The 224990-nt window shown below is 62.3% G+C and carries 227 protein-coding genes, 2 tRNA genes, 1 pseudogene and 1 riboswitch (1 of these 231 only partly in view); of the genes and pseudogenes, 108 read left to right on the top strand and 122 right to left on the bottom strand.

Annotated elements, in window-relative coordinates; all coding sequences use genetic code 11:
• The 3 genes from AC07UC_RS19600 to AC07UC_RS19610 all read left to right on the top strand — a co-directional run.
• Positions 1 to 23, top strand: the end of a protein-coding gene (locus AC07UC_RS19600; protein ID WP_140773122.1) for a protein-L-isoaspartate O-methyltransferase family protein. It extends 646 nt beyond the left edge of the window; only the last 23 of its 669 coding nucleotides appear in the window; its start codon lies off the left edge, out of view; its stop codon occupies positions 21 to 23.
• A 183-nt stretch (positions 24 to 206) separates the two neighbouring features.
• The gene (locus AC07UC_RS19605) at positions 207 to 1583 is read left to right on the top strand and encodes a TolC family outer membrane protein (RefSeq protein WP_140773931.1); all 1377 of its coding nucleotides are present in this window, start codon (positions 207 to 209) and stop codon (positions 1581 to 1583) included.
• 216 nt (positions 1584 to 1799) lie between these two features.
• Complete coding sequence (locus AC07UC_RS19610) at positions 1800 to 2636, top strand: PopZ family protein (RefSeq protein ID WP_140773124.1); 837 nt, start codon at positions 1800 to 1802, stop codon at positions 2634 to 2636.
• A 59-nt stretch (positions 2637 to 2695) separates the two neighbouring features.
• Here AC07UC_RS19610 and AC07UC_RS19615 read toward each other — a convergent pair whose 3' ends face one another.
• Positions 2696 to 3328 (bottom strand): bleomycin resistance protein, encoded by a 633-nt coding sequence (locus AC07UC_RS19615; RefSeq protein WP_494907106.1) that lies wholly within the window; start codon positions 3326 to 3328, stop codon positions 2696 to 2698.
• A 265-nt stretch (positions 3329 to 3593) separates the two neighbouring features.
• On the opposite strand from AC07UC_RS19615, the gene AC07UC_RS19620 reads away from it, so the two are divergent.
• The 5 genes from AC07UC_RS19620 to AC07UC_RS19640 all read left to right on the top strand — a co-directional run bounded on the left by AC07UC_RS19620 (position 3594) and on the right by AC07UC_RS19640 (position 12338).
• Positions 3594 to 6377 (top strand): valine--tRNA ligase, encoded by a 2784-nt coding sequence (locus AC07UC_RS19620; RefSeq protein ID WP_494907107.1) that lies wholly within the window; start codon positions 3594 to 3596, stop codon positions 6375 to 6377.
• A 360-nt stretch (positions 6378 to 6737) separates the two neighbouring features.
• Positions 6738 to 7904 carry an outer membrane protein transport protein gene (locus tag AC07UC_RS19625; RefSeq protein ID WP_494907108.1) on the top strand — a complete coding sequence of 389 codons (1167 nt, stop codon included), beginning with the start codon at positions 6738 to 6740 and terminating at the stop codon, positions 7902 to 7904.
• A 375-nt stretch (positions 7905 to 8279) separates the two neighbouring features.
• On the top strand, positions 8280 to 9485 hold the full coding sequence (locus AC07UC_RS19630) for an outer membrane protein transport protein (RefSeq protein ID WP_494908964.1): 1206 nt from the start codon (positions 8280 to 8282) through the stop codon (positions 9483 to 9485).
• 290 nt (positions 9486 to 9775) lie between these two features.
• A complete protein-coding gene (ilvD, locus tag AC07UC_RS19635; protein WP_494907109.1) occupies positions 9776 to 11500 on the top strand; it encodes a dihydroxy-acid dehydratase in 1725 nt (574 codons plus the stop codon).
• Positions 11487 to 12338: a tetratricopeptide repeat protein gene (locus AC07UC_RS19640; RefSeq protein WP_202321951.1), complete on the top strand. Its 852-nt coding sequence runs from the start codon at positions 11487 to 11489 to the stop codon at positions 12336 to 12338. The genes ilvD and AC07UC_RS19640 overlap by 14 nt, the downstream gene beginning before the upstream one ends.
• Positions 12339 to 12517: 179 nt before the next feature.
• On the opposite strand, the gene AC07UC_RS19645 is transcribed toward AC07UC_RS19640, so the two are convergent.
• The 5 genes from AC07UC_RS19645 to erpA all read right to left on the bottom strand — a co-directional run bounded on the left by AC07UC_RS19645 (position 12518) and on the right by erpA (position 14962).
• Positions 12518 to 12892: an endonuclease domain-containing protein gene (locus AC07UC_RS19645; RefSeq protein ID WP_494907110.1), complete on the bottom strand. Its 375-nt coding sequence runs from the start codon at positions 12890 to 12892 to the stop codon at positions 12518 to 12520.
• 102 nt (positions 12893 to 12994) lie between these two features.
• Entirely contained in the window at positions 12995 to 13312 is a 318-nt protein-coding gene (locus AC07UC_RS19650; RefSeq protein ID WP_494907111.1) for a hypothetical protein, read from the bottom strand.
• Positions 13313 to 13402: 90 nt separating this feature from the next.
• Positions 13403 to 14197: an exodeoxyribonuclease III gene (xth, locus tag AC07UC_RS19655; protein WP_140773136.1), complete on the bottom strand. Its 795-nt coding sequence runs from the start codon at positions 14195 to 14197 to the stop codon at positions 13403 to 13405.
• 14 nt (positions 14198 to 14211) lie between these two features.
• Positions 14212 to 14610 (bottom strand): VOC family protein, encoded by a 399-nt coding sequence (locus AC07UC_RS19660; protein ID WP_202321955.1) that lies wholly within the window; start codon positions 14608 to 14610, stop codon positions 14212 to 14214.
• A 4-nt stretch (positions 14611 to 14614) separates the two neighbouring features.
• Positions 14615 to 14962, bottom strand: a complete 348-nt coding sequence (gene erpA, locus AC07UC_RS19665) for an iron-sulfur cluster insertion protein ErpA (protein WP_013531288.1) — start codon at positions 14960 to 14962, stop codon at positions 14615 to 14617.
• Between the two features lie 87 nt (positions 14963 to 15049).
• Between erpA and AC07UC_RS19670 the strand changes: the two genes are divergently transcribed.
• From AC07UC_RS19670 to AC07UC_RS19730, 13 genes are all read left to right on the top strand, one after another.
• The gene (locus AC07UC_RS19670) at positions 15050 to 16264 is read left to right on the top strand and encodes a deoxyguanosinetriphosphate triphosphohydrolase (protein ID WP_494907113.1); all 1215 of its coding nucleotides are present in this window, start codon (positions 15050 to 15052) and stop codon (positions 16262 to 16264) included.
• 63 nt (positions 16265 to 16327) lie between these two features.
• Positions 16328 to 18085, top strand: coding sequence for an arginine--tRNA ligase (argS, locus tag AC07UC_RS19675; protein WP_494907114.1), 1758 nt, complete (start codon positions 16328 to 16330; stop codon positions 18083 to 18085).
• Between the two features lie 103 nt (positions 18086 to 18188).
• Positions 18189 to 21572, top strand: coding sequence for an SPOR domain-containing protein (locus AC07UC_RS19680; protein ID WP_494907116.1), 3384 nt, complete (start codon positions 18189 to 18191; stop codon positions 21570 to 21572).
• 151 nt (positions 21573 to 21723) lie between these two features.
• Positions 21724 to 22743, top strand: coding sequence for a beta-N-acetylhexosaminidase (nagZ, locus tag AC07UC_RS19685; protein ID WP_095790978.1), 1020 nt, complete (start codon positions 21724 to 21726; stop codon positions 22741 to 22743).
• A 63-nt stretch (positions 22744 to 22806) separates the two neighbouring features.
• Entirely contained in the window at positions 22807 to 23610 is an 804-nt protein-coding gene (locus AC07UC_RS19690; RefSeq protein WP_494908965.1) for a segregation and condensation protein A, read from the top strand.
• A complete protein-coding gene (gene scpB / locus AC07UC_RS19695; protein ID WP_140773145.1) occupies positions 23607 to 24374 on the top strand; it encodes an SMC-Scp complex subunit ScpB in 768 nt (255 codons plus the stop codon). The genes AC07UC_RS19690 and scpB overlap by 4 nt, the downstream gene beginning before the upstream one ends.
• A gap of 180 nt (positions 24375 to 24554) precedes the next feature.
• Positions 24555 to 24776 (top strand): twin-arginine translocase TatA/TatE family subunit, encoded by a 222-nt coding sequence (locus AC07UC_RS19700; protein ID WP_010909892.1) that lies wholly within the window; start codon positions 24555 to 24557, stop codon positions 24774 to 24776.
• Positions 24777 to 24806: 30 nt separating this feature from the next.
• Complete coding sequence (gene tatB / locus AC07UC_RS19705; protein ID WP_140773147.1) at positions 24807 to 25580, top strand: Sec-independent protein translocase protein TatB; 774 nt, start codon at positions 24807 to 24809, stop codon at positions 25578 to 25580.
• Positions 25577 to 26452, top strand: coding sequence for a twin-arginine translocase subunit TatC (gene tatC, locus AC07UC_RS19710; protein ID WP_202321963.1), 876 nt, complete (start codon positions 25577 to 25579; stop codon positions 26450 to 26452). The genes tatB and tatC overlap by 4 nt, the downstream gene beginning before the upstream one ends.
• 191 nt (positions 26453 to 26643) lie before the next feature.
• Positions 26644 to 27948 (top strand): serine--tRNA ligase, encoded by a 1305-nt coding sequence (gene serS / locus AC07UC_RS19715; protein WP_494907117.1) that lies wholly within the window; start codon positions 26644 to 26646, stop codon positions 27946 to 27948.
• Entirely contained in the window at positions 27948 to 28706 is a 759-nt protein-coding gene (gene surE, locus AC07UC_RS19720) for a 5'/3'-nucleotidase SurE (protein ID WP_140773152.1), read from the top strand. The genes serS and surE overlap by 1 nt, the downstream gene beginning before the upstream one ends.
• Complete coding sequence (locus AC07UC_RS19725; protein WP_140773154.1) at positions 28703 to 29356, top strand: protein-L-isoaspartate(D-aspartate) O-methyltransferase; 654 nt, start codon at positions 28703 to 28705, stop codon at positions 29354 to 29356. Before surE ends, AC07UC_RS19725 begins: the two co-directional genes overlap by 4 nt.
• Positions 29357 to 29483: 127 nt before the next feature.
• Positions 29484 to 31016: a peptidoglycan DD-metalloendopeptidase family protein gene (locus AC07UC_RS19730; RefSeq protein ID WP_494907118.1), complete on the top strand. Its 1533-nt coding sequence runs from the start codon at positions 29484 to 29486 to the stop codon at positions 31014 to 31016.
• A gap of 110 nt (positions 31017 to 31126) precedes the next feature.
• On the opposite strand, the gene AC07UC_RS19735 is transcribed toward AC07UC_RS19730, so the two are convergent.
• On the bottom strand, positions 31127 to 32017 hold the full coding sequence (locus AC07UC_RS19735) for an NAD-dependent epimerase/dehydratase family protein (protein WP_494907119.1): 891 nt from the start codon (positions 32015 to 32017) through the stop codon (positions 31127 to 31129).
• Positions 32018 to 32123: 106 nt separating this feature from the next.
• Here AC07UC_RS19735 and AC07UC_RS19740 point away from each other — a divergent pair, with 106 nt between their 5' ends.
• Positions 32124 to 32945: a helix-turn-helix domain-containing protein gene (locus tag AC07UC_RS19740; protein WP_494907120.1), complete on the top strand. Its 822-nt coding sequence runs from the start codon at positions 32124 to 32126 to the stop codon at positions 32943 to 32945.
• Positions 32946 to 32972: 27 nt separating this feature from the next.
• Here the strand turns inward: AC07UC_RS19740 and AC07UC_RS19745 are convergent, their stop codons facing one another.
• The gene (locus AC07UC_RS19745) at positions 32973 to 33863 is read right to left on the bottom strand and encodes an ATP-binding protein (protein WP_494907121.1); all 891 of its coding nucleotides are present in this window, start codon (positions 33861 to 33863) and stop codon (positions 32973 to 32975) included.
• Between AC07UC_RS19745 and AC07UC_RS19750 the strand changes: the two genes are divergently transcribed.
• The 7 genes from AC07UC_RS19750 (at position 33847) to AC07UC_RS19780 (ending at position 39833) form a co-directional block, all read left to right on the top strand.
• Complete coding sequence (locus AC07UC_RS19750) at positions 33847 to 34059, top strand: hypothetical protein (protein WP_172350189.1); 213 nt, start codon at positions 33847 to 33849, stop codon at positions 34057 to 34059. The two genes, AC07UC_RS19745 and AC07UC_RS19750, sit on opposite strands and share 17 nt — an antisense overlap.
• A 94-nt stretch (positions 34060 to 34153) precedes the next feature.
• Entirely contained in the window at positions 34154 to 34495 is a 342-nt protein-coding gene (gene yajC, locus AC07UC_RS19755; protein ID WP_056572354.1) for a preprotein translocase subunit YajC, read from the top strand.
• Positions 34496 to 34546: 51 nt separating this feature from the next.
• Positions 34547 to 37096 (top strand): protein translocase subunit SecDF, encoded by a 2550-nt coding sequence (gene secDF / locus AC07UC_RS19760; protein WP_140773163.1) that lies wholly within the window; start codon positions 34547 to 34549, stop codon positions 37094 to 37096.
• Between the two features lie 25 nt (positions 37097 to 37121).
• Positions 37122 to 37517: an Mth938-like domain-containing protein gene (locus AC07UC_RS19765; RefSeq protein WP_494907122.1), complete on the top strand. Its 396-nt coding sequence runs from the start codon at positions 37122 to 37124 to the stop codon at positions 37515 to 37517.
• Between the two features lies 1 nt (position 37518).
• Positions 37519 to 38370 (top strand): phytoene/squalene synthase family protein, encoded by an 852-nt coding sequence (locus tag AC07UC_RS19770; RefSeq protein WP_494907123.1) that lies wholly within the window; start codon positions 37519 to 37521, stop codon positions 38368 to 38370.
• Between the two features lie 78 nt (positions 38371 to 38448).
• Entirely contained in the window at positions 38449 to 38883 is a 435-nt protein-coding gene (locus AC07UC_RS19775) for a hypothetical protein (protein ID WP_494907124.1), read from the top strand.
• Positions 38883 to 39833, top strand: coding sequence for a sterol desaturase family protein (locus AC07UC_RS19780; RefSeq protein WP_494907125.1), 951 nt, complete (start codon positions 38883 to 38885; stop codon positions 39831 to 39833). Before AC07UC_RS19775 ends, AC07UC_RS19780 begins: the two co-directional genes overlap by 1 nt.
• A 159-nt stretch (positions 39834 to 39992) precedes the next feature.
• On the opposite strand, the gene AC07UC_RS19785 is transcribed toward AC07UC_RS19780, so the two are convergent.
• The 4 genes from AC07UC_RS19785 to AC07UC_RS19800 form a co-directional block, all read right to left on the bottom strand.
• Positions 39993 to 40295, bottom strand: a complete 303-nt coding sequence (locus AC07UC_RS19785) for a type II toxin-antitoxin system ParD family antitoxin (protein ID WP_202321970.1) — start codon at positions 40293 to 40295, stop codon at positions 39993 to 39995.
• 67 nt (positions 40296 to 40362) lie between these two features.
• Positions 40363 to 41775: a methylenetetrahydrofolate--tRNA-(uracil(54)-C(5))-methyltransferase (FADH(2)-oxidizing) TrmFO gene (trmFO, locus tag AC07UC_RS19790; RefSeq protein ID WP_494907126.1), complete on the bottom strand. Its 1413-nt coding sequence runs from the start codon at positions 41773 to 41775 to the stop codon at positions 40363 to 40365.
• Positions 41776 to 42344: 569 nt separating this feature from the next.
• On the bottom strand, positions 42345 to 42485 hold the full coding sequence (locus AC07UC_RS19795) for a DUF1127 domain-containing protein (RefSeq protein ID WP_065005581.1): 141 nt from the start codon (positions 42483 to 42485) through the stop codon (positions 42345 to 42347).
• 50 nt (positions 42486 to 42535) lie between these two features.
• Positions 42536 to 42676 (bottom strand): DUF1127 domain-containing protein, encoded by a 141-nt coding sequence (locus AC07UC_RS19800; RefSeq protein WP_013531315.1) that lies wholly within the window; start codon positions 42674 to 42676, stop codon positions 42536 to 42538.
• 235 nt (positions 42677 to 42911) lie between these two features.
• Between AC07UC_RS19800 and AC07UC_RS19805 the strand changes: the two genes are divergently transcribed.
• Positions 42912 to 44030, top strand: a complete 1119-nt coding sequence (locus AC07UC_RS19805; RefSeq protein ID WP_140773169.1) for a DUF2157 domain-containing protein — start codon at positions 42912 to 42914, stop codon at positions 44028 to 44030.
• Positions 44027 to 44611, top strand: coding sequence for a GDYXXLXY domain-containing protein (locus AC07UC_RS19810; RefSeq protein WP_140773170.1), 585 nt, complete (start codon positions 44027 to 44029; stop codon positions 44609 to 44611). Before AC07UC_RS19805 ends, AC07UC_RS19810 begins: the two co-directional genes overlap by 4 nt.
• 90 nt (positions 44612 to 44701) lie before the next feature.
• Here AC07UC_RS19810 and AC07UC_RS19815 read toward each other — a convergent pair.
• From AC07UC_RS19815 to AC07UC_RS19845, 7 genes are all read right to left on the bottom strand, one after another.
• Positions 44702 to 44786: transfer RNA gene (locus tag AC07UC_RS19815), tRNA-Leu, on the bottom strand.
• 46 nt (positions 44787 to 44832) lie between these two features.
• Positions 44833 to 45921, bottom strand: a complete 1089-nt coding sequence (locus AC07UC_RS19820; RefSeq protein ID WP_494907127.1) for a tyrosine-type recombinase/integrase — start codon at positions 45919 to 45921, stop codon at positions 44833 to 44835.
• 1 nt (position 45922) lies between these two features.
• Positions 45923 to 46303 (bottom strand): winged helix DNA-binding protein, encoded by a 381-nt coding sequence (locus AC07UC_RS19825; protein ID WP_494907128.1) that lies wholly within the window; start codon positions 46301 to 46303, stop codon positions 45923 to 45925.
• Between the two features lie 132 nt (positions 46304 to 46435).
• Positions 46436 to 46801 carry a hypothetical protein gene (locus AC07UC_RS19830; protein WP_494907129.1) on the bottom strand — a complete coding sequence of 122 codons (366 nt, stop codon included), beginning with the start codon at positions 46799 to 46801 and terminating at the stop codon, positions 46436 to 46438.
• A 65-nt stretch (positions 46802 to 46866) separates the two neighbouring features.
• Positions 46867 to 47265 carry a helix-turn-helix domain-containing protein gene (locus AC07UC_RS19835; RefSeq protein ID WP_494907130.1) on the bottom strand — a complete coding sequence of 133 codons (399 nt, stop codon included), beginning with the start codon at positions 47263 to 47265 and terminating at the stop codon, positions 46867 to 46869.
• An 88-nt stretch (positions 47266 to 47353) separates the two neighbouring features.
• Positions 47354 to 47827 carry a helix-turn-helix domain-containing protein gene (locus AC07UC_RS19840; protein ID WP_494907131.1) on the bottom strand — a complete coding sequence of 158 codons (474 nt, stop codon included), beginning with the start codon at positions 47825 to 47827 and terminating at the stop codon, positions 47354 to 47356.
• Positions 47828 to 47883: 56 nt separating this feature from the next.
• The gene (locus AC07UC_RS19845; RefSeq protein WP_494907132.1) at positions 47884 to 48048 is read right to left on the bottom strand and encodes a hypothetical protein; all 165 of its coding nucleotides are present in this window, start codon (positions 48046 to 48048) and stop codon (positions 47884 to 47886) included.
• Positions 48049 to 48087: 39 nt separating this feature from the next.
• On the opposite strand from AC07UC_RS19845, the gene AC07UC_RS19850 reads away from it, so the two are divergent.
• On the top strand, positions 48088 to 48369 hold the full coding sequence (locus AC07UC_RS19850; RefSeq protein WP_494907133.1) for a hypothetical protein: 282 nt from the start codon (positions 48088 to 48090) through the stop codon (positions 48367 to 48369).
• A 54-nt stretch (positions 48370 to 48423) separates the two neighbouring features.
• On the opposite strand, the gene AC07UC_RS19855 is transcribed toward AC07UC_RS19850, so the two are convergent.
• From AC07UC_RS19855 to AC07UC_RS19950, 20 genes are all read right to left on the bottom strand, one after another.
• Positions 48424 to 48699, bottom strand: a complete 276-nt coding sequence (locus tag AC07UC_RS19855) for a hypothetical protein (protein ID WP_494907134.1) — start codon at positions 48697 to 48699, stop codon at positions 48424 to 48426.
• Positions 48699 to 48911 (bottom strand): hypothetical protein, encoded by a 213-nt coding sequence (locus AC07UC_RS19860; RefSeq protein WP_494907135.1) that lies wholly within the window; start codon positions 48909 to 48911, stop codon positions 48699 to 48701. The genes AC07UC_RS19855 and AC07UC_RS19860 overlap by 1 nt, the downstream gene beginning before the upstream one ends.
• Positions 48912 to 48982: 71 nt before the next feature.
• The gene (locus AC07UC_RS19865) at positions 48983 to 49282 is read right to left on the bottom strand and encodes a hypothetical protein (RefSeq protein ID WP_494907136.1); all 300 of its coding nucleotides are present in this window, start codon (positions 49280 to 49282) and stop codon (positions 48983 to 48985) included.
• On the bottom strand, positions 49279 to 49575 hold the full coding sequence (locus AC07UC_RS19870; protein ID WP_494907137.1) for a hypothetical protein: 297 nt from the start codon (positions 49573 to 49575) through the stop codon (positions 49279 to 49281). The genes AC07UC_RS19865 and AC07UC_RS19870 overlap by 4 nt, the downstream gene beginning before the upstream one ends.
• A gap of 2 nt (positions 49576 to 49577) precedes the next feature.
• Entirely contained in the window at positions 49578 to 49808 is a 231-nt protein-coding gene (locus tag AC07UC_RS19875; protein WP_494907138.1) for a hypothetical protein, read from the bottom strand.
• Between the two features lie 101 nt (positions 49809 to 49909).
• The gene (locus AC07UC_RS19880; protein WP_494907139.1) at positions 49910 to 50101 is read right to left on the bottom strand and encodes a hypothetical protein; all 192 of its coding nucleotides are present in this window, start codon (positions 50099 to 50101) and stop codon (positions 49910 to 49912) included.
• 94 nt (positions 50102 to 50195) lie between these two features.
• Positions 50196 to 50966, bottom strand: coding sequence for a GP88 family protein (locus AC07UC_RS19885; protein ID WP_494907140.1), 771 nt, complete (start codon positions 50964 to 50966; stop codon positions 50196 to 50198).
• 1512 nt (positions 50967 to 52478) lie between these two features.
• Positions 52479 to 54191, bottom strand: a complete 1713-nt coding sequence (gene terL / locus AC07UC_RS19890; protein ID WP_494907141.1) for a phage terminase large subunit — start codon at positions 54189 to 54191, stop codon at positions 52479 to 52481.
• Between the two features lie 112 nt (positions 54192 to 54303).
• Entirely contained in the window at positions 54304 to 55386 is a 1083-nt protein-coding gene (locus tag AC07UC_RS19895) for a hypothetical protein (RefSeq protein ID WP_494907142.1), read from the bottom strand.
• 53 nt (positions 55387 to 55439) lie between these two features.
• Positions 55440 to 55700, bottom strand: coding sequence for a hypothetical protein (locus AC07UC_RS19900; RefSeq protein ID WP_494907143.1), 261 nt, complete (start codon positions 55698 to 55700; stop codon positions 55440 to 55442).
• A complete protein-coding gene (locus AC07UC_RS19905) occupies positions 55700 to 55966 on the bottom strand; it encodes a hypothetical protein (protein ID WP_494907144.1) in 267 nt (88 codons plus the stop codon). The genes AC07UC_RS19900 and AC07UC_RS19905 overlap by 1 nt, the downstream gene beginning before the upstream one ends.
• Positions 55967 to 56174: 208 nt before the next feature.
• Complete coding sequence (locus AC07UC_RS19910) at positions 56175 to 56588, bottom strand: hypothetical protein (protein ID WP_494907145.1); 414 nt, start codon at positions 56586 to 56588, stop codon at positions 56175 to 56177.
• A gap of 13 nt (positions 56589 to 56601) precedes the next feature.
• Positions 56602 to 58512: a phage tail fiber domain-containing protein gene (locus tag AC07UC_RS19915; protein WP_494907146.1), complete on the bottom strand. Its 1911-nt coding sequence runs from the start codon at positions 58510 to 58512 to the stop codon at positions 56602 to 56604.
• A 72-nt stretch (positions 58513 to 58584) separates the two neighbouring features.
• Positions 58585 to 62253, bottom strand: a complete 3669-nt coding sequence (locus AC07UC_RS19920; protein ID WP_494907147.1) for a phage tail tip lysozyme — start codon at positions 62251 to 62253, stop codon at positions 58585 to 58587.
• Between the two features lie 57 nt (positions 62254 to 62310).
• Positions 62311 to 64623 (bottom strand): hypothetical protein, encoded by a 2313-nt coding sequence (locus AC07UC_RS19925; protein ID WP_494907148.1) that lies wholly within the window; start codon positions 64621 to 64623, stop codon positions 62311 to 62313.
• Positions 64623 to 65168, bottom strand: coding sequence for a virion core protein, T7 gp14 family (locus AC07UC_RS19930; protein WP_494907149.1), 546 nt, complete (start codon positions 65166 to 65168; stop codon positions 64623 to 64625). The genes AC07UC_RS19925 and AC07UC_RS19930 overlap by 1 nt, the downstream gene beginning before the upstream one ends.
• 2 nt (positions 65169 to 65170) lie before the next feature.
• Positions 65171 to 65632, bottom strand: a complete 462-nt coding sequence (locus AC07UC_RS19935) for a hypothetical protein (protein ID WP_494907150.1) — start codon at positions 65630 to 65632, stop codon at positions 65171 to 65173.
• Positions 65632 to 68106, bottom strand: a complete 2475-nt coding sequence (locus AC07UC_RS19940) for a phage nozzle protein (RefSeq protein ID WP_494907151.1) — start codon at positions 68104 to 68106, stop codon at positions 65632 to 65634. The genes AC07UC_RS19935 and AC07UC_RS19940 overlap by 1 nt, the downstream gene beginning before the upstream one ends.
• Positions 68107 to 68694: a phage tail tubular protein A gene (locus tag AC07UC_RS19945; RefSeq protein ID WP_494907152.1), complete on the bottom strand. Its 588-nt coding sequence runs from the start codon at positions 68692 to 68694 to the stop codon at positions 68107 to 68109.
• A 79-nt stretch (positions 68695 to 68773) separates the two neighbouring features.
• Positions 68774 to 69706, bottom strand: a complete 933-nt coding sequence (locus tag AC07UC_RS19950) for a major capsid protein (RefSeq protein WP_494907153.1) — start codon at positions 69704 to 69706, stop codon at positions 68774 to 68776.
• Between the two features lie 271 nt (positions 69707 to 69977).
• Here AC07UC_RS19950 and AC07UC_RS19955 point away from each other — a divergent pair, with 271 nt between their 5' ends.
• Positions 69978 to 70526 (top strand): hypothetical protein, encoded by a 549-nt coding sequence (locus AC07UC_RS19955; protein WP_494907154.1) that lies wholly within the window; start codon positions 69978 to 69980, stop codon positions 70524 to 70526.
• Between the two features lie 206 nt (positions 70527 to 70732).
• Here AC07UC_RS19955 and AC07UC_RS19960 read toward each other — a convergent pair whose 3' ends face one another.
• From AC07UC_RS19960 to AC07UC_RS20095, 28 genes are all read right to left on the bottom strand, one after another.
• Entirely contained in the window at positions 70733 to 70957 is a 225-nt protein-coding gene (locus AC07UC_RS19960; protein ID WP_494907155.1) for a hypothetical protein, read from the bottom strand.
• A gap of 41 nt (positions 70958 to 70998) precedes the next feature.
• A complete protein-coding gene (locus AC07UC_RS19965; RefSeq protein WP_494907156.1) occupies positions 70999 to 71280 on the bottom strand; it encodes a hypothetical protein in 282 nt (93 codons plus the stop codon).
• Positions 71280 to 71663 (bottom strand): M15 family metallopeptidase, encoded by a 384-nt coding sequence (locus tag AC07UC_RS19970; protein ID WP_494907157.1) that lies wholly within the window; start codon positions 71661 to 71663, stop codon positions 71280 to 71282. The genes AC07UC_RS19965 and AC07UC_RS19970 overlap by 1 nt, the downstream gene beginning before the upstream one ends.
• A 78-nt stretch (positions 71664 to 71741) precedes the next feature.
• Positions 71742 to 72590 carry a capsid assembly protein gene (locus AC07UC_RS19975; protein ID WP_494907158.1) on the bottom strand — a complete coding sequence of 283 codons (849 nt, stop codon included), beginning with the start codon at positions 72588 to 72590 and terminating at the stop codon, positions 71742 to 71744.
• On the bottom strand, positions 72587 to 72763 hold the full coding sequence (locus AC07UC_RS19980) for a hypothetical protein (protein ID WP_494907159.1): 177 nt from the start codon (positions 72761 to 72763) through the stop codon (positions 72587 to 72589). The genes AC07UC_RS19975 and AC07UC_RS19980 overlap by 4 nt, the downstream gene beginning before the upstream one ends.
• Positions 72756 to 74345, bottom strand: a complete 1590-nt coding sequence (locus AC07UC_RS19985) for a portal protein (RefSeq protein ID WP_494907160.1) — start codon at positions 74343 to 74345, stop codon at positions 72756 to 72758. The genes AC07UC_RS19980 and AC07UC_RS19985 overlap by 8 nt, the downstream gene beginning before the upstream one ends.
• Positions 74346 to 74535: 190 nt before the next feature.
• On the bottom strand, positions 74536 to 74769 hold the full coding sequence (locus AC07UC_RS19990; RefSeq protein WP_494907161.1) for a hypothetical protein: 234 nt from the start codon (positions 74767 to 74769) through the stop codon (positions 74536 to 74538).
• The gene (locus AC07UC_RS19995) at positions 74766 to 74918 is read right to left on the bottom strand and encodes a hypothetical protein (RefSeq protein ID WP_494907162.1); all 153 of its coding nucleotides are present in this window, start codon (positions 74916 to 74918) and stop codon (positions 74766 to 74768) included. Before AC07UC_RS19995 ends, AC07UC_RS19990 begins: the two co-directional genes overlap by 4 nt.
• 131 nt (positions 74919 to 75049) lie before the next feature.
• A complete protein-coding gene (locus tag AC07UC_RS20000) occupies positions 75050 to 75859 on the bottom strand; it encodes a hypothetical protein (RefSeq protein ID WP_494907163.1) in 810 nt (269 codons plus the stop codon).
• Positions 75856 to 76056 carry a hypothetical protein gene (locus AC07UC_RS20005; protein ID WP_494907164.1) on the bottom strand — a complete coding sequence of 67 codons (201 nt, stop codon included), beginning with the start codon at positions 76054 to 76056 and terminating at the stop codon, positions 75856 to 75858. Before AC07UC_RS20005 ends, AC07UC_RS20000 begins: the two co-directional genes overlap by 4 nt.
• The gene (locus tag AC07UC_RS20010) at positions 76053 to 76265 is read right to left on the bottom strand and encodes a hypothetical protein (protein ID WP_494907165.1); all 213 of its coding nucleotides are present in this window, start codon (positions 76263 to 76265) and stop codon (positions 76053 to 76055) included. Before AC07UC_RS20010 ends, AC07UC_RS20005 begins: the two co-directional genes overlap by 4 nt.
• A 24-nt stretch (positions 76266 to 76289) precedes the next feature.
• A complete protein-coding gene (locus AC07UC_RS20015; RefSeq protein ID WP_494907166.1) occupies positions 76290 to 76592 on the bottom strand; it encodes a GIY-YIG nuclease family protein in 303 nt (100 codons plus the stop codon).
• Positions 76593 to 76626: 34 nt separating this feature from the next.
• The gene (locus tag AC07UC_RS20020) at positions 76627 to 78624 is read right to left on the bottom strand and encodes a DNA polymerase (protein ID WP_494907167.1); all 1998 of its coding nucleotides are present in this window, start codon (positions 78622 to 78624) and stop codon (positions 76627 to 76629) included.
• A gap of 407 nt (positions 78625 to 79031) precedes the next feature.
• On the bottom strand, positions 79032 to 80672 hold the full coding sequence (locus AC07UC_RS20025; RefSeq protein ID WP_494907168.1) for a toprim domain-containing protein: 1641 nt from the start codon (positions 80670 to 80672) through the stop codon (positions 79032 to 79034).
• Positions 80673 to 80843: a hypothetical protein gene (locus AC07UC_RS20030; RefSeq protein WP_494907169.1), complete on the bottom strand. Its 171-nt coding sequence runs from the start codon at positions 80841 to 80843 to the stop codon at positions 80673 to 80675.
• Positions 80840 to 81343, bottom strand: a complete 504-nt coding sequence (locus AC07UC_RS20035; protein WP_494907170.1) for a hypothetical protein — start codon at positions 81341 to 81343, stop codon at positions 80840 to 80842. The genes AC07UC_RS20030 and AC07UC_RS20035 overlap by 4 nt, the downstream gene beginning before the upstream one ends.
• Entirely contained in the window at positions 81344 to 81523 is a 180-nt protein-coding gene (locus tag AC07UC_RS20040) for a hypothetical protein (protein ID WP_494907171.1), read from the bottom strand.
• Between the two features lie 2 nt (positions 81524 to 81525).
• Positions 81526 to 81762, bottom strand: a complete 237-nt coding sequence (locus AC07UC_RS20045; RefSeq protein WP_494907172.1) for a hypothetical protein — start codon at positions 81760 to 81762, stop codon at positions 81526 to 81528.
• Positions 81759 to 82244: a hypothetical protein gene (locus AC07UC_RS20050; protein ID WP_494907173.1), complete on the bottom strand. Its 486-nt coding sequence runs from the start codon at positions 82242 to 82244 to the stop codon at positions 81759 to 81761. Before AC07UC_RS20050 ends, AC07UC_RS20045 begins: the two co-directional genes overlap by 4 nt.
• Before the next feature lie 3 nt (positions 82245 to 82247).
• Positions 82248 to 83051 (bottom strand): hypothetical protein, encoded by an 804-nt coding sequence (locus AC07UC_RS20055; RefSeq protein WP_494907174.1) that lies wholly within the window; start codon positions 83049 to 83051, stop codon positions 82248 to 82250.
• Positions 83052 to 83207: 156 nt separating this feature from the next.
• Positions 83208 to 83810 (bottom strand): RNA ligase family protein, encoded by a 603-nt coding sequence (locus AC07UC_RS20060; protein ID WP_494907175.1) that lies wholly within the window; start codon positions 83808 to 83810, stop codon positions 83208 to 83210.
• Positions 83810 to 84166, bottom strand: coding sequence for a hypothetical protein (locus tag AC07UC_RS20065; protein ID WP_494907176.1), 357 nt, complete (start codon positions 84164 to 84166; stop codon positions 83810 to 83812). Before AC07UC_RS20065 ends, AC07UC_RS20060 begins: the two co-directional genes overlap by 1 nt.
• Positions 84163 to 84429, bottom strand: coding sequence for a hypothetical protein (locus AC07UC_RS20070; protein ID WP_494907177.1), 267 nt, complete (start codon positions 84427 to 84429; stop codon positions 84163 to 84165). Before AC07UC_RS20070 ends, AC07UC_RS20065 begins: the two co-directional genes overlap by 4 nt.
• A gap of 176 nt (positions 84430 to 84605) precedes the next feature.
• Positions 84606 to 84935, bottom strand: coding sequence for a hypothetical protein (locus AC07UC_RS20075; protein WP_494907178.1), 330 nt, complete (start codon positions 84933 to 84935; stop codon positions 84606 to 84608).
• Positions 84932 to 85132 carry a hypothetical protein gene (locus tag AC07UC_RS20080; protein WP_494907179.1) on the bottom strand — a complete coding sequence of 67 codons (201 nt, stop codon included), beginning with the start codon at positions 85130 to 85132 and terminating at the stop codon, positions 84932 to 84934. The genes AC07UC_RS20075 and AC07UC_RS20080 overlap by 4 nt, the downstream gene beginning before the upstream one ends.
• 84 nt (positions 85133 to 85216) lie before the next feature.
• On the bottom strand, positions 85217 to 87703 hold the full coding sequence (locus AC07UC_RS20085; RefSeq protein ID WP_494907180.1) for a DNA-directed RNA polymerase: 2487 nt from the start codon (positions 87701 to 87703) through the stop codon (positions 85217 to 85219).
• A gap of 273 nt (positions 87704 to 87976) precedes the next feature.
• Positions 87977 to 88147 (bottom strand): hypothetical protein, encoded by a 171-nt coding sequence (locus tag AC07UC_RS20090; protein WP_494907181.1) that lies wholly within the window; start codon positions 88145 to 88147, stop codon positions 87977 to 87979.
• The gene (locus AC07UC_RS20095; protein ID WP_494907182.1) at positions 88147 to 88752 is read right to left on the bottom strand and encodes a hypothetical protein; all 606 of its coding nucleotides are present in this window, start codon (positions 88750 to 88752) and stop codon (positions 88147 to 88149) included. The genes AC07UC_RS20090 and AC07UC_RS20095 overlap by 1 nt, the downstream gene beginning before the upstream one ends.
• A gap of 570 nt (positions 88753 to 89322) precedes the next feature.
• Between AC07UC_RS20095 and tig the strand changes: the two genes are divergently transcribed.
• The 5 genes from tig to AC07UC_RS20120 all read left to right on the top strand — a co-directional run bounded on the left by tig (position 89323) and on the right by AC07UC_RS20120 (position 94402).
• The gene (tig, locus tag AC07UC_RS20100; RefSeq protein ID WP_494907183.1) at positions 89323 to 90807 is read left to right on the top strand and encodes a trigger factor; all 1485 of its coding nucleotides are present in this window, start codon (positions 89323 to 89325) and stop codon (positions 90805 to 90807) included.
• A gap of 165 nt (positions 90808 to 90972) precedes the next feature.
• Positions 90973 to 91497 carry a hypothetical protein gene (locus AC07UC_RS20105; protein WP_494907184.1) on the top strand — a complete coding sequence of 175 codons (525 nt, stop codon included), beginning with the start codon at positions 90973 to 90975 and terminating at the stop codon, positions 91495 to 91497.
• A 150-nt stretch (positions 91498 to 91647) separates the two neighbouring features.
• The gene (locus AC07UC_RS20110; RefSeq protein WP_202321976.1) at positions 91648 to 92028 is read left to right on the top strand and encodes a c-type cytochrome; all 381 of its coding nucleotides are present in this window, start codon (positions 91648 to 91650) and stop codon (positions 92026 to 92028) included.
• Positions 92029 to 92180: 152 nt separating this feature from the next.
• Entirely contained in the window at positions 92181 to 93116 is a 936-nt protein-coding gene (locus AC07UC_RS20115; RefSeq protein WP_494907185.1) for a heme o synthase, read from the top strand.
• A 473-nt stretch (positions 93117 to 93589) separates the two neighbouring features.
• Positions 93590 to 94402 (top strand): DUF2189 domain-containing protein, encoded by an 813-nt coding sequence (locus AC07UC_RS20120; RefSeq protein WP_494907186.1) that lies wholly within the window; start codon positions 93590 to 93592, stop codon positions 94400 to 94402.
• Positions 94403 to 94584: 182 nt separating this feature from the next.
• Here the strand turns inward: AC07UC_RS20120 and AC07UC_RS20125 are convergent, their stop codons facing one another.
• From AC07UC_RS20125 to map, 16 genes are all read right to left on the bottom strand, one after another.
• Positions 94585 to 95058 (bottom strand): aminoacyl-tRNA deacylase, encoded by a 474-nt coding sequence (locus AC07UC_RS20125; protein WP_494907187.1) that lies wholly within the window; start codon positions 95056 to 95058, stop codon positions 94585 to 94587.
• 73 nt (positions 95059 to 95131) lie between these two features.
• Entirely contained in the window at positions 95132 to 95521 is a 390-nt protein-coding gene (locus tag AC07UC_RS20130) for a cytochrome C oxidase subunit IV family protein (protein WP_494907188.1), read from the bottom strand.
• 9 nt (positions 95522 to 95530) lie between these two features.
• Positions 95531 to 96250: a heme-copper oxidase subunit III family protein gene (locus AC07UC_RS20135; RefSeq protein WP_494907189.1), complete on the bottom strand. Its 720-nt coding sequence runs from the start codon at positions 96248 to 96250 to the stop codon at positions 95531 to 95533.
• Positions 96251 to 96263: 13 nt separating this feature from the next.
• A complete protein-coding gene (locus AC07UC_RS20140) occupies positions 96264 to 96968 on the bottom strand; it encodes a cytochrome c oxidase subunit 3 (protein WP_494907190.1) in 705 nt (234 codons plus the stop codon).
• A complete protein-coding gene (gene ctaD / locus AC07UC_RS20145; protein ID WP_202321989.1) occupies positions 96965 to 98734 on the bottom strand; it encodes a cytochrome c oxidase subunit I in 1770 nt (589 codons plus the stop codon). Before ctaD ends, AC07UC_RS20140 begins: the two co-directional genes overlap by 4 nt.
• 21 nt (positions 98735 to 98755) lie before the next feature.
• Entirely contained in the window at positions 98756 to 99640 is an 885-nt protein-coding gene (locus tag AC07UC_RS20150; RefSeq protein ID WP_494907191.1) for a cytochrome c oxidase subunit II, read from the bottom strand.
• 236 nt (positions 99641 to 99876) lie between these two features.
• Positions 99877 to 101193 carry a M20 family metallopeptidase gene (locus tag AC07UC_RS20155; RefSeq protein ID WP_494907192.1) on the bottom strand — a complete coding sequence of 439 codons (1317 nt, stop codon included), beginning with the start codon at positions 101191 to 101193 and terminating at the stop codon, positions 99877 to 99879.
• The gene (locus AC07UC_RS20160; RefSeq protein ID WP_494907193.1) at positions 101193 to 102152 is read right to left on the bottom strand and encodes an ABC transporter permease; all 960 of its coding nucleotides are present in this window, start codon (positions 102150 to 102152) and stop codon (positions 101193 to 101195) included. The genes AC07UC_RS20155 and AC07UC_RS20160 overlap by 1 nt, the downstream gene beginning before the upstream one ends.
• Positions 102149 to 103096, bottom strand: a complete 948-nt coding sequence (locus AC07UC_RS20165) for an ABC transporter permease (RefSeq protein WP_494907194.1) — start codon at positions 103094 to 103096, stop codon at positions 102149 to 102151. Before AC07UC_RS20165 ends, AC07UC_RS20160 begins: the two co-directional genes overlap by 4 nt.
• A gap of 46 nt (positions 103097 to 103142) precedes the next feature.
• Positions 103143 to 104129: an autoinducer 2 ABC transporter substrate-binding protein gene (locus AC07UC_RS20170; RefSeq protein ID WP_494907195.1), complete on the bottom strand. Its 987-nt coding sequence runs from the start codon at positions 104127 to 104129 to the stop codon at positions 103143 to 103145.
• 34 nt (positions 104130 to 104163) lie between these two features.
• A complete protein-coding gene (locus AC07UC_RS20175; protein ID WP_494907196.1) occupies positions 104164 to 104934 on the bottom strand; it encodes an ATP-binding cassette domain-containing protein in 771 nt (256 codons plus the stop codon).
• A gap of 35 nt (positions 104935 to 104969) precedes the next feature.
• A complete protein-coding gene (locus AC07UC_RS20180; RefSeq protein WP_494907197.1) occupies positions 104970 to 105746 on the bottom strand; it encodes a glutamine amidotransferase in 777 nt (258 codons plus the stop codon).
• A gap of 60 nt (positions 105747 to 105806) precedes the next feature.
• Positions 105807 to 106988 carry a carbohydrate kinase family protein gene (locus tag AC07UC_RS20185; protein WP_494907198.1) on the bottom strand — a complete coding sequence of 394 codons (1182 nt, stop codon included), beginning with the start codon at positions 106986 to 106988 and terminating at the stop codon, positions 105807 to 105809.
• Positions 106989 to 107343: 355 nt separating this feature from the next.
• Positions 107344 to 108153: a hypothetical protein gene (locus AC07UC_RS20190; protein WP_494907200.1), complete on the bottom strand. Its 810-nt coding sequence runs from the start codon at positions 108151 to 108153 to the stop codon at positions 107344 to 107346.
• Between the two features lie 360 nt (positions 108154 to 108513).
• On the bottom strand, positions 108514 to 109278 hold the full coding sequence (gene radC, locus AC07UC_RS20195; protein WP_494907201.1) for a RadC family protein: 765 nt from the start codon (positions 109276 to 109278) through the stop codon (positions 108514 to 108516).
• Between the two features lie 55 nt (positions 109279 to 109333).
• A complete protein-coding gene (gene map, locus AC07UC_RS20200) occupies positions 109334 to 110161 on the bottom strand; it encodes a type I methionyl aminopeptidase (RefSeq protein ID WP_202322050.1) in 828 nt (275 codons plus the stop codon).
• A gap of 278 nt (positions 110162 to 110439) precedes the next feature.
• On the opposite strand from map, the gene AC07UC_RS20205 reads away from it, so the two are divergent.
• From AC07UC_RS20205 to AC07UC_RS20235, 7 genes are all read left to right on the top strand, one after another.
• The gene (locus AC07UC_RS20205) at positions 110440 to 110778 is read left to right on the top strand and encodes a hypothetical protein (protein ID WP_202322052.1); all 339 of its coding nucleotides are present in this window, start codon (positions 110440 to 110442) and stop codon (positions 110776 to 110778) included.
• A 110-nt stretch (positions 110779 to 110888) separates the two neighbouring features.
• On the top strand, positions 110889 to 111128 hold the full coding sequence (locus AC07UC_RS20210) for a hypothetical protein (RefSeq protein ID WP_140773187.1): 240 nt from the start codon (positions 110889 to 110891) through the stop codon (positions 111126 to 111128).
• A 180-nt stretch (positions 111129 to 111308) separates the two neighbouring features.
• Complete coding sequence (locus AC07UC_RS20215) at positions 111309 to 111605, top strand: DUF982 domain-containing protein (protein WP_202322056.1); 297 nt, start codon at positions 111309 to 111311, stop codon at positions 111603 to 111605.
• Between the two features lie 162 nt (positions 111606 to 111767).
• On the top strand, positions 111768 to 112031 hold the full coding sequence (locus tag AC07UC_RS20220) for a DUF6074 family protein (protein WP_494907202.1): 264 nt from the start codon (positions 111768 to 111770) through the stop codon (positions 112029 to 112031).
• Between the two features lie 240 nt (positions 112032 to 112271).
• Entirely contained in the window at positions 112272 to 113498 is a 1227-nt protein-coding gene (locus AC07UC_RS20225; protein ID WP_494907203.1) for a pilus assembly protein TadG-related protein, read from the top strand.
• Positions 113499 to 113504: 6 nt separating this feature from the next.
• The gene (locus tag AC07UC_RS20230; RefSeq protein ID WP_494907204.1) at positions 113505 to 113945 is read left to right on the top strand and encodes a TadE/TadG family type IV pilus assembly protein; all 441 of its coding nucleotides are present in this window, start codon (positions 113505 to 113507) and stop codon (positions 113943 to 113945) included.
• Positions 113935 to 114339, top strand: a complete 405-nt coding sequence (locus AC07UC_RS20235) for a TadE/TadG family type IV pilus assembly protein (protein WP_140773190.1) — start codon at positions 113935 to 113937, stop codon at positions 114337 to 114339. The genes AC07UC_RS20230 and AC07UC_RS20235 overlap by 11 nt, the downstream gene beginning before the upstream one ends.
• Positions 114340 to 116362: 2023 nt before the next feature.
• Here AC07UC_RS20235 and AC07UC_RS20240 read toward each other — a convergent pair.
• A complete protein-coding gene (locus tag AC07UC_RS20240) occupies positions 116363 to 116644 on the bottom strand; it encodes a hypothetical protein (protein WP_494907205.1) in 282 nt (93 codons plus the stop codon).
• Between the two features lie 399 nt (positions 116645 to 117043).
• Here AC07UC_RS20240 and AC07UC_RS20245 point away from each other — a divergent pair, with 399 nt between their 5' ends.
• The 7 genes from AC07UC_RS20245 (at position 117044) to AC07UC_RS20275 (ending at position 122300) form a co-directional block, all read left to right on the top strand.
• On the top strand, positions 117044 to 118336 hold the full coding sequence (locus tag AC07UC_RS20245) for a tyrosine-type recombinase/integrase (protein WP_494907206.1): 1293 nt from the start codon (positions 117044 to 117046) through the stop codon (positions 118334 to 118336).
• Entirely contained in the window at positions 118333 to 118569 is a 237-nt protein-coding gene (locus AC07UC_RS20250) for a hypothetical protein (RefSeq protein WP_494907208.1), read from the top strand. The genes AC07UC_RS20245 and AC07UC_RS20250 overlap by 4 nt, the downstream gene beginning before the upstream one ends.
• Before the next feature lie 65 nt (positions 118570 to 118634).
• Entirely contained in the window at positions 118635 to 118832 is a 198-nt protein-coding gene (locus AC07UC_RS20255; RefSeq protein ID WP_494907209.1) for a helix-turn-helix transcriptional regulator, read from the top strand.
• A gap of 117 nt (positions 118833 to 118949) precedes the next feature.
• Positions 118950 to 119354: a hypothetical protein gene (locus tag AC07UC_RS20260; protein ID WP_494907210.1), complete on the top strand. Its 405-nt coding sequence runs from the start codon at positions 118950 to 118952 to the stop codon at positions 119352 to 119354.
• Complete coding sequence (locus tag AC07UC_RS20265; RefSeq protein ID WP_494907211.1) at positions 119351 to 120781, top strand: DUF3987 domain-containing protein; 1431 nt, start codon at positions 119351 to 119353, stop codon at positions 120779 to 120781. The genes AC07UC_RS20260 and AC07UC_RS20265 overlap by 4 nt, the downstream gene beginning before the upstream one ends.
• Before the next feature lie 440 nt (positions 120782 to 121221).
• On the top strand, positions 121222 to 121524 hold the full coding sequence (locus AC07UC_RS20270) for a hypothetical protein (RefSeq protein ID WP_494907212.1): 303 nt from the start codon (positions 121222 to 121224) through the stop codon (positions 121522 to 121524).
• 11 nt (positions 121525 to 121535) lie between these two features.
• Positions 121536 to 122300: a hypothetical protein gene (locus AC07UC_RS20275; protein ID WP_494907213.1), complete on the top strand. Its 765-nt coding sequence runs from the start codon at positions 121536 to 121538 to the stop codon at positions 122298 to 122300.
• 12 nt (positions 122301 to 122312) lie between these two features.
• Here the strand turns inward: AC07UC_RS20275 and AC07UC_RS20280 are convergent, their stop codons facing one another.
• From AC07UC_RS20280 to phaC, 4 genes are all read right to left on the bottom strand, one after another.
• Entirely contained in the window at positions 122313 to 123167 is an 855-nt protein-coding gene (locus AC07UC_RS20280; RefSeq protein ID WP_494907214.1) for a hypothetical protein, read from the bottom strand.
• Positions 123168 to 123318: 151 nt separating this feature from the next.
• Positions 123319 to 123393, bottom strand: a tRNA-Glu gene (locus tag AC07UC_RS20285).
• Positions 123394 to 123815: 422 nt separating this feature from the next.
• Positions 123816 to 125078 carry a YcbK family protein gene (locus AC07UC_RS20290; protein ID WP_494907215.1) on the bottom strand — a complete coding sequence of 421 codons (1263 nt, stop codon included), beginning with the start codon at positions 125076 to 125078 and terminating at the stop codon, positions 123816 to 123818.
• Positions 125079 to 125293: 215 nt separating this feature from the next.
• Positions 125294 to 127129, bottom strand: coding sequence for a class I poly(R)-hydroxyalkanoic acid synthase (gene phaC, locus AC07UC_RS20295; protein ID WP_140773195.1), 1836 nt, complete (start codon positions 127127 to 127129; stop codon positions 125294 to 125296).
• A gap of 158 nt (positions 127130 to 127287) precedes the next feature.
• On the opposite strand from phaC, the gene AC07UC_RS20300 reads away from it, so the two are divergent.
• From AC07UC_RS20300 to recJ, 8 genes are all read left to right on the top strand, one after another.
• A complete protein-coding gene (locus AC07UC_RS20300; RefSeq protein ID WP_494907216.1) occupies positions 127288 to 127620 on the top strand; it encodes a hypothetical protein in 333 nt (110 codons plus the stop codon).
• 45 nt (positions 127621 to 127665) lie between these two features.
• On the top strand, positions 127666 to 128883 hold the full coding sequence (locus tag AC07UC_RS20305) for an LL-diaminopimelate aminotransferase (protein WP_140773197.1): 1218 nt from the start codon (positions 127666 to 127668) through the stop codon (positions 128881 to 128883).
• A 37-nt stretch (positions 128884 to 128920) separates the two neighbouring features.
• Positions 128921 to 130234 carry a homoserine dehydrogenase gene (locus AC07UC_RS20310; RefSeq protein WP_140773199.1) on the top strand — a complete coding sequence of 438 codons (1314 nt, stop codon included), beginning with the start codon at positions 128921 to 128923 and terminating at the stop codon, positions 130232 to 130234.
• Between the two features lie 89 nt (positions 130235 to 130323).
• Complete coding sequence (locus AC07UC_RS20315) at positions 130324 to 130683, top strand: hypothetical protein (protein WP_140773200.1); 360 nt, start codon at positions 130324 to 130326, stop codon at positions 130681 to 130683.
• A 71-nt stretch (positions 130684 to 130754) separates the two neighbouring features.
• Positions 130755 to 130922 carry a Thivi_2564 family membrane protein gene (locus AC07UC_RS20320; RefSeq protein WP_081295122.1) on the top strand — a complete coding sequence of 56 codons (168 nt, stop codon included), beginning with the start codon at positions 130755 to 130757 and terminating at the stop codon, positions 130920 to 130922.
• A gap of 200 nt (positions 130923 to 131122) precedes the next feature.
• The gene (glpX, locus tag AC07UC_RS20325; RefSeq protein ID WP_140773201.1) at positions 131123 to 132106 is read left to right on the top strand and encodes a class II fructose-bisphosphatase; all 984 of its coding nucleotides are present in this window, start codon (positions 131123 to 131125) and stop codon (positions 132104 to 132106) included.
• A gap of 162 nt (positions 132107 to 132268) precedes the next feature.
• Positions 132269 to 132493: a DUF6434 domain-containing protein gene (locus AC07UC_RS20330; RefSeq protein WP_140773202.1), complete on the top strand. Its 225-nt coding sequence runs from the start codon at positions 132269 to 132271 to the stop codon at positions 132491 to 132493.
• A gap of 292 nt (positions 132494 to 132785) precedes the next feature.
• The gene (gene recJ / locus AC07UC_RS20335; protein WP_494908966.1) at positions 132786 to 134567 is read left to right on the top strand and encodes a single-stranded-DNA-specific exonuclease RecJ; all 1782 of its coding nucleotides are present in this window, start codon (positions 132786 to 132788) and stop codon (positions 134565 to 134567) included.
• Positions 134568 to 134577: 10 nt separating this feature from the next.
• Here recJ and AC07UC_RS20340 read toward each other — a convergent pair whose 3' ends face one another.
• From AC07UC_RS20340 to folE, 3 genes are all read right to left on the bottom strand, one after another.
• Complete coding sequence (locus AC07UC_RS20340) at positions 134578 to 135549, bottom strand: patatin family protein (RefSeq protein WP_140773203.1); 972 nt, start codon at positions 135547 to 135549, stop codon at positions 134578 to 134580.
• An 84-nt stretch (positions 135550 to 135633) separates the two neighbouring features.
• Positions 135634 to 136092 carry a phosphoribosyl-AMP cyclohydrolase gene (hisI, locus tag AC07UC_RS20345; RefSeq protein ID WP_056573393.1) on the bottom strand — a complete coding sequence of 153 codons (459 nt, stop codon included), beginning with the start codon at positions 136090 to 136092 and terminating at the stop codon, positions 135634 to 135636.
• Between the two features lie 84 nt (positions 136093 to 136176).
• Entirely contained in the window at positions 136177 to 136812 is a 636-nt protein-coding gene (gene folE, locus AC07UC_RS20350; RefSeq protein ID WP_056572284.1) for a GTP cyclohydrolase I FolE, read from the bottom strand.
• Between the two features lie 240 nt (positions 136813 to 137052).
• Here folE and AC07UC_RS20355 point away from each other — a divergent pair, with 240 nt between their 5' ends.
• Complete coding sequence (locus tag AC07UC_RS20355) at positions 137053 to 137499, top strand: iron-sulfur cluster assembly scaffold protein (RefSeq protein ID WP_494907217.1); 447 nt, start codon at positions 137053 to 137055, stop codon at positions 137497 to 137499.
• Here the strand turns inward: AC07UC_RS20355 and AC07UC_RS20360 are convergent.
• On the bottom strand, positions 137496 to 138413 hold the full coding sequence (locus tag AC07UC_RS20360) for a LysR substrate-binding domain-containing protein (protein ID WP_494907218.1): 918 nt from the start codon (positions 138411 to 138413) through the stop codon (positions 137496 to 137498). The two genes, AC07UC_RS20355 and AC07UC_RS20360, sit on opposite strands and share 4 nt — an antisense overlap.
• Before the next feature lie 90 nt (positions 138414 to 138503).
• Here AC07UC_RS20360 and AC07UC_RS20365 point away from each other — a divergent pair, with 90 nt between their 5' ends.
• The 5 genes from AC07UC_RS20365 (at position 138504) to AC07UC_RS20385 (ending at position 143801) form a co-directional block, all read left to right on the top strand.
• Positions 138504 to 138662: a hypothetical protein gene (locus AC07UC_RS20365; protein WP_181179914.1), complete on the top strand. Its 159-nt coding sequence runs from the start codon at positions 138504 to 138506 to the stop codon at positions 138660 to 138662.
• Positions 138663 to 138738: 76 nt separating this feature from the next.
• A complete protein-coding gene (gene yidD, locus AC07UC_RS20370; RefSeq protein WP_494907219.1) occupies positions 138739 to 139113 on the top strand; it encodes a membrane protein insertion efficiency factor YidD in 375 nt (124 codons plus the stop codon).
• Positions 139114 to 139826: 713 nt separating this feature from the next.
• Positions 139827 to 140645: a class D beta-lactamase gene (blaOXA, locus tag AC07UC_RS20375; RefSeq protein ID WP_494907220.1), complete on the top strand. Its 819-nt coding sequence runs from the start codon at positions 139827 to 139829 to the stop codon at positions 140643 to 140645.
• A gap of 149 nt (positions 140646 to 140794) precedes the next feature.
• Positions 140795 to 142771: a threonine--tRNA ligase gene (thrS, locus tag AC07UC_RS20380; RefSeq protein ID WP_494907221.1), complete on the top strand. Its 1977-nt coding sequence runs from the start codon at positions 140795 to 140797 to the stop codon at positions 142769 to 142771.
• Between the two features lie 85 nt (positions 142772 to 142856).
• On the top strand, positions 142857 to 143801 hold the full coding sequence (locus tag AC07UC_RS20385; RefSeq protein ID WP_140773210.1) for a lysophospholipid acyltransferase family protein: 945 nt from the start codon (positions 142857 to 142859) through the stop codon (positions 143799 to 143801).
• Between the two features lie 24 nt (positions 143802 to 143825).
• Here the strand turns inward: AC07UC_RS20385 and AC07UC_RS20390 are convergent, their stop codons facing one another.
• Positions 143826 to 144788 carry an RgsD C-terminal domain-containing protein gene (locus AC07UC_RS20390; protein WP_140773212.1) on the bottom strand — a complete coding sequence of 321 codons (963 nt, stop codon included), beginning with the start codon at positions 144786 to 144788 and terminating at the stop codon, positions 143826 to 143828.
• 154 nt (positions 144789 to 144942) lie between these two features.
• On the opposite strand from AC07UC_RS20390, the gene AC07UC_RS20395 reads away from it, so the two are divergent.
• Both AC07UC_RS20395 and AC07UC_RS20400 read left to right on the top strand, forming a co-directional pair.
• Positions 144943 to 145527, top strand: a complete 585-nt coding sequence (locus AC07UC_RS20395; protein WP_494907222.1) for a nitroreductase family protein — start codon at positions 144943 to 144945, stop codon at positions 145525 to 145527.
• Positions 145528 to 146136, top strand: a complete 609-nt coding sequence (locus tag AC07UC_RS20400) for a flavin reductase family protein (protein ID WP_494907223.1) — start codon at positions 145528 to 145530, stop codon at positions 146134 to 146136.
• A 12-nt stretch (positions 146137 to 146148) separates the two neighbouring features.
• Here AC07UC_RS20400 and AC07UC_RS20405 read toward each other — a convergent pair whose 3' ends face one another.
• Positions 146149 to 146865 (bottom strand): TetR/AcrR family transcriptional regulator, encoded by a 717-nt coding sequence (locus AC07UC_RS20405; RefSeq protein WP_494907224.1) that lies wholly within the window; start codon positions 146863 to 146865, stop codon positions 146149 to 146151.
• Between the two features lie 135 nt (positions 146866 to 147000).
• Between AC07UC_RS20405 and AC07UC_RS20410 the strand changes: the two genes are divergently transcribed.
• Positions 147001 to 147675, top strand: a complete 675-nt coding sequence (locus AC07UC_RS20410; RefSeq protein WP_494907225.1) for a methyltransferase family protein — start codon at positions 147001 to 147003, stop codon at positions 147673 to 147675.
• A gap of 3 nt (positions 147676 to 147678) precedes the next feature.
• On the opposite strand, the gene AC07UC_RS20415 is transcribed toward AC07UC_RS20410, so the two are convergent.
• Entirely contained in the window at positions 147679 to 148560 is an 882-nt protein-coding gene (locus tag AC07UC_RS20415; protein WP_494907226.1) for an HpcH/HpaI aldolase/citrate lyase family protein, read from the bottom strand.
• Complete coding sequence (locus tag AC07UC_RS20420) at positions 148560 to 149054, bottom strand: MaoC family dehydratase (protein WP_494907227.1); 495 nt, start codon at positions 149052 to 149054, stop codon at positions 148560 to 148562. The genes AC07UC_RS20415 and AC07UC_RS20420 overlap by 1 nt, the downstream gene beginning before the upstream one ends.
• A gap of 110 nt (positions 149055 to 149164) precedes the next feature.
• On the opposite strand from AC07UC_RS20420, the gene AC07UC_RS20425 reads away from it, so the two are divergent.
• Entirely contained in the window at positions 149165 to 150289 is a 1125-nt protein-coding gene (locus AC07UC_RS20425; RefSeq protein WP_494907228.1) for a DUF2336 domain-containing protein, read from the top strand.
• Here AC07UC_RS20425 and AC07UC_RS20430 read toward each other — a convergent pair.
• Together AC07UC_RS20430 and parE are read right to left on the bottom strand one after the other, a co-directional pair.
• A complete protein-coding gene (locus AC07UC_RS20430) occupies positions 150286 to 152355 on the bottom strand; it encodes an FUSC family protein (protein ID WP_202322101.1) in 2070 nt (689 codons plus the stop codon). The genes AC07UC_RS20425 and AC07UC_RS20430 overlap by 4 nt on opposite strands.
• A gap of 46 nt (positions 152356 to 152401) precedes the next feature.
• Entirely contained in the window at positions 152402 to 154459 is a 2058-nt protein-coding gene (gene parE / locus AC07UC_RS20435) for a DNA topoisomerase IV subunit B (protein ID WP_494907229.1), read from the bottom strand.
• Between the two features lie 238 nt (positions 154460 to 154697).
• Here parE and cpaB point away from each other — a divergent pair, with 238 nt between their 5' ends.
• The 10 genes from cpaB to AC07UC_RS20485 all read left to right on the top strand — a co-directional run bounded on the left by cpaB (position 154698) and on the right by AC07UC_RS20485 (position 164867).
• A complete protein-coding gene (gene cpaB, locus AC07UC_RS20440) occupies positions 154698 to 155624 on the top strand; it encodes a Flp pilus assembly protein CpaB (RefSeq protein WP_244735111.1) in 927 nt (308 codons plus the stop codon).
• Between the two features lie 54 nt (positions 155625 to 155678).
• Entirely contained in the window at positions 155679 to 157100 is a 1422-nt protein-coding gene (locus AC07UC_RS20445; protein WP_494908967.1) for a type II and III secretion system protein family protein, read from the top strand.
• 6 nt (positions 157101 to 157106) lie between these two features.
• Entirely contained in the window at positions 157107 to 157376 is a 270-nt protein-coding gene (locus AC07UC_RS20450) for a hypothetical protein (RefSeq protein WP_056572257.1), read from the top strand.
• Between the two features lie 35 nt (positions 157377 to 157411).
• Positions 157412 to 158626, top strand: coding sequence for a CpaE/TadZ family protein (locus AC07UC_RS20455; protein WP_140773233.1), 1215 nt, complete (start codon positions 157412 to 157414; stop codon positions 158624 to 158626).
• Complete coding sequence (locus tag AC07UC_RS20460; protein WP_494907230.1) at positions 158623 to 160041, top strand: TadA family conjugal transfer-associated ATPase; 1419 nt, start codon at positions 158623 to 158625, stop codon at positions 160039 to 160041. Before AC07UC_RS20455 ends, AC07UC_RS20460 begins: the two co-directional genes overlap by 4 nt.
• Before the next feature lie 4 nt (positions 160042 to 160045).
• On the top strand, positions 160046 to 161011 hold the full coding sequence (locus AC07UC_RS20465) for a type II secretion system F family protein (protein ID WP_202322108.1): 966 nt from the start codon (positions 160046 to 160048) through the stop codon (positions 161009 to 161011).
• A gap of 1 nt (position 161012) precedes the next feature.
• Positions 161013 to 161978 (top strand): type II secretion system F family protein, encoded by a 966-nt coding sequence (locus AC07UC_RS20470; RefSeq protein ID WP_202322109.1) that lies wholly within the window; start codon positions 161013 to 161015, stop codon positions 161976 to 161978.
• 76 nt (positions 161979 to 162054) lie between these two features.
• Complete coding sequence (locus AC07UC_RS20475; RefSeq protein ID WP_494907231.1) at positions 162055 to 162888, top strand: PA3715 family protein; 834 nt, start codon at positions 162055 to 162057, stop codon at positions 162886 to 162888.
• Between the two features lie 160 nt (positions 162889 to 163048).
• Positions 163049 to 163522 (top strand): hypothetical protein, encoded by a 474-nt coding sequence (locus tag AC07UC_RS20480; protein ID WP_494907232.1) that lies wholly within the window; start codon positions 163049 to 163051, stop codon positions 163520 to 163522.
• Positions 163523 to 163691: 169 nt separating this feature from the next.
• Entirely contained in the window at positions 163692 to 164867 is a 1176-nt protein-coding gene (locus AC07UC_RS20485; RefSeq protein WP_494907233.1) for a GGDEF domain-containing protein, read from the top strand.
• Here the strand turns inward: AC07UC_RS20485 and gcvP are convergent, their stop codons facing one another.
• From gcvP to AC07UC_RS20505, 4 genes are all read right to left on the bottom strand, one after another.
• On the bottom strand, positions 164868 to 167678 hold the full coding sequence (gcvP, locus tag AC07UC_RS20490) for an aminomethyl-transferring glycine dehydrogenase (RefSeq protein WP_494907234.1): 2811 nt from the start codon (positions 167676 to 167678) through the stop codon (positions 164868 to 164870). It lies immediately after the preceding gene.
• Positions 167679 to 167696: 18 nt separating this feature from the next.
• The gene (gcvH, locus tag AC07UC_RS20495; RefSeq protein ID WP_140773246.1) at positions 167697 to 168065 is read right to left on the bottom strand and encodes a glycine cleavage system protein GcvH; all 369 of its coding nucleotides are present in this window, start codon (positions 168063 to 168065) and stop codon (positions 167697 to 167699) included.
• Between the two features lie 5 nt (positions 168066 to 168070).
• Positions 168071 to 169171 carry a glycine cleavage system aminomethyltransferase GcvT gene (gene gcvT, locus AC07UC_RS20500; RefSeq protein ID WP_494907235.1) on the bottom strand — a complete coding sequence of 367 codons (1101 nt, stop codon included), beginning with the start codon at positions 169169 to 169171 and terminating at the stop codon, positions 168071 to 168073.
• Between the two features lie 149 nt (positions 169172 to 169320).
• A riboswitch (glycine riboswitch) is annotated at positions 169321 to 169407 on the bottom strand.
• 100 nt (positions 169408 to 169507) lie between these two features.
• Positions 169508 to 169693 carry a hypothetical protein gene (locus AC07UC_RS20505; protein ID WP_494907236.1) on the bottom strand — a complete coding sequence of 62 codons (186 nt, stop codon included), beginning with the start codon at positions 169691 to 169693 and terminating at the stop codon, positions 169508 to 169510.
• A gap of 68 nt (positions 169694 to 169761) precedes the next feature.
• Between AC07UC_RS20505 and AC07UC_RS20510 the strand changes: the two are divergent.
• The 5 genes and pseudogenes from AC07UC_RS20510 to AC07UC_RS20530 form a co-directional block, all read left to right on the top strand.
• A pseudogene (locus AC07UC_RS20510) lies at positions 169762 to 169986 on the top strand (IS3 family transposase); the annotation flags it as partial.
• Positions 169987 to 170101: 115 nt separating this feature from the next.
• On the top strand, positions 170102 to 170674 hold the full coding sequence (locus AC07UC_RS20515) for an NADPH-dependent FMN reductase (RefSeq protein ID WP_494907237.1): 573 nt from the start codon (positions 170102 to 170104) through the stop codon (positions 170672 to 170674).
• A gap of 109 nt (positions 170675 to 170783) precedes the next feature.
• Entirely contained in the window at positions 170784 to 170924 is a 141-nt protein-coding gene (locus AC07UC_RS20520) for a DoxX family membrane protein (protein ID WP_494908968.1), read from the top strand.
• 147 nt (positions 170925 to 171071) lie between these two features.
• Positions 171072 to 172073 (top strand): hypothetical protein, encoded by a 1002-nt coding sequence (locus AC07UC_RS20525; protein WP_494907238.1) that lies wholly within the window; start codon positions 171072 to 171074, stop codon positions 172071 to 172073.
• A 112-nt stretch (positions 172074 to 172185) separates the two neighbouring features.
• Positions 172186 to 172614: a hypothetical protein gene (locus AC07UC_RS20530; RefSeq protein WP_494907239.1), complete on the top strand. Its 429-nt coding sequence runs from the start codon at positions 172186 to 172188 to the stop codon at positions 172612 to 172614.
• Positions 172615 to 172698: 84 nt separating this feature from the next.
• Here the strand turns inward: AC07UC_RS20530 and AC07UC_RS20535 are convergent, their stop codons facing one another.
• The 6 genes from AC07UC_RS20535 to AC07UC_RS20560 form a co-directional block, all read right to left on the bottom strand.
• Complete coding sequence (locus tag AC07UC_RS20535; RefSeq protein ID WP_140773259.1) at positions 172699 to 173490, bottom strand: molybdopterin-binding protein; 792 nt, start codon at positions 173488 to 173490, stop codon at positions 172699 to 172701.
• Position 173491: 1 nt separating this feature from the next.
• Entirely contained in the window at positions 173492 to 174373 is an 882-nt protein-coding gene (locus AC07UC_RS20540; protein WP_140773260.1) for a cytochrome b/b6 domain-containing protein, read from the bottom strand.
• A gap of 97 nt (positions 174374 to 174470) precedes the next feature.
• Positions 174471 to 175148 carry a DUF1345 domain-containing protein gene (locus tag AC07UC_RS20545; protein ID WP_140773262.1) on the bottom strand — a complete coding sequence of 226 codons (678 nt, stop codon included), beginning with the start codon at positions 175146 to 175148 and terminating at the stop codon, positions 174471 to 174473.
• A gap of 30 nt (positions 175149 to 175178) precedes the next feature.
• On the bottom strand, positions 175179 to 175646 hold the full coding sequence (locus AC07UC_RS20550) for a YaiI/YqxD family protein (RefSeq protein WP_202322121.1): 468 nt from the start codon (positions 175644 to 175646) through the stop codon (positions 175179 to 175181).
• Positions 175647 to 175709: 63 nt separating this feature from the next.
• Positions 175710 to 176279: an S-(hydroxymethyl)glutathione synthase gene (gfa, locus tag AC07UC_RS20555; RefSeq protein ID WP_140773265.1), complete on the bottom strand. Its 570-nt coding sequence runs from the start codon at positions 176277 to 176279 to the stop codon at positions 175710 to 175712.
• A 68-nt stretch (positions 176280 to 176347) separates the two neighbouring features.
• Positions 176348 to 177475: an S-(hydroxymethyl)glutathione dehydrogenase/class III alcohol dehydrogenase gene (locus AC07UC_RS20560; RefSeq protein WP_202322123.1), complete on the bottom strand. Its 1128-nt coding sequence runs from the start codon at positions 177473 to 177475 to the stop codon at positions 176348 to 176350.
• Between the two features lie 199 nt (positions 177476 to 177674).
• On the opposite strand from AC07UC_RS20560, the gene AC07UC_RS20565 reads away from it, so the two are divergent.
• The 3 genes from AC07UC_RS20565 (at position 177675) to AC07UC_RS20575 (ending at position 184204) form a co-directional block, all read left to right on the top strand.
• On the top strand, positions 177675 to 179687 hold the full coding sequence (locus AC07UC_RS20565; protein ID WP_494907241.1) for an acetyl-CoA carboxylase biotin carboxylase subunit: 2013 nt from the start codon (positions 177675 to 177677) through the stop codon (positions 179685 to 179687).
• A gap of 118 nt (positions 179688 to 179805) precedes the next feature.
• Positions 179806 to 183333: a DNA polymerase III subunit alpha gene (dnaE, locus tag AC07UC_RS20570; protein ID WP_494907242.1), complete on the top strand. Its 3528-nt coding sequence runs from the start codon at positions 179806 to 179808 to the stop codon at positions 183331 to 183333.
• 67 nt (positions 183334 to 183400) lie between these two features.
• On the top strand, positions 183401 to 184204 hold the full coding sequence (locus AC07UC_RS20575; RefSeq protein ID WP_202322129.1) for an ion channel: 804 nt from the start codon (positions 183401 to 183403) through the stop codon (positions 184202 to 184204).
• A gap of 26 nt (positions 184205 to 184230) precedes the next feature.
• On the opposite strand, the gene AC07UC_RS20580 is transcribed toward AC07UC_RS20575, so the two are convergent.
• Complete coding sequence (locus AC07UC_RS20580; protein ID WP_494907243.1) at positions 184231 to 185112, bottom strand: DMT family transporter; 882 nt, start codon at positions 185110 to 185112, stop codon at positions 184231 to 184233.
• 183 nt (positions 185113 to 185295) lie between these two features.
• On the opposite strand from AC07UC_RS20580, the gene AC07UC_RS20585 reads away from it, so the two are divergent.
• Positions 185296 to 185802, top strand: coding sequence for a hypothetical protein (locus AC07UC_RS20585; RefSeq protein WP_140773277.1), 507 nt, complete (start codon positions 185296 to 185298; stop codon positions 185800 to 185802).
• A 62-nt stretch (positions 185803 to 185864) separates the two neighbouring features.
• Here AC07UC_RS20585 and AC07UC_RS20590 read toward each other — a convergent pair whose 3' ends face one another.
• Positions 185865 to 187193, bottom strand: coding sequence for a DNA polymerase IV (locus tag AC07UC_RS20590; RefSeq protein ID WP_494907244.1), 1329 nt, complete (start codon positions 187191 to 187193; stop codon positions 185865 to 185867).
• 66 nt (positions 187194 to 187259) lie between these two features.
• Between AC07UC_RS20590 and AC07UC_RS20595 the strand changes: the two genes are divergently transcribed.
• Both AC07UC_RS20595 and AC07UC_RS20600 read left to right on the top strand, forming a co-directional pair.
• The gene (locus AC07UC_RS20595) at positions 187260 to 187847 is read left to right on the top strand and encodes a GNAT family N-acetyltransferase (protein ID WP_494907245.1); all 588 of its coding nucleotides are present in this window, start codon (positions 187260 to 187262) and stop codon (positions 187845 to 187847) included.
• An 83-nt stretch (positions 187848 to 187930) separates the two neighbouring features.
• Positions 187931 to 189484, top strand: a complete 1554-nt coding sequence (locus AC07UC_RS20600; RefSeq protein ID WP_494907246.1) for a hypothetical protein — start codon at positions 187931 to 187933, stop codon at positions 189482 to 189484.
• Positions 189485 to 189523: 39 nt separating this feature from the next.
• Here AC07UC_RS20600 and AC07UC_RS20605 read toward each other — a convergent pair whose 3' ends face one another.
• Together AC07UC_RS20605 and AC07UC_RS20610 are read right to left on the bottom strand one after the other, a co-directional pair.
• A complete protein-coding gene (locus AC07UC_RS20605) occupies positions 189524 to 190177 on the bottom strand; it encodes a hypothetical protein (RefSeq protein ID WP_494907247.1) in 654 nt (217 codons plus the stop codon).
• A complete protein-coding gene (locus AC07UC_RS20610; protein ID WP_027052046.1) occupies positions 190174 to 190473 on the bottom strand; it encodes a DUF3572 domain-containing protein in 300 nt (99 codons plus the stop codon). Before AC07UC_RS20610 ends, AC07UC_RS20605 begins: the two co-directional genes overlap by 4 nt.
• A gap of 202 nt (positions 190474 to 190675) precedes the next feature.
• On the opposite strand from AC07UC_RS20610, the gene AC07UC_RS20615 reads away from it, so the two are divergent.
• From AC07UC_RS20615 to AC07UC_RS20625, 3 genes are all read left to right on the top strand, one after another.
• On the top strand, positions 190676 to 191092 hold the full coding sequence (locus AC07UC_RS20615; RefSeq protein WP_494907248.1) for a response regulator: 417 nt from the start codon (positions 190676 to 190678) through the stop codon (positions 191090 to 191092).
• A gap of 33 nt (positions 191093 to 191125) precedes the next feature.
• Entirely contained in the window at positions 191126 to 192499 is a 1374-nt protein-coding gene (locus tag AC07UC_RS20620; RefSeq protein ID WP_202322135.1) for a PleD family two-component system response regulator, read from the top strand.
• Between the two features lie 650 nt (positions 192500 to 193149).
• Positions 193150 to 194628, top strand: a complete 1479-nt coding sequence (locus tag AC07UC_RS20625; protein WP_494907249.1) for an FAD-dependent monooxygenase — start codon at positions 193150 to 193152, stop codon at positions 194626 to 194628.
• Between the two features lie 47 nt (positions 194629 to 194675).
• Here the strand turns inward: AC07UC_RS20625 and AC07UC_RS20630 are convergent, their stop codons facing one another.
• Positions 194676 to 195623 carry a GlxA family transcriptional regulator gene (locus AC07UC_RS20630; protein WP_140773286.1) on the bottom strand — a complete coding sequence of 316 codons (948 nt, stop codon included), beginning with the start codon at positions 195621 to 195623 and terminating at the stop codon, positions 194676 to 194678.
• Between the two features lie 88 nt (positions 195624 to 195711).
• Between AC07UC_RS20630 and AC07UC_RS20635 the strand changes: the two genes are divergently transcribed.
• From AC07UC_RS20635 to AC07UC_RS20665, 7 genes are all read left to right on the top strand, one after another.
• Positions 195712 to 196413: a DJ-1/PfpI family protein gene (locus AC07UC_RS20635; RefSeq protein ID WP_494907250.1), complete on the top strand. Its 702-nt coding sequence runs from the start codon at positions 195712 to 195714 to the stop codon at positions 196411 to 196413.
• 130 nt (positions 196414 to 196543) lie between these two features.
• Positions 196544 to 197278, top strand: a complete 735-nt coding sequence (locus AC07UC_RS20640) for a FadR/GntR family transcriptional regulator (RefSeq protein WP_494907251.1) — start codon at positions 196544 to 196546, stop codon at positions 197276 to 197278.
• Positions 197275 to 198462, top strand: coding sequence for a PLP-dependent transferase (locus tag AC07UC_RS20645; protein WP_140773292.1), 1188 nt, complete (start codon positions 197275 to 197277; stop codon positions 198460 to 198462). Before AC07UC_RS20640 ends, AC07UC_RS20645 begins: the two co-directional genes overlap by 4 nt.
• 29 nt (positions 198463 to 198491) lie before the next feature.
• Positions 198492 to 199769, top strand: coding sequence for an ABC transporter substrate-binding protein (locus AC07UC_RS20650; protein WP_494907252.1), 1278 nt, complete (start codon positions 198492 to 198494; stop codon positions 199767 to 199769).
• A 182-nt stretch (positions 199770 to 199951) separates the two neighbouring features.
• Positions 199952 to 200875, top strand: coding sequence for a carbohydrate ABC transporter permease (locus AC07UC_RS20655; protein WP_494907253.1), 924 nt, complete (start codon positions 199952 to 199954; stop codon positions 200873 to 200875).
• Complete coding sequence (locus AC07UC_RS20660) at positions 200875 to 201723, top strand: carbohydrate ABC transporter permease (RefSeq protein WP_202322145.1); 849 nt, start codon at positions 200875 to 200877, stop codon at positions 201721 to 201723. The genes AC07UC_RS20655 and AC07UC_RS20660 overlap by 1 nt, the downstream gene beginning before the upstream one ends.
• A gap of 4 nt (positions 201724 to 201727) precedes the next feature.
• Positions 201728 to 202795, top strand: a complete 1068-nt coding sequence (locus tag AC07UC_RS20665; RefSeq protein WP_494907254.1) for an ABC transporter ATP-binding protein — start codon at positions 201728 to 201730, stop codon at positions 202793 to 202795.
• A 103-nt stretch (positions 202796 to 202898) separates the two neighbouring features.
• Here AC07UC_RS20665 and rpmG read toward each other — a convergent pair whose 3' ends face one another.
• From rpmG to AC07UC_RS20705, 8 genes are all read right to left on the bottom strand, one after another.
• On the bottom strand, positions 202899 to 203066 hold the full coding sequence (rpmG, locus tag AC07UC_RS20670; protein ID WP_006201775.1) for a 50S ribosomal protein L33: 168 nt from the start codon (positions 203064 to 203066) through the stop codon (positions 202899 to 202901).
• Positions 203067 to 203220: 154 nt separating this feature from the next.
• The gene (locus AC07UC_RS20675; protein ID WP_494907255.1) at positions 203221 to 203679 is read right to left on the bottom strand and encodes a YqfO family protein; all 459 of its coding nucleotides are present in this window, start codon (positions 203677 to 203679) and stop codon (positions 203221 to 203223) included.
• Between the two features lie 92 nt (positions 203680 to 203771).
• Positions 203772 to 204950 (bottom strand): MFS transporter, encoded by a 1179-nt coding sequence (locus AC07UC_RS20680; protein WP_140773301.1) that lies wholly within the window; start codon positions 204948 to 204950, stop codon positions 203772 to 203774.
• 104 nt (positions 204951 to 205054) lie between these two features.
• On the bottom strand, positions 205055 to 205795 hold the full coding sequence (locus tag AC07UC_RS20685) for an NUDIX hydrolase (protein WP_494907256.1): 741 nt from the start codon (positions 205793 to 205795) through the stop codon (positions 205055 to 205057).
• 74 nt (positions 205796 to 205869) lie between these two features.
• The gene (locus tag AC07UC_RS20690) at positions 205870 to 206304 is read right to left on the bottom strand and encodes a DUF983 domain-containing protein (protein ID WP_202322149.1); all 435 of its coding nucleotides are present in this window, start codon (positions 206302 to 206304) and stop codon (positions 205870 to 205872) included.
• Positions 206304 to 208610, bottom strand: a complete 2307-nt coding sequence (rnr, locus tag AC07UC_RS20695; protein ID WP_494907257.1) for a ribonuclease R — start codon at positions 208608 to 208610, stop codon at positions 206304 to 206306. The genes AC07UC_RS20690 and rnr overlap by 1 nt, the downstream gene beginning before the upstream one ends.
• A gap of 6 nt (positions 208611 to 208616) precedes the next feature.
• Positions 208617 to 211253, bottom strand: a complete 2637-nt coding sequence (gene topA, locus AC07UC_RS20700) for a type I DNA topoisomerase (RefSeq protein ID WP_140773307.1) — start codon at positions 211251 to 211253, stop codon at positions 208617 to 208619.
• Between the two features lie 360 nt (positions 211254 to 211613).
• The gene (locus tag AC07UC_RS20705) at positions 211614 to 211991 is read right to left on the bottom strand and encodes a COG4315 family predicted lipoprotein (protein ID WP_140773308.1); all 378 of its coding nucleotides are present in this window, start codon (positions 211989 to 211991) and stop codon (positions 211614 to 211616) included.
• A 166-nt stretch (positions 211992 to 212157) separates the two neighbouring features.
• Here AC07UC_RS20705 and AC07UC_RS20710 point away from each other — a divergent pair, with 166 nt between their 5' ends.
• The 4 genes from AC07UC_RS20710 (at position 212158) to AC07UC_RS20725 (ending at position 217288) form a co-directional block, all read left to right on the top strand.
• Positions 212158 to 212904, top strand: coding sequence for a cytochrome c biogenesis CcdA family protein (locus tag AC07UC_RS20710; protein ID WP_056572171.1), 747 nt, complete (start codon positions 212158 to 212160; stop codon positions 212902 to 212904).
• Positions 212905 to 213042: 138 nt separating this feature from the next.
• Positions 213043 to 214419 carry a bifunctional UDP-N-acetylglucosamine diphosphorylase/glucosamine-1-phosphate N-acetyltransferase GlmU gene (glmU, locus tag AC07UC_RS20715; RefSeq protein ID WP_494907258.1) on the top strand — a complete coding sequence of 459 codons (1377 nt, stop codon included), beginning with the start codon at positions 213043 to 213045 and terminating at the stop codon, positions 214417 to 214419.
• A 199-nt stretch (positions 214420 to 214618) separates the two neighbouring features.
• Complete coding sequence (gene glmS / locus AC07UC_RS20720; protein WP_494907259.1) at positions 214619 to 216442, top strand: glutamine--fructose-6-phosphate transaminase (isomerizing); 1824 nt, start codon at positions 214619 to 214621, stop codon at positions 216440 to 216442.
• A 93-nt stretch (positions 216443 to 216535) separates the two neighbouring features.
• Positions 216536 to 217288 (top strand): DUF502 domain-containing protein, encoded by a 753-nt coding sequence (locus AC07UC_RS20725; RefSeq protein ID WP_056576606.1) that lies wholly within the window; start codon positions 216536 to 216538, stop codon positions 217286 to 217288.
• On the opposite strand, the gene recG is transcribed toward AC07UC_RS20725, so the two are convergent.
• The gene (gene recG, locus AC07UC_RS20730) at positions 217240 to 219348 is read right to left on the bottom strand and encodes an ATP-dependent DNA helicase RecG (protein WP_494907261.1); all 2109 of its coding nucleotides are present in this window, start codon (positions 219346 to 219348) and stop codon (positions 217240 to 217242) included. The two genes, AC07UC_RS20725 and recG, sit on opposite strands and share 49 nt — an antisense overlap.
• Before the next feature lie 92 nt (positions 219349 to 219440).
• Here recG and AC07UC_RS20735 point away from each other — a divergent pair, with 92 nt between their 5' ends.
• The 3 genes from AC07UC_RS20735 to AC07UC_RS20745 all read left to right on the top strand — a co-directional run bounded on the left by AC07UC_RS20735 (position 219441) and on the right by AC07UC_RS20745 (position 224865).
• Entirely contained in the window at positions 219441 to 219728 is a 288-nt protein-coding gene (locus tag AC07UC_RS20735) for a succinate dehydrogenase assembly factor 2 (protein ID WP_202322162.1), read from the top strand.
• Between the two features lie 131 nt (positions 219729 to 219859).
• A complete protein-coding gene (mfd, locus tag AC07UC_RS20740) occupies positions 219860 to 223357 on the top strand; it encodes a transcription-repair coupling factor (protein WP_494907262.1) in 3498 nt (1165 codons plus the stop codon).
• 134 nt (positions 223358 to 223491) lie between these two features.
• Positions 223492 to 224865 (top strand): class II 3-deoxy-7-phosphoheptulonate synthase, encoded by a 1374-nt coding sequence (locus AC07UC_RS20745; protein ID WP_494907263.1) that lies wholly within the window; start codon positions 223492 to 223494, stop codon positions 224863 to 224865.
• The last annotated feature ends 125 nt before the right edge of the window (positions 224866 to 224990 follow it).

Genomic DNA, 224990 nt, shown 5'->3' on the forward strand with positions numbered 1-224990 from the left:
GTGAGCATGCTTTCGAATTCTGAATGGTTTGGCCTTGCAGCAAAGGCTTTGTCATGGTCGCTTGCATTTGAACAATCGTTGCTGATCCCGGACTGGGGGCACTTTGGGACCGAGCGACAGGGAACATCGAAACACGTCACTCCGGCTACTCCTGTGAGAAGCTGGCGCGGCGCGGTTCCCATGGAAAACGAATGAGGGATATACCCGTGCCGTCTGTATCCAAGACCCTTTTTGCCGCTGTCCTTGTTTCCGCGACCGCGCTGTCTCCACTGACCGCCTCCGCGGAAACCATCACCGGCGCGCTCGCCAAGGCCTATCAGAATAATTCCTCGCTGAATGCGTCCCGCGCCGGCGTGCGCGTCACCGATGAAGGCGTGGCCATCGCCAAGTCCGGCTGGCGCCCAACCATCGCCGGATCCGCCGACGCCAATTATGTGAACACGCGCGCCAGCGGCGCCAACAGCAAGACGTCGTCGGCCAGCGTCGGCATCACCATCAACCAGACCCTGTTCGACGGCTTTCAGACCAGGAACAATGTGGCGGCCGCGGAATCCCAGGTGAAGGCGTCGGTGGAGAGCCTGCGCAATACCGAAGAGAACACGCTGTTCAGTGCGGCCACGGCCTATATGGATGTGATCCGCGATCGGCAGATCGCCGTGCTGACCGAACAGAACCTGCAGTTCCTGACCGAGCAGGCGCGCGCCGCGCGCTCGCGTTTCGAGGTTGGCGAGGGCACGCGCACCGATGTCGCCCAGGCCGACGCGTCGCGCGCCTCGGCGGTGGCCTCGCTCAGTGCCGCCCGTGCGCAGGCGTTGGCCAGCGCTGCAACCTATCACCAGGTCGTCGGCGACGAGCCAGGCAAGCTCAAGCCCGCTTCGCCATTGGGGAAACTGTTGCCGGCGAGCCTCAATTCGGCGATTGCAATTGGTTCGGCCGAACATCCGGCTATCCTCGCGACCCAGCATCTGGTCGACGCGGCCGCGTTTTCGGTGAAGTCGGCGGAAGGCGCGCTGTTGCCGCAGCTTTCCGCATCGGCCGGCATCTCGGATGACTATCTCAATCGCAATCCGAACGTCGGAACGAACGGCAATTCGACGTCGGCCAATATCGGCGCGACGCTGACCATTCCGATCTATTCTGGCGGGCGGACATCGGCGGTGGTGCGGCAGAACAAGGAATCGCTTGGCGAGGCCCGCATCCAGGTCGATGTCAGCCGTGACCAGGTGCGTCAGGCCGTCGCCACCGCATGGTCGCAGTACACCGCCGCCCAACAGAGCGTCTCCGCCAACAAGCAGGTGATCGATGCCGCGCAACTGGCGCTGAACGGCGTTATCGAGGAGCGCAATGTCGGCCAACGCACCACGCTCGACGTGCTCAACGCGCAGGCCGCCGTCATCACCGCCAAGATCAACCAGGCCAATTCCGAACACGATGTGGTCGTGGCAAGCTATGCCATCCTGTCGGCGATGGGCCGCCTGTCGGTCGACCGGCTCGGCTTGCCGGTGACCAAGTACAAGCCCGAAGAGCACTACAACGCCGTCAAGGACAAGTGGATCGGCGTGCGGACGCCGGATGGCCGCTAAGGCCATCGGCTGGAATTCTCGCTTTCTGCCAGGACGGGATTTTTTTAAAAACCCGTCCAGCTTTTTTCGGCTTCACGCTCTAATCTGTTGAAATCCCACGTGTCCCCAGATTGGGGATTCTCGTTCGGCGATCCGTCGGTTACGCTGTCGCCATGATTCGAATCCGGCTTTGCCGGAGTGGAAGTCTGCAGGGTCACCAGGGCGGCGGAAGTGACGATGGCAACGGCAAGCAGCGCACAGCGCGAACCCTCCATGGAAGAGATACTGGCTTCCATCAGGAGGATCATCGAGGATAGCGATAACGGCCGCAAGCAGCCCGGCGAGGCCGATGAGTTGCGGCAGGATCTGGAGCCTTCGCCGAGCGAAGCTCCGGCGGCGGACGTCGATGCGTTTCGCGCCGAACTCAATGCTGCCCCCGAGGTCAGGAAGCCGGTCGCGCTGGCGGAAGTCCAAGCGCCGTCGCCCGAGCCGGTGATCGCGCGCATGGAATCGCAGACGCGCGCCGATCCTGTGCTGGTCAGGCCGTCGATGACACTTGCAGAGGTCAGTGCCAGGGTCGCCGAGCCGGCGCCTGCCGCCAGGATCGACGCGCCACCGGCCCCAGAGGCCAGCGCGACAAGCGATACCATCGTTGCAGATTGGCGGCGCGAGATCGCCGCGGTTGGAGAGCAGGCGAAGGCGATGCCGGACAGGAGCATCCGCAAGCCGGTTGCCCAGCCCGAGGCCCCGGCGAGCGAACCGGTGGTGGAGGGTGCGTTCGGACGGCCTTCTTCGAGCGACGCTTCGGCCGGCACCGCCCAGGCATATGCTGCGGCAAATGAAGCGCCTTCGGCTCGTCCGGCAATTCTTTCCGAACATACGGGCCGGCAGGTCGCCGCGGCCTTTGGCGAGCTGTCCGATGCCTTTGCCAGCCGCAGCAAGAAAACGTTCGACGAGATGGCCGAGGAGATGCTGCGGCCGATGCTGCAGGACTGGCTGGACAACAATCTGCCGACGCTGGTCGAGCGCCTGGTGCGCGAAGAAATCGAGCGCGTCGCGCGCGGCGCGCAGTAGTCTCCTCCAACGATCACTCTCGAAACGCCGCCCATGAGGCGGCGTTTTTGTCGATCAGGTCAGCCCGCGCTGGTCGCGAAGCAGATCAGGTTGCCGTCAGGATCCCTGACGATGAACGTGCGGGCGCCCCAGGGTTCGGTCCGCAATGTCTGGTGGAACGGGGCCGTGGCCGCCTGGTACTCCAGAAACAGAGCCTTGATGTTGTCGACAACGATCGTCGCCGCCAGGAGGTCATCGGTCGAACTGGCGGCGAGTGGAGGCTTGTCGACATGGCGCAGGTTGAGCCGTGCGCCATCGCGGATGATTTGGGCGTAGAAGGGCGGTTCGCCATAGGTGAAGCGCGTCTCGAAGCCGAGCTTTTGCCGGTAGAAATTACAGGCCGCTGCGATGTCGCGGACAAAGAGCTGTGGCTCGGCAAAGGCGAGATACGGCTTTACGGCGTCTGTTGCTGCATGATCGGTCACGGTTTGAAGGCCTTCCTTCAGCGCCTGCCAGCTCTCGAAACCTGACTTCCTGGCGACGAGTTCCTGGGCATCGGCCAGCTTGAAGTCGTGATCGAGGATTTGGCTGTCGCTGAAATGGCGAAAACGCGGCAAGAGCCATCCAATCACGGCGGCGACGGGATAATACCGTTCGCGGTGCCATTTGAGATAGAGCTTGGCCTGTTTCTTGTGATGTTCGAGTGTCGGCATGGGCGCATTGCGGGGTTAAGGTGGCATAGGCGGGCAATGCCCCTCCGGCCGGAAGCCGATGCGCCCTACAGCAGCATCTACAAGGTATTGCCGGGACGGCCGCGGGTCAAGGCGCGTGCGCCGCGCGGCATGGCTCCCGTTGAAATGAACACCGCCGCGCCTATCTGCTTCTCATGAACCGAAGCGGCCCTTGCGGTTGACTTGGCCAAGACCTTCCGATTTACACCGAACCAGCAAAAATCCCGACAGCGCGGACCATTTTCCCATGCTTGAAAAGACCTACGACGCAAAGACCGTCGAGCCGAAGATCGCCAAAGTGTGGGAAGAGGCCGACGCGTTTCGCGCTGGCGCCGGCGCCGAGGAGGGGGCCGAAGCCTTTACCATCGTCATCCCGCCGCCGAACGTCACCGGCTCGCTGCATATGGGCCATGCGCTGAACAACACGCTGCAGGACATATTGATCCGCTTCGAGCGCATGCGCGGCAAGAACGTGCTGTGGCAGCCGGGCATGGACCATGCCGGTATCGCCACGCAGATGGTGGTCGAGCGCCAGCTGATGGAGAAGCAAATCCACCGCCGCGATCTCACACGCGAACAGTTCATTGACAAAGTGTGGGAGTGGAAGGCCGAATCCGGCGGCGCGATCTTCAACCAATTGAAGCGGCTCGGTGCCTCGGCCGACTGGAGCAGAGAGCGCTTCACCATGGACGAGGGCCTGTCCAAGGCCGTGCTTGAAGTCTTCGTCACCCTCTACAAGGAAGGGCTGATCTACAAGGACAAGCGCCTTGTGAACTGGGATCCGAAGCTGCTGACCGCTATTTCCGATCTAGAGGTCGAGCAGCAGGAGGTTAACGGCAATCTCTGGCATTTCCGCTATCCGATCGAGGGCGCGGCATTCGACCCGGAAGATCCCAAGACCTTCATCATCGTGGCCACCACGCGCCCCGAGACGATGCTGGGCGACACTGCGGTCGCGGTTCACCCAGATGACGAGCGCTTCCGGCATCTGGTCGGCAAGAACGTGGTGCTGCCGATCGTCGGCAGGAAGATCCCTGTCGTGGCGGACGAGTATTCCGATCCCGAAAAGGGTTCGGGCGCGGTCAAGATCACGCCGGCGCATGATTTCAACGACTTCGAGGTCGGCAAGCGCCACAAATTGCCGGCGATAAACATCCTGACCGTCGAAGCCGCCATCACGTTGAAGGACAATGAGGACTTCCTCGCCGGCCTCGAGGTGACGCCGGAACGCCAGGCTGTCTGGGGCGAGCTCGACGGGCTGGACCGTTTCGTCGCGCGCAAGAAGATCGTCGAGCTGATGGAAGCCGGCGGCTTCCTCGACAAGGTCGAGCCGCATCGCCATGCCGTGCCGCATGGCGACCGCGGCGGCGTGCCGATCGAACCGTTCCTGACCGAGCAGTGGTATGCCAACGCGGCGGAACTCGCCAAGCCGGCGATAGCCTCGGTGCGCGAGGGCCGCACCAACTTCGTGCCGAAAAACTGGGAAAAAACCTATTTCGACTGGATGGAGAACATTCAGCCCTGGTGCATTTCGCGCCAGCTGTGGTGGGGTCACCAGATCCCGGCCTGGTACGGGCCGGACGGACGCGTCTTCGTCGAGAAGTCGGAGGAAGAGGCGCTGAGTGCGGCGATCGAATATTATCTGGCGCTTGAAGGCCCGTGGAAGGCCTGGGTCGAGGACAAGCTGGAAAACTTCAAGCCCGGCGAGATCCTGACCCGCGACGAGGACGTGCTCGATACCTGGTTTTCTTCGGCGCTTTGGCCGTTCTCAACTTTGGGCTGGCCGGACCAGACGCCTGAACTGAAGACCTATTACCAGACCGACGTGCTGGTGACCGGCTTCGACATCATCTTCTTCTGGGTTGCCCGCATGATGATGATGGGCCTGCACTTCATGGACGAGGAGCCGTTCCATACCGTCTATGTGCACGCGCTGGTTCGCGACAAGAACGGGGCCAAGATGTCGAAGTCGAAAGGCAACGTCATCGACCCGCTCGACCTCATCGACGAGTACGGCGCCGACGCGCTGCGTTTCACCCTGGCGGTGATGGCGGCACAGGGGCGTGACGTGAAGCTCGACCCGGCGCGCATCGCCGGCTATCGCAATTTCGGCACCAAGCTGTGGAACGCGACGCGCTTCGCCGAGATGAACGAAGTCGCCCGCAATGACGATTTCTGGCTGAACGATGCCAAGCTGGCGGTCAATCGCTGGATCCTGACCGAACTGACACGCGCGGCGCGCGAGGTCACGGACGGCATCACCTCATACCGCTTCAATGAAGCGGCCGGGGCGGCCTACCGCTTCGTCTGGAACCTGTTCTGCGACTGGTATCTCGAGCTGCTGAAACCGGTGTTCATGGGCTCGGACGAGGCGGCCAAGGCCGAAAGCCGCTCCTGCGTCGCCTTCGTGCTCGACGAGATCTACAAGCTTCTGCATCCGATGATGCCGTTCATGACGGAAGAGCTGTGGGCGCAGACGGCGGGCGAGGGCAAGGAGCGCGAGTCGCTGCTTTGCCACGCCGCCTGGCCGGCGCCGGATTTCGAGGACGCGGATGCCGCCGCCGACATCAATTGGCTGGTCGACCTCGTCTCCGGCATCCGCTCGGTGCGCTCGGAAATGAATGTGCCGCCGGCGGCGATAGCACCACTCGTCGTGGTCGGCGCCAACGATCTCACGCGTGAGCGGCTGGTTCGCGAGGACTCGGCGATCAAGCGGTTGGCGCGCGTCGGTGACATCTCGCTCGCCGATGCAGCGCCCAAGGGCGCGGCGCAGATCGTGCTCAACGAGGCGACGATCTGCTTGCCGCTTGGCAGCTTGATCGATCTCGCCGCCGAGGCCGCGCGGCTGCAGAAGGAGCTGGCCAAGGTCACCGAGGAAATCGCGCGCCTGCACAAGAAGCTGTCCAACGAACGGTTCGTTGCCAGCGCGCCGGCCGAGATCGTCGAGGCCGAGCGCGAAAAGCTCGCCGAATACCGCGACGCGCAGGACAAGCTTTCGGTGGCTTTGACCAGGGTTCGCGACGCTGGTTGAAGGACAGATTCGCGCACGACATGAGGGCGAGTGCCCATGCGTCAGCTGCCTCGAAAACAGGCGTTCCGCTACGTTAATTTTGACGTAAACGGAAACTTTAAGCCCTATTGTTGCCATAATGTAACAATGGGGCCATAACCCCCTTAAAAGTGGCTGTTTTTGAGCCTTTTGGGGCGAGTTTTCGTTATTTCCTGGTCGGACAAGCACGCCTCGATCCGTTTTTCGGCCTTGCGGCGCCTATCTGCATTTTGTCGAAAATGCGTTCGGCGAGCGTGTACGTGTACGCCCCGACAATTCGTTGTTGCGCCGTTAACCTGAATTGGTTCTAGCTTGATGCACTCGAATTCGGGGAGGAGATTCATGACCATTCTGCGACTGAAGGCGCTACTGGGGGCGGGGTGCTTTTCGCTGGCTTTGATGGGTTCGGCGCATGCCAGCGGTTTTTCGCGCGGCACCGCCGATACCGATATTCTTTTCGAGGATGGCAACTTCAATATGCGCACCAGCGTGACCTATGTCGCGCCCACTAGAAAATATTCGGTGAACCCGATGAACCCCTATCTGGTCGGGGAGAACTACTCAGACAGTTACGCCATTCCATCGGCTGCCGTTAAATTCAAGCTGACGGACAGTCTCTCCTGTGCCGGCACTCTCACGCAGTCGTACGGCGGCAGCGCGACTTGGTCTCGTTCGAGTGGCACGCTCGGTAAGCTGGATGAAGACTTCACCATGTACGAATATGGTGCGACTTGCGGGTTGAAGTTCGATCTCAGCAAAGGGCGTATCTGGCTTATTGGCGGCGTCTATAACGAAGTCACCGATTACAATCTCGTTGCCGGTGCTCCTTTGGGTACAAACATACCGGTCCTTGGTGTCGACCTGCATGACAGCAATTTCGGTTGGCGTGCCGGCATTGCGTACGAAATCCCGGAAATCGCGCTGCGCACGCAATTGATGTACCGTTCCGGCGTCGATATCAATGCCTCCGGCGGGGCAAGTTTTCAGGGGGCGGATCTTCCTGGCGGAGCAACGGGACAAGCCAATTTTCCCCAATCGGTCGAGTTCAAGGCTCAAACCGGTATCGCTCCGGGCTGGCTAGCCTACGGTAGCGTGAAGTGGATGGATTGGTCCGTTACGGAAACGCTGATGCTGAACGTGCCGGCGTTGGCGCTGAACAGCGGCAATCTGTATTTCTGGCGCGACGGTTGGACGGTCACCGGCGGCATCGGTCACAAGTTTAACGATCAATTCTCGGGGACTGTCTTTGCAACCTATGACCGTGGCGTCAGCACCGGTTGGGACCTGACCGGCGACAGCTATACCATCGGCACGGGTGTTTCGATGAAGGATAAGCTGGGTGGCGAATTGCGCTTCGGTGTAGCGGCAATATATCTGGCCTCCGTTTCCGAGACCCAGTACAACAACAGTTATGTTCCTGGCAGTCCCGACCCGCGAAACGGTTTCAACCGTTCCGTGGACGGTGATTGGGGCTATGCGCTGTCGGCTGGCTACAGCATCAAGTGGTAACGAATTTGATCTCTGGAGAAAGGCCGGGCATTGCCCGGCCTTTTTCTTTTTCGGTTGCGCCGTCGCTCCGAAAGCAGTTGCTTAACTAAGGTGATCTTGACGTAAACGGAAGCTTTTTTGGCGCGATGTTGCCGTAATGTAACAGCTCCCAAATCGGCCGCCAGGGCTTCATTCTTGGAAGATTTTGGCTGATTTTCCTCGTCTTTTTTTTAGATACGCCTCCGAAACCGGTGATTTTACCCGGTTCATGTCACCGACACCGTGATGAAAAATGCATTCGCCGGAAAGCGTACGTGTACACCTCTTGAAATCGGTGTTGCGTTAGCCATGCAAAGCAGTCTTGCTTGGTTGTACTCGAATCCGGGGAGGAGATTCATGTTCAATCTGCGTCTGAAAGCGCTGCTGGGGGCGGGGTGCTTTTCGCTTGCCTTGATAGGCACGGTGATGGACACGGCGCATGCTGGCGGCCTTGAGCGCGGCGGCTACGACATCGACCTGTTGTTCGATCCGGCCCCCTTCGCTTCGGACGCCAGCGGAACCTATGTCATGCCGCAGCGCGATCTCAAGAACGCGACGGACACATCCGGTGGCGGGCTGACGGGCAAGAGTACCGCCCGCAACGCCGAGGGCTACTGGGTGCCGTATGTAGGCGTCAAGGCAACGGTTGGCCATGGCGTTGACTGCATGCTTGACTATTCGCAGCCATGGGGTGCGAGTTCAAATCCTGGTATCTGGAACGGCTCCTATTCCACCATCAACACCCAGATCAAAAGCAACAACTATGCTGGCACGTGCTCCTACAAGATGGATGTCGGCAAGGGACAGCTTCGCTTCATCGGCGGCGTTTTCTACCAGGAAGTCTACGGCTTCAAGGAGAGCTATGCGAACCCGGCCTTGGGCACCACAATCGGCCGTGTCGACCTGAGCAGCAGCGGCTGGGGCTGGCGCGTTGGCCTCGCATACGAAATTCCTGATATCGCGCTGCGCGCCAGCCTCGTCTACAATTCGCAGGTGAAGCTCGACAACATCTCGGGCACCTTGAATATTGTCGGCGATATATATGGCGCAACGCAGTCGATGCCGGATTCGCTGGAACTGAAATTGCAATCGGGCATCGCGCCTGGCTGGCTCGCTTTCGGTTCAATCAAGTGGGTTAACTGGAGCCTGCTGCAAAGCATCCCGATCTGCCCGCAGGGGGTTCCGGCTTCTTTGTGCGTTACGGGTTCCGCTGCGGCCGTGACCTCGCTGGATCTGATGTATCGTGACGGCTGGACAGTCACTGGCGGCATCGGCCACCAATTCAACGAGCAGTGGAGCGGCGCGGCCCAGATTTCATGGGACCGCGGGACCTCGCACGGCTATGGCGACCAGACCGATACCTGGACGATAGGTGGCGGCGTCGCCTACACCCCCAAGCCCAACATCGAATTGCGCCTGGCCGGGGCGATCGGCGTGCTGACCAGCGGCCACTCGGGGGTGGTGAACGGCGAGAACGGATTTCAGGCCGGTACGGACGTCAGCTACGACTTCGGTAACGATCTGGTCTCCGCGATTTCAGGCGGCCTCAAGATCAAGTTCTAAACTTATGAAAATACTGGCAAAAGGCCGGGCATTGCCTGGCCTTTTTCGTTTGGGCGGGCATTATTGGTGACGCCGCTGTCCAAGCTCCGTTGCACATAAACCGCACCATGGCCGCCTCGTGCGATTGTGACGTTTTGGCAACACTTTCTGAACAACCCCTGCGCTAAAAGTCAGGCCGGGGAAATTGCCTATTTCCCGCCATAAACCCGGCGCACCTCGAACCTGTCTCGGGACACGTGCCAAAAGGCCCGGCGATGAGGCAGGCCGCACCGCCCGCGGCAAGGATGAGAATGGACGCCAAGGTCATTTCAAAGGCTAAGCTCCCTAGCCGCCATGTGACTATCGGTCCGGCGCGCGCGCCGCACCGGTCCTATCTCTATGCCATGGGGCTTTCCGCCGCCGAGATCGCGCAGCCGCTGGTCGGCGTAGCCTCGTGCTGGAACGAAGCCGCCCCTTGCAACATCTCGCTGATGCGCCAGGCGCAAGTGGTCAAGAAGGGTGTGGCGGCCGCCAATGGCACGCCGCGCGAATTCTGCACCATCACCGTCACCGACGGCATTGCCATGGGCCATCAGGGCATGAAGTCGTCGCTGGTGTCGCGCGAGGTCATCGCCGATTCGGTCGAACTCACCATGCGCGGCCATTGCTATGATGCACTGGTCGGCCTCGCCGGCTGCGACAAGTCGCTGCCAGCCATGATGATGGCCATGGTGCGGCTCAACGTGCCGTCGATCTTCATCTATGGCGGTTCGATCCTGCCCGGCAGCTATCGCGGCCGACAGATCACCGTGCAGGATGTGTTCGAGGCGGTGGGCCAGCATTCGGTCGGCACGATCGGTGATGCCGAACTGCTCGAGATCGAGCAGGCCGCCTGTCCCTCGGCCGGCTCCTGCGGCGCCCAGTTCACCGCCAACACCATGGCTACCGTCGCCGAGGCGATCGGCTTGGCGCTGCCCTATTCCTGCGGCGCGCCGGCCCCTTACGAAATGCGCGACCGTTTCAATTTCGCCTCGGGCGAAAAGATCATGGAGCTGATCGCCAAGAACATCCGGCCGCGCGACATCGTCACGCTGAAGGCGCTGGAGAATGCGGCGACCGTGGTTTCGGCCACCGGCGGCTCGACCAACGCAGCATTGCATCTGCCGGCGATCGCGCATGAGGCGGGCATCAAGTTCGATCTGTTCGACGTGGCGAAAATCTTCGAGAAGACGCCTTACATCGCCGATCTCAAGCCCGGCGGAAAATATGTCGCCAAGGACATGTTCGAGGCCGGCGGCATTCCGCTGTTGATGAAGACGCTGCTCGACCACGGCTATCTGCATGGCGATTGCCTGACGGTCACTGGCCGTACTTTGGCCGAAAATATGGAGCACGTTGCCTGGAATGAACACCAGGATGTGGTCCGCCCGGCCAACAGACCAATTACCCAAACCGGCGGTGTCGTGGGGTTGAAGGGAAACCTTGCCCCCGAAGGCGCGATCGTGAAGGTCGCGGGCATGGCGGAGTTGAAATTCTCCGGCCCGGCGCGCTGCTTCGGTTCGGAAGAGGAATGTTTCGAGGCGGTGACGCATCGCAACTACAGGGAAGGCGAGGTTCTCGTCATCCGCTACGAAGGACCGCGCGGCGGCCCGGGCATGCGCGAGATGCTGTCGACGACGGCGGCGCTCTACGGCCAGGGCATGGGCGGCAAGGTGGCGCTGATCACCGACGGCCGCTTCTCGGGCGCGACGCGCGGCTTCTGCATCGGCCATGTCGGGCCGGAAGCGGCGGTTGGCGGTCCGATCGGTCTGATACGGGATGGCGACGTGATCTCGATCGATGCCGTGAACGGTACGATCGAAGTGGCGCTGACCGACGCCGAATTGGCGGCGCGGGCAAAGACATGGAAGGCGCGCACGACCGACTACCAGTCGGGCGCGATATGGAAATACGCACAGACGGTCGGGTCTGCCCGGGATGGCGCGGTCACCCATCCGGGCGGTGCGAAAGAAACACACTGTTATGCGGATATCTGAGTTGTTGAGGTCAACACCAGAGTTGTTGAGGTCGTCTGTCCTTCCGGCACTGGTCGCTGTTGCGATCTTTGGCGCCGTGGGCCAGGCCTTGGCCTTCGACGACAAGGTGTTCGACGACAAGACCGGCGTGAAGCCGCAGTCCAGTCCCTGGGCGGTGTTTCAGTTCGGCTTCTCCGCCTACAAGAACGGCCACAAGGAACAGGCCGCCGAGGCTTATAAATACGCCGCCGAAAACGGCCAGATCGGCGCCACTTGGAAGCTTGCGCGCATGTATGCCGAGGGCGATGGCGTGGCCCGCGACGACTATGAGGCGTTCAAGTTCTTCTCGGAAATCGTCGACCAGGATGTCGAGCCCGGCTCGCCGGAAGAAAGCTATGTCTCCGACGCGCTGGTGGCGCTTGGCGACTACCTGCGCAAGGGCATTCCCGGCAGTCCGGTCACCGAGAACGAGGTGGCGGCCCAGGAATATTACATGCGCGCCGCCGCCAACTACCGCAACCCGAACGCCCAGTTCGAGATGGGGCAGATGTTCCTGAAAGGCGAGGGCGGCGTGAAGGCCAGCGTCAAGCAGGCCGGGCGCTGGTTCCAGCTCGCCGCTGAGAAGGGCCATGCCGGCGCGCAGGCGACGCTCGGCCATCTCCTGTTCCAGAGCGGCAAGATCGTTCGCGGGCTGGCGATGATGACCGCGGCGCTCGAACGCGCGTCGCCGGCCGACCAACCCTGGATCCGAGGCATGCAGGAAGAGGCTTTCGCCGCCGCCGGTGAAGCTGATCGCCGCACGGCGATTTCACTGGCGGATGACATCCTTACCAAGGGCACCACCAACGCAGACCAGTAAGGCGTCTGCCGATCTCCCCTACAAGAGGATGTTTGGACCGGGAGATTGGCAGCTTGGTAGCCGGCGCGTTTTCTTGCAACGTTGGAGATTGGCGAAAACGGTCGCGACAGCCAATCTCCCCCCAAGTGGGGGAGATGTCCGACAGGACAGAGGGGGGCGCTGTCCCGCCAGCCTTGCTGTTAGTCTGACGTACCCGCAACACCGGCCACGATTACAATATGTTGGCAGACATTGTCGATGTCACGGATGACGTCGTCGTTCCAGAAGCGCAGGACAGTCCAACCATCCTGCTCTAGGCGCAGCGTCCTTGCTTCGTCACTTACGACAGCATCACCTTCCGCGTGTTGGGAGCCATCAACTTCGATGGCCAGTTTCTTCCCTGGACAAGCAAAGTCGACAATGTAGCCTGCGATCGGAAATTGCCGCCGGAAGCTAAGCCCCATCAACCGATGCGCGCGAAGCTCGTTCCAGAGCTTCAATTCGGCGTCGGTCATCACTTTGCGCATCGACCTAGCGTTTGCACGATGGTTTGGAGGCAGAGGCGTGTGAGGCATTGTCGATGCTCGGTCGCTGTTTGAGGCTGGCGCTTTACGGCGCCCCCCTCTGTCCTGCCGGACATCTCCCCCACGAGGGGGGAGATCGGCTAATGGGCCAAATCAGTTTTCGGTCGGTTCCGTCGGCACCATGCTTGGCGCAGGCGTCGAGATCGGCGTGACATTCAGGTGCGGCGCCATCTTGTTTTCGGGGCAGCTGTCGCCGACCTTGGTCCAGGATGTGTTGTTGAGCACCATGTCGCAGCGCGCCATATGGCTCTGGTTGGCAACCGTCAGGCAGGCGACCTGACCGACCGGATAGGATTTTCCATTGGCGAGACATTCCGGGGCGGCGAGAGCCGGCAGCATGACGACCGTGGCCAATGCCACGCCGATCGGACAAACAACAAATCGAATAGTCATGGGAACCCCGACCGCCATGATGATCTTCCATCATGCGCCTGATTTGTGGCGATACAACGTCGTTGTGGCGAAACAAAGCCGGGGCGATTCGACGGCGGAAGGGGCCGGTCAGGCTGGCTGCAGCGCGAGATCGATCGCCACCGGCACGTGATCGGACGGCTTTTCCCAGGCGCGCACATGCTTTTCGATCGAGGCCGACGAGAATCGGTTGGCGGCTTCCGGCGATAGCAGCAGATGGTCGATGCGGATGCCGTTGTTCTTCTGCCAGGCGCCGGCCTGATAGTCCCAGAAGGTGTAGGTGTCGGGCGCATCGGTCACCGCGCGCACCGCTTCGGTGAAGCCGAGATTAAGCAGCCGCCGGAAGGCCTGCCGCGTCTGCGGCTGGAACAGCGCGTCGCCCAGCCAGTTCTCCGGGAAGCGCGCATCGATCGGCTCGGGAATGACGTTATAGTCACCGGCCAGCACCAGCGCCTCTTCCAGCCTCAGCCGTTCTTCGGCCCAGCGTTCCAGCCGGGCCATCCAGGATAGCTTGTAGGGAAATTTCTTCTCGTCATCGATCGGATTGCCGTTCGGCAGATAGAGCGAGGCGACGCGAAGCGCGCCCTTGTCGGTCGAGAATACCCCTTCGATGAAGCGCGCCTGCTCGTCGGTGTCGTCACCCGGCAGCCCTCTGATGACTTCGTCAAAGCGCAGCTTCGACAGCAGCGCCACGCCGTTGAAACCCTTCTGACCATGAGTTTCGACATTGTAGCCAAGCGCCTCGATCTCGGCGCGCGGGAACTGCTCGTCGACCGTCTTGATCTCCTGCAGGCAAACGATGTCGGGCGCGCTTTCGGTCAACCAATGGGTGAGGTTGCCGATGCGGGCGCGAACGCCGTTGATGTTCCAGGTGACGATTTTCATGACGCTCTCGGTGCTTATTCAGAGGGGCCTTGCGCTGGATGGCGCTCGACCAGGCCGATCGTATTGCCTGCCGGGTCCTTTAGGAAGGCCATCCACTCGCTTTCCCCCGCCGGACCGAACTGGCCCTCGGTATCGCGATGCACGAGCGTCGGCGGCGCGGTGAAGGGGACACCCGCTGCCTTCGCCCCGCCGTGGAAGGCTTCGAGGCCCGTTATGTCGAGATAGACCGTGCCCGCGGGTATGCCGTCGGTAAACAGCAGCCGCACGCTGCCTGCCATGATGAAGGCGATGCCCGGTGGGTCGAAGCGCGCGTGCACATTCAGGCCGAGCACATCGCGCCAGAAGGCGAGCGTCGAATCAAGATCGCGCCCGGCCGACAGCGCGACCTGACGGACCGCGCCAACGGCAGGCATGCCGCTAGATGGAGAAACTGGTGCCGCAGCCGCAGGAGGCGACCGCGTTCGGATTGCGGATCTGGAATGACTGGCCCATCAAATCGTCGACGAAGTCGATCACCGACCCGCCCATATAGACGAGCGACAAATCGTCGATCAGCACCGTGGCGCCATCCTTCTCGATCGCAACGTCATCGTCGTTGCGCGTATCGACCAGATCGAACTTGTAGGAAAAGCCGGAGCAGCCGCCGCCCTCGACGGAAACGCGCAACGCCGTCTTGCCGGCCTCGTTGGAGACAATCCTGGCGATCCGCTTGGCGGCAGCCTCGGTCATATCAACTTTCATGGCAGTCTTGGCATCCGCGCCCATGGGCGTCACCTTGCTTTCGGTTTCACATGATAGGTATGAAGCGCAAGCGGCCAAGTCAACTAGACCAGTCAACCTGCGGCATCGACCATGACCAACGAGTTGGGCGACATCGGATTCGGCTACCGGCCGCGCGCGGCCTATGCCACGGATCCGGCGCGCTCGCGCGGCCGGCTGTTCGATGAGGTCGAAAGCCCGACCCGCACGCCGTTCCAGCGCGACCGCGACCGCATCATCCATTCGACGGCGTTCCGGCGGCTCAAGCACAAGACCCAGGTCTTCATCGCCCATGAAGGCGACCATTACCGCACAAGGCTGACCCATTCGATCGAGGTGGCCCAGATCGCGCGTGCTCTGGCGCGGGCGTTGCGCGGCGACGAGGATCTGGCAGAGGCGGTGGCGCTGGTGCATGATTTCGGCCACACGCCCTTCGGCCACACCGGCGAGGACGCGCTGAACGACAAGATGGCGGCCTGGGGCGGTTTTGATCACAACGCTCAGTCGCTGCGCATCGTGACGCGGCTGGAGGCGCGCTACGCCGAATTCGACGGGCTGAACCTCAGCTGGGAGACACTGGAAGGCCTGGTCAAGCACAATGGCCCGCTGACGGACAGCAGCGGCAAGGGCCTGAAGGGGCCGGTGCCACAGGCAATCCGCGATTATTCGGAGCTGCAGGATCTCGAGCTCGACCACTTCGCCGGCATCGAGGCGCAGTGCGCCGCCATCGCCGACGATATCGCCTACAATACGCATGACATCGACGACGGCTTGCGGGCAGGGCTGCTGACGCTCGACATGCTGGAGGACGTCTCGCTGCCGGGAGCGATCCTGCGGGGCGTGCGCCAACGCTATCCGGCGCTCGATGGCGTGCGCACCGGCCACGAACTGATGCGGCGGCAGATCACCGCCATGGTCGAGGATGTCATCGTTTCCGCGAAAGCCAATCTGGAGCGTGTCGGCCCGCGCAGTGCTGATGCCGTGAGGGCGGCCGGCGAGACGATGGTGACCTTTTCCACCGAGATGGCCGCGGCCGAGAAGGAACTGAAGGCCTTTCTCTACAAGCACCTCTATCGGCACAAGGAGGTGATGCGGGTGCGCGCCGGCGCCGAGCAGATCGTCAGGGACCTGTTCGACGTCTATTTCGCCGATCCGCGCGCCATGCCCGACGGCTGGCGCGAGGGGCTGGACCGGGCCGAGGACCGCATCAAGGCGCGCAGCGTGGCCGATTTCCTGGCAGGGATGACCGACACCTACGCGCTCAAGGAACATCGGCGTTTGTTTGACCGCACCCCGGATTTGAGCTAGGGCGGGCGCGATTTTGCCGGCCAACGAGCCGGATTCGCCCATAAAGCCGCCAGAGCAATACCCATGAACATCTTCGCCGATTTCACCGCGCGAGTCACAAAGGCTGTCGAAGCGCTCGATCTGAAAGACAAGGACGGCGTTTCGCCCGACCTGTCGCGCATCGCCGTCGAACCGCCCCGCGACGCCAGCCACGGCGACCTCGCGACCAATGCGGCAATGGTGCTGGCCAAGCCCACCGGCCAGAATCCGCGCGCGCTGGCCGAGAGGCTGGCGCTGGCGCTGCGCGATGACAAGGATGTCGCCGCCGCCGAGGTTGCCGGCCCTGGCTTCGTCAATCTCCGGCTCAAGGACGGCTTCTGGCAGGCCCATCTCACGGCCCTTCTGGGCGAGGGACGCAATTATGGCCGCTCGACGGTCGGCGCCGGCCGGAAAACCAATGTCGAATATGTCTCGGCCAACCCCACGGGGCCGATGCATGTCGGCCATTGCCGGGGCGCGGTTGTCGGCGACGCGCTCGCCAATCTGATGGCGTTTGCCGGCTACGACGTGACCAAGGAATATGTCATCAACGATGCCGGCTCGCAGATCGATGTGCTCGGACGCTCGGCCTTCCTGCGCTACCGCGAAGCGCTGGGCGATGACATCGGCGAAATACCGGCCGGTCTCTATCCCGGCGACTACCTGGTCCCGGTCGGTCATGCGCTGGTCAAGGAGTACGGCCGTTCGCTGCTGCAGATGCCGGATGACGAAGCACTGGCCATCGTCAAGGACCGGACCATTGACGCGATGATGGCGATGATCCGCGAGGATCTGGCGCTGCTCAACGTGCATCACGACGTGTTCTTCTCCGAACGCACGCTGCATGCCGACAATGCCAGGAAGATCCGCTCGGCGATCAACGACCTGACGCTGAAGGGCCATATCTACAAGGGCAAGCTGCCGCCGCCCAAGGGCGAGAAGCCGGACGACTGGGAAGACCGCGAGCAGACGCTGTTCCGCTCCACCGCGGTCGGCGACGACATGGACCGGGCGTTGGTCAAGTCCGATGGCGCGTTCACCTATTTCGCCGCCGACGTGGCGTATCTGAAGGACAAGGTCGACCGCGGCTTCGTCGACCTGATCTATGTGCTTGGCGCCGATCATGGCGGTTACGTCAAGCGGCTGGAGGCGCTGGCACGGGCCATTGCGGGCGACGAAGTCAAGCTCACCGTCTTGTTGTGCAACCTGGTCAAGCTGTTTCGCGATGGCGAGCCGGTCCGCATGTCGAAGCGGTCAGGTGACTTTGTCACGCTTCGGGAAGTGGTGGAGGAGGTTGGCCGCGACGCCATCCGCTTCATGATGCTTTACCGCAAGAGCGATGCACCGCTCGATTTCGACTTCGCCAAGGTCACCGAGCAGTCCAAGGACAATCCGGTGTTTTATGTGCAGTACGCCTCGGCGCGCTGCCATTCGGTGTTCCGGCAGGCAAGCGAGCAGTTGGGCGAGGCGAATTTCGACCGCAACAGCCTGGCGGCCGGCGTCGCGTCGCTGACCGACGAGGGCGAGATCGGGCTGATCCGCAAGCTCGCCGAATATCCACGCCTGATCGAATCCGCCGCTCTTGCGCTGGAGCCGCATAGGCTGGCATTTTACCTCTATGATCTGGCCTCCAGTTTCCATGGACACTGGAACCGGGGCACGGATAATCCGGACTTACGTTTTGTTAAGGTTAACGACCGACAATTGACGCATGCCAGACTAGGGCTGGTGCAGGCTGTTTCGGACGTTCTGACGTCCGGCCTGACGTTGATCGGAGCCGCAGCGCCTACCGAAATGCGTTAGGTTTGACTAAAAAACCTGTCACCTTTTGCCCACATTGCGCTGGTAAGGGCCAACCCTGCGCGACGTCCATGGCGTCCGAATGAGTGCGAGTTCGGGAACAATAATGGCAGACAGAACCCAGCTGAGAGTAGCCGACAACAACGACATCGCTGACGATGATCCGTTCGCGGAACTGACCAGGATCATGGGATTCGACCCGCGCCAGCCGGTCAAGCAGCAGGCGCCGGCCCAGGCTCCTGTCGCCGGCCCGTCCGTGCAGGAGGACGATTTCGACATCGACCTCGAAAAGGAGTTGATGGGCGAGTTCGACGCTGGCGACAGTGCGGCCGCTCCATCCGTCGAGGTTCATGAGCCGGCATTCGAAACGGCGGCCACGCAGGCGGCCGACGATGACCTTGCGCTGTCGCTCGACGACGATTTCCATCTGGACTTCACGGGTGCCGATGATCACGGGCTGGTCGCCAGCCATGCCAACCCTCACGCTGCCGAAACCGCGCCTTCCGTCGAACCCGCCTTCGACGCCGATTTCGACAATGCCGTTGCCAGTTCGCTCGAAGACGTTTCGCCCTTCGAAGACGATCTGCCGATGGAGGACGAGCTTGCCGCGTCGCTCGATCAGGATTTCCACATCGAGGACGACACCGTCGAGGCTCAGCATGCGGCGGCCGAAGTGCCGGCGGCTGTCGAGCCCGATCATCAATTCGACGATGCGGTCGCGCTTTCGCTCGAAGACGAGCTGATGCTTGACGACCATCCGGCGGATCAGCGCCATGTGGCTGCGGCCGCCGTCGACTATCCTGAGCCGGCACTGGCCGTCGCGAATGAGGTCCAGGCGACTTCCGACCAGGATTTCGCGGGTCATTTCGACGACGCCATGGCTGATGTCGATATGGATTTTGACGTTCAGGCAGACGAGCCGGTCGCCTTTGATGCAGCGGAAGCGCACGGCGTGCTTGCCGATGCCGTGGACACGGAAGGGGAGTTTTCAGGCCCCGAAGCCGTTTCGGATGATGCTTTCGATCTGAATTTGGACGATGCGTTCGCCGAGCCTGCCGAAGAGCCGGTCGCCGAGGTTACGGCAGCGGTCCAGCCGATAGCTCCGGCAGCGGTCATGGCCGAGCCGGTGCGGGCCCACGCGGCGGACGAACGGAGCCTCGAAGACGAGTTGAACGCGCTTCTGGGCGCGATGACGGCGCGCACGTCGCCGTCGGTCAGCGAGCCTGTCGTTGCTCGGCCTGTTGTCGCCCAGCCGGCTGTTGCTCCCGCTCAGGTCCATGCCGCCGCACCGGCGAAGGTCGCCGAGGAACCTGCCGATCTCGTTGGCGATCTCGACTGGGATCTCGACGACCATGCGCCCGAGGATCTGCATCCTTCGAGTGCCGTCCACGCCGCCGATGCCGATCTCGACAATCTGCTGCTCGACGAACTTCAGGGCCAGGATCTTGCTTCGGATGCTGCTGATCATGTCGATCTCGACGATGATGCGTTCGATGCGGCCCTGGCCAGGAGCCTCGATGCGCGCCACGAGACAGCTTCCCAGCAGGATCAGGCAGATTCCCTCGATTGGCTGGCCGAACGCTCAGCGCCGACGGAGCCAACCCGTTCATGGAGTCGCGTGACACCGGTTCCCCAGCAGCCGGCATTTGCCGCGCAGCCGGCCGCTTCGATGGCGGCCAGGGCCGCCGCGCCGGAAGTGGCCCCGGCAGTGGCTGTGGTGCCGACCTATCATGCGCCCGAGCCGGTTGCGGCTGCGGCCTATGCAGTTCCTGTATCCGCACCGCAGCCGCGACAGCCGTCGCGCTATGAAGAGATGCCTGATGTCGAAACGGTCGATGTGCCGGAGCGCGTCGTGGCGCTGGCGGACGATCTCGACATTCCGGAACTGCATTTCGAGGAAGATGAGCCGGCCACGCCTGGCTATGACGATCTCGACGCCGAGTTCGCCAGCCTTCTGACGGAAATGAATTCGGTGGAGGTCGCGCCTGCTCCAGCAGCTCCCGCAAGCAGCGCTGCCTATGCCGACGAATCCTACAATGCCGGATTCAATTCGGGATATGAGAGGCCCAATCCGGGATATGAGAGCCTCAATCCGGGATATGAGAGGTCGAATACCGGATACCAGGCGCCTGCATACGAAGAAGCCAAGCCTGCCTACCAGCCTGAAGCGCGCACCTATGCGGCGCGGCCGGCGGAAACGCCTGCTCGTGCTGCCGCGAACACTGGCTATGCCGATGCCTCGGACGGCTTCGACCTCGACAATCTGCCCGGCAGCCAGCCGGTCTCGCAGGCGGACGATTTCACCGTCGATGAACTCGACTACGATCCTGAACTGGACGAGGCAATGTCCGTTCCGGGTCTCGGCGAGCGCGAAGCGGCCAGATCGTCGGGCCGCCGCGGCCTGTTCATCGCCGCGATCGTCGGGGCCGTTGCGGTCGCGGGCGGTCTTGGCGCCTTTGCGCTGTCCTTCGGCGGCAAGGGCGGCAGCGAAGCTCCGGTGATCGTCAAGGCCGACAATTCACCGATCAAGGTCAAGCCGGAAAATCCGGGCGGCACCGTGGTGCCGAACCAGGACAACAAGGTCTACGACGCGGTGGTCAAGGGCGCGAAGCCCGCCGAGCCCGTGCAGCAGAAGCTTGTCACCAACACCGAGGTACCGGTGGACGTACAGGCAAAGGATCCGGCCCGCGCCATAGATCTGTCTCCTGACCAGAGTGCTGCCGTTGGCGGAGCCGACGACAGCAACGCCTCGCCCGCCGCCAATGCGGCCCCGACCGCCAGTGCGGCTTCTGCCGACAATACGGCGCCGGCGCCCAAGTCCGAGGATCGCATCGCGCAGGTGCTGCAGGATGCCGACAAGGGCACCAACACCGATGTCGTCGCCGTTGCGCCTCGCAAGGTGAGGACCATGGTTGTCAAGTCGGATGGCTCGCTGGTGCCACGCGAGGACCCGGCGCCCGCCGCGCCGCAGGTCGCGGCTGCCGAGCCGACCGATCCGGCGCCGCAGCATGTCGCGCCGTCTGCCGATGCCGATCAGACCGGCACCGTGGCGCCCGCCGCCGCGCAGTCGGACGACGAGCCGGCCCTCAAGCCAGCAGCCAAGCCGGCCAAGGCCCAGTCGACCAACACCCCGGCTAAGGTTGCGATCGCGCCGCAGCGCCCGTCCGACCAGCCGGTCGACGTCGTCGGCGAGGTCAAGCCCGATCAGGTCGCTTCCATCGATCCGGCAACGACGGCGACCGGTGGCGGTTCGTGGTCGATGCAGGTTGCTTCGCAGCCGACGGTGGAGAGCGCCCAGTCGACCTACCAGGATCTGCAGCGCCGCTATGGCAGCGTGCTTGCCGGCCGCACCGCCAACATCGTCAAGGCCGAGATCGCCGGCAAGGGCACGTTCTACCGCGTTCGCGTCGCGGCTCAGTCGCGCAACGATGCCATCAACCTGTGCACCAGCTACAAGGCGGCTGGCGGCAACTGCTTCGTCTCGCGTTAGACGCCGACCCAACCTTTCAAAGCCGGCGCGGCCTTGGGCCGCGCCGGCTTTTTCGTGTGCCCAGCGTTTTCATGTGGAAGCGCTTCCGGCGTTGGACCGCATGTGATCGCAAGCGATTCCCTTTGGTCGCGCGAAGCCCTAAACTCCTGACATGACCGAATCAAAATCCATGATCCTCGGCTGTGCCGGGAAATCGCTCACCCGCGAAGAAATCAATTTCTATCGCAATGAATGCCCGTGGGCCTTCATTCTGTTTGCCCGCAACATTGGCGAGACCGAGCAGATCCGCGATCTGGTCGCCGAGATGCGCGACTGTATCGGACGCCCGGACGCGCTCGTTTTCATCGACCAGGAAGGCGGCCGGGTGCAACGCCTGCGGCCACCGCTGGCTCCCAACTATCCGGCCGGCGGGGCGCTTGGCGCGCTGTGGCGCGACGATCACGACGCCGGCGCGCGTGCCGCATGGCTGATGGCGCGCCTGCACGCCTTCGACCTGCTGCGCTACGGCATTACGGCGGATTGCCTGCCGGTGCTCGACGTGCCGATCGAAGGCGCCAGCGATGTGATCGGCGCGCGCGCCTATGGCAAGGAGCCGCGCGCGGTCATCGAACTCGGCCGTGCCGCCGCCGAAGGCCTGATGTCCGGCGGGGTGCTGCCGGTGATGAAGCATATTCCGGGGCATGGCCGGGCCTTTGCCGACACGCATTTCGAGCTGCCGACGGTCGACGCTTCGCTCAGCGATCTGCAGCGGCATGACTTTGCGCCGTTCCGGGAACTCAACGACCTGCCGATGGCAATGACGGCGCATGTCGTCTATAGCGCCATCGACCCGAAGAACCCGGCGACGACGTCGGGCAAGGTCATCGACGAGATCATTCGCCGCGACATCGGCTTTGACGGGCTCTTGATGAGCGACGACACCTCGATGAAGGCACTTTCTGGGGATTTCCCGACAAAGGCGGCCTCGATCCTTGCGGCGGGCTGCGATCTGGTCCTTCACTGCAACGGTGTTTTCGAGGAGATGGCGGGCATCGCATCGCGCACCACGGGGCTTGAAGGCAAGTCGCTGGAGCGTGCAAAGCGGGCTCTGACCTATATAAGGAAACGCGACGCGGCCGAGGAAACCGAGATACGCGCTGAATTCGCCACCTATTTCGATGCGGTGGCCTAACGATAAGGAAGTGACAAGGCTGTGGCGGAAACATTGGAGAGCAAGGCCGCGAAGGCCTCACCGATGGGCCGCCTGTGGGCCGAGAACGATGATTCACGGCTGACCGGCGATCCCTCGCTGGTCGTCGACGTCGCCGGCTTCGAAGGTCCGCTCGATCTTTTGCTGCATCTTGCCCGCAACCAGAAGGTCGATCTGGCGCGCATTTCCATCCTGGCGCTGGCCGAGCAATATCTGGCCTTTGTCGAGACGGCGCGGACGCTGCGCCTCGAGCTTGCCGCCGATTATCTGGTGATGGCGGCGTGGCTTGCGTTCCTGAAGTCGAAGCTCCTGATCCCCAAGCAGCCTGGCGAAGAGGGCGAAAGCGGCGAGGAACTGGCGGCGGTGCTGCAATTCCGTCTGAAGCGGCTCGAGGCCATGCGTGATGCGGCGTCGCGTCTCGTCAACCGCAACCGGCTCGGTCGAGACGTGTTCGCGCGCGGCATGCCCGAAATGGTCATTATCGAGAAGCGCAACACCTATTCGGCGTCGCTTTACGACCTCTTGACCGCCTATGCCCAGCAGCGGCAGAAGCAGGCGATCACCAATGTGACGATCGCCCGGCGTGGTGTCTGGTCGCTCAAGGACGCGCGCGACATCCTGACCCGGCTGATCGGCTCGCTGCGGGACTGGACGGCGCTGGACAGCTTCCTCATCCGATACATGACCAGCCCGGAAGAGCGGCGCACGGCGATCGCCAGCTCATTCGCGGCGACACTGGAACTGGTGCGCGAGCGCAAGATGGATGTTCGGCAGGACGAGGTGTTCGCGCCGATCTATCTGCGCGACCACCGCGCACCGGCAATCAAGGCAGTCGAGGTTGCATCATGAGCGAACGCGCCAACGCTTCTGTTATCCCCTTCAAGGTGGATGATGGGCCGGACGAGGGCGATCTCGACCAGGCTTCGCCCCAGAATCCGCCACAGAATCCGGCCGAGCGCCTGCATATGGCGGAGGCCGTGCGCATGGCCGAGGCGATCGTGTTCGCCAGCGCCGAACCGGTCAGCGAAAAGCAGCTTGCCGCACGCCTTCCCGATGGCATCAACATCGCCCTCGCCATGGACGAGTTGCAGCAGGTTTACGCCCGGCGCGGCGTCAATCTGGTGCGGGTCGGCGACGCCTGGGCGTTCCGCACCGCCGGCGATCTCGCCTTCCTGATGAGCCGCGACACGGTGCAGCAGCGCAAGTTGTCGCGCGCGGCGCTCGAAGTGCTGGCGATCATCGCTTACCACCAGCCGGTGACGCGCGCCGAGATCGAGGACATCCGCGGCGTCGAGACCTCGAAGGGCACGCTAGACACGCTGCTCGAGACGGAATGGGTGCGCATGCGCGGCCGTCGCAAAACGCCCGGCCGTCCCGTCACCTACGGCACCACCGAAACCTTCCTCGACCATTTCGCGCTCGAGGAAATCCGCGATCTTCCCGGCATGGAGGAGCTGAAGGGCGCCGGCCTGCTATCGGGCCGCATGCCGTCCAATTTCTCCATTCCGCAGCCGCCGGCCGACCCCGATGCGCTGACCGAGGACGAGGATCCGCTGACCGACATCGACCTCGAGGAACTTGGCCTGCTGACACCGCGCGTCACGGAAGATTGACCCGCCGGCCTCTGTCAAAGCGCGCCGATAGGTCGTAGATGCGCCGATTGGTAGCGGGCCAGTGAGTCGAAAAAGCGTGACATCCGTCACCCTTTCATAAACTCTGTCGCTGTTGTGTTTGAATCCCAACGCGAAAACGCATAGATCATCGCCAGGGAAAACATTCGAGAGAGATTTGCTATGGGTTCATTTTCGATTTGGCACTGGATGATCGTGCTGGTGATCGTGCTGCTGGTTTTCGGCCGCGGCAAGATTCCCGAGCTGATGGGTGACATGGCCAAGGGCATCAAGAGCTTCAAGAAGGGCATGGCGGACGACGACGTCGCAGATGACAAGCGCACCGTCGAACACCGTGCCGACGAGACCGTTTCGGCCGTGAAGGAAAAAGCCAGCAAGAGCTGAGCCAAGAAGTTCTAGTCGGAACAGAGTGCCATGTTTGAAGTCGGCTGGACCGAAATGCTGGTGATCGCGATCGTCATGATCGTGGTCGTCGGGCCGAAGGATTTGCCCAATATGCTGCGCACCTTCGGCCGCACGACGGCGAAGCTGCGCGCCATGGCGGCCGACTTCCAGAAACAATTCAACGACGCACTGAAGGAAGCCGAGCTCGACGACGTGAAGAAGTCGGTCGACGAGCTCAGGGGCCTCAGCCCGGTTGCCGAGATCAAGAAGCAGCTCAATCCGTTCGAGCAGGCGGCGGCCGATGTGCGCGCCGGCGTCGACGCGGCGATGAAGCCGAAGCCGGCCGCCGATCCGTCGGCGCCCGCCGCTTCGACCCCGCTGCCGGCCGAGCCGTTGAAGAATGGCGCAACGGAAATGCCTGGCGTCAGTGCGGCGGGAGCTGCGGCGCCAACACCGATTTTCCCGGCGATGACCGATGAATCGGTGGTATCGGCATCCACGGAAGCTGCCGTGGCGCCAAAGGCATCCGCGGCCAAGAGGGCTGCCAAGTCGGCACCGGTGGCAAAAGCGCCGGCCAAGGCCCCGACATCCGCGAAGACGGTGACGGCAAAAGCCGCACCCGCGGCGACCGCAAAAGCCGCACCAGCGACAAAGGTCGCGACAGCAGCAAAGCCTGCAACCGCCGCTGCGACGAAGCCCGCCGCCGCCAAGGCGACTGCCGCCAAGGCCGTGGCGAAAGCCGAACCGAAACCCGCGCCCGCGAAGAAGCCGGCCACCAAGAAGACGGCTGGAGCCGCCAAGTGAGCGTTTCGGACAAGGAAAAGGACGAGATCGAAAAGTCGTCGGCGCCGCTGATCGAGCATCTCATCGAGTTGCGCCGCCGGCTGATCTGGTCGCTTGGCGGCTTCTTCGTCGCCTTCCTGGTCTGCTTCTTCTTCGCCAAGAAGCTGTTCAACCTTCTGGTCGTGCCGTTCAAATGGGCGACCAAGTGGGCGGGTCTCGACCCTCACAAGGTCGAGCTGATCTACACCGCGCCGCAGGAATTCTTCTTCACGCAGGTCAAGCTCGCCATGTTCGGCGGGATGGTGATCGCCTTTCCGCTGATCGCCACGCAGATCTACAAATTCATCGCGCCCGGCCTCTACAAGAACGAGCGCAACGCCTTCCTGCCGTTCCTGATCGCGTCGCCCATCCTGTTCCTGATGGGCGCCTCGCTGGTCTATTTCTTCTTCACGCCGATGGTGATGTGGTTCTTCCTCGCCATGCAGCAGGCCGGTACCGACGAGCAGGTGCAGATTTCGCTGCTGCCGAAAGTGTCGGAATATCTCAGCCTGATCATGACGCTGATCTTCTCCTTCGGCCTGGTGTTCCAGTTGCCGGTGGTGACCAGCCTGATGACCCGCGTTGGCATGCTGTCGTCCAAGGCGCTGGCCGAGAAGCGCAAATGGGCGATCGTCATTGCCTTCGTCGTCGCGGCGGTGCTGACGCCGCCCGATCCGATGAGCCAGATCGGCTTGGCCATTCCGACCATCCTGCTCTACGAGGTCGCCATCTGGGCCGCGCGGTGGATCGAGCGCAGCCAGGAGCGCGAGCGCCTGGCACGCGAGAAGCAGGAAGCCGCCGAGACCGTGGCGGATAAGGCACCGGACGAACCTTCGGCGCCGGCAGCTTCCTAAGACATCAACGCGGCGGAAAACGACAACCGCCGCCCAGCCTCATCTTGCATCGGTCAAGGATGCGGTTTACGCCCTCTGACTGAAACGCATCGCCATCAAGGCGGTGCGTTTCAGTTTTTGTTTTGAGCATGTCGTTGTCCCAAGACCGCTGCGCACTTTTGGGCGACATGCTACCCGAGGACGGATAGACCATGCTTGACATCAAATGGATTCGCGACAACCCGAAGGCCCTTGTCGAGGCGCTGGCCAAGCGCTCGTGGTCGGCGGCAGAGGCGCAGTCCACGGTCGATGATTTGATCGCCAGGGACGAGGCGCGTCGTGAGCACGTCACCGAGCTGCAGACCAAACAGGAGCGCCGCAACGCCGCCTCGAAGGAGATCGGCAACGCCATGCGTTCGGGCGATGCCGCCCTTGCTGAGAAACTGAAAGCCGAAGTCGGCGAGATCAAGACCTTTATCCAGAATGGCGAGGCGCGCGAGCGCGAGCTCGACAAGGCGCTGAACGATGCGCTGGCGGTGCTGCCCAACGTGCCGCTCGATGACGTGCCGGTCGGCAAGGACGAGCACGACAATGTCGTCAAGCACATCGTCGGCAAGGTGCCGACGCGGCCGAACTGGGTGAAGGAGCATTTCGAGATCGGCGAAGCGCTCGGGATGATGGATTTCGAGCGGGCGGCAAAGCTGTCGGGCTCGCGCTTCACCGTGCTGAAGAGCGGCCTGGCGCGGATGGAACGCGCGATCGGCCAGTTCATGCTCGACCTGCACACGACCGAACACGGCTATGAGGAAGTCATCCCGCCGCTGATGGTCCGCGATGAGGTGCTTTTCGGCACCAACCAGCTGCCGAAGTTCGAGGAGGATCTGTTCTTCACGCCGCACGGGGAGGGCAGGCTTGGCCTGATCCCCACCGCCGAGGTGCCGCTTACCAATCTGGTGCGCGAGGAAATCACCGCGCATGAAAAACTGCCGTTGCGCTACACGGCGCTGACGCCGTGCTTCCGCTCGGAAGCAGGCTCGGCCGGGCGCGATACGCGTGGTATGCTGCGCCAGCACCAGTTCTACAAGGTCGAACTTGTGTCGATCACCGATCAGGAATCCTCGCTCGCCGAGCATGAGCGGATGACGCAATGCGCGGAGGAAGTGCTGAAGCGGCTCGAGCTGCCATTCCGCACCATGGTTCTGTGCACCGGCGACATGGGTTTTGGCGCGCGCAAGACATATGACATCGAGGTCTGGCTGCCTGGCCAGAACGCCTATCGCGAAATCTCGTCCTGCTCGGTCTGCGGCGATTTCCAGGCGCGCCGCATGGACGCCCGCTACAAGGACAAGGATGGCAAGGGCAATCGCTTCGTCCATACGCTCAACGGTTCGGGCACCGCTGTCGGCCGCGCTCTCATAGCTGTCATCGAAAACTACCAGAATGAGGATGGCAGCGTAACCATTCCTGAAGTGCTGCGGCCTTACATGGGCGGTCTGGAAAAGATCGAATCGAAATAATGCGCATTCTTCTGACCAATGACGACGGCATTCATGCCGAGGGCCTGGCGTCACTCGAACGCGTCGCCCGCACGCTCTCCGATGATGTCTGGGTGGTGGCGCCGGAGCAGGACCAGTCCGGCTATGCGCATTCGCTGTCGATCTCGGAGCCGTTGCGGCTGCGCAAGATCGGCGAGAAGCATTTTGCCGTGCGCGGCACGCCGACCGACTGCGTCATCATGGGGGTGAAGAAGATCCTGCCCGGTGCGCCCGACCTGATCCTGTCCGGCATCAATTCCGGCGCCAACATCGCCGACGACGTGACCTATTCGGGAACCGTCGCCGGCGCCATGGAAGGCGCGCTGCTCGGCATCCGCTCGATCGCGCTCAGTCAGGGCTACTCCTATGTCGGCGAGGATCGTGTCGTCCCCTACGAGACCACCGAAGCGCTGGCGCCGGCACTGCTGAAGAAGCTCGTCGCGACGCCGCTGCCGGACGGTGTGCTGCTCAACGTCAATTTTCCGAACTGCCTTCCCGAGGAGGTCGCCGGCACGGTGGTCACCTCGCAGGGCAAGCTCGTGCACAGCCTGTGGGTCGACGAGCGCCGTGACGGGCGCGGTCTGCCTTACTATTGGCTGCGATTTGGCCGCGAGCCGGTCGAGGGCAAGCGAGGCACCGACCTCCACGCCTTGCGCAATCGCCTGGTGTCGGTGACGCCATTGCAGCTCGACCTTACCGCGCATGAGATTCGTGACCAGCTGAGCAAGGCGCTTGCATGAACCCGCCAATCGATGACCGCGAAGGATTTGCCGCTTTCCTCCTGCGCCTGCGGGGCAGGGGAACCGTGCCGAAAGCCTTGATCGCGGCTTTCGAGGCAACGCCACGGCGAGGTTTCCTGGCGGCGCAGTTCCACCAGATCGCTTGGTCCGACCGCATGCTGCCGATCGAGTGCGGCGAGGCTATCGAAGGCGCGGACATGCAAGCGGCGGTGATCGCGGCGCTTGCCATCGAGCCCGGCAATCGCGTGCTCGAGATCGGCACCGGCTCGGCTTATACGGCCGCCGTGATGTCGCGGCTCGCCGCGCGTGTCGTCACCATAGATCGCTACAAGACCCTGACCGAACAGGCGAAGCAGCGCTTCGAAGCGCTCGGCATCAGCAACGCCATAGCGCGCCAGGCCGACGGCTCAGCCGGTTTGCCCGCCGAGGGGCCGTTCGACCGTATCGTCGCCTGGGCTGCCTTCGACAGCCTGCCGCGCTTCCTGCTCGACCAATTGTCGAGCGGCGGCATCGTCATCGCGCCGATCGGGCCGGAGGAGGGCGAGCAGGTGCTGGCCAAGCTCACAAAGGTCGGCAGCCGTTTCGAGCGTGAGGACATCGGGCTCGTGCGGCTGCAGCCGATCCTGCGCAGCGTCGCCGCGGTCATCTAGGCGCCTCCAGCGCACTCGAAAATGTTTTAAGAAAATTTTCGTCGGATTCTAATGGGTTAACCGCCCAGTAACATTAACGCGCTTTAATCCTGTCTCAGTTGGTGCAGAGTTTGTGCGGGTTAGTGCGATGCAACTCAATGTTTTGAAGGCAAATAGTCGCAATCTGGCGCGGGGCTGCGCCGTTCTCATGATTGCGGGCGCGGCCGCCGGGTGCAGTTCCCAGGCGTCGCGGTTCAACAGTGTCGACGACGTCTTCACTTCCTCGACCAACAATCAGCGCGCCATCATCAACAAGCAGGATGCCGTGCAGCCCTATCCGGGCGATGTCTCGGCAGCCCCGCTCGACGGCAGCCACACGCAGTCGGTCAGCCGCTCCAGTCTCGAGCCGGTCTCCAGCCGGCCGCTGCCTCCGCCCGTTTCCGCCCAGGCGCAACCCGCTCCGGCGCTCGCGCCTGCCGCCAATCCCGTGCGTGTCGCATCGGCGCCGGCCATGGTTCGGCCCGCTCCTCATGTCGACAGGACGACGACCGGCACTGTCGAGCCGGCCGCGAGGCCATTCAAGAATGCCCAGCCCGACGCGCCGAAGATGGCGCAGGCCGGCACGCCGCATGCGACCGAGATCGTCGTCAGGGACGGCGAGACCATTTCCGGCCTGGCGGCGCATTACAAGGTGCCGGCCGATGTCATCATGAAGGTGAATGGCCTGAGCCCGACCAAGGGGCTGAAGACCGGCCAGAAGATCGTCATTCCGGCCTATGCCTATTCGAGCAAGGCTGAGCCGAAAGTCGCCGATGCAAAACCGGCAAAGGATGGCAAGCGCGACTTGCCGGCCACCGCGCCGGACAAGGTCGCCGTTCTCCCGCAGCAGCCGAAACTCAAGGAGGGCAAGTCCGCTGCTCAGGTCGATGCTTCGGCCGCCGCGAGCCAGCCCAAGGAGCCCAAGCCCGCGCAGGTGGCCAAGGCAACCGGCGCCGCCGGTACCTACACGGTCCAGTCGGGCGACACGATGTCCTCGATTGCCAGGAAGACCGGCGTTGGCGTCGTGGCTCTGAAGCAGGCCAACGGCATGAAGGACGGTTTGCTCAAGATCGGCCAGACCCTGAAAGTGCCGGCCGGTGGAACGGCAACGGTCGCCAGCGCAAAGCCGGCGAAGGTCGATCCGGTGACCACGGCAACCACGCAGCCCCCGGCAAAGACCACGCCATCGGAAACACTGGCGTCCTACACGCCGCCGAAGAAGGATGCGAAAGTCATCCAGCAGGCCGAGGACGACGACGCGGTGGCCCCGGGCGCCACGGGTATCGGCAAGATGCGCTGGCCGGTGCGCGGCCGGGTGATCTCCGGCTTCGGATCCGGCAAGGACGGCGTCGACATCGCCGTGCCCACCGGCACGCCGATCAAGGCAGCCGAAAACGGCGTCGTCATCTACGCCGGTGACGGGCTCAAGGAATTCGGCAACACGGTGCTGGTGCGCCACGAGAACGGCCTGGTCACCGTCTACGGCCATGCCAGCTCGATCGAGGTGCAGCGCGGCCAGAAGGTCAAGCGCGGCCAGGAAATCGCACTTTCGGGCATGAGCGGCACGACGGACTCGCCGAAGCTGCACTTCGAAGTGCGCAAGAACTCGGCGCCGGTCGATCCTTCGACCTATCTCGAATAGAATAAAAAAAGCGATTTGCGGGCCGTCTGACCTCCAGTCCGGCCCGCCGGCTCAGCCCGTTCCGCGAGGAACGGGCTTTTTCAGTTGCGCAAAATGCCTGCCCGCGCGGCTCAGAGATGATCTAGGAGCGTGTCGGCGATCATCTCCTCAAGGCTGCTGGCCTTCACGCCGAGAAGTGTCTCGGCGTCCGAGGAGTCGACCAGCAAGGGACGTTCAAAGAGGTAGCTCATCTCGATGAGCTCATGCATGCCCAGGGCCTCCATTTCGGTGACGGAGTAGGAACGTGTCTCCGAGATCTCTTGCCCGAGCATCGCCGCGGTTTTCTGGATGAGTTCCCGAGGGGAGGCGTATTGCGAGGGAACGTGAAACGCCCGTCCCCATTCACCCGTGTATCGGGCGGCCGCGACAAGTGTCCTGGCGACGTCCTTGGTGAAGGCCCAGGCATGGGTTGCGTCGAGGTCTCCAATGAAAGCGGTAGGCTTGCCCTCGATGATGGAGGGCAGCGCGACCAGCGAGAAATAGCTGATTGCGCCATGTCCGAGATAGTCGCTGGACCGTACTTCGATCGCCGGTACACTGGCACGAACCGCCCGCTGCCACATGATCGTCCGGGCGGTTCCCTTCTTCGAAGTCGGGTCCAGAGACAGGTCGGAGCGAAGCGGGCTATCGGCATTTGCCCCGTAACCATAGAGGTTTCCGAGCACGATGAGCTTCGCGCCGACCACTTCCGCCGCGCGCACGGTGCCGTCGATGACGGGGAAAAAGTCGGTCGGCCACCGATGATACGTGGCCATGGCACACATGAAGATGGCCTCGGCGCCCTGGCAGATACGCGCCAGTTCCGAGGCATCCGTGGCGTCGGCTTGCATGGCCCGCACGTTGCGCAGTGCGTTCGAGCCGACGCTTCGGCTCGTGAGGACGACGTCATGTCCTTCCTCGCCAAGAAGGCGAGCGGTCTCGCGTCCAACCGGGCCCGCGCCGACAACAACATAGAAACTCATGGCAACCTCTCTGCTTGATGGAGAGGCGTGAGTACCGGTTCCCGGCATTGAAAATCGCGCGGGAATTGCCAAATCTTGGACAGGTTTTGCCATGAATCGAGAGAGCATGCGTCCGCAATTCGCTCCGGCCCAATCCTCCTCCGACATCACAATGGTTTCCCGGCATATCGAGGCCGGCGTCCATCGTCTGTCGCGGGCGTCGCACCACCGCATCATGGTGCATGCAAGCGCGGCGACGCGCTCCTACTGCAATCAGGTTGGGCGATATTTCGTCAGGCGCGCCGGCGACATCGACCTGGTGCCGGCTGGCGAGGAGGGCGGTTTCGAGGCTGAAACCCCATTCGATACGATTGAGATTGTCTTGCAGCCAGCCCTGATGGAAAGGGTGGCGGCGGAACTTGGCGGCAAGGCGCTGGCAACGCGTCTCGACACACGCCATTTGCTTCGTGACCAACGCATCGAACATCTTGCTCGAGCACTCCAGAGCGATCTCGATGCCGGCGCGCCGAGCGGCTCTCTGTTTGCCGACAGCATTGGCGCCGCGCTCGCGGTCAGGTTGCTTGGCTTCGATGATTCAGACATCGATCGAACAAACCGGCTGTCGGATGCCCAGCTCAAGCGCGTCCTGGAGCACATTGAAGCCGCCCTCCATGAGCAGCTTTCGATTCATCGCCTGAGCCGGGTTGCCGGCGCCAGCAGCTCGCATTTGCGGACATGGTTCAAGGTGGCAATGGGCGTCACCCTGCATCGTTATGTGTTGCGACGTCGCGTCGAACGCGCGCGCGTTCTGCTGCAGCAGGGCGATCTCAGCACAAGCGAGGTTGCGGAACTGACGGGCTTCGCGCACCAGTCACATCTGGCGCATTGGATGCGCCGCGAGATTGGCCAGACGCCGCGTGACTTGCGACGGGCGCAGCCGCCCAGGTGACATCCCGGAATTTGCTTTGGCGATGCCTCAATCCTTCAGCGGCTTGCCAAGCCGGCCGGCCAGATCCTGCGTGAACTGCCAGGCGACGCGGCCCGAGCGGCTGCCGCGCGTCGTCGCCCATTCCAGCGCCTCGGTGCGCAGCTGCTCGGGATCGATGTCGAGGCCATGATGGCTTGCATAACCGTTGATCATCTCGAGATATTCGTCCTGCGAGCATTTGTGGAAGCCGAGCCAAAGTCCGAAACGATCGGACAGCGAGACCTTTTCCTCGACCGCCTCGGACGGGTTGATGGCTGTCGAGCGCTCATTGTCGATCATGTCGCGCGGCAACAGATGGCGGCGGTTCGAGGTGGCGTAGAAGATGACATTGGCCGGGCGCCCCTCGACGCCGCCCTCAAGCGCCGCCTTCAGCGACTTGTAGGACGTATCGTCGTGATCGAAGGACAGATCGTCGCAAAACAGGATGAAGCGGAAGGGGGCTGCCTTCAGCAAGCCCATCAGCTTCGGCAGCGTGTCGATGTCCTCGCGGTGGATCTCGATCAACTTCAGCGGCAGGTCGGATCTGGCCTTTTGTGATTTGGCCTTGGCATTGATCTCGGCATGCACGGCCTTGACCAGCGACGATTTGCCCATGCCGCGCGCGCCCCACAACAGCACGTTGTTGGCCGGATGGCCGGCGGCAAAGCGCTCGGTGTTGTCGACAAGAATGTCGCGGACACGGTCGACGCCCCGGATCAGGCCGATATCGACGCGGTTGACCTTGCGCACCGGCTCCAGGTAGCCCGGATCGGCCTGCCAGACGAAGCAATCGGCCTCACCAAGGTCGGTTTCGGGCACGGGCGGCGGGGCGAGGCGGCTGACAGCCTCGATCAGGCGGTCAAGTTTCTTGTTGAGGGCGTCGATGCTGCTGTCGGTCATTTCAGGTCTTTTGGTTCGTTTCCTTGGGGCGGGCAGGTGGGACCCGTTCGATTCCGTCGGGTTCGAAACCGGTTCCAACCTTTTGTTCGAGCGTGATCTTTTCCGAAAACCGGCTCGCGCTTTTCGCGATCATGCTCTAACACGGCCCGGCAGGCCGGAAAAGCAGCCGATTTGCCCGGCCGCGCAGTTGCATTGACAACTTTACCGACTATATTCCGGCCAAATTTCAAGGGGCCGCCAAACTCCGCAGGACGGTTGGCGGCTGTTTTCAAAATTCAGGAGTACTCTCGATGTTCGTGACACCGGCATACGCCCAAGGCATCGGCGGCACCTCTCCCGATATGCTCATCAGCATTTTGCCGTTTGTCCTGATTTTCGTGATCATGTATTTTCTGATCATCCGCCCGCAGCGCACGCAGCTGAAGAAGCGCGGCGAGATGCTGGCGGCGGTCCGTCGCGGCGATACTGTCGTCACCGGCGGCGGTTTCGTCGGCAAGGTGACGAAGGTGATCGACGACAATGAGCTCGAGATCGACCTCGGCGGCGGTACGAAGGTGACAGCGCTGCGCTCGACGATCGCCGACGTGCGCGTCAAGGGCGAACCCGTGGCGAACCAGAACGCCAAGAAATAACCTAATTCCAGGCGGAGCGATCCGCGGACACGCTCTGACGGACGACGCCATATGCTGTATTTTTCGCGCTTCAAGATGATCCTGATCTGGCTGGCCGTGGCCGCCACAGTGGTCCTCGCCGCGCCCAATCTCATTCCCGCGAGCACATTGGCCCAGCTCCCGAGCTGGGTGCCGAAGCGGCAGATGACACTCGGCCTCGACCTGCAGGGCGGCTCGCACATCCTGCTCGAGATGAACCAGAACGATCTGATCAAGGATCGGCTCGAGACGACGCGCGACGAAATCCGCACGCTGCTGCGCGACGCCAAGATCGGCTACACCGGCCTTGGCGGCACGGGGCGGACCTTGCAGGTCCGCATCACGGATCCGGCGCAACTCGATGCCGCTAAGAAGGCGTTGAAGACCTTGACCGATCCGGTCGCCGCCGGCCTGTTCACCGGCGGGTCGATCCAGGAAATGTCGCTGGACGATTCCGAACCGGGCCTGCTCAAGTTCACCGTCACCGACGCCGGCATCAAATACCGCACGTCGACCGCCTTGGCGCAATCGATCGAAGTGGTGGAACGCCGCGTCAACGAGCTCGGCACCACCGAGCCCATCGTCCAGCGGCAAGGCGACGACCGTATCCTTGTCCAGGTGCCCGGCCTGCAGGATCCGCAGCGGCTGAAGGAAATCCTCGGCCAGACCGCGAAGCTGACCTTCCAGATGGTCGATCAGTCGATGCCTGTGCAGGACGCGCTCAAGGGTCGTCCGCCCGCCGGCTCCTCGGTGCTCTATTCCCAGGACGATCCGCCGGTTCCGTATCTGATTGAAAACCGCGTCATCGTTTCGGGCGAAAACCTCGTCGACGCGCAAGCGACGTACAATTCGCAGAACAACGAGCCGGTGGTTTCATTCCGCTTCGATTCGAAGGGCGCCGCGCGCTTCGGCCAGGCGACCTCGCAGAATGTCGGCAAGCTTTTCGCCATCATCCTCGACAACCAGGTGATTTCGGCGCCGCAGATCCGTGAGCCGATCCTCGGCGGCACCGGCCAGATTTCAGGCAATTTCACCGCCCAGAGCGCCAACGATCTGGCCGTGCTTTTGCGTGCCGGCGCGTTGCCGGCGACATTGACCGTTATCGAGGAACGCACCGTGGGTCCGGGCCTTGGCCAGGATTCGATCCATGCCGGCAAGGTCGCCGGTATCATCGGTTCGATCCTCGTCGTCGCCTTCATGTTCGTCGCCTATGGTTTCCTCGGCTTCCTCGCCAACATCGCACTGGCGGTGCACGTGGCGATGATCGTCGGGCTCTTGTCGCTGCTCGGCGCGACGCTGACCTTGCCCGGCATCGCCGGTATCGTGCTGACCATCGGCATGGCGGTCGATTCCAACGTGCTGATCTACGAACGTATCCGCGAGGAGCGACGAAACGGGCGCTCGGTGATCCAGGCGATCGATACGGGCTTCACCAAGGCGCTGGCGACGATCGTCGACTCCAACGTTACCTCGCTGATCGCGACGGTGGTGCTGTTCTATCTCGGTACCGGACCGGTCAAGGGCTTTGCCATCACCTTCGCCATCGGCATCCTTACCACGGTGTTCACCGCTTTCACCTTCACGCGCCTGCTGGTGTCGATCTGGCTGCGCCGCGCCCGTCCGAAGGAATTGCCGAGAGCGCCGGTGACCTTCATTCCGCCCGGTACGAAAATTCCGTTCATGGGCATCCGCCGCTGGACTTTCGCCCTGTCGAGCATCCTGTCGGTGCTGTCGGTCGTGCTGTTCATGACCGTCGACATCAATTACGGCATCGATTTCAAGGGCGGCTCGCTGATCGAGGTGCAGTCCAAGAGCGGCGACGCCAATCTCGGCGATATCCGCGCCAGGCTGACCGAGCTCAACATCGGCGAAGTGCAGGTGCAGCAGTTCGGCGCGCCAAACGATGTACTGATCCGTGTCGGCGCCCAGGATGCGGGCGAGAACGCCGAACAGACGGTCATCGACAAGGTGCGCGGCGAGTTGCAGGACAGTTATGACTTCCGCCGCGTCGAGGTCGTCGGGCCGACCGTGTCGGGCGAACTCGCCAAGCAAGGCACGATCGCCATGCTGATCGCGCTCATCGGCATCCTGATCTATGTCTGGTTCCGCTTCGAGTGGCAGTTCGCGGTCGGCGCGATCGTTGCGACCGTGCACGACGTGGTCATGACGCTCGGCTTCTTCGTGATCACGGGCCTCGAATTCAACCAGTCATCGCTGGCGGCGATCCTGACCATCATCGGCTATTCGCTGAACGATACGATCGTGGTCTATGACCGCGTCCGCGAGGATCTGCGAAAATACAAGCGAATGCCGCTGCCTCAGCTGCTCAACAACGCCATCAACGAGACGCTGTCGAGAACGACGCTGACTTCGGTGACGACGATCCTGGCTTTGCTGGCACTGGTGCTGTTCGGCGGCGAGGTCATCCGCTCCTTCACCATGGCGATGCTGTTCGGCGTCGTGTTCGGCACCTATTCGTCGATCTTCATCGCCGCACCGCTGCTGATCCTGTTCAAGCTGCGGCCACAGACCACGGCCGACGAGGAGAAGCCGGTCGGCGGTGGCAAGGCGGTCGCGACCTGACGCGCGGCCCCGAAGGGGTGACTGAGTGGTGACCGGCAAAGGGATTGTCATCCGCGAGGCGCATTTCCCAGGCCGCGCTCCGATCGAGGCCTATGGCAATGGCGGGTTCCGCTTTGCCGACATGTCGCACCGCGGCTCGTTGCTGTGCCTGCCATCCGGCATCCATGGCTGGGAGCCGGCGGACGCGGCAGCGCTGACGGTGGCGGATTTCGACAAACTTCTGGCCGAGGCCGACAAGGTCGAGATCCTGCTGGTCGGCATGGGCAAGGATCTCCGGCCGTTGCCGGCAGCGCTGCGGGCGGCGTTGAAAGAGGCGGGCATAGCGTCCGATCCGATGTCGACCGGGGCAGCGGTGCGGACCTACAATGTCCTTCTGGCGGAAGACCGCGCCGTGGCTGCAGCGCTCATCGCCGTCGATTGATATGTCCCAGAATGCCAAAATCGTCATGGACGCGGTGCGCGCCGCCGACCATGACCGGTATCTCACGGCGCTCTACGCGCCGGTCGACAAGCGCGATGCGCTGTTTTCGCTTTACGCTTTCAATGCCGAGGTCGCGGGCATTCGCGACCGCATCCATGAAGCGTTGCCGGGTGAGGTACGGCTGCAATGGTGGCGCGATCTCATCGCGGCCGACAATGAAGGCGCGGGCATCGGCCATCCCACCGCCGACGCGCTGAAGGCGACAATTTCCATTCATCGCCTGCCGAAACTGGCCTTCGAGAATATGCTCGAAGCGCGCATCTTCGATCTCTACGACGATCCGATGCCGTCGCGCACGGATCTGGAAGGCTATTGCGGCGAGACAGCAGCCGCGCTCATCCAGCTTGCGGCGATGGTACTCGATCCGGACGCGGCGCCGCGCTTTGCGGAACTGGCCGGCAGGGCGGGCTGTGCGCAGGCGATGACCGGCCTGCTCCTGCTGTTACCGCTGCACCGCAAGCGCGGGCAGAGCTTTATCCCGGCCGACATCCTGGCGGCGGCGGGATCGTCGCCGGAAGAGTTTGTTGCCGGCGATGGCGGGCCTGGAGCGCAGCGCGCCGTGGCGGCGATGATCGCGCTGGCACGCGAACACCTTTCAGCCTTCGAGCGGGGTGCCGCGGAGTTGCCGGCGTCGTTGCGCCCGGCATTCCTGCCGCTGGCGCTGTCGCGCGCCTATCTCGACAAGATGGAAGGCTCGAGCCATTCATCGCTCGACAGCGTCGCGCGGCTCTCTGCCCTGCGCCGACATTGGCTCCTGTTGCGTCGCGCAAGCAAGGGCTGGCCGGCACTTTGACGTAAACGTCAATCGTGTTAAGGATTCGGCCGAGCCGAAACTGTCGCCGAAGACGACAGGCCGGCGCGGAGGAAATCCATGAGCTTGCCTGTGCTGGTCGCGATCGTCGCCTTTGGCATTGCGCTGTCGGTTGCCGCGGTGCATTTCACGGGCGGCAGCAAGACGGCCACACTGGCTGGTCCGGATCCGGCGCTGCGCCGTTTCGCCGAAGATTATCCTGACGAGACGGCTGCGACAGTCCGCCTGACGGCGGATGCCAAGACCGCATTTCTCGATCTTGGGCGAGGGCGTATCGGCATTGTTCACAGCATCGGTGATTGCTTTTTGACCCGCATCGTCACGCCCGCAGACACAAAGGTGTCCGGCGCTGGCGAGGCGCATACGGTTCTGGTTCGGCTGACGGATTTCACCTGGAAGGGCGGCCGATTCCGCTTCGCGAGTGCCGCCGATGCCCAGGCCTTGCTGAATGCTCTCGGGTCGCATCATCCAAATTCCGCGAGGGAGGCCGCGTGATGGACAGCTATGATTTCCCGCAGGTCACCCAGCTGGCCATTCCGTTCTTCGTCGCCGCGATCCTGATCGAGCTCTGGCTGGTGCGCAGCGGCCGCGCCAAGGGCTCGTTCGAGACGCGCGATACGCTCACCAGCCTGATGATGGGCACCGGCAATGTCGTCGCCGGGCTGCTGCTTGGCGTCGTCTCCTACTGGGCGCTGCTGTGGCTATGGCAGTTCCGCGTCTTCAATCTCGGCCTGTCGGTCTGGGTGTTCCTGGCCGCCTTCCTGCTCGATGACCTGCGCTACTATGTCTATCACCGCATTGCGCACCGGGTGCGCTGGGTGTGGGCCGAGCATGTCAACCATCATTCGAGCCAGCACTACAATCTGTCGACGGCGCTCCGGCAAAGCTGGACCGGGCTGTTCACTTTCATGTTCGTGCTGCAGGCGCCGCTGGTGCTGCTCGGCTTCCATCCGGCGGTCATCGCCTTCACCTTCGGCTTCAACCTGGTCTGGCAGTTCTGGATCCACACCGAGACAATCGGCAAGATGTGGGGCTGGTTCGAATTGATCTTCAACACGCCGTCCCACCACCGCGTCCACCACGCCACCAACCCTCGCTATCTCGACGCCAACTATGCCGGAACGCTGATCATCTGGGACCGCATGTTCGGCACCTTCGTCGAGGAATTGGAGGAAGACCGGCCGCGCTACGGCATCGTCAAGAATCTCGGCACCTTCAACCCGCTGAAAGTGGCCTTCCACGAATGGATCGGCATGTTCAGGGATGCGTTTTCGTCGGGCCTGACGCTGCGCGAGCGCCTGAATTACCTGATCAAGCCCCCCGGCTGGAGCCATGACGGCTCACGCGAGACCTCGGAGAGCCTGAAGGCCGCCTATGTCAGGCGGAATCCCGGCGAGGCGGGCAAGCCGGGACTGCCTGTGGCGAGTGCCGAGCCGGCGGAGTAGCTGCTTTGGCGGCTAGGAGGCGTCGCTCGAACCGCCATCGCGCATCAGCGTCTCGTAGTCACCTTGATCCGATCCACAAAACCGTTTGCGATGTTTTCGCTGCCGCTGCTCTCAAGAATGTAGGTGCCAATCGCTTCGAGATCGGAGATCGCGTTTTCGCTAAGAACGACGACGAGACGCTGGATCATCATGGTCTTGCGCCAGTTGCGAAATCCGCTTCTTTACCCGGTCGATTGCTTCGTCGAGCGGAACAGCAGGCCTTGTATCATCGATTGACGCCTTCACTCGCGCCCTGATCGAGGCCATGCGTTCGGCATGCTCTTCCTCTTCGCGCTGGAAAGCGCGAAGCGCGGCGCGGATGACTTCACTCGCGGAGCCGAAAGACCCATCCTCGACTTTCTCGCGGATCATGCGCGCCATTGCGGGCGTGACAGTGATGGACAGTTTCTCGGCGGATTCCATAGAACGGCTCCGGTAGGTGTGAAGTAGGATAGTATCCTACTTTCTCCTTCGGGTCCAATCCGGGGTGCTATTCCGCAGCTTCGGCCGTTTGCGCCGGCAGCCCCAGCCATTGCCGGCAATCGCCCAGCGCGCGCGATGTGATGGCATGTCTTTTGGCGACCGTTTTATCCTTGCCACGCAGGCGCTTGCCTTCGGTCTTCGGCGCTTCCACCGGGGGGAACAGGCCGAAATTGACGTTCATCGGCTGGAACGAGCGCTTACCTGGCTCGTCATCGGAAACAATATGGCCGCCGGTGATGTGGTTGAGCAGCGCGCCGAAGGCCGTGGTGAGCGGCGGCAGGGATGGTGCGTGGCCGAGCCGTTCGGCGGCGGCGAAGCGGCCGGCGAGCAGGCCGATGGCGGCGCTTTCGACATAGCCCTCACAACCGGTGATCTGGCCGGCGAAACGCAGGCCAGGGCGCGACTTCAGCTGCAGCGAGGCGTCGAGCAGCGTCGGCGAGTTGATGTAGGTGTTGCGGTGCAGGCCGCCGAGGCGGGCGAAGTCGGCGTTTTCCAGTCCCGGAATGGTGCGGAAGATACGAACCTGCTCAGCGTGCTTCAACTTGGTCTGGAAACCGACCATGTTGTAGAGCGTGCCCAGCGCATTGTCCTGCCGCAGCTGGACGACCGCATAGGCCTTCACCGTCGGATTGTGCGCATTGGTAAGGCCCATCGGCTTCATCGGCCCGTAGCGCAGCGTCTCGACGCCGCGCTCGGCCATGATCTCGATCGGCAGGCAGCCGTCGAAATAGGGCGTGCCTTCCCATTGCTTGAATTCCGTTTTCTGGCCGTCGACCAATGCCTGCACGAAGGCAAGGTACTGCTCCTTGTCCATCGGGCAATTGATGTAGTCCTTGCCGGTGCCGCCAGGCCCGACCTTGTCGTAGCGCGACTGGAACCAGCAAATGTCCATGTCGATCGTGTCGAAATGGATGATCGGCGCGATGGCGTCGAAGAAGGCGAGCGCATCGGCGCCAGTCGCCTCCGCTATCGACTGGGCAAGTCCAGGCGCGGTCAGTGGCCCGGTGGCGATGATCGCCTGGTCCCAGTCCGCCGGCGGCAGGCCTGGCACTTCCTCGCGCTGGATGCTGATCAGCGGGTGTGCCTCGAGCTTCTTCGTCACGGCCTCGGAGAAACCGTCTCGGTCGACGGCAAGTGCGCCGCCGGCCGGCACCTGGTTGGCATCGCCGGCGCTCATGATCAAGGAGCCGGCCAGCCGCATTTCGGCGTGCAGCAGCCCGACCGCGTTGTTTTCGGCATCGTCGGAGCGGAAGGAATTGGAACAGACCAGCTCGGCCAGGCCATCGGTCTTGTGGGCGTCCGTGCCCCGAACGGGCCGCATTTCATGCAGCACAACGGGAACGCCGGCCTGCGCCACCTGCCATGCGGCTTCGGAACCGGCGAGACCACCGCCGATGATGTGGATAGGATTTTTGCTCATGAGCGCCGGAATAATCGCTTGCCGCCGCGATTGCAATTGTCGCGCGGCGGTGAACGGGAAACGCCTGGTCGGGAGAGCCTGCCCTGAAAACAACAACACCCGCCGGGGGAGGAGGTCCGGCGGGTGTCGTTTTGGGGGTCGACCCTCGGGAGGAGGTGAAGGCCGACCGTATTCGTCATCGCCGGGGAGGAGGTCGGCTTTGACGAAATTCCTTTCGCCATTTGAAGAGGGGCGAAACCTCTGGGGCAAAATCCGTTTGCCACCTGGGAAACAGCGCCCGCCGCGGGAGGAGGTGCGGCGGGCGCCGTTTGGTTGGCCAACCCTCGGGAGGAGGTGAAGGTTGGGCCTATTCGTCATCGCCGGGGAGGAGGTCGGCTTTGACGAAATTCCTTTCGCCATTTGAAGAGGGGCGAAACCTCTGGGGCAAAACTCGTTTGCCCCGGGGAAACAACGCCCGCCGCGGGAGGAGGTGCGGCGGGCGCCGTTTTGGTGGTCAACCCTTGGGAGGAGGGTAAGGGCTGACCGTCTTCGCTGGGCTCGGGGAGGAGGTCGATCCCAGCGAAATTCCGTTAGATCGCCTTGCGGGCGATGATCTTGATTTCGTCGCGGACGATACCGAGATCATGCAGCTGGCGGTTCGAAAGGCGACCCAGCTCGGTAACCGTCTCGCGATAAACGCGCCAGTTACGATAGTTGCGGATCAGGTTCATTGTCGTTCTCTTTTTTTGAAACTTGTTCGGACCATTCGCGGTCCGAAGAATTAGACCGCCTTGCGAGCGACGTAAGGAATGTCGCTGCGGCTGATGCCGAGGTCGGTCAGTTCGCGGTTGCTCAGGCGGCTCAGCTCGGACACGGTGTCCCTGTAGCGGCGCCAGTTGCGGTAGTTGCGGATCAGGTTCATGGTAGTTCTCGTTTCGTCTTTCTTGCGGATCATTCCGTTTGTGTACGAACCATAAATAGGCGGGCCCATATCGATTTAAAAGCGCTATGGCTGCATGGCAGCAATGCAAATTGTGCAATGCAGCATTAACGCGCCTTCACGGACCTGACACAAAGAAGCCAGAATCAGAAAGTGCCGTGACGTCAACGGTTTGGCTGGTTCGGCTGAAAAAACGACCTAGCGGGGGAGGCAGGGCATGGCAGGGTACTCGACACGGGTCAGGTCCGACATCGCGCGGTGGCTGCAGACAGGCCTGATCGACGCAGCGACGGCCGATTCCCTGACGCGTGACGTCGAGGCCAACGCGCGCAAGTCGCTCAGCTTCGGTTCGATCCTGGCGATGATGGCGGCGCTGCTGTTTGGCGCGGCCATCCTGATCTTCGTCGCCGCCAACTGGGATGCGATCCCGCGGCTCGCTCGAGTGGCCGCGCTCTTTGCCATCATCCTCGGCGGCTATGTCGGCGGCGCGGTGCTGAAGACGCGCGACCATGCGGCGATCGGCGAAGCGCTGTGGATCGTGGCTGCTGCTGCTTTCGGCGGTTCGATCGCGCTGATCGGCCAGATGTATCATTTGTCCGGCGACGAGGCTTCCGCGCTGGTCACCTGGGGCGCCGGCACAGCGCTGGCGGCGGTGGCGCTACGATCGAACCCGCTGACCGTCGCGGCGGTCGGTATCGCCGACGCCTGGCTGTTCCTGAAAGGGTTCGATTACTACAGCCGCAGCAACTTTCCGCATGCCTTCGTCATCATGGCGGTCGCGCTGTTTGCCGTCTCGTTCTGGACCCGCAGCCAGCCGGCGCGGCACCTGATCATCCTGTCGCTGCTCTTCTATCTCGTGCTGTTGGCCGGGAATCACGCGACGCTGCCGGTGGCGATCCCCCTTGTCGTTGTCTCCGCCGTGCTTTTCGCGGCTGCCGTCTTCGCACCGGAACCAGTCGACCGGATCGTGCAACTTGGCGGCCGCTTGCCCTTGCATGCCCTGCTCGGCTTCCTGACGGGCCTGGCAATCATCCAGTTCGAACTGGCGGACGAAAGCACCTATAACAGCGGCTTCACCATCGCCTCGGTCGTCGCGCTTGCCGGCATTGTTGCCGCTATCGTGCTGGCGGGACGGGAAAGCCGGGGCCTGCGCTGGCTTGCCTATCTCGGCTTCGCCTTCGAACTCGCCATGATCTATGTCGTGACCTTGCAGTCGATGCTCGACACGGCCGGCTTCTTCCTGGCCGCCGCGGTGCTGCTCGGTATCCTGGCAGTCGTCATCATTCGCGTCGAAAAACGCATGAACGGTCCAGCGACCGGGGGAGCCACGGCATGATGACCGGAAAGAAACTTGTCATCTCGGCGCTGGTGCTGGCGCTCGTCCAGATAGGGTTCCTGAGCTGGATCATCGCCGGCCGGGCGGCGATCCTGCGCAACGGCAAGGACGTGCTGTTGAAGATCGAGCCCGTCGATCCGCGCGACCTGCTGCGCGGCGACTACATCATCCTCGGCTACGATATCTCGCGCATTCCGGTGAAAATGATCGCCAACATTCCCGCCGGCAAGTTCTCCAGCGACGACACCTCGATCGTGGTCCGCCTGAAGAAGGGTGCCGACGGCTACTGGGCGCCGACCACCGCCTGGTTCGGCAAGGCGCCGACGCCCGCGGCCGCCGACGAGGCCGATATTCTGGGCCATGTCGCCGAAGGCTGGGACCTGCGCAGCGAGGGCACGACGATCGCGCCGGACTACGGCATCGAGCGCTTCTACCTGCCCGAGGGCGAGGGCATCGCGATCCAGAACGACATGCGGGTGCGCCCGTTCGGGATACGCCTTGCGCTCGCCAGCGACGGTACCGCGCAGATCAAGGCGCTGGTCGACGGCGACAAGACGTTGTTCGAGGAGCCGCTCTATTAGTAATGTTGGATGTAGGTCATTGGTGCGGGTAGAGGGACTCGAACCCCCACGATCTCTCGCCAGAACCTAAATCTGTTCCACCGGAGCTAGTGGTGCGGGTAGAGGGACTCGAACCCCCATGTTTCTCAACGCTTGGACCTAAACCAAGTGCGTCTACCAGTTCCGCCATACCCGCCGGAATTGTCACTTTTGTCACCGTTTGTCACACGGTTTGTCACAGGTCAACCAGGCTCGCCGGTCACAACCTTCAGCGCCGGCTTCTGGGGCTCAAGCATGCCGCCGAGGATGTCGGCGCACACGTCCAGATCGCCGGTCCCAAGCTTGGCGTAGATCAGGGTCGTCTCGATGCGCTTGTGGCCGAGCCACGTCTGGACGCGCTTGAGGTCAACGCCGGCCTGGACCATCCAGCTCGCGCATGTGTGCCGCAGGGTGTGGACCACGACATCGTCGTAGCCGGTGACCTGTTGCATCTTGTCCCACATGGTGCGGAGGTGACGGGCCTTGCCATCGCTCTCGCTGGCGAAGTGCTTGAAGGGTCCCTTGCTGTCGGGGTTGAGGGTCTTCATGGTGAGGACCGCTTCCTTGGCAGCCGCCGACAGTGGCAGGGTGCGGGCAGGGGACTTCTTGTCGCCACCCCAGAACAAGACGGTGTTGAAGCCCGGGCCGAAGGCGTTCCAGCCGAGGTCGAGGATCGCGCTCAGCCGCGCCCCGGTGTGTAGGGCAAAGACCGTGAAGGCATGCAACTCTGGCTGGTGCCAGTCGCGCCACAGCTTCAGTATCTTCTGAGCCTCCTCCTTCGTGAGGAACCGCAGACGCTCGTTCGTCTCGCCAGACATGGGCACCTTCGGTGTCCTGGGGATGACCCCCTTCTCGAACGCGAAGCGTAGCATCTTGGACAGCGCGGCGAGCTTCCTGTCGGCTGTTGCGTAGGTGCGCCCGGAGGCGACGATGTGGCGAGCGAACCGGCGCATCTCGTCGGTGTCGATCTCGATCACTGGCTTGTTGCGACCGAAGAACTCGACGCACTCGCGACCGGAGGCGACCGCCGTCGCAGGAGCCTTGATCTTGGGGTTGTTCTCCCAATGCTGCTCCTTAGTGTAGTCGAAGAGGGGGCCGAGGGTGGCAAGGGATTGGCCGCTCTCGCTGCGACCCGTCTTGGCTGCCGGCAGGGGTGACCCACGGACCAGAGCAGCGCGCGTCTCAAGCTCCCAGGCCTCAGCCTCGGGCTCGGTGTCGAAGGTCTCACGATAGCGGGTGCCCGCGATCATGAAGTCGGCCATGAAAGATGTGCCGCGCTGTCGTACTGCCATGTCAGCTTCCTAGGAGTTGGATGAGTGTGTTGTAGACCCGGATGCCCCGCTGCGTCGGCTTGACGCGCTTGAAGCGACGATCCAGAGGGTCCTCGTAGGTCTCGATAAGACCGTGGCCGGGAACCAGCTCGGCCTTGCCCTTGACCATCAGCTTGCGCGTCTCGCTCAGGGCTTCGATGTTGCGTGAGATTGGCCCACCATCGCCGAGGCCGGCGCGCTGAGCGTATTCCTTGATGGTCAGCTCTGGCTGCGCAACGATGTGCAGGAACAGGCTGATCTGTTGGGCTTGCATTTCAGCGTTCAGCTTCCTGAACTCGTCGATAAAGGCGATGAATTTGCGAGCCGTCTTGTTCTCGACCCCTCGCGAGACACTGGCGTTCATGGTACTTCCTTCCCAGGTGATAGATACGTTGGTGGTGTTAGTCCAAGTCCGCATCTACTGCAATAGCGGAGGCACCGCCTCGCGCCCCCGCCAACTGCAGCCCCTCGTTATCCGCCTCCCCAGGCGGCAGTCTTACCGGATGCGCTCTTCGAGCAGTTCTACCGGGTATGCGTTCAGTTCGTTGATGCCGATCTCGATGAGCGGTTCTGGCGCTGGCACCTTGATGATCGGGATGCCCCGTCGACTGGCCTGATGCGTCAGCCAGTGTCCATCACGCAGGGTGCCAGTGACCGGGTCGTCCATCAGCTCGAACGCTCCCGGCATGTTCTTCGAGAAGTAGCCAAGCACCGTGTCGAAGCCTTCTGGCACGTCTGGGCTGGCGTAGGGGTTGTTGGGTACTTCCGCACTGACCCCCGGCGCGGACCCCTTACCGTTCTCCATAGCATCGGCAATACGAGTAAGTTGGACGAGGAGAGCCTCGAACTGTTTAGGCGTCATGATGTTTCCCTGAAAAAGCCCCCCTGTCCCACTTTGGGACGAGGTTCACGGGCATTTACTTTCTGTTACGAATTGTGTCCATCGTCAGAAGTGTCCAACTTGGACAGGTTAGAGGCTGCTTTAATAACGAGCAGTCGGACGTGGTTGTAGAAGTTGTCCACGCTTTGGTCCTCTATGTCCTTTAGTATTGGTACAGTACGCCGACCGGTAGTGATCTGCATTATCTTGCCACGAGCCTCCAACTCCTTGACGTAGCGGATCACAGACGTTCTCGGCATACTTGTTGCTGCTGCAATTGCGCTGAGGTCCATCGGCCTTCGCTGATATACCCCCAGGCGGATCGCCATCATAATCACCGACTGCTGTTGGCTATCGGTGCGAGCAGCGAGGTGGGCCTGTATGCCGAGCATCATCTCGATCAACACACAGCGTTCTGCTCTCTCCTTCTTAGTGGCTCTTGGCATAATAGTTTCCTCTACGTGAAGGCGCGGAGGTGGACTGGACCGGCTGACATAATCAACCGGCCCATTAGTCGCAGCTAAATTGGGTGGATTAGGCTGCCTGGAGGTGATACCGCGCGTACTTCTGGCCGGTCGGGTCGACCTTCAGCTCGGTGACGATCTTGTGGCCGAGGCGCTTCAATTCAAGGACGCGGGCAGGGAGCTGGCGGCACCGGAGAACGCCCTGCGCTTCGAGCGAGGTGATCGCACCCTTGCGGCGCAGCAGATCGAGGACCGACTTGGTCATCGGCGCGGTGGGCTCCTTGGCGGTCACCTTCAGGTGATCGGATGGCACGAACCAAGCGGTATCGGTGGCAGGGTGCGACCCAGAGCGCAGCGCCCAAGACGAACCGTTGTGGCCCTTGAAGTCGGGACCGAAGTCGACCAGCGGTATGTTGTCGCCGTGGTCGTAGGTGATCGCGACGACCGTGCCGGTCTTCCCCTTGAGGCGGTCGAGGGCATAGGTGTCAGCGACTTTGACGAGGGTGCCGATGGTGAGAGCGGTCTTGGCTTTGGTCTTGATCATGTGGTCTCCAGTGATTTGCGGATGATAGCAGAAGTAGGGATAAATTCCTAGGCGGGTCAGTGCATGAAGCGTGAGCCGACGACCTCCCAATACTGGCCACAGCGTGACCGGCGCTTGGTGAGCCGGGTGCCGTAGACCGATGGACGGAACTGGTCCGAGTAGCCGCGCATCCAAGCAGCGGCCTTGCCCTCGGTGAGGAACTGTTCGTTGATGATGTGCATTCTTGTTCTCGCTTGGTTCTGGTGTTAGGAATTTAATCCATGACTAGGCGATGGACGACCGAGGCCGATCTGGCCGCGATGATTTTGGTGAAGGCGAACGCGCGTCGTCGGGTCACCCTGTCGCCTGACACCGCACTGTTCGTGGGGCTCAAGCTCATGACCGCTTCGAAGAAGCCAACATCGCGCGAGGTGGCTTTGATGCTCTGCGACAGCAAATGCTCGTCGGTGTGCTATGCCTGCCAGGGCAGGGCGAACGTCATCGTGCAGGCGTATGGCCAGAGTGTTGAAGCTCTTCCGTCTTCACCAGCCACCAAGCCGTGAAGAGGATCACGAAGGTCCAGCCGGCGAGGGCCAGCTTGATGCAATCCCAGATGCTCATGCGGCGGCTCCCAGAAGTTGGAGCGCGGTGTATTCCTTGGTGCCGCCGTAGTCGTATGGGTCTGCGTGAACCGGGTAGCCGGTGCCGTTCTTGACGCACACCACAACCTCGACCGACACCACGTTGTTGCGGACAAAGGTCGGCGCGCGGTGCAGGGCCTTGTGGGCGGCATCGACCGAACCGAAGGCATCATAGGGCGCGTCGAGCAGATCGCCGTGGCCGCGCAGTTTGCCCTCCCGGTTGCGATACCAAACCCGAGACTTGAAGAGCATCAGCCTACCCTCCAAGCGTCCAGGCGGATGGCCTTGTCGCGGACCACGACCTTGCGACGACCGGCGAAGATGCGGGCGACGAGGAGGCAGGCCTTGCGGGTGCGGTGGAAACCCATAAGGGTCTGGCTGCCGTCCGCATGCTCGTTGTGTAGCAGCCACTTGTTGCCGCGCTCAGTGTGGTCGGCCAGCTTCTGGCAAACGTAGGTCGTCATGGGTCACCTCAGGATGAAATAGACGGGGATCAGGATGGCGAACGCCGCGAGCAGGGTCAGGAACAGGCCGCTCATCGGTAGATGCCCTTCAGTCGGTTCTCCCAATCCTTCACGAGGAAGGCGGGGACGAAGTCGGGCGGCTCGTTGGTGATCTGGTTGCGGGCGATGACAGGCGCGGCCTCGGCCTCGACCATCAAAGGTGCGACCGGTGGCTGTTGCCCGCAGAGCCCGTTGAGGAGCCCTGCGAGGTCGTCGCGGTCGTCGATGCGGAGGGTGTAGGTTGCGCTCGGTGGCAACCCTTCGGCCTTGCGGTAGGCCTCGGCGTCGTTCTTCATGGTGAACCAACGCCGCTTGACGTTGTAGACGATCACCGGTTGCCTCCCATGTCGTAGTCCTCGCGCCAGTCGGTCGCGGGCGGCTCGTAAGCATTGGCAGGGCCGTACCAGTAGCCGACGTCGAGGACGTCCAGCGCGGTGGGCTCTTGGTCGCCGTAGGTCTTGCGCCACTCGTCGAGGTCGACGCGGGTGATCAGGGTGTAGCCGCGCTCGCTGGCGTCGTCGGGATCAGGCAGGGTGCCGCCGTGATCGTAGGCCAAGACGTTGCCCGTCTCAGCGTCGACCGTGAGTTCGCCCCACGATCCACCGATGGTTGTTGTGCGTGTCATGGCTATGCCCTGTCGTTGATTTCGCGGACCATGGCGTCAATGTCGGCCTGCTGGTCGGTGGTGGTGATGATTTTGAGTTCCTTGGCCTTCCAGCCCTTGTCGCGGTACTCGTCGCGCTCGGCCTCGACCGTCTCGCGGTCATAGTCGCCAAAGGCGATGGCCCAAGGGTTGTCGGCGATGTGGTCGCCCTCGTGGACGATCAGGGTGTAATAGGTGCGCGGCTTGCGGCTCATTTCGGGGCCTTTGCGGTCTTGATGGCGAAGATGGCGCAGCCGGTGATCAGCCCGCACCACAGGAGGGTTGCCCAGAGGGTTTCGACTTCAGGCGGCATCGGTCAGCCCTCCACGTCTTCGAAGGTGAACAGCCAGCCGTGGACGCGCAGCCATTCCTGCTCGTCGCAGCACCAAGCCTTGAAGGACCCGTCGAGGTCGGTGTCAGGCTTGATCAGAAGGTGCAAATCGTGGTGGTCCGAATAGCCCATCACTTCGCGGGTGAACCCGTCGAGCGTGGCGACGTTGTCAGTCATGGTGGTTGCTCCGATGGTTTGCCCGAGCGACACCGGCCAAGCGCTGGAGGACGCCGACCGATGCGCTCAGGGAACTAGTCCCTTGCGGGAGGTGTTAGCCGATGACAAAGCCCGAGGTGTCGCGCTTGGCCGGACCCTTGGCATAGAGGCCGACGATGACGCCGCGCGGGTCAGTGAAGCGCATGTCGGTTTCGTCGCCGTCGATGACCGGGCGGTTTGTCATGCGTTCCAGCCCTTCCAGATGGTCACCGGTCAGACTGTCGCGCAGCGCCTTGGTGCGATAGACCACAGCGATGTTTGCGCCAGTGTCCTTGGCCGCGCCGATGACGGCGTCAGCATAGGCCGGGTTGGCCTCCGAATAGGACAGGGTGAGCGAGTAGTTGGCCGGCAGCGACCGATAGGCGCGCTTGTAGACCTTGGTGTAATCGTAGAATTGCACCTCAGGGAAAGCGGCGAAGATCGAGGCGAAGCGCTCGCCGTCGCGGTAGCATGGATGCGCCACCTCCCATTGAATGTCCGACGTGCCGTTGAGGCGAACCGCAGGCTTCACACCGCGCTTGTCGCAGTAGCGAACGAAGGCGGCAACATCCTTGACCAAGTCGGCCATGAATTGAGCCCTGTCGCGGAAATACCGTTGTGTCTTGGCTATGCGAGCTTCGACGATGGAAGAGAACATTCCGGCGCGGCCAGCCTTTGACAGGCAGCCCATTTCACAGCCGGCTTGTTGTGCCATCGGGCAGACGTTGCCGAGTAGCGATTGGGAGGCCGGCGCAAGGTACATGATGGCCGTTTCGTAGTTGCCCAGCTTGTCGCCCTTGATGGTCTTAGCGTTGCCGCCAGACCGGATGGTCTTGGACTTGAACATCGTGGTGATCCCGTTGAAATGTGAGCTTGTCGATCCCCTACGCTAACGGACTAGGTCCCTTAGAGGATTGACAAGGTCACACTTGTCGCGCTGCCCGGTTCAACCTTTCGGTCTTGCCACTGCGTTAGTTGCGGTCCACCTAGCTCTTCTGCTTTCGCTCTAGGCTCTTATCTCGCAACCATCCCGGTTATGCGCCGCCTCCCGGTTCCGCACCGGTCTGGCCTTTGGTTCCGCTGTACTCGCAAGGCCGTTGGAGGCCTCTTGATGCGCCGAGGTGGTGTCCCCGGCCCCTTGGCGTTCGGCGATGCCGTCTGCTTCGGTGACCAATATGTCTCATAACCGGATTAGATACGCAAGCGGAGATATTGGAAAAAACGACAGATAGGGCTTATTTTGTACCTAAGCCATTGAAATCACTACGAAAGAAAATTCAGGAAATGTGCTCGATTAGGCCTTTAGGTCCCTTTTGGGAGACCTTTCCGGGCTCAATTGGGAGACCGCAAGAGGATCGCGACCACTCCCACAACGAAGAAACCGCAGACCATTGCGCCTATGCCATCGCCCATGCGCCAACGCTGCCACGCTGCCAGCGCCAAGACGCCACCCAATGCCGCCACGAATAGCGCCACCCAATCAAACCCCATTGCTCACCTCACAGGAAACCATGCGGGCACCTATACGCGCGGAGCTAAAGACCGATCAAGGCGTGACCTAGCGTGAGACCTAGGGTTTGGCTTAGGGCAAATACACCGATTGGCAGACAAGCGTCTGACCATAGCGCACCCTTGCCACCACCCTGCAGCGCACCCTAGCGCCACCCTTTGAGCCCCATTGGCGCACCCTGCGAGGCGTGGAACGGATAACGTATCTAGTCCAATCCCTTGCATTGCATGGCGTTGCGCCTTGCGTGTGACAAATGGTGTGACAAGAGGCCCCTTCGCGCGCGGTCTTAGTCGCGCATCGTGCGTCCCACGCGGGCGCGGTATGATGAGGGGGTACGGGGGGTCATCGCGCGTGCCCCTTATCCGATCACCCGCTCAGAAATTTGCACCAAATATTCCGACCCCCTATATCGGCCCCATGTCACTCTCTTGGTTCTCCCCAAAGGTCCCCATCAGGTCAGCCAATGGCCGGCTCCTGGTGAGCAACGTCGAGGCTGCCGCAGAGGAACTCCTTGGGTTCACCAAGAAGGGCCGGCACTGGCGTCGAGCGGTCGAATGCTGTGTCGCCTTCGGGGAGCAGCGAGCGTCCGTTCAGGATGTCCGTAGGCTCTTCAGGCTGGCTGCCCAGGAGGAAGGTGTCCTTCTTGCCGATATCAGTGACTACTGAGTCCCTGTGCCCCCTCGGCCACCTCCAGGGAGAACTCCGGGGGGCCATGAGGGGGAACTAAGGGATGCCATCAGGTGGCACCCTAAGGGGCTACCTACGGTTCCTATCAGGTGTCACCTTAAGGGTAACCCTATAGGGAACCATCGGGGGTAGTCCTAGATGTCACCATATTCGGTCTAGGGTCTACAGAGCGAACCGAGGGGGCGACCTGTGGGAGCCACCGAGGGCGTTCTCCATGAACCGGGCCAGCTCCGCGTCGAGCAGTTCCTGCTTCCGCTGGGCGACGGCCACGGTCGTGTTGCGGGCCATCCATTCGATCCAGTAGGCGACACAGCCGGCCACTGCGTCCAGTCGGTCGTCGTGAGCCAAGGCTCCCCGGTTCTTGGTGATCCGGGTCATCTGGTAGAACAGGCGGTACTTGTTGACCTCGTCAGTCGGCAGGGCAGCCGTGCTGTCGTAGTCCCACTCGATCACCTTCGGATCGACCACCAGACGATGCTGGTTCATGATCGGCTCCAGGGTGTCGATGATGCGGGCTTCCTTCTGGGCCTTCGACCACTCGGCGTCCTCGATCAGGACCGGATAGCGGAGCTGGGCTCGGGCACGAAGGAGCTGGGCGAACATGCCGTCGCCGTAGTTGGGCTCGACCTTGATGACGTTGACGCCCTGTTCCTTAGCGCAGTCCAATATCTGGTCCAGAACCTTGTCGTCGTAGCCATGACCACGAGCGCCACCGACCGAGGTCAGGTAGAGAATGCCGTTGAGCATCTTGACCACAGCCCAGGCAGTCTCGTCCTTGCCGCGACCTGAGGGGTCGACGAACATGGCGGTGCCTTCGTAATCGACGAAGTCCTTGTCGGTGAAGATCGGGCGGTGCAGCCGGTCGCCGGGCAGACCGATCATCGGCAGCTTCTCGATAACCTGTTCAGGGCCAGAGCCCCACACGACCTCTCTCGGGGCCTTGCGTGGGTTCAACCCCATGATGATCAGGTCGGACAGCTTCAGCGGGAACCGGTCCTCGTCCGAGAGGCTGGTGTCGAGGTAGAACTGAAGGGCGAAGCCTGAGCGCCCATAGGACATCTCACGCTCATTCAGGTCGATGTCGGTGAACCGCTGGGGATCGCTCGGGCCACCTACTAGGTCGGGCCTTGCGTCCAGCTCTCGGCCAATCATCGGGGCCAGCCTGGAGCCATACTTGGCGCGGCGTTCCTCGTCGGGATAGCGAGCCGGCCAGATGCGGCAGACGTAGCCACGGTCGGGGAGGAGGTTGTAGATCGACTGCTCGGTTTGAGGTGTGCCCAGGTAGATGATGCGGCCACCCGGTGACAGCACGGCGTCGAACTCCTTGATCTGCTCGGAGAGCTTCTCGCGCTTGAGGTGGGTGTCGGAGTTGTTCGGGACCTCAATATCGTCCGCGATGATCACGTTGGCGCGCGAGCCGGCGATCTGTGAGGTGATGCCCAGGGACTTGACCGAGGGGCTGTGCGAGGCGCGGGCAGGGCCGACGTCGAAGGCGACCTTGGACTGGCGCTGATCGGGGCCTGGGCGAAGATGGGCCAGCAGCTCCATCTCGAAGATGAGGCGCATGGTGAAGGTCGAGAAGTCATCGGAGCGCTGCTTGGACGCCGAGATGACGAGAACCTTGGTCTGAGGGTCGCAGTAGAGGAGCCAGCAGACGAAGGCCGAGGTGACCCACGATTTGCCGACGCCACGGAAGGCTTCAATGATGAGGCGCTTCGGGCCGTGCTGGAGGAACGAGGCGATGTCGTACTGGACCTTCGTGGGGTCCGGGAGGTTCAGGTGTTTCCAGACCACGAACAGGAAGTTGCGGAAGTCGCGGAGCGGGTCTGTCTGCGTCGACAAATGGGTCGAAGCAGTAAGCGTCTGCTTGGTCATTAAATCCTTCGGAATGGGGGCAGGGAGCGACGCCAGCGCGCGGCACGAGCTTGGGGCATCGGTTGCTAGGGTTTGACCTAACGCGCGCTGGCGGGCTTCTCTGTGTGGGGTGCTAGGCGAGGAGCGCCCAGGCTTGGGAATCGGTCAGGGCCGAGTAGAAGGTCGAGCGTCGGATGACGCCGGCAATGTTCTTCACGCCGGCACCATTCGTGCCCCAGTCAAAGTGCGTGATGGCCGCATGGCTGCCGACAGCGCCGGTCGCCTTGACGCCGTTGCAATAGACGGAGCCGGTGCCATCCGCGTTCCTGGTGAACACCAGCTTCTGGTAGACGCCGAACTTGAAGGTGCCCGCAGGGAGCCCACCGGCCCAGTTTAGGGAACCATCGGTGCCTACGAAGAAGTTGAAGTTGGCGTCCGAGACGAAGATGCCGAGGCCACTGAGGGCGTCCACCTTGCCTTCCCAAAACACGGCATAGACGCCGGCCTTGATGAAGTTCACGAGGGGTGGCTTGTTCAGGCATGTGACGCGGTTCTGCGGCACGTTCACGGTCGCGGTGGTGGTCGCGATGCGGGGGCCGAGGATGGTCCCGTTCTGGCACGTCACGTAGTCGATATCGAAGACGTCGCCGGCCTTCGCGAAGCGGAACTGGACCTGTGGGTTTGCCAGGACACTTGCCGGGATCGAGAGGCGCTTGAACGTGCCGGCGATGCCAGTGAGCGGGTAGTAGTTCGCCCCGCCGTTGACCGACATCTCGACACCACCGCTGCCTGACACCTGAGCGATGTCCACAGCGCCAATGAAGGTGTTCGAGGCCACGGTCGCAGCCGGGAGTACCGCCGTGCCGCCATCCACGGTGACGGTGACGCGCGAGCCTTGATTGGCGCTTCCATTGCGTCCCGTCGACCGAGCTGCCGTGCATCCCGTCAGGGTCCACGTCGTGGTCAGGTTGCGGCTCTGAAGCGCGTAGTTGTTCCTGCCGGGCCAGACCTCAAGGCCGTTTGCGGTGACCTGTGGGGCGTTTGCGCCGACGCTCACGAGAGCGCCAGTATCTTCACGCTCATAGAGACCACCGACGTAGTTGCCGGCCTCGGCAGCCATGTTGGCGAGCGTGTCGCCAGTGTAGACGCCAGCCTTCCAGTTGAAGTCGTAGACCGGGATCGGGCTGGGTGCGGACGCGGTTGTGGACAACAGCACGTTACGGAGGACGCCCCTAAGGGAGACCCCCGCAACAGCCTTGATGTGCGCCATTAGTCGAAGATGTCGGCTACGACGGTGCCAGAGGTGTAAGCACCTGTCTTCACGCCAAGGCGGAAGTACCAGGCCGAGCCTGCCGAGCCGGTTTGCTCAGTCGGCGTGGTGAACGTGGTGACGTCCATCCAGTTCGTCAGGTCCTTCGATCTCTGCAGGACCACGGTGGCCACGAAGGTGCCGCTGATCGTGATGTCGAAGGAGTTAGCGGCCTGGATCAGGATAGGAGTGGTGAAGGTGTTAGCTGCGTTGATCTGCATCAGTTGAACCGTTCTTGGTGTTCGGAGCCGTCAAACGGCAGATTGGCTGCGATGTCGTTGGTCACCTTGTGGGTGCCGGGAGCGACGGTCGTGCCGGTGTGCTTGAGGAAGTTCAGGATGACGTTCAGGGACGCCGCGTCGGGCGTGACCTTGACGGCGTCACCGGTCTCCTTGTCGATGACCGTCCGGCCTTCCGTCAGGATCGTCTTGAGCTGATCTGCGAAGGTGTCGAAGAGGTCGCCGAGGGCGTTGGTGTCGGTCTTCACTTGTCGTGGTCCTTTCGGAGCATGTCGCGGGCCTTTGAGGTGATCTGAACGACCAGCCAGATCGTGCCCAGGATCGGAGCGATTAGGGCTGCGCCGTCGGAGGCCGCGTGAAGCCAGGGGAGCCAGACAGGGCTCGACACTGCGGAGACGGCGACCGCAGCGGTAGTGTTGTCCACGGAGGTGGTTCCTGTGATGAGAGCGAAGGGTGTCACAGCGCAGCCGCCCATGCCCAAAGGCTGTCGATCTGCGCCGGGGTGATGCTGAAGAGTGCGCCGAGGCCTTCGACTAGCGGGTGTGTCCGCTTGAAGTAGGTGGCGAATTTCCACTCGATCATTCCGGCTGGGTCGCTGACGAGTTTGAAGTCGACGTCGGCCTCAGAGATGTTGATGGAGAGCAAGGCGAGCCTGAGCTGCCTCGGCGTGAGTTCCGGCATGGACGCTCGAACGTCTTCGATGGGTGGAGGGGTGTAGACCCAAAGACCACCTGACCATTCGAAGTCAGCGCCGGGCTTGAGAGGGACCACGGTGGTCCCTTCCGGGTACTGGGGCAGCAGCGCCATAGGGTCGCCGCTATTCGTCTGCCAGTACCCACGATCTGGGTGGTAGAAACCAGTTTCAGTCATTTATGGATTTGCCTTATCGAAGCTCGTACCAAGTGCCGAGCGAGACCACAGAGGTCAGCTTGTAGTACCAACCGGCAGGGATAATTCCGCCTGCGGTCGGCCTTCCGCTGTCACCAGTCGACATGAAGACGAAGGTGAGCCAGTTAACGTTGTCCGGTGAGACAGCCACGTTGCCACGGTCAGCGCTGTAGCTGATCTGGATCGCCCTGCCGGTGGTGTTCTGGTAGGCCGTGTTGAGGGTTCGCGTGACAGCTTGCCAAGTCTGGCCAGAGCCAATGCCTGCGCCGGGGAGCGCGGCAAGGGTGGCGTATCGTGCATCCTGTTCAGCTTGGCTGATCTGGAGCTTGTACCAAGCACCCCACGTTCCGTTGTTCAGCTCTCGACGGTAGGACTTGGTGTCGGCAGCGCTGTCCGTATTGAACGAGTGGACCGATTGCGTGGCCCAAACGCCATTGTGGACGATTACGTCACCAAGCCAATAGCCGGTGTCCGGGGCATTAGTCGCCGCAGCGCCCCAGTACCAGCCGTTGCTGACGGCACTATTCCAGTCCGTGATCTGTTGTGAGATCGCGCCGAGGCGGGCTGCAGTCGGACCCTCGACACCCTGCGGTCCAGTCGGACCAGTCGGACCCTGAATGCCCTGGATGCCTGGATCACCTTTGACGGCGACGGGGGACCAATAGGTCGTGTTCGTCGGGACCGTGCCGGTGCTGGCAAGGATGTTGATGTAGGAGCTGCCGTTGTAGGAGACGACGTCCTTCGGAATGTAGGCGGTCGCGGCTGAGAAGGCACCACGCCAGACCATGCCCGGAGAACCCGTGGCACCAGTGGCTCCGATAGGACCCTGAGCGCCTTGGGAGCCCTGAGCACCTTGAATGCCCTGAGCGCCGGGCGCGCCGGTAGCACCAGTCGGACCAATCGGGCCAACCTCGCCGGTCAACCCCTGCGGACCCTGAGGACCCTGAGGACCGGTGTCGCCTTTCGGACCCTGCGGACCCTGGACGCCCTGAGGGCCTGCCGGGCCTTGGAGACCCTGAGGGCCACGACCAAACGGCACACCATCGGACCAAGCGCCAACGGCGTTGGAAAGCTTCCAGTAGACGATCCCGAGCTGGGTATCGAGGAAGGAGAAGTTGGCACGCTCGGCGTTGTACGCGGCTCGATCAGCCGTCAAGCCAGAGGCGTCGGGATCGAATGCCTTACCGATGGGACCTTCAGGACCCTGGTAGCCCTGCGGGCCTTGGATGCCGGGGAGACCCTGCGGGCCAGACACACCGGGGATGCCCTGAGCGCCCTGTGGACCAGCGATGCCCTGAGGACCCTGGGGGCCAACCGGACCACGATCACCAGTAGGACCGGTGGGGCCTTGCGGACCAGCGGGACCTTGCGGACCAAGAGGCCCAACAGGGCCTTGGTTGCCGGTCGGACCCTTGTCGCCGGTCTCACCCTTGGGCATGTCAGCAGACGTGAAGGGACGGAACTGGCCGTCAGCGTCAAAGCCGAGGACGTTACCCCTGCGGGCTTCGATAGAGGGGAACTGTAGGACGACGCGGCCAGCATCAGTGGTCGGGGACGACAGAGTGCCGGCGCGCATCAGGGTCGCTACGTCGGCGCTCTCTTGCCCAACATACATCGCCTGGAGGGCTTGCCTGTTGAGGTCTTCGGAACGGAGCGAGGAGCCATTCGCAATGGTCACCAGCGGCTTCGCTGCCGGCGTCTCGCGGGCGATCCTGATCTTCTTTCCGGTGGCGGGCGCTGTGGTGAAGCGGATGGAGAACGGACCCATCCAAGTGAAGGAGCCCGTGGGAACTTCGTCGACGTAGACCTTGATGTGGTTCCGGTCGAGGTAGCCAAAGTCGAACGTGAAGTCGCGCTTCGACCCGTCGCCGTCATAGACGACGAACGAAAGAATTGGTGAGGTCATTGGTTTCCTTGGAGTGGAAATGCAAAAGGCCCCCGGTGGTTAGCCGAGGGCCTCGTTGAGGGTGCGTGTGGGTTACTGGCGGGGCGGATGCTTCGGGAGATCAGAGATCGCCGCGTTGAGCCCCATCGTGATCGGCAGAGCGTTGCCGAAGGGGAGGACGCGGGTCAGTGCCCGAGCCTCATCCTGCGACCACTGGCCGTCACGGAACAGTCCAGCGACACCACGAGTTGCCTGCGTTAGGTCGTCGATACCGCCCATCGTCGGGTTGCCGAAGAGCATGTTGCTCGCCTGACCCGTCGTGCGGGTGTAGGAGAACAGGGCGTCGTTGCCTGAGGCGTAGAGTCCCGTGTCGACCAGCATCGGGATGATCGAGGACACTCCTGCACGGGCGAAGCCGGCAGCAGCTAGGTTCTTCGGATTGAGCCGCTCTTCGAGGAACTTGTCCTTGTCTTCGCGGCCCATAGCCTGGAGCTTCATCTGGGCGATGTAGGAGGCCGTGGCCAAGCCCGAGGTCAGCATGAGCTGATGGAACGCCATGGTGTCACGCATGTTGAGCGCCTTCAGGGTCTGTTTGGCGTAGGCCCCGACCATGAACGTGCGGAACTGCATGAATATCTTGGCAAGCGGATGGGACATCCACATCGCCATGTTCCCGATGTCGTTCTTCTGGATGATCTGCCGGCTGAACCTGTGGGCTGCCCGAATGAAAGCCTCACGGGCCTCCTTGTCGGCCCACTTGTCGAAGTGCGCTCGGGTGATCTTCCTGCCCGTGATGAAGCCGGTCTCATGCTCGAAATTGCCTTCCTCGCGGAACATCTTCATGACGCGGTCGGTCATGTCCTTGTCCATGCCCAGGTCGGCCAGCCGCTTGGCCGAGAAGGCCTTGCCGCCGTGCGCCATGTCGGAGAACCTCTGGATGATCGCCGCAGCGGTCCAGCGTTCCAGCATGACGTTGGCCTGGGTGAGGCCCGAGATTTCCGAGGTAGCCTTGTTGGCCTTGTTCAGGCCCCTCTCGACCACGTCCTTCCACGTCGAGGTAGGCTCTTCGTAGAGGTGCGTTAGGTCTTCAAGGTTGTAGTTGGAGCTGTGCGTGAGGCGGTCTGCGCCTACACCCAGGATGGCCTCCAAATCGTCCGCTAGGCCGGACTTCAGGATCGACGCTCCGTCATCATTCACGACGCGGCGAAGGGCCGGCGCTTGCGACAGGGCAGCCTTCCATCCGAGGGACGCGATGGGCATCCCGATCTCGGAGAGCTGAGCGAAGCCGACTTGGTTCATGATGCGCGCGAAGTTGAACTTACGGAGCATCCTGAGGGTCCAGCCGGCGTTGGTGGCGTCCAGGGTGTTGGTCGGTCGACCGAGGATCGAGGCGTAGGCGAACTCCATGCGCTTGAGGCCGGTGGCTGCCTGGGCCTTGGTGATCTTGCCCGATGCGATCAGCTCAGCGTTCCTCTGCTTGGTCAACTGGATGTACTGGTTCCAGTCGGCGTCGGAGGTGAAGCCGTTGATCACAAGGTTGCCAGCGCCGTCACTCCAGCGGTAGCGGGCCAGAGCCACGCGGCCCATGGTGGATCGCATGTAGCGGGTGAAGTTGGCCTTGGCGTCCGTCGAGAACAGGTCGGAGAGCTTCAGCTCCTCCATGGTGCCTGTGAGGTTGTTCCTCATCATGACCCCAGGCATGCTCTCGTCGAGCAGCAGGCGGGTCTTCATGTGGCCGTCAGCGCCCTTGTCGGTGCCCTTCTTGCCAGCCCCGGAGAGCTGCCATTTGAGGGCGTCAACGTCTTCCTTGATCAGGCCGTAGTTCTTCTCCAGCATTTCCAGCAGGCCGTCGAGGTTGGCTTTGGACAGGTTGAGGTTGGCCACGTCATCGAGCCCATGAGCGCGATCCATGATGGCCTTTGTGAAAGCCTTGGAGGTGCGCTCGATCACGTCGTCCTTGAGTGCCGTGTTGGCGGACTTCATGGCGCGACCTATGAGGTTCGAGACCGCGTCCTCACCAAACATCCGCCGTGCTTCCATCAGCTTAGGAGCTTCCCAGAAGCGTGGGGCGAAGTGGGGGTCGGCCTTGACAGCATCGGCGTTCAGAACCGGACGGGCATCAGCGAACCCTTCACGGAGGAAGGGGTTCTGCATCATCTTTAGGGCGTCGGAGTAGAGAGCGACTTGCTTGTCGCCTGCCTTGCGAACTGCGGCGTCGTAACGATCTTCCCTGCCGGTCGCCCGGTCGCGGATGTAGGCGTCGACCTCGTCGTTGAACTTGCGCTCGATCTGGTTGCCGTTAAGGCCCTTCTGGCGCGAGCCATAGTCCTTGAGCTGTGTCTTGTAGACCTGCTCGTGGTAGATGACCTTCTCCTCGAACAGCCGGGTCATGTCCTCGGAAGCCGAGATGTTGTTGACAGCGCCACCCTTCTTACCAACGCCGTCCTGCACGAGGCCGGCAGCAGCGTTGATGAGGTGGTTCTCGTCTTCCATCATTCGGGCCGCGAGGTCGACGCGGAAGCGACCACCAAAGGTCTGCGCGAAATCCCGGTCATCGACCTGGGCGATCAGCTTGTCCTCGTCGAGGAACGGCTTGGCAGGGGTAGCCTTGGCGGCACCCACTGAACCAGGCATAGCGAGACCCTCGTGGGCGTCTACGGCGTTGGCCGCAGCGCGTCTCAAGCCCTCAGCCTCAAATGCCGTCGAGGGGTGCGCGAAGAGATGACCGACGACGCCACCCACACCGGCACCGAGAATGGTCCCGGCGAGAAGATCCATTTGGCCGGTCTCAGGGTTTGCCAGAGTAGCTGCAGTGCCACCGAAGCCGGCAGCAGCGCCCACACCAGCCCCACGGACGGCGTTGGCGAGCCTGCCACCCTTTGAGCCGAAGACGAGGGCGTGGCCCATAGAGCCGCCCACGGCGTCACCAGCGAGGGCAACAGGGTCGAGGATCGAGTTGGCGATGTTCAGAGCCGCACCGGTGAAGCCTGCGTTGGCCAGCCGGGTGCGCTGATCGAAGTCGGCCTTGATGCGCCCGAGGTTGTCTTGATAGTCGGCCTCGGAGACCGAGGTCAGGCCTACAGAACCGCGGCCTTCCGAGTACGTCTTGATCTCGCTCTCAGGGATGCCACGGGCCTGGAAGTCAGCCGCGATGCGCTTCTGATCGAGCGACCAGTTAGGGTCGGCCTGAGGCTTGTCGTAGGAGCCGCGAGCCCAGTTGTCCGTGAGCCACGGGAGCGTCTGGTTCTGGGCCGCGCTGTCTTGGACGGTCTGCCACAGGCTAGGATCGGCCGCCGTGTTCGGCTGAGCTGCCGGCTGGGCGGTGAACCACTGGTGGACGTCGCCTGTCGCCATAGAAATGTCTGAGGAGCCGTTGCGATACTTGGATCGCCGCTGGGCGAGGTAGTCGGCCCGAGGACGCTCCCAGTGTTCAACGAACAGGGCTGCCGCCTCGTTGGAGGTCTGGGCGCTCATAACCCGCTGCCAAGCGCCGGCCTCGTTGCTGGCGTTCTCCTTCATGAAGAAGTCGAGCTGGGTGTCGAAGTCGCTCACTGCGGTGCCCCGACCACGGGCGAAGGCTTCAAGATTGGCCTTCCGTGGACCGTTCCACTGAGCAAGACCAACCGCGTTGCCGTTGTCTCCAACGATGTCGGTGTTGAAGTTGCTCTCGTCCGCGAAGTTCATCGCAACGCCCTGGGCGACGTGCAATGGCACACCACGCCTCTGGAGGCCGGCGATGACTTGATCTGCTGTAACCTTCATGAGGCTCCTTGATGATGAAATGGAAAGGCCCCCGGTGGTGTGCCGAGGGCCTGAGGGTTAGTTGCTGGCGCGAGGGCTCAGCGGCGGCATGAAGCCGTTGTCGTCGTAGAGGGGCTTGGTCGAGCCAGGGCGGGTCGGCTTGTGAGCCTTGGGCTTGTCCTTCGCAGGAGGCACCATGGCACCAACAGCGGCACCAGCGTCTCGCGCCTTGGACGTGTCGATCACTTCTGCCTTGGCCCGCTTGCCGGACTTCTTGACCACAGGAGCGCCACCGGCCTCCGGTATCGTGATCTCGTAGTACTCACGGGTCTTGGGGTCGACGTAGCGCCCGTCAGACGAGGAGACCAGACCACGGGCTCGGGCAGCGCCCTGAAGGGTCACTGCGTTGGTGGCCTTGGCGGTTGCCTCAGTGTCCGCGATCTTCGAGACTTCCCTCACGCGGGCGAGGGTGACGAAGTGGGGCTGGCCGGCATCGTTCATGATCGGCGCACCGGTCGTCTTGTCGATCAGCATGAACCGACCGTTGGAGCGGTTGATGTCGCCGATGGGCATGATCGAGATGTCGCCGGTCGAGATGTCGTGAGACGTCAGGACCTGGGGGTTCTCCGTCACGAAGCCTTGAATGATGCTGTCCATGGACTCCTTGAAGTTGTCCGGCAGGACCATCGAGCCGGTCTCCAGAAGGACACCGTTGTAGGTCGTGGAGCTGCGCTTGACGTAGTCCGTTGCCGACTTGATGGCTTGGTCAGCGTCCATGCCGCCACGCACGAAGCGCTTGGCCATGGAAGCCACCCGCTGCTGGCCCGCCGCCGCGTTCCACGGGGTCATGTCGCTCTCGCCCCACAGCCACCCAGGCGTCCTGGCGAGCGTCTTGACGGAGGCGTCAATGGCGTCGTTCTGAGCCTTGGTGAAGTTCAGGCCGTCGACTTGTACCGGCTGGGAAGTCCTGATGGCGAACTCCAGGGCAGCCTGATCGGACATCTGGCGTCCGTCCTTGCCGGGCATGTCGTTCTTGGCAAGGATGAAGCTCTCCATGAAGTCACGGTCTTCCTCCTTGGTGTAGGCCATGTAGGTGTTCTTGGAGTTGTTGTAGAGCCACTGCGCGGTCTTCACCTTCTGCATGACCCGATCCATCGCCTGGGGGTCCTGCGTCATGTCCACCGAAGCGGCTTGGAAGATACCGCCGACCTCAGCCTTGAGGGCAGGATGATCGACGCCGGAAGCGTTGGCGACCTTGACCTCCCTGGCCAACGTCTGCTCGCCGGTCTCCTTGTCCTTGGCGGCGGTGTCGCGGGACTTGATGAGGTAGCGCTGATAGGCTTCCTTCTTGATCGTCTCGCCGCTCTCGTTGTGCTGCTCGCCCTTGTAGTCGAACCACGGGACGTCGGTGATCTGGTCACCCTTGCCCGCTGCAACCAGCTCGTCAGCGGATGCTGCGATGGAAGCCTTCTGCTGGTTGTCATTGCGAACGCCGATGGCCTTGGCAGCCTCAGCCTTGATCTGAAGGACGCGGTCACGATAGGCCCGCTGACCCGACAGGGACGTCTTTCCAGAGCGTCCATCGTACTCAGCATCGAGCATCGCCACAGCGTACTCAGGGTTCGTCTGAGCCATCCTTGCGGCGGCGTTCAGGTACTCCTGATCAAGCTCTTCTTCGCCGGCCCCTAGGGAGCCCTTGACGCCAAGCTCTTTGCGCATCTGGTTGAGGTTCGCGGAGAACTGCTTTGGGTCGACCCCAGCGTTGATCCACTCGTTCGCCTTGTCGCTGATGACGGTGAAGGCGTTGTCGACGGTGGTCTGGTTGATCCGCTTGTTGCGGTAGTCCTGCTGCTTGGCGAGGACCGAGGTCTTGTACTGGTCCCAGGCCCTGCCAGCAGCGGCCAAGGCGTTAGGGTCGGTGAGGTTCGGCTCGGCCTTGATGCTCTCTTGGAACTTCTTGGCGAGGAACTCTTCCGGGTTCCCCTTGTCCCAATCGAACGTGGTCGCCAGTTCCTGATCAGTGTCAGCCGCGATGGCCTGAGCCCACTTCTGGCCGTAGATCGCCTGATTGGCGGCGTTCTTGATCTTGTCCTGCGAAACCATCATCCTGCCGTCAGCGATCTCCTTACGGGTGTCCGCTAGGGTCTGGCCGGCCATGTGCATCTGGAAGGCTGCGTCCTCTTTGGCCAGCTCTTCCTTGGACTTCTTGCCGGTCAGCCCGACGAGGTTCCCGACGCTGCCCGAGAAGGCACCCAGGGCGTCAGCCAGACGGAACAGGTTCTCGTTCTTGGCCGGCTGCGGCGGTGGGGCGTAGGTGTCGGACTGCATTGGAGCCGGCGTGAGCCGGGTGTTGTTCTGCAGCTCCGGTACTTGAACTCTTCCCTGAGGCATTAGGCGATACCCTGTAGCTTGGCCCTCTGGTAGCCGCCGTAGGCGTCGAGACCACCACCGAGGATGCGGATGGCGGCGTCAGCGAACGATGGCTTCTGGCCCTGTTGAACGGAGTTGATGCGGCCCTCGGCCTGCGCCTGGGTGGCGTCCATCTCGCCTCGGAGATAGTCGGCCTGCATCTGGTAATTGTTGTCGAGGGTTCGCTCGTAGCGGCCCTGCTGCCCGTAGTAGTCGCCGATGAGGGCGTCGACCGAGAGACCTGTTACGCCAGCTTCGCCGGCAGCGACCTCAGCGGTGGCCCTGGCTCGCGTGGCATCGGTCTGCAACTGCTGCGTCTCCTGCGAGGCAGCCTTGCGTTCCTGTAGGGCGCGGTTCTGGTTGGCCGCGTAGGTGTTGACGGCAGCCTTGTTGGCCGCGTCACGGTTGTTCTTGTAGTACTGCTGCTGCGCCTCAGCCTGCTGCGACTGCGCCACGTAGCCCACAACGGAGCTGGCAGCGGAGAGAGCGAACTGAGCGACAGCCATGCCGACTGCGCCGACGCACATCGTTATGACCTCAATCTTGCAAATTCGTGGAAGGGACGCTTCTCGACGCCGAACTCTTCGTGGGTCCTCAGGAACGAGAAACCCATGCGCCTGAGCCAGCGGATGTGGAGCGTGTTGCGGGCGTCGATATGGTTGCCCAGGAGTGGGCGGATGCGGTGGAGCTTTGCGAGCCACCTTGGTGCCATCGAGATCAACTCGCGGCGGTGCTGCATGATGGCCGGGGAGGTGACCATCCAGACGATCCCGAGGTGGGGGTTGTTATGGACAGGGTCCAGTCCGAAGATGCCTTGGACAACCCCGTCATGGTCAACAGCGACCCAGGCATGCTCGCCACTTGTGAACAGCGGCAGAGCCGCCTCAGGTGTCATTCCCAAGGCGGCTTGTATTTCGTCTCGGTCTGCTGACCGCAAGCGCGGGGCCAGGAAGACTGCGTCGGCCTCCTTGGCCCTGCGAATGGTGATCATCAAATCCTTGTCGATTTCTGGACGTAGTTAGCGACCCACTCTGCGGAGAGCAGGCAGGACGGGAGATAGCTGTCGTTCACGATCTCGACGACCACGCGGTCATTCTTCGAGAGCAGCGGGACCTTGAAGGAGCCATCGCTCAGGTTGACCACGTCGACCCGGTTGTTCGGATCACCCATGAGGCGACCGTTGGAGAAGTACGAGCGGACCTCGCGCGCCAGAGGAGTGACCTCGACACGGAAGTAGGCGGTCTTCGAGAACTGGATCAGGAGGTGCAAGAGCTGCAGCCGTCCCTCGGTGATCGTCGTGACGCCCCCGCTTCGGCTCTCCTGCCGGATGAAGATCGTGGACAGCCGGTAGCGCATCTCGTAGTTCGTGCCGAAGTAGAGCGGAACGCCCCGAAGGTCCCCTGCGAGGACGATCTGAGATGCACTCTTGGAGTTGATCTGGATTGCCAGACCTGGCTCCATGACGGGGTCCTGCTGGCCAGCCGTGACGCACACGTAGCTGTCGCTGGTGATGTCGTATGGCATGGGCACCGTGGTGGTGTTGTCATACGGATCAAAGGTGCGGTTGCCAGTGTCAGCCACTGTGAAGCGGCGGTCGAGATTGACCACGAACCGGCAGAAGTCATCGACGCCACCCGGCTGGATATCCATCACCTCAATGAAGGCTTCCAAACCACGGTTGACGATCATGATGAGCTGGCTGTCGATGAACTCGATATCGAGGATCGCTGTAACGCCCGGGAACTGCCACCGTGACCAGCTTGCCTGGAGCTGCTGATCGTTGTTCCAGTAGTACTTGTAGGCGTAGAGCGCCGTAGGGTCGCCCTCAGCCTGCACCACAAGGATGTCCTCATGGGTCGATGCAGCGATCCTTAGGGCGGTGCCTGGGACGTACTGGGGGACATGTCCGGTCGCATCTGCTGCGTCGGCTAATCCGGTGTTCACGTCGATCTTGTAGTCGCGGATCATGGTGAACTGGCCGCGATCCACTGGGAAGAAGATCGAGTTGCCGGCGCGAACCGGACGAGCCACGCTCGATGCCGAGAACGATGTCGATGGTCGGATAGAGGCTGTCTTTGGGGTCAGCAGCTCGTTGCCCATAAGGGTGAACTGCGTCTGGTCCGCGAACATCACCAACCTGTCAGCCGCCGCCACCGCGCTGCGAAGCACAGAGACGCCGTTATCGGTCGCCGCCACGTCAATGGGATCATCGTCGAGCAGCGCCGTCGCGGTCGAGCGGTAGAAGTCGAAGAACGAGCCGTGCCTGGAAAGGATGACGTTCTCGTCTGATAGGAAGCCGAGGCGGTTCTTAAAGAACAGCAGCTCATTGACTGTGTTGCCTACGAAGGAAGGACCGGGGGCGATCTTGTCGTCGCCGCATTTCCTCTGATCCCAAGTCGCAGCCTTGAACGTGAACGTGCCATTTGCCTCGCGAACGAGAACGTGCGGCATGGTGTTGGTGTCGAGCGCCTTAACGATCCCTGGCTTGGGCACCTCACGCCAAACGCCAACGGACGAGTTAGCGTCCTGCCGGTCGAAACGGACGAAGTAGTTGTCGAACTCAGTCCCAACGGACCCTGTGACCTCGACTGCAAAGTTGTGCTCGCAGAACGCCGGCAGATCAGAGAAATCCTGCACGGTCTTGCGGACAGCCTTCATGGCGTTGCCGTTGTAGCCATCGTCGACCGCGATGCTGAAGTCTGCACCGTTGTCCTTCTTGATGTAGATCGTCGACTTGAAGACCTTGACCGTCCAGCCATTGGCGGCAGTGATGCCGTTGGCAGCGAGGTTCGTGTCGGTAGCCTTCCACGTCCAGTTGCCGTTGGCCTGATCGTTGACCGTCTTCTCGAGCGCTACGGTCTCACCAGTGGCAAGCCTTCGGGCGATATAGGAGACGTCCACGGCGGGAGACTGAGCAGCGCTCTGGCCGTCCGGGGTCCGGTACTGCGCGACCTCGACGTTGTTGATCTTGATCGAGTAGACCTTGCCGTAGTTGCCGGCCATAACGTTGATCAGCGCTTCGCTCGGCGAGGGCTGCTCCACGACCGAGGCGTCAAGGGCGACCGCCTTGGTCTGGTTCGTGATGAAGGTGTAGTCCCCAACCGTCAGGGCTCGATACGGGGGACGCTTGTAGGTCGCCGCGTTGTAGCTCAGATAGCTGAACCCCGCTGGGGCATTGACCACCTTCTCTACGCCGGCCAGCGTGAACACGCGGATCGACGTTTGGGTGACCACAAGCTCATAGCGCTCGCTGGCATCACGGTTGATCGTGTGGGTGAAGACGGAGCCTGGGATAGCCGGCCCGAGGGCTGCCCGAACCTTCGTCGGCGGGCGCTTCTTGAGGCCGTCCACAATGGTGGAGTAGGCGTTCGTCTGAAGGTCGCCTTGGGTAGCCAGACGCAGGGCCATGGCCTGCTGACTGACACCGTTGGCAAAGTTGGCAATCGAGCCAGAGACCTTAGCCACTTAGCTGCGGCCTCTGAGCTTGATCATGAATTGGCTATCGGACAGCATGTTGGAATCGGTGCTGTCCATCTCCTCCTGCATCATTGCGGCGCGGGCGATCTGCTCGTCCTGCAGCGTGTAGGAGTGGGTCGCCTGATCCCCGAAGTACCGGTCTTGGTATTTGCGGGCGGCGCGGATCGTGATGTAGAGGCGGGCCGTGGACGGGAGTTCCTCGAAATCGAGGCCGAGGACCCAATCGACCGTCACGTTGCCAGTGAATTTGTAGGTGCGGTTGCCTTTGTCGTAGAGACGGAGGCCGCGCTGCACTGCGTTGGTGGACTGGCTTTCGCCGGATGTGTCGACCTTCAGGACGTTCGGCGGAAGGATGATTTCCCCGTTTTGATCTGGGGATACGCTCACGCCTTCCTCGCTGTTGAAGTTCCAGCCGATGGTCTGAACCTCAACTGAGGTGGCCCTGAGGGTATTCATGGCGAGCGAGGCGTCGATCACTTGGTTCTCCTCAAGGGTCGACACGGGGCTTTCTGCGCCGGTCGCGAGGATTTCGTTGATCGCCTCAAGCTCTGTCAGTGGTGTCAGGCCAGTGGCCATTGGTACTCCAGTGGAGAGGTTGAACGAAAAAAACCGAGGCCCCCGTTAGGAGGCCCCGGTTCGTGGTGGTGTGTTTGGATTAGGCCGTAGCCAGCTCCAGAGCGCACTCCGGACGGAGCTTGTCGTGACCGACAGCGTACTTGGCGACGATCAGGGTGCCCTGACGCGAGACCATGTATTCGCTCTCGATAGCGACATCGAGCAGCTTGACGGTGCCCGCAGCGCCCTTGTTGAAGATGACGCCGGCAGTGGTCGTGAAGTCGCCCTGGTACTTGGCCGGGCCGGTGTTCACGTTGGTGCCGTTCGGCAGGTTCAGGGACTTGAAGATCGGGATGTCCGCGATCTTGACGACCGAGCCATCCGAGTAGGAGCCCTTGCCGTCCCAGTCCTTGTTGATGACCTTGGTGTTCTGCGCCAGGGCGTAGTACTGCACCGGCTTCAGGGCACCCCAGCGCTCAGCCGGAATGTACTTGCCGTCCAGCACAGCGGCAGCGTCGAAGAAGGCCGCAGCCATCTTGTCCGAGTCCGTGAGCAGGGCAGCGTTGACGATCTTACCACCGCCCGGCAGGCCGTCGAGAACGGCAGCGCCACGCGAGGCGAGGATGATGGTGCGAGCGACGTTGCGGTCGTAAGCCTGAGCCAGCTCTTCGCCGAGCTGCTTGGTCATTTCCGAGCGGCTGTCGAAGTGGTTCATCGCCTCGTAGATGTTGGCGGTGAAGTAGTCGGTCAGGAGCAGATCGTCGATGGTGATGACGCGCTCGTTGAACTTCGCGACCGTACCCAGGACCTGATCGCCAGGGGTATGATAGCGGGCACCCGAGGTGCGGCCCGTTACCGGGAAGGAAGCGGACTTGCCTTCCGAGATGTTGCGGACCATGTGCTTGTCTGCGAACTCGACCGTGCGGGCGAATGCAGTGAGGATTTCGCCGGTCGCGACCTTGACGAAGTTGGCGTTGACGTCGCCGACGCCGTTGGCCTGACCGAGATTGGAAACGATGCCAGGATTGGCCATGTGTGTATTCCCGTGTTTGTTCTGAGGTTTGCGCGGACCTCGGAGCAGCACTGGAAGCGTCATTGGGATTGTCCGGCTTCCACACCCTCAGGTGCGGTTGGCGGGTCTCCAAGTGGTCTTCTGGTGAGACTTCCTTGGTTCCTTGATCACCGCCTAAAGAGGGGTGTGATCTGTCAGAACAGGGCGTCGGGAATGGTGTTTAGAACTGTATTTTGCGGCTAGTCGCAGAGGTCAGACTAGACGATGCTCAAGCAAAGGGAGATTCGGGGCGATGGCTAATGACGGGGGTGCCATTATTTTTGGGGTTGCGTGTTTGGCAGGCGTTTTGGCCTACAACGACACCTTCTATACAACGGGTCATACTTGGTATCAGCAGTGCTGGAAGGCGGCGACCCAGTCCAAAGCGCTCAACGCCCCTGCTGTAGGTCCCGACCCCGATACCGATGCTATCTGGAAGTCGTGCCCAAAAGATGCTGAACGGGCGATCTATGAAGACGGGATGTTGTTCGCCGCTGACGCAAACAGTGACCCGTACAGCGATCAATCGAGGCTTGCAGCGGTATGCCCGAAGATGTCGACCGAATGGAGATTTGGCGGCGAACATTTCTTGGCAGTCGAAGTCATCCAAAATCAGGGAGGCCCCGGTCTGTTCGACAGGTTCGTGCCAGCCGATGTGACCATCACCCGTTTTTATGCGAAGCAATGGCCTCAGTGCAGCAAAGAAAGAGAACGACAGGGTTACCCAAAGATCGTTGAAAAAGCGGATGGCACATTCAACTGGGAAAAACCCTGCGTCCCATGTGTTGCACCGAAATCCTAACGGTAGTCGGCTAGTGGGAGACGTTGTCGTAGAAGGCGATGAGGCGCTTGCCGCAGTCGGTCTTCTCGGTCTCTGATTTCTTCAGAGCGGCGATCAGGAAGATCACTCGCTTCTTGGTCATCACACCGCTCGACGGCGGGGCGACCTGGGTCTCGAAGCAGACCCGCAAGTCAGCGGGCAGCTCAGGGTAGTGAGGCGCGACGATCCTATTTCCAGAGGTCGCGCAACCGCTCAGTGTCATCGCCACTAAGGCAGACGCTATCGCGATCTTGAAGCGTGTCCACATAGGCATCCAGCTCGTCAATCTTATGTGTGAGAGCCGCCTGTCGTTTGGCAGCTTCGGTGGCGAGAATGGCGTCACCCAATCGGGCGTCCTTCTCGTTCTTGAGGTTCAGCTCGACGGCCTTCAGGTTCCCCTGGAGTATGGCCATCTCGGCTGCGTGGTTGCTATCCAGCCGGCCCTTACCGTAGATCACCCCGATGAGGGCGAGGATGGCGACAAGTCCGGCGAGGTAGGCATAGACCCTTGGTATGATAGGCCTGTCTCCTGTCCGTTGAAGAAATTCAGGAAGCGGCGGTAGTCCATGTGGCCGACACCGACATAAGCCCCGTAGAGGGAGCCGATCAGGGCCAGCGAGGATGCCACTGCGGCTGTCCCTTGGTTCGTGTAGAGGCTGTAGAAGGCGAGCCCCCATGCCAGCCCGGTGTTGCCGAGCAAGAACATCTTGGAGGTGCGCCTGCTCGACTTTTTCATCACGGGTAGCTGGCCCACGGAAGTTGGAAGTGCGGGCCGTCCTTGAAGGTCTTCCAGTCGCCGCCCCATTCGATGGGAACGCCAACGTCCTTAGCGGCCTGCTTCATGGCTGCCGCGAGGGGGTAGTAGAACTTCCAGTCGAAGGAAGGCTTGCCGTTCACGATGGGCAGGAGGTCGATTGCGTGGCCGTCTAGGTGACGGGAGCGCATCGTGGTCGAGACGCCCTTTGCGACGTTCTTGGCCTGCTGCGCCTTTGAGCGAAGACCTTCTCCTACCGTGAAGTCTTGGGTGGTGATTTCAATGGCGCGCTTGACCACTTTGACGAGGTCGGGGTGGACGCCTGCCAGATTGGCAAGCGACTTCGCGCCTAACGAGTAGGCCATGTGTTCCTTGAATTGACGCGGAAGGGGAGCCAGTCATTCCCCAATCACGAGCCCTACCGGTGGGCTCAACCCCGAGAGTTAGCGGATGTTGTCGGAGCGACCGAGCTTCTGCTCGACCGAGGTCCGGTATGCGTGGTCCGTGTTGTAGCGTTTGTCAGACATCGCCTGGGACACCTGAGCCCAGCTCGTGAAGACGTCATTGGCTGCGCCAGCCGGCTTGCCGCCGACCAGCTTCGGGTCTTTCCCGTTAGCCGCCTCGAACTTCGTCTTGAGCTGTTCCATGGCCATCACAGCAGCGTTCACGTCGGCACCTTCGAACGACTTGTTGAAGGTCTCGATCTCGGCAGCGGGGAGGGACGTGGAGGCCCATGCGAACATGCGGTCCATGCTGTCCTTGCCACCGGCTGCGGAGGTGATCCGCTGGGTTGCCAGCTCGGCGAGCGCCTGCTGACCGGCGATGTAGCTGTCGACGGTTGCCTTGTCGTAGCCGCTCTTCTGGGCCAGCTCGTAGTCGGCGTCGGTGAGCTTCTGGCCGTTCGCCTCGAAGCGCTTGTTCAGCTCCGAGACAACTTCAGCAGCCGCCTTGGGTGTCTCTTCGCCTTCGGGTTTCTGCTCCTCGTCAGGCTTCTTCTCTTCGCCCGGCTTGGGCTCTTCCTTTGGCGCACCGACCTTCTTCTCCAGCTCGGAGTAGGAGGCCAACAGCGCCTCATGATTCACCGTGCCCTTCTCGGCATCCCAGAACTTCTCGGGGACGTTGTCGGGGCGGACGGGCTTGGCCGTGCCGTTCTTTGCCGCTTCCTCAGCAGCGATCTTGGCACGGGCCTCAGCCTCATTGGTCGGGGCAGCCGCAGCAGCAGCCGCGAGAGCAGCAGCGCTCTCCTCAGCGGACGGCTGGACGGCCTGGACCTGGATGATTTCAGTGGTCAATGGTTCACCAACACGTTGCCGCTCAGGAGCAGCTCATGGTTGTCCGGCAGTTTGTCCTTGGCCTTAGCCTTCGGAGCTGCCTTGGGGGCTGCGGGGCCGGCGGGGCCATTCGCGCCTTTGGTTTCGGGGGCCGGCTCGGATGGGCCGACCGCGCCTTCATTTTCATCAGCCATTCTGTTCTCCTGTCGTGGCTTGTGGGGGTTGCTGCTTCATGGCCTCCTTACCCATGCCACCCATTTGGGCGATGGCTTGAGGACCAAGCTGTTGGATGAGCGCCTGCTGTTGAGCTGCGGCGTCAGCCTGGGCGATTTGCTCGTCAGTGCGGATGAGGCCACCCATGTCGATACCAAGGGCAGCACCACGGCGCTTGAAGTACTCACCGAGGTTGACGTATCGCCCAATTGCTTCGGGACCGCCGATCTGGGCGGCACCAGCGATGAAGCTGTCGAGGTTCTGCAGATCGTTGCCGCGACCGAGGGCGTCGAGGCCCGTGACGATGGTCGTCGAGGTGATCTCCTTGGGGAGTGGAGGCACCTTGCGCACGAACTCCATGCGGATTTCGTACAGCTTAGCGACGGGCAACTGGAACTCTTCAGCCAGCAGCGAGTAGACACCGCCGAGGCCCTGATCAAGTTCGCCGGCCATGAACCGGATTTCCTCTGCCGTGACCCGCTCACCCTTCCGCTGGACGGAGGTGTTGAGGAGGAAGGCGAAGGAGAGACGTTCGGTGAGCTGCTCGATGAACCGCTCGGCGACCGCGAAGTCAGCCTGCTTGTCGAGCCGTAGAGGCATGACGGAGTTGATGTCGCCCTGGACGAATGCGCCATTCTCAGCTTCGGAGAGCTTGCGGACGGAGATGGTCGAGTTGGGGTTGACGATCCAGATGACCTTAGCGCCCTGGACGGTGCCATCGCGGAGAGCTTCGGTGAGAACGTCGAGGGAGTTCAGATCGCCGATGTACTCGTCCACGAAGCCGCGACCGTAGTCCTCGCCCTCCACATAGGTGAAGCGCAGGGGCAGCCAGGGCAGCTTGTCGACCGGGTAGGAACCGGAGTAGTCGCCGTCGATCTCAACGTCGTCGATCTCCTGGGTGACGATGTATTGGTTCGAGGCGTCGTCGAGGGTGATCTTGGTGTAGACATCGACCTTGGCGTCACGGGGACCTTCTTGGGTCGCAGCGTTGATCTTGGCCTTGATGTCTTCGGAGAGGGCCACGCGGGCGACCTCTTCCTTGATGACCATGTCCAGAAGGTTGCCGGACGGGTCGCGATTGACCACGTAGGAGCTGAGGCGGAAGCCGCGTGGCTTACCCTTCTTCGGGATGAAGATCAGATAGTTGCCAGCGATGACAAGCTGGCGGCAGGCCTCGAACGACACAGGCCGGAACATGGAACCGTTCATCTCGGAGAGGACGGCACGTTCGCGGGCGCTGAGGGCCTTCTCGATCTCACCGCGCTTGTCGTCGGCCTTGGTCAGGTCTTGGAGAGCGATGTCGTCGATTTCGTATTTGAAGAAAGGCGCGTTGATGGGGAACAGGCTCTGGCTCAGCTTGGAAGCGAGGAACCTGACGCCACGAGCGCCTAGACCTTGGTTGGGCTCTACAAAGTCCGACGATCCCGAAGTGCCCTCTTTGGGGAACAGGTAGGGGACCGTAAGTTCAGCCGCGCGCCGAGCCCTTTTGAGATAAGGGTCTCGGGCTGTTGCGAGCTGCGCATAGAGAGCCTTCGCCGTGACAGTCGTCAGTGCGTCGGCCAAGGGTTACTGCGGAATGTTGATACCGGAGCTGCCAGTCCTGGCGAGCGGGATTGTCAGAGCCTTGCGACCCCTGCGGGCGGCGTTGGCGTTCGCGCCTTCCTGATTTGCGAGGCGGGATGTTTCGTTCAGGACGGGCGCGAGAGGCTTGTCATTGGCCGGCGGTGGCGGAGGAGCTACCGGGTCGGCCTTCTCAATCTTTGGCTTTGAGCACATTTGCGAGGAGGTCGTCTTCCTGATTTTGGAGGAGTGCAGCAAGGTGCGTGATGACCTTCTGCTGTCCGATCAAAGCCCCAAGCTCACGGTCGGAAATTCTTATGTCGGGAAGTTTGTCGGGGAAGACCTGTCTCAGGTACTTCACCATCTCCCGCGTGACTGCCGGAGGAGCGATAAACCCCTCCGTAGTGCTAGTTGTCACCCTATTCACCCGAGCCTATCCAGCTCGCGCTGCGCGAAGTAGATGATCTTGCGGAGGTCATAGGCGCGCGTCGTGCCATCCTTCGAGCCGAGCCGATAGCAGGCCTTGAAGATGTTCCCGATGCTGAACCCCATGTTCCGATGCTCGATCAGGTCCATGAGTTCCTTGGCCCCCTCGGGGATCAGATAGTACGACGAAGCGCCCCCGTCAGACTTGACCGCTGGGGCCGAGCCTTCGGGGACGCACTGTCTGGTGCAGACGTAGCCTGGGCCTTTGCAGGCACAGTCCGTCATCGTGGCGTCCACAGAATGGGTTCCTTCTTCTCGTGGTCATAGTCGGAGTTGTGGAGGATGCGGGCCAGTCGAGCCTGCAGCAGGGCGTCTTCCTCGGTGAGGCCGGCGCGGAGGTACTGGTGGACAACGGCGTCCCAAAGCGTGGGCACCGGGATTTCCTTCCAGCGAGTCTCGATCTCACCCTTGCGCTTGCCGCGCTCGATGGTGTGTTCGTAGGCCTCCCAGCCGGTGACGTTCTGGAGAGCCGTGGCGGCCGTCACAGGACCCATACCGGGGCAGCCGGGGTAGCCGTCCGTGGTGTCGCCGGTCAGGGCCTGCGTGAGGAAGTTTATCTCGGCCTCCTCAGGCGTGACGTTGATGATCTCGCCGTTCCTGTAGATCAGGCCGGGGATCGTCATCATGTCCTTGTCCTGGGAGACGATGATCTTCTCGCCCTTGATGATCCGAGGGTTGGTCGCGAGGATGCCCATGACATCGTCGGCCTCGATCCCAGGCTTGAACTTCGCGCCGTGTTCCTCGATCAGCCAGCGCTTGACCTCGTTGGTCCCGACCGGCTTGCGTTGCCGGCCCTTCTTGTAGCCAGCGTAGAGGTCGTGGCGGAACGTCGTGCCCTTCGAGAGAGTGATCACCGAAGCGTCGGCGTCGAGGTCTCGCTCAAGGCGTTTGATGGTGGAGAGGACGGTGGCCTTAACCTCTGCGACGTCGCATGTCAGGGTCCACTCGTCGTCGCCCCAGTCGGTCTCAACCTCCAGGGCAGCTCCGGTCGATACGACGAGGATGTCCCCGTCGATCAGCAGTGTTCTCAAATGGTCTCCTCGGTGAGTTTGACGGGGACCGCAGCGTAGCGGTAGGCCCTGGTGGTCATTTCCTTCGCACAGGCCGAGGCCGCAGCCTTGCCGTGGTAGATGCGGGCCTTGTCGAGACTGTCGACGCGCTTCCGCTGCCAGCGACCGAGGCCGGCGACGTAGTGGCCCGTGTCAATGTCCTTGACGACGAACCTCATTCGTAGACCACCACCTGGGACGGCGAGCGCTCGGCCAGGGCGTTCCGCTCCGACCGGATCACCAGATACTCGACGCCGTAGCCGGACCTGATGTACTTGGCGATTTCCTCGACGACACCCACGAGGGTCTCAGCGGAGTTGCCCCGGCGTGAACCGTAGGCGATCTTGGAGCCGACCGAGATGGTCTTGCCCAGCTTGTCGGTCGCCATCAGTCGATTTCCCTGATGCCGTATTTATTCGTCAGCACTTCCTGCATTGCCTTCCGGTCGGAAGACTTCAGCAGCCCGGCGAGCGAGCCCCCGTAGCAGACCGGCTGCATCTTCTGGATGTAGGTCGAACCACTCTGTGCCGGCGATGCGATAGCCAGCCAGCAGCTCGTGAAGAACTGCCTCAGCCTGTTTGCGATCATCAAAACTCCTTGTTTCGTGGAAGTAGTAGGCCCGGTCGGGGTCATTGGTGTTTGCCTGTCGAAGGCGGTTCTTAAGGTCCTTCGCGAAGCCGGCCTTGCTTCGCCCAGGCCACGCAGGGTTCGCCATGATGTAGACGAAGCCCGGCGCGTTCTGAGGTGCCTTAGTGTGTCTCGGCCCAGTTCGCTCCCACGACGGAATTGCCTGCGAGAGGGCAGCGGAACTTGTAGTACTCGCCAGCAAGTCGGATGGCGTCCTGCGCCGTCTTCCCCACCAGCTCTGCTTTGTCTTCATCGACCTCGATCTGCCATTCGTCGTGGACGTTCGCGACGAACTCGTAGTGGACGCCAGGGACCAGCCCGAGCGCCTGAAGGTTGTTGTCTAGGATCACGAGAGCGCGCTTCATTTGGATCGCCCCTGCGGACTGCAGCAGGGTGTTCAGGGAGGCGTGTGCCGAGCGCACCATGAGGATGCGACCGTCGAGCCCCTTGATCCAGCCTTGGGTCTTGGCCTTGCGGGCCACCGCCTCGGACAGCTTGCCGAGCGCCGGCAGTGCCTTTAGGAACTTCGCCCTGGACAGCTTGCCAGCGGCGATTGCCTTCTGCTTGGACGAGGTGACCCCGAGGATGTTGCCCAGGTTCTCGTCGCCTGACCCGTAGATGAAGGCGTAGAACCACGTCTTGGCCGTGTCTCTGCTACACCCAAGCGCCGCAGCGTTGAGGGTGTGCATGTCGGTGCCAGCGGCCTTGTTGCCTTCGAGGACGGTCTTGATGTAGGCGCCGCCGTCGTAGGCAGCCATGTAGCCGGCGAGGTCACGCAGCTCCAACGCATCAGCGTCACAGCCAACGAGCTTCTTGCCCTTTCCGACGGTCCAGCATTCCCGGCACTCGTAGCCGTATGGAAGCAGCTCACCGGTCTTCTTGTCGTGGATGCCCGGCACCTGGGCCATGTTGGGCTTGGAGTGGGTCATGCGACCCGTCACCGCGCCGTTCGTGGCTACCTTGCCGTGGACCCGACCGTTGACCTCATGCTTGAGCCAGGCCTCTTTGCCCTCGGCGACTTGGCCGATGCGCTTCTGGACGATGAAGTACTCGCACAGCACCTTCGCGGACGGGTAGGGGAGCCCCTTGAGTGTCTCGTCGTCGACCTTCGGGTGGCCATCGGAGGTGAACTCCGTGGGCTTCCAGCCGAACAGGTGCTTCATCCGGTTGGCGACGTCTTGCCGCGAGCCGGGGTTGAACGGTAGCAGCTTGACCTCGGTGTACGGAGCGTCGGTCGAGTAGTGTATCTTCGGATAGATCGGCTTCTTGTTGCCGTCCTTGTCGAGCTTGAACTCGCCGTTCTTCTTGACCTCGTAGCCGACCGGCTTCAGGTGCTTCTGCGATACACTGCGGTCGATGGTCGGGGTCTTCGGCCCGAGGTTGCGGAACCACGGCCTGAACTCGGATTGCAGTGCGCGCTCCAGATCGGCCTTGCGCTGCGCCAGAGTGCCGTGAAGGTCTTGGACCTTGCGGAGATCGAGCTTGAAACCATAGGCTTCCTGACGGGCCACGATGCGGCGCACGTCATGCTCAAGCTGGATGCTCTCTTCCGAGAAACCTTTCTTGGCCAGCTTCTGCCACAGGCGGTCGGTGACCTCGACGTCCTGCTCGCAGTAGTCCTGCATTTCCTGGGACCAAGTGCCCCAGACGTAGTCGACGGCTTCCTGGCCGGTGAGACCCTTGGCCTTTGCTTCGGCCTTCTTGATCTCGCCGTAGTCGCCCTTCCAGAGCCCCATGCGCTGGCCCCAGCTTTCGAGGCTGTGCCGGCCCAGGAGTTGCTTCTTGATCCACTTCCCAATGCCGAGGCGCTTCTCTTGCCGGAAGTCGGCGTCGAGCATGTCCGCGTACATGAGGCGAGACATGATCAGGGTGTCGCGGACCTTGCCTTTCGGCTTGAACCACGGGCGCACCTTCTGAATGGCCGGGATGTCGAAGTCTTGGATGTTGTGGCCGACGATGAAGTCAGCCTCCATGAGGAGCTTCAGCCCAAAGTCGACGCTCGGCCCGGTCTCGATATGCCGGCCAGCTTCAACGACTAGCTCTTCGGGGTGGTGGTCGTGACAGGACCATATGCCGCCTGTCTCGGTATTCTTGATGACCAACGAGTGGATCGTGGTCATCTCTGGGATCAGTCCGTTCGTCTCGATGTCGAAGACGAGGGTGGTGGGGTGGATTGCATTACCTCTTGAATTGCGCCCACGACGTCCCTCCACGCTTCCGCGAACAGGACGATGCTGGCAGTTCTGCCTTGGAGGATTAGGCGGGAGCCCTCGCGCCGAACGATCAGCGCTGAGGGGACGTTCTCGTTGGTGTGATCGAAGGTCAGACTTCGACCCCCGACGTGAGCCACTGCTCGGGGTAGCGCCTTGGCGTCACGAAACTGCAGGGTAGGAAGAAGGGGTTGGGCTCACCCACGACAGCCTTGAAACACTGGCTCTTGGGGGCTTCGGAGGGCACCGCGGATTTTGCGGGTGGTGGCAGCAGCGCGGCCCACAGGATGAACCCGAAGGCCAGCCAGAAGCCGATGCTAGAACGGGGTCTCGTCGTCGGTCTCGTTGGAGAAGCCGTGGTCATGCGCTTCCTTGTCTTTGAAGGGATCATCGTCGCGGACGAACAGGCGTCCGGTCTCCGAGTGGAACCCGAGGTTGATGGTCTTGCCGGTCGCGTTGCCGGTGAAGCGGTCTTTGAGGATGCGGAAGATCGTGGTCGCCGCGATGATCGGGTCTTCGTGCTGCTGATCCCGCTCCAGGCCGAACATGAAGAACGACCAGAAGCCGATTGAACGGGAGCCCCTGAAGTGTCGGATCATGACGCGCCCGCCTTCCTCGTGGGGTTTCCCATCCGGTGTGGCGAGGTGGCTGACGAAGGTGATGACGACCTGAAGCTCGTTGGCCAGACCGGCCAGCTCCTTCATGATCGTGTTCAGCTCCTCGGTCTCTTCCGCCAGGGCGGTGAGGTGGTCGAGGTAGAAGATGCGGACCCCGAGGCTCGCCGCCATGTAGCGGATGTGCCCCTTGACCAGCTCCCAATCGGTCTGACCGAAGTTGTCGTAGAAGTAGACCTTGCCCCGCATCTCTTCGAGCGCGCGGCGTAGCTCGTCCTTCGTCCAACTGCCGTCAGGCACATGGAAGCGCTTGCCGGCGAACTTGCCTGCTGCGCGCTTGGCGGTCTCCTTCGGCTTCTGTTCGAGGAAGATCGCGCCGACCACCTCTTGCAGCTCGTTCACGTCGAAGGCGATCTGCTGCATCAGGAAGTCGGTCTTGCCGATGCCCGTGCCAGCGCCCACGCCGTAGATTTCGCCGAGGCGACGACCATATGTGAGCTTGGTCAGTTCCTCGAAGCACCAGGGCAGACCCACAACTGGATCTTCCAGAGCGTCCTCAAGGATGTCGTCGATGCAGACGAGGCCGTCAGGACGGTAGACCTTGGCACCCCAGATGGCGTCGATGGTCTCCTTGATGCGGCCCGCCATGAGCATCTCGTTGGCGTCCTTCAAGGGGAGCGAGGCGATGCGCAGCTTTCCCGGTGTGAACGGGATCACCTTGCATTCGTCGGTCGCCTTCTGGCCGGGCTCGTCCTGATCGAACATGAGGACGATCTCTTCGAACTGCTCCAGCCATTGGAGGTTCTTCCGCAGCGCCTTGGCCGCGCCGTCGCACCCGTTGGGGATCGAGACGACAGCCCATTTGTGGCCCTGCATCTGGCTGAGAGAGATCGCGTCCAGCTCACCCTCGGTGATGACGACGCGCTTGCCGCCATCGCGCCAGAGCCACTGGCCGTAGAGGCACATGTCCTCCTTGTTGCCCTTGGACCGGAAGTCCTTCCCCTGGAACCTGATCTTCTGCCAGACGAGTTGCTGCGCGCTGTTTCGGTAGTTGAACAAGCGGACGGGCTGGCCGTTCAGGTTCGAACGGGTGAAGCCCCACTTCTGCGCGCTTTCGAGGTTGATGCCTCGGCTTGCCCAATCGCTGGGCTCCCCGAGAGGAACGAAGTCTGTTGTCCGGGGCTCTGCAGCCTCGGCTTGTTCTGTCAATTCGTGGTCTCCGGGTTCGTAGTATCGGCAGCCAAAGCAGTAGGCGTGGCCGTCCGTGTACCGGGCGAGATTGTCGCGGGAGCCACACTTCGGGCATGACTCCTTGCGCAGAAACTCACTGTCGGTTTCGTGCATTCATCCTTGGGGTGGATCGTTTTGGAACTGCTGGAGTTGAGCGATCTCGTCGACGAAGATTGTGTTGACGCGGGTGCCAACGATCTTGGCTGTGAGCAGGGGTTTGCCCATTTGCCGTCCCGAGACGAGGAGCTGGTAGCGTAAGACCGCGAGCTTCTCGGCGGCGGTCATCGGCGACGCATCGTCGGGTACAGCTTGGCGAACTCGCTGCGGAGCTTCGGGATCAGCGTTCGGGTGATGTGTTCCTCGAACTGCCGGCAGACCATCTCGAAGAGGTGAGGGTGATCCTGCTGGTTGATCACGTCCATGTCCCGCATGACGTATCGGCACTGGAACGCATCAGGACGCCAAGTGACTTGGTACGACTGGGTCATCTCCATCGGGTGTCGTTCAGCGGAGCTTTCGAACGAACCGTGGGTGACCGGCCATGCGACCCTGCCGTAGAACTCCTTCTCCAGGCCGTCCATGTGCTTGGCCATAGCCTCGCAGCGGAGGTGGTAGTCGTGGATGGTTCGCATCAGGTCATAGATGCGGTCCTCGTAGACCCGAGACATCGCGTAGACCTCGGCCTGGGTCTTGCGCGGGAGGTACTTGTCGATCAGCTCGGTGACCGAAGGGTAGGACTTGGAGCGGGCCTCTCGACCCGTCCAAGCCCCGCTATCGATCTCCAATCAGAACCAGCCGAGGACAGCGCCGATGATGCCGACCGGGATGCCGACGATGCGGATGATGCCCATGGTGGTCAGAGGAGCGTCAGCCGTGGCGAGGTGGATGACGGCGATCAGGTTCATGACCCAGCCGGCGAGCGCGGCGATGATCAGGGTGAGCTGGAAGATGATGGCAGCCTTCATGATTAGGCCACCAGCTTGCGGATGCGCTTGGCGATCTTGTCGGCATCGGCAGCGGCTTCCTTCGCTGCAGCCTGGGCGGCGACCTTCACGGCGATCTGAGCGTCGAGCAGCTCGGCCTTGACGTTGTGGTGGGCGACCACGGCTTCCAGCTCGGTGATGGCCTTGTTGAAGCCGGCGACGGCCTTCGCGGTCGAGGGGGTGCGCTTGATGAAGTTGATGACGGTGGAGAGGATGCTCATTTCTTTGCCTTCGTTTGGGAGTTGAGGATTGCGTTCAGTGCCTCCACGCGACCGGAAGTCGGTGGCTCGTCGATCCATGCTTGGGGGATTGACTTGTCGGCGTAGAGGAAGCCTTGGGTGTTGCACCACATGGCGTAGGTGGTCTGGGACTGCTTGGAGATGCGGGTGCCTGAGCGGCTGAACACGAACCGGATGTCGAGGTCCGGGTGCTGTTCCTTGATCAGCTTGTGCTTGTGGCGATCGGCAGTGACGAACTGTCCCTTGGTCTCCACGATGATGCCGTTGTCGAGCAGGCGGAAGTCAGGTGTGTACTTCGCCAGCCGGGCAGGGACCTCGTAGGTGATCTTGAAGCTCTCGTAGGTGTAGGGGACGCCGGCATCATCCAGCTTCCCCGCCACCACATCTTCGAGCCCTGAGCGGAACCCCTTGGCGACAGCGATCTGCCGCGTCGAGGTCCGCTTCGGGTATGTCGGTCTTGGCAAGGCTTAGAAGTCGTCTTCGCCTGCGGGCTTCTCGGAGGTGCCTTCGTCCGACGAGGTGTTCTCGCCCACCGTTTCCTCGACCTGATCCTCGGGATCGTAGCCATAGCCTTCCTCTTCGCCGAAGCCGTAGCTGTTGGCCGAGCGCTCGCCCTCAGACACGAGGTCGATGATCTGGACGCCAGCCAGCATCAGGGTCAGGCCAGCGGCAGCGGTGCCGGCCACGAAGTACGGACGGGTCGCGAACGAGACCTTGCCGATAGTGCCCCCCCAGATGTTCGGGAAGGTGAACGTGATCTTGCCCGCCTTGTCCTTGATCGGGTTGCCCTTGCCGTCGCGCTTCTGGATGCCCTTGATCTTGGCACCGCGAGCGTCGAACAGGTCCGGCCTGCGGGTCCAGAACTGGCCTTCCTTCGGGCCTTTCTTGAACTCGCCCGAGGCCTTCATTTTGAACTTGAACTCGACGTCGCCGGTCTCTTCCTCGGTCTCCTGATCGTACAGGACCGTGAAGAGGTCGTTCGGCTTGACCGAGCCCAGCTTCTTGCGGCTCTCGACCTTCAGCTCAGCGAACTGGCTCTCGGCGTCACGAAGGGCTTCCTCGTACAGCGACTGCAGGGAATTGCCGTCCTTGTCCTTGCGGTTGACGAAGGCGTCGGCGTCGGCCTTCGACATGCGGAACTTCAGCGAGTATTCGCCGTCCGGCTTGGGGTAGTCCTTGTTGCCGTAGTCGGGCTCGTTCAGCTTCGGGTAGACGAAGGTGCCACGAGTGGTCGTGAAAGACGGAAGCTTCTTCTTGGTATCGGTTGCCATGCAGTACTAGTTCCTTTTTCGGAGATGTTCAGACGGAATAACGGCGTTCGAGGGCCTCAACGTCGAAGCCCAGAGCGGAGAGCTGGAAGACGAGGTCGACAGGGATTACCTGTCCGCGCTTCCAGAGGATGATTGCGGCAGTCAGCTTCTGGTGCATTATGCGGCAGCCGTCCATTTCCCACCGTCAAACTCGAAGGTCTTCTTGAGGAGGAGCTTCGGGCCACGGAGGTAGACGATGATGCCTTCGGGGTTTGTGTAACCAGGCACCAGGGTGGAACCGTTCTCGGCGAGATGTTCCATGGCCGCGTCAGCCACAGCCTCGGAGTACGGGCCGGTGTAAAGGATCGGCACCACTTCGCAGCAGGCCGGCGTGTTGGGGTTGTGAGCGCCCCAGCGGTCGGTGTTGAACAGGGCGAAGCGCTTCTCGGCGCGACCATAGCCGCACTGGATTTTGCCGCCGTACCATTCACCGAAGTGCTGGCCGTGCCCGAGCTTCGCAAGCTCTACGGCGTTCTCCTGCACCCAGCCGGCGAAACCGAAGTTGTCAGTCTCCTTGCCCGGCGTGATCCAGCGAGTGCGGGAGCCGGCGCGGATGGACAGACCATCGACCACGGCGACGACCTGGGGATGCTCGTAGTCCTCGGCCTGGGCCTGACGGATGACGACCTGGGCGTTGCTGCCGTCGATCTTCTCGGTGATCGTGCAGTGCTGGCTGAACTTGGCCAGACGGGAGAGCTTAGGGAAGGCGATGAAATCCATCAGGCCACCTCGTGCTTGAGGACAAGCTCGATAGCCTCGGGGAACTTGTCGACGATCTTCTCGACCGTGGCGTTGATGCCCAGGCCGAAGCGGACGTACTGGGTCAGCACATCGTGGATGTCGGACTTGTTGACCGTGACCGCGCGGACCTGACCGAACGTGACCTTCTTCGCCTTGGCCTTCTCGACCACCGTGAAGCGGGTGGCGCGGTACATCCCCGAGCGGCCTTCGAGGCCAACGTGGTTGCCAGTCGTGCTGACCTTGCGCACCAGATAGGTCTGACCAGTTGCCAGCCTGCCGTTGGTGCAGAGAGCGTCGTTGCAGCGGACGGTGTCGCCTTCGTTGATCTTGCTCATGCCAGTTCGCCTTTCATGTATGCGTCGATGCCACGGAACTCGGCGCGCTTGCCGTCGTCCCCGTTGATGAGGTTCTTGGTGACCGTGAAGGCTTCCTGAGCAGGAATGCCGAGGTGGTCTGCGAGGGTGAGGAAGACCGTTGCAGCGCCCATGATTTGGATTTCGGGGCGGAAGTCCTGCAGGCGGTCGAGGACAGTCATGGACGCCATGGCGACGTCGCGGGGTGTGGCCGTGTTCAACACGTCACGGTTAAGCCGGGGCATGTGGGTCTTTCCAATTTGAGTGGATGAAGAGGAGGATCAGGGTGATCGAGATGATCGCGGTGGCCGCTTCGATGGTCATGAGAAGAACCACCAGACGGCCACGATGCCGGCGAGGTCGATGGCCAACAGGTTGACCAGCAGCGCCAGGATCAGGGCGACAGCGACGTTGTGGCCGGTCATGCGACCTCCAGAACGGCTCGGATGTGGTCTTTGACGCGACCCTCTTCGCCCCAGGAACCCTTGAGGCGGCGCAGGATGGCTTCGCGGGTGACCGCTTCAGGCTCCCACTGGTCTTCCAGGCCGTAGCAGGAGCAGTGACTGCCGTGGACCTCGAACAGGTGGCCGGCCCTCTCGAACAGCACGTAGGCTGAGCCGCTGTAGTCCTCGTAGGTGTATGAGGCGACCAGCACCTCGGCACCCTCCAGGGCAGCGTCGTCGATCCTGAAGTCCGACTTCATGCCGCCGAGCTGGCTGTCTTCCCAATCGTGGAGGAACAGGCTCTTCATGCAGCGGCCCTCCGGTTGCGGAAGGTGGCCTTGCGCTGTTCCTTCTTGCCGAAGTAGCCGCGCTCCTTCAGGCCCTCGATCAGGGTCCGACGAACCTCATAGCGCTCGGTCTTGGACGCGGCGGCGAGGTCGATGTTGAGCGAGCCAACGGTGATGTCCTGATGGGCAGCGCCCATGCGGATCGTGATGTTCTGCATGTGATGAAATCCTTCGATGATGTTTCGTAGGGCTAGTTGTCACCCTAATCTCCCCGATGGGATCAGGTCCCTTAGCGGAGGTATTCAGGCAAAGAAAAAGTCCGACGCCATGATAGCGTCCAGGTTCAGGTCTCCTTTCGAGGGTAGGGGGTCTATCTCGTCGACCGAGGGGTTGTTGTTGATGATCTCCTCCCGCAGGGCTGCGAGGGGGTCTTGCTTGTACATGCTGACGAACACCGACCGGAGCATGGTGGCGAGCCGGGTGGTATTGCAGGCGTGGGTGCCATAGCTGTCATGGATCATGGCGAAGTCGGTGATGCCCTCGGCTGCCAGCGCGGCGACCGTGAGGATCATGGCCGAGGCATCCATGGAGTGGACGTAGTTGGGGCTGATCGACGTGGCCTGCTTCGCCGCGTTGATCTTGTCGGTGTCGTCGTTGACACGCAGTTGCACCATCTTCCCGGCGATCTTGGTCTTGAGCATCCGGGTCGTCATGTCGAGGTAGCTCTGGTACGCCACGAACCCACTGGGGGTCGTCCAGTGGATCGGGCGGTTCTCCTTGCCGATCACTCGGGCTGTCTTTTGGAGCCACCCCATGGCGTCCCTGGCGGCGATCACCACGTCCCCGATGCTTTCCCAGATGATACTGGACAGGAACCCGATGGCCTTCTTCAGCTCGTCGCCAAGGTTGTGCTTGTAGCCTGCCGCGATCTTGGCCTTCACGGCCTCGTCGACATACTTCAGGCAGGACCGTGGCGTTCCCCCGTAGGGCAGCACCATGACGGGGCGCTTGGTCACCTTGCGGTCGATCCCCATTGTCAGCCACTCATGTGCCCATCGTTCCCTTTCGGGATCAGCTCCGTTACCGGAGACGATAAGACGCAGTTGTGCCATCACGCGGTCAGCGACCACCTGATAGATGTCCTGGGGCTTCTTCGCTGGGATCAGGTTCACCGCCGCGCCGCCGACACTGTCGAGGAGCATGGCAGAGAAGTGCTGCAGCCCGTTGCAAGAGCCGTCGAGGGCGATAGGAAGGTGAGACACGAAGTCCTCGCCTTGCTGATCCAGCGCCAGCCACTCGAAGCAGAACGCAAGGAAGCACCAAGGCTTGTCTGCCTCGGTCCACCACCTGTTGGCGAAGGGATCAGTCGCCTGCGCCCAGATTAGGAACCGGTTATCCTCGACCCATTTGACGCGCTCGTCGAAGGACACCTTGTCAACACCGAACGTGTTCGCCCCATGGATGGCCAGCCATCGCTCCCCGTCGTCCCCGAGGGGCTTCCCATTGGTGAACCGCAGCAACGCCTTGACTGCGTCACTGCCCTGTGGGTTCAGGACGTCCGGCACCGGGTAAGCCCGACCACGGAAGTCAAGGTTGTGGACGAAGTAGATCGCCGCCTCAGGGCCAAACCGCTCAGCTAGGTCGAGCATCTGCTGCTGCTTGAGACGATCCTGCCGAAGCTGGAGGTTCTCCGCGTAGACGTCACGGGCTGCCCACTTCCACTCTTTGAACTCCTTCTGGAGCCGCTCGGGCAGGGTCTTTAGGTCGACCCCTTCAGGGACACCAATGGGTCGATCCGGCTTTGGCTTGTCACCTGGGACGAGGCCAGCGATGCCTTCCTTCGACTTGGCCAGTTCCTTCATCACGTCGAGGATGCCCCGGTTGATCTGCCAAGGCGTCCGCTGAAGGGCGTTGAGGCCACGGAGGACATTGGATAGGTCGGCGCGCTGAAGCAGCTTGAGTTGGCCAGGACGGGCGCGGCGCACCAGGGGCAGGGGCCGGTCGAGTTCCGTGAAGTACCCGCCGCCTGACAGGCCAGTCCAATCCTTCGGCTGGATTAGCGTGGGGAGGAAGTCTGGGAACAGATGCTCGCCACCCCGGATAGACTGTTCGATCCAAGCGTTGGCGCGATCAGACAGGTGGACGAGATACTGGTATGGATGGTTGTCGGTGCTACCGCCGTCCTCGGCCTGTTTGATGGTGGCCAACCCGGTCTGCTCGCAGAACAGCTCGACGAGCTTGACGCCGAGGTGGATCATCTCCGTCCTCGACCAGCGATCCCACGGGATGCCACATTTGCCCATGGCGTAGGTTAGGACCGTCGCCTTATGCTGCTCGGTCGCACCATCATCAGATAGGCGCTTTAGCTCGAACCGGAACTTGTCCTTGTTCTGGCTTTCAAACTCCGCGAAGCGGGCCTCCAGCTCCACAGCCCGAGCGACCGAGACGGCGAGCGTCATCAGCACTGGGGCGCGAGGCTTCATCATGCGCGCCAGGATGGCTCGGCAGGCGAGATAGGACACGACGCCAGGGTTCATGTCCTTGATGAGCTTGGCGGCTACCGCGCGTGGCCCTGGACGACCACTGTAGGTCTCCTCAATGAACCTCGTGATGCCCTCGGCGACGAGTGGGACCGAGCCCTCAAGGATGCAGCGCCCGGTGTCGGTCTCGTAGCCGCGCTCCTTGTCGATATTTTTTCTTACCCGAGAGAGGTAGCGGTCCCGACCAAGGCCGGACATCTCGATCTCCAGCTCGATCTGCCGCTGGAGCATGTGGTCGTGATGCGTCATTCGTTCTCCGGTCTTCGTAGTGTCGTTTCATGAGGGCCTGCCGGTATTCCCACCGGATGGCGTGGAGGTCGTTGCTCACCCACCAAACCCAACGGTCCATTGACCAGACCCTGATCACCACGTCCCTGACCTGGGTCCAGCCCGTGTAGTCGATGGTGACGCGAGGCTCGATCTGGAGACCCCAGGGGCCGGCCTCAGGTATCTCCTTGCGGCAGACCTCGGTGATCCACTGGACGGCCTCGGCGCGCGCCGCTGCATGCTGCTCCTCCCTAGTCATCGGAACCACTGCGGGTTCTTGCGGGCGAAGCCCTGGACCAGGGTGTCGGCGTAGTGGTTGGCGTGGGGGAGGTTCAGGTGTATAGCCCAGAGGCACAGCTTGATCTCCTCATATGAGAGATCGCTGAACTCCATCATGCGCTTTATGCCCTTGCGGTTTTGACCCATCAGGCAGCCCTCCTGAGGCTGACCCGATCTGCAAGCTGCTCGTATTGGTTGAGGCGAGCCAGGAGCTGGTCCGGCGTGAAGCGCTCGTAGAGGCCGTCCAGTTTGGGAGCCCGAGCGTTCGTCATGAAGGTCCGCGTGGGGTGTCCGATTGGCACCTTGTCGGCGAACTGGTCAAGGACGATGACGGTGCCCTCGGCATGCATGCGGATGGTGTGCAGCTCTTCGGCTGCCATGAAGTAGGTCTCGCCGGGCGTGTAGCGATACCGCTTGGTCTCGATCAGTTGCACCTCCTGTTTGAAGGTGAAGCCGTCGCCATCGTTCAGCGGGGTGCGCCACTCGAACTCATTGTAGACCTCGCCCTTCATCCAGCCGTCGTCCTCGCCGGCCTCGCGGTAGGTCGAGTTGGACATGACGCCGGACAGGATGGTGGTGGTGAAGTTGTAGCGGTGGTCGTGGGGGCTCACCACCTCAGGAAGCTGCGAGACTGCGCCGTCGAAAAAATAGACCTTGCGAGTGTGTTCGGGGGTCCGCTGCAGGCAGAGGTAGTCGAAGCCACGGACGTGGAAGTTGCGATACGAGTTCGCAATCATCTGCTCGATGTTCACGGGCTGTTCTCCTGATTGTCACTTTGTCACAAAATTTTGTCACACAGCCCGTTTGTCACCGCATCTATCTCCGCTAAGGGAGATATCGGTGAAACCCAGAAATCCTTAAGGATCATAGGGGTTTAGGCTATTTTGGGGGAGTAGCTCCGGTGGGGGAGGTAGGGTGGATCACAACCTAAATCTGGTGCGTCTACCAGTTCCGCCATACCCGCATGGCCCGGCAATCTCATGTAGCCATCATTCTGTCAATGTCGGAGACAAGATGTCGGGTCAGGGCCGAAATGCTGGTTATTCGCCTAAACGCGAAGACTGTTGAAAATTAGCCTCGCCTGTGACAAAAGGCGTGTCAAATGTGACGGGACGCGACGATCCGCTTCTACAGAATGTGATAAGAAGTAGGAAAAACAAGAACTTATTCACATTTTGGAACGCAGCTTGGGAGAGTTTGAGCCGTAATTTCGGTCAAATCGCCAGGTTCCGTACCAAAAGCCATTCCCGGCAAGATTATACCGGCAGGCTGTAAACGGCAGAGGCCGTGGCAGTCTCATTGGTGAAAACAAAGGTTTTACGATGCAGGTCACCGAAACGCTCAACTCCGGTCTCAAGCGCGAGATCAAGATCACCGTGCCGGCCGGTGACATGGAAGCCAAGCTGATGGCGCGGCTGTCGGACGCGCGCAACAAGGTCCGCATCAACGGCTTCCGCCCCGGCAAGGTGCCGGTGCAGCACCTGCGCAAGGTCTACGGCAAGTCGTTCATGGCCGAAGTGGTCAACGAGATCCTCAATGATTCGACCCGTTCGATCATTACCGGCCGCGGCGAAAAGGCCGCCATGCAGCCCGAAGTCATCATGACCGAGGACGAGAAGGAAGCCGAGAAGATCCTGGCCGGCGGCACCGACTTCGAATTCCGCCTCAACTATGAGGTCATCCCGGCGATCGAGATCAAGGATTTCTCCGACATCAAGGTGACGCGCCAGGTGTTCGACGTGCCGGACAGCGAGATCGACGAGCAGGTCAAGCGCGTCGCCGAATCGGCACGCAGCTACGAGCCGAAGACCGGCAAGGCCGCCGAAGGCGACCGCGTCAGCATCGACTATGTCGGCAAGATCGACGGCGAGGCCTTTGCCGGCGGCGCCGGCACCGATCAGCCGCTGGTGCTGGGCTCCAAGGAGTTCATCCCGGGTTTCGAGGACCAACTCATCGGCGCCAAGGCGGGCGATGAAAAGCAGGTCACCGTGACCTTCCCTGAAAACTATCAGGCGGCGCATCTGGCCGGCAAGGAAGCGACCTTCGACGTCACCGTCAAGGAAGTGTCGAAGCCGGGCGAACTGGAAATCAACGACGAGACCGCCAAGAACCTTGGCCTGGAATCGCTGGAGCGGCTGCGCGAGATCGTACGCGGCCAGATCGAGAACCAGTTCGGCTCGATGACGCGCCAGAAGGTCAAGCGCCAGCTGCTCGACCAGCTCGATGCGGCCTATTCGTTCGAGGCGCCGTCGAAGCTCATCGACGCCGAGTTCAACAACATCTGGGCGCAGGTCAATCGCGATCTGGAAGCAGCCGGCCGCACCTTCGCCGATGAAGAGACGACCGAAGAAGAAGCCCGCGCCGAATATCTGCGTCTTGCCGAGCGCCGCGTGCGCCTCGGCCTGGTGCTGGCCGAGATCGGCGAGAAGGCAGGTGTCACCGTATCGGACGAGGAATTGCAGCGCGGCCTGTTCGAGCAGGTTCGCCGCTTCCCGGCCAACCAGCAGCAGGAAGCTTTCGAGTTCTACCGCAGCAACCCCGAGGCGCTGAACGCGCTGCGCGCACCGATGTTCGAAGAAAAGGTGGTCGATCACCTGCTCGGCCAGATCTCGGTCACCGACGTCAAGGTCAGCAAGGAAGAGCTGATGGCCGATGACGAGGAAGCGGAAACCACGACCAAGGCGAAGCCCGCGAAGAAGGCGGCGGCCAAGAAGGCCGAAGCCAAGGCGAGCGAGGCCGGCGATGAGGCGGAAGAGCCTAAGAAGAAGGCCGCGCCGAAGAAGAAGACCGCCAAGGACGCCGAATAAGTTTCCCGCACTTGATGGAATCGACGAAGGCCGCCCTCGGGGCGGCCTTTTTCGTTGCGAAACTGCAACAGCCGGCTCGCTTCTCGGGACGCGGCACTTGGCGATACCAGGCGTTGATCATTATCTGCGCTGCTGCTGCAAACCGTATGGTTCCTGGAGGGGGCGTTGAGCCTATTCTTTGAAACGGGGCGTACTGTCGCCTTGGCGCTCGTTCTAGCCTTCGCCTGTGATCTTGCCCAAGCCGGCGCGCTTGCCGGCGACTGGCGCTTCGGCACGGACGACGCCGGTCTTGTCACTGCTTCGCTTCATGCCACCAACAAGCTGATCACCGGCGGCGGCGCCTTGAGCTACAGCCCGGTGCTGACCATTGCCTGCCGGGCGGACGGCGAACCGCGCTGGACCGAATGGCTGCAGTTGAATGACGGGGTTTCGGCCAGCCGCAAGATCACCATGTCGGTCAGCGTCGACGGTGGCGGCAAGTTCGACGAGAGCTGGTCGGTCGGGTCACGCGGCCGACTGCTGGTGCGCGACGGCGCTGACGGCATCAAGCGCCTTGTTCCCGCAAGCCGGCTATCGCTTTCCTGGCGGTTCGGATTGTTGTCAGGTCGCGGCCAGGCGGATTTCGACCTTGCCGGGCTTGAAGAGGCGGTCGAGCAGATCGCCGGGACCTGCCGGACCGATCCGCCTTGAGCGCGGCCGGGTTCTAAACCTTCGCAATGCTTGGGTTTTTCTACCCGCGGCCTGGATTCCATGGTATGTTGGCGCTGCAATTCCACCGGGGAGATATTCCGCCCAGGCGCGATCGTCCGAGGCATAAATGGCGATCAGGGAGGAAATGCCATGCGCGCTATAGCGTTTTTCGCTGCGGTGTCCGCTACGATCTTCGTCGTGCATCCGTCGCAGGCACAGGATGCCGCGGCTGGTGAGAAGGTCTTCACCAAATGCCAAGTCTGCCACATCGCAAACGAGGACAAGAACAAGATCGGTCCATCGCTGCACGGGGTCATCGGCCGCACGGCCGGTACGCATCCGGATTTCAAATATTCCGATGCGATGATTGCGGCAGGCAAATCCGGCATCAAATGGGACGAGCCAACGCTGACGACCTACCTTCACAATCCCAAGGCCATGGTCAAAGGCACCAAGATGACGTTTCCCGGCCTCAAGAACGATGCAGACGTGGCCAACGTCATTGCCTATCTGAAAACCTTCTCCAAGTGAGCGGGCTCCTCCGCCATCTGTCTAACGTCTTGTTTTGCCGTGATCTTATCCAAAGACAGCGTAGGCAAAAGAGGGTTACAGTTTTCGCTCACGCAGGCGTTCAGTCCGGGATCAAGGCCCAGCCTGCCTGATACCATCGGTGGTCGTCGGAGATGTCGACTAGGGAAAGCCGCCTCAAGGATACCACCATCCGCCTCTCGGAAGCGACGGCGGGTGATTTCTTCGCGCTTTTGAAGCCTCGGGTCATGGCGCTTGCCGTATTCACCGCCTTCGTCGGCCTGATGGTGGCGCCTGGCGCGATGAATCCGGTCATCGCCATGATTGCAATCGGTGCGATTGCGATCGGAGCAGGAGCGGCAGGAGCCCTCAACATGTGGTACGACGCGGACATCGACGCGCTGATGTCGCGCACGTCGAGGCGGCCGGTTCCGTCGGGCCGCGTCACGCCGGGCGAAGCGCTCGGATTCGGCCTTGTGCTATCGGCGCTTTCGGTCATGACACTCGGCGTGCTGGTGGGCTGGCTTGCCGCATCGCTGCTGGCCTTCACCATCTTCTTCTACATCGTCATCTACACGATGTGGCTGAAGCGCTCGACGCCGCAGAACATCGTCATCGGTGGCGCGGCTGGTGCCCTTCCTCCTGTCATTGGCTGGGCGGCCGCAACTGGCGCCATCGGCGTTGAAAGCCTCATCCTGTTCCTGATCATCTTTCTGTGGACGCCGCCGCACTTCTGGGCGCTGGCGCTGTTCAAGGTTGGCGACTACGCCGCAGCCGGCATTCCGATGATGCCGAATGTGGCCGGCCCTGCTTCGACGCGAAGGCAGATCCTTGCCTATGCCTTGCTTCTGGCGCCAGTGGGCGTGCTGCCCTGGCTCTTCGGATTCGCCAGCGGCTACTACGGAATTGCCTCGGCCGTATTGGGCGTCGGTTTCATATGGCACTCCTGGACGGTTCTGGCCGCTTCCGAAAAAGAGTTGAAATCCGCCAAGGCGTTGTTTGCCTATTCGATCTTCTATCTTTTCGCGATCTTCGCCGCGCTGCTTGCCGACACCATTGCCATGCGCGCGTTGATCTCAGCCGGAGTTTGAGCGCGGATCGCCGTCCGCGAACCGCTCTGGCCGGTCGGCAATGCCGTACCGAAGACGCTGCGGTGCCGTCACCGTGGCAGCGCACAGAATCCCAGCAACAGCAGAATGGTTATGCCAAGGCCGAGTATGAAAAGCGTCCTTGCGTCCATGACCTTCGCCTTCGACCGGTGCATGGTCCTGAAGGTCGGGATCGACTCTGCTTCGCCGATCTCCGGTTCGCAAAGGATCATGCGTGGTCCAGCGTCTTTACGTACCCAAAAAGGGGCACGCGGCGCGCTATGAGAATATCGAATAAGGGCCTCCGGAGCCAGCCGTGCAACTCAGTCCCCTCTGTCCGTGCCGACAACGGGCGACAAGCCTCTCACAAGAGAGTATATTGGAGGCGGTGCAGGTCGCGGTTTTGCGTGGCCGGTCCCGCAGACGACAGCACCGCGAAACCGCGACCTTTCCGGACCCAGTCTGGAGGAATGGTCATGGCAAGCTTTCATGTCATAGCAGGCGCCAGCGAGACGCTGGAACATACCAAAATTCGAAAGATCGCTGTTTCCGACCTTTTTGACGCGCTCAAACGGGGCGTCGATGATTTCATGGTCAAACCGTCGCATATCGTCTTTCTCTGCCTGATCTATCCACTCGTGGGCGTCGTGCTCGCCGCCTGGACTTCGGGCGCCAATGCCTTGCCGTTGTTGTTTCCGCTGGTTTCCGGTTTTGCGCTGGTTGGCCCATTCGCGGCGATAGGCCTCTACGAAATCAGCCGTAGACGGGAAGCCGGACTCGACACGTCCTGGAGGCACGCTTTCGAGGTCAGGAATTCTCCCGCGCTGCCGGCCATCGCCGCGGTAGGGATCATGCTGTTTGCAATCTTCATCGCGTGGCTTTTGACGGCGCAGATGTTCTACGAATATCTTTTCGGCCCGGCTCCGCCGGAATCGATATCCAGCTTCATCAACGCGATATTTGCCACCGGACGCGGCTGGACGCTGATCATACTGGGGCACGCCATCGGCTTCGTCTTCGCCGTGGTGGTGCTGTGCACGACGGTCGTCGCCTTCCCATTGTTGCTCGACCGCGATGTCGGCGCCTATGAAGCGATCCACACCTCGGTGCGCGTGGTCATGGCGAACCCGGTCGTGATGGCTGTCTGGGGGCTGATCGTCGCCGTCGGCCTGATCATCGGCTCGCTGCCGGTGTTCGTCGGTCTTGCCGTCGTGTTGCCGATCCTCGGTCACGCCACCTGGCACGTCTACCGCAAGGTTGTGGAGTCGCCCGCCAGACCGACGAAGTGAGGACGTTCTGCCTCATCGCACCGGCCAGAGCATTTCGCCGTTTCACGGAAACGGTAGAACGCTCTATCTCTTTGTTTTAACGCAATTCCCAAAGGGAAAAAGCGCTACGCGCTTTTCCCGGGAAAACCGATCACGCTTTCCTGGAATTGCTCAGGGTGCCGGTGCGGGTTTGATCGAAGCCGTCAGTAAGCCCGGTGACTGAAGCGGGCGCGGTATGCGCCCATCGTCAGGTTGCGGAAATCCTCGCCGCTGACATGCACCAGCGTTCTGTGGTCGCCGCCTTCGAAGTAAATGTCGGCGGCATCGCCAAGGCTTTCATCGACAATCACCGGCACGTCGTAGGGGGCGCCGATCGGCGGGATGGCGCCGGTGTCGCAATCAGCGAAGAGCGAAACCACCTCGTCTTCGGAGGCTAACCCGAGACGCTTGTCCATGACGTGTTGCAGTGTGCCGAGCTCGATCCTGTGCGTGCTGGGAACCACGGCCAGCGCATAGCCGAGTTCGTGGTGAACAACCACCGATTTGGCCACTATGCTGCCGGGTACATGCGCCGCAATGGCGGACTGTCTGCTGGTGGATGTGCGATGGTGGGCGACTGTGTCGTATGAAATTCCCTTCCCGTCGATAAAGTCCTTCAGTCTGGTTGCGATCGTCATCTTGGCCTCCCTTTGCCGGCGTTCGCGACGATGGTTCGAGGCGCGGCGGCAAGATCTGAATGCGGTTTGCGCGTCAGGGGCCGGCTCCGAAAAATGCCAGCCGGGTGAAAAGCGTGTAGTCGGCTTCGAAGACCATCATTGTCATGAACACCAGCACCAGTACCGGCGGCAGGATGATCGCATAGGCCAGCGCCAACCGTTCCCAAGCCATGTGCATGAAGACGGCGACGATCAGCCCTGCCTTGAGGATCATGAAGATCAGGATCAGCGACCATCTGAGATAGCCGTGGAGGCCGAAATAATCGACCAGGTAGGAGCAGGTGCTGAGGATGAACAGCCACGCCCAGACCACCAGATAGAGCTTGATCGGATGTGCCTGATGGACGTCTGCACGGGCGACGGCCGCCGGCGCTCCAGCATGAAGTGCGTGTTGTCCGAGGCCGTTTGCGGTTGCTTCAGCCATGTCTGCCTCTCACCAAAGATAGAAGAATGCGAAGATGAACACCCAGACCAGGTCGACGAAGTGCCAATACAGCCCCATGATCTCGACATTCTCGTAGCGACCCGTGCGGCTGGTGAAGAAGCCGCGCCGTCCGGTGTCGAAATCTCCGCGCCAGACCTTGCGTGCCACTATGATCAGGAAGATCACCCCGATCGTCACATGGGTGCCGTGGAAGCCGGTGATCATGAAGAACGACGACCCGAATTGTGCGGCGCCCCAGGGATTGCCCCAGGGCCGCACCCCTTCACTGATCAGCTTGGTCCATTCGAAGGCTTGCATGCTGACAAAGGTCGCGCCGAGTGCCGCGGTCAGAAGCATGAGGATTGCCGTCTTGCGGCGGTCGCGGCGGTAGCCGAAATTGACCGCCATGGCCATCGTTCCGCTGCTTGAGATCAGCACGAAGGTCATGATGGCAATGAGGATCAGCGGGATTTCCGAGCCGCCGATACGCAGCGCAAAGACCTCGCTCGGATTGGGCCACGGCTCGCGTGTCGACATGCGCGCGGTCATGTAGGCGAGCAGGAAGCAGCCGAAGATGAAGGTGTCGCTGAGCAGGAAGATCCACATCATGGCCTTGCCCCAGGACACATTCTTGAACGCGCGCTGATCCGAGGACCAATCGGCGGCAATGCCTCGCCAGCCTGTGGGCCGTGGCTCCGTCTGGCCGATATGTGTCAGTGTCCCTGCCATTCGCTTGATCCTCTCAGGTCAGCAATTGCCGGCAAATGTCGATGAACGTCGCGGCCCAGCCGGCCAGCAGCGCGAAGATGGCAAGCCAGATGAAAAGCAGGAAATGCCAGTACATGGCGCATAATTCCACGCCGAGGCGAAGCCGTTCCGGCCGCGTTCCAGTCCAGGCGCTCGTGGTGGTCCTGCCGAGACCCACCAGCCCTCCCAACACGTGCAGGCCATGCATGCCGGTTATCAGGTAAAAGAAACTGTTGGCCGGATTGGAGGCCACAAAATAGCCGTCGGCGGTCAGTTCCCGCCATGCCATGAACTGTCCGACCAGGAAGGCCAGGGCCGTGAGCCCGGCCGTGGCGAGGCCGAGCCTGACGGTGTCGATTTGGCCCCTGCGCGCCGCCACCGAGGTGCATTGCAGGGCCACGCTGCTCAGGATCAGCACGCCGGTGTTGAGCCAGAGCAGGCGCGGCAAGGGCAGCGGTTGCCAGTCCGACACCGCCATCCGCATGAAATAGGCACTGGTGAAAAGCGCGAAAAGGCAGCCGACGACAGCAAGGAAAACGCCGAGGCCGATCTTGGCGGTTGGCAGGGCCGACCGGTCGAGGCCGACGAAATCGCCGGCCAGACCTTGCTCAAGCCATGGCTTCGTCATCAGCCTCTGGTGCGAAAGCCACCAACCGGCAAAACCGGCAATGACGAGCAGGAAGACCAGGATGACGCTCATGCCGGCTCCCTTGAGGGGCCGAAGGAGCCCGGCATGTTCTGCGGGATGAAGTCCTCCTTGGCGCCCGGTACGCTGTAGTCGTAGGCCCAGCGATAGACGATCGGCAGGTCCTTGCCGAAATTGCCGTGGGCCGGCGGTGTTTGCGGCGTCTGCCATTCGAGCGTCGTGGCCCGCCACGGATTGCCGCCGGCCTCGCGGCCATGGCGGATGCTCCAGATCAGGTTGAAGAGGAACACCATCTGGGCAAAGCCGACGATGAACGCCATGACGCTGATGAACGAGTTCAGGTGATGGGCCGACTCCGTCATGATCGTCATGTCGGTCAGCTCGGCATAGCGCCGCGGCACGCCCATCAGACCGAGATAGTGCATTGGGAAGAAAATCAGGTAGGCGCCGAGGAAGGTGACCCAGAAATGGAACCTGCCCAGCGTTTCGTTGAGCATCCGGCCGGTGACCTTCGGGTACCAATGGTAGATCGCGCCAAAAACCACGAGGATCGGGGCGACACCCATGACCATATGGAAATGGGCGACGACGAACATCGTGTCCGACAGCGGAACATCGACGACGACATTGCCGAGGAACAGGCCGGTCAGCCCACCGTTGACGAAGGTGACGATGAAAGCCAGGGCGAACAGCATCGGTATGGTGAGATGGATGTCGCCGCGCCACAGGGTCAGCACCCAATTGTAGACCTTGATGGCGGTCGGAATGGCGATGATCAGCGTCGTGGTGGCGAAGAAGAAGCCAAAATAGGGGTGCATGCCGCTGACATACATGTGGTGCGCCCAGACCACGAAACTCAGCGCGCCAATGCCGACGATGGCCCAGACCATCATCCGGTAGCCGAAGATGTTCTTGCGTGCATGGGTGCTGATCAGGTCGGACACGATGCCGAACGCCGGCAGTGCCACGATGTAGACCTCGGGATGGCCGAAGAACCAGAACAGATGCTGGAACAGGATCGGGCTGCCGCCATTGTGTTGCAGTTGCTCACCCATCTCGGAAATCGCGGGCATGAAGAAGCTGGTGCCCAGGACGCGATCAAGCAGCATCATCACGCTGGCGACGAACAGCGCCGGAAAGGCGAGCAGCGCCATGACAGTCGCGGTGAAGATGCCCCAGACGGTCAGCGGCAGGCGCATCATTGTCATGCCGCGCGTGCGACCCTGCAGCACGGTCACCACATAGTTGAGGCCACCCATCGTGAAGCCGATGATGAACAGGATCAGCGAGGAGAGCATCAGGATGATGCCCCAGTCCTGGCCGCCTGGCGTTCCGCTCATGATGGCCTGCGGCGGGTAGAGCGTCCAGCCGGCCCCCGTCGGTCCGCCGGGCGCGAAGAAGCCGGACACCAGGACCAGCACGGCGAGCAGGTAGATCCAGTAGCTCAGCATGTTGACATAGGGGAAGACCATGTCGCGCGCGCCGACCATCAAGGGGATCAGGTAGTTGCCAAAGCCGCCGAGGAAGAGGGCGGTGAGCAGGTAGATCACCATGATCATGCCGTGCATGGTGATGAACTGGTAGTAGGCTTCCGGGGTGATGAAGTCGAACGTGCCGGGAAAGCCGAGCTGCAGTCGCATCAGCCAGGACAGCACCAGGGCGACCAGGCCGATTGCCGTTGCCGTCGCCGAATACTGGATGGCGATGACCTTGGCGTCCTGCGAGAAGACGTATTTGGTCCACCAACTGTGCGGATGGTAGAGTTCCATTTCCGCGACTTCGGCCGGCGGGATTCCATCTGCAGGCGTGATGTCGACCATAGGAACACCTCCGTGTCCTTTTCAGCGAGCCTCGACCGTTTCGAGCCTTGCTGCAATTTCGGGACCCGGCGCCGCCGTCCGTCCCGTCGCCTTGTCCGCCGATCCCGTCTGCTGGGGGGGCGACAATTGTGCAAAAGTCTGCTGCTGGCCGAGCCAGGCCACATAGTCCGCCTGGGTATCGACCACGACGACGCCATGCATCATCGGATGTCCCTGGCCGCAAAGTTCGGCGCACAGGACCTGGAAGGTTCCGGTCCTGGTCGGGGTGAACCAGAAATAGGTCACCGAGCCCGGGATCATGTCCATCTTGGCGCGGAATTCCGGTACATAGAAATCATGCAGCACATCGATCGAGCGGAGCAGCATCTTGATCGGTTTGCCGACCGGCAGATGCAGATCGGCCGCTTCGACCACGACATCGTCCTGACCATTGGGATCGCTGGCGATGATGCCTAGCGGATTGTCGGCACTGACGTCGCGCGTGTCTGATGTGCCGAGCTTGCCGTCCTTGCCGGGCAAGCGGAAACTCCACTGCCATTGCTGGCCAACGACCTCGACCTCAGTCGCATCGGTCGGAACGGTAACAAACCGGCTCCAGACGAACAGGCCGGGAACCAGCAACGCCGTGACCCCAACCGCGGTGACGATCGTCAGCCACGATTCGAGCCGCTTGTTCTCCGGTTCGTACGCCGCGCGATTGCCTTCCCGATGACGGAAGCGGAACACGCAATAGGCCATGAAAAGCACGACGGCGGCGAAGACGACGCCAGTGATCCAGAAGGTAATGATGATGGTGTTGTCGATATAGGCCCAGTTCGAGGCAATCGGCGTCCACCACCATGGGCTCAGGAGGTGAAACAACACAGAGCCCACTACGATCAAAACGAGTACAAGCGCTACGGCCATGTCCCGTTCCTCCGGCATTCGAGGGGGGGCGAAGCCGACCCAACAAATACCAAGCGCATCATAGCTTATTTTGGGGTCGCAATTCCAGAGGCGACTATCTTGACGCGAAAAATGCTGTCTTTTGCCGCCGCGACCCTTCGAGACGGGCCATCCCCAGAACCGCGATTTGGCGGGTGAGGGGCGCGCTTTTGAGGCAATTCCTGGGAAAACCGCTTCACCCTTTTCCTGGAACTGCTCTAGCGGCACCATTTCTCGACGGCGATCGCAATCGCCTTTGTGCAATCGACGAGATCGCGCACCGAGACCCGTTCGTTCGGCTGATGTGCCTGTGCCGGGTCGCCTGGGCCGAAATTGACGGTCGGCGTGTTGCCAAGCCCGGTCGGCAGGCCGATGTCGCTGTGCGCGCCGAAACCACTGAGGATCGGTGACAGCTTGGCGTCCTCGACCGCCTGCTGGAAGACGCCGACGAACGGATTGTCCGACGGAATCTCGGCGCAGTCGGCGTCGAGGATCCATTCGACGCGGGCCGGGTGCTCTCGCAGATAAGGGTCCGCCTGGCAGACATTGGCAATGTGTTCTTCGATTTCGCGTTTGACGTTGCCGCCCAGCCTGAACTCGTCATGCTCGCTCGGCAGATACTGCGCGTCGATGATGATCTCGCCGCGTCCTGCCATGGAGGAGGGGTGTTCGCCGGCATTGATCTGGGTGACGATGATCTGGTTGGGCAGGTCCATCAGCGGATGGTTCTTCCTGGGATCGAACATCCAGCGCCGGTTGAGAATGTCGATGCCGTCGAGGATTTGCCGGCAAAGCTGGACGGCATCGACCGGGCCGCTCGAATACCAGGCATTCGGCGTGAGTTCGGCGTGGCCGCCTATGCCGTCGATGATGATCCTGCCCCACAGGATGCCGTGGCAGAGCGGCGCTATTCTGTTTGCCGTCGGTTCGGTCATGATGCCGGCGTCGGCGTGAAAGCCGCGATCAACCATGGCGAGCGAGCCCATGCCGCCGATCTCTTCGTCGACGACGGTGGTGAAGACGATGTCGCCGGACAGGGGAATGTCGAGCTCCCTAAGGATCTCGACGGCCATCAGCATGCAGGCGACGCCGCCCTTCATGTCGACCGTGCCGCGGCCGTGCAGAAATCCATCCTTGAGGACGGGCTGGAACGGGTCGGTCGCCCAGTGGCCGGCGGCGCCGGGCGGCACGACGTCGATGTGGCCGGTGAGCATGATGGAACGTCCGCCGCCGGTGCCTTTCAGGACGCCGCCGAGATTGGGCCGGCCGTCGAAGGTCCGGCCCTTGTTGGCGCCGGCGCGGCCTTTGTATTTTTCATAGAGCGCCGGACCGTCCGGATCCCAGAGATCGGTCGTGAAGCCGAGCGCTTCGATGCGTTTTTGCAGATAGAGCTGGCAATCGCGCTCACCCGGTCCGGCCTCCTTGGGATTGGATTTTACGATCGAAGGGAAGGCAACGAGATCGCTCAGCGTTGCGACGATGCGGTCGGCTGCTGCCTCGACGCGTGCGGCGATGATCTCTTCTTTGGACGGCATCATGATCTCCAACGTTGGGAAAGTCGGTCGGCGAGAAGGACGAAAACCAGAAGGGCGCCGACAATCCCCACCTGCCAAACCGTGTTGATGTTCAATTGCAGAAGACCGGTCTTCAGCGTGACCAGCAGCAGGACGGCCGCGAAAACGCCGCCGACGCCACCGCGCCCGCCGGTGATGACGATGCCCCCCAACATGGCGGCGGTCAGCGATTCAAGTTCGAGGTTCTGGCCGATATTGGGCCTGCCGCTACCGAGCCAGGCGAGCGAAACCAGACCGGCGGCACCGGCGAGCGCGCCGCTCAAGCAATAAAGAATGAAGCGCACGCGATCGACCGGAATGCCGACCAGCTTGGCCGAGCGTTCATTGAAGCCCATGGCGTAGATCCAGCGCCCCCAGGCCGTCGAGATCAGCACTAGGCCAGCCAGGACGAAGCACGGGATGGCAAGTGTGAGGAAGGGCATGGGAATGCCCATGACGACGCCACGCCCCCAGACAAGCAGCCATGACGGCACGCCGGCCTGGGCGGCACCGCCGGTGACGGCGAGTGCCGCGCCCGAATAGACGAAGAATGTGCCGAGCGTCGCTATGAAGGGAAGCAGGGCGAGCCCGTTGACCAGCCATCCGTTCAATGCGCCGAGCACCGCCCCGGCCAGGATGCAGACGACCGGCAGCAGGACAGGTGGCAGGCCAAGCTTGATGCAAAGCATTGCGACGATGGCGGATAAAGAGACCGCGCCGCCGACCGACAGGTCGATGCCGGCGCCACCGGCCAGGATAACCAACGCCTGGCCGAGGCCAACCAGCGCCAGGATCGTCGAGAACTGAAGAATGGTGGTGACCGTGCCGAGATTGAAGACCGAAGGCCTGAGCGCCAGCAGGCCGACAATCACGATCAGCCAGAGCGCGCAGAGCAAGGCCAGGGTGAGGGCTGGGCCCTGCAGATTGCGGAGCGTCTTCATGCGCGAGCCCGCTGTATCAGGCCAAGCGGCAGCCGGTTGGAGACGGCTTCGAAGCCAAGCACGCCGATGATGAGAACGCCGGTGACGACGGGCTGCCAGAGCGAGGGGACACCGATCAGCAGCAGCCCATTCTGGAGGATTCTCAAAAGCAGCACGCCGAGCACGGTGCCGATCAGGCTGCATTTGCCGCCCAATATGCTCGTGCCGCCGAGAATGACCGCGGCAATGGCATCGAGCGCCAGCGTGCTGCCGACCGTCATTTCCACATTGCGATAGGTGGCGACATAGAAAGTGGCGGCAATACCGGTCAGAAGGCCGCTGATGAGGAAGGTCATGAAGCGGGTCTTGATGACCGGTATACCCGACAGCCGCGCCTTTTCCTCCGAATTGCCGATCGCCAGCAGATGCAGCCCGTAGGGCGTCCGCCGCAACGCCAGCCAGACGATGAGATAGGCAATGGCGATCACCAGGGCGGGAACGGGGACGCCGAGTACGGTTGTTGCAAGGATGTTGGTGAGGCTCGAGGGCAGGCCGGAAAGCCATTGCCCGCCGAGCAGGACGAAGACAGCGGTGCGGTAGACGCCGAGCAGGCCAAGCGTGCCGACGATGGCGGGGACGCGGCCGAGAACGACGACAATTGCCGTCACGCATCCAAGCAACGCCCCAACCAGCGGACCGACAATGATCGCCAGCACCGGACTGCCATCGGCACCGAGCACGCGGCCGATGGCGATGGCCGCGAGCCCCATGACGATGCCGATCGACACATCGATGCCGCCCATTGCCAGCAGCAAGGTCATGCCAAGGCCGACAAGCAGCAGTTCGACACTGTTGCGCAGCACCGTCGCCGCATTGCCGGAGGTGGCATAGTGAGGCGATGCGACGGAAAAGATGACGATCGCCAGCAAACAGGCGACAAGCAGAGACCACTCTCGTCCGTTCATGGAGAAGACACCGTTTGCAGATTGTCGCACCGCGCTCATGTCAGGCTCAGAAGTTGAACTTGTCGACATTGTCCTTGGTGAAGACAGCCGGCGGCCCGAGCAGCAAAATGCCCTTGGCGGCGTCATAGGTGACGGGCTTTTCCAGGCCGGCGATCTTGTTCTCGGTCTCGAAGGTCTTGCCGTCGATCAGCTGTTTGCCGGCCCACACCGTGAGATAGCCAAGCTGCTCGGGATCCCACAGAACGGTAAAGCCGAAGGCGCCGCTCTTCAGGTAGGAACGCGCGGTGTTCGGGCTGCAATAGCCGGCGCCGATGACCGAACCGATCTTGCCGGCGGTCTCGATGGCCTGGGCGACACCCGGGCAGGTCGAGGATGCGACGGCGATGATGGCCTTGATGTCGGGGTTGGCGGCCATGAGATCACCTGATATTTGCGCGGCGCGCTCCGCCGTGCCGCCGGCGAATTGCGGGGCGAGCAGCTTCAGCTTCGGATATTTGGCCGTGGCTTGCTTCTGCATGAAGCCGATCCAGGCGTTGAGGTTGGACGCCGTCGCCTCGCCGGAGACGATGCCGATCGTCGCGTCCTCGCCGACGCGCTTGACGAGTTCGTCGACGATGGTCGTGCCAAGGCCCTCGTCGGTTGCCTGGGCAACATAGACCGCGCGGCCGCTGTCGGGCGCATCGCTGTCGCTGGTGAACAGTTTGATGCCCTTGGCCTTGGCGCTCTCGACCACCGGGGCGATGCTTGAGGCATCAAGCACGCTGACCGAGACCGCCTCGACGCCCTGGTCGATCAGGTTCTGGACGATCTGCAACTGGTCGACCGGGTTGGTGTCGACCGGGCCGGAATAGATGAAGTCGACGCCGAGATCCTTGGCGGCGCGATTGCCGCCGGCTTCCATGGCGTTGAAATAGGGGATGCCGATCAGCTGCGGGACAAAGGCAACCTTGTGCTTGTCCGCGGCATGCGCCGCCGTGGCAACGACGAGTGACAATGCGGAGGCGGCGAGCACTTTCTTGAGTTGTGAAAGCATTTTGGTTTGATCCTCTCTGGAAATGACGTGCGTTTCAGTTTGTTTTTTCGAGCGCCCGCACGTCGGGATGAGCGCCTGTTATGAGCGAAACGACTTCCTCGTGATTGGTCTCGGTGGCCAGCCGTTCGGCCACCTTGCGGCCGCGCCGGAACACGACGATGCGGTCGGCAACCTCGAAGACTTCGGAAATATTGTGGCTGATAAGGACGACGGCGCAGCCGCGCGCGGCGAGCCGCCGTGTCAGCGCCAGCACCTTGCGGGTCTCGGCCACGGCAAGGGCCGCCGTCGGCTCGTCCATGATGACCAGCTTGGCATTGAGATTGAGCGCCCGGCAGATGGCGACAGCCTGGCGCTGGCCGCCGGACAGGCTGCCGACAGGCGCTTCCGGGTCGGAGATATGGGCATCGAGTTCTTTCAGCAGGCCGTCGACGCGCTGGCGCATTTCCTGGCGCTTCAGGAACGGAACGCCAAAAATGGAGCGTTTCAATTCCCGGCCGAGAAACACGTTCTCCGCGATCGAAAGGTTCTCGGAAAGCGCCAATTCCTGGAAGATCGTCGCGATCCCCGAGGACGCTGCATCCTTGGGGGAGGAAAAGGCGACCGGCTTGCCTTCGATGACGAGTTCGCCGTCGCTCGGCGCATGGGCGCCGGCCAGGATCTTGATGAAGGTCGATTTGCCCGCGCCATTGTCGCCGAGCAGCGCCAGCACCTCGCCGGAGCGGATCTCCAGGTCGACATTCGCCAGCGCGGTCAGCGCGCCGAAGCGTTTGGCGATGTTTCTGGCGACAAGAAACGGTGCTGTCATGGCGGTTCCCCGGCGTTGCTGATCGGGCTTAGTGGCTAGATGGTCTTGCTCACCCAGCGCAGCACATTGGTCCAAAGGCGCGCATAGCCGGGCCACTCGACAAAGCTGTTGGGCAGCCAGTGCGGGCCGATGTCCGATGTCCAGACCAGGGTGCGGCCTTCGCCATGGCGCCCGGTGACCAGCAGCGGGTGGCCGCCCTGGTCCTGCGGCAGCCGCGCCAGGACTTCGACATCGTCCCGCTCGCGGGCAACAACCTCGTTGGCGCCGAGAAGAATGGGCCATTCGCCGTCGATGCCGGCAAAGAGCGGATGATCCCTGGGGCCGGTGATCTCGGGCCGAAAGCCCTCGGGAATTTCCAGCCGGTCGTCATTGGGCAGGCAGGTGACCGGCAGCGCATCCTCCACAGCCGTGCGGTGCCAGCGCGCCTTGCCGTCGATGCCCTGGAAGGAGAAATAGCCGCCGATCATGATCAGTCCGCCGCCGGCCAGCGTCCAGTCGCGCAGAAGCTTGAGCCGGTTGGGGACCGTCTTGCCGTGCAGCCAGACATCGGGATGGAGCAGCAGCGAGTTCGCACCGATGTCGGACAGGATGATCGCCCTGTATTGCGACAGGCCTTCCATGGTGAAAGGCAGCTTTTCGACAGCCTCATGGGCCGGCATGTAATCGAGATCGAACTCGCTGTCCTTCAGGGCGGCAACGAGCGGTGTCGCACCCAGATGAAAGGTGACGCTGCCGAACTGATCGAAGCCCTTGTAGTGGGTTGCCGAACTCATCCAACTCTCGCCGACCAGAAGGACTTTTGCTTTCGCCATGATCATATTCTCCTGATTTCGCTTGATGGGCGGATGTCCAGAAATCGATAAGTCTTTGATTTAACTTGCCATAACAGTGTTGCTCGCCAAGGCGGCGGCCTTCAGGGTCGCGAAATCCGCGATGTAGCCCTGCGCGCCTTCGACCGTGGTCGTCAGGCTCGCGCCGATCGCGGCATAGCGGGCGGCGGCGTCCAGAGACGCGCCATGCAGCCACAGGCTCAGGAAGATGCCGGCGAAGCTGTCGCCGGCGCCGGTGGCATCGACGCGGTTGACCGGAAGTGCCGGCACCTCGATCTGTGGGCCGCCGCCAGCCGGGAAGACGACCGCGCCAAACTCGCCAAGGGTGAGCACGACGGTGCCACGCGGCTTGATGCGTGACAGCATCAGCCGCACCTCATCGATCATGCTTGCGATTCCGGTGCGAAAGCCGAAAATCTCGCGCATCATCACGTCGTTGATGAAGGTCAGGTCGATCTGCCTGACCATCTGCGCGAAGGTTTCCGGCGTGCGCGCGCTTTTGGGCAGGCCGGCCGAATGCAGGCTGACCTTCCAGCCGGCCTGATGAAAGCGCGTGATGGAGGCGGTCATCGTCTCATAGTGAAAGCCTTCGATATGCAGGCAGGCCGGGCGCTGTTCGGGCTGGATGTCCAGATTGGCGGTCAGGTCGACCTCACCCAGTTCGAACGGTTCGCTGATGATGGTGCGGCTGCCGTTGCGCTCGATGATGACGATCGCCTGCGAAAGCCGGTTGTTGGGCGTGCTGCGGATGGGGAGGGCGTGGACGCCCAGCTTGGAAAGTTCGCCCAGCGCCCAGTCGCTTTCCGCATCCCTGCCGACCGCCGTCGCCAGTTCCACGTCAAGAGCGTAGGGCGCCCCGACGCCGGCCGCGGCAACCGCGAGATTGGCGGCTGGGCCGCCCAGCGCCTTTTCGATATGGCTGGCGGTGATCCGGTCGTCTCTATGCGGCAGCACGTCGACGCGGCACAGGAAGTCGACGCTGACGCGTCCGGCGACCAGAAGCCTTGGCAGGTGATCGAGGTTTTTTGGTCTGCGCAATGCGCGGCCGGGCAGGGAGCGCGCGAAGGAACTCGGCCGGTACATCAGCGCGGCGACCGCCTTCTCGATGCGGTCGCGAGTGTCTTCCCTGAGGCCGGCTGTGCCATTGATGAAGTTCGAGACCGTGCCGATGGAAACACCGGCGGTCCGTGCGACATCCGCTATGGTAGGGCGCTTGCGTTGCAATTGCCTAGTTCCGATTGAAGCGTTTCAAACGGTAGCAGCGGAAGTGCGGCGCCTCAACGAAACCATTTTCCAAAAAATAGGAGATTGCGCTTGTTGATTGGAAGATTGATCCAAGTTGACCGAGATGGCTGGATTGCTCTTTCCAGGATTGAACGATTTTCAAATTTCCGTATTTCGTTCGATCCGCTGCGCCTGATCGGACGCTCATCGCAGCCCCTTCCAGCAATCCAGCAAGCAGTTGCCACGCTTGAATGGCCCTCGGGCGTCTTCTCTACGGCCAGAAACAGCAATGCCGCTGGGCGAACCCGGCGGCATTGCCTTCCACAATCAGGATACTGCCGTTTTTGGTAGACGCCTACGGCGTCGTCTCCGCTCCGATCTTGGTCGCCATCTGGTCGATCTTGCCGGCAAGGACGCCCTGGGCCCAGGCCGTGACCTCGGCGTCTACGGGCTTGTTGGCCATGTCCGTCAGCGCCGCGCCGAGCGACGCCTGATCGGTGCCAACGGTCGCCGCGGCCGCCGCCGCCTCTGCCTGGGCGGCCGCCGCGTTATCGGCGTCTACAACGGTCTGCTGAGCCGAGATCTGATCGTTCACAGCCTGGACTTGTGCGGCCGTGGCGGTCGGATCCGCCTGCAGGGCGGTCAATTGTGCATTCAGCGTATCCAGTTGGGCCTGGGCAGCGGCGGCCGTGGCGGCAGCCGCCTCAGCCGTGGCCTCGGCGTTCTTGGCTTTCGCCGACTGCGTCACAAAGGCCTGAATGGCGGCGAACTTCTTGCTCTTGGAATTCATATAGGCGTTGATGTTGCGCTGCAGCGAGTTCAGCCGACCAAGCTTGGCATGGATGTTCTTGTCCTTGGGCACGGACGCAACCTGGGTGGTGTCGACCGTGGTATCGACCGTGGTATCGGTTGTTGTGTCCGTTGTTTCCGCCTTGGCTACCTGTCCTGGGGCCGACGTAGACTTTCCATGCGAAGCGCCGCTCTTGCCATGGCCATTGCCGCCGGCATTGCCGTTGCCATTGCCGCCGGCATTGCCACCGCCGTTGCCGTTGCCACCGCCGTGCCCGTTGCCGCCACCGTGCCCATTGCCGCCTCCGGCGAGCGCCGGCGACGCCAGAAGCGCCAATGCGGCAAGGGCCGCGAACAGAGTTTTCCGGTTTGTCATGGTGTCTCCTCGGGGAATCGCCACCTCCGCCCAACCGCTAGGGCAGCGTAATATGAGAAACCGCTAACTGTACGGAGTAAACTTTAGACAAATGCGGTCGCAATGCGCGAGGCCGGTGACCGAAGGAGGCGTAATTACTTGATATTACACGTAAATCAGCGCCATGAGACGGCTATGGCACTGAAGTCCCATCCCGGCCGGACCATGGTCCTGGCTGCCAACCAATGATGGTCGAGCGGCCCGTCCGAAAGGCGCTGGAATGCGGGAAGTCGATGACGAAAGCCTGGTCGGATGCGTTGCGGGCGAACGGCCTGGCTCTGCTCTCGGCGAAGATGATTTGTTCGCCATATCGGCCGGCGCTCAAATCAGCAGCAGGCCCTTCATGCTGGCGTATCCCTTGCGCCCGATGATGATGTGGTCGTGCACGGCGATACCCAGCCGTTTGCCCGCTTCGATGATCTCTTTCGTCATCTCGATGTCGGCGCGCGACGGCGTCGGGTCGCCTGACGGGTGGTTGTGCACCAGGATGATCGCGGTGGCCGACAGTTCAAGCGCACGCTTGACCACTTCCCTGGGATAGACGGGCGTATGATCGACAGTGCCGGTCTGCTGCACCTCGTCGGCAATCAGCGCGTTCTTCTTGTCGAGGAACAGGATGCGGAACTGTTCGCGCGCCTCGAAGGCCATGGCAGAGCGGCAGTAGGCAAGAAGCTGCGTCCAGGACGACAGGACTTCGCGGCCATGCACCTCGCCATGCGCCATGCGCTGCGCCGTCGCCGCGACGATTTTCAGGTCGAGCGCCACCGCCGGGCCGATGCCCTTGACTTCCTGCAGCAGGTTGACGGGCGCGCCAAGGACCTCGGCCAATGTACCGAAGCGCGTGAGCAACGCCTTGGCGGCCGGCTTGGTGTCGGCGCGCGGGATCAGCCGGAAGAGCAGGAGCTCCAGAAGTTCATAGTCGGGCAGGGCGTCTGGACCCGCTGAGACGAAGCGCTCGCGCAAGCGGTCGCGATGGCCGAGATATCCAGGTTTTTCGGCTGGAGCCGGGTTTGCCTTCGCCGCCGGCCGAACCGGTACGTCGGAGAAGAAACTCCGCTCGTCTTCGTCGTCGTTGGCTTTCCCCATCCGCCCCCGCATCCGGCAATCGATCGGGCGCAGCAGTCGCCCGACGGTCAAAAAATCAGGCCGGCAGGCCGGGCCGGTCGAGCTTGTTGGGCGAGAGCGTGAAAATCTCGCAGCCGGCGTCGGTCACGCCGATCGTGTGCTCGTACTGCGCCGACAGCGAGCGGTCGCGGGTTACCGCCGTCCAGCCGTCCGACAGCACCTTCACATGCGGCCGGCCGAGATTGATCATCGGCTCGATGGTGAAGATCATGCCGGGCCGCATTTCCACGCCTTCATTGACGTTGCCATAGTGCAGGATGTTCGGGGCGTCGTGGAACAGCTGGCCGACGCCGTGGCCGCAGAAGTCGCGCACCACCGAGCAGCGCTCCGCCTCGGCAAAGGTTTGGATGGCGGCGCCGATGGCGCCGGTGCGGGCCCCGGGCCTGACCGCGGCGATGCCGCGCATCAGGCATTCATGGGTGACCTCGAGCAGCCGCTCGGCGGCGCGCTTGATGGTGCCGACCGGATACATGCGCGAGGAATCGCCGTGCCAGCCATCGAGAATGTAGGTGACGTCGATGTTGACGATGTCGCCATCCTTCAACGGCTTGTTGTCGGGAATGCCATGGCAGACGACATGGTTGATCGAGGTGCAGGACGACTTCGTGTAGCCGCGATAGTTGAGCGTCGCCGGCAGCGCGCCGTGATCCATGCCGAATTCGAAGACGAAACGGTCGATGGCATCGGTGGTGACGCCGGGCGCGACCATGGGCACCAGCTCGTCCAGGCAACGCGCGGTGAGGTCGCATGCCTTGCGCATGCCGGCAAAACCGTCCTCGCCATAGAGGCGGATCTGGCCGGTGTTCCTGAGGGGGGCGGTGGCGGCGTCGAGATAGGTGACCATTTTGTCCGTATGGAAGGTAGGGCGCTGCAGGGGTGCTGGCGTGAAAATCCCACCAGATTTGGCACTTGGGGGCAAAAGGTTCAAGGAAGAACTGCCTGATGCAGCCCGAACCGGCGGGATATTCGTCGCGTCGGTCCGGTCTTTTGCCGGTTTTGCACGGTTTGCTTTCCTTTCCGCCCGTCGTGCGCTAGGGCGGGACGATGTTTTGGAGATCGCGTCCAGCCCTGAAGCGCGCCAGATCGCTTGAAGCGCCGCTGACGGCAGCCTGCTCATGTCTGATGGGCCTTGTGCTGCTGGCGATGCTGTGCCTCGGCCGGCCGGACGTCCCTATTTTCGCCGACCCCGCCCAGGGCAGCGCCAGCGTTGGCATCGAACGGTCGGGCGAAGTCGCGGCGCTGCTGCGCGTCACCAACAAGGCACAGGCCCTTGAGGTTCGCACCGCAAGGCCGGTGCTGGCCAAGTTCGCGGGCGGCCATCCGGCATTGCCGGCTCCAGAAACTGTTTTCCTTTGGCTCGCCCCGACGTCGCCGGCGGTGTTTGTCGCCGGCCATGGGACGATCTCGGCTCCGTGCACCAGCACCAATCAGCCGCGCGCGCCGCCGTCCGCGCAGGCCTGAGCGGTCCAAGACCGCACGTACGCCATCCATTCCAGCCATTCGTGTCGCGATCCGTGCGGCGGCCATAGCCGCGCATTGGTCGCGCGGCGCGTCATTTCCGGATTATCGCAATGCAACAACGTATCAAGACATTCAAAAGCCTGTCGCGTGCGGCCTCGGCTGCTTCATTTCTGTCCGTTCAGGCGTTCATCTGTATCGGAACCGTTTACTGGGCGATCGCCGAGACGCTCTATCTGTCGGGAACCGGAGCGCTCGTGCTGGGCGCCCTGTTCGCCTTGCCGTCGGCCTATGTTCTGGTGATGGTGGTGCGCATGGCCTTCGACGCCGAGACCGACCCGGCCAATCAGTAAATTGCGCCGCCGGATCGGAAAGTTCTGCCGGGTACCTTCATGCCGGCAGAACTTTCCTCGCCCTTTGCAGCAGAAGCGGCCGCTTCCGCAGTGACGACACATTTCCGTGGCACAAACCGGTCAAAGCAACTTTTGACGACGGACGGCGTTGCTGGGCGACGCCAGTTCGGGAGATTTCGGATGGACAGATTGCAGTTCGAGGTGCCGGTGCGCATCGCGCAAGGGCCCGGCTTGCCCGTCGAGGAGATTTACAGCGTCGAGCAGGCGTTGGATTTTCTCCAGGACTGGCCGGCACGCCGGCAGGGGCCGGTGTATCAGAAAGCCTTCAACGCCTGCTTTGGCGCCACGGTGGACGTGGTCAAGACCGAGGATGCCTGCCGGGCATTCATGGCGTTCTGCCGCGTCACCGGACTGATGGCCAGCGACATGATGGCGCCGCGCAAGCGCGGCGGCGAGGCGAGGGCGCTGCAGGCTTGAGGGCAGCTTCGCTTGCCTCGATAACCAGTTCGGCTTGAGTGCCCTGTCTCGTGTCGCGGATATCCATCAATAGCGGCGTTAAGCTTCCGTTTCCACCTTCGCGGCTACGCCATTGCTTGTTCAGCAATGTTGATTCGTTGCGTCAGTCTCATGGTTCGGAAGATGTCTGCAGAAAAAATCCGTGCGTTCCCGATCGACCGTCAGTTATTCCTGGTCAGAGAAGTTGCGGCCAAGCTCGACAATCTGCATGGCGAGACCGCGGCCTCGTTCTGGAGGGCCAAGGCAGCGGAACTGCTTGACCTCGTCGTCGGGTCGGGCAGGGACAGAGCCACCGCCGGTGACGAAGTCCGCAGATTTTTCCTGGCCGTACAGAAAGAGTTGTCGGCTGGAGTGACCTCAGAGCCAGTGCCCGTCCTTTCCGCCTGAAGCCAAGACTGCTGCCGGCAAACCAAGACTGCCGGCGCGCTGGATTTGACCGCATCCGGTTGAGCCGGATCGCTTTCATTCGTCCGCGGAGCGCTACCGTGCCGTCAGGAACGGCAATCGCCGTCGTCCGCGCACCGATCAGCGAACGGCCGGCTGCTTGAAGCCAATCGAAGCCGTGATCAAAAATGAACCGAACTTCTTAGCCGTTCGTTCATATATGCGTGCTTTCTAATTTAATCCATGGCTTGCAATTGCTTCACCCGAATTCGGCTCATGGCGACCGGTATACGCCGGAGTACCAGGGCAAATGTTGCCACTATCTTCGCCCTCAGCCTGCCGATCGTCGTCGGTGCCGCTGGCTTCGGCGTGGAGACCTCCTACTGGTACTACAACAGCCTGAAACTGCAGGCGACGGCCGATGCCGCCGCCTATGCCGGCGCGCTTGAACAGATCTCAGGGTCCGACAAGCCGACGATCGTCGCGGCCGCGACACAGTCGGCTACGTCCAATGGCTTGGGCTCGGGCACGATCGTCGTCAATACGCCGCCAGCGTCCGGACCGAATACGGCGAAGAAAGCGGTCGAGGTCATCGTCGGCCAGAAGCTCGACCGGATGTTCACCTCGATCTTCACGCAGGGCCAGGTGCCTGAACAGGCGAGGGCGGTGGCCCTTATCACCAACGCCTCGAAGTCCTGCATGACCGCGCTCGATCCGACCGCCTCGCAGGCTGTACTATTTTCCGGCAACACCAGCGTGAAGGTCACCGGCTGCGTGGTGATGTCCAATTCGAACGCTTCGGACGCCATCAAGCTCCAGGGCTCGGCAGCACTGCAGGTCGATTGCCTGATATCGGCGGGCGGCGTTTCACTGAACAATCCGGTCACCACCGTTTGCCCGGCCCCGATCACCCAGGCGCTGCCTGTCGCCGATCCATTCGCCGACCTGCCGACCCCGGCCGCTTCAAATCCCTGCCAGAACACCAACAAATCGACGCTGAAACCTGGCACCTACTGCAGCGGACTGAGCCTTAGCGGCAGCGTTACCCTCCAGCCGGGCGTCTATGTCGTTCAGGGCAATCTCAAGATAAACGCCAACGCTTCCGTCACCGGCAGCGGGGTGACCATCTTCATGTCAGGCAGTTCGACGGTCAGCATGAACGGCAACGCCTCCGTGCAGCTCAGTGCGCCGACTTCGGGAGCCTATTCAGGCGTTCTGTTCTATGGCGACAGGGCCGGCAGCAGTGCATCCAGCACCTTCAACGGCACAGCCGACTCGCTGCTGACCGGGGCCATCTACTTCCCAAGACAGCAGATCAGCTATCTCGGCAATTTCGCGGGCAACGGCGGCTGCACCCAAGTCGTCGCCGATACGATCCAATGGTCAGGCAGTTCAACCATCAATCAGGATTGCACCAGCCTCGGAATGCGCGACATTCCGGCCGCGCAGTCCGTGGCACTGGTCGAGTAGCCTCCCGTGGAACGCCGATCAAAGCCGATGCTTGGCGACCGTTCGGGCGTTGCCGCGGTCGAGTTCGCCATGGTCCTGCCCTTCCTGTGCGCGGCGCTGCTCGGCATCATCGACGGCTGGTCCTATGTGACGAGTTCGCTGTCGATGCGCGCCGGCGTGAAGACCGCCGCGAATTTGATCATGGCAGGATCGACCAATGACACGGCGACGCAGGCGGTTGCGATCTCGAGCTGGGAGAAGCGGCCGACGGACGGCCAGGTCACGCTAAGCCGGATCTATATGTGCGGGACGACCGTGGTCAACGCTTCCGCCTTGTGCAGTGGGCCGAAGGTTCCATCGGTCTATGTCCAGATCCAGGCATCGGCCACCTGGACGCCGCCCTTCACCTTCGGCGTTTTTTCCGCGTCCAGCGTCATCGGCCACCTGGAGGTGATCCGTGTCCGCTAAGGCAAGCGCCTTCAAGGGGGATCGATCGGGTGGAACGGCGTTGGAGTTCGCGCTGATCGCGCCATTCCTCATCATATTGCTGTTCGGAATCTTCGCCTTGGGCTGGTCGATGAACTCGGTCTCCAGCGTTCGCTATACGCTTGAGACATCGTCACGCTCGCTGCAGCTTCAGAACACGTTGACCCAAGCCGACATCCAATCGATCGCCACGCAGAAATTGCAGGCCCTGGGTTTGAAGGATGTGAACGTGACGATCGCTATCGACCCGGCGAGCGGTGGCTTCCGCATGGCGCATCTGACCGCCACCTATGCCTTCGTCGTCGACTTCCCTTACCTCAGCGCCTTCCCGATCAACTACGCGACCACCGTTACCGTGCCGCTGGTTGGCGGCTAGGCGCAAGAAGATGGCTCCGAGGGGTTAAAGACGGCATGGCGGATCGATCCTGCCGCCGGAACATTCTTCGCTTGGTGAAGTTCTGAATCCGCCTTGGTTTTGATCCCCGTGGGCCAAGGCCAGGAAGCTGCCTCCATCAGCTTCCAACCAGCCCGCCTCGGACGGGGGCAAAACTGTCTGGGGCGGGCTTCGTTCAGCCCTGTCGAGCAGCGAGCAGTTTTCCACCGTTAACTCCAGCCTGTGGATCGAGTTGTCTTGCAGGAGCTTCGATGCGTCGCTTATTAGGAATCCCTTATGGAGCGACGGCACGCAATGCGGAGAGTCAGGGATGGGCTCTGGGAGGTCTACGACATAGACAACAACAAGGTTGTGCGCGTGGGCGGAGTGCCCCTGACAAACTTGTTGGATGAAGACGCGCTCGATGCCTTGGATCTGATAAGGGATGGCTTTCTGACCCCGGCCAAACCCAGAAGGACAAAGCCCTAAAGCAAGCTCCAGTTCGGCATGCTTGTCGGGCTGGTGTGGTCCCCTAACCTATGGCGTGCTGCTCGCCCCACAAGCCGACATTGTGAGGAACCTGTGGACCGGATGTTGACGCCATGCCGACCAGAGCAACGATAATACCCAGGCCTATCGCGAGGGCCACAGCGACCGCAGCGACGCTGGCTCCAGGCGTGTGCCGGTGTCGTTCCAGAGCCTTGCCGAGATCGTCGAAGGTTGTTTCCATTCGCCGAAGCTAACAGACGTCAGGCAAACAAGGCGTTAACGAATGAGCCGCGGCCGGGAGCCGTAAAATTCCCATGCACGACAGCGAATTGACAGAGCGGCCTGGCAAGGGCTGGACGCCATGGGCGACGGGTCCAGGCGACTATGAGATTGAGAAAACGGCAGGCGGCCGAACAGCGCGCATTGGCCCGGCGGGAGGCGCCTGTGCGGTCCGGACGATACGGCGGCGTAAGGACAAGCGGAAGGCCAGGATCAGCGAAGGCGAGCAGCGGGCAGTCTGAAGGCGAATAGCCCCAATGCGACTGACGCCAAGCTCTGGCGCGCGCCATTGGCGTTAGACGTGGGCGGCATGAAGCAAATCGGATATTTGCTCAATGGTTTCAGTCACCCTGACGGCGGTCTCGTTTGAAGCGGCTCCTACCCCCGTCAGATAGACATAGCAGACTGCGACATTCGAAACCGGCTCGATTCCGATTATGTGATCTGAGTTTAGGAGAATGTAGGATCCGTCGGTAAGCGTTAGTCTCAGAAACATCAAACCAACCCTCGCGAAAGCTGACCCAGCATCACGCAACCTGCGGCTGGTGGCAAGCGGGGCAGAGTAAGGGATCCTCCCGTTGCGGCGAACCCCTCAAAAATGGAGATCGCCTGGCCAGAAGCAGCTATCGCAGGCTGAAATCGAGTGCTTCCTGGAGGTAGCGGAAGCGCTGCACAGGAGCATCGTGAAGCCGTTCTGTCGCCACAGTGCGACCGCCGCCGGGCAATGCGGACCCTGCATGAGGCGCTGTTGAAGGTCGTGCGGGATGTCACCGGGAAGGAAGTCGCGTTTATCCGGTGGCACACCACGGGGCGGGTGCGGCCTCCAACCGCACCTTGATGCGGAACATTAGCCATCTCTAAAAGTTGATCCGTGCGGCAGGTAGGTGCCCTCCATCGTCCTGCCGAAGATCGGGTCTCCGATCGGGCCCGCGCCTTTTCGCCGCCAGAGGGGCGCGGGCTTCAATTTGCCAGGGGTATGTCGATTTCCGGCAACTTTGCGGACAGCGGACTCGTAGAGCAATTGGTCGCTCTGTTTATGTCCCTCATGCCAGGGCGGCTGGCTCGCCGAGATTTCGTTGGGGTTTCTCGGCGAGCCTATCCGAGGACAGGGGACAAAATGGCCGGCGCCCGTCGGTTGGGGACCGTTGGGTGGGGGGTGGACGCCGGCCAAGCGGACAATCAGGTCCGCCGCATGAACGGCATGACTGATTCAAGAAGCCTGCGATATGGTGCGATCACGGACTGCTGGGCGCATGGCCTAGCCGACTTGGGGCTTCCTTCCGTGCAAGCCGGCTGTTGCTTTCATCGGCCCAATTGTCGTCAGGAGGGGCGTCGGCTTCACGGGGGAGTAGGGTGCTGATCCGCCGTATTGCCTGACATCACCTTCCAAACCCTGCGCAGCTTTGATCACGGCCTTGCGGCTGTTACCGTGTTTGAGGATCAACTCCCAGACCAGGTCCGCGGTCAAACCGTTCTCCGAAGCGAAACACTCGACCTGATGGTCGTGAATAGCATCATGCCAGGGCTTATAGCCGCCCATTTAGGCCTCCGCTTTAGGTGCCGCATGGCAAAGATATGCACTGCTGTCAGATGTAGGTGAAACATGCGAACGAAGGACGTAGCACGGCGCCAGACAGCGCCAGCGAGCATCGAGACGGTGGCCGCTCGGCTTCAGGTTTGCGATTCGGCGGATATTCGCCAAAAATTGGGACAGGGAGCGGAGGTTTTTTGCTAATTGCTTGAAGTTGCTGGTACGCCCAAGGGGAATCGAACCCCTGTTACCGCCGTGAAAGAGACGCTAAATAGTATATGTCTGTTTGTCTCTGTCCAATAAAATGCTTTGATTTCAGATATATATGGTAAAATTAGCCTGTTCTTGCCCATCCGTGTCCAACGCTATATATTGGACATCTGTTGGACACGGCACGGAGCGGGCGCAATGGCTAGGCGGGTAACGGACGCTATTCTTGACAGCAAGGCAGCGCGAGCGAAGCTCCCGCCGCGCGGCAAGCCCTACTACAAGGCGATCGGCCCTGGCCTGCATCTAGGCTACCGGAAGGCCAAGACCGGCGGCGGGCGATGGGTTGTGCGCCTCTACGTCACACAAGGCCAAAAAGACTACTCAGTCGAGACGATCGCCGACGCCGACGACAGGCTTGATGCGAACGGCGCAACGGTTCTGGATTTTTTTCAGGCACAAGATAGCGCGCGCAAAATGCACGCATCACTCTCGGGAATTGGCGAGGCGGTTTCCGGCTCATACACCGTCAAAGAAGCCATTGATGACTACTTGCTATGGATGGAAAGCGCTCGGAAATCCGCCAAGGATGCCCGGTGGCGCGCGGACGCGCTAATATTGCCCACACTTGGAGCGAAGGAAGTTCTCCAGTTGAAGGCGAAGGATATTCGCGCGTGGCATAAAAAGATCGCGGAAACAGCGCCCCGCGTTCGGACAAAGAAGGGTGGCGAGCAGAAATTCCGCGCGCTCACTGGCGATGACGACGCGAAGCGGCGCAGGAAAGCGAGTGCAAACCGCGTACTCACGATTTTGAAAGCGGCCCTCAATCGAGCGTGGCGCGAGGGGGGAAAGGTCGCGTCTGATGATCAATGGCGGCGCGTTGAGCCCTTCGAGAATGCAGACAGCGCCCGCGTGCGCTACCTGACGATTGCCGAAGCCCAGCGCCTCATGAATGCGAGTGAGCCGGCGTTTCGAAAACTAGTTCAAGCCGCGCTTCAAACCGGCGCACGGTACGGCGAGCTTGCCGCGCTAATGGTCGAAGATTTCAACCCCGATGCGGGAACAATCCATATCCGGCAGAGCAAGGCCGGTAGCGGGCGTCACGTGGTCCTGACGGCAGAGGGTGCGAAGTTCTTCAAAGGCGTTACAGCGGGCCGCGCTGGCAGCGACAGGCTGTTTACGGGGCCGAACGGTCAAGTGTGGGGAAAGTCGCACCAGTCGCGCCCGATTGCCGAAGCCTGCACAAACGGGAAGATCAGCCCGACGATCGGCTTTCACGGCCTGCGCCATACGTGGGCATCACACGCGGTCATGAACGGCGTTCCATTGATGGTTGTCGCTAGAAATCTCGGTCACGCCGATACGCGCATGGTCGAAAAGCATTACGGGCATATGGCTCCGTCATACATTGCAGATGCAATTCGGGCAGGCGCGCCGCGCTTTGATGTTGCCGAGACTGCGAACGTTCTCCGATTTGAGGATGCCGCGACATGACGGAATTTGAATTCGAATGGGGCCCAGCCCTTGAAGATCGCATTCCGCCGCGTGGATACGATGATAGGAAGTACATTGAGATAGCGATTTTAGGAAAGAAGGCCGGAATTTACAGTACAAAGTCACAGGCCGCTTATGATATCGCTATGGCATTTCGTGTTGTCGATAAAGAAGATCATAATTCACTGTATTGTCGTTTAAGGCGCAAATTAAAGGCTGAGTTTTTATTATAAAACGACCAAGACGCTCGTTTCTCCTCGTGTCCATATAAGCCTGTCATTAAACAGGAGCGACCGATATGGACCTTCAAACCGAAGCCTATACAGTGCCTGAATTCTGCGCCGCGCATAGGATTTGCCGCGCCAGCTTCTACAACCTTCAGAAGGCCGGCCAGGGGCCGCGTATCATGAAAGTAGGCGGGCGCGTCCTGGTGTCGAAGGAAGCCGCCACAGACTGGCGTAGGGCGCGCGAGGCGGCCTCAGCGAAGGCGGCCTAGCCCCAAAATGAAAGCCGGCCTCTCACCAAGCCGGCTTCCTTTATGCGGGCACTATCGAAGATAGGAAGATATTCTCTATCGCCCGCGAAAGCAACCCAAATTCAGGGATCGATAGCGATGACCTATCAGCTATTTCCAACCGTGCCCCAAAGCGGAAACGCCATCCTTTACTCACCAGCGAGCGGATACATATCTGCTTATAACGCCGATATCGCTTACTTCAGCAAGCCCGGTCGAAAAAGCCGCACTCTCGCAATTCGCAGATGCGATGTGAGCGAATTTGGATTTGCCGGCGAACCAATCGGCGTACCAAGAGGATGGGTGCTGATCATAAAACTCTCGTCAAATACGCATTTGGCAATCTTCCTCTATCGTGGTGGTGATTTCTTCCGTTTGGACCGAAGTTTCTACGCTGACGTTTCAAGTGACGCTGACGTTGCCGCTATCGCGATTGAATGCTTCCGCCGCAACGGAGTGGATGCCGACGAACTAGCCAGATTTCTGGCCGGATCGCGGTCATGAGCATTGCCCACATAACTCTAGGCTTTCATAACCATCGACCTCCCGGCCTAATTGGCGAAATCTATGATTTCATCCTGGCACAAGCGCCGCACCCTATTCATGAAGTTGCGCTTGCTGGCGCAATGGCGTTGTTCGCAGGAATTGTGGGTAGGCAATTCAATTTTTCAGATGATGGATTGAACCAATACATATTGCTGGTGGCGGATACCGGCATGGGTAAGGACGCGGCGAAAGCCGGGATGTCGAAGATTCTTGCTAAGCTCGCAAAGAAGCGCCCTGTCGCGACTAACATCATGGGGCCAGCGGATTTCGCCAGCGGCCCCGCTCTGGTGAAATCGATCGCGCGGCGTTCCTACCCTTGCTTCGTCTGCGTTGCCGGCGAGGTCGGCATTAAGCTTCAACAGATGGCGAACCCGCGATCTTCAGAGCACTCCCAAACCCTAAAAAGAGAGTTGCTGAAGCTGTTCACGCTTTCCGGTGGCGGGCGCATCCTTGAGCCCTACGAGTATTCGGACAGAAAGGAAACGACTTCTGCGATAATCTCTCCCGCGTTTACACTGCTCGGGGAGGGCACAGGCGCAACGGTCTATGAGGCGCTTGACGATACCCAGGTTACAAACGGATTGATTTCGCGCTTCACCATTATCGAATATGCCGGCCTTTGCCCGGAGTACAATAAAGGTCACCAATTTGCGCACGTTGGCGAGCCGCTAATCTCGCAGCTTGACGAACTATATCAGCACGTTTCCGAGCTTGCGCAGAATGAACAGGTTACGGTTGTCGGCATTAATCCGGATGCCGAGGCCAGCTTGAACACCATTCGCGAACATGCCCGCGCCGTAATCAATTCAAAGTCCGGAGAAGTCGTAAACAATATCTGGACGCGGGTAGCGCAGAAGACGGGAAGATTGGCAGCGCTATTGGCCGTTGCCGACAATTGGCGAGCACCGGTGATTACGGGCGATATGATCCATTGGGCAGCGTCTCTCGTACTAACCGACACTCGGCGGTTGTTGGCGAAATTTGAAGCCGGCGAAATGGGCATAGTTGATGAGACTGGCAACGATAAGCAGATTGCCGAAGTCAGGAAAGTCTTGAAGAAATACTATTTCCGCGATCCTGCCGAAATTAAGGACGACAAGACTAGAGCGCTGAGAGAGGCGCTTCTTGTCGATTATTCCTATATCCACAAGGCGGTTGCTAAGCTGGCGGCTTTCAAAAAGGACCACCGAAAATCGTCTGCCGCTATCAAGGCAACTATGACGACGCTTTGCGAGATGGGAGTTGTCCTGAACGTTATCGCGGAAAAGCGGAAATTAGATAAAACGAATTCCGATCATTACAATCATATCATTCAGTTGATGAGTAAATATAGCGGAATGATATTCCTGATCTTAAAGCCCGATTGGCTTAACGAGCAAGATTGATAGGACGAAATAGGGGCAATGATAGGATGGGTAACGTATTGAATTTGTTGCGAATAGGAAAAATAGGACGGTAGGAGGCTGTCCAGGGGAAGGCTGGGTAAGGGGAGAGTACGAGTGAATTCCTTCCTATTTTTCCTATTTATATATATTTCAATAACTTAACCTTCCTATTGGCCTTCCTATCGATATCCTATCGCTTCCTACAGTATGTGTGGGCAAGCCAGAGCCGGGCGATCTCCGTTCGCCGCTCACCGATGCGATTTTCAGCTATTTTTTCTCGAAATATTTATTTTGCCTATCAACATCTACCGTTGTCTATAATACTGTTTAGGTAGTTGCTTTCTGTGCATGCCGCTATAGCGTCTTGCTGAGCAATAGAGGCAGCATAGATTATGAAAAGGCGTGCACTAGCATTCGCACCGCCACAGGCTCGCAGCCGTGTGGGCAACGGAAGCGCGCTTCTGCCCGGCATTGATGGTCGCACTAGTGGCGCTCGCCGCTACAAGGAATTGTTGGCTCAGCTTACCGTCGAATTGACGCAAGAGGGCAGGGTAACTGAAGCGCGAGTGATGCTGGCGAGACGAGCCGCGCTCCTGGCGATCTGGTGTGAAGACGCCGAAGCCAGGATGGCCAACGGTGAGCCCTACAACATTGTCGAATTCACCGCCGCAACGAACGCGCTTCGCCGCATTCTGACAGATGCTGGCCTGATCTGGCCCGCAAATCTCCGCATTAAAATGTGAAAGGAATTTCCATGGTTCTCCCGCAAAACCAGCGCGCATCGTATCTCACACCAGAACACCGCGAACCGCTTATTGATCCTGTCGTTGTTGCGGAAGCTGGTGGCGATTATCTGCGAGGCGAGCGTTATCTAAAGCCCAATCTCGCGGAAGCCGCGAAGACCGATGCCGTTGTGAGTCAGATGAAGGCGGCGCACGACAGTTTGCGGAGCGGTTTCACGGCGTTGAAAGCGGCGTTGCAATCCCAAGACCCGGCGATGACTCCCGAAGCCAACTTTATGGACATGAAAAAGCGCTCCGATGGCTGGCTAGACAGTGTTGCAAAACTCGCCACAGATGCCAGCACGCAAGCGAAGCGAACGATTGAGGCTATCGACAACGATATCCGCGCAAAGCTTGAAATTGAAGATGGCCCTCGTTCGAACGAAATTCGTCGCCATCTTCTCGGGCTGAAGGAAAATGATCGTCTTACGGTTGCGTTGAAGGCCATTGATGCCGGCGACAAGGAAACCATGGCCGCTGTTCTGATCGGCCCGGCGTTTCTAACTGGCTTTTCGGATGATCAGCGCGCGATGCTCCGCAATCGGCAGGCCGAGAAAATGGCTGGCGACATGATTGCCCGCAAAACGGTCTTGGAGGAATGCATCGCTACCAATCTACGCACAGTCGATGAAGCGCTGTCAGCCGTCGAAGCTATCTTCCCTCTACATCACGTGGATAGGATTACGAAACAGGCGCTGGAAACCAAGGCGGTTAGAGACGGGTTTCACAAAATCTGAAAGCGTTGTGTTTCAGAGGGCCGGCTTTTCAGCAACGTATTTCGCCGGCAATTCCGCATTCATAACAGGAGCGGTTTTCGAGTCGGCGTACCGAATTATGTCGGACGCTTGATCAATTGCGCGTTGACCGGCATTTGGATCAGTGAATGACGCCACGAGTTCGGAAAAAATCTTTTCCTTTAGCTCGTCTACGAGATAATAAATGCCGGTTTCCTTATATTTCTCAAGAAAGTCGGCCTGATGTGGAAGCACAAGCTTCGCCGCCTTAATGATACTATCGTTTTCCTTTAAAAGATCGGGGCCAACCCCAGACTTTATCGTGGCAAGAATCACAACTGCGTGGCCTACGATCGATCGGTATGCTTCAAACGCGGCCCAGGCTAAAGGTGGCACAAAAAGACGCTCTGTATCAGTGACAGAAGGCTGTTCGTTAATTAGCTTTTCTATTGAAGAAGTTTGCCATAAAACCTCGCCAAATTGTCTAATCTTTTCGCCGTCAATATCGCGCTTTGCGCTTCCCTTCAAAATAACATCTATCTTTAGGTTAGAAACGGAACTCACGGCCATTTGAAACTTCGTTTGATAGATGGTGGCATTCCAAAGCGCCTCCGCCGCCTTCAACCGCCGTAAATCTAACGCTTCATGCCGTGACGTAAGTGCTGTGAGCGCGGTGCTTCTAACGGCGCTAATTTGTTCGTCTTTGGCGCGAAGCTGTGCTTTTAGCTTTTCAAGCTCGCGATCCAGCCCGTGTTGAATTCCCTTCTCGATGCCCAATTTTAGCAGATAACTACCGGCCAGGGCTAGCGCAGCTAGAACGCCGCTCGACAACAGCGCCGGGACCCATGCTCCCCAATTCATATTGATCATCTCCCATGCTGATCAAAGCAGGTGCGTAATCGGCCAAAAATTTGCGGCAAGCTGGACTTTCGGCCCCTTGATTCTACCCGCGTCCAAACCCGTATATTGGACATCTGTTGGACACGGCAATGTGGGTAAAGAGCTAAGTGCTTGAAAAGACTGGTACGCCCAAGGGGAATCGAACCCCTGTTACCGCCGTGAAAGGGCGGTGTCCTAACCGCTAGACGATGGGCGCGCTCAGACGAAGCGGCTTATACTGGCGTTGTGCGCAACCGGCAACCCGTCAAGTGCCGCCCTGGACAACTTTTTTGTGGGCCTTGGGAATACAGGGATTTCATCACGACTGCACGGCCTGGCGATTAGCATAAACGCCCATCGCTTCGTCATTCTGGGGCGGAGCAAGGAGCGAAGCGACGCGGCGCAGACCCCAGAATCCATGCCGCGATTTCAAGGCGCTGCCACGGAGCAAATTCTGCTCCGCTGCGCTCTTCGACAGGGGGTGCGGACTGGATCCTCGGGTCTCCGCGACGGAGCTTCGCTCCTGCTCCGCCCGTGGATGACGAAGTGGGGGACGCTTCGGCCAATCTCGAATGTTTGGAATTGTCCGCCGGAACGACATTGCCTGAACGGCCTTGGCAGCCAACAGGCTTCGGCCCATTAGCCGTCGCCACCACCGTCGCCACCGCCGCTGCGCCGGCGGCAGCGCCAGTTCCAGTCGCGCTCAGGGCCGACGTCAACGTGGACCGATTCGGTGTGGCAGTAGGTGCCGACGCCGCCACGGCCCGGCATGGTCCTGATGTAGTTCGCCAGTTCCCATTTGGAAACGCCGGGCACCTGGATGTCGGCGGCGGCGCAGTACATGTGCAGCGAATTCTTGGCGCCGTTGGCGCGGCGGTTGCGGGCGGGGTCGCGGTAGCCTGACGTCACCATCATCTTGCGGCCGTAATGGCCTTCGATCGTCTTCAGCACGCGCACCAGCGACGGCTTCAGGCAGGCGACATCAACGCTTTCGTTCTGCTTCAGCAGCCCGTTGGGCGCGAGCCGGGCCATGCCGGCGGCGGACGCTACCTGATAGCTGCCGCCCGAACCCTCGTCCTCATTGAGGTCGACGTCGCTTTCGTCGTCGAGGCCGGATTTGCGCTTGATCTCGAACAGCGCCGTCTGGCGCACGCCGGGCAACGCGTCGCCGCCCGTGATGTGGCCGGCTTCGTCGCCGGTCGAAGCCAACTGTATCGGCTTTGCGGCGGAATCGGCCGAGGCCAGTGTGATGATCGGCTTTGCCGGAGCCGGCGCTGGCTTGGCCTGCACGGCCGGCTGTTCGCCCGTGCGCGTGTTGACCAGCGGAGCGGGGGTTGCGGAAGCCGGCGTGGCGCCGAACATCGAGGCCAGGAAGCCCCGCTTCTTCGGCGCCTCGGCTTGCGGCATCTCGCCCGCCGTCACATAGACCGGATTGTTCATCGCCGGTGCCGCGGCAGGCTTCGGCGCCGTCACCTCGGCATCGGCGGCGGCGATCTTCTGGGCGACCGCGTCGGTCTGCTGCGCCGTCTGGGCCGGCTGCTGCAGGGCCTGCGGCGTTTGTCCCGCGATCGTTTCAGCCCCGGCCGGCGTTGTCAGTGGAAAGGCAGCCTCGGGTTTGGCGACCGGGACGTAAGCGACCGTTTCGGGAAGCGCCGTATCGCCTTCGCTCATCACGGTGGTCTGGGTGGTCGTGGTTTGCGATGTCGAATCGGTGGTGGTGATGGGCTTGCCGGTGGCGGCCGCATTGATGTTCGAGGAAGAGGCATTGTAGCCAGGCATTCCGACCGACATTGTCGGGTCGCCGGCCGAGGTGCAGGAGGCCAGGAGCACGGAGCAGAGCGCTGCCACGATGGCGCGGCGTTCTCCCTTTGCGAGGCTCCATCCTGCTGATTTCAAAGTCAAATTCCCCCTCGATACCCGGCCGGTAATCCTTGGCGCAGCACTGGCCGCCGCAGTCCAAGGTGACCTTTGTCTCCGATCCGGAAACGAGACCTGTGTCAAATCCGCAAGCTTGAAAGTATTTTTGCAGCGATTGCCGAATTACGGCCGCTCGACGGTTGACGACACCATTTCGCCCGCTTTTGGCAAGCCGTCAACTCACCAGACATTACAGTCCGTTACACACGCACCTTGACATAGGTACCGGGAGCATCCCCCAAGGTTTTCATATGCTTGCCGGGTTTGCGGGCAGGCACGCGGGTGTTGTCCTTGGCTTCTATCCAGCCTTGCCAGTGCGGCCACCAGGATCCCGGATGGTCGGTGGCCGTGGCTATCCACTGGTTGAAATCGCCGATCGGCGCGCCGCCGGTCCAGTACTGGTACTTGTTGGATGCGGGCGGATTGACGACACCGGCTATATGGCCGGATCCGGCCATCACATAGTCGACCTTGCCGCCGAAATATTTCGAACCGAGGAAGACGGACAGCGCCGGCGCGATGTGATCTTCCTTCGAGGCGAGGTTGTAGATGGGAATGGTGACATCGCCGAGCGAGACCGTGCGGCCCGCCAATTCCATCGTGCCGCGCGAGAGGTTGTTCTCCAGATAGCAGTTGCGCAGGTAGAAGGAGTGATTGGCCGCCGCCATGCGGGTCGAATCGGCGTTCCAGTAGAGCAGGTCGAAGGGCAGGGGATCCTTGCCGCGCATGTAGTTGTTGACGACATAAGGCCAGATCAGGTCACCGGAGCGCAGCATGTTGAAGGCGGTCGCCATCTTGGTGCCGTCGAGATAGCCCTTTTCGTTCATCGACTTTTCCACCGCGGCGACCTGTTCCTCGTCGACGAACACTTTCAGGTCGCCGGCATAGGTGAAGTCGACCTGCGTGGTGAAGAAGGTCGCCGACTTGATGCGGTCATCGCCTTCGCTGGCCATCAGCGCCAATGCCGCCGCCAGCAGCGTGCCACCAACGCAGTAGCCGATCGCGTTGACGTCGCGCTCACCGGTGGCCTTCTCGATCGTGTCGAGGCCGTATTGCAGGCCTTCCCTTATATAGGCTTCCCAGTTCTTGGCGCCGTGGCGCTCGTCCGGATTGATCCAGGAGATGACGAAGACGGTATGGCCTTGCTCGATCGCCCAGCGGATGAAGGATTTCTGCGGGTTGAGGTCGAGTATGTAGAACTTGTTGATCCAGGGCGGGCAGATCAGCAGCGGCCGTTTCAGCACCGTCTCGGTGGCGGGATCATACTGGATGATCTCCGCGACATCGCTGCGGCCAACCACCTTGCCGGGCGTGGTGGCGATGTTGCGACCGATCTCGAAGGGGGAATAGTCGGCCTGGCGCAGTTTCAGGTCGCCCTTGCCGGCGGCGATGTCCTCGGCCAGCATCTTCATGCCGCGCACGAGGTTCTCGCCGTTGGAGGCGACGGTTTCGCGAAACAGCTCCGGATTGGTCAGGATGAAATTCGACGGCGAGATGGCGTTGGACACCTGCTTGACGTAGAAGCTCGCCTTGTGGCGGGTGTGCTCGTCCAGACCTTCGGCGTGCTCGACCAGTTCGGACGCCCAGCGCGAGGTGACGAGATAGGCCTGCTTGAGAAAATCGAAGAAGGCGTTGCGGCCCCATTCCGGATCCTGGAAGCGCTTGTCGCCGCGCTCCGGCTTGACGGCATCGTCGGCACCCTCGGCGCTTGGGCTGACACGCTGGATGGCGTTCGCCCACACGGTCATATAGCCGGCGAACAGCCGCGTCTGCGCCTCGAGCGCGCGCTGCGGGTCGGCAAGCCAGTATTCGCTGAGCTTGGAAAAGGTCTTGACCATGTCGACGACCGGTTCGGCGACGTGGTCGCGCACCTCGCCTTTCTCGCGCGGCTCGGCCCAGGCGGACGCCGCCTTGCCGGCCTGCTCGACCATGCGCGCCATGTTCAACGCGAAGCGTTCCGGATCCTTCACCAGATATTGCTCGACGGTCGAAGGCTCGTCATCTTCCGTTTTGCCCGAATCGGGTGTTTTGGACATGGTTCGCGGGGTTCCTCCCGAAGCGTTTTCTTGACATATTAACATGGGACATCCGACAGGGTCCAATCTCGCTCTACCTCGGCTGCCAAGGAAACAATATGACGATTAATATTGGCGAGACTGTTTTTTTTGGTGCCGCACGCTTTTGCCGCATCGGCGTGGCGATCGTCCTCGTGGGGATCGCCGGATGTTCGACCACGAATACCAGCGGTCCGGTGCCGATGGCGGAGAATGCGGGGCCGAAGGATACGGGCACCTTTCCGAACCTGAACATCCCGCCGCAAGTGGCGAACAAGCAGTTCACCGAGGCCGAGCGGAACGCCAAGCTTGCCGAACTCAAGGCCGACAAGGGCGGGCAGGGTGCCAAAAGCGGCGGCGGCTCCGTCACCGATCAGGCGGCGCTGACGGATCTGGCCAAGAAACACGGCCCCCAGACGCTGAAGCAGATCGAAGGCAAATGCGATCCCGCCCTCGACCCTACCTGCAAATGAGTATATAGCGCGCGCCCAATACCCCCTTTGCTGTCTGGAACCGCCATGGAAGAGTTTCACAAGGTCCGTCGCCTTCCGCCCTACGTTTTCGAGCAGGTCAACCGGCTCAAGGCCAGTGCGCGCTCGCGCGGCGCCGACATCATCGACCTTGGCATGGGCAATCCGGACCTGCCGACGCCGAAGGCCATCGTCGACAAATTGTGCGAAGTCGTGCGCGATCCGCGCACGCATCGCTATTCCTCCTCGCGCGGCATTCCGGGGCTGCGCCGCGCCCAGGCCGCCTATTATCAGCGCCGCTTCGGCGTGAAGCTCAACCCCGACACGCAAGTGGTTGCCACGCTCGGCTCGAAGGAAGGCTTCGCCAACATGGCGCAGGCGATCACCGCGCCCGGCGACGTCATCCTATGCCCCAATCCGACCTATCCGATCCACGCCTTCGGTTTCATCATGTCGGGCGGTGTCATCCGTTCGCTGCAGGTCGAGCCCGATGACGGCTTCATTCCGGCGGTCGAGCGGGGCATTCGCCATTCGATCCCGAAGCCGCTGGCCTTGATCCTCAACTATCCGTCGAACCCGACGGCGCTGGTCGCTTCGCTCGATTTCTACAAGGACGTGGTGGCGTTCGCGAAGAAGAACGACATCATCATCCTGTCCGACCTTGCCTATTCGGAGATCTATTTCGACGGCAATCCGCCGCCTTCGGTGCTGCAGGTTCCGGGCGCCATCGACATCTGCGTCGAGTTCACCTCGATGTCGAAGACCTTCTCCATGCCCGGCTGGCGCATGGGCTTTGCGGTCGGCAATGAACGGCTGATCTCGGCGCTGACCCGGGTGAAATCCTATCTCGACTACGGCGCCTTCACGCCAATCCAGGTGGCGGCCGCGCATGCGCTCAACGGCGACGGCGCCGATATCGCCGAGGTGCGCGACATCTACCACAAGCGTCGTGACGTGATGGTCGATGCGTTCGGCCGCGCCGGTTGGAATATTCCCGCCCCGGCGGCCTCGATGTTCGCCTGGGCGCCGATCCCGGAGCCATTCCGTCACCTCGGCTCGCTCGAATTCTCCAAGCTGCTTATCGAGCACGCCGACGTGGCGGTGGCGCCCGGTGTCGGCTTCGGCGAACATGGCGATGATTTCGTGCGCGTGGCGCTGGTCGAGAACGAGCACCGGATCCGCCAGGCGGCGCGCAACATCAAGCGCTTCCTGTCGACCAGCGCCAAGCAGCCCAACAATGTGGTGCCGCTCTCCGCCCACCGGTAAGCAAAAATTCTATCTGATTTGAGGGACGTCGCCTTCCATGGCTGAAGCACTGCGTGTTGGAATTGCCGGCCTCGGTACGGTCGGTGCATCGGTGGCACGTGTGCTGCGCGACAAGGCGGCGGAACTGACCCGGCAATGCGGGCGCGACATCATCGTGGCAGCGGTTTCGGCGCGCGACCCGAAGCGCGACCGTGGCATCGATGTCAGTTCCGCAAAATGGTTCGACGATCCGGTGAAGATGGCGCAGACCGCCGAGATCGACGTGTTCATCGAATTGATCGGCGGCGACGAGGGGCCGGCACGCCTGTCGGTGAAGGCGGCGCTCGAAGCCGGCCGCCATGTCGTCACCGCCAACAAGGCCCTGCTCGCCAAGCATGGCGTGGCGCTGGCCGAGATCGCCGAGAAGAAAGGCGTGCTGCTCAACTACGAGGCGGCGGTGGCGGGCGGCATTCCCGTCATCAAGACGATGCGCGAGGCGATGGCCGGCAATTCGGTCACCCGCGTGTTCGGCATTCTCAACGGTACCTGCAACTACATCCTGACCCGCATGGAGGCCGAGGGCATCTCGTTCGATGCCTGCCTGAAGGATGCGCAGCGGCTGGGTTACGCCGAGGCCGATCCGACCTTCGACATCGAAGGCCATGACACCGCGCACAAGCTGTCGATCCTGACCAGCCTTGCCTTCGGCACCAAGATCGCCGCCAACGACATCTATATGGAAGGCATCTCCAACATCACCCAGGCCGACATCCGTGCCGCCGGCGACCTCGGCTACAGGATCAAGCTGCTGGGCGTCGCCCAGCGCACCGAAAGCGGTATCGAGCAGCGCGTGCATCCGACCATGGTGCCGACCGCCTCCGTCATCGCGCAGGTGCATGGCGTCACCAACGCGGTGGCGATCGAGACCGACATCCTCGGCGAACTGCTGCTTTCCGGCCCCGGCGCTGGCGGCAACGCCACCGCGTCGGCCGTCATCGGCGACATCGCCGACATCGCCAAGAGCCGGCCGGGCTTCCAGCATGGCCCGGTCTTCGGCCGGCCGGCAAAGGAGTTGAGGCCTTACAAGAAGGCGCAGATGCGCAGCCATGCCGGCGGCTATTTCATCCGGCTGACCGTGCATGACCGCATCGGCGTGTTCGCCGCGATCGCCAAGCGCATGGCCGACAACGATATTTCGCTGGAATCGATCGTCCAGCATGCGGTCAGCGGCGAGGCGGCGGCACAGAAGACGGTGATCCTCGTCACCCACGAGACCACCGAGGCCGCCGTGCGCAAGGCCGTCGACGGCATCACCAAGGACGGTCACCTGACCGACAAGCCGCAGGTCATCCGCATCGAGCGGGCAGGGTAGCTCCGCCCCCACCGTCGCGCAGCCGCGATCAGCCGGAACGAATCCGCGCCGGCGCCGTTCTCTTGGTCAGCAACCAAGGGAGCCGCTCCATGGCCGACACCAACAAATCCGACACCCCTCACATCGACGATATCCAGAAAACGCTGGAAAAGCAGATCGCCGAACTGCGCAAGGAGATCACCAAGATCAACAAGAGCATTTCGGCGCGGGGCGCGGAAATGCTCGACGATGCCAGCGAGCAGGCTTCGGATTTCTACGAGACGGCCGCCGCGCGTGCTTCGCGGACAGCGCAGCAATTGCGCACCCAGGCCCAGGCGGTTTCGGACGTGGCGCGCGAAAACCCGGGTACCACGACCGCATTGGTCGGCGTGATCGGCCTGCTCGGGTTTCTGGCCGGGATTGCCGTCGGCCAGTCGTTGAACAACGACAGTTCGCGCCGCTGGTATTGACCGCGTCGACATCGAGCCGGCGTTGCCGGTTCGTTTCGCGGTTTCTCAGGTAATCATTTTAGGAGGGCACCATGGCTTCATCCGTGCTGATCGGCATCCTGATCACATTTCTCGTCATCATCCTTGTTCTTTATCTGGTGCAGCGCCTGCCTCTCGATGCCCGGATGCGGCAGATCGTGCAGATCATCGTCATCATCATCGGCATCATTTCGCTGCTCAAATACCTCGCGGTTTTCTAGATCCCGGCGTTATCTCTGTATCTTCAAGGGCGGCCCGGCTGTTTCCAGCCGGGCCGCAATCTTGTTCGGAATAAGGTTCAATCGATTGATATTGCTTATCTTTCGATAAAACTCGCGGCAGGTCTTGCCGTTGTCATGCTCGTTTGACAAAACAAGCCCGCCTCCGGCGGGAGGTGGCATGCAAACGAGGATTTGCCGAAATGAATGTGGCCCAGAACATCGTCGCCGGCCTTGACCGGATACTCACCATGGAACTGGTGCGCGTCACCGAAAGGGCCGCGGTCGCGGCAGCCAGGCTGCGTGGGCGCGGCGACGAGAAGGCGGCTGACCAGGTCGCTGTCGACGCCATGCGCCAGGAGCTTAACCGTCTTGCCATCAAGGGCACGGTGGTGATCGGCGAGGGCGAACGGGACGAGGCGCCGATGCTCTATATTGGCGAGGAGGTCGGCACCGGCAAAGGCCCGGCCGTCGATATCGCCCTTGATCCGCTCGAGGGTACGACGATCTGCGCCAAGAACCTCCCTAACGCGCTTGCCGTCATCGCGATCGCCGAGAAGGGCAGTCTGCTGTTCGCGCCTGACGTCTATATGGATAAGATCGCCATTGGTCCGGGTTATGCCGAAGGCGTCATCGACCTCGACGCATCGCCGGCCGAAAACATCGCCAGCCTGGCCCGGGCCAAGGGCGTCGCGGTGTCCGACATCACCACCTGCATCCTCGACCGGCCACGCCACGCCAAGCTGATCGATGCCGTGCGCGCCACGGGTGCCGCGATCCGGCTGATCGGTGACGGCGATGTCGCCGGCGTCATCCACACCACGGACCCAGACGAAACCGGTATCGATATCTATCTCGGTACGGGGGGGGCGCCCGAGGGCGTGCTGGCGGCGGCCGCACTGCGCTGCACCGGCGGCCAGATGCAGGGCCGGCTGATCCTCGATACGCCGGAGAAGGTCGCCCGCGCGGCGAAGATGGGCATTTCCGATCCGAAGCGGATCTACCATGCCGAGGACATGGCGCGCGGCGATGTGCTGTTCGCGGCCACCGGCGTGACCGACGGCAATATGCTGGCCGGCGTCAAGTTCGGCGGCACATACATCACCACGCATACGATCGTCCTGCGCTCGTCGTCGCGAACCGTGCGGGAGATCAAGGCTCGGCACCAGGATCTGGATAAGTTCTAAAGCTCTCTGTTTTGACGCAATTCCCAAGGGGAAAGCGCTACGCGCTTTTCCCGGGAAAACCGTTTCACACTTTTCCTGGAATTGCTTTAAGCCTGCTTGCGAAGCCGCGCCGCAGTTGTTAGCCATTGGCCGCATCTGAACCTTGGCGCGCAAGGACCGACGATGAAAGCGTTCGATTGGCACGCGAATCCGATTTCGCGTGCCACGCCCATCACGAAGTCCTACCGCAACACCCAGAATGTGCGCCGCTTTTTCATCCGCGAATGCGGCGATACGTTCAGGTTCGATCGGTCTTTCATGGCCTGGCTCAAGAACGATCGGGAAAAGACAATGGGGGACGCGGCCGAGGAATGGGTCCGGCGCCAGGCTGAAAAGCGGAAAGCGTAGTTATTCTTGAGTTCTCATGCGATGCCTACCGCCGCGAACCGCTTGGCTTTGCCCGCCTTTGGCGCCAAAGCCCGTCGTGTTCACGCGACGCTCCTTAGAGCAATTCCAGGACAAGTGCGAAGCGGTTTTCCGTCCGGAATTGCGTCAAAACAACAAGTTAGAGCGGTTCGGCGGTTCCGTGAAACGATGAACCGCTCTAGGCCGTTGTTTGTGCATGTCGTTATCCCAAAACCGCTGCACACTTTTGGGCGACATGCATTATCCTGCGGCCAACTATGAGTTGGCAAAGCGCATGATGGGCGACAGGCGCCTCTTCCTCGATGTCAGGCAATCGGCTACCGGTCTCTCCTGGGAGCATCGGCTGACCGAGCGACAGGACATGATCGCGCTGGCCATCGCGCAAGGCCATGGCGTGCCCGACATCGTTGCACGCGTCCTTGCCGGACGCGGTGTTACCGCCGAGCAAACCGAGCGGTTCCTCGATCCGACGATCCGCGACCTGTTGCCGAATCCGGCCTCGCTGACCGACATGGACAAGGCCGCCACCCGCATCGCGGCGGCGGTGATGGCGAGGGAAAAGGTGGCCATCTTCGGCGACTACGATGTCGACGGCGCGGCCTCGTCAGCCTTGTTGAAACGGTTTCTGACGCATTTCTCGGTGCCGTCGGAAATCTATATTCCGGACCGTATTTTCGAGGGTTACGGCCCCAATCCCGATGCCATGCGCGAACTGGTCTCGCGCGGCGCGACGCTGATCGTCACCGTCGACTGCGGCACCAACAGCGCCATTTCCGTCGATGCGGCCAATGCCGCCGGCGCCGATGTCGTGGTGCTCGACCACCATCAGGTCGGTGGCGCCTTGCCGGAAGCGGTTGCCGTCGTCAATCCAAACCGCGACGACGATCTTTCCGGTCAGGGTCATCTCTGCGCTGCCGGTGTCGTGTTCCTTGCCCTGGTGCAAACCGCAAAGGTCCTGCGTGGCTTGACCGAGACCACGCCACCGGATCTGCTTTCCATGCTCGATCTCGTTGCATTGGCCACCGTGTGCGACGTGGTGCCGCTGACCGGCGTCAACCGCGCCTTCGTCGTCAAAGGGCTGCAAGTGGCGCGCCAGCAGAAGAATGAAGGGCTTGCCGCGTTGGCGCGGGTTTCTCGCATCGGCGAACCGATCGGCACCTTTCATCTTGCCTATCTGATCGGGCCGCGCATCAACGCCGGCGGGCGCATCGGCGACGCGGCCCTTGGCAGTCGGCTGCTTGCGACAGACGATCCGGTCGAGGCAGGGACTATCGCCGAGACGCTGGACCGGCTGAACCAGGAGCGGCAGCTGATGGAGCAGGAGATGCTTGCGGCTGCCCGCGCCGAAGCCGATGCCGAGCTTGCCGGCGGCAATGGCCCGGCCATCGTCGTCACCGCCAGCAACAACTGGCATCCCGGCATTGTCGGCCTGCTCGCTTCACGACTGAAGGATCATGCCCGGCGGCCGGCTTTCGCCATCGCATTCAACGCTGTGGGCATTGGTACCGGTTCGGGCCGTTCGGTGTCGGGCTTCGACCTCGGCCGGCTGGTGCGCGAAGCCGCCGATGCCGGCTTGATCGTCAAGGGCGGCGGCCATGGCATGGCGGCCGGTATCACCGTGGAGCGCGCCAGGCTTGGCGAGCTCAGGGCGTTTTTCGAGGAGCGCGCGGCCGCCGACGTGTTTCGGCTGCAGGACGAGGAAAGCCTGGCAATCGACGGCGCGCTTGCCGCCGAAGGCGCGACGCTCAGCCTGCTCGATGCGCTGGAAAAGGCCGGCCCCTTCGGCGCCGGCCATGTCGCACCGGTTTTCGCGCTGCCACGCCATCGGCTGGCCGACGCCCGGCCGGTCGGCACCAACCATATCCGCGCCGAATTGCAGTCTGAGAGCGGCGGCCGAATCCAGGGGATCGCCTTTCGCGCCGTCGACACCGCACTTGGCGAATTCCTGTTCAAGAACCGGGGCAAGACGGTGCATGTCGCCGGCTCGCTGTCGGGCAATTACTGGAACGGCAACCGCACCGTGCAGTTCCGCATTATCGACGCGGCGCGGGCGTAAGGGTGGCTGGCTAAGCCAAAACCGTCTGCAGCCGGCTCAGTTCGCCGATCTGGGCCATCGTCGCCTGGTAGCCGAGCTGGATCGCCTCATCGGCACGATGGAACTCGGTCAGGCCGATATGGCTGAGCTTGGGCTGAAGCGACATGTCGGGCGGATCGCCGGCAAGCCTGGCGCGCGAGATGCGGTCCTGGATGATGTTGAAGGCTTCGACCATGACGCCGGTGATGCCGAGGCGGCTCTGATGCGACTGGTGGTCGGGGTCCGAGTGACCGGCGCGCGGCGCGTCCTTTTCGACAACCAGTTCGCCGGCGCTGTGCTTTATCACCGCTGCGCGGCCGAACAGGTCGTAGTGAAGATTGACCGCCACGACGAGGGGCTGTTCGTAGGCGCGGCAGACCGACACCGGCACCGGATTGACCAGCGCGCCGTCGACCAGCACCCGGCCGTTGCAATTCACCGGCTCGAACACGCCAGGCAGTGCGTAGGACGCGCGCATGGCCGTGATCAATGAGCCGCTCGACACCCAGATTTCGTGGCCGGTGCGGATTTCCGACGCGACGCAGACAAATGGCTTGGGCAGATCCTCGAAACGAACGCCTGCCACATGCTCACGCAGGCGGGCGTCGAGCTTCATGCCGCCGAACAGGCCGCTGCCGCGCAGATTGAGATCGAGCAGGCCGAAAATGCGCCGCTTGGTGAGGCTGCGGGCGAACTCTTCCAACTCGTCCAGTTTGCCGGCGAGATAACAGCCGCCGACCAGCGCGCCGATGGATGTGCCGGCTATCATCGACACTTCGATACCGGCTTCGTCGAGTGCACGCAGCACACCGATATGGGCCCAGCCACGTGCGCAGCCTCCACCCAATGCCAGTGAGATGCCTGTCTTCTTTTCGGGTTTTGGTTGGGGTGCGCCGCCGGACGAGGAGAGGCCGTTGGCTTCTCGAACGTCTGATCTGTTACGCAATGACGCCCACTCGAGCATCATGATCTCCCTTGTCCCACATCCTTTGTATCAGAAGGATGTTTGAGAATAGTGAACATGAGTGGTTTGTGAATATGGAATGGTTCACACAGGCTTCCGATACGTCTTTTCCGCATCGAACAGCGGTTTGCTGCCGTCGTCGACAAGCGTCCCCTTGCCATCGACCAGACCCACCGTCCGATAAAAGCATGAACGCCGGCCGGTGTGACAGGTTGCGTCGTGGCCCAACACTTTCACGTGCAGCCACAATGCATCCTGATCACAGTCGGTGCGCATCTCGACGACATGCTGGAAATTGCCCGAGGTTTCGCCCTTCTTCCAAAGCGCGTTGCGCGAACGCGACCAGTAATGGGCGATGCCCGTTTCCAATGTCAGCGCGAGCGCTTGCGCGTTCATATGGGCGACCATCAGCAGCATGCCGTCTTCGGCATCGGTGACGACCACCGTGACAAGACCGGCCGCGTCGAAGCGCGGCGAGAACACCGCGCCTTCTTCGAGAGCCTTCTTGTCTGACGGAGCTTCGGGAAATTCCAGTGCCGACATCGCCGGTGCATTTTCCTGTTTGACCACCATCCTGTCCGAGAACCGGTTCTTCGGGATCATGGTTGGGCGATGCCGGTGCCGGGCTTACGCCCCGCCACCGCGCACCATGGTGACAAAACGAACCTGCTCTTCGGGCGTATCCTTGAAGACGCCGGTGAAGGTGGAGGTGAGCGTGGTGGAACCCTGCTTGCGGATGCCGCGCATGGCCATGCACATATGCTCGGCCTCGATCATGACGGCGACGCCGCGAGGGTTGAGCACGTCCTGGATGACGCCGGCGATCTGTGCGGTCAGCGCTTCCTGCGTCTGCAGGCGATGGGCGAAGATATCGACGACGCGCGCGATCTTGGACAGGCCGACGACCTTGCCGTCTGGGAGATAGCCGACATGCGCCTTGCCGATGATCGGCACCATGTGGTGCTCGCAATGCGAATGGAACTGGATGTCCTTGACGATGACGAGGTCGTCATAGCCTGCGACCTCCTCGAAGGTGCGGCCGAGTTCCTCTGCCGGGCACATGTCGTAGCCACCGAACATCTCGCGATAGGCCTTGGCCACGCGCTTGGGCGTGTCGATCAGCCCTTCGCGGTCCGGATTGTCGCCGGTCCAACGCAGCAGGGTGCGCACCGCGGCCTCGACCTCGGCTTCGCTCGGCCGGTCGGTGACCGGCTTTTCCATGTAAGCGGACTGGGGCATGAATTTCTTGATGACGGCATCCATAAAAGGCGTCTCCCGTAGTTCCTCTCCAAGGAGGAACGAGTTGAACGGACCACGACCTTTCGGTGTCGGAAACTCGCCCCGTTTCCAGCCCCGTAAGCGGCGTGAACTTCCCGGCCAGAACAGCGGCGCTCATCGCCTTGTCGTTACCGGACTGCCAGCATTATATAAGGTCGTAGCGAGCGAAAGGAAGACGCAGCAGCGGCAATCGCTGTTCGCTTGGCGGCGACGGATTGGAAAATAATGATCAACGACGTCTACAACGCGAAAATTCTCGGCTTTGCCGGAAACATCGAACGGATCGGCCGGCTCGACCATCCCGACGCGACCGCCAAGGCACATTCCAAACTGTGCGGTTCGACCGTTACCGTCGACCTCAAGATGGAAGACGGCGTGGTCACCGACTTCGCCCATGACGTGAAGGCGTGCGCGCTCGGCCAGGCGTCGTCCTCGATCATGGCGCGGCATGTCGTCGGCGCGAACGCCGAGGAACTGCGCGCGGTGCGCGACACCATGCTGAAGATGCTGAAGGAAAATGGCGAGCCGCCGCAAGGACGCTTTGCCGACCTGAGGTACCTGGAACCGGTGCGCGACTACAAGGCGCGCCATGCCTCGACCATGCTGACCTTCGACGCCGTGGTCGACGCCATCGGCCAGATCGAGAAGAAGCGCGCCGAAGAAGCGGCTTAGGCCTGCTGCTGCAGCTTGTGTCTGCTTTCGGCGAACTCGCCTCTCAGCCAGTCGGCGAACGCGGCGGCCGGTTCCGACAGATCCTTCAGGTTCCTGGCCACCAGCCAGTAGGCGCCCGACGCAACGTCGATGTCGAACGGCTTGATCAGCGCTCCGGATGCGACTTCCCCGCCGATCTGCAACAGATCACCCAGCGCCACGCCATGCCCGAGCAGCGCGGCCTGCTTTGACAGCGAGGCATCCGCCAGCATCGGACCTCGCGCCGGCACGGCGTCGGCGGGCACGCCGGCCGCCTCGAACCAGCGCGCCCAGCCCTGGCGGTTTTCCTCGTGCAAAAGCGTGTAGCGGGCAAGGTCGATCGGCTTCTCGAGGGCAGGGCCCGAAGCGAGCAGCGCCGGCGACAGAACCGGGGAATCGACCGTCGAGGCAAGCCGCTCGGCCTGGCTGCGAGGCCACGAGGTGGCATGGGCGCTGAAGCGCAAGGCAAGTTCGGGCTGATCCCCGCGGAAATCGATCAGCCTTGGATCAACTTCCAGGGACACGTCGATATCGGGCCGCAATTGGCGGAATCGGTTGAGCCGGGGCACCAGCCACACGGATGCAAGCGACGGCTCGACACTGACACGAACCAGGGACTGCGCGGGGACCGCCACCAGTTCCGACAGCAGCCGGTCGATATCGTCAAAGCTTCGGACCAATTGGGCAAGCAGCCGGCGGCCGGTATCGGTCAGTTCGACACGGCGATGATGGCGTTCGAACAGAGGTTGGCGCAGGAAGGTCTCGAGCTCGCGGATCTGCCGGCTGATCGCAGCCTGGGAGACGAAAAGTTCCTCCGCGGCCCGGCTGAAGCTCAGATGCCGACCCGCCGCCTCGAAACTCCTCAATGCCGTCAATGGCAAGCGCCCGCGCTTCATTCGCATAATCCAGGGTTATCCGAAGTGGAAATTATACTCGTTTGAAGGCCAAGGCCAGCGGCGGTCTAATCGCATCAAAGGAGACCGAGTATGAACCAGTTCCTGAACATCTTCGGCGATGTGATGCGGATCGCGACGTTCCAATGGCGTGACGAAAGGCTGCATACAAAGTGCGGCGAGGAGCCGATCCGCCCCGGCCGCTCGATGCCTGCGGTTGACCGGCAGCCGTTTCGCCGCTTCCGCCCATGACGCACAGCGGGTGGGGATTGCGTTCTCCCGGCGAAGCTCACATCTATCGCGGGAGGAACGCGATACGGAGATTGCGGTGCACGACCCGCATGGGCATGCCCACACTGCCAGGCCGCCGGGACGCGGCCGCAACTGGCCCGGCCCGTGGCGCAAGACGCCTGGCCGTCTCTTCGGCACGTCGCTCGTGCGCCTCTACCAGCTGACGCTGTCCGGCTTTGTCGGCAATTCCTGCCGGCATCTGCCGACCTGCTCCGAATACGCGCATGAGGCGATCGCCCGCCATGGCCTGTGGGCCGGTGGCTGGATGGGATTTTTCCGCGTGCTGCGCTGCGGCCCATTCGGCACGCACGGCGTCGATTTGGTTCCGGAAGTGCTGGCGGACCGCTATGTCTGGTTCATGCCCTGGCGCTATTGGTGGATCGGCCGGAAACGCGGCGAAGCCCAGGCTTGACGGTGGCCTAACTTCAAAGTCGGACTATTTCGTACCATTCAGCATCATGCTGGGTCGTCGTTTTGATACATGGAACCCTACAACCACGACGACGCGACTCCTGTCCAAAACCAGTTGCCGATAAGGTGATCGTCACAGGCGAGGCCCAGTCATTTTCTTATATTCTCTCCAGATTTTGGTCGCCATATATACTATATAGCGTTCATGATGGTATATAAGATATATAATAAAAAACAAAACAACAGTGAAAGTGACTGTTCCAACTAAAGATAGCATGAATTCTATCGGGTTTTTTTCGAATTTAATCCAGCTGAATTTATCTCTTATTTCTCCAGATGCCAGCGCTGACACTGATATGCCCATCGTGTACCCGATCAGGCTCGTCAACGCGATATAGGCTATAAGTTTTTTCCAAACACTCATGGAGAGCAAGGCCATAATTTCATTTCTGATCGGCATTCGAGCAGTCGACGCAGACATTGTCCAGATGGGTTAACCGGAGACGATATGAGCTCCTCAAATTTGAAGTACAACACGCGTTGAATTAACGCGTGTTTGATGGGCCAGCATTATACGGATCTCGATTTGAGGACAGATTTTTAGAATTCGGTAGGGTTAACGCAAGCCTGCACAAAGACTGCGCATTTGAGACAAAATCGAGACAAGAGACCTCGCTAAGCCCGCTCGCGAACACCCTTCTGGAGCGAGCATCAATGCGTAACATCGACCGTCTTCCCTTTATCCTGGCTGGAGTCCTGTTCCTGCTCGCCTGGTTGCTGGGGTTCCCGATGCGCGCGCAATCGGCGCCGCTTGGGGATGTGGAATGCACGCTGATCGCCGATGCGGCGACCGGCAAGACGCTTTACCAGGACGGAACCTGCGACCAGCGGTTCAGCCCGGCCTCGACGTTCAAGGTACCGCTTTCGCTGATCGGCTACGACGCCGGTATCCTGAGCGACGAGCACACGCCGACCTGGGACTACAAACCCGAATTCAATGCGGTGAAGAGGGATCAGAAGGCCGTCGACCCGGTGATCTGGGAACGCGATTCGATTATCTGGTATTCCCGGGAGATCACCCGCCGGCTGGGCGGCGAGAAATTTGCCGGCTACGTATCGAAGCTCAATTACGGCAATGGCGACGTTTCAGGCAATCCCGGCAAGGATGACGGGCTCACCCGTTCCTGGGTCAACTCCTCGCTCAAGATCACGCCGGTCGAACAAGTTGCCTTCCTGCGCCAACTGCTCGCTGGCAAGATGCCGGTGTCGGCGAAGGCGCATGAGATGACACGCGCAATCATACCGAGCTTCAAGGCTGGTGATTGGGCCGTTCAGGGCAAGACCGGCAGCACGAGGCTCGGCGAGGGCGGCAAGGACAAGCGCTCGCTCGGTTGGTTTGTCGGTTGGGCCCGGAAAGACGGACGCCAGATCGTGTTCGCCCGGCTGGTTGTCGATACCAATCGGACTGATATGCCGAAAGGGTTGGCGACCAGGGCCGCGTTCCTCAGGGATCTGCCGCAACTGATGAAGTAGGCTGGGCTTTACGGCGGCGGCATCTGCTCATAAAAGACTGCCGCCGCCGGACGCCTCCGGCCAACCTGATGCAGGTCGCAGCCGCAAGCCGCCGGTGACCTGCATTTTACCACCCGCGCTCGTTTGCGGGACTGGATAGGAGATACATGATGCTGAATTCCGTTTCCCTGACATTCCCCGATGGTTCCGTCCGCGACTACGACGCGGCGATGACCGGTGCCGGCCTTGCCGAATCGATCTCGAAGTCGCTGGCCAAGAAGGCCGTCGCCTATGCCATCGACGGCACCGTGCGCGACCTCAGCGACCCGCTCGGCAAGTCCGGCAAGGTCGAGATCATCACTCGCGACGATGCGCGCGCCCTTGAGCTTATCCGTCACGACACCGCCCACGTGCTGGCGGAAGCCGTGCAGGAATTGTGGCCGGGAACGCAGGTGACCATCGGGCCGGTGATCGAGAACGGATTCTATTACGACTTCGCCCGCAACGAGCCGTTCACGCCGGATGATTTTCCGGTGATCGAGAAGAAGATGCGCGAGATCATCGCGCGCAACAAGCCGTTCACCAAGGAGGTCTGGTCGCGCGACAGGGCCAAGAAGGTGTTCGCCGACAAGGGCGAGCGCTACAAGCTCGAACTGATCGACGCCATTCCCGAGGATCAGGATCTCAAGATCTACGCCCAGGGCGACTGGTTCGACCTTTGCCGCGGTCCGCACATGGCTTCGACCGGCCAGATCGGCAATGCCTTCAAGCTGATGAAGGTGGCCGGCGCCTATTGGCGTGGCGATTCGAACAACCCGATGCTGACGCGCATCTACGGCACGGCCTGGGCCGACCAGGCGCAGCTTGATGCCTACCAGACGATGCTGGAGGAGGCCGAGAAGCGCGACCATCGCAAGCTTGGCCGCGAGATGGACCTGTTCCATTTCCAGGAAGAAGGGCCGGGCGTCGTCTTCTGGCACGCCAAGGGCTGGAAGATGTTCCAGAACCTGGTCAACTACATGCGCCGCCGGCTCGACGAGCAGGGCTACCAGGAGGTCAACGCTCCGCAGGTGCTCGACAAGAGCCTGTGGGAAACGTCAGGCCACTGGGGCTGGTATCGTGACGCCATGTTCAAGGTGACGGTTGCCGGCGACGACACCGACGACGATCGCGTTTTCGCGTTGAAGCCGATGAACTGTCCGGGCCATGTGCAGATTTTCAAGCATGGGTTGAAGTCCTATCGCGATCTGCCCGTAAAACTTGCCGAATTCGGCAATGTGCATCGCTACGAACCATCAGGCGCGCTGCACGGGCTGATGCGCGTGCGCGGCTTCACGCAGGACGATGCGCACATCTTCTGTACCGAGGAGCAACTGGCGTCGGAATGCCTGCGCATCAATGACCTGATCCTGTCGACCTATGCCGATTTCGGCTTTGACGAGATCAGCGTGAAGCTGTCGACGCGGCCGGACAAGCGTGTCGGCACCGACGAGGCGTGGGATCACGCCGAAGCGATCATGGGCAGCGTGCTGGAGACGATCAGGACGAGATCCGGCAATCGGATCAAGACCTCGATCAATCCGGGCGAGGGCGCCTTCTACGGGCCGAAGTTCGAATATGTGCTGAAGGATGCCATCGGCCGCGAATGGCAGTGCGGCACGACGCAGGTCGACTTCAACCTGCCGGAACGCTTCGGCGCCTTCTACATCGGCTCCGATTCGGAGAAGAAGCAGCCGGTCATGGTGCACCGCGCCATCTGCGGCTCGATGGAGCGTTTCCTCGGCATCCTGATCGAGAACTATTCCGGTCACTTCCCGCTGTGGTTCGCGCCGCTGCAGGTGGTGGTGGCGACGATCACGTCCGACGCCGACGGCTATGCGACCGAAGTGGTGGCAAAACTCAAGGCCGCGGGCTTGTCGGCCGAGGCCGATCTGCGCAACGAGAAGATCAACTACAAGGTCCGCGAACACAGCCTGGCCAAGGTTCCGGTCATCCTCGTCTGCGGCAAGCGCGAGGCGGAAGAGCAGACGGTCAACATGCGCCGGCTTGGATCGCGTGACCAGGAGTCGCTGGGCCTTGCCCAGGCAATCGATCGGCTGACCGAAGAAGCGATCACGCCCGATCGCCGGCGCAAGCGCGCCGCCTGATTTGAGCAGCACCTTTGATGGTGGCGGTGGAGCGATCCACCGCCATTTTCATATCCCTGTCACGCCGATCTTGTAACGAGCCACTATGCTCAAGCTGAAATTGCGCGAACGGTCCTTTCCCGAACTTTCCTACGCCAATCCGCACCAGCCGGTGCTGGCGCGGTGGTTCATTCATTCCGTCGAAGGCCTTTCCGGCCGCGATCGCTTTGCGGCACTCTACGATTTCTGGCGCCGTGAGGTCGTACCGACCGGTGAGCGCGTGTTCAGCCGCATGCTCGACCTGATCGATGTCGGCGTGCGAACCGCCGATCAATGGCCGCCCGCACAATTGCCCGATACGCCGCTGGTGATCGTTGCCAACCATCCCTTCGGCATTGGCGACGGCATTGCGGTGCTGTCACTGGCGGAGCAGCTCGGGCGGCCCTTCCGGGTTATGATCCACAAGGATCTGCTCAGGATTCGCGAGATGGAGCCCTATTCGCTGCCGATCGACTTTTCCGAGACCAAGGAAGCGCTGAAGAACAACATGGCCGTGCGCCACGAGGCGGTACGCCTGCTGAAGGAGGGCGTCACCATCGTGGTGTTTCCGGCCGGCGGCGTCGCCACGGCGCCGAAAGGCTTTGGCCGGGCGCGCGACCTGCCATGGAAAATGTTTCCCGCCCGCCTCGTCCAGGAAGCGAAGGCGTCGGTCGTTCCCATGCATTTTTCCGGACAGAATGGCAGGCTGTTCCACCTGGTCAGCGGGCCTATGAACATGGCTGAGCGCGATGGCCGGGTGGCCAAATTCGTCGGCAAGGCCTCGCTGACATTGCGCACGTCGCTGCTCATCCGCGAATTCGCACGGCTGTCCGGCAGGGCGATCGACGTGCGCGTCGGCGATGTGCTGAGCTGGAGTGAGCTGGAGCCGCTGCGCGACCGCAAGGCATTGCTCGAGCGTCTCTACCGCGGCGTGTTCGACCTGGCGCCGCAGCTGCCGCGCCGCCGGATTCCCTTCCTGCCGGCGCGGACGAAGCTGAAGCTGGCGGCCTGAAATAGGGGAATGGGTCGTAGAAGGCTAATCCGCGCCTTCTTCCGGATCCATCGCCGCGGCCTCGGTCGCCAGAACCTCGATCTCCTGGTTCTGCCCGGCCACCACCGTGAAATCCTTCTGGTAGATGCGGTCGCGGTTCTTGGCGATGATGGTGTAGTCGCCCTCGGCAAGCACCATCGAGGCGAAGGCGCCGACTGTTTCCTTGATCGGATCGCCGGATTCGTTGAGCAGCGACCAGGACGTGTCGGCGATCGCTTCACCGCCCGTTTCGCGCACCAGCTTCATCGTGATCTCGGCGGCGTGATGCTCGACGGTGGCTTCGGTCAGCTTGCCGGCCTCGACGCGGATATCGGAGCGGATCACCGCGTTGACCGCGCCATAGGTCGAGACGACGTGGTAGATGCCGGCATTGAGCCGCACGACGCTGTTGGGTTCCACATCCGGAATGATCAGCGCGCGGTCGCCATTGGCCTCGGCGGTGCCCTCATAGATCGAGAAGCGCAGTTTTTTCGGGGGAATGCGCACGCCGCCGGATAGAACCGCGTCGAGCTTCAGGCCACCAGCGTCGAGCACCAGGCTTTCCCGCTTGGCTTCCTTGCCGACAGTGATGCGCTTGGTGGCGCCGGCGCGGCCATAGGAGGCATGGACCAGATAGCTGCCGGGCTCGAGCTGGAAGACGGCACTGCCGCCATGCGCGGAGGCGACCATCGGCAATTTGCCGTTGACGGGCTCGGGCTTGAAGACACGCCAGACGAGGCCACGGGTGATGTCGGTGCCCTTGTCGGTCAGCTGGGCCGACAAAGTGATGGCGCCACCGCCGCCGAGCGCCAGCGGGGCTTCGGTCTTGGGCGTCGCATAGCTCGAAATTCCGGGGAGTTTCAGGTCGCTGACGCCGTCCTTTTCCTGCGCAGCAGCCAAGGAGACCGGCAGCAGGAACAGCGCGGCGCAGAGCCAAACCAGGAAAAGACGCAGTCGCCCCTCAAACATGCCTTGCGTTGAAGCCCATGGCGGTGGCAATTTCAAGGCTTAAGAGTCCGATCCACGACTCTTCAGCCCGGCGCTCGCGCGCCTTTGCCCGAGCCGCCCGAATTCCCGATGGTGCGCTTCAGCTCAAAACAGAGTGTCTAGGAGACTTGCGCCCATGGCGTCGCCGATCATCGACTTCCTGCTGACCCGAAATTCAGCACCGATTCCGGACCTCAAGGATCCGGCGCCCAGCGACGCCGATATAGCGACGATGATCGCCGCCGCAACGCGCGTGCCCGACCATGGCCGGCTGGAGCCCTGGCGATTCATCCTCTATCGCGGCGATGTCCGCATCGAGATCGGCAGGAGGCTCGCGGAGCTTGCCGAGCAGCGGGAAGGGCCGCTGCCCGAAGGCCGCCGCAACCAGGAGCTGGCGCGCTTTTCCCGTGCGCCGCTGGTGATCGGTGTGGTGTCGGTGCCGAAAGAGAATCCCAAGATCCCGCAATGGGAAATGTTCCTGTCCGGCGGCATGGCGGCGATGAACCTGATGATTGCGGCCAATGCGCTGGGCTATGGCACCAACATGATCAGCAACTGGTATTCCGACGTGCCGGAGGGCAGGGCGATCCTCGGACTGGCGCCGCAGGAGCGCGTCGTCGGTTTCATCCACATCGGCTCTTATGCCGGCCCGGCGCCGGAGCGGCCACGGCCTGATCCGGCCAAGCTCTACGCTGATTACGCAGGACCCTGGGCGGGCTGAATGTTCTACGAACCATCCAGAGGGCACGGGCTGCCGCACGATCCGTCGAAGGCGATCGTGGCGCCGCGCCCGATCGGCTGGATATCGACGCTGAACAGAGCGGGCGAGATCAATCTCGCGCCATACTCTTTCTTCAATGCGGTTTCGACGCGCCCTTTCATCGTCTGGTCCTCGTCGGAAGGAGAGAAGGACAGCGCCTCCTTTGCCCAGGAGACCGGCGAGTTCGTCGCCAATCTGGTCAGCCGCGATCTTGCGGAGAAGATGAACTACACGTCCGTCAACGCGCCGCCTGGCGTCAACGAGTTCGTCTATGCCGATCTCGCCATGGCGCCTTCGCGTCTCGTCAGGCCGCCGCGTGTGGCGGCAGCGCCTGCCGCGCTGGAATGCCGGGTGACGGAAGTCTTCCGCCCAAGGGCGTTGGACGGAACGCCAACCAGCGCCGTCGTCGTCGCCGGCGAGGTGGTCGGCGTGCACATTGATGATGCCTTCCTGAAAGACGGCCTGTTCGACATCACCAAGGCCGGGAATGTGGCTCGTCTCGGTTATATGGATTACGCCAGCGTCGAAGAGGTCTTTTCGATGCGCCGGCCACGCTGGGGCAAGGAGTAGGATCCAGGCCGCTCAGCGCGCCTTGACGGGGTTCGTTTTCCGTCGGGCTGTCATGACGGCTCTGATGTAGCCGGGTTCTCCGATCCGAATGCTTCCGTCGGGAAGGCCGAGTATACGGTCGAGAGCGATCTCGTAGAGCCTGACGCGTTTCTCCAGGACTTCGATCGCGACCTCCATATCGGCGTCGCTGCCGCCGGCGATCGCCTTGGCGACGACATCATGCGTGGCCAAGCCGAACTGCATGACGATGTCGGCGACACCCTCCGGATCGAAGGTCCTGAAAGTGCCGTCTTCGACACCTTGCCGGATGATCTTGACCAGCAAGGGTGAAAACGACGCGCTGGCCGCCAGGTTGATGCGGTGGAAAAGCACCAGATTCTCCGGCCGAAACATCGTTTCGAAAAGAGCCCAGGCTTCCGTCGCGGTCTCGATCTTGGCCCGTCGCGACTGGGAGAGCAGGCCGTTCAGACGGCCAAGCGGGTCGAGGCCGGGATCGTCGAGCACGCCCTGAACCCCAGCCAGTGCCTGTCTCGCGAAACGGTCGGCCAGTGCTTCCAGAAGAGCCTCCTTGGAGGCGAAGTAGTGATAGAAGGCGCCCTTCGAGACGCCGGCTGACGCAATCACGTCGTTGAGGCTCGCTCTGTCGTAGCCGTGCGTCAGGAACAGAGCCTGGGCATGGTCCAGAAGTTCTTCTCGCCTGAGTTCTGGATGCTTGATGATGCGGGGCATGACCAACCTTCTGCACGTGATGGCCGTTTCCGTCCAGCGCGGAGCCTGCTTGAATTTTAGACCATCGGTCGGTATGGTAGACCATTGGTCTATTTCTGCCAATGCCGGCGAGGGGCATACCGTGGAAGGTCGATCATGATCGCGAAATTGGTTCTTCAGACATTCATCTGGTTCGGCATCATGGGCGCCTTGCTCTTCCTGTCGGCCGGAACGCTGCACTGGCCAGGAGCCTGGGTCTATCTGGTGGTGATGGTGGGGCTCAGCCTCACCTTGGGTGTGGTGCTGGCGCGGCGCGATCCCGGCCTGATGAATGAGCGGCTGAGCCCTCCCATCCAGAAGAATCAGACGGCGGCCGACAAGGTCCTGCTATCCATACTTCTCATCGCCATCTTCGGCTGGCAGATCTTCATGGGATTCGATTTCCGTTTCGGCTGGTCGGCGGTTCCTGTCTGGGCGCAGGGGGTTGGAGCGCTGGTCCTGCTGATCGGAATCTGGATCTGCTATCTGACCATGCTGGAGAACAGTTTTGCTGCGCCCGTGGTGAAGATCCAGGATGAACGGGGACAACGCGTGATCACCACCGGGCCCTACAGCTATGTCCGCCATCCCATGTATGCCGGCGCCATCCTCTTCTTCGCCGGCACGGCACTCCTGCTTGGCTCCTGGTGGGGGCTGGTATCGGTGCTCGTGTTCGTCGTTCTCCTGGCCATCCGCACGTTCATAGAAGAGAAAACGCTTCGCATCGGCCTGCGCGGCTATGATGACTATGCTGCTGAGGTCCGCTACCGCCTGATCCCGAAGGTCTGGTAGCGGTCAGGCGGAGATGCCTGCCGCCCTCGCGCGTGCAAGCAGCCTTTCGGCCAGCCGCAGATGCGGGCGGTCGTACATCTTGCCGTCGATTCCAACGACGCCGGGATTTCCGGCTGCCTCGAACGCCGCGACGATTGCCGCCGATTGTTTGACCGCCTCGACCGAGGGCGTGAAGGCGGCATTTATGACCGGCACCTGGTCGGGATGGATCGCCATCTTGCCGGTGAAGCCGTCTCGCTCGGCCTCCGCGCATTCCGCGGCGAATGCCGCCATGTCGCGAAAATTCGGGAACACGGTGTCGATCGCGGCGACCTCGGCGGCTCCGGCCGCCAGGATAGTCGCCAGGCGGGCGTGGCGGAACACGTCGGTGTAACGGCCCTGCTCGTCGCGGGTGGAGCGTGCGCCGATCGCCGCCGACAGGTCTTCCGCGCCCCAGGTCAGACCGGCGAGCCGCGCACTTGCGCCGGCATAGGTCGCGGCGGCGAGTATTCCCGCCGGGGTTTCGGTGATGATCGGCAGGATCCTGATCGAGCCGTCGGACAGGCCGTTCTCCGCCTCCCGAACCCTGAGCTTTGCCGAGAGGTGCTGCACATCCTGGCCGCTGTTGGATTTGGGCAGCATGATGCCGTCCGGCTTTGCCGCAACGAGCGCGGCAAGATCGTCGTCGGTCAACCCGGTCGAGAGGTCGTTGACCCTGATATAGATGGCCGAGGTGGTTTGTCCCCTGCGTTCGACGATAAAGCGCGCGGCGACCGCGCGCGCCGTCGCCTTGTTCTGCGGCGCCACGGAATCCTCGAGATCGACGATCACCACGTCGGCGCCGGCGCCAAACCCCTTTTCCAGCTTCCGCTCGGAATCGCCGGGAACGAACAGCAGCGAACGCATCAGGCGGCCTTCTTCAGCATCATCGCCTGCCTGGTGCATTTGGCGACGAGGTCGCCATGCTGATTGTAGGCGCGGTGCTCGAATTCGACGATGCCGCGATCGGGTTTCGACTTGGACTCGCGTACCGAGACGACAGAGGTTTCGACACGGATGGTGTCGCCGTGGAAGACCGGATGCGGAAACACGGTTTCCTTCATGCCGAGATTGGCGACCGTCGTGCCGACCGTGATGTCATTGACCGAAATGCCGATCATCAGGCCGAGCGTGAAGAGAGAGTTGACCAGCGGCTTGCCCCATTCGCTCTTGGCGGCGAAGTCGAAGTCGATATGCAGCGGCTGCGGGTTCAATGTCATCGCCGAAAACAGCATGTTGTCGCTCTCGGTGACGGTCTTGCGCAGCGTGTGCTGGAAGACGTGGCCGACGACGAATTCCTCAAGATATAGCCCGGCCATTTGCTGTTTCCTCCGCTGTCTGAGGGTTGATAGGCGCTGCATTCAGCAGTCGCAAGCCAGTTAATGAACATGGTGAACCGTTCGTAAACCATTTCTGCCTACCGTCTTCAGCGGGGCCGGAAACCTTCTGGCAAGGGGCATAGCAGGCGGGCATGGTTGTTGTTTCGCATTTCCTGAAGTGGATCTACACGGCCAGGGTGTCCGAGCGTGCCGCCGCGGCAAACGCGCTGGCCCGGGCCTATGTCAATTCCGAATTGCCGTTCGAGGATCGCTGCGCCGCGGAGGCCGCGCTGACGCTGCTGCTCGACGATGCGTCGTCGAAAGTGCGGCTGGCAATGGCCGAAGCACTCTCGATGAGCCAGCACGCGCCGCTGCAGATCATCAGCGCGCTGGCTTCCGACCAGCCTGAAGTCGCCGGTGTCGTGCTGGCGCGCTCGCCGCTGCTCACCGACGCCGATCTGATCAACCGTGTGGCGGCGAGCCAGAAGGCAACGCAGAAGCTGATCGCGGACCGTCCTGTTGTCTCGATGGCGCTGTCGGCGGCCATCGCCGAGATTGGCGAGGCTGAAGCCTGCGCGGTGCTGCTGGCCAACAGCGGCGCCGACATCGCCTCCCTCAGTTTCCGCCGCATGGCCGAACGGCACGGGCATCTGCCTCTGGTGCGCGAGGCACTGATATCGGATGCACGCCTGCCTGCCGACTGCCGGCATATGCTGCTGATCAAGCTTGGCGAAACATTGAAGACATCGCCACTGGTCATGGCATTGATGGGCGCCGCGCGTGCCGACCGCGTCATGCGGGACGCTTGCGTCAAAGCCTCCGTGACGCTGATCGAGGGCACGCGCCAGGAAGAACACGCGGCTCTGATCGAGCATCTCAGGCTGCGCGGCGATCTCACCGCAAGCTTCCTTATCCGCACCATCGCGCATGGCAAGGTCGATTTCTTCGGCTCGACGCTGGTGGCCCTCGGCCAGCAGTCTGAACAGCGCGTGAGGGCGCTGCTGGCCGGCGGGCACGATGTCGCCTTGCAGGCCCTGTTCCGCAGCGCCGGCCTTGCCGCCGCCACGCATGCGATCATCCTGCGCGCGCTGAAAATCTGGCGGGAAGTTGCCAATGGCAAGCGCGTTGCCGGCGTGCAGGAAGTCAGCTGGCTGATGCTCAAGGAACTGGGCGGGCAATCCGCGGAAGGCGATCTCGCCGCTCTGGTCAAGTCGATCCATCTTGACGCCCTGCGCGAGAACGCGCGGGGGCACGCACTGGCGATCGCTGCGGCCTAGCCTTTATCCCTGGCGAAAAAATCCGGGAAATCCTCCATCGCCGCGGCGATAATGCGCAGTGATGCCGCGATCTGCAGCGCGTCGCTGTTGGCGTTCCGCTGGGCTATGCCCGCCGCATATTGCCGGGCCACGGCGACAGTCGCTGTCTGCGGGTCACCGGGCGCGCGGAAAAGCAGTTCGCGCGCCAGCCCTCTCAGGAAGTTGGCGACCGAAAGCGCGGTCTCGGACGGGATGGCGTGGTTCTGGCTTGCGCTGCGCAACCGCAGGATCTCCAGACCGACCGTGACTGCGGCAACGCCGCCACCCAGAACCGCTTCGCCCTTCCTGCCGGAATTCTGCACCAGCGGCATCAACTGGTTGATCCGGTCATAGGCGAGGCTCTCGAAGGCCGATCGCCTCGGCACGCGCTCGTGCAGGCAAAGTCGAGCCAGATCCTCGCGCATGGCCCGCACGATGCGATTGGCCGCGAGCCACGGATCGGCGGGGAGCACGATGAGGAAGACCCCGATCGCCAGCAGGATGCCGACCAGGATCGATGCCGAGCCGGCAAGGAAGGGGCCAGGAGCATAGGTCATCGCCTGATGGGGACTGAGGAAGGCGAGAAAATTGATGGCGAAGGCTGTCGCCACGCCGACATAGCGCGGATTGGCCATGGCGAGCGCCGCCGGCACCAATATGGGAACGACAAAGAGCGTGAACCAGCCAAAACCGGGCAGGGCGGGAAGCGCTATCTGGCCGACGAGAAAGGCAAAGGGCAAAGCGAGCAGGGTGCCCTTGAAGAAGCCCCAGGATACCTGCACCGGGTCGGGGCGAGCGGCAAACAGGCTCGATACGACGGCAACCAGAATGACGGTGCCTGCCGCTTCCGACCATTTCGTCGTCAGCCAGAATGCGGCGACCAGCAATGTGGCAAGGGCCGCGCGGACGGCGTTACGTGCCGCGCCGGGATAGTCGCGATGCACCACGAGGGCGGGTTGCCGGCTGGCGCGACCTTGGCGGCGCGTGGCTGGTGAGCGCAGCGCATCCAGACCGCGCAGCACCTGTTTCAGCGCCTCGGCGAAATCGGCGGCGATGGTGAGGCGGGTGATGGTGCCGACCCTGTCGTCACCCTGGTCGACCGAGGCATCGGGCATTTGCCTGGCTTTGGCCGAGATCGCGTCGAGCCGTGCCACCCAGGGCGCGATATCATCCAACGCGCCGGGTTTGGCCGCCAGTTCACCGACAAGCACTTGCAACTCCGAGCGTACCGGAATGAGCGCGGCGTTCTTCGGAGCGGCGTGCGAATGCAGCGCACGTGCCGCCGAGAGAGCCGAGAGCAGCTGTCCGATGGTGCGCCGGACCGGATGGGCGCGGGGCGCGAAGCTTGCTGCCTCGAGCCTGGCATAGGCGCGCATCTCGCCAAGCGTCTGGGTGTCGGCGACAAGCTTGCGGTGCAGTCCGATGAGCGTTGCCCGATCGCCGCCGGAGAACGCACCGCCGGCATAGATGGCGAGGTCGAGAATGCAGCGTTTCAGCCGCGAGATGATGGCGTCACTGGCCAGTTTCGGCAGGATCAGCCGGCTGGTCAGGCCGGCGCAGACGATACCGAGTACGATCTCGGCGCAGCGCGCGACTGCAAGGTCGACGACAAGGTGCGGTTGCCCGAAGGCGGGCAGGCCGATGATCATGGCCGTGTAGCCGGCCAGGGCCGCGCCATAGGCTTCCGGGTTGCGCAGCAGCGAGGAGACGAAGGTGCAGATGCCGATCCAGACCGCCAGCACCGTCACCAGCACCCAGGGGCCGGTACCAAAGATCGTGGTGATGCCGATTGCGGCGACGCCGCCGGCGAGCGTGCCGAGCAGACGGTAAAAACCCTTCGCCAGCACCATGCCGGCAACGGGCTGGGCGACGATGAATACCGTCATCATCGCCCATTGCGGGTGATCGAGGCGCAGCGCATAGGCGGCGAGAAGCGCGATAAGCCCGGCCGAAACGGTTCGCAGGGCGAAAATCCAGTCCGAGTGCGTCGGCTGTGTCAGTCCGGCCAAGCTTGTCTCGAAATAGGCTTTCAGCCGTGCCCGGGTCACATGCTCGTCTCCGCAACTGGAGCCCGTGTTATGGACCGGGTGGCGCTCAGATATCCAGCACTTCCGTCTCCGCGAATTCGGCACGCTCCTGGATGAAGCGGAAGCGGGCTTCCGGCTTGGTGCCCATCAGCGCGTCGACCGCGTCCTTGGTCGCGGCCTCGGCGTCGATCACGTCGACCCTGAGCAGCGTACGCTTCCTCGGGTCCATGGTGGTCTCCTTGAGCTGCGAGGCCATCATTTCGCCCAGGCCCTTGAAGCGGCCAAGCTCGACCTTGCCGCGCCCGGTGAATTCGGTGCGCAAGAGTTCGTCCTTGTGCGCGTCGTCGCGGGCATAGGCGACCTTGCCACCTTGCCTGATCGAGTAAAGCGGCGGCACCGCCAGATAGAGATGGCCGCCACGCACCAGCGCCGGCATTTCCTGGTAGAAGAAGGTGATCAGCAGCGAGGCGATGTGGGCGCCGTCGACGTCGGCGTCGGTCATGATGATGACGCGGTCGTAGCGCAAATCCTCGTCGCGGTACTTCGAGCGCGTGCCGCAGCCGAGCGCCTGGATCAGGTCCGATATCTGCTGATTGGCGGCCAGCTTGTCGTTGCCGGCGCTGGCGACGTTGAGGATCTTGCCACGCAGCGGCAATACGGCCTGGCTGGCACGGTCGCGTGCCTGCTTGGCCGAGCCGCCGGCGGAGTCACCTTCGACGATGAACAGTTCGGCACCGGCCGCCGCGTTCTGCGTGCAGTCGGCGAGCTTGCCGGGCAGGCGCAGCTTGCGTACCGCGCTCTTGCGCGACACCTCTTTCTCCTGGCGCCGGCGCACCCGCTCGTCGGCGCGCGCGATCACCCATTCCAGGAGCTTCGAGGCTTCCTGTGGATTGTCGGCCAGCCAATGGTCGAATGGATCGCGGATCGCGGTCTCGACAATGCGGATCGCCTCGATCGTTGCCAGCCTGTCCTTGGTCTGGCCGACGAATTCAGGTTCACGGATGAACACCGATAGCATGCCGGCCGCCGAGATCATGACGTCTTCGGAGGTGACGACCGAGGCGCGCTTGTTGCCGACGAGATCGGCATAGGCGCGCAGGCCCCGCGTCAGCACGTTGCGGAAACCGGCCTCGTGGGTGCCGCCTTCACCGGTCGGGATGGTGTTGCAGTAGGAATTGATGAAGCCGTCGCCGCCGAACCAGGTCACAGCCCATTCGAGCGAGCCATGACCGCCCTGCTTTTCGCTCTTGCCGGCGAAGATTTCCCGCGTCACCTGGAAGTCGTCGCCGAGCGATGCCTTGAGATAGTCCTTGAGGCCGCCTGGAAAATGGAATTCCGCCTTGGCCGGCGTCTGGTCCTTCTCCTTGATCAGCGAGGGATCGCAGGTCCAGCGTATTTCGACGCCGCCAAACAGATAGGCTTTCGAGCGCGTCATGCGGTAGAGCCGCGCCGGCTCGAAAGCCGCGCCCTTGCCGAAGATCTGCTCGTCGGGATGGAACCGGGTCTTGGTGCCGCGGCGGTTGTGCACCTCGCCGAGGTGCTCCAGACCGCTTACCGGAATGCCGCGCGAGAAGCGCTGGCGGTATAGTTGACGACCTCGCGCGACTTCGACCTCGAGATGGTCCGACAGCGCGTTGACCACGGAAACGCCGACGCCGTGCAGGCCGCCCGAGGTTTCATAAACCTTGGAATCGAATTTGCCGCCCGAATGCAGCGTCGTCATGATGACTTCGAGTGCCGGCTTCTTGTATTTCGGATGCGGATCGACCGGGATGCCGCGGCCATTGTCGGTAACGGTCAGAAACCCGTCGGCCGAAAGCTCGACGTCGATGAAGGTGGCATGGCCGGCAACCGCCTCGTCCATCGAATTGTCGATGACCTCGGCGAACAGATGGTGCATCGCCTTGTCGTCGGTACCGCCAATATACATGCCTGGCCGGCGACGCACCGGCTCCAGGCCCTCGAGCACCTCGATATCGGCGGCGCTGTAGCCCTCGCTACCATCCTTGGTCGCTGAGGGGCGCTTGGCCGCCGCCTGCACAAGGGGATCCGCCGGGCGCGCTGGTGTGCGAACCGGCTGCGGCTGCTTGTCCATATTGCCGAAGAGATCGTTGTTGTCGTCCATGCCTGCCATAGGGTCCGGTGCTGCGAATCACCCGCCGATACTGCCACGCTTTTCAGCGCCAAGCGACGGAAGTTCCTGTTACGTTCGGGGATTTGACCCCCTCTTACCTTAAAACCATTCGATAACCAAGCGGGCGGAAATAGGTCCGATACGGTTGGCCGGGATTCCTGTTTCTTTAACAAAGCGGCCTAGCGTGAGCCCAACATAACAAGAAACGACGGGCAGCAGGGGTTTCGGCGTGAGGGGCAAGGCCATAACGATGATCGGCATCGCCGCCGTTTTCGGCGCGATATCGATCTTTGCCGCGGATTTCTGGGTCAAAAGCCAGGCCAAGGCCGACGCCGAGGAGAAGACGTCGTCGATCGCAGCTCCGGCCCCGCCGAGGATCGAGTTCAAGACCATCGTGGTGGCGAACGCGTCGTTGCGCTACGGCATGGAACTCGACCGTGCAAAGCTGATCGAAATCCCGTGGCCTCAGGATTCCCTGCCACAGGGCGCCTTTGCCACCATCGACGGGCTGCTTGGCGAAGGCAGCCGCGTCGTGCTGTCGCCGATCGAGGTCAACGAACCGGTGCTGCTGACCAAGCTGTCGGGGCCAAACGGCCGCGCGACGCTCTCCAACATGCTGACGCCCGGAATGCGCGCGGTCACCATCCGCACCGACGAGATCGCCGGTGTCGGCGGCTTCGTCACGCCGGGCGACCGGGTCGATGTCGTGCTGACGCGCGATGCCGGCGAAATCCAGGAAGTCGCCAAGAACGCGCAAGGGGCGGCCGGTTCGACCATCACTTCCGAGATCGTGGTTGCGGACGCCAAGGTGCTGAGCGTCGGGCAGGGCGCCGACGAGCGCCAGACCACGCCGCAGGTGGCCAATTCCGTGACCATCGAGGTGACGACCGAGGGCGCGCAGAAAGTGGCGCTTGCCCGCACCGTCGGCACGCTGTCGCTGTCGCTGCGCTCGGCCAGTGAAGGCGGCGACGGCAAGAATGGCGTCACCACCATCTCTTCCTTTGGCGGATCGGTTGCGGCCAAGGCTCAGGCCGCGGCCGGCTCCCTGTTCGACGCAATGACCAAGGAGCCGGAGAAGCCGAAATTCAAGACGGTCATCGTGACGCGCGGCACGAAAGCCGAGGAATATCAGGTTCCTGCGCGGGACCAGAAGTAAAGGCCGGTGGGGACCGGGCGGGACAGGGCAATGTTGATGCGTACCCTATATCGAATGGCAGACCGGTTGCGCTTCGTGCGCATCCTGGGGATGGCGGTTGCCCTGGCTGTGAGCGGGATGCTTGCCTTGCCTGGCGCGGCCAGGGCGGACAATGACGTCGTCTATGTCTCGGCGACCAAGAATGCGTCGATCAAGGTCGCCAAGGGGAAGCCCAAGACGATCGTGACGAGCGCCGCTTTCTACCAGATTGTCATCGGCGATCCGGAGATCGCCAACGTCAATCCGCTGACCGACAAATCCTTCTATGTGCTGGGCAACAATCTCGGCACCACCGGCATCGCTTTGTTCGACGAGAAGAAGCAGCTTGTCGGCACCGTCGACATCGAGGTGACGCTCGACACGGATCAACTGGCCAGCACCATCCGCGCCAGCGTGCCGGACGCCAAGATCAAGGTCGGTTCGGCCAATGGCCGTGTCGTGCTGTCGGGTGAGGCGGACGACGCTGTCGCCGCGGACAAGGCAAGCAAGATCGCCAGCCGCTTTTCCGGTAATGAAGAGGTCATCAACTCCGTCAACATCTCGTCCTCGCAGCAGGTCCAGCTCAACGTCCGTTTCGTCGAGATCAATCGCCAGGCAAGCCAGGATCTCGGCGCCAAATACAGCGCCAATTTCGCCTACGGTATCGGTGGGCGCGACGTCACCATCGATCCGGGAACCGTGCCGGCGGCCGGAACCGGCGAGATCATCGGCCGGCTGTTGTCGAACGGCGTGTCGATCGATGTCGCCATCAAGGCGCTGGAAGAGCGCGGCCTTGCCCGGCGGCTGGCCGAGCCGAACCTGATTGCCCGTTCGGGCGAGACGGCGAGCTTCCTCGCCGGCGGCGAATTTCCGATCCCGGTTTCCGAGGAAAACGGCAAGATTTCCGTCAGCTACAAGAAGTACGGCGTCAGCCTCGACTTCACGCCGACAGTGCTCAAGGACGGGCTGGTCAGCCTCGACATCGCGCCGGAAGTGTCCTCAATCGACGCGTCGGCCTCCTACAACATCGGCACCATCTCCGTGCCCGGTTTCATCGTCCGCCGCGCCAAGACCTCGGTCGACCTGAAGAATGGCCAGAGCTTCATGATCGCGGGGCTGCTGCAGTCGCAAAACGACATCACCACATCGCGCATTCCCGGCCTCGGCAAGATGCCCGTGCTTGGACCGCTGTTCTCGTCGAAGTCCTATCAGCGCCGCGAAACCGATCTGGTCATCATCGTCACGCCCTATCTGGTCAAGCCGGTCGATCCATCGAAGAAGATGGCCGAGCCGACCGATGGCACGCAGCCGGCCAGCAACGTCGACTATTTCCTCAACAACACCGAGGAAGTGAAGGCATCGGACAGCGGTCGCGCGCTGGCGCTGGCCGATGGCAGTGCCGCAAGAGCCACTCCCGCCACCACGGTCGGGCATTTCCTCGACCTGCCGAAGGACTGAAGTGCCATGCGTTTGATCCTGAGGTCGAGCATTGCCTTGCTTTTGGCCGGCTTTGCCGCCGGCTGCACCAGCGACGACTATGTGCGCAGTGAAGGGCTGACGACCGGCGCCGGTAACGCCCAGGCCGCCAACACCGTCATGCAGATGGTCGATCCGTGGAAGTACGGTGTCCAGAACACCAGGCTTCTCGTGCCTGCCAAGCGTGGCGATGCCGGACCTGTCACCCCCGATCAGGCCGCCGCTTCGAAGGCATCGCAGACGACCACGGGCAACTGACCCCAAAGGGCGATCGAGCCCACAGGCTGATAAAAATGGCAAACGGCATCAAGACCCGGAAAATCCTGCTCGTATCGACGGACAGGACCTTCGTGCAGGACACGCGGACCGCATTCGCCGCCTCCGAGATCATCCAGCTCTCGGCGGTGGAGAAGAGTGTCACCGAGTTGCGTGGCGAAATCCAGGAGGCCGATTTCGGCGCCATCATCGTCGACATGGACGCGGCGAGGCTGGAGGAGGTCGAGTCGCTGCAGCGCATCATGCGCCGGCTGGAGGGCAAGACACCGGTCGTCGTCGTCACCCAGGAGTTCAACGCCGCCGCGGTGCGCATCCTGGTGCAGCTCAAGGTCGCCGATTTCCTGGTCAAGCCGATCACAACGGCCGACCTGGTGCGCTCGGTCGTGCGGGCGTTGCAGGGGCCGGGGCGGGAGGAAAACACCGAGTCGCAGATCTACACCTTCATGCCTGCCGCCGGCGGCGTCGGTACAACGACGCTGGCGCTGCAGACCGCCTTCCAGCTGCATCATTCGGTGACGCGTGGCGCCTCGACCTGCGTGGTCGATCTCAATTTCCAGCAGGGCGCCTGTGCCGAATATCTCGACCTCGAGCCACGTTTCGACATCACCGAGATCGAGAACCAGCCCGAACGCCTCGACCGGCAACTGCTCGACGTGATGCTGTCCAAGCACGCCAGCGGGCTGTGCGTGCTGGCCGCGCCGACCCACCCGGCGGAGATGCGCTCGTTCAAGACCGATGTCGTGGTCCGCATGCTGGACCTCGTCTCGGCCTATTTCGACAATGTCGTCATCGACATGCCGCGCACCTGGTTTCCCTGGACGGAGACCGTGCTGCTCGGCTCCAACAAGCTGTATATCGTGGCCGAGATGACGGTGCCGTGCCTGCGCCACACGCAAAGGCTGATCCAGGCTGTCTATGAGACCGCCGGCAAGGAAGTGAAGCCGAACGTCATCGTCAACCGTTTCGAGCAGAAGATGTTCGACAACGGCATCAAGCAGGCCGACGTCCAGGAGATCCTTGGCGAGCATTTCGTCGGCGGCATCGCCAACAACTACCGGCTGGTGCGCGAGGCGGTCGACCGTGGCGTGCCGCTGCACGAAATCGACCCCAATGCCAATGTCGTCAACGACCTGAAGAGGATCATTCTTCCGGAGGAGGCGGCCGCGACTGGACCCAAGTCGAAGTCGCTGTTTAGTCTCGGCAAGGGCTTCTTGAAGAGGAAGGCCGGATGACCAGCCGTTTTTCAACCTTGCAGAACCGTGACGCGCGTCCGCAGCGTCCGGCGGAATCAGCCCCGGTCGCGCATCATGCTGTCGTCATCCCGACCAGCCGAAAGGCGCCCGCAAAGCCGGACGTCGCACCGGCAAAGAACGCCAACAAGGTGCTCGACGCGCGCGTCCGCATTCACCGCATGCTGCTCGAAGAAATCAATCTCGTGGCGCTGGAGCGTTTGCCCAAGGAGGAGATGCGCCGGCAGGTGCATGATTTCGTTTCTGAAAAAACCCGCCAGGAGCGGATGGCGATCAACACCGTCGAACTCGAGGCGCTGGTCGACGATATCGTCGACGAGATGGTCGGCCTCGGTCCGCTCGAGCCGCTGCTCAAGGATCCGGACATCAACGACATCCTGATCAACGGCCACCAGAACTGCTTCATCGAAAAGAAGGGCAAGCTGCAGCAGATCCATATCCCGTTCAAGGATGAGGCGCATCTGCTTAGAATCATCAACAAGATCGTCGCCGCGGTTGGCCGCCGGGTCGATGAATCGCAGCCGATGGTCGACGCGCGCATGCTCGACGGTTCGCGCTTCAACGCGGCCATCCGCCCGGTTGGAGTCGACGGGCCGCTGGTGTCGATCCGCAAATTCTCCAAGAACAAGCTCGGCCTTCACAAGCTGGTCGAATTCGGCGCCATCACGCAGAACATGGCTGAGGTGCTGGCGGCGGCGGTCCACGCCCGCAAGACGACGATCATTTCGGGCGGCACCGGTACCGGCAAGACGACGATGCTGAACGCGCTGTCGGCCTTCATCCCCGAGGACGAGCGGTTGATCACCATCGAGGACGCGGCAGAACTTCAGCTGCAGCAACCGCATGTCGCGCGCATGGAGACGCGCCCCGCCAACATCGAGGGCCATGGCGAACTCAAGCAGCGCGATCTCGTCAAGAACGCGCTGCGCATGCGCCCGGACCGGGTCATCCTCGGCGAGTGCCGCGGCGAGGAAGCCTTCGACATGTTGCAGGCGATGAACACCGGCCATGAGGGGTCGATGGCGACCATCCATGCCAACACGCCGCGCGATGCCATTTCGCGCCTCGAACAGATGCTGGGCATGACCGGCATGCCGATGACGGTGCAGTCGATCCGCAGCCAGATCGCCAGCGCCATCGATATCATCGTCCAGCTGACCCGGCTTTCCGACGGCAAGCGCAAGGTGACAAGCGTCGCCGAGGTGACCGGCATGGAAGGCGACGTCATCCAGATGCAGGAGATTTTCCGCTTCGTGCGCACCGGCATGGATGCCGATGGCGGGATTCTCGGCTATTTCGAGGCGACCGGCATCCGGCCGCGCTTCCTCGAGGATTTGCGCGCCATGGGCATCGAGTTTCCCGGACGCTATTTCGAACCCGGCCGGCCGCAGGAGTAACCAGGTGTTCGACGGTCTGAGCGCGATCTATGTCGTCTACGCCGGGGCAGCACTCACCGGCATCATGATCGCCGAGGCCTGCTATCTCCTCTACGCCGGCCGCAGCGACAAGCGCACCGCCATCAACCGGCGCATGAAGCTGCAGGAAAACAAGATCAGCCAGGAGCAGGTGCTGATCCAGCTGCGCAAGGAGCGCGGCCTCGATGCGGGCACCTCGCTGTTCTCGCCGGACCGGTTCCGTGCCCTGCGCACGCAGTCGGGCATGATCATGCCGCTGTCGAGATTCCTGATGATCACCTCGGGTGTGGCGCTGGCCATGGCCCTGGTCGCTATCTGGCATGGCTTGCCGCTTCTGATGGGGCTTGTCCTGTTCGTTGTGCTCGTGCCGCTGTTGCCGGTGGTGGTGATGCGCTTCAAGCGCAAGCGTCGGCTCAAGCGCTTCGGCATGCAGCTGCCGGAGGCGCTGGAGCTGATCACGCGCGGCCTCAAGGCCGGTCATCCCGTGCCGGTGGCCATTGCCATGGTGTCGCGCGAGATGCCCGATCCGATCGGCACCGAATTCGGCGTCATCGCCGATGAGGTGACCTATGGTTCCGACCTGGTCTCGGCGCTGAATTCACTGTTCGACAGGGTCGGCCATGAAGATCTGCCGCTGTTCATCACCGCCGTCTCCATCCAGTCCAGTTCGGGTGGCAATCTGCGCGAGATTCTGGACGGCCTGGCGCTGACGATCCGCGAGCGCGGCAAGCTGCGCCGCAAGGTGCGCGCCATCTCGACCGAAGGCCGCATGTCGGCCTATATCCTGACGGCGATACCCGCGCTTTTGTTTGCCGCCATCATGGCGCTGATGCCGGGCTTCTATCGCGATGTCTGGGACGAGCCGAAAACCTGGTACCTGATCGGCGGCTCGGTGACCTGGTTGATGCTGGGCAATCTGATGATGTTCAAGATGTCGAATTTCAGGTTCTGACATGCAGGGCTTCATCGAGTTCCTCGCTTCGCTTGCTCCGACCTCGTTGATGCCGGTGGCCGTCCTGTTGCTGGCCCTGGGCAGTGGCGCGGTCGTCTGGCCAATGGTGGCGGCGAAGGGCGATCGCAACGAAGTGAAGCGCCGGCTCAAGGTCGACCATGGTCCCGCGGCCGCGAAACCCGAGCCGCTGCAGAAGAAGAATGCCGACGTCGTGCGCGAGAAGGCGGTGAGGCGGGCACAGGAATTCTACGCCAAGAGCGATCCCGAAAATGTCGCCCGGTTGCGCATGAAGCTGATCCAGGCCGGCTACATGGAGCCGCGCGCCGTCGGCACGTTCTTCATCATACGCTTCTCGGCGCTGGTCGGCGCCGCGATCGGCGCGTTTGTTCTGAACCAATGGCTGGCCAATGCCGACGCGACGATGGCCAGCCGTTGGGCGTTCGTCATCCTGTCGGGCGTGGCCGGCTATTTCCTGCCTGGCCTGGTGCTGACCCAGAAGGTGCGGGAGAAGATGCGCGAATACCGCAACGGCTTTCCCGACTTCATGGACCTGATGATCGTCTGCTCGGATGCCGGCATGAGCATGGAGGCCGGCATCGAGCGCGTCTCCAAGGAACTCGCCAAGACCTATCCCGCGCTCAGCCAGAACCTGCAGCTGGTGTCGCTGGAACTGCGGGCCGGGCGCAGCCTCGACGATGCGCTGAAGGCACTCGCCGACCGTCTCAGCCTCGACGAGGTCCGCTCCTTCGCCACGCTGCTGCAGCAGTCGAAGGAACTCGGTACCAGCCTGTCGGGCGCATTGCGCGTCTTCTCCGACGAAATGCGCCACAAGCGCATGTCGCTGGCCGAGGAGAAGGCGCATGCCCTGCCGGCCAAGATGTCGATACCGGTGACGGTGTGCATCCTGCCGGTGGTGCTGATGATCGCGGTCATTCCGATCATCGTCAAAATGACGGGTAGCCACTAGCCAATATTGATGCTCTGGATCCGGGGCCGACAACGCATCATCCGGCCCGAACGCGGCCCTGCGACGTGAGAACCCCATGCGAATACTGTTGTGTGCCGTCTCCCTCGCTCTCGCCGCCACCAGCCTGTGGCCGGCGCAGGCCGCGGCCGACGATTGCGGCGATGCCGCCGCGCTGTTGCGGCAGGCCTATCCCAAGGTCCAGAAAAGCGCCGACGGCCGCTCATTCACGCTCGAACCGCATACCAGCATCCCGCTCGCGGACCCGCAGGACGGTATGCCGGGCCTGGTCTGCAAGGTCTGGCCCGCCCACGACGATCTGCTGCTGGTCGCGGTGCCGCTGATCGACAGCGTCCAATCCGTCGACGGCCAGCATGTCGGCGATATCGAGCTTCTGATCGTCGACAGGAAGACCCTGCAAATACGCCAGCGCCTGCTCCAGCCCAAGCTGATGAACGACGATGCCATCGCCATCCGCGGCATCGAATTCGACACCGGCCGCTATGGGCTGGCGCCCGGTGTCACCGCCTTCGGCCTGCGCATCGACATGGCCAACCATTCGCAGCCCAATCCCTTTGGTGAAACCGACCTGCGGCTCTACGCCATCGCCAACAATGCGCTGCACGCGGTGCTCGATGGGCTTGCCGTGGCCGGCTTTGGCGGCGAAGGCGACACCAATTGCGCCGGATCCTTTCATTCCAGCAAGGTCAGCCTGGCGATGAGCCCGAAGATCCATCGCGGCTACCACGACATCATCGTGGTCGAGCGGAAGGATACCGACGAGCCGCTCCCCGACAAGGATGGCGAGTGCCAGTCGCATCCCGGCAAGTCGGTGAGCCGGACCCACCGGCTGCGCTATGACGGCAGCCGCTATCCGGTTCCGGCCGCGCTCAAGGCAATGGACCCGCCGTAAGAACGCGGTTCGCACCTGTTCGAGGCCTTGCAGCCCAATGGTTAACGGCCAGTATTGCGGAAACCAAATCTTAGGGGCATTTCGGCACCGAAGCTTAATGGCTGTGCTGTAGTGTCTTTCCCTGAAGAACGACCCGACAAATCGGGCGACGGGGCAGGGCATGCGTCAGACGAAATTTGCGGCGGTGGCCACGATGGTGGCCATCTTGATGATCACCGGGTGCACGACGAACAACAACGTCGACACGACCAAGACCACCGCGATCCAGCCGGCCGCCAGGGATGTCGATACGTCCGATCTGGCGCAAGGCAAGGCGCAGTTTCGCGACGCCAATTATGGCCTCGCCGAACAGCATTTCCGCAAGGCCGTCGAGCTGAAGGCCGACAATGCGGAGGCCTGGATGGGACTCGCCGCCTCCTATGACGAACTCGGCCGCTTCGACTTTGCCGATCGCGCCTACGGCCAGCTCCTGAAGGTCGCCGGCCGCAAACCGCAGATCGTCAACAATATGGGCTATTCGCAACTGCTGCGCGGCAACAAGAAGAAGGCCAGGGCGCTGCTGCTGGAGGCGAAAGCCGGCATGGCCGATCCCACGGTCGTGAACGCCAATCTCGCACTGCTCAACAAGGGCTGATGGCCGTCCTCGCGACGGCCAAGGGTACGGTTTCGGGACAGGTGGTATCGACGCTTTGTAAACCCTAACCGCAGCTTCGGTCGAAAGATCGGCTGAAAACCATGATCGAGGGCTGCCGCTGACCTAGAATGCGGCGTAACCGCCGACTCTCGAGAGGCCCCCGCCCGATATGCTGGATTTCAGTTCGCTCCTGCTCGCGGCCGCGCTGTCGGGCACCTGTCTGGCCGTCACCATGTTTGCAATCTGGTTCACCGCGCCGCGGGCGCGTTTCGTGCTGACGGTGGCGTGCGGCATCCTCGTGCTCGTCGCGCATGTGATCCTGTTCTGGCGATACTCCAAGGAGCCGGATCCGCTGCTTTGCCAGATCGCGCTGGCGCTGCTCAGCCTGGGCTTCCTGATCCTCTGCATTTCGGCCATGCAGTACCTTGGCGTGCCGGACCACAAGCGTGCGGTCGTGCCGACACTTGCCGCCATGGCAATCTGCGCGGCCTTGACCCTCCTCGGCCTTGATGGTGTCGGCTTCATCGTCACTTACGCGACGGTGACCGTGCTGCTGTCGACGATCGGGGCCATGTTCTGGGTCAATGGCAGCCATGATCGCCGCATCCTGCTGGTGGTCTCGTTCCTGAGCGGCACCTGTGCGCTGTCGTTTGCCCTTTGCGGCATGGTTCTGCTGGCCAAGGCGCAATGGACGCTCGGGGTGGCGCCCGACAATTGGGCCGAACGCCTGAATTCCGTCGTGGCGGTGGCCTGCATGACCGGCCTCGGCGCCTTGACGCTCTCGCTGCATCATCTGCAGGCACAGATCGAGCTGAAGGCCGAGACGATGACCGATCCATTGACCGGGCTGATGAACCGTCGTGGGTTGACATCGCTCCACGGCGAGCGGTCCTTCGGTCCCTTCGCGGCGATCGTCATGTTCGACCTCGATCACTTCAAGAGGACGAACGACATCTACGGTCACCCCATAGGGGATCAGGTCCTGTGCCGATTCGCCGCCGTCATCCGGAAATATGCCAGGACCGGCGTCGACGCCTTTCGGCTGGGCGGCGAGGAGTTTGCCGTCGTCATGTCGCGGATGACGGAAGAGCGGGCCTATGATCTCGCCAGCAAGATCGGGGTGGCCTTCGGCACCGAAATCGTCGCCACCCCGCTCGGTCCGTTGCGCAGCACGGTCAGCGGCGGCATCGGCTTTGGTGGCGCCGACGGCAGCAGCCTCGACGAGGTTCTGGCCGAGGCGGACGCCGCGCTTTACGCGGCCAAGCGCGCCGGCCGAAATTGCGTCGTCAGCCGCAAGAGGATGGGCAAGGCCGAACCGGTCGAGCCGGCCTTGCGCTCAGCTTAGTTACTCAGCTGCTCCCAGATAATCCGACAGCGGCGGGCAGGAACAGACCAGGTTGCGGTCGCCGGCGACATTGTCGATGCGCGACACCGGTGGCCAGTACTTTGCCGCTGTGTCGGCGTCGCCAGCGGGGTAGGCCGCTTCCAGCCGCGAATAGGGATGGTTCCACTGGCCGGCCAGTGCCTCGGCGGCGGTGTGCGGGGCGTTGACCAGCGGGTTGTCGGTCAGCGGCCATTCGCCTTTCGCTACCTTGGCTGCCTCGCCGGCGATGGCAATCATCGCCTCGCAGAAGCGGTCGAGCTCGCGCTTGGGTTCGGACTCCGTCGGTTCGACCATCAGCGTGCCGGCAACCGGAAACGACATGGTCGGTGCGTGGAAGCCGTAGTCGATCAGGCGTTTGGCGATGTCATCGACGCTGATGCCGGCGCTCTCCTTGAGCACACGCGTGTCGAGGATGCATTCATGCGCGATGCGATCGTGCCGGCCCTTGTAGAGCAGGGGGAAGTGCGGCGCGAGCCGTGTCGCCACGTAGTTGGCCGAGATGATGGCGGTCTCCGTTGCCTGCTTCAGGCCTGCAGCACCCATCATGCGGATATACATCCAGGTGATCGGCAGGATGGAAGCGCTGCCGAAAGGTGCGGCCGACACCGCATGCGCCGAGCCTTCGGTGACATGGCCCGGCAGATAGGGCTTCAGATGCGCCTTGACGCCGATCGGGCCGATGCCGGGGCCGCCGCCGCCATGCGGGATGCAGAAGGTCTTGTGCAGGTTCATATGGCAGACATCAGCGCCGATATCGGCAGGACGGGCAAGGGCGACCAGCGCGTTGAGGTTTGCGCCGTCGAAATAGACCTGGCCGCCATGCTCGTGAATGAGGGCGCAGAGGTGGCGGGCGCCTTCTTCGTAGACGCCGTGCGTCGAGGGATAGGTGAACATCAGCGCCGCTAGGTTTTTGGAATGCTCGTTGGCCTTGGCCCGCATATCGTCCATGTCTATATTGCCGTCCTCCAGGCAACGCACGACGACGACGCTCATGCCGGCCATCGCAGCACTGGCCGGGTTGGTGCCGTGCGCGGAAGAGGGGATCAGGCAGACGGTGCGGTGGCCTTCACCGCGCGAGCGGTGATAGGCGCGGATGGCGAGCAGGCCGGCATATTCGCCCTGGCTGCCGGCATTGGGCTGCAGGCTGACCGCGTCGAAGCCGGTGATTTCCGACAGCCAGCCTTCCAACTCGCCGATCATGGCGCGATAGCCGGCCGAATGCGCTGATGGCGCGAAGGGATGCAGATTGGCGATGCTTGGCCAGCTCACCGGCATCATTTCGGCCGCGGCGTTGAGCTTCATGGTGCAGGATCCGAGCGGGATCATGGAGCGGTCGAGCGCCAGGTCCTTGTCAGCCAACCGGCGCAGCAGGCGCATCATATCGGTTTCCGACTTGTTCTCGTTGAAAACCGGCTGGGTCAGGAACTCTTTTCCACGCGGCTTGCCGGGCACCGTGCTGCCGGCCGAAGACTGAGCCTTGGCACCGAACAAGGCCGCGATCGCGTCGAGATCGGCATCGGTCGAGGTCTCGTCGAAGCTGATGCCGACATGGTCGGCGTCAAGCATGCGCAGCAGCCGGCCGGTTTTTTCGGCGGCTTCGGCGATCTCAGCGGCCTTGCCCTTTACCTCCACCGTCACCGTGTCGAAACGGCTGGCGCCGAGCACCGGCACGCCTGCCGCCTTGAGGCCGCCTGCCAGACGGTTGGCCAGCGCGTGGATGCGCCCGGCAATCGCCTGCAGCCCGGCGGGTCCATGCCAGATGGCATAGGCCGTCGCCATGTTGGCGAGGAGTGCCTGCGCGGTGCAGATGTTGGACGTCGCCTTGTCGCGGCGGATATGCTGTTCGCGCGTCTGCAGGGCGAGGCGGTAGCCGGGCCGGCCCTTGCTGTCGGTCGACTGCCCGACGAGGCGGCCGGGCATCAGCCGCGTCAGTCTGTCGGAGACGGCGCAATAGGCGGCGTGCGGGCCGCCAAAGCCCATCGGAACGCCAAAGCGCTGCATCGGCCCGACGGCAATGTCGGCGCCGAGTTTCGCCGGCGCATCGGTCAGCGTCAGGCCCAGCGGATCGGCGATGAAGACGACCAGTGCGCCGGTGGCCCGGGCCTTGTCGATCGCCGCCTTGTGGTCGCCATAGACGCCTGACGTATCGGGCCAGGAGACGAGCAGGGCAGCCGTGTTGTCGTCGATCGTCTCGCCGTCGATCTCGATGCCGAGCGGTTCGGCGCGGGTGCGTACCACATCCAGCGTCTGCGGATGCGGCGTGCCGGCAAGTGCCACCTTGGTGCGTTTGTCGCGGTGGTGGCGCAGCGCTATGCCGACCGCTTCGGCGACAGCGGTTGCCTCATCGAGCAGCGAGGCCGACGCCACCGGCAGGCCGGTCAGTTCGGTGACCAGCGTCTGGAAATTGAACAGCATTTCCAGGCGGCCCTGGCTGATCTCGGCCTGATAGGGGGTATAGGCCGTATACCAGGCCGGATTCTCGAACAGATTGCGCTGGATGACCGGCGGCACGTGTACGCCGTGATAGCCGGCGCCGATGAAGCTCTTCAGCACGGTATTCCCAGCCATTGTCGCCGACAATTCGGCCAGTGCTTCGGCTTCGCTCGCCGGCGCCGGCAGGGCCAGCGGCAGGTCGAGGCGAATCGATTGCGGCACGGCCTGGCTGATCAACGTCTCGACAGAGGGGACGCCGATCACCGCAAGCATGGCTCTGACGTCGCTGACATCAGGACCGATATGGCGGGCCGAGAAGGGGGTAAGTGCTGCGCTCATCGTCTTAAAATCCTGTTATCAGCCGATATGGGCTTTGTAGGCGGCCTCATCCATGAGGCCGGCGAGCTGGCTTTCGTCGGCAAGCTTCATCTTCCACAGCCAGCCGGCGCCGGTTGCCGCCGAGTTGACCAGCGAGGGGTCGGAAGACAGCGTGCCGTTGGCCTCGGTGATCTCGCCGTCGACCGGCGCGTAAACGTCGGAGGCCGCCTTGACGGATTCGACCACGACGGCGGTATCGCCCTTGGTCAGCTTCTTCCCCGTTTCCGGCAGTTCGACGAAGACGAGGTCGCCGAGCTGCTCCTGCGCGTAGTCGGTGATGCCCACGGTGGCGATGCCGCCTTCGACGCGGAGCCATTCGTGATCCGATGTGAAATAGGTCTTTGCCATGCGGTCTATCCTTTGCGGTAGCGATGAGGGGTGAAGGGCAGGGAACTGATATCGACAGGGATTTTCGTGCCGCGCACGTCGGCGAAGACCCGTGTGCCGGGCTTTGCCAGCGCTGCGGCGACATAGCCCATGGCGACCGGGTGGCCAGCCGAGGGGCCAAAGCCGCCCGATGTGACATGGCCGGCGGGATTGCCGTCGGCGTCCAACAAGGCAGCACCAGCGCGCACCGGTTGGCGGCCTTCCGGCTTCAGGCCGACACGCCTTTGCGCTGGGCCGCGTTCCACGGCGGCGCGCAGGGCGTCCGCGCCGATGAAGGCGCCGGACGCGCGGATGTCCTTGGGGATTGCCCACATCAGCGCGGCCGCCGCCGGGTCGGTCTCCGGCGTGATGTCCTGGCCATGCAGGCAAAGCCCCGCTTCCAGCCGCAGGCTGTCGCGCGCGGCAAGGCCGATCCACAGCACGCGTTCATCCTCGAGCAGCTTCGCCACAAGGTCGCGCGCATCGGCCTCGGGCAGGCCGATCTCGAAACCGTCCTCGCCGGTATAGCCGGACCGGCTCATGAACCAGTTCTTTCGCGGTTCGACACCGTGCATGAACAGCAGCGAACCGGTCTCGATGCCGGCACGAGACAGCACGGCCCAGGCCTCGGGTCCCTGGATGGCCAGGAAGACGCGGTCGAGCGGGTCGACCTTCACGTTAAAATTCGCGGCCAGCTCGCGCAGATGCTTTTCGTCGGCGACGGCATTGCCGGCATTGGCGACGACCATGAAGCGGTCGGCGCCGAGACGGGTGACGATCAGGTCGTCGAGGATGCCGCCTGCCTCATTGAGGAAGAACGTCAGTTTGGATTGCGAGATTTCGAGCGCGCCGGCATCCAGCGGACAGGCACGGTTGAGCAGCGCGACCGCTTGCGGTCCGCTGACCTCGAACAGTTTCATGTGCGAGATGTCGAACAGGCCCGCATGTTCGCGGGTATGCAGATGTTCCTTCATGACGCCGGCCGGGTAGGTCAACGGCATCGACCAACCGGCGAAGGCGCCGAAGCGCGCACCGGCGGCTGTGTGGATATCCTCGAGGGGAAGGTGTTTTGAGTCGTCGCCCGTCATGTCGTCTCCAGAGTCGCACGCAATCGGCCGCGAATGGCGACCAGTCCGTGCCCCTCTGTCTGAAGCCTGAGAGACTCGCGCAGCCGGAACCCTGTCAGCGGCGCTTACACCTTCGGCGCGGGGGCAAGCCCCGACTTTCCAGAGTGTCTTTCCCGTCTACGGTTCTTTTGCCTGAGAGATTTCGGGCGATTTCCCCTTCGGCGGCAGCTCTCGCTGCTCTCTCCCGCAAACAGGTAGGACTCAAAACCTCAAGTCCTCGACGCGCCATCCATAGCCCGCCGGCGACACCTTGTCACCTCCCTGCGACATCTAAAGCGCGCCGCGCGTTAGCTAGGGTCAGGACTCGTTGATCCAGAAGATGAATGTTGTGGCGAAGGCGATTGCCGAGAGGAAGGTGTGCGCGCATCGGTCGTATCGTGTGTAGATGCGCCGCCAGTCCTTGAGCCGGGCGAACATGTTCTCGATCTTGTGGCGCTGTCGGTAGAATGGGATCGTATTCGTGCTGGATGCGATGGCTGGCATGGGGCGGGATGCATGGAGCGATGCCCTTGTTGGCCAGAGCCCGTCGGAAGGCGGCGGAACCGTAAGCCCTGTCGGCGAGCATGAGCAGACGCGCCAATTGCTGGGACGACGCCGTCGCGGGATCATCCTTCAGCAGCCTGAAGAAGGAGCGCATCCGAAAATGCATCTACAAAACCCGAAGCCTCGCCCGGGCTGACATCTTCGATTATATCGAAGTCTTCTACAACCGAACCCGTCGCCACAGCCATCTCGGCGGCGTCAGTCCCAAGGCGTTCCAAAGCGCCGCGGCGTGAGGCTGGGAATTGTCTGCCAATCCGGGGGCAGTCCAATCTGAAGGAATTTAACTGGCGCCTGTCCTTGATTAAGCGGATACTGTTTCTGGGTCGGTGGGAAACCCTGGAGGGCCTCATGACCACACACAAGGTCGGCTACCTGATCGGTAGTCTCGCCAAGGCATCGATAAATCGCAAGCTTGCAAAAGCACTCGTGCAACTCGCCCCGCCAGAGCTTGAGATGTCGGAGATTTCCTTCAAGGATTTGCCGCTCTACAGCTACGACTACGATGCTGACTTTCCACCTGTCGCGCGTACTTTCAAAGACTCCATCACCGCTGTGGAGGCAGTGCTTTTCATAACACCCGAGTATAACCGCTCGATCCCAGGCGGGCTGAAGAACGCGATCGACTGGGCGAGCCGCCCATATGGCAAGAATTCCTTCGCTCGCAAGCCGTCGGCCGTCATTGGGACATCACCGGGAACTATTGGAACCGCCGTGGCCCAGCAGAGCCTGCGCAGCGTGCTGAGCTTTTGCAATTCGCCGCAGATGAATGCTCCGGAAGCCTACATACAGTTCACGCCGGGCCTGATCACGGACAGCGGCGAAGTGACGGTTGAATCCACCGAGCAGTTTTTGCGCACCTACATGGCCGAGTTCCATATGTTTATTGCACGGGTCCTTCAGGTGCTTCCCAAAGACGCCTGACGACGTTTCAAGTGTCTAAGCGCAGTCGCTGCGTTGTGTTTTTCGGTGCGGTCGCGGCTGCCAACTGATCGGCGGCAGCCCTGTCACAGAGGTTTTCGTGATCGATCTTGTGATCGCGCCCTACGCTGTATTGCTCATTCGACTTTGCCTTGGGGTCATGTTCGTTGCGCATGCGATGCTGAAGTGGCGCGTGTTCACCATTCGCGGGACCGTCGCGTTCTTCAACTCCTGGTCTAGATCCTTGTTTTGATGCATGTCGTTCTCCCAGAACCGCTGCCCACTTTTGGGCGACATGCATTGGCCGACAAGTCTTCGCTAACCACGCCGTTTGCCGGTTTTTCAAGACACTCCTGATATAGAAGGCCGATGTAACGCTTTGGGGCGGACGGGGACGACGATGGGCGAATTGATCATGAGCGCGCCGGTGGCGGGGCTGACCTCGAAGAACCGCATTGCCTCGGAGGACGTGGTGATGCTGCGCCGCGAGGTGTTCGCCGATGGCGTGGTGACGCGAGGCGAGGCCGAGGCGTTGTTCGCGCTCGACCAGACGGCGCGGGACAAATGCGCGGATTGGGCGCCGTTCTTCGTCGAGGCGGTGACCGACTACATCGTCCATCAGGAGAAGCCGTCGGGCTATATCTCGCAGGACAATGCCGACTGGCTCGTCCGCACCATCTCGCGCGACGGCATGGTCGACAGCCGCACCGAACTCGAATTGCTGGTCCATGTGCTGGAAGAGGCGAGATCCTCGCCGAGCAAGCTCTGCGTCTATGCGCTGGAGCAGGTTGCGCACGCCGTCATCGACGGCAAGGGGCCGCTGATGTTGGGCGGCGCGCTGGTGCCCGGACTGATCGCCAGGGCGGAAGTCGAGCTGCTGCGCCGCATCCTCCACGCCCATGGCGGCGACGGTAACATCGCCATCACCCGGAGCGAGGCCGAGGTGCTGTTCAGGATCAACGAACAGACCGCCCAGGCCAAGAACGATCCGTCCTGGAACGAATTGTTCGTCAAGGCGATCGCCAATTTCGTCATGTGCTCGGCCGGCTATGAAGCCCCGACTCGCGATGTGGCGTTGCGCCAGGAAACCTTCCTCGAGCACGCCGATCCGGAAATCGGCGGCTTCTTCAGCCGCATGGTCTCCGGCGGCCTTGCCGGAATCATCGAAGCCTACCGGTCCCCGGACGATATCGAGGCGGAATGGGAAGCCAAGAACAGGGCAGCCGAGGCTTTGGCCCGTCGCGCCGAGACGATCGATGCCGGGGAAGCCAAATGGCTGGTCGAACATATCGGGGCGAACCGTCCTCTCTACGAGAACGAGCGCGCGCTGCTGACCCTGATCAAGCATGCCTCGCCGGAGATTCATCCGGCGTTGAAGCCGCTGCTCGACAAGGTTGCCTGAAAGAACAAGCGTACGCTGCGCGTCACTCCCTCTCGGTTTCGATAGGGTTCGCCGGCCATGAAACTCCTCTAGTGTCGGGTGGGGACGTCCACTCTCAGGGGGAGAACAACACATGACCGCATTTCGGAAGATGCTTGTGCTTGCCTTTGCCGCCGGCCTTGGCTCGACAACGCTGGCCTTTGCCGGCGGGATGACGCCGGAACAACAGGCCGATGCCCGCACCAAGGTTGAAACAGCCGTGGCGCTGGCCAACATCGCCAAGGCCGACAAGGATGGCGAGGCGATGCTCGTCGCCGCCAGACTGCTGGCCCAGGCCGGCCCGGTAGCCGAGCAGGGCGCCAAGGTGAAGGACGGCAAGCCGACGCTGATGGACACCGGCAAGATGGCCAAGATGGCCAAGGACATGGGCGCCGACGTCAAGAAGGCCGATGCCGTCGCCAGTATGGCGACGTCGAACGGTGAAACCGCGCGCAGCGACGGCTATTGGTACTACAGCTGTGATTCCTACAACAATTGTCAGTGGATCTACGCCGGCTATTGAGCTGAGCCGGGGGCGCAAAACACAGTATAGCGTTGGTCATTGGCCCGTGGTCTCCACGGGCCGATCCTCTTTTTGGGATGCGGGTCAGATGCCGCCGTACCAGTCGTAGCCATTGTCTTCCCAATAGCCGCCGCGGCCGCCGCCGACATTGGCGAAGCTGTCGACCAGTTCGATCTTGTAGAGATATTTCGGCATCTTGTAGCCGAGTTGGCGCTCGACGCGCACACGCAGCGGCGCGCCGTTCTCGACCGGCAACGGCTTGCCGTTCAGGCCATAGGCCAGGATCGTCTGCGGGTGGCGGGCGTCGATGAGGTCGATCGTGCCGTAATATTTGATGTCGCCGGACAGGCTGCGGTCGATCGTGTCGAGGCAATGGAACATGACATAGCGCGCCTGCGGCTTGACCACCGCCTGGTCGAGCACTAGCGACAGCGGCGTGCCGGTCCATTTGGCGATGCAGCTCCAGCCTTCGACACAGTCGTGACGGGTGATCTGGGTGCGGCTCGGCATGTTCTGAAGCTGCTCGCGGCTGAGCGACAGCGGCTTTTCAACCAGTCCCGAGACTTCCAGCCGCCAGTCGGCGAAATTGTTGGCAAGCAGGCCCTTGTAGGTGTCATCGTCAGGGGCGGTGACGCCGTTCGGCCGCTGCGGCTGGCGGATATCGGCCTCGGTGAATTCCGGCGCCAGCGCGTCACGTCCGGCAAGCAAGCGCTGCGCGCGATATGTCAGGCCATTGGCATTTTCGAGGAAGCTGCGCAGCCCACTGCCGATGCTCAGCTGGCTGTCGAAAGCGTCACATCCCGACAGCATGATACCCGAGGTGCCAAGGCTGGCGGCGGTCAGGAATTTTCTGCGGCTGATCTGGAACTTGGCCATCTCAGGCACTCCTTTCGGTCGTCTTATCGTCATGCGCGGGAGGGTCCGTGCGGTACCAGCCGGTGATGATCGAGCGCAGTTCGTTGATCGGGCCGGCGGCCAGGATCATCAGGATGTGAATGATGAAGAAGCCGACGAGCAACAGCATGACAGTGAAATGGATGGTACGCGCCGTCTGCCGGCCACCGAGTAGCTCGTTGAGGAACGGCAGCACCGAATTCATGCTGGGCGACATGGCGAGGCCGGTGATGATCATCAGCGGCAACAGCACGAACAGCACCCCACCATAAGCCATCTTCTGCAGCGTGTTGTATTCGCGTGTGTGGTGGAATTTCAGCCTGGCGTGGTCGACGATGTCCCGCGGTAGCCGCTTGAGGTCGTCGAGGCGCGGGGCGAGATCGCGCCTGATATGGCCATTGATCAGGCTGGCGACCAGCCAGACGATCAAGGTCGTCGTCAGGATCCAGGCGAAGAAGAAATGCACGACGCGGGCGGTGCCGAGATCATAGTAGGAGGGAATGGTTGCCCAGGACGGGAAGCCGCGCGCCGTTTCGTTGCCTGGCGGACCCGACCAGCCTAGAACGCCCGTCGTGTCGAAGCGGTGCCCGAAGATCTCGGTGTAACCGCGCGGACCGGCATCGGTGTTCGCGGCGCCGATTTCGAAAATGGTGTTGTTGTATTCGAAGCCGGATTGCTTGCCGATGTAGAGTTGCGGCCGGGCGTTGAAGATCTGCAGGCCGGAAAGCAGCATGAAGAACAGCGAGATGGCCCAGATCCAATGCGTCAGCCGTGTCCAGCGCGACTGGCGATAGATCAGTGTGCTGTCACTCGACGCGGGAGCATCCGGTCCGGTGGCGGATTGGCTTCTGGCAACGGATTCCATCTTGTCTCGTCTCCCGGCCTCGCGGCGTGGCCTGCGCGTTCATTGTCCTCCTGATACGTCGCGATCCAAACCGATGTTTCATCCGATCACGGATTTATTACGGACCACCAAGGCTGACGGCGAGATTGACGGCCGCGGCGACGATGACCGTGTTGAAAAAGAACGACAGGATGGAATGGACAAGCACGACACAACGCATATGCGTCGTCGAGATGTTCGTGTCGGCGGTCTGCGCCGTCATGCCGATGACCGCCGAGAAATAGAGGAAATCCCAGCCTTCCGGACGCTTGTCACCCGGGAACAGCAATCCGCCGACCGGGATTTTTGTCTTGGTCTTGGTGTCGACCTCGTCGCCGTCCATCCAATAGACATGCGCATAATGAAGTGCCGCCATGGCATGGATAGTGAACCAGCCGAGTGGGATCGACAGCAGCGCGAAGCCAAGTTCGACCGGGTGGCCTTTGTCCTTCTGGTTGATCAGCAGGAACAACGAGACAAGGGCGACGCCGACAACGACAAGCGTGACGGCGAAGATGACCAGCACCGGCTGATCGGTGGCCCGCGCATTCTTGCTCAGATATTTGCCGGTGAATTTGGGCATCTGGCTGACGACAAGAATGACGTAAGTGGCGAAAAAGGCGTTGGCGCCGATCGAGTAGGCGAGCGGGGCGTGCAGCAGCAACGCCACAAGCAGCGCAAGCGCGCCGAAACACGCGGACATGGCGAACAGCATGTGGCGCTGCATGGGTTTTTGCACGGGGATTTCGGCAGCCATGGTGGTTCCGACCCTGAATGGCGCTCTGTTCTAGCTCGGTGTGGCGGATTTCAGGGCGCGCCGCAAGATGCGGTCGAGTTCGCCGAGGAACCGCGAGCGGTCCTGCGGTGCGAAGGAGGCATTGTAGCCCTTGCTTTCGCCGGTCTCGCGCAAATGCTGCTTGAGGTCGCGCATGGCCACCGCCATGCCGATGGTTTCGGGTGTGAATGGGCGTCCGGTGGGGCCAAGCACGTGGGCGCCCAGCGCCACGGCGCGGGCCGCGAGCGGAATATCAGCAGTCACCACGACATCGTTGGATTTGGCGTTCTCGACGATCCAGTCGTCGGCGGCGTCAGCTCCCTTGGAGACGACGACGTTGCGGATCATCGGATCGCGCGATGGCCGCAAGCCGCCATTGGATACGTAGGTGACGACGATGCCAAGGCGCTCGGCGACTTTCTCGACCTCGGCCTTGACTGGGCAGGCGTCGGCGTCGACGTAGATGGCGGGTGCGGTCATTGTCTCTCCGAAACGGACAGGGGCCGGAAACATGTCCGGCCCCTGCCTGAAATCTTACAGCGTTCAGGCCGGCAGGGCGCCGGACTTCTTCGCCGTCCAGGTGGCGATATAGTCCATCAAGCCGGGGTTGAGGCAGTCATAGGGCTCCAGCCCGATCGTCTTCAACCGCGCCCGGATGCCGTCCATCCGCTTCGGATCGACGCCGGATTCGATGATCGATGAGACGAAGGCGGTGAAGCCCGGCGGCGACCAGCCGTCCTCCTCGAAACGCTCGGGGTGGATGAAGGTCAAGCCCTTGAACGGATGGTCACGCTCGACCGGTCCGTGCATGTGGACGCCGCAGCCGGTGCAGGCGTGGCGCTGGATCAGCGCGCTGGGGTCGACCACCTTGAGCTTGTCGCCGTTCTCGGTGACGGTGACGTCGCCGGTACCAGCAACGGCAACCACCGAGAATACGGCACCTTCCGGCTTCCAGCATTTGGTGCAGCCGCAGGCGTGATTGTGGGCGATCTGCCCCTTGACCTTCACCTTGACCGGCTTGCTGGTGCAGGCGCAGACCAGCGTGCCGCCGGCAAAGCTTGCGCTTTCCTTGGGCAGGCCATTGTCGATTTTCGGGTGCAGTTTCTCCGCCATTCCATTCTCCTCCCAGTTGTGAACCACAGAGGTCGCTGGCCGGTGGGTCGGCGGCGTGTGGCTTTGCTTCAATAAACGACGACGCTTCGGATCGACTTGCCCTCATGCATGAGGTCGAACCCCTTGTTGATATCCTCGAGCTTCAGCGTGTGGGTGATCATCGGATCGATCTGGATCTTGCCGTCCATGTACCAGTCGACGATGCGCGGCACGTCGGTGCGGCCGCGCGCGCCACCGAAGGCGGTGCCCATCCAGGTGCGGCCGGTGACGAGTTGGAACGGCCGCGTCGAAATCTCCTGGCCGGCGCCCGCGACGCCGATGACGACCGACTTGCCCCAGCCGCGATGCGAGGCTTCCAGCGCCTGGCGCATCACCTTGGTGTTGCCGGTGCAGTCGAACGTGTAGTCGGCGCCGCCGATCTGGTCGGCGCCACGCTTGGTCATGTTGACGAGGTAGGGGACGATATCGCCGTCGATCTCCTTCGGATTGACGAAATGCGTCATGCCGAACCGCTCGCCCCATTCCTTCTTGTCGTTGTTCAAATCGACGCCGATGATCATGTCGGCACCGGCCAGCTTCAGGCCCTGGATGACGTTCAAGCCGATGCCGCCGAGGCCGAAGACGACAGCCGTGGCGCCTTGTTCTACCTTGGCGGTGTTGATGACGGCGCCGATGCCGGTGGTGACGCCGCAGCCTATGTAGCAGATCTTGTCGAAGGGGGCGTCCGGATTGACCTTGGCCACCGCGATCTCGGGCAGCACGGTGAAGTTGGAGAAGGTCGAGCAGCCCATGTAATGGAAGATCTTGTCCTTGCCGATCGAGAAGCGCGACGAGCCGTCGGGCATCAGGCCTTGCCCCTGCGTGGCGCGGATGGCCGTGCACAGATTGGTTTTTCTCGACAGGCAGGACGGGCACTGCCGGCATTCGGGCGTATAGAGCGGGATGACATGGTCGCCCTTCTTGACCGAGGTGACGCCCTTGCCGACGTCGACCACGACACCGGCGCCCTCATGGCCGAGAATGGCCGGGAACAACCCTTCGGGATCGGCGCCCGAGAGGGTGAATTCGTCGGTATGGCAGATACCGGTCGCCTTGATCTCGACCAGCACCTCACCGTCGCGGGGGCCATCGAGGTCGACCTCCATGATTTCCAGCGGCTTTCCGGCGGCGACAGCGACAGCGGCGCGGGTTTTCATCAGGCGTCCTCCAATGCGAATTTTTTTCCAAGGTTTCAGGTTTTGTCGACACGATCAACTGGAAGCTGGTGCCGGGACTGGGCCACAGCGAAGAATTGGAATCGCAAATCGATTGAAAGGCAGTGATTTGCATGGTCGGCTTGACCCTGCAAGCACAGGCCATAAAAGGAACGACCGACCGGAGGGGAATGACCTCAGCATGTTCACGAAAATCCTGATCGCCAATCGTGGCGAGATCGCCTGTCGCGTGATCAAGACGGCGCGCAAAATGGGGATTGCCACGGTCGCCGTCTATTCCGATGCCGATCGCGATGCGGTTCACGTCGAGATGGCCGACGAGGCGGTGCATATCGGGCCTTCGCCCGCCGCGCAGAGCTATCTCGTGCCTGAAAAAATCATCGCGGCCTGCAAGGAAACGGGCGCCCAGGCCGTGCATCCAGGCTACGGTTTCCTGTCGGAACGGGCCGCCTTCTGCGAAGCGCTCGAAGCCGAAGGCATCGTCTTCATCGGCCCGAAACCCAAAGCCATCAAGGCGATGGGTGACAAGATCGAATCGAAGAAGTTCGCCAACGCCGCCAAGGTGTCGACGGTCCCGGGCTGGCTTGGCGTCATCGAGAATGCCGACCACGCTGAAAAGATCGCCGGCGAGATCGGCTATCCGGTGATGATCAAGGCTTCGGCCGGCGGCGGCGGCAAGGGCATGCGCATTGCCTGGAACCAATCGGAAGTGCGCGACGGGTTCGACCGGGCGCGATCGGAAGCCAAGAGTTCGTTCGGCGATGACCGCGTGTTCATCGAAAAATTCGTCGTCGATCCACGCCATATCGAGATCCAGGTGCTGGCCGACGCGCATGGCAACGCACTCTATCTCGGCGAGCGCGAATGCTCGATTCAGCGCCGCAACCAGAAGGTGGCCGAAGAGGCGCCGTCGCCATTCCTCGATGCCAAGACGCGCAAGGCCATGGGCGAGCAGTCGGTGGCGCTGGCCAGGGCCGTCGACTACCAGAGCGCCGGCACGGTCGAGTTCATCGTCGACAAGGACAAGAACTTCTATTTCCTTGAAATGAATACACGATTGCAGGTCGAGCATCCGGTGACCGAGCTTGTCACGGGCATCGACCTGGTCGAGCAGATGATCCGCGTCGCTGCCGGCGAAAAGCTCGCCTTGAAGCAAAGCGACGTCAAGCTGAATGGCTGGGCGGTGGAAAGCCGGCTCTATGCCGAGGATCCCTATCGCAATTTCCTGCCGTCGATCGGCCGGCTGACGCGCTATCGGCCGCCGGAGGAGGGGCAGTTTGGCGATGTCGTCATCCGCAACGACACCGGCGTCACCGAAGGCTCGGAGATTTCGATGTTCTACGACCCGATGCTCGCCAAGCTGTGTACCTGGGCGCCGACCCGCCTCGAGGCGATCGATGCCATGTCGGAAGCGCTGGACAGTTTTGTGGTCGACGGCATCGAGCATAATATCCCGTTCCTGGCGGCGCTGATGCAGCATCCGCGCTGGCGGGAAGGGGCGATTTCGACCGGCTTCATAGCCGAGGAATATCCCGACGGTTTTGCCCCCGTCGTGCCGAACAGCGAGGAAAAGGCCGTGCTGGCATCCATCGCCACCGCCACGGAATTGTTGCGCCGCGACAGGCTCGACCGGCTGGGCGGGCGGCTGGCGCCGCATTCGGGGGCGCTGAAGCGCGACTGGGTGGTGAAGATCGGCGAGGATTATCTCCAGGCGTCCATCCTGGAAGGCATGATTTCGATCCCGATGGAGATCGACCTGTCGATCGACGGCGGCAAGGCGCTGACCGTTTCATCCGATTGGCGGCCGGGCGATCTGATCTGGCGCGGCACGGTCGGCAAGCGCTCCGTTGTCGCCCAGATCCGGCCTGTCGCCAACGGTCTTCGCATTGCCTGGAAGGGCATGTCGGTGACCGCCCGCGCCATGCTGCCGCGTATCGCCGAGCTTGAAAGGCTGATGCCGGAGAAGGTGGCGCCGGACACGTCGAAGCTGCTGCTCTGCCCGATGCCCGGCCTCGTCGTGTCGATCGCCGTTGCCGAGGGCCAGGAGGTCAAGGCCGGCGAAACGCTTGCCGTGGTCGAGGCGATGAAGATGGAAAACGTGCTGCGCGCCGAACGAGATCTCGTCGTGTCCAAGCTCAACGCCAAGCCGGGCGACAGCCTGGCCGTTGACGCGGTGATCATGGAATTCGCTTGAGCAAGTCGCGCAGGGTCGCGGAAGCCTGTGGTTGTCGGTCGTTTGTGCTGGACTGGTATCGCCCGGTCCCGGACAATACATCTTCACCGACTCAAAGCCTTCGACAGCGCGAGAAACCATGGCCGATGACAGACTTCCACGCGATCCCCTGAAGCGCGAAGCCGCGATCGCGGCGGCGCGGCCGGAGGTACCGGCGCGGCCGTTCGTCCATCTGCGGGTGCATTCGGCCTATTCGCTGCTCGAGGGCGCGCTTCAGCTTGGCAAGATCGTTGGCCACGCCGTGAAGGACGAGGCACCGGCCATTGCGGTCACCGACACCAACAACCTGTTCGGTGCGCTGGAGTTTGCACAGAAGGCGGTCAAGGACGGTATCCAGCCGATCATCGGCTGCCAGATCGCGCTCGCCTTTTCCGGCGAGAACAGCGACGGCCAGCGCGACCGTCGGCGGCAAGGGCCGGAGATGCGGCCGGTTGTCCTGCTCGCCGCGACGGAAGCCGGCTATTCCAACCTGGTTCGGCTGGTCAGCGGGGTGTACCTGGAGACACCGCCCGGTGAGGCGGTCCACCTGACCACCGAGACGCTGAATGGACAGACCGAAGGACTGATCTGCCTCAGCGGCGGGCCGCGCGGCCCGATTGGCAACGCCTTGAAGGAGGATCGCCGCGATCTGGCAGAGGTGAGGCTTTTGGCCCTCAAGTCGCTGTTCGGCGACCGGCTCTATGTCGAATTGGACCGGGTTGCGGGCTACGACCGGGTCATCGAGCACGCAACAATCGATCTCGCCTATACGCATGAACTGCCGCTGGTCGCTACCAACGAGGCCTTTTTCTCGTCGCGCGATGATTATGAGGCGCATGACGCGCTGATCGCCATCGCCGAGGGCTCCGTCGTCGCCGTCGATACTCGCCGCCGGTTGTCGCCGGACAATTTCCTGCGCAGCCAGGCCGACATGGCAAAGCTGTTCGCCGACCTGCCCGAGGCGATCGACAACACCGTCGAGATCGCGCTGCGCTGCTCCTACTATCCAAAGAACCGCAGCCCGATCCTGCCGCGTTTCACCGGCGGCGACAGTGCCGACAAGGACGCCGCCGAAAAGGCGGAGGCCGCCGAACTCGCCCGCCAGGCGCGCGAGGGGCTCGACGCGCGGCTTGCGTTGCATGGACCAACCCCGGGCTATACGGTCGAGCAATATCGCGAGCGGCTCGAATTCGAGCTCGGCATCATCGAGAAGATGAAATTCCCCGGCTACTTCCTGATCGTTGCCGACTTCATCAAATGGGCTAAGGCGCAAGGCATTCCGGTCGGGCCGGGCCGTGGTTCGGGCGCCGGATCGCTGGTCGCCTATTCCACGACCATCACCGACATCGATCCGCTGCGCTTCTCGCTGCTGTTCGAGCGCTTCCTCAATCCGGACCGCGTGTCGATGCCCGACTTCGACATCGACTTCTGCCAGGATCGCCGCGAAGAGGTGATCCGATACGTCCAGCAGAAATATGGGCGCGACCAGGTCGGCCAGATCATCACCTTCGGTACGCTGCAGGCCCGCGCCGTGCTGCGCGACGTCGGCCGCGTGCTGCAGATGCCCTATGGCCAGGTCGACAAGCTGTCGAAGATGGTGCCGCAGAACCCGGCCAATCCGGTCAAGCTCGCCGACGCCATCGCCAATGAGCCGCGCTTTGCCGAAGAGGCCGAGAAGGAGCCGATCGTCCAGACGCTGCTCGACATGGCGCAGAAGCTGGAAGGCCTTTACCGCCACGCCTCCACGCACGCCGCCGGCATCGTCATCGGCGACCGGCCTTTGTCGGAACTGGTGCCGATGTACCGCGATCCGCGCTCGGACATGCCGGTTACCCAGTTCAACATGAAATATGTCGAGCAGGCCGGGCTGGTGAAGTTCGATTTCCTCGGCCTGAAGACGCTGACCGTGCTGGAGACGGCGGTGAAACTGATCCGCCGGCGCGGCATCGACATCGACCTGGCGACGATACCGCTCGACGATCCCGAAACCTATGCCATGCTGTCGCGCGGCGAGGTGGTCGGCGTGTTCCAGGTGGAAAGTGCCGGCATGCGCAAGGCGCTGATCGGCATGCGGCCCGACTGCATCGAGGACATCATCGCGCTGGTCGCGCTCTACCGTCCGGGCCCGATGGAGAACATCCCGACCTACAACGCCAGAAAGCATGGCGAGGAGGAGATGGCCTCGATCCACCCCAAGATCGACCATCTGGTGAAGGAGACGCAAGGCGTCATCGTCTATCAGGAACAGGTCATGCAGATCGCGCAGGAGCTGTCCGGCTATTCGCTCGGCGAAGCCGACCTTCTGCGCCGCGCCATGGGCAAGAAGATCCGCGCCGAGATGGACAAGCAGCGCGAGCGCTTCGTCACCGGCGCTGTCGAGCGTGGCGTCAGCAAACCGCAAGCCGACTTCATTTTCGACCTGTTGGCCAAGTTCGCCGACTATGGTTTCAACAAATCGCACGCCGCCGCCTACGCCGTGGTCTCGTATCAGACCGCCTATCTCAAGGCGCACTATCCGGTCGAGTTCCTGGCGGCGTCGATGACGCTCGACATGGGCAATACCGACAAGCTCGCCGATTTCCGCCAGGATGCCCTGCGCCTCGGCATCGAAGTTCTGGCGCCGTCGGTCATGACGAGTTTTCGGCCTTTCGAGGTCGGTGAGAACCGCATCTACTATTCGATGGCGGCGCTCAAGGGCGTCGGCGACGCGGCGGTCGAGCACATCGTTGCTGTCCGTGGCGAGAAGCCATTCAAGAACCTTGCAGATTTCTGCGAGCGGGTCGATCCCAAGATCGTCGGCAAACGTGTCTTCGAAAGCCTGATCATGGCCGGCGCGCTCGACTGTTTCGGGCATGACCGGGCACAGATGATGGCTGGCGTCGAACGGATGATGGGGCTTGCATCGTTGGCGCAGCAGAATGCCGTTTCCGGCCAGGCCGATATTTTCGGCGCTTCGCTCGGCGCGCAGTCGCAGGCGCTCAACCTGCCGGCGACCGATCCGTGGCTCGCCGCCGACCGGCTGCACCGCGAATTCCAGGTTGTCGGCTTCTATCTCTCTGCCCATCCGCTCGACGAATACAAGGCGGCGCTGCAGAAGATGCGGGTGCAGAACTGGGCGGAGTTCTCAGCCGCCGTCAAGCGCGGCGCTTCTGCCGGCCGCCTTGCCGGCACGGTGACCAGCAAGCAGGAACGCAAGACGCGCACCGGCAACAAGATGGGCGTGGTGGCCTTTTCCGACACTTCCGGCCAGTACGAGGCCGTGCTGTTTTCGGAAGGATTGGCACAGTATCGCGACCTCCTGGAAGCCGGCCGCTCCGTCGTCATCACTGTCGCGGCGGAGGACAGGCCCGAGGGCGTCAATCTGCGCATCAACTCGGTCCAGTCCCTGGAGGATGAGGCAAGCCGCATCCAGAAGGCGCTGCGCATTTTCGTCAGGAACGATGGACCTGCTTCGATTATCCAATCTCAGCTCACCCAGCGTGGCGAAAGCCAGGTGAGCATTATCGTGATCAAGGAAGAGGCGCAGGGCGAGGTCGAGATCGCCTTGCAGGGCGGCTACCGCGTCTCGCCGCAGATCGCCTCGGCGATGCGCGCCGTGCCCGGCGTGGTCGAAGTGGAATTGGTGTGACCGCCGCCCTTGGTGGGCGGTGGCGATCCTGCGGGCGGCATCCGCCGTGCACGCAATCGCGATCCGCATGAAGACCCCAGACAAGGATTCATCCCAGGATCTTTCCGCAATTGCGCGCCTGCGCGACACGCTGCGCAGGCTCTACCATGGGCGCACGCCGGCGGCTTTCCGGTTCCAGCTGGCGGCAATCGTCATCGATCTGGCAATCATCGCCTTCTTCATCGCGACACCCGTCATCCAGCAATCGGCTTCGTTCCTGTGGCTGGATTATGCCGTGGCGGTGCTCGTCGGCGTCGACCTGATCGCAAGGTTGCTGGCCTCCAACGACATGCTGCGCCTGATGAAGCAGCCGACCTCCTGGGTGGATGTCTTCATCCTTTTGACGCTGCTGATGCCGACGGCGCTCGCCAATCTCGGTTTCCTGCGCATACTGCGGCTGTGGTCATTGTCGCGCAGCGGTTCGATCTGGCGGCATTTCGAGATGCGTGGCCTGCGCCCATGGCGGGAGGCGAGCCACGCGGTCATCAACCTTTTGACCTTTCTCTTTGTCATCACCGGCTTCGTCTACACCTTCTTCTTCCGCAACGGAGCCGGGCTGGAAAACTACATCGACGCGCTTTATTTCACCGTCGCCACGGTGACCACGACCGGTTTCGGCGACATCGTGCTGCCGGGCATGGCCGGCAAGCTGACCGCGATCGTCACCATGATCATCGGTATATCGCTGTTCGTCAGGCTGGCGCAGGCGATCTTCCGGCCGGCCAAGGTGTTCTTCCCGTGTCCGCAATGCGGGCTGCAGCGGCATGAACCGGACGCGGTGCACTGCAAGGCCTGCGGGCATGTTCTCAACATACCGGACGCAGGCGACTAGGCGCATGAATATTCAGGCGATGCCGGCTATGACGCCGCCACTTCAGCCGGCTCGACCGGCTTGCGGTGCAGATTGAGCAGATTGCCCATCAGGATGAGCAGCGCGCCACCGGCGGTGAAGGCGTCGATCTGCTCGTGATAAAGCAGCCAGCCGACCAGCGCGGACAAGGGCACCCGCAGGAAATCCATCGGCGAAATGACGGTCGCGTCGGCATAGGTGAGCGCGCGGGCCATGCAGAAATGCGATGACATGCCGGTGAAGGCGATCAGCACGATCCATGGCCAGAGTTCGAGTGAAGGGGTGCGCCAGACATAGAGCGCGGGGACGAGGCCGAGCACCGACTGGATGATCAGCATCCAGAAAATGATGCGTACGACGCTGTCCGTGCGGGTCAGTGATTTGACCATGACCAGCGATATGCCGAAGCACACCGCGGCGCCCAGCACGACGAGGTGTCCCGGATCGACAGAGCCGACGCCCGGGCGCACGATGACCACCACGCCGATCAGTCCGAGCACGACCGCCGCCAGTTTCGGCCGGCTCAACCGTTCGCCCAGAAAAGTCACCGCCAGGATCGCCGTCCAGATCGGGGTGGTGAATTCGATCGAGATCAGCACCGCCAGCGGAATCAGGGTCAGCGCGTAGAGCCATGCCGCCTGGCCGCTATAGTGAACGACATTGCGGGCGATGTGGGCGAGGGGACGCTGCGTGCGCATCGCCGCGAAGCCGCCGCTTGTCAGCACCAGCGGCAGGAGAATTAGGAAGCCGATCACCGAGCGCAGTTCCAGCACCTGGAAGACATTGAGCTCGGCTGTCGTGGCGCGGCCGGCGACCGACATCCCCAGGAACGAGGTGACCGACAGCGCCATCCAGAACGCAGCCTTGGGGATCGATGGGGTGGGTTTCATGGCCGCTATCTCGCAGGCAGGAGCCTTTGCCGCAATCGCTAGCCGGTTGATTCTTCTGGACCAGTCGTGGGGACGTTGCAAATGGTCGCGTTGCCGGCGGAACCTGATACGCCAAGGGGCGTTGAGTTGCAGTATCCACCCAAGCCTTGATGTCTGCATGTCTGCCTGACGAGGAGAACTTCGATGATATCACCAGCGCGGTTCGCACTTGCCGGCTGCTTGCTGGTCGCGGCCAATGCGGCACATGCCGATGAGAGCAAGTTTCTCCAATCCTTCCAAGGGAATTTTGCCGGCAAGGGGACTGTCCAAGTGACGACGCAGGCGCCGACCGTCAGCGTTTCCTGCACTTTCAAATCGGATGCGACAGCGTCCTCGCTATCTCTCGACGGCAACTGCCGCGGCCTTGTTGTGGTCACGCGTGCCATCAGCGCCCATCTGAAAACCAGTGGTGCCAGATACAGCGGCGTCTATGTCGGATCGCGCACCGGTCCGGCGCAGCTCAACGGCAGCCGCTCCGGCAACGCGATCAACCTCGCCATCCGCTGGGCCAAGCTGGTCAATGGCGACCGCAGCGCGCAGCTGACGGTGCAGAAAAAGGGCGTCAATGGCATTCTGCTGACCGTCACCGACCGCGATCCCAAAACCGGCAAGAACGTTGTGACCAGTCGTATCGATCTGAAGCGCACCTGACGGGTGCATTGATATTCAGGTGATGCCGGCCTGGCCTGAATCTCAACACACCCGGCACCGGATCAGTCCTCGAGCGGCTCCGGCGGGTGGGCGTCACGGCCCCTGCCGAATGTATAGCCGGTCTCGACCGCCTTGCGGCCGAACTTGTCGCGCAGCGCGTCGATCGCGCCTTCGGCCATGGCGCGCTTGCGCGACTGAACGTCGACCAGATCCGGCGGGTCGGCCTTGTCGTCATCGGAGAGGTCGCTGACGCCAATGCCGAGCAACCGAAATTTCGTTCCGTCCGTTTCCTTGCGCAGAAGCTCCACTCCGGTCGAGAAGATGCGATCGGCGAGCCGGGTCGGGTCACCGAGCTGGCGGTTGCGCGTGCGCAGCTTGAAATCCTGGGTCTTCAGCTTCAGCACCACGGTGCGTCCGGCAATGCCTGATTTTTTCAGCCGCGCCGAGACCTTTTCCGAAAGGCCCCGCAGCACCGCGACCAACTCTTCCAGCGACGCGATGTCGGTGTCGAAGGTGGTTTCGGCCGACACGCTCTTGGCGTCCTGGTCGGGATCGACGCGGCGGACGTCCTCGCCGCGCGAAAGCCGGTAGAGCCGGTCACCCATCGCGCCATAGCGGCGCATCAGGTCGCCACGCTCCATCTTCTGAAGCTGGCCAATGGTGCGGATGCCGTCGCGCTCGAGCGTGGCGTTGAACGCCTTGCCGACGCCCCAGATCATCGTCACCGGCTGTGCCGCCAGGAAGCCGACCGCCTCGGCCTCGCCGATGACCGAAAAGCCGCGCGGCTTGCGGAAGTCCGACGCGATCTTGGCGAGGAATTTGCAGTAGGACAGGCCGGCCGAAACGGTGATGCCGATCTCCTTCTCGACGGCCAGCGCAAAGCGCGCCAGCACCACGGCCGGCGGCAGGCCGTGCAACCGTTCGGTGCCGGCGAGGTCGAGAAACGCCTCGTCGATCGACAGCGGCTCGACCAGCGGCGTCAGCGCCTGCATCATGGCGCGCACCTCACGGCCGACGCGCACGTATTTTTCCATGTTGGGCGCGATCACAACCGCCTCGGGGCAGGCCTCGAGCGCCTTGAACATCGGCATGGCGGAGCGCACGCCGCGGATGCGGGCGATGTAGCATGCGGTGGAGACGACCCCGCGCTTGCCGCCGCCGACGATCAGCGGCTTGTCCTTGAGCGCCGGGTTGTCGCGCTTTTCGATCGCCGCGTAGAAGGCGTCGCAATCGATATGGGCCAGATGCAGCCGATAAAGCTCGGGATGGCGGGCAAGGCGAGGGCTGCCGCAGCGCTCGCAGCGGCGCGTCTCACTGCGCTGAAACGTCAGGCAGTCACGGCAAAAACCGTGATCGGGATTGTTGACAGGGGCCGCCATCACTGCGAACATAAAGAGAACAGAAGCAATGGTACGACAGTGCAAGGCCAGCGACAAGCTTGGCCTGGGGAGAACCGCATGAGCACGACCATAGTGCCGCTGGCGCCTGAGCTCTGGCCTGATTTCGAGGACCTTTTTGGCAAGCAGGGCGCCTGCTACGGCTGCTGGTGCACGCATTTCAGGCTGGCGCCGGCGGCCCGGCGCGAAAGCAGCCGCGAACGCAACAAGGACCATATCAAGGCACGCGTCGAAGCCGGCCCGCCGCCCGGCCTGCTGGCCTTCGAGGACGGCAAGGTGGTTGGCTGGATGCAGATCGGGCCGCGCGCCGACGTGCCCGAATGGAATAACAAGGGCAGGAGCTCGGCGCCGATCGACCCCGCCGACGCTTCAGATCCGGCCGTTTGGGCGATCTCGTGCTTTTTCATTCGCGCCAAAGCGCGCGGCAGGGGTATCACGCATCGCCTCGTTGAAGGTGGCGTCGATTTCGCTCGCAGGAATGGTGCACGGCTTGTCGAGGCCTGCCCGATCGACCTGTCGCGCGATTCGCGTTCGATCGGCTTGTTCGTCGGCTCGTCAGGGGTGTTCGAGAAGGCCGGGTTCGAGAGGCTGGTCGAGCGCAAGGCGGGCCGACCGCTGATGCGGCTGGTGCTGGGGCCTGGAACCTGATCACATCGTCTTGCAGTTGTGATGGTATTTCCCTACCAGACGTACGAAACGATTTCTGCCTTTCGACCAAACGGAGAATTCCCGTGAACCGTGTGTTGCCAGTTGCCTTTACCGCGCTTCTCTTCAGCGCGCCCGCTTTCGGCCAGACGGTCGACAGCCAGGGCGCGAAGCAATTGTCCGATGACCTGTCCCACTATGTCGGCAAACAGGCGCTCGACACCGGCATTCTGAAGGTTTCGGTCGAAGGGGATGCCTACAAGATCGTGTTTGATTTCAAGGCACTGGCCGGGGTCCTGCCCAAGCAGGAACAGGTGAAATTCGACTTTGCCCCCTACGCCCTTCTGGTCAAGCCGCGCAGCGACGGGACCTGGGACGTCTCGATGGATTTCTCGCAAAGCGCTTCGTTCGAGTTCAAAGGGCCGGAGGGACCGCAGAGCACGCAGTTTTCGATCAAGGACGGCAAGGGTTCCGGCGTCTACGACCCCAATCTGGCGGCCTTCATCAGCGGCACCAGTTCGATCGCGAGCATGACGATGGCATCGAAGGATGCCAAGCAGCAGATCGACGTCAGTGCCGGTGCCGGCACCGCGACCATCGCCGCCACGAAGGCCGCCAATGGCGGCGTCGATTTCACGACGTCGCAGAGAATTTCGAATTTCGTCGAGGCGATAAAATTCAACGATCCCGAGAGCGGGCTGAATTTTCCTGTCACCGTGAAGTCGCCGGAATTGTCGGTCGAGGCCAGCGGCAAGGGTGTGCAGACCAAGCCGCTGCTCGACCTCCTGGCATTTGCCGTGGCCAATGAGGACGAGAAGACGCTGAAGGCGAACCAGACGCAGCTGAAGTCGCTTCTGCTCGCCGCGCTTCCGGTGTGGGAGCGCATCGACGGCACCTATGGTTTCAAGGATTTCGCGGTCGACAGCCCGATCGGCACTTTCGGGGCGACGCAGCTCAGCACCGCCTTCGGTTCCGATGGCGTTGCCCAGAACGGCAAGCTCACCTACGGCATCAAGGTGTCGGGGCTGACCGTCCCGCAGCAGCTTTTGCCGAGCTGGAGCGTGGCGTTGCTGCCCACCGATATCGACCTGAACTTCGGCGGTGCCAATATCGATCTCGACAGCATGGCGAAGAAGGCCATCGAAGCCTTTGATCTCAATCAGGATCCGCCGCTGTCGGCCGAGTTCGGCGACCAGCTCAAAGCGGATTTCCTGGCCAAGGCGCCGAAGGTCGTCATCGGCCACAGCATTGTGAAGAACAAGGACATGGAGATCGCGCTGGAAGGTGAGATGACGAGCTTCGGCCAGAAGCCCGACGCAACTCTCACCGTCGATGTCGCCGGCTTCGACAAGATCATGACCCATCTGCAGGAAGCTGCGAAGGCGGAGCCGGAGGTGGGGCAGTACGTGCCTGTCGCTCTCATGGCCAAGGGGTTTGCCAAGACGCTGCCGGACGGCCGGCTGGAATGGGCCGTCAATACCAAGGCTGACGGCTCGGTCACGGTCAACGGCGTCATGCTGAAGCCCGCTGATCCGGCGGTGGACGACGGCGTCGACAATGGCGACGGCGCGGACGATAGCGGTGGCGACGATAGTGGTGGTAGCGACAATGGCGGGGCGGGGGCGAAACTGAATCCTTGAGGGTTCAGCCCTCAAGCAATTCAGGAAAGGCGCCTGACGCTAGAGCCCCAGCGCGTTCGCGATCTTGGGCGCGGCTTCGTGCCAGTCCTGGACAATGAAGACATCGTCCGGGACCGGCGGCAGGAACGCACGCAGCGAATTGTCGGCCATCAGGTGGAAAAGATTTGCGTCGGCGACCGAGTCCCGCACCGACGCCAGATTGTGCGGCTGATCGTCGACGAAGACCACCGGCCGGCCGTTCTTGCCGCGCAGCCTGGCCACCGCCGGTCCCTTGGCCATCTCGGTGGTCAGCAGCGGATAGTCTAGACCCAGGGCATCGAGATGGATGCGACGCACCGCACGATGCCTGTGCGGCATGGCCGTCAGCAGTATGATTTCCGCGCGCTTGCCAAGCCCTGCCAAGGCTTGCGCCGCACCGTCGGTGATGCTCTGCCAATCGGCTTGCGCGTCGAAGAAATCGCCCAGAAGGGCCGTGACCTCGGGCTGTTCGATCAGCCGGCCGCTCGCCGTTTCGGCTATGTTGCCGGTCAGCCGGAAGGACGCCAGTGTCAGGCCATAGCCGCGCGACTTCAGGAAATGCGGGAAGGGGCGGATGAATTCGAGCACGACGTCGTCGACGTCGAGCACCAGCAGCGGCCGGTCGTCGGCCGCCAGTTCCTCGATCTGGCGGGCGGTCTCCGGATCATCGCTCATATGGAATGCTCATGGTTGTCGTCGCCGAGCGGCAATGCGCGCAATGCCTTGCCGACGGCCGCCGGCGGCGTGCCCGTTTCCTCGGCAAAGCGCATCAGCGTCGGCTCGTGGGCGAGAATGAACTGCAGCACGCCGGCCAGGAAACCCGGCTCGCCGGCGGCCTTGCGGATCGAATGCGCCTCTATTCCGGTGATCGCCAGAAAACGCGGCAACAGCTCCGGATCGGAGGCAACGAAGCCCAGCGCCTTCACGGCGATGGTTTCCGCCTCTTCGCGCATTGACGCCGCGTTTGCCATCACTACCTTCGGCATGTGGAATGAGTCTCTTCCGCAGTAATGGCAAGAGTTGCTTGCGGCAAGCCTTTACAGCGCGGCGCGCCTTTTGGACGCGCCGGGAGGCGATGTGGAATTCGCGCTGCTTTGCAGCCCGAGGGTTTCCGTTTCGTCAATCATATTGCCGTATAGTGAAGCAGGGTTTGGTGCGTTCAACCAGGGGCGCATGACGGCCACCTTCGAGTGGAAGGACGGCCGGGACGGGATGTCGATGCCTAAGAAGGTCATGATCGTCGAGGACAATGAGCTCAACATGAAGCTCTTTCGGGACCTCATCGAAGCAAGTGGTTACGAGACGGTGCGCACCCGCAATGGTCTGGAGGCGCTCGACCTGGCGCGCCAGCACCGGCCCGATCTCATCCTGATGGACATCCAGCTGCCCGAAGTATCGGGACTGGAAGTGACCAAATGGCTGAAGGAAGATGACGATCTGCACGTCATCCCGGTCATCGCGGTGACGGCCTTCGCCATGAAGGGTGATGAGGAACGCATCCGCCAGGGCGGCTGCGAGGCCTATATTTCGAAGCCGATCTCGGTGCCGCGTTTCATCGAGACCATCAAATCCTATCTGGGCGATGCCTGATGTGCCATTCCAGCCGAGCCGGAGCCTTGTGACATGACCGCGCGGATCCTCGTCGTCGACGACATCCCTGCCAATGTGAGGCTGCTGGAGGTCCGGCTGCTGGCCGAATATTTCGAAGTGCTGACCGCCACCAACGGGCCCGACGCGATCGAGACCTGCGAGAACGGCAAGGTCGATGTCGTGCTGCTAGACGTGATGATGCCCGACATGGACGGGTTCGAGGTCTGCCGCAGGCTGAAGAGCGATCCCGCGACGTCGCATATCCCGGTGGTGATGATCACCGCGCTCGACCAGGTGTCCGACCGTGTGCGCGGGCTCGAGGCCGGCGCGGACGATTTCCTGACCAAACCGGTCAACGACCTGCAGCTGATGACACGCGTGAAGAGCCTGGTCCGGTTGAAATCGCTGACCGACGAGCTCAGGCTGCGGGCCTCGACGACGCGCAATATCGGCATCGAAGAGCTGCTCAGCCGCAATTTCGCATCCGAGGACACGACGCCGAAAGTGCTGTTGATCGACGAGCGTAAATCGTCGGTCGAGCGCATCCAGAAGATGCTGCGCGACCGCGCCGATCTCGACGTCACCAACGATCCGCATGCCGGGTTCTTCCAGGCGGCCGAAACCCCCTATGAATGCGTGATGATCTCGACGGCGTTTGCCGATTTCGATCCGCTTCGGCTCTGCTCGCAATTGCGCTCGCTCGATCGCACCCGTTTCGTCCCGATCATCCTTCTGGCGGAGGAGGGCGAGGAGGAGCGCATCATCCGTGGCCTCGAACTCGGCATCAACGACTATCTTATGCGGCCGATCGACCAGCAGGAGCTGACGGCGCGGCTGCGCACCCAGGTGCGCCGCAAGCGCTACAACGACCAATTGCGCGCCAGCGTCACCCAGACCATCGAAATGGCGGTGACGGATGGCCTGACCGGGCTGCACAACCGCCGCTACCTCGACAGTCATCTGCAGACGCTGTTCGACCGCGCCGTGGCGCGGCGCCGGCCGCTGTCGGTGATGATCACCGATCTCGACCGCTTCAAGTCGATCAATGACGCGTACGGCCATGATGGCGGCGACGAGGTGCTGCGGGAATTCGCCCGGCGGCTGCGCAAGAATGTCAGGGGTATCGACCTTGCCTGCCGCTTTGGTGGCGAGGAGTTCGTGGTGGTGATGCCGGACACCGACGGCGCCGTGGCGGAGAAAGTGGCCGAACGCATCCGCGCCGAAATCGCCCAGAAGCCTTTCGCCGTCGGTGCCGACGGCAAGACGATCGAGGTCACCGTCAGCGTCGGCGTGTCGTCGGTTCTTAAGGGGGTGGATACGGTGGCGGCGCTGATGAAGCGCGCCGATCTCGCGCTCTATGAAGCCAAGAGCGGCGGCCGCAACCGCGTCGTTGCCAAGGCGGCGTAAGCGTCCGCGGCCGATTCCCCGGTCAATCCAACAAGGTTAGCTATTTACCTTAATCCAAGCGATTCGCGAGCCTTGGTTAAGAAACTGTTGATTTTCCTAAGCCTGTGCGCAAATGTGCAGGGGAAGACGAAGCCGGCACGAGGGTAGATAGCCGGCTCGATCCTGAAATACCCCATGATGCTCAGGTCCGCCGCATCTCCTGGGTCCGTGGGGTCGGCCGGCCGGCGCTGGCACATAGTGGCCTCCTCGTACCGCTGCCAACCGCCGACCGGCCCCCTTTGTCTCAAAACCTCTGCAGCAGCCCCGAAAGGGGCTTTTTTCTTATGCGGAAAAATCTGAGCAACGCGCCCTGTATCAGGAGCAGTGTCTGCTGCGGCAGCCATGACCGCGAGCTGCCGTTTTGGCTGTCACCCAGGACAAGGGAAACACCTCTCTCCACTTTGCACATATGGCGCACAAGGGGCTTGCGGCAAGACCCGCCTGTTCTCGTAAACCGCTGTCTAAAGCGCGTCGCGTTGAAACGGATTCATGCGACGCGCTTTGGGTCTCTGTCTTCATGCATGCCGTTCTCCCGAAACCGAGGTCACTTTTGGGCGACATGCATTGGCCAGCGGAAAACGGGAGTAACGAGAATGGGGATTGTGTCGCCTATGGACGGATTGCGTCGGGATCATGCGGTGGTGATCGCAGGAGGCGGTCCGACAGGGCTGATGCTGGCCGGCGAACTCGCTTTGGCAGGCATAGACGTCGCCATTGTGGAGCGGCGCCCGACCCAGCAGCTGGCCGGCCTGCGCGCGGGTGGCCTGCACGCACGCACCATCGAGGTTCTCGATCAGCGCGGAATTGCCGACCGGTTTCTCTCACAGGGGCAGCGCTTGCCGACCGTCGGCCTCCACATGATCCGTTTGGACATCAGCGACTTTCCCAGCCGGCACAATTATCTGCTGGCGCTGCGGCAAAGCCATATGGAACGGATACTGGCCGACTGGATCGACGAGTTGGGGGTGCCAATCTATCGCGCGCAGGAAGTCACTGGCTTCGCGCAGGACGACGACGGTGTGGACCTGGATTTGTCCGGTGGCCAACGCTTGAGGGCGCAACACCTCGTTGGCTGCGACGGAGGACGCAGCACGATCCGCAAGGCGGCTGGCATCGAGTTCGCCGGATGGGATCCGACGATGAGCTGGATGATCGCCGAGGTCGAAATGTCTAGGGAACCGGCATTGGGCTTTCGCAACGACGCCTCCGGTATTCATGCGATAGGCAAGATCGAGGACGGCGACAGGGTGGGTGTCGTGCTGACCGAGAGGCAGCTGACCATCGGCGGCGAGCCGACGCTGAATGATCTCAGCGAGGCGCTTGTCGCCGTCTACGGCACCGATTTCGGGGTCCACAGTCCGACCTGGCTCTCTCGCTTCACCGACATGACACGTCAGGCCGCCACCTACCGCGACAGGCGTGTCCTTCTGGCGGGCGACGCCGCGCACATCCATCCTCCGATGGGCGGGCAGGGGCTCAATATCGGCGTGCAGGACGCGGTCAATCTGGGATGGAAGCTGGCCCAGGTGGTCAAGCGGATCTCACCGGAAAGCCTGCTCGACACCTACCACGCCGAGCGCCATCCGGTCGCTGCCCGCGTGTTGCGCAACACGATGGCGCAGGTCGCGCTTCGCCGCACGGATGAGCGCACCAAGGCCTTGGGCGACACGATGACCGAGTTGCTCGGCATGGAAGAGCCGCGCAAACGGATTGCCGCGGAGATGTCCGGCCTGGGTATCCGCTACGATCTCGGCGAGGGTCACCCGTTGCTTGGGCGGCGGATGCCCGACCTCGACCTTGTCACAGCCCGCGGTCCGGCGCGGGTCTTCAGCCTGCTGCACGACGCCCGACCGGTGCTCCTCAACCTTGGTAGACCAGGCTGGCTGGATATCACGCCCTGGGCGGATCGGGTCCGCCAGATCGAGGCTGGATATGACGGCATCTGGAAGCTGCCGGCTCTCGGGACGGTCGCCGCGCCCGACGCCGTCTTGATCCGGCCGGATGGATATGTGGCCTGGGTCGGGGCTGGAACCCAAATGGGGTTGACCGAGGCGCTGACCGCTTGGTTCGGGCCGCCCGCGGCGCGTTAGCGACACGATCAAAGCGGCGACCTCCTGCAGTGCCGCAGGCCTTTGCGTCAGAAGCGTTCGCGATAATCGCGCGGGTTTGTGCCGAGGACACGGAGAAAGCCGCGCCGCATCGTCTCTTCCGATCCGAAGCCGCAGCGGCGGGCCGTCTGGTTGACCGCCTGGCCTCGTTCCAGCATCCGTCGCGCCGCCTCGATCCGAATCTCCTCGATCGCGCGCGCAGGTGTCCGGCCCGTTGCCTCCCGATAGTGCCTGGAGAAGCTGCGCGGGCTCATATTGGCGCGCTCGGCCAGGTTCGGCAGCGAAAGGTCGCCATCCAGATTGTCCTGGATCCAGCCATGCAGCCGGTCGAAGCGTTCGTCGCCCAGTTGCAGCTTGAGCGTCTGGCTGAACTGCGCCTGGCCACCGGGGCGCTTCAGGAAGACCACCAGTTCGCGCGCCACCGCAAGCGCCACGCGCCGGCCAAGGTCGGCCTCGACGAAGGAAAGGGCAAGATCGATGCCCGCCGTCACGCCTGCCGAGGTCCAGACATTGCCGTCACGGATGAAAATCGGATCGGGTTCGAGGCGGACCGCCGGAAAGCGCCGCGCGAACTCGGCGCAGCGTCCCCAGTGGGTAACGGCACGCCGGCCGTCGAGCAGGCCTGCCGTCGCCAGCAGCATGGCGCCACTGCAGACGGACGCCGTTCGCGTGGCGTCGCGCGAGCGGCCGGTCACCCAATCGATCAGCTCGGGGGCCTCGCAGGCCGCGTTGACTCCCCATCCACCAGGCACGATCAGCGTGTCGATCCCTGGCCCGTGCGCCGGCAGCGCCGCTGCCTCCAGCACGAGACCGGCAGATGTCCTGATCCGCGGCGAGGCGGCAACGACCGTGACCTCGTAGGGCGCGGGTTCGCCGGCCTGCGTCCTGAAGTCGTTGGCGCTGGCGAAGACCTGAAGCGGTCCGCTGACATCGAGGAGTTGGACGTCGGGATAGGCAAGGATTTCGATATGGCGCATGGCGATTTGGCTTGAAACGAGGGATGATTGGCGATCGTGCCAAAGCATGGTGCCTTAGATTGGCTGGAGTCAACCTATGGAGAGTTCCATGACCCTTCGTTTCGGCATCCTCGTCTTCCCCAATGTCCAGCAGCTCGACCTCACCGGCCCTTATGAAGTCCTGGCATCGGCAAAGGGCGCCGAGGTGGAATTGATCTGGAAGGATCGCAATCCGGTGATGTCGTCGACGCGACTGTCGCTCAACCCGACGGCGACCTTCGACGATTGCCCGCCTCTCGATGTGCTGTGCATTCCGGGTGGAGGCGGCGTCAACACGCTGCTGGAGGATCAGGCTGTGCTCGATTTCGTGCGGGAGCGCGCGGCTCAGGCGCGCTACGTCACCTCGGTGTGCAGCGGTGCCCTGGTGCTGGGTGCCGCCGACCTGCTCAAAGGCAAGCGGGCGACGACGCATTGGTACGCGCATGATTTCCTTGCCGAGTTCGGCGCCATCCCAGTCGACGAGCGAATTGTCGAGGACGGAAAGCTGATAACCGCCGGCGGCGTCACCTCGGGGATCGATTTCGGCCTCCTCCTGGTTGCCAGGCTTCTCGGTCAGGCCGAGGCCGAAACGGTGCAGCTCTCGCTCGAATATGCCCCGGCGCCCCCGTTCCAATCGGGCACGCCCGCACAGGCTTCGCCTTCCGTGCTGGCGGAAGCAAAGGAGCGGCTCGCGGGTTCGAGGCGGGTTCGTGAGGACATGTTCGCGCGTTGGCGCGCCACGGCCGCCACGCCGGCGCGAAGCCACGCTTGAACTGACGAGCCGAACGGCGCCATGGCTCGCCGTTCGGCCCGTCCTCGTTTCGGCTGTTGACACGTCTCTCCGACTATGCAGAAATTGGTTGGACCATTGGACCACTTGTGCGTCGCTTCGGGGAGGAAGTGTGGACCAGAACAGCCTGCCACCCATTCAGACGACGGCGCGTGATGACGCTGTGCTGAAGGCTTTGGTGGGCTTTGTTCGCGCCGAAGCCTTGCAGCCCGGCGAGCGGCTTCCGACCGAGCGTATCCTGGCCGAGCGGCTGAAGGTCAGCCGCAACACGGTGCGCGAAGCGCTGACGCGGTGGGAAGGGCTTGGTCTCGTCGAGCGGCGGCAAGGCAGCGGCACCTATCTCAAGGCGGCTGTGTCGCCCGACATGCTGCATATGCCGCTGACGCTGGCGGGCGGCAATGATTTCACCAGCCTGATGCACACGCTCGAAATCCGCCGCGCGCTGGAGGCGGAGGCCGCGGCTCTTTGCGCCGAGCGGGCGAGCCCGGCCGACATCGCCGAGATCAAGCGCAAGCTCGACATCATGGAGCAGGCATTCCGTACCCGCGACGGCATGTCGTCGGAAGAGGACTGGGAGTTTCACCAGTCGATCTATCGGGTCTCGGGCAATCCGCTGTTCGAACAGATCATCGCCGCCATGCACGAGCTGTTCCACCGCTTCTGGGAGCATCCGCTGGGCGTGCGCGATTTCGGTCACGCCAGCTTTCCTTACCACCGCACCATCTACGAGTGCATCGCCGCGCGCGACCCGCAGGGTGCCCGCGCCGAGGCACTCAAGCTGATCGCCACCGTCGAGGACGATCTCAAGCGCGGTGCAGCCAAACTCAAACTTCCGAGCCAGACATGAACGAGCATCCGAGCGGTTTCGATCACGATTATCTTGCCGAGGCGGCGACGCTGCTGGCGCATGACGAACCGTTCCCCGGCGGCGCGGTGGTGCCGCCGATCTACCAGACCTCGCTGTTCACCTTCGCCAACTATGCCGAGATGGCCGACACCTTTGCCGGCAAACGAAAGCAGCCGATCTACTCGCGCGGCGACAATCCGACGGTAATGGAATTCGAAGCGCGCGTTGCCGCCCTCGAGGGCGCCGAGGCCGCGCGCGGCTTTTCCAGCGGCATGGCGGCGATCAGCGCCACGGTGCTTGCCTTTGTCGGGGCGGGCGAGCGCATCGTGGCCGTGCGGAACTGCTATGGCGATGCCTATCGCCTGTTCGAGCGGCTTCTGCCTCGGCTCAACATCAAGGTCGATTATGTCGACGGCTCCGATCCGGATGCGGTTGCCGCGGCACTTCCCGGGGCCAAGCTGCTCTATCTGGAAAGCCCGACCTCGATGATGTTCGAGCTGCAGGACATCGCGCATCTGACACGGCTTGCCAGGGAGCAGGGCATCGTCACCACCATCGACAATTCCTGGGCGACGCCGGTTTTCCAGAAGCCGATCGCGCATGGCGTCGACCTGGTGCTGCATTCAGCGTCGAAATATCTCGGCGGCCACAGCGACACCGTCGCGGGCGTGGTGGCCGGCTCCGCGGCGCATATCAAGCACATCAACGAACAGACCTATTCCTATCTCGGCGGCAAGCTGTCGCCGTTCGAAGCATGGCTGCTGCTGCGCGGCCTGCGCACGCTGCCGCTGCGCTTGCCGCACCATATGAAGAGCGGGCTCACCATCGCCGAGCGGCTGAAGGCGCATGCCAATGTCGAGCGAGTCAACCATCCCGTCTATTCGAACCATCCGGGCAAGGCGACGCTGGCGGGCTATGCCGGTCTGTTCTCCTTCGAGGTGACGGACGATATCGACATCCCGGTCTTCGTCGATGCGCTGAAATTTTTCCGCATCGGCGTTAGCTGGGGCGGGCATGAAAGCCTGGTCGTGCCGGCCAAGGCGTCGCTGGAGCAGACGCCGGGACTGAATTCGATGGCGCGCTTCGGCGTCAGCCCCCGAACCATCCGCTTCAATGTCGGATTGGAAAGTGTCGAAGACCTCTGGGCCGACGTCGCCCAGGCCTTCGAAAAAGCCAGAAAATAACAAGCGGGTTCAAAATGGGAGTCTTGAACATGAAAAAACTGACCATCATGCTTGCCACCGTTGCGGGGTTGGCGATTTCCGCCGGGAGCGCGCTGGCCGATTCGACCCTGAAGATGGTCGAAGTCATCACCAGCCCGCCGCGCACCGAATTCCTGAAAAAGCAGATCGCCGAGTTCGAGGCGGCCAATCCCGGCGTCAAGGTCGAGCTGATCTCGCTGCCCTGGGGGCAGGCTTTCGAGAAGTTCCTGACCATGGTGCAGGCCGGCGATACGCCCGACGTGGTCGAGATGCCGGAACGCTGGATGGGTCTCTATGCCAACAATGCCCAGCTCGAGGACCTCGGCCCCTACATGGCCAAGTGGGACGATGCCAAGACGCTTGGCGACCGCGCCAAGCAGTTTGGCTCGACGGTCAACAACACGCAGTTCATGATCCCCTACGGCTACTATGTGAACGCGCTGTTCTGGAACAAGAAGCTGTTCAAGGAAGCCGGCCTTGACGGTCCGCCGGCCACGCTCGACGAGTTCGTCGCCGATTCCAAGAAAATCTCCGCCATCCCGGGCAAGTATGGCTACTGCCTGCGCGGCGGGCCGGGCGCCTTCAACGGCATGCACATGTTCATGAACATCGCCGCCGGCAAGGGCGGCTACTTCAACGAGGACGGGACCTCGACCATCAATGACGAGGGCTCGGTCAAGGGCCTGCAGATGCTGGCCGACATGTACAAGGACGGGCTGGCGCCCAAGGACGCGGTGAGCTGGGGCTTCAACGAAACCGTCACCGGCTTCTATTCCGGCACCTGCGCCATGCTGAACCAGGACCCGGACGCGCTGCTCGGCATCGCCGACAAGATGAGCGCCGATGACTTCGCCGTTGCGCCCCTGCCGACCGGTCCGAGCGGCAAGTCGTATCCGACGCTCGGCTATGCCGGTTGGGCGATGTTCGCCAATTCGCAGCACAAGGACGACGCCTGGAAGCTGATGGCGACGCTGCTTTCGCCCAAGGATAATCTGGCATGGGCCAAGGAAGTCGGCGTCGTCCCGATCCACAACGGCGCCGACCAGGATCCCCATTTCAAGACCGAGCAGTTCAAGGGTTGGTTCACGGAACTGAGCGACAGCTCCAAATATGAAATGGTGACGCCGCCGACGCATTTGGAAAATCTCGGCAACTTCGTTGACCAAGTGGCGATCAAGAATTTTCAGGAAGTGCTGCTCGGCCAGAAGACCGCCAAGGACGTCGCGGACCAATGGGCTGCCTTCCTGACCAAGGAACAGCAGGACTGGCTGGCGAAGAACAAGAAGTAAGCGCAGGTTTTTTCCTTCTCCCCGTTTACGGGAGAAGGTGGCCCGATAGGGCCGGATAAGGGGCGGAGCAGCATTTCCAAGGTTAGCGCTGCCCCTCATCTGCCTGCCGGCATCTTCTCCCCGTAAACGGGAGAAGGGTGCTGTCGCCTTCGCCGGCACCCACTCATCACTGTTGAGCCCCAATGACCTATGCCGTGCCCGAAATACGATCCGCCGGCAAGCCGCGCCGCAAGCGGCTATCGCATGCCGTCATCGAGCCCTGGCTCTATCTCAGCCCGGCGATCATCCTGCTGATCGTGGTGCTGTTGGTGCCGCTGATCATCGGCATCAGCTACTCCTTCCGCAAATTCTCGGCCTTCAAGTCGGTATATGTCGGGCTCGGCCAGTATCGGGCGATGCTGTCGGATCAGGTTCTGGGGCAAGCCCTGGTCAACACGCTGTGGTGGACGGTCGCCAGCCTGTTCTTCCAATTCTTCCTCGGCCTCGGCCTGGCGCTGCTGCTCGACAAGCCGTTCTGGGGCCGCAAGGTGGTGCAGGCTCTGGTGTTCCTGCCCTGGGCGGTGCCGTCCTTCCTGTCCGGGCTGACCTGGGCCTGGCTGTTCAACCCTATCATCGGGCCGCTGCCGCATTGGTTGTACGCGCTGGGGCTCAAGGCAGAGCCGACCAATGTGCTGTCCGATCCCGCCACGGCGATGTGGGGGCCGATCGTCGCCAATGTCTGGTTCGGCATTCCGTTCTTCGCCATCACGCTTCTGGCGGCGCTGAAGTCTATCCCGTCCGAAATGCACGAGGCGGCGGCGATCGACGGCGCTTCGCCCTGGCAGCGCTTTACCAAGGTGACGCTGCCATTCCTCGCGCCGACCATCGCCATCACGGTGATGCTGCGCACCATCTGGATCGCCACCTTCGCCGACCTGATTTTCGTCATGACCGAGGGCGGGCCGGCTGGTTCCACCAATACGGTGCCGGTCTATATCTATGTCAGCGCCTTCAAATCGCTGGACAAGGGCTATGCCTCGGCGGTGGCCGTGCTGCTGCTCGTGCTGTTGATCGCCTATGCGATCGCGCTGATCGCGATCCGCCGCTCCCTGGTGAGGCACGTCTGATGATCGCGGGGCGCTCTGCTTCACAACGGTTCCTTGGCAGTATCGGCCTCTACGCGGCGATCGCCGCCTATGTGATCTTCGCCCTGTTCCCGATCTACTGGACGCTGAAGATCTCGGTGACGCCGGAGCGGCTGCTCTATTCCGAAGGCATCACCTTCTGGCCGTCGCGCACGACGTTGCAGAATTTCGTCACCGTGCTCGAGGCCACCGATTTCCCGCGCTATTTCCTCAACAGCGTCATCGTCTCGGTGTCGACGGCGGCATTGGTTACGGTGATCGCCACGCTCGCCGGCTACGCCATGTCGCGTTTCACCTTTCGCGGCAAGGCGGTGCTGGCGCTGATGCTGCTTTTGACCCAGACTTTTCCGCTGGTGATGGTCATTCCGCCGATCTACCGCGTCATGGGCCAGATCGGCCTGATCAACAGCCTGACCGGGCTGATAATCATCTACACCGCCTTCAACACCGCCTTCGCCACCTTCCTGATGCAATCCTTCTTCGACGGCATCCCGAAGGATCTGGAAGAGGCCGCGATGATCGACGGTTGTACGCGTGCCCAGGCAATGCGCCGGGTGATCGTGCCGTTGACGCTGCCCGGCATGGGCGCCACGCTCGGCTTTGTCTTCACCGCCGCCTGGAGCGAGCTCCTGTTCGCGCTGATGCTGATCTCCAGCGACGACAAGAAGACCTTCGCCGTCGGCCTGCTCACCTTCATCGGCAAATTCGCCGTCGACTGGGGGCAGATGATGGCGGCGTCGATCCTGGCGCTGATCCCGGTCTGCATCTTCTTCGCCTTCCTGCAACGCTATCTCGTCACCGGCCTGACCGCCGGCGCCGTCAAAGGATAGACCGATGGCCTCTGTCACGCTCGAAAAGGTCCGCAAGGATTACGGCGCCGTCCGCGTCCTGCATGCGGTCGACCTTGAAATCGCCGACGGCGAATTCGTCGTCCTGGTCGGTCCGTCCGGCTGCGGGAAATCGACACTGCTGCGCATGATCGCCGGGCTGGAGGAAGCCTCCGGCGGCGAAATCCGTATCGGTGAGCGATTGGTCAACGATGTGGCGCCCAAGGACCGCGACATCGCCATGGTCTTCCAGTCCTATGCGCTTTATCCGCACATGGATGTCTCGAAGAACATGGGCTTCAGCCTGATGCTGCGCAAGGCCGAGAAGCCGGCGATCGATGCCAGGGTGGATGGCGCGGCCAAGCGGCTTGGCCTGGACGCCTACCTTCAGCGCCTGCCGCGGCAGCTGTCCGGCGGCCAGCGCCAGCGCGTCGCGATGGGCCGCGCCATCGTGCGCGATCCCAAGGTTTTCCTGTTCGACGAGCCGCTGTCCAACCTAGATGCCAAGCTGCGCGTCCATATGCGGGCCGAAATCAAGGCGCTGCACCAGCAATTGAAGACCACCTCGGTCTATGTCACGCACGACCAGATCGAGGCCATGACCATGGCCGACCGGATCGTCGTCATGCATGACGGGCTGATCCAGCAGGTTGGCGCGCCGCTCGATCTCTATGACCATCCGGCCAACATGTTCGTTGCCGGTTTCATCGGCTCGCCGGGCATGAATTTCCTGCCGGCGACGGTTCGCAAGGGCAAGGTACTGGAAGTGGTGCTGGCCGATGGCCAGGCGCTGAAACTGCCGGATGGCCTGCCGCTCAGCGACGGCGATGCCATTACCATCGGCCTGCGGCCCGAGCATATCCGGTTGGCCGATGACGGCGCGCTGCAGGGCGAGGTAGGGGTCGTGGAGCCGCTCGGCCTCTCGACACAGTTCTACGTCACGCTGGCCGGCCAGCAGATTTGCGTCTTTGCCATGGGCCGCGCCAGCGTCAAGCCCGGCGACACCGTGCGTTTGGCGGCCGACCCGGCGTCGCTGCATCTGTTCGATCCGAAAAGCGGCGATCGCATCGGCTGAAGGAAATTCAGCCGGGCTGAGGGAGCGAGCCCGCCGCCTCTGCCTTGGCAAACAAAAACGCCGCCCGATGGGCGGCGTTTTTGTTTGCAAGGGGAAACCCAGATTACTTGATCTTGGTTTCCTTGAATTCGACGTGCTTCTTGGCGACCGGGTCGTACTTGCGGAACGACAGCTTGTCGGTCTTGGTACGGCTGTTCTTGCTGGTCACGTAGAAGAAACCGGTGTCGGCGGTCGACAGAAGCTTGATCTTGATGTTTGCGGCTTTGGCCATGGTATCAGTCCGTTTGTTCGTGGAGTTTTGGCCGCTGGAGCACGGGGAAAACACCCGGACGCGGGAAACTTGGCGCGACACATAAAGAACGTGCCTGGAAAGTCAAGCCCGGCGGACCTGATGTGGCCCGTCCGGGTGGCCCATTACGCGTAAATCAGACGTTTTCCGTCTCTGGCACGGCAACCTTCTTCCAGTCTCCGGTCGTGTTCCACCAACGATTCGGATTGGCGCGGTCATCCAGCCCCTTTGATCGGCTGGCGAGGATCGGCTGGAGGCGGATCACCGGTTCCTGATAGGAATGGGCCTGGAAAATCGCCTCGACGACGCGGCTTGCCAGCGCCTGGTCGTCAGGCAGTTCGAATGAAACCTCGACCGTGCCCGGGCGGCGGCGCAATTCGATTTCGGCGCCGGCCGCGGCCCCTTCAAGCGGCCTGTAGCGCTCGATGCCGTGTGCCGACTGATAGGCGTTGCGGTCGTATTTGCCCATGGCCAGCGGGGCGATCGCTACGACCGCGTCCATGATGCGGTCGACATCCGCGGCCGGGGCCTGGAAGGTCACAAGCAGCAGGAGCGTCATTCGCAATGATGTGGTTTCAAAGCCGCTGTCGATCATGGGAGTGTCCTCAACTTCCGTTCTTGGGGGACACTCTTTTAACCTGACGCTGCTGACACGGTTCTGTCAGCAGCGGTCGCTGTCTCAAAGGGTCAAAGGAGAATTTTGCGGACGAGCCTGACGCCAACCAGCGCCATGTAGGCGCCAAAGAACAGGCCGAGCGACCAGCCGAAACCGGACGGACCGAAGGCGTCCATGCCGATGCCGATCGCCTGGGGGCCAAGCACCATGCCGACACCATAGCAGAGCACGAAGGCGGCGTTGGCGGATGCCAGTTCATGACCGGAAAGCTGCGAGCCGAGATGGGCAAGACCGATCGTGTACATAGCGGCGACTACGCCGCCCCAGACGAACAGAAGGGCGGCCATCAGGTGCCAATTCTGGGCGAAGAAGGGCATGAAGACCGTGCCGACAAGGCCGACCGTGGCGCAGGCGAGCAGCAGATAGCGGCGGTCGCTGACCCGGTCGCTGATCATGCCGATCGGGATCTGCAGCAGCACATTGCCGAGACCGATCATGGTCAGCAGCAATGCGGCGTCGGCTTCCGAATAGCCGATGCGGTTGCCGTAGATCGGAAACAGCGCGAAGCCGCCGGTTTCGACCGCACCGAATACAAGCACGGCGGCGGTCGCCGATGGCACTAGCCAGATGTAGCGAAGGAAGTTGCTGGTTTCGCCATCGGCAACAATGGAGGGGCTTTCATTGCGCGCGGCCAGCACCGGTATCGCGGCCAGCGTCACCAGCACGATGATGACGCCGAACGGCCTGAAGCCGGAGCTGCCAAGATGGGCGAACAGCCACGGTCCGGCGGCAAAGCCGAGCGACAGGACGGTGGCGTAGATGCCAAGCACAAGACCGCGCCGGTGCGGCGGTGCCGACGTGCTGATCCAGAATTCCGACAGGATGAACAGCACCGTCAACGCGATATGCAGCACGATGCGCAGCGGAAACCACATCCAGAAGTCGGGCGCGAAATGGAAGCCGACGAAGGCCAGGGCGCCGGCGGCGATCATCCCGATCATGGTCCAGGCGACGCCGAAGCGCATGGCGAGCGGTGTGGCCAACGGCGCGCCGGCGATCGAGGCCAGGCCGGCGACGGCGGTGTTGAGGCCGATCATCGAAGCCGAGTGGCCCCGCGTTTCCAGGATGACGCTGAGCAGGGGCATGCCGAGGCCAATGGCTATGCCGACGACGCTGATCGACGAGATCGCCGCCACCATCGGCAGCCAGTGTACGCGTTCGTCGCCCTTGGGTTGGGTATCGACCGTCATGGGATGCTGAATACTCTGTCTCTTTGATCTTACGCAATTCCCTGGGGAAAAGTGCTGCGCGCTTTTCCCGGGAAAACCGCGTCACACTTTTCCCTGGAATTGCCCTACAGAAGTTCGCGGGTGAAGCGGTTTCGGACAAGTCGGTAGAAGGGGACGGGGCCACCCGGACGCAGCAGTGGATCGTGGGCGAGGCGCTTTTCCAGCTCGTCCAGGATCATTCGCGTGATGTCGGGTATGTCGGCTTCCCGGGCCTTGGCGAGCGGCAGCCAGACCAGTTCCTCGAGTTCGTTGGTCGGCCCGCCGCCGGGCAGTTCGACGGCGACATCGTTGCGCCAGGCGCTGAAGAAACGGGTGTCGAAGCGGCGTATCCGGTTGGGTGGGGTGATGGCGCGCGCGATGAAACGCAGCGTTTCCAGTGACGGCCTTACGCCGTGTTCGACAAAACCCTGCCAGTCACGCTTGTCGGTGGCAAAGGGGGCCTTCTGGCCTATCAGCAGCCCGGCTTCCTCATAGGTTTCGCGGATAGCGGACAGCGCGACTGCCCGGGCTCGCGCCGCACTGGTGCGGCCGGGACCAGCAAGCAGCTTTGCTTCCTCGTCGCGGTGCAATGCGGTGGCGGTCGCGATTCGGCTGTCCGCCGGATCCGTGCGGCCGCCGGGAAACACGAACTTGCCTGGCATGAACGCGTGGCCGGCGTGACGGCGGCCCATGAGCACCAGCACCTCATCGCCCTTGCGGTCGAGCAGGATCAGCGTCGCGGCGTCACGCGGACGCGGAGGCCGGCCGCTATGCGCGGCAAGACCCTTGTCGAGCTTGTCGACGTCCACCTTGGTCATTGCTTCCATGCGCAGGGACCTAGCGGAAACTTCTGGCAAGCGAAAGTGGCCTTCACGGTCGGTATGTTGCGCCAGCCAGAGCTTTAGGCTCTCGGATGAGGCTCAATCCCATCCTTTTCGCCGCCGAAGCCGTGCATATAGAACGCCCATTGCAGTCCGATGACGGCGCCTTTGACAGGCTGCAGCAGCGCTACCGACAGCAAGATGGTCAGGGGCACCCAAATGAGGATGTGCTGCCAGGTGGACAAGGTCGACGTCGCTTCCACGCCCATGAAGGCACCGAGAACGATGTGGCCGACGATGACGATGACCAGATAGGCCGGCAGGTCGTCGGCGCGATGGTGATGGATCTCCTCGCCGCAGACGCTGCAGGTCTCGACGGTCTTGGTGAAGCCGCGAAACAGCTTGCCTTCGCCGCAGTTCGGGCAGCGCCCCAAAAAGCCGCGCTTCATTGCCGTCCACAAGGGGCGGGCAACCCGGCCCGACTGATGCTCGCCGCCGAAAACCTGTTGTTCCATCATCGTCTCCTGCCGCGCGACCCCGGTCGCGATTGCGATGCACGGGCACGACCCTTAGCCTTGTGAAACGACCTGGTGGAGCCTGGCAGGGGCTTCGGGTCGGTCAACATCTCGAAACGCATCGCGCCGGCCATAGGCGCCACCTCGACGAGCCGAACCTCGACGCGGTCCGCGAGCTGGTAGCCTTTTCCCGAGCGTTCCCCGAACAGGGAGCGGGCCGTTTCGTCGTATATATAGTAATCGCCGCCCAGAGTTGAGACGGGGATGAAACCATCGGCGCCATATTGCGGCAATTGGACAAATAGTCCTGATTTGGTGACGCCGGAGATGCGGGCGTCGAAGCGGTCGTCGATGCGCTCGGCGAGATAGGCTGATATCAGCCGGTCGACCGTGTCGCGCTCGGCCGCCATGGCGCGACGTTCGGTGCCGGAGATCAGCACCGCGACATCCTCCAGCCGCGCTTCCTCTTCTTGCGTCAGCCCGCCGGGACCGAGGCCGAGTGCGGCAATGAGTCCGCGATGCACGATCAGGTCGGCATAGCGGCGGATCGGCGAGGTGAAATGCGCGTAGCGCCTGAGGTTGAGGCCGAAATGGCCGATATTCCCGGGTGAATATTCGGCCTGGCTCTGCGAGCGCAACACCACCTCGTTGACCAGCGCCTCGTTGTCGGCGCCATGCACGCGCTCGAGAATGCCGTTGAACTGGCTGGGCCGCATCTGCGCCCCGCGCGCCAGCGACAGGCCAAGCGTTGCCAAGAATTCGCGCAGCGATTCCTGCTTGGCGAGCGAAGGCGCGTCGTGGACACGGTAGACCAGCGCCTGCTTCTTCGCCTCCAGCGTCTCGGCCGCGGCAACATTGGCCTGGATCATGAATTCTTCGATCAGCTTGTGGGCATCGAGCCGTTCCGGCACGATGACGCGATCGACCGTGCCATCCGGCTTGAGCAGGATCTTGCGCTCCGGGAGGTCGAGTTCGAGCGGCTGGCGGCCATCGCGACCGCGCTTGAGGATCGCATAGGCATCCCATAGAGGCCTCAGCACCGTGTCGAGGATCGGGCCGGTCTTGTCGTCCGGCGCGCCGTCGATCGCCGCCTGGGCCTGGGGGTAGGCGAGCTTCGCCGCGGACTTCATCATCACGCGGTGAAAGGAATGCCTGATCTTGTGGCCGTCGGCGGAGAAGGTCATGCGCACCGCCAGCGCCGGCCGGTCCTGGCCTTCGCGCAGCGAGCAGAGGTCGTTGGAAATGCGCTCGGGCAGCATCGGCACGACGCGATCCGGGAAATAGACCGAATTGCCACGCTTCAGCGCCTCGCGGTCGAGTGCCGTGCCGTAGCGGACATAGGCGGCAACATCGGCGATCGCGACGGTGGCGATCACGCCGCCCGGATTCTTTTCGTCGAGGTCAGGCGTCGCGAAGACAGCATCATCATGGTCCTTGGCGTCGGCCGGATCGATAGTGACCAGTGGCAGGTCGCGCCAGTCCTCGCGATTGGCCATCGTCGCGGGCTTCACCGCCTCGGCCTCGGCGATGACGTCGGCCGGGAAGATGTGCGGAATGTCGTGGGCATGAATGGCGATCATCGAGACCGCCTTTTCGCTGGTCAGCGAGCCAAGCACGTTGAGCACCTTGGCTCTCGGCAACCCATAACGGGAAGCGCGTGCCGGCTCGACCTCGACCAGGTCGCCATTCTTGGCGCCGTTCTGGAATTCCTTGTCGACGATCAGCTCCGGCTGGCGCCGTTCCACTGGTTCAATGCGGAAGGTACCGTCCTGCAGCACGCGGAAGACGCCGAGAACGGCATCGTTGCGCTTCTCGAAGATCTTCATCACCCGTCCGGTATAGGCGGGGCCTGACGGGTCATCGGTCGGGAAGGTCTTGGCCAGGACGCGGTCGCCGATGCCCGGCGCCGGTCCGTTGCCGCCGCGCGACACGCGGATCGATACGACGGGTGGTTCGCCCGAGCCCACGGACTCGGCTGGATGCGCCAGCAGGACACCGTCGCCGTCGCGGCCAAAAATGTCGAGCACGGCGACATGGGGCAGGGCGCCGACGCGGGCCAGCCGCTTGCGCTCCTTGGTGAGCACGCCCTCATCCTGCATGTCACGCAGGAGATCTTTCAGCCAGATGCGGTCGTCGCCGCGCAGCGCGAACGCCTTGGCGATGTCGCGTTTTCCCGCCCGGTCGGGATTTTCGGCGATGTAGCGCAGGATCTCGTCACGAGAAGGCTTGTAGTCGTCCTTGACCTTGGCCCTCGTGTCGGCGGTGCGCGGATCGCCGTGGCTTCTTCCGGTGATCCTGCGCGCCACGCTGTCCTACCCTTTTTTCTTCGCGGTCGGCTTCTTCGCAGCCGGCTTTGGGGCCGCTGTTTTCTTGGCCGCCGGTGCCTTGGCCGCTGCCGCCTTGCGGAACGGCTTCTTGCCGCCGCCGCCCTTGGCTTCCTTCTCGGCAATCAGCGCCAGCGCGTCCTCAATCGTCACCGATTGCGGATCCTTGCCCTTGGGCAGCGTGGCATTGACCTTGCCGAAATTGACGTATGGCCCGTACTTGCCGTCGCGCACGACGATCTTGCCGCCGCCGTCCGGATGGTCGCCAAGTTCTTTCAGGGCCGCGGCCGTGCCGCCATTGCGGCCGCCCTTGCCCTTGGATTGCTTCTCGGCAATCACCGTGACGGCGCGGTTGAGGCCGATGGAGAACACGTCCTCGATGCTGTCGAGATTGGCGTAGGTGCCATCATGAAGGACGAACGGACCGTAACGGCCGAGTCCGGCCGAGATCATCTTGCCGCTCTCGGGGTGTTTTCCCACGTCGCGCGGCAGACCCAGAAGCGCGAGCGCCTTCTCATGGTCGATGGAGTCGGGCGTCCAGCCCTTGGGCAGGCTCGAACGCTTGGCTTCCTTGCCGTCGCCGCGCTGGATATAGGGGCCGAAGCGGCCGGAGCGCAGGGTGATTTCCTCAGCCGTGTAAGGATCCTTGCCGAGCACCTTGGTGCCGTCCTCGCCGCCGCCATTCTCGCCGTTCGGATTGGCGGCGTCGCCGAGCTGGCGGGTGAACGAGCATTCGGGATAGTTCGAGCAGCCGACGAAGGCGCCGAACTTGCCGAGCTTCAGCGACAGATTGCCAGTGCCGCATTTCGGGCAGATGCGCGGGTTCGAGCCGTCCTCGCGGGCGGGAAAGACCAGCGGCGCCAGTTCCTCGTTGAGCGCGTCGAGGACGTCGGTGACGCGCAGTTCCTTGATGTCGGCGACCGCGCCCGAAAAATCCTTCCAGAAATCGCGCAGCACGTCCTTCCAGGCGAGCTTGCCGTCGGAGATCTCGTCGAGCTTTTCCTCGAGCGAGGCGGTGAAGTCGTATTCGACATAGCGCTCGAAGAAACTTTCGAGGAAGGCGGACAACAGACGGCCCTTGGCCTGCGGCACCAGCCGGCGCTTGTCGATCGTGACGTAGTCGCGGTCCTCGAGCGTCTTCAGGATTGCCGTATAGGTCGACGGCCGGCCGATGCCGAGCTCTTCCAGCTTCTTGATCAGCGAGGCCTCGGAATAGCGCGGCGGCGGCTCGGTCGTGTGCTGGGTGGCGTTGATCGCCTGGCGGGCAAGCTGCTCGCCGGCACGGATCTCCGGCAGACGACGGTTTTCCTCGTCTTCGGCGTCGTCGTCCTTCTGGTCGGTGTAGGCGGCGATGAAGCCGTCGAAGCGAACGACCGAACCGACGGCGCGAAGCTCGGCGGTACGGGCGCCGTTGACGGCCTCGATCTCGACGGTGGTGCGCTCGATCTCGGCCGGCTGCATCTGGCTGGCGATGGCGCGCTTCCAGATCAGCTCATAGAGCCGCAACTGGTCGGAATCGAGATACTGCCTCACCGATGCCGGGGTGCGCATGAAGTCGGTCGGCCGGATCGCTTCGTGCGCTTCCTGGGCGTTCTTGGCCTTGGCGGTGTATTGGCGCGGCTTCTCCGGTAGGTACTTTGGGCCGAATTCCTTGGCAATGGCGTCCCGAGCACCAGAAATGGCCTCGGGCGCCATCTGCACACCGTCGGTTCGCATATAGGTGATCAGGCCGGTGGTCTCGCCGCCGATCTCCATACCTTCATAGAGGCGCTGCGCCACCTGCATGGTGCGCGTGGCCGAGAAACCGAGGCCCGACGAGGCGGCCTGCTGCAGCGTCGAGGTGGTGAAGGGCGGGCCGGGATTGCGCTTGGTCGGCTTGGCTTCGACGGACAGCGCCTTGAAGGTCGCGCCCTCGAGCATCGCCTTGATGTCGTCGGCCTGCGCCTTGTTGGCAATGTCGAGCTTTTGCAGCTTCTTGCGCTCGAAGGCGGTCAGCCGTGCTTCGAAATTCTCGTTGCGCGGCGTGCCGAGGATCGCGGCGATCTGCCAATATTCCTCGCGGATGAAGCGTTCGATCTCGGATTCGCGGTCGCAGACCAGACGCAGCGCCACCGACTGGACGCGGCCGGCGGAACGGGCGCCAGGCAGCTTGCGCCACAGAACCGGCGACAGCGTGAAGCCGACGAGATAGTCGAGCGCCCGGCGGGCGAGATAGGCATCGACCAGCGGCGCATCGATCTGGCGCGGATTGGCCATCGCTTCCAGCACCGACGATTTGGTGATGGCGTTGAAGACGACGCGGCTGACGGGCTTGTCCTTCAGCGCGCGCTTCTGCTTCAACACTTCCAGCACATGCCAGGAGATGGCCTCGCCTTCGCGATCAGGGTCGGTGGCGAGGATCAGGCCGTCTGCGTCCTTGACCGCCTTGGCGATGTCGGCGAGCCGCTTGCCCGATGCCGTGTCGACCGCCCAGGACATGGCGAAGTCTTCATCCGGGCGCACCGAGCCGTCCTTGGCCGGCAAATCGCGGACATGGCCGAACGAGGCCAGAACCTTGTAGTTCCTGCCCAGATATTTGTTGATTGTCTTAGCCTTGGCCGGCGATTCGACGACGACGACGTCCATGAGGTCTCTTATCTGCTGTGATGCGCCAGAAGAATTCCGCTGCGCGCGACGAAATCTCGTTTCTGTTTGTCGCTCACATGGCCGCGCTTTTGCATCCGGTCAAGGGGAAGCGCCCAAATTGCGAGGTCGCCGGCAGCAATACACTCTAAGAGTGTATGGAGAAAATCACAGAATTTCGATTAGGAGAGTTGGCGGTCGCAAGTCGGCGAAAACGACCGCGCGCGTCCGATGAGTCGACGAATTGTGTTGCGCGGGGAGCCTGGCTCACATTGCGCAAGAAGAAGCTGGCCGCCAAATGCATTGGGGGACGCCGGCGACCAGCTCCATGTCCCGCCAGCTAGCGGGAACGGGAATGGAGGCTCAGTCGGCCTTGACGATATGCCAGACGCCGGCGACACCGTCACCGCTCATGTCTCCGGCTTTCTTGTCCTTGATGAAGGTGTAGACCGGCTTGCCGTCATAGGCCCACATCTTGGTGCCGTCGGTTCGGTCGACCACGCTCCATTCGTCCTGCGCCTTGGCGCCGGCCTTGGCCTTCAACGGCGGCCAGTTGGCGGCGCATTTGTCGTAGCAATTGGTCTTGCCCTTCTCGTCCTTGTCATAGGTGTAAAGCGTCATGCCCTTGGCGTCGGTGTAGATCTTGGTGCCATTGACCTTGGCTTCCTTCCACGCTTCGGCGGCGTAGGACGCGGCGGTGCTGAGCAGGAGTGCGGCCAACCCTGCGGCTATCGTTTTCATGGAAATCTCCCTGGCTGATATCTGGAGACGCGCGGGAAATCGCGGTCTCGTCCTATCAACGCCAGCCGCGGGTGCTTTCTTCCCCGCGATGACTTGCCACATGATGGTGATTGGCGGACAAACCCGCGTGCCGCTATATCGTCGCCAAACAGTCGGAGCTCAGGGAATGGCATTGGATATCGGCTATGTCAGCGCGGTCGGGGCGGGGGCCATCTCGTTCCTGTCACCATGCGTGCTGCCGCTGGTGCCGCCCTATCTCTGCTACATGGCCGGCGTGTCGGTCGAGGATTTCCGCGGCAATGCGGGCGTGACGGCAAGGCAGGGCGCGCGCGGCGCGCTGCTTTATTCCTCGATCGCTTTCGTGCTCGGCTTCTCGACCGTGTTCGTGGCGCTCGGCGCCGGCGCCTCGACCATAGGCCGGCTGCTGCGTGTCTGGCAGGAGCCGCTGGCGATGGCCGCCGGCGTGCTGATCATCCTGATGGGCCTGAATTTCCTCGGCATCCTGCGCATTCCGCTGCTGTCGCGCGAGGCGCGCTTCCAGTCGCAGGGCAAGCCGGCCAGCGCCGTCGCCGCCTATGTCATGGGGCTGGCCTTCGCCTTTGGCTGGACGCCCTGCATCGGCCCGGTGCTGGGACCGATCCTGACGCTGGCCGGCGGGCGCGAAACGGTGGGCGAGGGCGCTCTGCTGCTCGCCGCCTATTCGCTGGGGCTTGGCATACCCTTCCTGATCGCCGCGCTGTTTTCTGGTGCCTTCATGCGCTTCCTTGGCAAATTCCGCGTCCATCTCGGCCGCGTCGAAAAGGCGATCGGCGCGCTGCTGGTGGTCGCCGGCGTGTTTTTCCTTACCGGAGGCGTGCAGACGGTGTCGTATTGGCTGCTTGAGAATTTCCCGGTGCTGGGGCGGCTGGGATAGGCGCAGGGTTGAACCGTGGACCAGCTGATTAAGAGTCAGCTGCTCGACCATCTCACCGGAATTTAACCGCATTGGTGCAGCATGGCGCCGCTGCTATCCTGTTTTGATTCCCAACCCTTTTCCTATGGTTGTCCTTCCATGAGCCAGAGATCCTGCCTGTCTGTCATCCTCGCCGCCGGCGAAGGCACGCGCATGAAGAGCGCGCTGCCGAAGGTGCTGCATCCGATCGCAGGCCTGCCGATGGTCGCCCATGTGGTGAAGGCGGCCGACGCCGCCGGTGCCAGCAGCGATGCGATCGTCATCGGCCATGGCGCGGAAGAGATGCGCAAGGCGGTGGCGAAGTTCTCACCCAAGGCCGAGACCTTCGTGCAGGACAAGCGATTGGGTACGGCGCACGCCGTTCTTGCCGCCCGTGAAGCGATATCAAGGGGTTATGACGACATCCTGGTGATGTTCGGCGACACGCCGCTGATCGATGCGGAGGCTTTGACCCTGGCGCGGATGAAGCTCGCCGAAGGCGCGGCCGTCGCGGTGATCGGCTTCCGAACGCCAAATCCAAACGGCTATGGCAGGCTGGTCGAAAAAGGTGGCAAGCTGATCGCCATCCGCGAAGAGAACGACTGTTCCGAAGCTGAGAAGAAAATCACCTTCTGCAATGCCGGCATGATGGCGGTCGCCGGCACCCATGCGCTGAAGCTGCTCGACGCGGTTGGCAACAAGAATGCCAAGGGCGAGTATTATCTGACCGACATTGTCGAGATCGCGGGCGCGCAAGGTCTCGATGTCGTCGCCACCGAAGCCAGTTTCGAGAATGCGCTCGGCATCAACAACCGCGCCGAACTGGCGCAGGCGGAGGGCATCTGGCAGCAGCGTCGACGCCAGGAGGCGATGCTGTCGGGCGTGACGCTAATCGCGCCGGAAACGGTCTATTTCTCGCACGACACCGAGATCGGCGCCGACACGCTGGTCGAACCCAATGTCTGGTTTGGTCCGGGCGTGAAGATCGCCGGCGGCGCCAAGATCCATGCCTTCAGCCATATCGAAGGCGCCACCATCGCGGCCAATTGCGATGTCGGGCCATTCGCTCGGCTGCGGCCAGGCGCCGATCTCAGGCAGAAGGCCAAGGTCGGCAATTTCTGCGAGGTCAAGCAGGCTGTTGTCGAGGAGGGCGCCAAGGTCAACCATTTGACGTATATCGGCGATGCACGTGTCGGCGCGGGCGCCAATATCGGTGCCGGCACCATCACCTGCAACTATGACGGCTATTCGAAATTCTTCACCGACATCGGCGAGGGCGCCTTTGTCGGCTCGAACTCGTCGCTGGTGGCGCCGGTATCGATCGGCAAGGGCGGCTACATTGCGTCGGGCAGCGTCATCACTGAAAGCGTGCCCGACGATGCGCTGGCCTTCGGCCGCGCCCGCCAGAAGACCATTCCCGGCAAGGGCAAGGAATTGCGCGAGCGATTTGCCTCGGCCGCGGCGGCGAAGAAGAAGGCCGCTGGCGCCGATCATTAGCGGTCAGTCGGCGGGCTGCTTTCTTCCTGAAGCAATTGAAATCCGATCAATTGCAGTAACCGGATTGCAAGAGCGGTCTGGCATGGTGCATGCGTTGAGAAACGTCCGTTACACCGGACGAAATGCAATGTGACTTTCACGGCAGGCCGGCCATCCCTAAATAGCGCTGGTTTTCCATGGGGAATTGGGGACTGTCTGCATGTGCGGTATCGTTGGAATCGTCGGCCACTCGCAGGTTGCACCGCTCATCGTCGACGCGCTGAAGCGGTTGGAATATCGCGGCTATGACTCGGCCGGTGTGGCCACCATCGAGAAGGGGCAGCTTGGCCGCCGTCGCGCCGAGGGCAAGCTGATCAATCTCGAACGCCGGCTCAAGGACGAGCCGCTCGAGGGCACGATCGGCATCGGCCACACGCGCTGGGCGACCCATGGCGTGCCCAACGAAACCAATGCGCACCCGCATTTTTCCGACGGTGTCGCCATCGTCCACAATGGCATCATCGAGAATTTCGCCGAACTACGCGATGAACTGACGCGCGACGGCTATTCCTTCTCCTCGCAGACCGACACCGAGGTCGTCGCCCATCTGGTGGCGCGCGAACTGGCCAGGGGGCGCAAGCCCGTCGAGGCCGCGCACCAGGCGCTGAAGCGGCTCGAAGGCGCCTTTGCGCTGGCCATCATGTTCAAGGGCGACGAAGACCTGATCGTCGGCGCCCGCAACGGCCCGCCGCTGGCCGTCGGCCATGGCGACGGCGAGATGTTTTTGGGCTCCGACGCCATCGCGCTGGCGCCCTTCACCAATTCGATCACCTATCTGGAGGACGGCGACTGGGCGGTGGTGCGCCGCGACAGCGTCGCCATCTTCGACATCGACGGCAGACAAGTCGAGCGCAAGCGCCAGCAGTCGCTGTCGACCTCCTTCATGGTCGACAAGGGCAACCGCCGTCATTTCATGGAGAAGGAAATCCATGAGCAGCCCGAGGTGATCTCGCACACGCTGGCGCATTATGTCGACTTCGTCTCCGGTGTTTCGAAGCCGCTCGACCTGCCGTTCGACTTCGCCAGGATCGGCCGGCTGGCGATCTCGGCCTGCGGCACCGCCTATCTCGCCGGCCTGATCGGCAAATACTGGTTCGAGCGCTATGCGCGGCTGCCGGTCGACATCGATGTCGCCTCGGAGTTCCGCTATCGCGAGATGCCGCTGTCGGCCAACGATGCCGCCTTCTTCATCTCGCAGTCGGGCGAGACCGCCGACACGCTGGCCTCGCTGCGCTACTGCCGCAAGGCCGGCATGAAGATCGGCGCCGTCGTCAATGTGCGGGAATCGACCATGGCGCGCGAATCCGATGTCGTGCTGCCGACGCTGGCCGGACCGGAGATCGGCGTCGCCTCGACCAAGGCTTTTACTTGCCAGCTTTCGGTGCTGGCATCGCTTGCGGTGCGCGCCGGCGTGGCGCGCGGGGCGATCTCGAAGGAGCAGGAAAAGACCCTGGTGCGGGCGCTCTCGGAAGCGCCGCGCTATGCCAACCAGGTGCTCAAGCTCGAGGAGCAGATCGAGCGCATCGCGCGGGAGCTGTCACGCTATTCCGATGTGCTCTATCTCGGCCGCGACACCAATTTCCCGCTGGCCATGGAAGGCGCGCTGAAGCTCAAGGAAATCTCCTATATCCACGCCGAAGGCTATGCGGCCGGCGAGCTGAAGCACGGGCCGATCGCGCTGATCGACGAGAACATGCCGGTCATCGTGATCGCGCCGCATGACCGGATCTTCGAGAAGACGGTGTCCAACATGCAGGAAGTGGCGGCGCGCGGCGGCAAGATCATCCTGATCACCGACAGCAAGGGGGCGGCTCAGGCGAGCGTGAAGACGATGGAGACGATCATCCTGCCGGACGTGCCCGAAATCATCTCGCCGATCATCTACGCATTGCCGATCCAGATGCTGGCCTATTTCACCGCCGTCTTCATGGGCACCGACGTCGACCAGCCCCGCAACCTGGCGAAATCTGTCACGGTGGAGTAGGGGCGCCTCAACAGGCGCTCTTTAAAAACTTCGCAGTTCCAAACGGCCGTCCGGTTCACTAATGTTGCGCCGCAACCCGCGCCCCGGTGAACCATGTCCGATGCTCCGAAGACCTCCGGCATGACCCGGCTGAGGAACTATTTCCTCACGGGCTTCATCGTCTGCGCGCCGCTGGCGATCACCGCCTATATCGCCTGGTCGTTCATCGGCTGGGTCGATTCCTGGGTAAAGCCCTATATTCCGGCGCGTTACAGCCCCGACACCTATTTGCCATTTCCGGTTCCGGGATTCGGGCTGATCGTCGCCCTGATCCTGATCACGCTGATCGGTTTCCTCGCCGCCAACATTGTCGGCCGCGCCATTGTCGGTTTCGGCGAGCGCCTGCTTGGCCGCATGCCGCTGGTGCGCGGTATCTATGGCTCGCTGAAGCAGATTTTCGAGACCGTGCTGTCGAACAAGGGCGACATGTTCCGCCAGGTCGGGCTGGTCGAATATCCACGCAAGGGCGTGTGGTCGCTGGTCTTTGTCGCCAGCGAAAAAGAAACCGAGATCAATGAGAAGCTCGACCAGGAAGGCGATCCGCTGATTGCCGTGTTCATGCCTTGCACGCCGAATCCGACAACCGGATTCCTGATGTACGTGCCGAAGTCGGACATCGTGCTGCTCGACATGACGATCGAGGACGGCGCCAAGCTGATCGTCTCCGCCGGGCTGGTGGCGCCCGAGGTGAAGACGAAATTGGTGACGCTGAACGGCGAGCCGATCAACGGAACGGTCGCCAATCCGCCGCTAGGGCCTCATCCGGCGCGCAAGAGCCGCACCGCCTCGTCGCGGCCGAACAAGTAGAGCAGCAGGCGCAGCGCCTCACCCCGGTCGGACTGCAACTCGGGGTCGCGCGACAGGATCAGCCTCGCATCGTCGCGGGCTGCTTCCAACAGATCGGCATGCGCCTCGATGCGCGCCACCTGGAACCCCGGCGTACCGGACTGGCGGGTCCCCAGAAGTTCGCCTTCGCCGCGCAATTTCAGATCTTCCTCGGCGATCAAAAAGCCGTCCTCGGTCTCGCGCATCACCGACAGCCGGCGTTTTGCGGTCTCGCCGAGCGGATCCTTGTAGAGCAGCACGCAGGAGGAGGGCTTGTCGCCGCGCCCGACCCGGCCGCGCAGCTGGTGCAACTGCGCAAGGCCAAAGCGTTCGGCATGCTCGATGACCATGACGGTAGCGTCCGGCACGTCGACACCAACCTCGATGACCGTGGTGGCGATCAGGATGCGGGTCTCGCCCTCCTTGAAGGCGCGCATGGCCTCGTCCTTCTCGGCGCCCTTCATGCGGCCGTGGACGAGGCCGATGCGGTCACCGAACAACGGCTTCAGCGAAGCGAAGCGATCCTCGGCCGACATCAACTTGATCTCTTCCGACTCTTCCACCAACGGGCAGATCCAGTAGATCTTCTGGCCACCGGCGACCGCGTCCTCCATGCGGCCGACCAGTTCGTCGAGACGCTCGAGCGGCAGTGTGACAGTGCGAATCGGCTGGCGGCCGGCCGGTTTTTCCGTCAGCTTCGAGACATCCATGTCGCCGAAGGCGGTCAGCACCAGCGTGCGCGGGATAGGCGTCGCGGTCATCACCAGCATGTCGGGCGCATCGCCCTTGGCGGTGATGGCGAGCCGTTGGTGAACGCCGAAGCGATGCTGTTCGTCGATCACGGCCAGGACCAGGTCGTGGAAGGTGACCGTCTCCTGGAACAGGGCATGGGTGCCGACGACGATGTCGATCTCGCCGCTCGCCAGGCCAGCCAGCGTTTCGGTGCGTTCGCGGCCTTTCTCGCGGCCGGTAAGGATGGCGATGCGCAGCCCGACCTTGGCCGCAAGCAGCGCGATCGTCGCCAGATGCTGGCGCGCCAGGATTTCGGTCGGCGCCATCAGTGCCGCCTGGCCGCCCGCCTCGACGGCGCGCGCCATGGCAAGCAGAGCGACCACCGTCTTGCCCGAACCGACATCGCCCTGCAGAAGCCGAAGCATGCGCTCGGGGTCGGCGAGGTCCGCATTGATTTCGGCGAGCGCGAATTCCTGGCTTGCAGTGAGTGAATAGGGAAGGGCCGCACGCAGTTTCTCGACGATGCGGCCGTTGCCGACCAGGGGGCGCCCAGACAGGCGGCGGATCTTTGCCCGCACCAGCGCCAGCGAGACCTGGCCCGCCAGCAACTCGTCATAGGCAAGACGCCGCCAGGCAGCGCCGTCGATGGAAACGTCGATCGGGTCCGCCGGATTGTGGATACGGGTAAGCGCGTCGGCAAAGGTGGGAAAGGTGTGCCGGCGCATGAAGGCGCCGTCCTGCCATTCCGGCAATTCGGGCAAGCGCGCCAGCGCCTGGCCGATCGCCCGGCGCAGCACCTTGCCAGAGAGCCCCGCGGTCAGCGGATAGACCGGTTCGACCAGCGGCAGGTTTTCCGCCTCGCTGGCCAGCGCGATATGGTCGGGATGGACCATGGTCGGGCGGCCGTTGAACCATTCCATGCGGCCCGAGACCACGACATGCTCGCCGACAGGCATCGCCTTTTCGAGGTAGGCGGCGTGCGCATGGAAAAAGGTCAGGCCGATTTCGCCGGTATCGTCATGAGCGTAGACCCTGTAGGGCACCGACCTGTTGCCGCGCGGCGGAGGCTGGTGGCGGTCGATGCGCACGTCGAGCGTGACGATCTGGCCTTCCGCGGACCCAGCAATGCCTGGCCGGCTGCGGCGGTCGATAACGGTATGCGGCAGCACGAACAGAAGGTCGCCCGCGCGGGCCGCGCGATCACCAAGATCAGCCGTGACGACCTTCTCGATCAGCGCGCCAACCTTCGGCCCGACGCCGGCAAGCGAAGTGATCGGGACGAACAGCGGATCGAGGATGAAAGGACGCATGATGTCAGCTTATGTCGCGACGGCCTCAGCGCAAGGCTGACAGCACCTTCTATCCACGCTATATGCGCCGCAGCAAGCGAGGATGCGGCACAATGACCGGAACGAAACGATCAAGCGAGGGGCTGGACACCCACCGCCGCAAGCTCTTGTTCCGTTCCTGGCATCGCGGCATGCGCGAGATGGATCTGATCCTCGGCACCTTTGCCGACGCCGAGATCGGTGCCTTGACCGACGAGGAAATCGACCAATATGAGAGGCTCCTCGACATTCCCGACACTGAATTCCTGCCGTTGATCACCGGCGAACGGCCGATCCCGGCGGATATCGACTGTGCCGTCCTGCAAAAGATCCTGGCGTCCCGCCGGACCATGACTTTCTGAACACAAGCAATTCCAGGAAAAGTGCGAAGCGGTTTTCCGTCCGGAATTGCGACAAACTGAAAACAAGCAATTCCAGGAAAAGTGCGAAGCGGTTTTCCGCCCGGAATTGCGATAGACAAGACCGTGATCTGATGAGCCTCATTCCCACCATTGGTCTGCCGAAAGGCCGCGCCGGCCAGTTCATCGTCGACGGCGTCGCCGATGGCTATGAAGCCTTCGCGCTGGTGCAGGCGGCCCTGGAAATCGCGCCCGACAAGCCGGTGCTGTTCGTGGCGCGCGACGGCCAACGCCTGCCGGCGATCATCGAGGCGCTGGCCTTCGCGGCACCTGGCCTGCCGGTGCTGGAACTGCCGGCCTGGGATTGTCTGCCCTACGACCGCGTCTCGCCCGGTTCGGATGCCGCCGCCAAACGCCTCGATGCGTTGACCGCGATGATCGCGCTGGCCAAGAAGCCGCACCGCGCCGTCATCCTCACCACCGCCAATGCGTTGCTGCAGCGCATTCCGCCGGCCGAACTGGTCGAGGCACAGACGTTTCACGCCAGGCCCGGCAACCAGATCGACATGAATGCGCTGGTGTCGCGGCTGGAAACGTCAGGTTTCGAACGCGTGCCGACGGTGCGCGGCATCGGCGAATTCGCGGTGCGCGGCGGCATTCTCGACCTGTTCGCTCCGGGCTGGACCGAGGCGCTGAGGCTCGATTTCTTCGGCGACACGCTGGAATCGATCCGCGTCTTCGACGCCGCCACGCAGCGCACCACCGGCCAGCGCAAGTCGATGGCATTGCAGGCGATGAGCGAAGTGGCATTGACGCCCGAAACCATCAGCCGCTTCCGCCGCTCCTACATCGAAGCCTTTGGCGCGCCGCAGCGCGACGACGGGCTTTACGCGGCGGTCAGCGAGGGCAGGCGCTTTGCCGGCATGGAGCACTGGCTGCCGTTCTTCTACGAGCGGCTGGAGACGGTGTTCGACTATCTGCCGGACACGCCGGTTGTTTTCGACCATCTGGCGCATGAGGCGCTGGCTGAGCGTCACACGCTGATCCTGGATCATTACGAGGCGCGTAAAAAGCAGGCTGACGCTGCGTTGAAAGATGCGGTGCCCTACAAGCCAGTGGCACCCGATCTGCTCTACCTGTCGCCGGAAAACCTGATCGCCTCGCTCGGACCGCGCGAAGCGATCGATTTCACGCCCTTTGATGCGCCCGATGCCGGCGCCAAAAAGGTCTATCACGCCGGCTCGCGCCATGGCCGCAGCTTCGTCGAGGAGCGCGCCGATCCGAACGTCAACGTGTTCGATGTGGTCGTCAGACACATCGCCGACGAGCGCGCCGCGCGCCGCCGTGTCGTCATCGCCGGCTGGACCGAAGGCTCGCTCGACCGGCTTGGCCAGATCCTGGCCGAGCATCATCTCGGCAATCTCAAGCAGGTCGAGACGCTGGCGGAAGCCGAACGGCTCGAGCCGGGGCAGGCGGCTCTTGCCGTGCTGCCGCTCGAATCCGGCTTTGAGACCGAAAAACTGGTCGTCGTTGCCGAACAGGATATTCTGGGCGACCGGCTGATCCGGCGCTCGAAGCGCAAGAAGCGCGCGTCCGACTTCATTGCCGAGGCCTCGGCCTTGTCGGCCGGCGATATCGTCGTCCATGCCGACCACGGGATTGGCCGCTTCATCGGCTTGCGCACCATCGAGGCGGTCGGTGCGCCGCATGATTGCCTGGAAATCCACTATGCCGGCGACGACCGGCTGTTCCTGCCGGTGGAGAACATCGAGCTTCTGTCGCGCTACGGTTCGGACTCGGCCGAAGCGACGCTGGACAAGCTTGGCGGTGGTGCCTGGCAGTCACGCAAGGCAAAGCTGAAGCGGCGCCTGCTCGACATGGCCGGGCAGCTGATCCGCATCGCCGCCGAGCGGCAGATGCGCGCCGCGCCGGCGCTGGTGCCGGCCGAAGGCCTCTATGACGAATTCTCAGCCCGTTTCCCCTATGAGGAAACCGACGACCAGCAGACGGCGATCGATTCGGTGCGCGACGACCTTGGCGCCGGCAAGCCGATGGATCGGCTGATCTGCGGCGATGTCGGCTTCGGCAAGACCGAAGTGGCGCTGCGCGCGGCTTTCATCGCCGCCATGGAAGGGTTCCAGGTTGCGGTGGTGGTGCCGACGACGCTGTTGTCGCGCCAGCATTTCAAGACGTTTTCGCAGCGTTTTTCAGGCCTGCCGATCCGTGTCGCCCAGGCCTCACGGCTGGTCGGCGCCAAGGAACTGGCCGAAACGAAGAAAGCGCTGGCCGAGGGCCAGGTCGACATCGTCGTCGGCACCCATGCGCTGCTCGGATCCTCGATCTCGTTCAAGAATCTCGGCCTGCTGATCATCGACGAGGAGCAGCACTTCGGCGTCAAGCACAAGGAGCGGCTCAAGGACCTGAAGACCGATGTCCATGTGCTGACGCTGTCGGCGACGCCGATCCCGCGTACGCTGCAACTGGCGCTGACGGGCGTGCGCGAACTGTCGCTGATCGCCACGCCGCCGGTCGACCGCATGGCGGTGCGCACTTTCATCTCGCCCTTCGATCCGCTGGTCATTCGCGAGACGCTGCTGCGCGAGCGTTATCGCGGCGGGCATTCCTTCTATGTCGTCCCGCGCATCAGCGATCTTGCGGAAATCCATGATTTCCTGAAGGAATCTGTTCCCGAATTGAAGGTGGCCGTGGCCCATGGCCAGATGCCGCCGGGTGAACTGGACGACATCATGAACGCTTTCTACGACGGGCAATATGATGTGCTTTTGTCGACCACAATCGTCGAATCTGGCCTCGACATCCCGACCGCCAACACGCTGATCATCCACCGCGCCGACATGTTCGGCCTGTCGCAGCTCTACCAGTTGCGCGGCCGCGTCGGCCGCTCCAAGGTGCGCGCCTATGCGCTGTTCACGCTGCCGGCCAACCGCAAGCTGACCGACACCGCTGAACGCCGGCTGAAGGTGCTGCAGTCGCTCGACACGCTCGGCGCCGGCTTCCAGCTCGCCAGCCACGATCTCGATATCAGGGGCGCGGGCAATCTTCTGGGCGAGGAACAATCCGGCCATATCAAGGAGGTCGGCTTCGAACTCTACCAGCAGATGCTGGAGGAGGCCGTCGCCGAGGTAAAGGATTCCGGCGAGGTCCAGGATGGCGGCTGGTCGCCGCAGATCGCCGTCGGCACGGCGGTGATGATCCCGGAAAGCTATGTGCCCGACCTGCAGCTCAGGCTGGCGCTCTACCGCCGTCTCGGAGATCTCGAAAACACCGAGGAGATCGACGCCTTTGGCGCCGAGCTCATCGACCGGTTCGGCCCGCTGCCGGACGAGGTGAAGCATCTCCTGAAGATCGTCTTCATCAAGGCGCTTTGCCGCAAGGCCAATGTCGAGAAGCTCGATGCCGGGCCGAAGGGCGTCGTCATTCATTTCCGCAAGCGCGAATTCTCCAACCCGGTCGGGCTGGTAAAGTTCATCGGCGAGCAAGGTTCACTGGCCAAGATCCGGCCCGACCACAGTGTCGTCTTTACCCGCGACTGGCCAACGGCCGAGAAGCGTCTGGCGGGCTCGGCGGTGGTCATGACGCAACTGGCAAGGCTGGTCGAGAAGGCGGCATAGCCCACCCTGCCCATTCGCCAGCGCTGAAATTCCGGTCTAGAATAGGAAATCGGCTTCGTGTATGGAGCCGCCAACCCATATAGGGGTGGAAATGCGGGCGAGGGTGTTCGCCGGAAAGAGCGTTGGGTGCAGCGATGACGAAATGGTCGCCGAATTCGTGGAGAGCAAAGCCGATCAAGCAGGTTCCTGCCTATCCGGACCTTGCCGCACTGAAAAACACGGAAGCCCAGCTCGCCACCTTTCCGCCGCTGGTTTTTGCCGGCGAGGCACGCAAGCTGAAGAAGCAACTCGCCGCGGTCGCAGCCGGCGAAGCCTTCCTGCTCCAGGGTGGCGATTGCGCCGAGAGCTTTGCCGAACATGGCGCCGACAACATCCGCGACTTCTTCCGCGTCTTCCTGCAGATGTCGGTCGTGCTGACTTTTGCCGGCGCACAGCCTGTGGTGAAGGTCGGCCGCGTTGCCGGCCAGTTCGCCAAGCCGCGCTCGTCCGACAATGAAACCAAGGGCGAGGTGACCTTGCCGAGCTATCGCGGCGACATCATCAATGGCATCGAATTCGACCAGAAGTCGCGCATTCCCGATCCGGCCCGCCAGGAAATGGCCTACCGCCAGTCGGCGGCGACGCTCAACCTTCTGCGCGCCTTCGCGCAGGGCGGCTATGCCAGCCTGGAGAACGTGCATCGCTGGATGCTCGGCTTCGTGTCGGACAGCCCGCAGGGCGAGAAATACGAGTCGCTCGCCAACCGCATCACCGAGACGATGGACTTCATGAAGGCCGTCGGCATCACCTCGGAAACCAACTACGCGCTGCGCGAGACTGATTTCTATACCAGCCACGAGGCGTTGCTGCTCGGCTATGAAGAGGCGCTGACCCGCGTCGACTCGACCTCCGGTGACTGGTACGCCACGTCAGGCCATATGATCTGGATCGGCGACCGCACGCGCCAGCCCGACCATGCCCATGTCGAATATTGCCGCGGCATCAAGAACCCGCTCGGCCTGAAATGCGGCCCGTCGCTGACCTCTGACGGCTTGCTGGAACTGATCGACCTGCTCAACCCCGAGAACGAACCCGGCCGGTTGACGCTGATCGCGCGCTTTGGTTCGGACAAGGTCGCTGATCATCTGCCGAAGCTGGTGCGCGCGGTGCAGAAGGAAGGCCGCAGCGTGGTCTGGTCGTCTGACCCGATGCACGGCAACACCATCGAGGCAGCCGGCTACAAGACGCGGCCGTTCGACCGCATCCTGAAGGAGGTGCAGACCTTCTTCGAGGTGCACCGCGCGGAAGGCACGCATCCGGGCGGCATCCATGTCGAGATGACCGGCAAGAACGTCACCGAATGCACCGGTGGCGCGCGCGCCATCACGGCAGAGGAATTGCAGGACCGCTACCACACCCATTGCGACCCGCGCCTCAATGCCGACCAGGCGATCGAACTGGCCTTCCTGGTGTCGGACCTCCTGAAGAAAAGCCATCCGGTGCAGCACAAGCAGGCTGTGAACGGCTGAACGGTCGATCCCGACCGATCGAAACAGGAAGGCGCCGGAGAAATCAGGCGCCTTTTTTCGTGTCGGGCCATGCTTTCGTGGCCATCGTCGTGTCAAACCTTACGAAAATTTATGCCGGCGCGATC

This window comes from Mesorhizobium sp. GW821-FHT04C10 (assembly GCF_059420305.1).

Coding starts and splice junctions, on each gene's coding strand:
- AC07UC_RS20245 (WP_494907206.1), top strand. CDS start 117,044: ATGGCTAGGCGGGTAACGGACGCTATTCTTGACAGCAAGGCAGCGCGA.
- AC07UC_RS20650 (WP_494907252.1), top strand. CDS start 198,492: ATGAAAAAACTGACCATCATGCTTGCCACCGTTGCGGGGTTGGCGATT.
- AC07UC_RS20175 (WP_494907196.1), bottom strand. CDS start 104,934: ATGACAGCACCGTTTCTTGTCGCCAGAAACATCGCCAAACGCTTCGGC.
- AC07UC_RS20580 (WP_494907243.1), bottom strand. CDS start 185,112: ATGAAACCCACCCCATCGATCCCCAAGGCTGCGTTCTGGATGGCGCTG.
- AC07UC_RS19995 (WP_494907162.1), bottom strand. CDS start 74,918: ATGGACCTGATCGAGCATCGGAACATGGGGTTCAGCATCGGGAACATC.
- AC07UC_RS20425 (WP_494907228.1), top strand. CDS start 149,165: ATGGTTGTTGTTTCGCATTTCCTGAAGTGGATCTACACGGCCAGGGTG.
- AC07UC_RS19810 (WP_140773170.1), top strand. CDS start 44,027: ATGATGACCGGAAAGAAACTTGTCATCTCGGCGCTGGTGCTGGCGCTC.
- AC07UC_RS20090 (WP_494907181.1), bottom strand. CDS start 88,147: ATGGGTCAAAACCGCAAGGGCATAAAGCGCATGATGGAGTTCAGCGAT.
- AC07UC_RS20710 (WP_056572171.1), top strand. CDS start 212,158: ATGGCATTGGATATCGGCTATGTCAGCGCGGTCGGGGCGGGGGCCATC.
- AC07UC_RS20260 (WP_494907210.1), top strand. CDS start 118,950: ATGACCTATCAGCTATTTCCAACCGTGCCCCAAAGCGGAAACGCCATC.
- AC07UC_RS20470 (WP_202322109.1), top strand. CDS start 161,013: ATGCAGGGCTTCATCGAGTTCCTCGCTTCGCTTGCTCCGACCTCGTTG.
- AC07UC_RS19970 (WP_494907157.1), bottom strand. CDS start 71,663: ATGGCCTACTCGTTAGGCGCGAAGTCGCTTGCCAATCTGGCAGGCGTC.
- AC07UC_RS19870 (WP_494907137.1), bottom strand. CDS start 49,575: ATGACACGCACAACAACCATCGGTGGATCGTGGGGCGAACTCACGGTC.
- AC07UC_RS19780 (WP_494907125.1), top strand. CDS start 38,883: ATGGACAGCTATGATTTCCCGCAGGTCACCCAGCTGGCCATTCCGTTC.
- AC07UC_RS20155 (WP_494907192.1), bottom strand. CDS start 101,193: ATGCCGTCCAAAGAAGAGATCATCGCCGCACGCGTCGAGGCAGCAGCC.
- AC07UC_RS20045 (WP_494907172.1), bottom strand. CDS start 81,762: ATGAGCATCCTCTCCACCGTCATCAACTTCATCAAGCGCACCCCCTCG.
- AC07UC_RS20455 (WP_140773233.1), top strand. CDS start 157,412: ATGGCAAACGGCATCAAGACCCGGAAAATCCTGCTCGTATCGACGGAC.
- AC07UC_RS19630 (WP_494908964.1), top strand. CDS start 8,280: ATGTTCAATCTGCGTCTGAAAGCGCTGCTGGGGGCGGGGTGCTTTTCG.
- AC07UC_RS20400 (WP_494907223.1), top strand. CDS start 145,528: ATGTTCTACGAACCATCCAGAGGGCACGGGCTGCCGCACGATCCGTCG.
- hisI (WP_056573393.1), bottom strand. CDS start 136,092: ATGTCGGCACTGGAATTTCCCGAAGCTCCGTCAGACAAGAAGGCTCTC.
- AC07UC_RS19945 (WP_494907152.1), bottom strand. CDS start 68,694: ATGGCCACTGGCCTGACACCACTGACAGAGCTTGAGGCGATCAACGAA.
- AC07UC_RS19840 (WP_494907131.1), bottom strand. CDS start 47,827: ATGATCAAGACCAAAGCCAAGACCGCTCTCACCATCGGCACCCTCGTC.
- AC07UC_RS20475 (WP_494907231.1), top strand. CDS start 162,055: ATGCGAATACTGTTGTGTGCCGTCTCCCTCGCTCTCGCCGCCACCAGC.
- AC07UC_RS19965 (WP_494907156.1), bottom strand. CDS start 71,280: ATGAAAAAGTCGAGCAGGCGCACCTCCAAGATGTTCTTGCTCGGCAAC.
- AC07UC_RS20410 (WP_494907225.1), top strand. CDS start 147,001: ATGATCGCGAAATTGGTTCTTCAGACATTCATCTGGTTCGGCATCATG.
- AC07UC_RS20215 (WP_202322056.1), top strand. CDS start 111,309: ATGGACAGATTGCAGTTCGAGGTGCCGGTGCGCATCGCGCAAGGGCCC.
- surE (WP_140773152.1), top strand. CDS start 27,948: ATGCGCATTCTTCTGACCAATGACGACGGCATTCATGCCGAGGGCCTG.
- AC07UC_RS20560 (WP_202322123.1), bottom strand. CDS start 177,475: ATGAAAACCCGCGCCGCTGTCGCTGTCGCCGCCGGAAAGCCGCTGGAA.
- AC07UC_RS20315 (WP_140773200.1), top strand. CDS start 130,324: ATGGCCGACACCAACAAATCCGACACCCCTCACATCGACGATATCCAG.
- AC07UC_RS19620 (WP_494907107.1), top strand. CDS start 3,594: ATGCTTGAAAAGACCTACGACGCAAAGACCGTCGAGCCGAAGATCGCC.
- AC07UC_RS20015 (WP_494907166.1), bottom strand. CDS start 76,592: ATGGCGAACCCTGCGTGGCCTGGGCGAAGCAAGGCCGGCTTCGCGAAG.
- AC07UC_RS20420 (WP_494907227.1), bottom strand. CDS start 149,054: ATGCAGCGCCTATCAACCCTCAGACAGCGGAGGAAACAGCAAATGGCC.
- glpX (WP_140773201.1), top strand. CDS start 131,123: ATGAATGTGGCCCAGAACATCGTCGCCGGCCTTGACCGGATACTCACC.
- AC07UC_RS20130 (WP_494907188.1), bottom strand. CDS start 95,521: ATGGCTGAAGCAACCGCAAACGGCCTCGGACAACACGCACTTCATGCT.
- map (WP_202322050.1), bottom strand. CDS start 110,161: ATGGTCACCTATCTCGACGCCGCCACCGCCCCCCTCAGGAACACCGGC.
- AC07UC_RS20165 (WP_494907194.1), bottom strand. CDS start 103,096: ATGAACGGACGAGAGTGGTCTCTGCTTGTCGCCTGTTTGCTGGCGATC.
- AC07UC_RS20630 (WP_140773286.1), bottom strand. CDS start 195,623: ATGCGCCATATCGAAATCCTTGCCTATCCCGACGTCCAACTCCTCGAT.
- AC07UC_RS20525 (WP_494907238.1), top strand. CDS start 171,072: ATGGGCGAATTGATCATGAGCGCGCCGGTGGCGGGGCTGACCTCGAAG.
- gcvH (WP_140773246.1), bottom strand. CDS start 168,065: ATGGCAAAGACCTATTTCACATCGGATCACGAATGGCTCCGCGTCGAA.
- AC07UC_RS20330 (WP_140773202.1), top strand. CDS start 132,269: ATGAAAGCGTTCGATTGGCACGCGAATCCGATTTCGCGTGCCACGCCC.
- tig (WP_494907183.1), top strand. CDS start 89,323: ATGCAGGTCACCGAAACGCTCAACTCCGGTCTCAAGCGCGAGATCAAG.
- AC07UC_RS19645 (WP_494907110.1), bottom strand. CDS start 12,892: ATGCCTCACACGCCTCTGCCTCCAAACCATCGTGCAAACGCTAGGTCG.
- AC07UC_RS20025 (WP_494907168.1), bottom strand. CDS start 80,672: ATGCACGAAACCGACAGTGAGTTTCTGCGCAAGGAGTCATGCCCGAAG.
- thrS (WP_494907221.1), top strand. CDS start 140,795: ATGCTGAATTCCGTTTCCCTGACATTCCCCGATGGTTCCGTCCGCGAC.
- AC07UC_RS20220 (WP_494907202.1), top strand. CDS start 111,768: ATGTCTGCAGAAAAAATCCGTGCGTTCCCGATCGACCGTCAGTTATTC.
- AC07UC_RS20645 (WP_140773292.1), top strand. CDS start 197,275: ATGAACGAGCATCCGAGCGGTTTCGATCACGATTATCTTGCCGAGGCG.
- AC07UC_RS19910 (WP_494907145.1), bottom strand. CDS start 56,588: ATGACTGAAACTGGTTTCTACCACCCAGATCGTGGGTACTGGCAGACG.
- AC07UC_RS20485 (WP_494907233.1), top strand. CDS start 163,692: ATGCTGGATTTCAGTTCGCTCCTGCTCGCGGCCGCGCTGTCGGGCACC.
- AC07UC_RS20725 (WP_056576606.1), top strand. CDS start 216,536: ATGTCCGATGCTCCGAAGACCTCCGGCATGACCCGGCTGAGGAACTAT.
- AC07UC_RS20545 (WP_140773262.1), bottom strand. CDS start 175,148: ATGGCTGCCGAAATCCCCGTGCAAAAACCCATGCAGCGCCACATGCTG.
- AC07UC_RS20075 (WP_494907178.1), bottom strand. CDS start 84,935: ATGAAGAGCCTGTTCCTCCACGATTGGGAAGACAGCCAGCTCGGCGGC.
- AC07UC_RS20365 (WP_181179914.1), top strand. CDS start 138,504: ATGAACCAGTTCCTGAACATCTTCGGCGATGTGATGCGGATCGCGACG.
- AC07UC_RS20190 (WP_494907200.1), bottom strand. CDS start 108,153: ATGACAAACCGGAAAACTCTGTTCGCGGCCCTTGCCGCATTGGCGCTT.
- AC07UC_RS20745 (WP_494907263.1), top strand. CDS start 223,492: ATGACGAAATGGTCGCCGAATTCGTGGAGAGCAAAGCCGATCAAGCAG.
- AC07UC_RS20005 (WP_494907164.1), bottom strand. CDS start 76,056: ATGAGGTTCGTCGTCAAGGACATTGACACGGGCCACTACGTCGCCGGC.
- AC07UC_RS20355 (WP_494907217.1), top strand. CDS start 137,053: ATGATCAACGACGTCTACAACGCGAAAATTCTCGGCTTTGCCGGAAAC.
- AC07UC_RS20225 (WP_494907203.1), top strand. CDS start 112,272: ATGGCTTGCAATTGCTTCACCCGAATTCGGCTCATGGCGACCGGTATA.
- AC07UC_RS20255 (WP_494907209.1), top strand. CDS start 118,635: ATGGACCTTCAAACCGAAGCCTATACAGTGCCTGAATTCTGCGCCGCG.
- AC07UC_RS20540 (WP_140773260.1), bottom strand. CDS start 174,373: ATGGAATCCGTTGCCAGAAGCCAATCCGCCACCGGACCGGATGCTCCC.
- serS (WP_494907117.1), top strand. CDS start 26,644: ATGCTTGACATCAAATGGATTCGCGACAACCCGAAGGCCCTTGTCGAG.
- AC07UC_RS19650 (WP_494907111.1), bottom strand. CDS start 13,312: ATGGCGGTCGGGGTTCCCATGACTATTCGATTTGTTGTTTGTCCGATC.
- AC07UC_RS19680 (WP_494907116.1), top strand. CDS start 18,189: ATGGCAGACAGAACCCAGCTGAGAGTAGCCGACAACAACGACATCGCT.
- AC07UC_RS20085 (WP_494907180.1), bottom strand. CDS start 87,703: ATGACGCATCACGACCACATGCTCCAGCGGCAGATCGAGCTGGAGATC.
- AC07UC_RS19730 (WP_494907118.1), top strand. CDS start 29,484: ATGCAACTCAATGTTTTGAAGGCAAATAGTCGCAATCTGGCGCGGGGC.
- AC07UC_RS20280 (WP_494907214.1), bottom strand. CDS start 123,167: ATGATCAATATGAATTGGGGAGCATGGGTCCCGGCGCTGTTGTCGAGC.
- AC07UC_RS20020 (WP_494907167.1), bottom strand. CDS start 78,624: ATGACCACGATCCACTCGTTGGTCATCAAGAATACCGAGACAGGCGGC.
- AC07UC_RS19795 (WP_065005581.1), bottom strand. CDS start 42,485: ATGAACCTGATCCGCAACTATCGTAACTGGCGCGTTTATCGCGAGACG.
- AC07UC_RS19785 (WP_202321970.1), bottom strand. CDS start 40,295: ATGGAATCCGCCGAGAAACTGTCCATCACTGTCACGCCCGCAATGGCG.
- AC07UC_RS20080 (WP_494907179.1), bottom strand. CDS start 85,132: ATGCAGAACATCACGATCCGCATGGGCGCTGCCCATCAGGACATCACC.
- recG (WP_494907261.1), bottom strand. CDS start 219,348: ATGCGTCCTTTCATCCTCGATCCGCTGTTCGTCCCGATCACTTCGCTT.
- yajC (WP_056572354.1), top strand. CDS start 34,154: ATGTTCGTGACACCGGCATACGCCCAAGGCATCGGCGGCACCTCTCCC.
- glmS (WP_494907259.1), top strand. CDS start 214,619: ATGTGCGGTATCGTTGGAATCGTCGGCCACTCGCAGGTTGCACCGCTC.
- AC07UC_RS20340 (WP_140773203.1), bottom strand. CDS start 135,549: ATGCTCGAGTGGGCGTCATTGCGTAACAGATCAGACGTTCGAGAAGCC.
- scpB (WP_140773145.1), top strand. CDS start 23,607: ATGAGCGAACGCGCCAACGCTTCTGTTATCCCCTTCAAGGTGGATGAT.
- AC07UC_RS20655 (WP_494907253.1), top strand. CDS start 199,952: ATGACCTATGCCGTGCCCGAAATACGATCCGCCGGCAAGCCGCGCCGC.
- phaC (WP_140773195.1), bottom strand. CDS start 127,129: ATGTCCAAAACACCCGATTCGGGCAAAACGGAAGATGACGAGCCTTCG.
- AC07UC_RS20010 (WP_494907165.1), bottom strand. CDS start 76,265: ATGGCGACCGACAAGCTGGGCAAGACCATCTCGGTCGGCTCCAAGATC.
- AC07UC_RS20240 (WP_494907205.1), bottom strand. CDS start 116,644: ATGGGCGGCTATAAGCCCTGGCATGATGCTATTCACGACCATCAGGTC.
- AC07UC_RS20665 (WP_494907254.1), top strand. CDS start 201,728: ATGGCCTCTGTCACGCTCGAAAAGGTCCGCAAGGATTACGGCGCCGTC.
- trmFO (WP_494907126.1), bottom strand. CDS start 41,775: ATGAGCAAAAATCCTATCCACATCATCGGCGGTGGTCTCGCCGGTTCC.
- AC07UC_RS20390 (WP_140773212.1), bottom strand. CDS start 144,788: ATGTTTGAGGGGCGACTGCGTCTTTTCCTGGTTTGGCTCTGCGCCGCG.
- AC07UC_RS20675 (WP_494907255.1), bottom strand. CDS start 203,679: ATGATCGACAGCGGCTTTGAAACCACATCATTGCGAATGACGCTCCTG.
- rpmG (WP_006201775.1), bottom strand. CDS start 203,066: ATGGCCAAAGCCGCAAACATCAAGATCAAGCTTCTGTCGACCGCCGAC.
- AC07UC_RS20530 (WP_494907239.1), top strand. CDS start 172,186: ATGACCGCATTTCGGAAGATGCTTGTGCTTGCCTTTGCCGCCGGCCTT.
- AC07UC_RS20110 (WP_202321976.1), top strand. CDS start 91,648: ATGCGCGCTATAGCGTTTTTCGCTGCGGTGTCCGCTACGATCTTCGTC.
- blaOXA (WP_494907220.1), top strand. CDS start 139,827: ATGCGTAACATCGACCGTCTTCCCTTTATCCTGGCTGGAGTCCTGTTC.
- ctaD (WP_202321989.1), bottom strand. CDS start 98,734: ATGGTCGACATCACGCCTGCAGATGGAATCCCGCCGGCCGAAGTCGCG.
- AC07UC_RS20575 (WP_202322129.1), top strand. CDS start 183,401: ATGAAGACCCCAGACAAGGATTCATCCCAGGATCTTTCCGCAATTGCG.
- AC07UC_RS20515 (WP_494907237.1), top strand. CDS start 170,102: ATGACCACACACAAGGTCGGCTACCTGATCGGTAGTCTCGCCAAGGCA.
- AC07UC_RS20690 (WP_202322149.1), bottom strand. CDS start 206,304: ATGGAACAACAGGTTTTCGGCGGCGAGCATCAGTCGGGCCGGGTTGCC.
- AC07UC_RS19960 (WP_494907155.1), bottom strand. CDS start 70,957: ATGGCCATACTCCAGGGGAACCTGAAGGCCGTCGAGCTGAACCTCAAG.
- mfd (WP_494907262.1), top strand. CDS start 219,860: ATGAGCCTCATTCCCACCATTGGTCTGCCGAAAGGCCGCGCCGGCCAG.
- erpA (WP_013531288.1), bottom strand. CDS start 14,962: ATGGGCGCGGATGCCAAGACTGCCATGAAAGTTGATATGACCGAGGCT.
- recJ (WP_494908966.1), top strand. CDS start 132,786: ATGATGGGCGACAGGCGCCTCTTCCTCGATGTCAGGCAATCGGCTACC.
- AC07UC_RS19835 (WP_494907130.1), bottom strand. CDS start 47,265: ATGCCAAGAGCCACTAAGAAGGAGAGAGCAGAACGCTGTGTGTTGATC.
- AC07UC_RS19740 (WP_494907120.1), top strand. CDS start 32,124: ATGCGTCCGCAATTCGCTCCGGCCCAATCCTCCTCCGACATCACAATG.
- AC07UC_RS20615 (WP_494907248.1), top strand. CDS start 190,676: ATGACGGCCACCTTCGAGTGGAAGGACGGCCGGGACGGGATGTCGATG.
- AC07UC_RS20445 (WP_494908967.1), top strand. CDS start 155,679: ATGGCAGACCGGTTGCGCTTCGTGCGCATCCTGGGGATGGCGGTTGCC.
- AC07UC_RS20450 (WP_056572257.1), top strand. CDS start 157,107: ATGCGTTTGATCCTGAGGTCGAGCATTGCCTTGCTTTTGGCCGGCTTT.
- AC07UC_RS19885 (WP_494907140.1), bottom strand. CDS start 50,966: ATGTTCAAGTCCAAGACCATCCGGTCTGGCGGCAACGCTAAGACCATC.
- dnaE (WP_494907242.1), top strand. CDS start 179,806: ATGGCCGATGACAGACTTCCACGCGATCCCCTGAAGCGCGAAGCCGCG.
- AC07UC_RS19700 (WP_010909892.1), top strand. CDS start 24,555: ATGGGTTCATTTTCGATTTGGCACTGGATGATCGTGCTGGTGATCGTG.
- AC07UC_RS20135 (WP_494907189.1), bottom strand. CDS start 96,250: ATGGCAGGGACACTGACACATATCGGCCAGACGGAGCCACGGCCCACA.
- AC07UC_RS20635 (WP_494907250.1), top strand. CDS start 195,712: ATGACCCTTCGTTTCGGCATCCTCGTCTTCCCCAATGTCCAGCAGCTC.
- AC07UC_RS20275 (WP_494907213.1), top strand. CDS start 121,536: ATGGTTCTCCCGCAAAACCAGCGCGCATCGTATCTCACACCAGAACAC.
- AC07UC_RS20030 (WP_494907169.1), bottom strand. CDS start 80,843: ATGACCGCCGCCGAGAAGCTCGCGGTCTTACGCTACCAGCTCCTCGTC.
- AC07UC_RS19820 (WP_494907127.1), bottom strand. CDS start 45,921: ATGGCAGTACGACAGCGCGGCACATCTTTCATGGCCGACTTCATGATC.
- AC07UC_RS20040 (WP_494907171.1), bottom strand. CDS start 81,523: ATGAAGGCTGCCATCATCTTCCAGCTCACCCTGATCATCGCCGCGCTC.
- AC07UC_RS20705 (WP_140773308.1), bottom strand. CDS start 211,991: ATGAAAACGATAGCCGCAGGGTTGGCCGCACTCCTGCTCAGCACCGCC.
- AC07UC_RS19900 (WP_494907143.1), bottom strand. CDS start 55,700: ATGCAGATCAACGCAGCTAACACCTTCACCACTCCTATCCTGATCCAG.
- secDF (WP_140773163.1), top strand. CDS start 34,547: ATGCTGTATTTTTCGCGCTTCAAGATGATCCTGATCTGGCTGGCCGTG.
- AC07UC_RS19930 (WP_494907149.1), bottom strand. CDS start 65,168: ATGTGCGTCGGCGCAGTCGGCATGGCTGTCGCTCAGTTCGCTCTCTCC.
- ilvD (WP_494907109.1), top strand. CDS start 9,776: ATGGACGCCAAGGTCATTTCAAAGGCTAAGCTCCCTAGCCGCCATGTG.
- AC07UC_RS20505 (WP_494907236.1), bottom strand. CDS start 169,693: ATGCCAGCCATCGCATCCAGCACGAATACGATCCCATTCTACCGACAG.
- AC07UC_RS19935 (WP_494907150.1), bottom strand. CDS start 65,632: ATGATCACCATTCGCAGGGCCAAGGAGGCCGACGCAGTCTTCCTGGCC.
- AC07UC_RS20680 (WP_140773301.1), bottom strand. CDS start 204,950: ATGACGGTCGATACCCAACCCAAGGGCGACGAACGCGTACACTGGCTG.
- AC07UC_RS20055 (WP_494907174.1), bottom strand. CDS start 83,051: ATGGCAACCGATACCAAGAAGAAGCTTCCGTCTTTCACGACCACTCGT.
- AC07UC_RS19830 (WP_494907129.1), bottom strand. CDS start 46,801: ATGACGCCTAAACAGTTCGAGGCTCTCCTCGTCCAACTTACTCGTATT.
- AC07UC_RS19880 (WP_494907139.1), bottom strand. CDS start 50,101: ATGACTGACAACGTCGCCACGCTCGACGGGTTCACCCGCGAAGTGATG.
- AC07UC_RS20565 (WP_494907241.1), top strand. CDS start 177,675: ATGTTCACGAAAATCCTGATCGCCAATCGTGGCGAGATCGCCTGTCGC.
- AC07UC_RS20480 (WP_494907232.1), top strand. CDS start 163,049: ATGCGTCAGACGAAATTTGCGGCGGTGGCCACGATGGTGGCCATCTTG.
- glmU (WP_494907258.1), top strand. CDS start 213,043: ATGAGCCAGAGATCCTGCCTGTCTGTCATCCTCGCCGCCGGCGAAGGC.
- AC07UC_RS20060 (WP_494907175.1), bottom strand. CDS start 83,810: ATGGATTTCATCGCCTTCCCTAAGCTCTCCCGTCTGGCCAAGTTCAGC.
- tatB (WP_140773147.1), top strand. CDS start 24,807: ATGTTTGAAGTCGGCTGGACCGAAATGCTGGTGATCGCGATCGTCATG.
- radC (WP_494907201.1), bottom strand. CDS start 109,278: ATGGGGAAAGCCAACGACGACGAAGACGAGCGGAGTTTCTTCTCCGAC.
- AC07UC_RS20535 (WP_140773259.1), bottom strand. CDS start 173,490: ATGGCCAAGTTCCAGATCAGCCGCAGAAAATTCCTGACCGCCGCCAGC.
- AC07UC_RS19660 (WP_202321955.1), bottom strand. CDS start 14,610: ATGCCTGCCGTTGGCGCGGTCCGTCAGGTCGCGCTGTCGGCCGGGCGC.
- terL (WP_494907141.1), bottom strand. CDS start 54,191: ATGACCAAGCAGACGCTTACTGCTTCGACCCATTTGTCGACGCAGACA.
- folE (WP_056572284.1), bottom strand. CDS start 136,812: ATGGATGCCGTCATCAAGAAATTCATGCCCCAGTCCGCTTACATGGAA.
- AC07UC_RS20320 (WP_081295122.1), top strand. CDS start 130,755: ATGGCTTCATCCGTGCTGATCGGCATCCTGATCACATTTCTCGTCATC.
- AC07UC_RS19625 (WP_494907108.1), top strand. CDS start 6,738: ATGACCATTCTGCGACTGAAGGCGCTACTGGGGGCGGGGTGCTTTTCG.
- AC07UC_RS19915 (WP_494907146.1), bottom strand. CDS start 58,512: ATGACCTCACCAATTCTTTCGTTCGTCGTCTATGACGGCGACGGGTCG.
- AC07UC_RS19800 (WP_013531315.1), bottom strand. CDS start 42,676: ATGAACCTGATCCGCAACTACCGCAACTGGCGCCGCTACAGGGACACC.
- AC07UC_RS19670 (WP_494907113.1), top strand. CDS start 15,050: ATGACCAACGAGTTGGGCGACATCGGATTCGGCTACCGGCCGCGCGCG.
- AC07UC_RS20065 (WP_494907176.1), bottom strand. CDS start 84,166: ATGAGCAAGATCAACGAAGGCGACACCGTCCGCTGCAACGACGCTCTC.
- AC07UC_RS20265 (WP_494907211.1), top strand. CDS start 119,351: ATGAGCATTGCCCACATAACTCTAGGCTTTCATAACCATCGACCTCCC.
- gfa (WP_140773265.1), bottom strand. CDS start 176,279: ATGGCGGAGAAACTGCACCCGAAAATCGACAATGGCCTGCCCAAGGAA.
- AC07UC_RS20250 (WP_494907208.1), top strand. CDS start 118,333: ATGACGGAATTTGAATTCGAATGGGGCCCAGCCCTTGAAGATCGCATT.
- xth (WP_140773136.1), bottom strand. CDS start 14,197: ATGAAAATCGTCACCTGGAACATCAACGGCGTTCGCGCCCGCATCGGC.
- topA (WP_140773307.1), bottom strand. CDS start 211,253: ATGGACGTCGTCGTCGTCGAATCGCCGGCCAAGGCTAAGACAATCAAC.
- AC07UC_RS19825 (WP_494907128.1), bottom strand. CDS start 46,303: ATGAACGCCAGTGTCTCGCGAGGGGTCGAGAACAAGACGGCTCGCAAA.
- AC07UC_RS19725 (WP_140773154.1), top strand. CDS start 28,703: ATGAACCCGCCAATCGATGACCGCGAAGGATTTGCCGCTTTCCTCCTG.
- gcvP (WP_494907234.1), bottom strand. CDS start 167,678: ATGAGCGCAGCACTTACCCCCTTCTCGGCCCGCCATATCGGTCCTGAT.
- AC07UC_RS20405 (WP_494907224.1), bottom strand. CDS start 146,865: ATGCCCCGCATCATCAAGCATCCAGAACTCAGGCGAGAAGAACTTCTG.
- AC07UC_RS20180 (WP_494907197.1), bottom strand. CDS start 105,746: ATGGCGAAAGCAAAAGTCCTTCTGGTCGGCGAGAGTTGGATGAGTTCG.
- AC07UC_RS19860 (WP_494907135.1), bottom strand. CDS start 48,911: ATGACGACCTACGTTTGCCAGAAGCTGGCCGACCACACTGAGCGCGGC.
- AC07UC_RS20125 (WP_494907187.1), bottom strand. CDS start 95,058: ATGACGATCGCAACCAGACTGAAGGACTTTATCGACGGGAAGGGAATT.
- AC07UC_RS19745 (WP_494907121.1), bottom strand. CDS start 33,863: ATGACCGACAGCAGCATCGACGCCCTCAACAAGAAACTTGACCGCCTG.
- AC07UC_RS20625 (WP_494907249.1), top strand. CDS start 193,150: ATGGACGGATTGCGTCGGGATCATGCGGTGGTGATCGCAGGAGGCGGT.
- AC07UC_RS20305 (WP_140773197.1), top strand. CDS start 127,666: ATGGAAGAGTTTCACAAGGTCCGTCGCCTTCCGCCCTACGTTTTCGAG.
- AC07UC_RS20140 (WP_494907190.1), bottom strand. CDS start 96,968: ATGAGCGTCATCCTGGTCTTCCTGCTCGTCATTGCCGGTTTTGCCGGT.
- argS (WP_494907114.1), top strand. CDS start 16,328: ATGAACATCTTCGCCGATTTCACCGCGCGAGTCACAAAGGCTGTCGAA.
- AC07UC_RS19750 (WP_172350189.1), top strand. CDS start 33,847: ATGCTGCTGTCGGTCATTTCAGGTCTTTTGGTTCGTTTCCTTGGGGCG.
- AC07UC_RS20310 (WP_140773199.1), top strand. CDS start 128,921: ATGGCTGAAGCACTGCGTGTTGGAATTGCCGGCCTCGGTACGGTCGGT.
- AC07UC_RS20385 (WP_140773210.1), top strand. CDS start 142,857: ATGCTCAAGCTGAAATTGCGCGAACGGTCCTTTCCCGAACTTTCCTAC.
- nagZ (WP_095790978.1), top strand. CDS start 21,724: ATGACCGAATCAAAATCCATGATCCTCGGCTGTGCCGGGAAATCGCTC.
- AC07UC_RS20115 (WP_494907185.1), top strand. CDS start 92,181: ATGTCGACTAGGGAAAGCCGCCTCAAGGATACCACCATCCGCCTCTCG.
- AC07UC_RS20210 (WP_140773187.1), top strand. CDS start 110,889: ATGCAACAACGTATCAAGACATTCAAAAGCCTGTCGCGTGCGGCCTCG.
- AC07UC_RS19980 (WP_494907159.1), bottom strand. CDS start 72,763: ATGGCTGATGAAAATGAAGGCGCGGTCGGCCCATCCGAGCCGGCCCCC.
- AC07UC_RS20620 (WP_202322135.1), top strand. CDS start 191,126: ATGACCGCGCGGATCCTCGTCGTCGACGACATCCCTGCCAATGTGAGG.
- AC07UC_RS20070 (WP_494907177.1), bottom strand. CDS start 84,429: ATGCCCCGGCTTAACCGTGACGTGTTGAACACGGCCACACCCCGCGAC.
- AC07UC_RS19850 (WP_494907133.1), top strand. CDS start 48,088: ATGACTAGGCGATGGACGACCGAGGCCGATCTGGCCGCGATGATTTTG.
- AC07UC_RS19920 (WP_494907147.1), bottom strand. CDS start 62,253: ATGAAGGTTACAGCAGATCAAGTCATCGCCGGCCTCCAGAGGCGTGGT.
- AC07UC_RS19950 (WP_494907153.1), bottom strand. CDS start 69,706: ATGGCCAATCCTGGCATCGTTTCCAATCTCGGTCAGGCCAACGGCGTC.
- AC07UC_RS20550 (WP_202322121.1), bottom strand. CDS start 175,646: ATGACCGCACCCGCCATCTACGTCGACGCCGACGCCTGCCCAGTCAAG.
- AC07UC_RS19610 (WP_140773124.1), top strand. CDS start 1,800: ATGGCAACGGCAAGCAGCGCACAGCGCGAACCCTCCATGGAAGAGATA.
- AC07UC_RS20170 (WP_494907195.1), bottom strand. CDS start 104,129: ATGCTTTCACAACTCAAGAAAGTGCTCGCCGCCTCCGCATTGTCACTC.
- AC07UC_RS20160 (WP_494907193.1), bottom strand. CDS start 102,152: ATGAAGACGCTCCGCAATCTGCAGGGCCCAGCCCTCACCCTGGCCTTG.
- AC07UC_RS20150 (WP_494907191.1), bottom strand. CDS start 99,640: ATGGCCGTAGCGCTTGTACTCGTTTTGATCGTAGTGGGCTCTGTGTTG.
- AC07UC_RS19615 (WP_494907106.1), bottom strand. CDS start 3,328: ATGCCGACACTCGAACATCACAAGAAACAGGCCAAGCTCTATCTCAAA.
- AC07UC_RS20605 (WP_494907247.1), bottom strand. CDS start 190,177: ATGAGCGATGATCCGGAGACCGCCCGCCAGATCGAGGAACTGGCGGCC.
- AC07UC_RS19805 (WP_140773169.1), top strand. CDS start 42,912: ATGGCAGGGTACTCGACACGGGTCAGGTCCGACATCGCGCGGTGGCTG.
- AC07UC_RS19775 (WP_494907124.1), top strand. CDS start 38,449: ATGAGCTTGCCTGTGCTGGTCGCGATCGTCGCCTTTGGCATTGCGCTG.
- AC07UC_RS20585 (WP_140773277.1), top strand. CDS start 185,296: ATGATATCACCAGCGCGGTTCGCACTTGCCGGCTGCTTGCTGGTCGCG.
- parE (WP_494907229.1), bottom strand. CDS start 154,459: ATGGACGACAACAACGATCTCTTCGGCAATATGGACAAGCAGCCGCAG.
- AC07UC_RS20460 (WP_494907230.1), top strand. CDS start 158,623: ATGACCAGCCGTTTTTCAACCTTGCAGAACCGTGACGCGCGTCCGCAG.
- AC07UC_RS20595 (WP_494907245.1), top strand. CDS start 187,260: ATGAGCACGACCATAGTGCCGCTGGCGCCTGAGCTCTGGCCTGATTTC.
- AC07UC_RS19875 (WP_494907138.1), bottom strand. CDS start 49,808: ATGAGCCGCAAGCCGCGCACCTATTACACCCTGATCGTCCACGAGGGC.
- AC07UC_RS20685 (WP_494907256.1), bottom strand. CDS start 205,795: ATGGAAGCAATGACCAAGGTGGACGTCGACAAGCTCGACAAGGGTCTT.
- AC07UC_RS20415 (WP_494907226.1), bottom strand. CDS start 148,560: ATGCGTTCGCTGCTGTTCGTTCCCGGCGATTCCGAGCGGAAGCTGGAA.
- AC07UC_RS19925 (WP_494907148.1), bottom strand. CDS start 64,623: ATGCCTCAGGGAAGAGTTCAAGTACCGGAGCTGCAGAACAACACCCGG.
- AC07UC_RS19640 (WP_202321951.1), top strand. CDS start 11,487: ATGCGGATATCTGAGTTGTTGAGGTCAACACCAGAGTTGTTGAGGTCG.
- AC07UC_RS20360 (WP_494907218.1), bottom strand. CDS start 138,413: ATGAAGCGCGGGCGCTTGCCATTGACGGCATTGAGGAGTTTCGAGGCG.
- AC07UC_RS20120 (WP_494907186.1), top strand. CDS start 93,590: ATGGCAAGCTTTCATGTCATAGCAGGCGCCAGCGAGACGCTGGAACAT.
- AC07UC_RS19770 (WP_494907123.1), top strand. CDS start 37,519: ATGTCCCAGAATGCCAAAATCGTCATGGACGCGGTGCGCGCCGCCGAC.
- AC07UC_RS20610 (WP_027052046.1), bottom strand. CDS start 190,473: ATGGCAAACGCGGCGTCAATGCGCGAAGAGGCGGAAACCATCGCCGTG.
- AC07UC_RS20660 (WP_202322145.1), top strand. CDS start 200,875: ATGATCGCGGGGCGCTCTGCTTCACAACGGTTCCTTGGCAGTATCGGC.
- AC07UC_RS19955 (WP_494907154.1), top strand. CDS start 69,978: ATGGCTAATGACGGGGGTGCCATTATTTTTGGGGTTGCGTGTTTGGCA.
- AC07UC_RS19845 (WP_494907132.1), bottom strand. CDS start 48,048: ATGCACATCATCAACGAACAGTTCCTCACCGAGGGCAAGGCCGCTGCT.
- AC07UC_RS20735 (WP_202322162.1), top strand. CDS start 219,441: ATGACCGGAACGAAACGATCAAGCGAGGGGCTGGACACCCACCGCCGC.
- gcvT (WP_494907235.1), bottom strand. CDS start 169,171: ATGACGGGCGACGACTCAAAACACCTTCCCCTCGAGGATATCCACACA.
- AC07UC_RS20590 (WP_494907244.1), bottom strand. CDS start 187,193: ATGTTCGCAGTGATGGCGGCCCCTGTCAACAATCCCGATCACGGTTTT.
- AC07UC_RS19855 (WP_494907134.1), bottom strand. CDS start 48,699: ATGCTCTTCAAGTCTCGGGTTTGGTATCGCAACCGGGAGGGCAAACTG.
- AC07UC_RS20395 (WP_494907222.1), top strand. CDS start 144,943: ATGGCGTCGCCGATCATCGACTTCCTGCTGACCCGAAATTCAGCACCG.
- AC07UC_RS19735 (WP_494907119.1), bottom strand. CDS start 32,017: ATGAGTTTCTATGTTGTTGTCGGCGCGGGCCCGGTTGGACGCGAGACC.
- AC07UC_RS19690 (WP_494908965.1), top strand. CDS start 22,807: ATGGGCCGCCTGTGGGCCGAGAACGATGATTCACGGCTGACCGGCGAT.
- AC07UC_RS20205 (WP_202322052.1), top strand. CDS start 110,440: ATGGGCCTTGTGCTGCTGGCGATGCTGTGCCTCGGCCGGCCGGACGTC.